This window comes from Pseudomonas sp. IzPS59 (assembly GCF_014863505.1).
GTDB lineage: Bacteria > Pseudomonadota > Gammaproteobacteria > Pseudomonadales > Pseudomonadaceae > Aquipseudomonas > Aquipseudomonas kribbensis.
The window spans coordinates 5,976,126-6,203,558 of record NZ_CP062251.1; the positions used below are offsets into that span (position 1 = coordinate 5,976,126).

Genomic DNA, 227,433 nt, shown 5'->3' on the forward strand with positions numbered 1-227,433 from the left:
TCATGCGGCGTGCCTTTGATCACGGCAGTCGCTTCGATCTCCCAGCCCAGGCCTTCCTTCGGCAGGATGATGTCCAGTGGCGCGCCCTGACGCTTCAGCTGAACGGCCGGGTACTCGAAGGAAATCCCGATCGGGAATTCGCCCGCCGCCGCCAGTTTGCAAGGCTTGGAACCGGAGTGAACGTACTGGCCGATGTTCTGGTGCAGACCGTCCATGTAGGCCCAGCCCTGCTTCTCGCCGAAGGTTTGCAGCCAGGCGCTGACGTCGAGGAAACCGGTGCCGGACGAGGCCGGATTCGGCATCACGATCTTGCCTTTGTACTCAGGCTTGGTCAGGTCCTGCCAGCTCACCGGTTTGGTCAGGCCCTGCTTCTCGGCCTCGACGGTGTTGAAGCAAATGGTTGCGGCCCAGACGTCCATGCCGACCCAGGCTGGCGGGTTGGCGGCGTCGCGGTAGTTCGCTCCGATCTTGCCCAGGTCCTTCGGCGCATAGCTTTGCAGCATGCCTTGCTGATCGAGGATCGCCAGGCTCGAAGCGGCCAGGCCCCATACCGCGTCAGCCTGTGGACGCTCTTTTTCGGCCAGCAGTTTGGCGGTGATGATCCCGGTGGAATCGCGCACCCACTTGATCTCGACGTCCGGGTTGGCCTTTTCGAACGCAGCCTTGTACGCGGTCAGCTGTTCGGCTTCGAGGGCGGTGTACACCGTCAACTCGGTTTTTGCCGCGAAGGCATTCAGGCTGAAAGTAGCGAGCACAGCAGCGGCCAGGGCCATAGGCTTGAACATGATCGTTTTCCTGTCTTTTGAGTTGAGGGGGAGTTGAACGGGATGGAATCAGTGGCCCGGCGCCGTTTGCCGCCAGGCCTGGGAACGGCGCAGCAAGCCGCGCGAAGCCCACGCCAGCAGCAAGGACACGCCCGCCGAGGTGAACAGAATCAGGGTCGACATCGCCGCCGCGCCGCCGACGTTGCCGGCGTCATCCATGTTCAGCACCGCCACCGCCGCGAGGATGGTGTCGGGGCTGTAGAGGAAGATCGCCGCCGACACGGTGGTCATCGCCGAGACGAACAGGTAGCGCACGATGTCCAGCAGCGCCGGCAGGCAGATCGGCACGGTGACCCGCAGGTAATGCCGGTACAGCGGCGCCTTGAGCGACAGCGCGGCGGCTTCGAACTCGGCGTCGAGCTGGCGCAGCGCGGTGGTGGCGGTCATCTGCGCAGTGGTCAGATAGTGAGCGATGGTGCAGACGATCAGCAGGGTCATGGTCCCGTACAACACGTGCAGCGGGTTGCCGGTGAGGTTGAAGAAGAAGACATAACCCAGACCCAGCACCAGCCCCGGCACAGCCATCGGTACGAAACTGAGCATGCGTAGCGTCAGATTCAGCCCACGCTGGCTGCGGGTCTTTTCCATCAGGTAGGCGCCGGTGAAGATCAGCACGCTGCCGATCAACGCCGTACCCAGCGCCATTTTCAGACTGTTGGCGTAGGCCAGCCAGCCACCACCGGCGGTCTCGTTGAACTGGTAGTGATTGAGCGACAGCGACAGGTTGTACGGCCAGAACTTCACCAGCGACGAGAACACCGCCATGCCGAACACCAGCAGCAACGCAGCGCTGATCAGCAGGACGATGGCCAGATAACAGGCGTCGCGCGTCTTCGACGGCGCCGGTTTGAACACCTGGGCGCGGCCGCTCATGGAGTCACCGTGCCGCCGACGCAACCAGGCATCGACACCGAAGCTGAACAGTGCCGGCAGCAGCAGAACCATGCCGATCAACGCACCGCGACCGAATTGCTGCTGGCCGACCACGGCTTTGTAGGCTTCCAGCGCCAGCACTTGATAGTCGCCACCGACCACCACCGGCACACCGAAATCGGTGATGGTCAGGGTGAACACCAGACAGAACGCGGCGAACACGGCCTGGCGTGTCGCCGGCCAGGTAATGCTGCGAAAAGCTTTCGCCGGACTGGCGCCCATGCTCGACGCAGCGTCGAACAGTCGCGCATCCGCCAGCGACAGGGCTGACAGCAAAATCATCAAGGCGTGTGGGAAGGTGTAGATCACCTCACCCAGAACAATCCCCCAGAAACCGTAGATGTTGTCCGACAGCAGCCCGCGCAACATGCCCTGATTGCCGAACAGATACACCAGTGCAATCCCCGGCAGCATCGACGGCGCCATCAGTGGCAGCAGCGAAATCCCGCGCCAGATGCCTTTTGCCGGAATCAATGTGCGTTGCAAGGCGTAGGCAAACAGGTAGGCCAGCGGTACGACGATCGCCGCGACGCTGAGGGAAACCTTCAGGCTGTTGCCGAGCAACCAGTGGAAGTTGTCGCTGGTCACCAGCTCCTTCGCCGCCAGCCATCCACCGCCCTGCCCCGCTTCGCTACTGAAACCGCGCCAGAAGATCGCCAGCAATGGCAACAGCACCGCCACACCAAGCAACACCAGCAGCAGGAGTTTGCCGCCGAGGACGAAGATCCGGTCACCGACCTCGGCCCCGGACACCTGCCGCGCCTGCTTTTGCGGTAGCGGCAGTGCGAGGTTGCTGTTCATCAGGCAAACACCTGCAGGCTGCGTGGCGGCAAGGCGACCATGATTTGCTGGGCGCCGAGGCGCGGCATGGCTTCCGGCGCCAGTTCGGCGAGCAAGGCGTGGCCGGGCAATTGATCGAGTTCGAAGCTCATGCGGCAGCGGTTGCCGAGGAAAGTGATCTCTCGAACCTTGGCCGGGAACAGGTTTTCCTCATGCACCAGCGGATTGACGTTGATCGCTTCCGGGCGGCAGAACAGTCGGCCCGACGGGCTGAGGACGCTGCCGTCGGCCAGACGCAGGTTCATCCCGCCGACCTTGGCGTGGCTGTCGCTGCTGCGCTGGAACGGCAGCCAGTTGCCCTGGCCGACGAACTCGGCCACGAACGGCGTGGCCGGACGGTTGTAGATTTCCTGCGGGGTGGCGTACTGCTCGACCTTGCCGTTGTTCATCACGGCGATGCGGTCGGCCATCAGCATGGCTTCGTCCTGATTGTGGGTGACCATCAGGGTGGTGATACCGAGGTTGCGCTGCAATTGGCGCAGCTCGGTGCACAGATGCTCGCGGACCCGGGCATCGAGGGCCGACATCGGTTCGTCGAGCAACAGCAGCGACGGTGCCGGCGCCAAGGCACGTGCCAGGGCCACACGTTGCTGCTGGCCGCCGGACAACTGGCCCGGGTATTTTTTCTCACTGCCGCTGAGGCCGACCAGTTCCAGCATCTGACCGACGCGACGGCGCACTTCATCGCGACCGCTGCCGGCGAGGCCGTAGGCAATGTTCGCTTCGACGGTCAGATTGGGGAACAGCGCGTAGGACTGGAACAGGATGCCGTAGTCTCGAGCCTGCGGCGCGAGGTGGGAAACATCGCGATCGCCGAGGTACAACTCGCCGCTGTCCTGCTTCTCCAGACCGGCGATGCAACGCAGCAACGTGGTCTTGCCGCAACCGGACGGTCCGAGCAGGCACACCAGCTCACCGGCCGCGACATCGAGGGAGACGTTATCCAGCGCCGTGAAGGCGCCGAAGCGCTTCTGCACGCCGCGCACTTTCATCGGAGCGCCGGGGTTAGTCAGGGCAGTTGCGATTGCAGGGTTCATGGACAGGCCTCATCAAGCAGATGAGACGAATCCTAGAGTTGTAATGCGTCGGTCATATGGCAACAAGGCAAAATCGACCGATAGTGGTATTCGGGGATTTGGGTTGGTCAGGCCGGAGACATTTCCTGCGCCAGCCCGAGAAACGCCGCCGGCAACCGGGCGTTCTTGCGTTCCTTGAGGCAGTAGAGGTATTCGGGGATCTGCGGCGCATTCTCCAGGGTCAGCACCCGCAACTGCGGATCATGCGGCACTTCCTGACGAGCAATGATGCTGATGCCGATGTTGCGCAGCACCGCCTCGCGGATCGATTCACGGCTGCCGATCTCCAGCAACGGCCCGAAACTGACTCCCGCGCCGGCCAGCAACTCTTCGGTCAGGCGACGGGTGGTCGAGCCCGGCTCGCGCATCAACAGGGTATGCCCGGCCAGCGCGTTCAGCGTCACATGGTCGTGCGCCGCCAGTGGATGATTGCGATGCACCGCCAGCACCAGCGGATCGCTGCCGAGCACCCGGCGGATCAGCCGCGCATCGTCGAGCAATTGCGACGACGCCGCGACATCCACCCGGTAATCCTCCAGCGCTTCCAGCACTTGCTGTGAATTGCCGATTTCCACCGAGACTTCCACCTGCGGCAGGCGCTCGCGGAAGGTCTTCACCAGATCGAGGATGTAATACGGCGCGGTGGCAGCAATGCGCAGCGTGCCCTGAACCTGGCCGCTGTTGCGCAGGAAGAACTCGATGTCGGCCTCCTGCTGCAACAGCGCCTTGACCATCGGCAGCAGCCGCGCGCCTTCATCGCTGACACTCAGCCGTCGGCCACCACGGTAGAACAGCTCCACCGAATACTGGCTTTCCAGATTGCGGATCTGGGTGGTCACGGTCGGTTGGCTGAGGCCGAGCTTTTTCGCCGCCAGCGTAATGCTGCCCAGGCGGGCCACCATGTAAAACGCTTTCAGCTCGGCACTCAGCACAACCGTCCCTCTTCCTCTATTTGCGCAACAAGCGCAAACCGTTGAACACTACCAGCAGGCTCACGCCCATGTCGGCAAACACCGCCATCCAAATGGTGGCGAGCCCGGCGAAGGTTACCCCAAGAAAGATAGCCTTGATCACCAAAGCCAACGCAATGTTCTGTTTCAGGATGCTGGCCGTGTTGCGGGACAGGCTGATAAAGGCCGGAATCTTGCGCAGATCGTCGTCCATCAGGGCGACATCGGCGGTTTCAATCGCCGTATCCGTACCGGCCGCCGCCATCGCAAAACCTATCTCCGCCCGAGCCAGTGCCGGCGCGTCGTTGATGCCGTCGCCAACCATGCCGACCCGTCGGCCCTGCGCATACAGGTCTTCGATGGCTTGCAATTTGTCGGTCGGCAGCAGGTCGCCCTTGGCCTGATCGATCCCGACCTGCGCTGCAATCGCCTGCGCGGTGTGGACGTTGTCGCCAGTGAGCATCAGGGTTTTCACGCCCAGATCGTGCAACTGGCGGATCGCCTCGCGGCTGGTTTCCTTGACGGTGTCGGCCACGGCGAACAACGCCAGCGGGCCGGAACTGTCGAGCAGCAACACCACGGACTTGCCCTGTTTCTCCAGCGCGAACAGCTTTTCTTCCAGTTGCGGCGAGCACAGGCCCAGTTCTTCCACCAGTCGGTGGTTGCCCAGGTGATAGGCCTGACCGTTGACCTCACCTTTCACACCGCGCCCGGCCAGCGCTTCGAAGTTATCCACAATCAATGTGGCGAAACCTTTATCCACAGCGGCATTGGCGATGGCCAGCGACACCGGGTGATCGGAACGCCCGGCCAGCGCCGCGGCAATGGCCGGAGCCGTGGCATCGGCGGTCGGGTCGAGGGACAGGTAGTCGGTCTGCACCGGTTTGCCGTGGGTGATGGTGCCGGTCTTGTCGAGGGCCAGATAGTCGAGCTTGAAGCCGCCCTCCAGGTACACGCCGCCCTTGACCAGAATGCCTTTGCGCGCCGCTGCGGCGAGGCCGCTGACGATGGTCACCGGGGTGGAAATCACCAGTGCGCACGGGCACGCGACCACCAGCAGCACCAACGCGCGGTAGATCCAGTCGAACCATACGGCGCCCATGAACAGCGGCGGGATGATCGCCACGGCCAGGGCCAGAACGAAGACCACCGGGGTGTAGATTTTCGAGAATTGATCGACGAAGCGCTGGGTCGGCGCCCGTGCGCCTTGCGCCTGTTCCACGGCGTGGATGATCCGCGCCAGGGTGGAATTGTTCGCCGCTGCGGTCACTGTGTATTCCAGCGAACCGGCCTGGTTGATGGTGCCGGCGAAGACTTTGTCGCCGACGGTTTTTTCCACCGGCAGGCTCTCGCCGGTGATCGGCGCCTGATCGATGGTCGAACTGCCGCTGACGACTTCACCGTCCAGGGCGATGCGCTCGCCGGGCTTGACCCGCACGCGGGCACCGAGATCGATGCTTTTCACATCCAGTTCGACCCAGTTGCCGTCCGCCTGCAACACAGTCGCCTGCTCCGGCGTCATCTGCATCAGACCGCTGATGGCGTTGCGTGCGCGATCCAGCGAGCGCGCTTCGATCAGCTCGGCCACGGTGAACAGGAACATCACCATCGCCGCTTCCGGCCACTGGCCGATCAACACGGCGCCGGTCACGGCGATGCTCATCAGGGCGTTGATGTTGAGGTTGCGGTTCTTCAGGGCAATCCAGCCCTTCTTGTAGGTGGTGAGGCCGCCGCTGAGGATCGAGATCAGCGCGATGATCGCCACTACCCAGGTCGGCGCGGCGCTGGTGAAGTGGATCACTTCGGCAGCGAGCGCACCGACGCCGGACAGCGCCAATGGCCACCAGTGTTTTTTCACCGGGGCGGCGGCCGGGGCATCAACGCCCGCCTCCAGCGGCTCGGCCTGCATGCCGAGGGATTTGATCGCGTCGATGATCGGCGCGGTGTCCGACAGATTGTGGGTCACGCCGAGCACGCGGTTGATCAGGTTGAATTCCAGCTGCTGGATCCCGGCCAGTTTGCCGAGCTTGTTCTGGATCAGCGTCTGTTCGGTCGGGCAATCCATCGCTTCGATACGGAAACTGCTCAACCGGGCGTCGGCGCTTTTCGCTTCGCTCAGTTGAATCAACGACGGGGCCGCGGCTTTTGATGCACAACAGGAATCGGCGCCGTGGTCATGTTTATGCACAGGCTGCAATTTGTGGCTGTGGTCGTGTCCCGCGTGGGATTTGTGGGTGTGCTGGGAATCGCTCATTGGTCGCGTCCATGAAGGTGCCTGTTGCCAAGTAAAGACCCTGTAGCCACTATAGGGTCAAGCACCCTTTTGGAGATTGCCGTCATGAAGATCGGAGAACTGGCGAAACAGACCGATTGCGCCGTGGAAACCATCCGCTACTACGAGCGCGAAAACCTGCTGCCGGAACCGGCCCGCAGCGACGGCAACTACCGCGTCTACACCCAGGCCCACGCCGAGCGCCTGACCTTCATCCGCAACTGCCGCACCCTCGACATGACCCTAGAAGAGATCCGCAGCCTGCTCGCCTTGCGCGACAGCCCGCAGGATCAGTGCGAAAGCGTGAATGCGCTGATCGACGAGCACATCCAGCACGTCAAGGCGCGGATCGACGGGTTGCTGGCGCTGCAGACGCAACTGCTCGACCTGCGCCAGCGCTGTGGCGAAGGGCCGGAGGCGGATCAGTGCGGGATCCTGCAGCGGCTGGAGGTGAGTGGCGGGGTTGTGGCGACGGAGGTCGAGCATTCGCATGTGGGCCGCAGCCACGGCCATTAAGAACGCCAGAAACGACTGAGGGAGCCATCTGGCTCCCTCAGTGTTTTGTCACTCGTGCTTCAGACCGCCATCGGCGCAGTCATCGGCGCATGGTGCTCGTAGCCTTCCAGCGAGAAGTCGCCCGGCTCCACCAGCTCCAGCCATTCCGGCTGATAAACACCCGTCTTGGCGAATTCCGGCACGCGGTCCGAAATTTTCAGCTTTGGCATGGCGAACGGCTCACGCTTGAGCTGTTCGTTGAGCATGTCGAGGTGGTTTTCGTAGACGTGGGCGTCACCGATGAAATAGGTGAACCAGCGCGGCGTGTAGCCGGTCAGGCGACCGATCAGGCTCAGCAGCGCAGCGCCTTCGGTGAGGTTGAACGGTGTGCCCAGGCCCAGGTCGTTGGAACGGATGTAGAGGGTCAGGGAGATCTCTTTGGTTTCGACATTCGGGTGGAACTGGTACAGCAGATGGCACGGCGGCAGGGCCATTTCATCGAGCTGGGCGCAGTTCCAGCCGTGGAACAGGATGCGGCGGCTGCCCGGGTCCTTGATGATCGTGTCGACGCACTGGCGCACCTGATCGATGGCTTTGTACAGCACAACGTAGGCCTGGCCGTCTTCTTCGCCCTGGGCAATCTGCTTGTAGCCGTTACTCAAGGTTTGTTCGATGGCGGCGGTGTTGCTCAGCGGGATCTGCTTGTACGCCGGCCATTTGCGCCATTGCACGCCGTAGATTTCGCCGAGGTCGTCTTCGCCCTGGCGGAACGGGTTCGCCAGCCACTGGGCGTTTTCGTTGGCGTTCTGATCCCAGACCTTGCAGCCCAGCGCACGGAATTCGGCGGCGTTGTTCACACCACGCAGAAAGCCGCACATCTCGCCGATGGCCGATTTGAAGGCCATCTTGCGGGTGGTGATCGCCGGGAAACCTTCCTGCAGATCGAAGCGCAGCATGGCGCCCGGAAAGCTGATGGTGTTCACGCCGGTACGGTTGGCCTGTTTGGTGCCGTTGTTGATGACGTGCGACACCAGATCGAGATATTGCTTCATGAGTTACCTGTGTCCTTGAGCCCCGGCCAACTGCGCCGGGGTTCGAATATTTAAGCTGTCGGTGCAACCGGCGCCGACGGGGCACGGCGATAGGCCAGCCAGATCAGGAACAGCCCGCCGATGATCATCGGTACGCAGAGGATCTGACCCATGGTCAGCCAGTTCCAGGCCAGGTAGCCCAGTTGCGCGTCCGGCACGCGGACGAATTCGACGATGAAACGGAAGATGCCATAGAACAGCGCGAACATGCCCGAGACCGCCATGGTTGGTCGCGGCTTGCGCGAGAACAGCCAGAGGATCAGGAACAGTGCCACGCCTTCGAGCGCGAACTGATACAGCTGCGACGGGTGACGCGGCAGTTGCGCCGGGTCGCTGAACGGCGGGAACACCATGGCCCACGGCACGTCGGTGGCCTTGCCCCACAGCTCGGCGTTGATGAAGTTGCCAATACGCCCGGCGCCCAGGCCGATCGGCACCATCGGCGCCACGAAGTCCATCAGCTGGAAGAACGACTTGCCGTTACGCTTGCCGAACCACAACGCCGCGAGCATCACGCCGATGAAGCCGCCGTGGAACGACATGCCACCCTTCCACACTTCGAAAATCAGCGTCGGGTTGGCGATGTAGGCGCTCAGATCGTAGAACAGCACATAGCCCAGACGTCCGCCGACAATCACCCCCATCGACAGCCAGAACACCAGGTCGGAGAGTTTCTCCTTGGTCCAGGTCGGGTCGAAACGGTTGAGCCGGCGCGACGCCAGCAGCCACGCACCGCCGATGCCGACCAGATACATCAGGCCGTACCAATGGATTTTCAGCGGACCGATGGCCAGGGCCACCGGGTCGATCTGCGGGTAAGGCAGCATTGCGACTCCTCGTTAGAGTTCAAATCTTCAAAATTCCCGGGCGACGCTGCCACCTCAGGATTAAGCCAGGATTGTGGCCTGCTCGGAACAAACGCCTCAGAACAGAAAGCTCAGCCCGACGCAGAACAGCAAAGCGGCGAACAGCCGTTTCAGCAACTTCGGCGACAACTTGTGCGCCAGCCGCGCGCCGATCCTGGCGAACACCATGCTGGTCAACGCAATGCCCAGCAGCGCCGGCAGATACACAAACCCGAGACTATGGGCCGGCAGCAACGGATCATGCCAGCCCAGAATCATGAAACTTATTGCACTTGCCAACGCGATCGGCAGGCCACAGGCCGACGAAGTCGCCACGGCCTGCTGCATCGGCACACTGCGCCAGGTCAGGAACGGCACGGTCAGCGAGCCGCCGCCAATGCCGAAAATCGCCGACGCCCAGCCGATCACACTGCCGGCCACGGTCAGACCGAATTTGCCGGGCACCGTTCGGCTGGCCTTGGGTTTGACGTCCAGCGCCAGCTGCGCCGCGATCACCAGGGCGAACACACCGATGATCTTCTGCAGGTTGGGCCCGGAGATCGCTTCAGCGGTCAGCGCACCGAAACCGGCACCCAGCAGGATCCCGACGGTCATCCAGGCGAAAATCGGCCAGCGCACCGCCCCGCGCCGATGATGTTCACGCACGGCGTTGACCGAGGTGAAGATGATCGTCGCCAGCGACGTGCCGACCGCCAGGTGGGTCAGGATCGACGGATCGAAACCCTGCAAGGTGAAACTGAACACCAGCACCGGGACGATGATGATCCCGCCGCCAACCCCGAACAGCCCCGCCAGTACGCCTGCACAGGCACCCAGCGCCAGATAGAGCAGAAATTCCATGACTGCCTCCAGAGGCGCATCCCAAAACCGGAGCGGCATGGTAACGGATGCATGGCCTTCGGCTCCACTGGCGATGGATGCACGGACGATGTCTGCGTAGAGTGGGCAAAAAACACACAAGGACCACCTTATGTGCCTGATCGTTTTCGCCTGGCGGCCGGGACATGCCCAGCCGCTGATCGTCGCGGCCAACCGTGACGAGTTCTACGCCCGGCCCAGCCTGCCGCTGGCCCAGTGGCCCGAGTCGCCGCAGGTTCATGCCGGACGGGATCTGGAGGCCGGCGGCACCTGGCTCGGCCTCGGTGCCAACGGCCGCTTTGCCGCGCTGACCAACATCCGCGATCCGCATCAGCCTCCGGCCCGGCGCTCCCGGGGTGAACTGGTGGCGGGGTTTCTGACCGGAAACCTGTCGATCGATGACTATTTGTCCGACGTTGTCGCCCGTTCGCCGGAATATGCCGGGTTCAATCTGCTGCTGGGCAATGCCAACGAGCTGTGGCATTTCAACGCGCGGTCATCGGAACCGGTGATGTTGCAGCCGGGCCTCTACGGGCTATCAAACGCGGGGCTGGATACGCCGTGGCCGAAACTGCTCAAGGCCAAGGCGGCATTGAGTGCGGTGCTGGATGATCCGCAACCCGAGCAATTGCTCGCGCTGCTGGGTGATGCGCAGACGGCGTCGTTTGCCGAACTGCCGGACACCGGCGTGGGGCTGGCGACCGAGTCGCTGCTGTCGAGTGTGTTCATTGCCAGCCAGAGTTACGGGACCCGGGCGAGTACGGCGCTGATCGTACAGGCGGACGGGACGCGGCGGATGGTGGAACGCAGTTTCGGGCCGTACGGCGGGCATCTGGGGGAAGTGGAGATCAACCTTTGAAGATCGCAGCCCGAAGGCTGCGATCTTCTGTTCAGAGCGGTTTGACCATCCGCGACAACCCGAGACTCTTCAGCGCCAGTTGCAGCGAGCTGTGGATAACTTGCGGGTTGTCGATGGTCATCAGTTCCGCCAGCAGATCCTTCGCCTTGCTCAGATTGATCTGACGCAGCATCCACTTCACCTTCGGCAGGTTGGTGGCGTTCATCGACAGGCTGTCGAAGCCCATCGCCATCAACAGCACCGCTGCCGCCGGGTCACCGGCCATCTCGCCGCAGATACTCACCGGCTTGCCCTCGGCATGGGCGTCACGCACGACGATCTGCAAGGCTTGCAGCACCGCCGGGTGCAGGTAGTCGTAGAGGTCGGCCACGCGCGGGTTGTTGCGGTCCACGGCCAGCAGATACTGGGTGAGGTCGTTGGAACCCACCGACAGGAAGTCCACCATCCGCGCCAGTTCTCTGGTCTGGTAGACCGCCGCCGGAATTTCGATCATCACGCCCACCGGCGGCATCGGCACATCGGTGCCTTCGTCGCGCACTTCGCCCCAGGCCCGGTGGATCAGGTGCAACGCTTCTTCGAGCTCGTGGATGCCGGAGATCATCGGCAACAGGATCCGCAGGTTGTTCAGGCCTTCGCTGGCCTTGAGCATCGCACGGGTCTGCACCAGGAAGATTTCCGGGTGGTCGAGTGTGACGCGGATCCCGCGCCAGCCAAGGAACGGGTTGTCTTCCTTGATCGGGAAGTACGACAGCGCCTTGTCACCGCCGATGTCCAGCGTACGCATGGTCACCGGTTGCGGGTGGAACGCGGCGAGCTGCTCGCGATAGATCGCCAGTTGTTCCTTCTCGCTCGGGAAGCGCTGGTTGATCATGAACGGCACTTCGGTGCGGTACAGACCGACACCTTCGGCACCACGCTTCTGCGCCCGCGCCACGTCCGCCAGCAGGCCGGTGTTGACCCACAGCGGCATGCGGTGACCGTCGAGGGTCACGCACGGCAAGTCGCGCAGGGTATCGAGGCCCAGCGCCAGTTGCTTCTCTTCTTCCACCACGTCGGCGAATTGCTTGATCAGCACTTCGCTCGGGTTGGTGTAGATTTCGCCCTTGATCCCGTCGACGATCATCGGGATGCCATCGACCTTGGCGTACGGCAAGTCGACCACACCCATCACCGTCGGAATACCCATGGCCCGGGCCAGGATCGCGACGTGGGAGTTACCCGAACCCAGTACCGAGACCAGCCCCACCAGCTTGCCTTCCGGCACTTCGCCGAGCTGGGTGGCGGTCAGCTCTTCACTGACCAGGATGGTGTTGTCGGGGAAAACCATGTTGGTCGTGCGGTCTTCCTGCAGGTAGGCCAGCAGACGGCGACCGAGGTCACGCACATCCGACGCCCGCTCACGCAGGTATTCATCGTCCATCAATTCGAAACGGTTGACGTGATCGGTCACCACCTGACGCAGCGCGCCCTGGGCCCACTGACCGGTCTTGATCACGGTTTTGACTTCGTTACCGAGGGACGCGTCATCGAGCATCATCTGGTACACGTCGAACAACGCGCGTTCTTCGGGACGCAACTGGGTGGCCAGTTTGGTCGACAGGTTGCGCATGTCGGCGCGCACGCCTTCAAGCGCCTTCTTGAACAGTTTTATTTCGGCATCGATGTCGTCGACAGTCTTGTCTGGCACGACATCGAGGTCGGCCGGCGGCAGCATGACCACCGCCGTACCGACCGCCGCGCCCGGCGAACCCGGCACGCCGACGAACTTGGCTTCCTGGATGCCCTTGCCCTGACGGCCCAGGCCACGGATCGACCCGGTGGCCTCGGCGTGGGCGATTACGCCGGCGAGCTGCGCGCTCATGGTCACGAGGAAGGCTTCTTCACCTTCATCGAACTGGCGGCGTTCTTTCTGCTGGATGACCAACACGCCGACGACGCGGCGGTGGTGAATGATCGGCGCCCCGAGGAACGAGGCGTAGCGCTCCTCGCCGGTCTCGGCGAAGTAGCGGTAGCGCGGGTGATCCGCGGCATTTTCGAGGTTCAGGGGTTCTTCACGCGTGCCGACCAGGCCGACCAGACCTTCGTTGGGTGCCATGCTGACCTTGCCGATCGAGCGCTTGTTCAAGCCCTCGGTGGCCATCAGGACGAAGCGGTTGGTCTCGGGATCAAGCAGATAGACCGAGCAGACCTGGCTGCCCATGGCCTCTTTGACGCGCAACACAATAATCCCCAACGCCGCCTTGAGATCCTTGGCGGAGTTAACTTCCTGGACGATCTTGCGCAGCGTATTGAGCATGGCTCGGGGTCGAACTCCGTCGTCAGTCGCGCGCTAAAAGGCGCGGGGCAAGCTCTTTGAGAGCGCGGCGATACACCTCGCGCTTGAATGTCACCACCTGGCCCAGCGGATACCAATAGCTGACCCAGCGCCAGCCATCGAACTCCGGTTTACCGGTCAAATCCATCCGCACCCGCTGCTCGTTGGAGATCAGGCGCAGGAGAAACCACTTCTGTTTCTGGCCGATGCACAGCGGTTGGCTGTGGGTTCGCACCAGACGTTGCGGCAAACGATAGCGCAACCAGCCCCGGGTACAGGCGAGAATTTCAACATCTTCGCGTTCCAGGCCCACTTCTTCGTTCAACTCGCGGTACAAGGCGTCTTCCGGCGTCTCCTCGGGATTGATTCCTCCCTGTGGAAACTGCCAGGCATCTTGATTGATACGGCGAGCCCATAGCACCTGTCCGGCGTCATTCGTCAGAATGATCCCGACATTAGGACGGAAACCATCGGGGTCGATCACGGCAACAACCTCGCAAACGCATGTCGCCGCATTGTTCCACAAAGCTTGTGAAGGCGGCAACGAAGGTTCCGAGCTTATGTGCACTCTTGTGAAAAGACCGTATTCTTGTGGCCTTTTTACTGACTTTTCAGCGGGTAACTGCAATGCGCCTGGCTTTATTCGATTTGGACAACACCCTTCTGGGCGGCGACAGCGATCACGCCTGGGGCGACTATCTGTGTGAACGCGGCTTCCTCGACCCGATCGCCTACAAGGCGCGCAACGACGAGTTCTACCAGGATTACCTGGCGGGCAAACTGGATAACGCCGCGTACCTGAACTTCTGTCTGGAAATCCTCGGCCGCACCGACATGGCCGTGCTCGAGCAATGGCACAGCGATTTCATGCGCGACTGCATCGAGCCACTGATGCTGCCAAAAGCGGTCGAGCTGCTGAAAAAGCACCGCGACGCCGGTGACAAACTGGTGATCATCACTGCCACCAACCGTTTCGTCACCGCACCGATTGCCGTGCGCCTGGGCGTTGAAACCCTGATCGCCACCGAGTGCGAGATGCAGGACGGCCGCTACACCGGCCGCAGCACCGACGTGCCGTGCTTCCGCGAAGGCAAAGTGACGCGCCTGAACCGCTGGCTGGAAGAGACCGGGCATTCGCTGGAAGACAGCTACTTCTACAGCGACTCGATGAATGACTTGCCGCTGCTGGAGCAGGTGGTGAATCCGGTCGCTGTTGATCCGGATCCGAATCTGCGGGCTGAAGCCGAGAAGCGTGGCTGGCCGGTCATCTCGCTGCGCGATTGATGTCGAGATCGGGCGCCCGACCTAAACAGGCTTGGCGCCCATCAACCCGGCAATCGCGACAAAGCAGACAAAACTGAACAACGCCAGGACAAAGCTGAACCGGCCCACGCCGCCCGGCGTCTTGCGCAAGCGGTTCAAGCGCACCAGCAGCCAGAACCACGCCAGCGCCGCCACGGTGTACAGCACGCTGGAGGCCAGAATCCACGTCTGCCCCAGCGGCCAGCCCACCAGATGCACCATCCACCAGCCGGTGAACGGCATGCTCAGCAGCGCCAGGCCCATCAGCAGCCAGACAAACACCCGCGGCCGCTGCAAGGTGCGGCTGCCCGCCGTCGCATCACCCTTGCGCCGGGCCAGCAAAACCCAGACGCCCAGCCCCAGCGCACTCGCCAGCAGAACCACGGTGGCGACCATGTGCGCCGTTTTCAGGGCAGTTAACGTTTCCATTGTCGAATTTCCTTATGGCCTGCCCATCAGCGTAGCCGCTCAGCCAAGAAACAGCTGATAGGCCGGGTTGTCGCTTTCATCCCAGTACGGGTAGCCGATTTCCGCCAGTGCTGCGGGAACCAGATGTCGCTCGTCGTGAGGCACCTGCAGGCCGGCGACCACACGACCGTCCGCCGCGCCGTGGTTGCGGTAGTGGAACATCGAGATGTTCCAGCGCCCGCCGAGCTTGTTGAGGAAGTTGAACAGCGCGCCCGGACGCTCCGGGAACTCGAAGCGCAGCACCACTTCATCGACCACCTGCGCCGCGCGTCCGCCGACCATGTGGCGGATGTGCAGCTTGGCCAGTTCGTTGTCGGTGAGGTCGAGCACCGGGAACCCCTGCTCGGTCAGGCTCGCCAGCAGCGCGCTGCGCGGATCGTTTTCCGGGTGGGTCTGCACGCCGACGAAGATGTGCGCTTCGCTGCCGGTGTTGTAGCGGTAGTTGAATTCGGTGATCTGGCGCTTGCCGATGGCTTCGCAGAACGCCTTGAAGCTGCCGGCCTGCTCCGGAATGGTCACGGCGATGATCGCTTCGCGGCCCTCGCCCAGCTCGGCGCGCTCGGCAACGTGGCGCAAGCGGTCGAAGTTGACGTTGGCCCCGGAATCGATGGCGACGAATGTCTGGCCGCTGACGCCGCGCTGTTCGACGTACTTTTTGATCCCCGCCACACCCAGGGCGCCGGCCGGTTCGGTGATCGAACGGGTGTCGTCGTAGATGTCCTTGATCGCCGCGCAGATCTCGTCGGTGCTGACAGTGATCACTTCATCGACGTAATCCTTGCAGATATCGAAGGTGTGCTGGCCGATCTGCGCCACCGCCACGCCGTCGGCGAAGATGCCCACGGTCGGCAGTACCACGCGTTCGCCCGCCGCCATCGCTGCCTGCAGGCAGTTGGAGTCGTCGGGCTCGACGCCGATGACCTTGATGTCCGGCCGCAGGTATTTCACGTAAGCCGCGATGCCGGCGATCAGGCCGCCGCCGCCCACCGGCACGAAGATCGCGTCCAGCGGCTGCGGGTGCTGGCGCAGGATTTCCATCGCCACGGTGCCCTGCCCGGCAATGGTGTGCGGATCGTCGTACGGGTGGATGTAGACGTAGCCTTTTTCATCGACCAGTTTCAGCGAGTAGGCCAGGGCTTCCGGGAACGAGTCGCCATGCAGCACCACTTTGCCGCCACGGGAGCGCACGCCTTCGACCTTGATCTCCGGGGTGGTCTTGGGCATCACGATGGTCGCCTTCACGCCCAGTACTTTCGCCGCCAGGGCCAGGCCCTGGGCATGGTTGCCCGCCGACGCGGTGACCACGCCACGGGCGCGTTCTTCGTCGCTCAACTGGGTCAGCTTGTTGTAGGCGCCGCGAATCTTGAACGAGAACACCGGCTGCAAGTCTTCGCGCTTGAGCCAGATGTCGTTGCCCAGCCGCTCGGAGAGCTGGCGAGCGTTCTGCAGCGGGGTTTCTACGGCAACGTCATAAACGCGCGAGGTGAGGATCTTCTTGACGTACTGTTCGAGCATCGGAAAGCATCACTGGCGATTGGGCGGGACCAACGAGTCTAACCCGGCTTTCGGCTGGACGACCACACGATTGCAGAGGTTTTAGCCCGGCTTGCGGCTATAATGCCGGCCTTTCCGTTCTTACCTTGCCCGCTTCCGGAGCCCGCATGACCCAGGATCAACTCAAACAGGCCGTAGCCCAGGCCGCCGTCGACTTCATCCTTCCGAAACTCGACGACAAGAGCATCATCGGCGTCGGCACCGGCTCCACCGCCAACTGCTTTATCGACGCCCTGGCCCGGCACAAGGGCGCGTTCGATGGCGCGGTCGCCAGTTCCGAAGCCACCGCCGCGCGCCTCAAGGGCCACGGGATTCCGGTGTACGAGCTGAACACGGTCAGCGACCTGGAGTTCTACATCGACGGCGCCGACGAAAGCGACGAACACCTGAACCTGATCAAGGGCGGCGGCGCAGCCCTGACCCGTGAGAAGATCGTCGCGGCCGTGGCCAAGACCTTCATCTGCATCGCCGACGGCAGCAAACTGGTGCCGGTGCTCGGCGCATTCCCGCTGCCGGTGGAAGTGATCCCGATGGCCCGCAGCCACGTTGCCCGCCAACTGGTGAAGCTGGGCGGCGACCCGGTCTACCGTGAAGGCGTGCTGACCGACAACGGCAACATCATCCTCGACGTGCACAACCTGCAGATCACCAATCCGGTGGAGCTGGAAGCGCAGATCAATGCGATCGTCGGCGTGGTCACCAACGGCCTGTTCGCGGCACGTCCTGCGGATCTGCTGTTGCTGGGTACCAGCGAAGGCGTGAAGACTTTGAAGGCCGAGTAAGCCTGAAGAACCTGTGGGAGCCTGTCCGCTCCCACAGGGGTTCAAAGAAGAATGTCAGTTCTGCTCTGGTTTTCTGAAGACATAAAACAGATTCGGCTCGCTGACCAGATACAACGTCCCGTCATCATCCATCGCAATGCCTTCCGCCTGCGGCACGGTTTTCTTCAGTCCTTGCCGGCCACCGCTCAACGACATCGTGCTCAACGGGCGCCCGTCCACATCCAGTTCCAGAATCAGCCGCGACTCGTCCGACAGCGCCAGCAGATGGCCGCTGCGCTCGTCGTATTGCAGGCTCGACAGGTCACGCACGAACATCCCGGCGTCGCGCTTGGGGTTGTTGATCACATGCACTGCGTAGGACTTTTCCGGGTTGAAGTGCGGAAAGCCGTGCACTTCGTAAATCAGCATCGGGTCGCGCTCCTTGGCCACGAACAGACGCTTGCCCACCGAGTCGTAGGCCAGGCCTTCGAATCCCTTGTTGCCGCTCATGTGCACGCCGAGTGTCATCTGCTCGGCGTCCGCCGCATCGAGGAACGTGGTGTCGTGCTCCAGATGGATCTTGATCAGACGTTGTTGACGCTCATCGCTGATGACGTAGGTATCGGCGCTGATGAATTCCACCGCTTCCGCATCGCCGAAGCCGATCAACGCGACACGGCGCAGGATCTGGCCCTCCAGCGACAGCTCGATCAGCTCGGCATTCTTGTTGGTGACGGTGAACAGGCTTTTGCGCACCGGATCGTAGGTCAGCGCGGAGACGTCATCATTAAGCCCCTCAATGACCCGGGCCTCGATGTCCACCCGGTACTGATCCAGATTGATCGCTTCAATGCTGTGGGGCTGCCAGTGACTTTGCAGATTGAACCAGGCGCGCTCGAACAGACGCAGGTATTGGCCGATCGCGATCAATGCGATCAGGGCAATCACCGAAAGGATGATCAGAAGTGGCTTGGGACGGGCAAATCGACGCATGCGGACAGGGCTCGGGATCAAAACAGGCGGATGAAATATCACGCCTGTCTGAATCGAAGCTTAAAGGCCACTTGCCCCGAACGACAACCTTGCGGCGGCGGGCTGGTTATTTCTGCTTTTCGAAGCGGTAGAACAGGTTCGGTTCGCTGACCATATACAGCGTGCCCTGCTCGTCCATGGTCACGCCTTCGGCACGGGGAATGGTTTTCTTCAGGCCGTTGAAACCGCCGAGCAGGGTCATGAAGCTGACTTGCTCGCCCTTCTCGTCCAGCTCCAGCAGCAGGTGCGAGTCGGCGGACAGCACCAGGGTATGGCCGGTGCGCGGATCGACTGCCAGCGCCGAGAGGTTGCGGATGTCCAGATCGTCGTTCGGCAGCTTCTGCTTGTCGCCGGTGAGGGTCTGGCTGCCGTCGCTTTTCCAGGTGAACAGCGCCGGTGGACGCTCTTCGCCCAGCAACAACTGTTGATTGCGCGGATCCCAGGCAATCGCTTCGAAGGCCTTGTTCTGGTCCTTCGACGGGCCGAGGTCGTATTTCGGGAAATCGTCGCGCTTCAGTTCGCGGGTCGCAGCATCGACCTTGACGATGGACAGCATGTGCTCGCGCTCATCGACAATCGCCACCAGACCATTGCCCAGCACGGTTACACCTTCAGGATTGCTCCAGCCCACCAGCGGCATCTTGCGCAGCACGTCGCCCTGCAAGGTCAGTTCGACCAGGAACGGGTTCTTGCCCATCACCGAAAACAGGGTCTTGCTCTGCGGGTCGTAGGACAGGTCCGAGGCCTCGTCCTTTTCCATGCCCGGCAGCAGTTTGCCGTCGATCACCACCCGATAGTCCGGCAGCCAGACGCTTTCCTTGCGCTCGGTCGGGCTTTCGAAGCGCTCGCGCACCCAGAGCAGGCCGCGGTCGTCCCAATGCATGGCATGCGCCAGACCGTAAGCGGCAGCGACCACCAGCAACAGCCAGTAATACCAGCGCAGGGCGAAACGTGAGCGACGGGCAGGGTTGAGCTGAGTTTGAGATGACATCAGAGGACGCGTTCCGAAAATTCAGGCTATGGGTAATAGCACAAAGAGGCCGGCTCAGACGCCAGGATGACCGGAATTATCCGGACAAGATGTGAAAAAAACGGCAAATGGCGGGATTGCCCTGCGTCTTTGCAGGCTCGATCACAAAACAAAAACGGGAGGTTGCCGGCTTGAGTACTCAACTCGAACCGGCGACCTCCCGCTCGGGAACGCGATGCCCGGATCAGCGCACGCTGCTGGTGAAGCGACTGGCGCCCGGCAGCTCCAGCACGATGTCATCGCCAACGTTCAGCGGCCCCACACCCACCGGCGTACCGGTCAGGATCACGTCACCGGCCTGCAGCGAGAAGCAACCGGCCATGTGCTGGATCATCGGCACGATCGGGTTGAGCATCGCGCTGCTGTTACCGTCCTGGCGCACTTCACCATTGATGGTCAGGCGGATGCCGATGTCGGTCAGGTCGGCAAAGGTGCTGCCGGCCACGAACGGGGCAATCACCGCCGCGCCATCGAACGACTTGGCGATTTCCCACGGCAGGCCCTTGGACTTGAGCTCGGCCTGCTTGTCGCGCAGGGTCAGGTCCAGCGCCGGGGCGAAACCGGAGATCGCGTCCAGCACTTCCTCACGACTTGGCTTGGTCGACAGCGGTTTGCCGATCAACACGGCGATCTCCGCTTCGTAATGCACGGAGCCGCGCTCGGTCGGAATGCTGAAACCGCCTTCCAGCGGTACCACGCAACTGCCCGGCTTGATGAACAGCAGCGGCTCGGTAGGGACCGGGTTGTCCAGTTCCTTGGCGTGTTCGGCGTAATTACGACCGATGCACACCACTTTCCCCAGCGGAAAATGAATCCGCGTACCGTCGACATACTGGTGCTGATAGCTCATTACCGACTCCTGCCTTCATTGATTCATCAGGGATTGCCAATCAAACCGCGAAGATCTTGCCCGGGTTCATGATGCCGTTCGGGTCGAACACCGCCTTGACCGCTTTCATGTATTCGATTTCCACCGGCGAGCGGCTGTAGGTCAAGTAATCGCGCTTGGTCATGCCCACACCGTGTTCGGCGGAGATCGAACCGTTGTACTTCTCGACGGTTTCGAACACCCACTTGTTGACGGTGGCGCACTTGGCGAAAAACTCGTCCTTGCTCAGGTTGTCCGGCTTGAGGATGTTCAGGTGCAGGTTGCCGTCGCCGATGTGGCCGAACCAGACGATTTCGAAATCCGGATAGTGTTTGCCGACGATCGCGTCAATTTCCCGCAGGAACGCCGGGACTTTCGACACGGTGACCGAGATGTCGTTCTTGTACGGCGTCCAGTGGGAGATGGTTTCGGAGATGTACTCGCGCAACTTCCACAGGTTCTGCAACTGGGTTTCGCTCTGGCTCATCACGCCGTCCAGCACCCAGCTCTGCTCCACGCAATGCTCGAAGGTTTCAAGGGCGCTGTTGGCCACTTCTTCAGTGGTCGCCTCGAATTCCAGCAGGGCATAGAACGGGCAATCGGTTTCGAACGGTGCCGGGACATCACCACGGCCCATGACCTTGGCCAATGCCTTGTCGGAGAAGAATTCGAACGCGGTCAGGTCGAGTTTGCCCTGGAAGGCGTGGAGCACCGGCATGATCGAGTCGAAATCGGCGGTGCCGAGAACCATCGCGGTCAGGTTTTTCGGCGCACGATCCAGACGCATGGTGGCCTCGACAACAAACCCGAGGGTGCCTTCGGCGCCGATGAACAGCTGCCGCAGGTCATAACCGGTGGCGTTCTTGATCAGGTCCTTGTTGAGTTCCAGCACATCGCCCTTGCCGGTGACCACTTTCATGCCCGCCACCCAGTTGCGGGTCATGCCGTAGCGAATGACCTTGATCCCGCCGGCATTGGTGCCGATATTGCCGCCAATCTGGCTGGAACCGGCGGAAGCGAAGTCCACCGGGTAGTACAGGTGATGTTCTTCGGCCGCGTTCTGCAATTGCTCGGTGACCACGCCCGGCTGGCACACAGCGGTACGGTCGGTGAGGTTAATGTCGAGAATCTGGTTCATGTAGTCGAACGAGACAACCACTTCACCATTGGCGGCGACGGCAGCGGCGGAAAGGCCGGTGCGGCCGCCCGATGGCACCAGCGCCACTTTATGTTCGTTGGCCCAGCGGACGATGTCCTGCACTTGTTCGATGGTCTTGGGGAACACGATGGCGCTCGGCGCCGGGGCGAAGTGCTTGGTCCAATCCTTGCCATACGCATTCAGGGAGTCGGCATCGGTCAGGACCTTGCCAGGCTCGACCAGGGTCTTCAGTTCATCAATCAGGGCAGGATTGGTCATCGACAGAACTCTCGAACAATTCATGGTCATCCTGAGAACGCTTCACGTCGCAGGAATGAGTGATTAGCGGGGCGGCTATGCTAGCATACCGACCCCGCAGGCCAGTGCCCAACGGCGGTTCTGCGGTGACGGCTTTCTTGTCGTCAAGGTCAATGTCTGTTGACCATTTCCTGCCATTTTTCTCCGGGATACAGGTTTACGCAGATGAGCAAGACTTCTCTCGATAAGAGCAAGATCAAGTTCCTTCTTCTCGAAGGCGTCCACCAATCGGCTGTCGACGTCCTCAAGGCGGCGGGCTACACCAGCATCGAATACCTGACTGGCTCCCTGCCGGAAGACCAGCTCAAGGAAAAGATCGCTGACGCTCACTTCATCGGCATTCGTTCGCGCACCCAACTGACCGAAGAGATCTTCGATCACGCGAAGAAGCTGGTGGCAGTCGGCTGTTTCTGCATCGGCACCAACCAGGTCGACCTGGAAGCGGCCCGCGAGCGCGGCATCGCCGTGTTCAACGCACCGTACTCCAACACCCGCTCCGTGGCCGAGCTGGTGCTGGCCGAAGCGATCCTGCTGCTGCGCGGCATCCCTGAGAAAAACGCTTCCTGCCACCGTGGCGGCTGGATCAAGTCCGCAGCCAACTCCTTCGAGATCCGTGGCAAGAAACTGGGCATCGTCGGCTACGGCTCGATCGGTACTCAGCTGTCGGTCCTGGCCGAAGGTCTGGGCATGCAGGTGTTCTTCTACGACACCGTGACCAAGCTGCCGCTGGGCAACGCGACCCAGGTCGGCAACCTGCACGAGCTGCTGGGCATGTCCGACATCGTCACCCTGCACGTTCCGGAAACCGCTGCGACCCAGTGGATGATCGGCGAGAAGGAAATCCGCGCCATCAAGAAGGGCGGCATCCTGATCAACGCTGCACGCGGCACCGTAGTCGAGCTGGATCACCTGGCCGCCGCGATCAAGGACAAACACCTGATCGGCGCCGCCATCGACGTGTTCCCGGTAGAGCCGCGCTCCAACGACGAAGAGTTCGAAAGCCCGCTGCGTGGCCTGGACAACGTGATCCTGACCCCGCACATCGGCGGCTCCACCGCTGAAGCGCAGGCCAACATCGGTCTGGAAGTGGCAGAAAAACTGGTCAAGTACAGCGACAACGGTACGTCGGTATCGTCCGTGAACTTCCCGGAAGTGGCCCTGCCGGCTCACCCTGGCAAGCACCGTCTGCTGCACATCCACGAGAACATCCCGGGTGTGATGAGCGAGATCAACAAGGTCTTCGCCGAAAACGGCATCAACATCTCCGGTCAGTTCCTGCAGACCAACGAGAAGGTCGGCTACGTGGTGATCGACGTCGACGCCGAGTACTCGGAGCTGGCGCAAGAGAAGCTGCAACACGTCAACGGCACCATCCGTAGCCGCGTGTTGTTCTGATCCGGCGCTGAGCGACAAAAAAGGGAGCCCCTCGGGGCTCCCTTTTTCATGCCGGTGGAAAAATCATTCCACGGTGATGGTGATTTTCTTCGAGACCACGGGTGGATCGAAAGCCATGTGGTTCTTGTCACCCAGCTCCAGCTGCAAGGTGTGCTTGCCTGGCGCCAGTTTGATCTCGGCGAAGGTCTGGGCCTTGCCGAAATGCATGTGGTTGGCGTCGGTCGGCACCACTGCGCCGGCCGGAACGATTTCTTTGGCGTCGATCAGCAGATGGTGGTGACCGGTATTCGGTGTGGCATCACCGGCCGGTGCCAGCGCGACATCCTTGGTGCCGAACTTGACGGTGAAGGTCTGCGAAACCTTTGCTCCGTCTTCGGGAGAAACGATGAACACTTCGGCCCCCTTCGGCGCCGGCGTGGCCGCACTGGCCAGCACCGAAACGCCCATCAGCAAACCAGCCAAAGCAGCACGTGACATGAATGTTTTCATTCTCTTCTCCAGTTTTTCCGTAAAATCCGCGCGGTCATGACAACTTCATGACCATTCGTTGTCGAAGGCACTCGACAACCATAGCAAAGCGAGCCTGACCAACAGGCCGCGACAATGATTTCAAAGGAGTGACCATGCGTTTTCTGCCTGGCCTGATCTGCCTGCTACCCCTTCTGAGCCCGCTGGCTCACGCCGAACTGATTGATGACGTCAACGACCGTGGCGAGTTGCGCATAGCCCTAGAGGCTAATACACCGCCCTTCAATTTCAAGGACGGCGACACACTCACGGGGTTCGAGGTCGAGCTTGGGCAACAGCTGGCCAACGAGCTGGATGTACGCGCCGACTTCATCGTCACCGACGAAGCCGATCTGCTCCAGGGCGTCGAAAGCGGCAAGTACGACGTCGCGCTCAACCACATAGCACTGACCCCGGAACTCAAGGATCGTTTCGACGTGAGCCAACCTTACACGCAGGTCAGTGCGCAACTGCTGGCGAAAAAGGATGAACAGCCCCGCCCGCTGGTGCTGGTCCAGGCGCTGACGGAAGAGAAACCGAAGGTCGGGCCGCCGATGGATCTGGCGATTCCGTTTCAGAAGGGCAACCCGGCGTTTCAGGCGAGCCTTGAGAATGCGTTGCAGCGGATCAGGGCGGATGGGCGGCTGGAGGCGCTGTCGAAGAAGTGGTTGAGCGTGCAGGCCTCTGAAGACCTGAAGTGAGGGTGCCTAGTCGAGCGTCTTGAGCGCTTGTGCAGCCTGCGGCAGTTCGAGTTCGTTGAAGACCTGCACGCCATGGCGCTTGAGCAAAGCAGCCGTGACACCCTCGCCACTCACCTTTACGCCACTGAACGTCCCGTCATAGGTCAGCAGATTCCCGCAGGAAGGACTGTTGGCCTTGAGCACAGCCACACAAATTCCGTGTTTCTGCACCAGCTCCAGCGCCTGGCGGGCGCCATCGAGAAACTGCGCACTGACGTCCTCGCCTTCGGTGGTGATCACCGCCGCAAGGCCATCGAGCACTTCACCGCCCTGCCCGCCCGGAATCTCCGCCGCCGCTCGTGGCGTCGGCAAACCACCAGCGACTTCCGGGCACAACGGTACGACACGCCCCTCGGCAATCCACTGTTCCAGCAGATCGAACGGCCCGCTGGCCCCACCGTCATAACGCACGCGATGGCCGAGCAGGCAGCGACTGACGAGGATCTTCTGCATCTCAGAACGGCTCGTTGCCGCGACGGCGGAACCAGCCGGTCAGCGACAAGCGCTCGCGCTGCGCCGGCAACACTTCGTGGGGCACTTCACCCGAGAGGAACACCACCAGACAACCGCCGGTGGGTTGCACGTCATGGACCCGATCACCATCCAGATACATGCGCAACTGCCCGCCATCCTCCGGCAGCCAGCCGTCGTTGAGGTAGATCACTGCCGAGACCATGCGCCGGTCATCGTCGCGAAAACGGTCGACATGCTTGCGGTAGAACGCACCCGGCGGGTACAGGGCGAAATGGCATTCGAAGTCTTCCAGACCGAGGAACAGCCCGCGATTGAGGGCCTCGCGCAGGCTGTCCATCAAGTTCAGATAACGGTCGCTGGCCTCCGCCTGACCGGGATCGATCCATTGGATATGGTCGCCGCGAATGCCCTCGCGGACCTCCGAAAACGGCCCGCGTCCGACGCCCGCCGGTGCCAGTTCACCTTCGGCCTCACGTTTACGGCACTCGGCGGCCAGCGCGCGGGTCAGATCCGCAGGCAGGAATATGTTCTGCTGCGACCAGCCACGCTCGGCCAGGTCGTCGACGATACGTAACAGCAGCGGGTGTTCAGAGGATATTTGCATGGCGCGCATAGTATGCCTGCGGCAAGAATTCCGACAGAGCCACGCGGCGGCTTGATACGAATTCTCGACAAGTACTGGCACCGCACGGAGAATAGTCCGCTGCCGACAGGAGTCCCTATGCGCCGTTTGCTTTTTTCACTGTTGATGTTCTGCGTTTTGCCCGCCTGGGCAGACGGCCACGACCAGTTGTACAAGGTCGCCGGCTGGCCGGACCAACGTGCGCATTTCAATGACGCCCTGAGCGCCGCGCAACAGCGTTACCAGAGCAGCCTGCCGCCGGCGGTGTTTCAGGCGCTGGTGAACAACAGCAATCAGCGCTTTGCTCCGCAGGCCGTGGATCAACGGGCCGAAGCGCAACTGCGCAAGAACCTCGCCGATCCGAAACCGGCCCTGTCGTTCTTTCAGTCACCGCTGGGCAAGAAGATCGTCGCCGCCGAACTGCTGGCGACCCGTCGCGATCAGTTGGCGAAAAACGCCAAGGGCCTGCCGAAGATGCCGGCCAGTGACAGCCGCCTGCTGATCATCGGCCACCTCGCCCAGGCCTTGCCCGCTCGCGAAGCCGGTGCCGAAGTCAGCCTGGCGATTGCCGGTGTGGCGGCAGACAGCCTGAGTTCGATGATCCCCGGCCTGCTCGGTGGCGGTCAGGCCCAGGGCATGTTGAACGGACAACGTCAGCGCCTGATGGATCAGATCGGTGCCGACCTGAACAACACACTGCTGTACGTTTATCGCGATCTGTCGGATGAAGAGCTGGAAGAGTTCGCGACCTTTGCCGAGTCCACCGAAGGCAAGGCCTACTATCAGGCCGCGCTGTCAGCAATCCGCGCCGGGTTGGCCGTCGGCCAGAGCACCTCGAACCTCAGCCAGTGATCTAGGGATTGCGACCCTTGATCCGCTTGCTCAGAAACTCGAAATACTCCTCGCGCATCTCTGCCGTTTCATTGGCCAGGTGATGCCGCGCCTCGGCCAGCAGCAGAATCTGCGGCCGGTCGAACTTCCATTTCATCACTTGCAGGTTGTGCTGCCAGTCCACGGTCATGTCTGCCTGGCCCTGGACGATCAGCGGCCGGCGCGGACTTTTCTTCGCGTATTCCACCCGCTTGATCCAGCGTGACAGCGCCCCGACCCACGCCGTCGGCAGACGTTTGGGCTGCAACGGATCGGCCTGCAGGAACGGCAGGAAATCCGGATCGTTGGAGTTCTCGCTGAAACGCCGTGCGATGCCCCGGACGAAGGGTCGCAGCAAGTAATAACTGAACTGCGACCAGCCCCAGGCCCGTGGACGCACCAGCGGCGCCAGCAAAATCAACTGGCCCTGGGCCGGGCTGTTCTCACCGTGATTGAGCACGTGATCGACAATGATCGCCCCGCCCGTGCTTTGCCCGCACAGGTGCCACGGCTGCGGCAACGCAATCGAGCGCGCCTCGGCGAACAAACCCTGCAGCGCATCCTGATACTCCGAGAAATCGCGGATGCTCGCCCGTGGGCCGCTCGACAGGCCATGCCCGGGCAAGTCACAGGCAATCACTGCAAACCCCAGATCCAGCGCCCACTCGATCACATGCCGGTAGAGGCCGGTGTGATCGTAAAAACCGTGCACCAGAAACAGCGTGGCCTTGGCCGTTTCCGCCGGCCACCAGCAATGGCTGACGAGTTCATAACCATCGACGTCGAAGCGGCCCATGCCGCGCCAGACATCGCGCTCCGGAAAGTCGGTCTTGTAGAACCGCTGATACGCCTTCGCCTCCTCGGACAACGGCTGCCACTCGGCCAACGGCTTGAGGCTCGCGCGCAGATGATCGGGATCGAAAGCAACAGACATGGGCAATTCCAGAACGGTAAACGGACTTTATCGGCCTGCGATATTCATCTGTAGAAGCAAGCATGGCAAGCTAGCGCGCCTCTGAGGATCGAAAACCATGCGCCCGCCCTACCGCACCGCACTGTTTGCCAGCCTGCTCGCCATCGTGTGTGCCGGTGTGCTGTGGGCTGCGTACGACTGGTTTCAGGGCCGCTATCTGCGGGCGTTCAGCGAACATACGGCGGTGTTTTCGGGCGATCCGCTGCGTCTGCCCGACGACCTCGCCGGCCCCGGCAATATCCGCCTGGTGCACTTCTGGGACCCGGCCTGCCCGTGCAACGTCGGCAATCAACAGCACCTGACCGAAATGGTCGAACAGTTCGGCCCCAAGGGCGTGGAGTTCTTCGCCGTGCAGAAGGCCGGCAGCCACGGCCAGTTGCCCGCCACTCTCAGCAACCTCAAGACCATCGCAGTGCTGCCCGGCTCTGAACAGATCCCCGCCAGCCCCGCCGTGGCGATCTGGGACCGCAGCGGCAAACTGGCTTACTTCGGCCCCTACAGCGAAGGACTGACCTGCAACTCCAGCAACAGTTTTATCGAACCGATCCTGCAGGCATTGAGTGATGATCGTCCGGTGAATGCCACTCACACGCTGGCGGTCGGTTGCTACTGCCCGTGGCCGGTGGAGACGAAGTAAGGCATTCCGGACATTTCAAGGACAGCGATGCACGGCACACGAGGCGTGTGCTAATTGTTTGCAGCCCGACGGGCGGCAATCCCGAATGCACAAGGAGTCACCATGAAACGCGTCTTCACCGTTCTTGCCTTGCTCATCGTTGTCCTGCTCGCCGCCGGCGGCTGGTACGTGTACAGCAAGCAACCGACGCGTCAGGGCCAGGTGGAACTGCGCAACCTGCAAGGCTCGGTGACCGTGCGTTACGACGAGCGCGGCGTGCCGCACATCCGTGCTGAAAACGAAACAGATCTCTATCGCGCCCTCGGCTACGTGCACGCCCAGGACCGGCTGTTCCAGATGGAAGCCATGCGCCGCTTGGCCCGGGGCGAACTGGCCGAAGTGCTGGGACCGAAACTGCTCGACACCGACAAGTTGTTCCGCAGCCTGCGCATTCGTGAACGTGCCGCCAGTTACGTGGCCGGTCTCGACAAGCAGTCGCCGCCGTGGAAGGCCCTGCAAGCCTATCTGGACGGCATCAACCAGTATCAGGACTCGCACGCCGCCCCTGTCGAGTTCGACGTGCTGGGCATCCCCAAGCGGCCTTTCACTGCCGAAGACACCATCAGCGTCGCCGGATACATGGCTTACAGCTTCGCCGCCGCGTTTCGCACCGAGCCGCTGCTGACCTACGTGCGCGATCAGTTGGGTGCCGACTACCTCAACGTCTTCGACCTCGACTGGCAGCCCAAGGGTGTGCTCGCAAAGGGCCGCGCCGGCACCGCACCGGCCCTCGCTGCCGATGACTGGAAAGACCTGAACGCCCTCGCCCGCCTCAGCGAACAGGCACTGATCGACAACGGCCTGCCGCAGTTCGAAGGCAGCAACGCCTGGGTGATCGCCGGCAGTCGCAGCAAGGGCGGCAAGGCATTGTTGGCCGGCGACCCGCACATCCGCTTCTCGGTGCCGTCGGTGTGGTACGAAGCGCAGCTGTCGGCGCCGGGTTTTGAGCTTTACGGCCATCATCAGGCACTGGTGCCGTTTGCGTTCCTGGGGCACAACCTGGATTTCGGCTGGAGCCTGACCATGTTCCAGAACGATGACCTGGACCTGATCGCCGAGAAGGTCAATCCGGACAACCCGAATCAGGTCTGGTATCACGGCCAGTGGACCGACATGGTCAGCACCGAGCAGCAGATCGCGGTGAAAGGCCAGGCGCCGGTGACTATCACCCTGCGCCAGTCGCCCCACGGGCCGATCGTCAACGACGCCCTCGGCAGCGCCGCCGGAAAAACCCCGATTGCGATGTGGTGGGCGTTCCTCGAAACACCGAACCCGATCCTCGAAGGCTTCTACCAGCTCAACCGCGCCGACACCCTGGCCAAGGCCCGTGCCGCAGCAGCCAAGGTGCAGGCACCGGGGCTGAACATCGTCTACGCCAACGCCAAGGGCGATATCGCCTGGTGGGCTTCGGCGCTGCTGCCCAAGCGGCCGGCCGGGGTCAAACCCGAGTTCATCCTCGATGGCAGCAGCAATCAGGCGGACAAGGACGGCTACTTCCCGTTCAGCGCCAACCCGCAGGAAGAGAACCCGGCGCGGGGCTATATCGTCTCGGCCAACTTCCAGCCCGTATCGCCGACCGGCATGGAGATTCCCGGTTACTACAACCTCGCCGACCGTGGCCAGCAACTTAACCGCCAGCTCGCCGACAAGAATGTGAAGTGGGATAACGAAGCCAACCAGAAGCTGCAACTGGGCACCACCACCGGCTATGGCCCGCGCGTGCTGGCGCCGTTGTTGCCGGTACTGCGTGAAGTGGTGACCGACCAGGCGCAGCTGAAACTGGTCGAGCAACTGGCGCAGTGGCAAGGCGACTACCCGCTGGATTCGGTCAGCGCGACGGTGTTCAACCAGTTCCTCTACGACCTGGCCGACGCGGCGATGCGCGATGAGCTGGGTAACGACATGTTCGAGACTCTGCTGTCGACCCGGGTGCTCGACGCAGCGCTGCCGCGACTGGCGGCGAACGCCGACTCACCGTGGTGGGACAACCGCAACACCCCGGGCAAGGAAACTCGCGCCGACACCGTGCGCACCGCGTGGCAGGCCAGCATCACGCACCTGAAACAGACCCTCGGCGACGATGCCTCCGGCTGGCAATGGGGCAAGGCCCACACGCTGACCCATGGTCATCCGCTGGGGCAGCAGAAGCCGCTGGACCGGATTTTCAATGTCGGCCCGTTCGCCGCACCCGGCTCCCACGAAGTACCGAACAACCTCTCGGCGAAGATCGGCCCGGCGCCGTGGCCGGTGACCTACGGCCCGTCGACCCGGCGGCTGGTGGACTTCGCTGATCCGGCCCACAGCCTGACCATCAACCCGGTCGGCCAGAGCGGCGTGCCGTTCGACAGCCACTATGACGATCAGGCGGAGGCGTATGTGGACGGGCTGTATGTGCAGGCGCATTTCAGTGATGAAGAGGTGACGGCGAATACGCGCAGTACCTTGAAGCTGTTACCGGCGCGGGCGGCGCAATAAGCGCCGCTCAAACCATCGCCGCGAAGTTCAGCCGAAACTGCTGCGGCGTCACCCCCAGCCGGCGGTTGAACACGCTGCGCATGTGTTGCGCATCGCGAAACCCGCATTGATACGCCACGGTCTTCAGCGGCGCAGTGGTGCTTTCCAGCATCACCCGCGCCGCATCCACCCGCGCCCGCTCGACGAACTCCGCCGGGGTGACTTTCGCCTCCCGGGCAAACACCCGGGAGAAATTCCGCGCACTCATGTTGGCGGCATTCGCCAGGTCGGCGATGGTCAGGTCGCCGGTGAGGTTGGCCAACACGTATAGCTGCACCATCGCCACCGCCGACGTCGGTTCGGCGTGGGGCGTGAGGAACGGGCTGAACTGCGACTGCCCGCCCGAGCGCTGGGTGAACACTACCAGCCGCTTGGCCACGCTCAGCGCCACTTCGGCTCCGTAATCACGCGCCAGCAGGTACAGCGACAGGTCGATCCCCGCCGTCACCCCCGCCGAGGTGTAGAGCTGGCCATCCTCGACGTACAACCGATCGGCTTCGACCCGGCTCGACGGGCACAACTGCGCCAGCGCCTCGGCGTCATTCCAGTGGGTGGTGACCGTGCGCCCCTCCAGCAACCCGGCACGGGCGAGCATGAACGCGCCGTTGCAGATCGAACCAAAACGCCGCGCCCGCCCGCAAGCCTCGCGCAACCACGCATCGAACGCCTCGCCGAAATCCAGGAACGGCAACTGCGGTCCGCCGGCCACCAGCAGCAAGTCATAAGCTTCCCGCACGTCGCTGAAGTGCCGATGCGCACTCAGGGTCAGCCCGTTGGAACACGCCATTGGCCCGCGCTCGACGCCGATCACCTCGAGCCGGTAATGATCCTCCGCCGCCAAAAAACGATTCGCCTCGGCGAACACATCCATGGGCCCGCTGACGTCCAGCGCCTGCACGCCGGGGAACACCACGATGGCGACGGTTTTGTTCATGGCGATGTCGGCTCCCTGGGAATGGCGAATCAGCGCCAACCCTAGCCAATCCGCGCCGCAGAAGCGAGCTGGCACGATTTGCAGGTGGAATGGCAAGGATCGCAGCCATGGATCGATTGTCCGGTTTTGCCCCCGGGAACAGACTTTCTCCATCAGCGCCGCAACGGCGTTTTCGACGAGGAAGCTCAACATGACCACGACCATCGCCGGTATCAAGATTCCCGACAGCGCCCTCGCCCGGGCCACCACCGAGTACATCCGCGACATCGAATCCGACCTGCTCTACCACCACTCGCGCCGGGTGTTTCTGTTCGGTGCCTTGAGCGGCGAACGCCGGCAACTGGCCTACGATCCGGAGTTGCTGTACGTCGGCGCGATGTTTCACGATCTGGGCCTGGTCGACGGCCACCGCAGCGATGACGAACGTTTCGAAGTGGATGGCGCCAACGCGGCGGCGGCTTTTCTCAAGCCTTACGGGTTGAGCGACGACGACATCGAGCAGGTCTGGCTGTCGATCGCCCTGCACACCACGCCGGGCGTGCCGAAGCATTTGCGTCCGACCGTGGCGCTGGTGACCGCAGGCGTCGAGATGGATGTGCTGGGCATGGATTACGCGGCGTTCACCACGGTGCAGCGCGAGGCGGTGGTGCATGCGCACCCAAGGGGCGAGGGTTTCAAGGAGTGCATCATCTGCGCGTTTGCCGACGGCTTGCGTCATCGCCCTCAGACCACGTTCGGCAATGTGAAGACCGATGTGCTGAAAGATCAGATGCCGGGGTTCAAGCCGATGAATTTCGTCGAGGTCATTCGCCAGTCTCCGTGGATTTCCTGACGGGCATAAAAAACCTCGCGGCCGTTACCGGTCGCGAGGTTTTTTGTGTTTGCAGACTTAAGCCGCTTCCGGCGCCTGCGCCCGGCGCACGTCCGGTTGTTTCCACGAATCGGCAGCGCCTTCTTCGATGGCTTGCTGGATCGCCTTGCGGCGCGACTCTTCGGCACGGCGGCTGAAGAACCAGACCATGAAGGTCACCAGCGACACCGCCAGCAGAATCAGGCTGGCCACGGCGTTGATCTCGGGCTTCACGCCCAGACGCACCGCCGAGAACACTTCCATCGGCAGGGTCGTCGAGCCCGGGCCGGACACGAAGCTCGCCAGCACCAGGTCGTCCAGCGACAGGGCGAACGACATCATGCCGCCCGCTGCCAGCGACGGCGCGATCATCGGGATGGTGATCAGGAAGAACACCTTCCACGGCCGCGCACCCAGGTCCATCGCAGCCTCTTCGATCGACAGGTCCAGCTCACGCAGACGCGCCGACACCACCACCGCCACATACGCCGCACAGAACGTGGTGTGGGCGATCCAGATGGTGACGATGCCACGCTCCTGGGGCCAGCCGATCATCTGTGCCATGGCCACGAACAGCAGCAACAGCGACAGACCGGTAATCACCTCGGGCATTACCAGCGGCGCGGTGACCAGTCCACCGAACAGCGTGCGGCCCTTGAAGCGGGTGATGCGGGTCAGCACGAAGGCCGCCAGCGTACCCAGAGCCACCGCCGCGACGGCGGTGTAGCAGGCGATTTCCAGCGAGCGCACCACCGAGCCCATCAACTGGGTGTTGTCGAGCAGGCCGACGTACCACTTGATCGACCAGCCGCCCCACACCGTTACCAGTTTCGAGGCGTTGAACGAGTAGATCACCAGGATCAGCATCGGCAGGTAGATGAACAACAGGCCGAGCACCAGCATCAGGCTGGAGAAACGGAAGCGCTTCATTCTTTACCCTCCATTTCCTTGGCCTGACTGCGGTTGAACAGGATGATCGGCACGATCAGGATCGCCAGCATCACCACCGCCAGGGCGGACGCCACCGGCCAGTCACGGTTGTTGAAGAACTCTTGCCAGAGCACTTTACCGATCATCAGGGTTTCCGGACCGCCGAGCAGTTCCGGGATCACGAACTCGCCCACCACCGGGATGAACACCAGCATGCAGCCGGCGATGATCCCGTTCTTGGACAGCGGAACGGTGATTTTCCAGAAGCTGTTGAAGGTACTCGAACCCAGGTCGGACGCAGCTTCCAGCAGGCTGGTGTCGTGCTTCACCAGGTTGGCGTACAGCGGCAGGATCATGAACGGCAGGTACGAATAGACGACGCCGATGTACACCGCGAGGTTGGTGTTGAGGATCTGCAGCGGCTCGTCAATCAAGCCCATGCTCATCAGGAAACCGTTGAGCAGGCCGTTGTTGCTGAGGATGCCCATCCACGCGTAAACGCGGATCAGGATCGCGGTCCAGGTCGGCATCATGATCAGCAGCACCAGCACCGTCTGCACTTCCTTGCGGGCGCTGGCGATGGCATAGGCCATCGGGTAGCCGATCAGCAGGCACAGCAGCGTGCTGAAGAACGCCATCTTCAGCGAACCGAGGTACGCCGAAATGTACAGTTCGTCGTCGCCGAGCATCGCGTAGTTGCCCAGGTTCAGCAGCAACTGCAGCTTCTGCTCGGCGTAGGTGTAGATCTCGGTGTACGGCGGGATGGCCACGTCCGCTTCGGCGAAGCTGATCTTCAGAACAATGAAGAACGGCAGCATGAAGAACAGGAACAGCCAGATGAACGGCACCCCGATGACCAGTTGGCGGCCACCGGGAATTATTCGATTGAGCCGGCGTTTGAATTTGCGCATGTTCATGAGCGAAGTACCACGCCGCTGTCATCTTCCCAGTACACGTAGACCTGATCGCCCCAGGTCGGACGTGCGCCACGACGTTCCGCGTTGGCCACGAACGACTGCACCAGCTTGCCGCTCGGCAATTCGACGTAGAACACCGAGTGCCCGCCGAGGTAGGCGATGTCGTGCACCTTGCCGCTGGACCAGTTGTATTCGCAGGTCGGCATTTCGGCGGTGACCAGCAGTTTTTCCGGACGGATCGCGTAGGTCACGGACTTGTCCTGCACCGAGGTGCTGATGCCGTGGCCGACGTAGATCTGCCGGTCGAGGTCCTTGCAGGTGATGGTCGCGTGGCCTTCGGCGTCGTCGATCACTTCGCCTTCGAAGATGTTCACGTTACCGATGAATTCGCAGACCAGACGGCTGGTCGGGGTTTCGTAGATGTCGATCGGGCTGCCGATCTGGGCGATCCAGCCCAGGTGCATGATCGCGATGCGCTCGGCCATGGTCATGGCCTCTTCCTGGTCGTGGGTCACCATCACGCAGGTCACGCCGACGCGCTCGATGATCTCAACCAGTTCCAGCTGCATCTGCGAACGCAGCTTTTTGTCGAGTGCGCCCATCGGCTCGTCGAGCAGCAGCAGCTTCGGCCGTTTGGCCAGGGAGCGCGCCAGCGCCACACGCTGACGCTGGCCGCCGGACAACTGGTGCGGCTTGCGCTTGGCGTACTGGCTCATCTGCACCAGTTTGAGCATCTCGGCCACACGGGCGTCGATCTCGGCTGCCGGGATCTTGTCCTGCTTCAAACCGAACGCGATGTTCTGCGCCACGGTCATGTGCGGGAAAAGGGCGTACGACTGGAACATCATGTTGATCGGTCGCTCGTACGGCGGCATGTCGGTGATGTCGACGCCGTCGAGGAAAATGCGCCCCTCCGTGGGCCGTTCGAACCCTGCCAGCATCCGCAGCAGAGTGGATTTGCCCGATCCCGAACCGCCGAGCAGGGCGAAGATTTCGCCCTTCTTGATTTCCAGGGACACATCGTCCACGGCAACCGTCTCGTCGAACTTCTTCGTGACCCGGTCGATTTTAACCAGCACCTGTTTCGGTGTCTGGTCGCCCTCGAGGGCTTTCTTATAGGCGCCGGAGGCAACTGCCATTTACGAAACTCCCAGAAAAAAAAGAGTGCAGTTCGCCCACGCAAGACGAACCCAGGATGGTTTGCGCGTTATTTACCCGACTTGACCTTGGTCCAGCTGCGGGTCATCAAACGCTGAATATTCGGTGGCAACTCGATCGACACATAGGTCTTGTCGAGGACGGCCTGCGGTGGATAAACCGCTTCGTCGGTGCGGATGGACTGCTCCATCAGCTTGTCCGAACCCGGGTTGGGGTTGGCGTAACCGACGTAATCACTGACCTGGGCGATCACCTCAGGTTTCAGCAAATAGTTGATGAAGGCGTGGGCCTCTTTGACGTTGGCCGAATCCTTCGGAATCGCCAGCATGTCGAACCAGAGCGCGCCGCCCTCTTTCGGAATGGCGTAGGCGATGTTGACGCCCTTCTTGGCTTCTTCGGCACGGTGCTTGGCCTGGAAGATGTCGCCGGAGAAACCGATGGCCACGCAGATGTCGCCGTTGGCCAGGTCACCGATGTATTTCGAGGAGTGGAAGTAGGTCACGTAAGGACGCACCGCCAGCAATTTGGCCGTGGCTTTCTCGTAATCCTTGGGATCGGTGCTGTTGGCGTTCAGACCCATGTAGTTGAGCACGGTCGGCATCATTTCATCGGCCGAATCGAGGAACGCCACGCCGCAGCTGTGCAGCTTCTTGATGTTCTCGGGTTCGAACAGCACGCTCCATGAGTCGATCTTGTCGACGCCGAGCACGGCCTTCACTTTGTCGACGTTGTAGCCGATGCCGTTGGTGCCCCACAGGTACGGCACGGCGTACTGGTTGCCCGGATCGTTCTGTTCCAGGCGCTTGAGCAGCACCGGGTCGAGATTGGCGTAGTTCGTCAGTTGCGTCTTGTCGAGCTTCTGGAACGCGCCCGCCTTGATCTGCTTGCCGAGGAAGTGGTTCGACGGCACGACCACGTCGTAACCGGTGCGCCCGGCGAGCAGTTTGCCTTCCAGGGTTTCGTTGGAATCGAACACGTCGTAGACCGGTTTGATCCCGGTTTCTTTCTGGAAATCGGCCAGGGTGGTCTCGCCGATGTAATCCGACCAGTTATAAATATGCACAGTACCGGCGGCTTGGGCACCGACAGCGAACGTCAGGCCGGCAGCGGCCAGCAGGGCATTGCGCAAAGAAGAAAAAATAGGCAAGTGGAGGTCCTCTAATTTAGTTGGGCCCAAGTTGCCCCGCGCTGCATGACAGTCACGGTTGCCCGGCAACAAAACCGGCGCGCAACTTACCCTCGAAAAACCGTTCCAGCAAAACTTTCTGTCATTTAATTGCACCGCTGGCCGCCCGGGTGAAGGCGACGGCCAGCGGTTGCGGCTTCAAACCGGCTTATTTGCCGGATTTGATCTTGGTCCAGCTGCGCGTCATTTCACGCTGGGTTGCCGCCGGCAGATCGGCGATGGCATACAGCTTGGCCTGCACGTCGGCTGGCGGGTAGATGCCTGGATCGCTGGTGATGTCTTTCTCTACCAGTGGTGTTGCAGCAGCGTTACCGTTCGGGAAACGTACGGCGTTGGTGATGCCGGCCATGACTTCAGGCTTCTGCAGGAAGGTCATGAACTTGTAGGCGCCTTCAACGTTTTCGGCATCCTTCGGAATGGCGACCATGTCGAAGAAGCTGCCAGCGCCTTCCTTCGGAATGGCGTAGCTGACTTTCACCTTGTCACCGGCCTCGGCGGCACGGGACTTGGCCTGCTGCACGTCACCCGAGTAGCCGACCGCTACGCAGATGTTGCCGTTGGCCAGGTCCGAGATGTACTTGGAGGAGTGGAAGTAGGTGATCGAAGGACGAATCTTGAGGAACAGGTCCTCGGCTTTCTTGATGTCTTCTTTCTTCTGGGAGTCGGTTGGCAGGCCCAGGTAGTGCAGCGCGACCGGCAGCATTTCGGTCGGCGAATCGAGGAAGCTCACGCCGCAGCCCTTGAGCTTGGCGATGTTTTCCGGCTTCAGCAGCACGTCCCAGGAATCGATCTTGTCGACGCCCAGCGCAGCCTTGACCTTCTCCGGGTTGTAGCCGATGCCGATCGAACCCCACATGTACGGGAAGGCGTGCTTGTTGTCCGGGTCGCTGACCGACACGGCCTTGAGCAGGTCCTGGTTCAGGTTCTTCCAGTTAGGCAGCTTGGAGCGATCCAGTTCCTGGTACACACCGGCCTTGATCTGCTTGGCCAGGAAGTTGTTGGACGGCACGACCACGTCGTAGCCGGACTTGCCCGCCAGCAGCTTGGCTTCCAGGGTTTCGTTGGAATCGAATACGTCGTAGACCACCTTGATCCCCGACTCTTTCTCGAAGTTCGCGATGGTGTCCGGAGCGATGTAGTCGGACCAGTTGTAGACGTGCAGCACTTTGTCGTCCGCGTGAACCGCGCCCGCCATCATGCCCGCGACGGACAGGGCCAGAAGAGTCTTGCCAGCAAGCTTTTTACCTAATGCCTTCATGCGTCATGCTCCAAATTTTTCTTTTTTGAACCACTTTGTTCAGCGGCCGAACCCGGACAACTGGAACCGCGGCTAGTCTGGCAAGATACGAGGCGGTCTTTCAAGAAAAGACCAGCCTTTCCAACTGCTCCGAGCGACAGCGCAACAGCTCCATCGCTCAGAGCCTAGCACTTAGCCCTGCAATGCACTGAGGGTCAGGTCCAGGCACTTGCGTGCCTTTGTAACCAGCTCATCGATCTCCGCCTTGCTGATCACCAGCGGCGGCGCAATGATCATGGTGTCGCCCACGGCGCGCATGATCAGTCCGTTGTCGAAGCAGAACTGGCGGCAGATCATGCCCACACCCTTGCCTTCGTAGCGCTTGCGAGTGGCCTTGTCCTGCACCAGCTCGATGGCCCCCAGCAGACCGACTCCGCGTACTTCCCCCACCAACGGGTGATCGTTCAGTTCGCGCAGACGTTTCTGCAAATACGGTGCCGTTTCGTTGTGCGCGTTCTCGATAATTTTTTCGTCGCGCAGGATCCGGATGTTTTCCAGACCCACCGCCGCCGCCACCGGGTGACCGGAGTAGGTGAAGCCGTGGTTGAAATCGCCACCCTCGTTGAGCACCGCCACCACTTCGTCGCGCACGATCAGGCCACCCATCGGGATGTAGCCGGACGTCAGGCCTTTAGCGATGGTCATCATGTGCGGCTTGAGGTCGTAGAAATCGCTGCCGAACCATTCACCGGTACGGCCGAAACCGCAGATCACTTCGTCCGCCACGAACAGGATGTCGTACTTGGCGAGGATTTCCTTGATGCGCGGCCAGTAGGTGTCTGGCGGAATGATCACGCCGCCGGCGCCCTGGATCGGCTCGGCAATGAAGGCACCGACGTTGTCGACGCCGACTTCCAGAATCTTCTCTTCCAGCTGATTGGCCGCCCAGATCCCGAATTCTTCCGGGGTCATGTCGCCGCCTTCGGCGAACCAGTACGGCTGGGCGATGTGGACGATGCCCGGAATCGGCAGGTCGCCCTGTTCGTGCATGTAGGTCATGCCGCCCAGGCTGGCGCCGGCCACGGTGGAACCGTGGTAGCCGTTCTTGCGGCTGATGATGACTTTCTTGTTCGGCTGGCCCTTGATCGCCCAGTAGTGGCGAACCATGCGCAGCATGGTGTCGTTGCCTTCGGAGCCGGAGCCGGTGAAGAACACGTGGTTCATGCCTTCCGGCGCCACGTCTGCGATGGCCTTGGCCAGTTCCAGTGCCGGCGGGTGCGCGGTCTGGAAGAACAGGTTGTAGTAAGGCAGTTCGCGCATCTGCTTCGCGGCAGCACCCGCCAGCTCATCGCGGCCATAACCGATCGCCACGCACCACAGACCCGCCATGCCATCGAGGATCTTGTTGCCCTCGCTGTCCCACAGGTACACGCCCTTGGCGTTGGTGATGATCCGTGGACCCTTTTCTTTCAGCTGCTTGAAGTCGCTGAACGGGGCCAGGTGGTGCTCGCTGCTGAGGGCTTGCCACTCACGGGTTTGCGGGTTGTTGCTGGTCATGCCAATTCTCCTTGTTATCGGTGAAGGCGCGGCGGCTGGCCACCGCGCCCGGCGTATCAGACGGCGAAGAGCAGGTACTCACGCTCCCAGGAACTGATCACGCGCTTGAAGTTTTCATGCTCGGCCCGCTTGACCGCGACGTAGCCGGTGATGAAGGTCTTGCCCAGGTATTTCTCGATGGTTGCGCTGTTTTCCATACGCTCCAGCGCGTCTTCGATGGTCAGCGGCAGGCGCAGGTTGCGGCGCTCGTAACCACGGCCCACCACTGGCGCGCTCGGGTTGATGCCTTCGACCATGCCGATGTAGCCGCAGAGCAGGCTCGCGGCAATCGCCAGGTACGGGTTGGCGTCGGCGCCCGGCAGGCGGTTTTCCACCCGGCGGTTCTGCGGGCCGGCATCCGGGACGCGCAGGCCCACGGTGCGGTTTTCTTCGCCCCACTCCACGTTCACCGGTGCCGAGGTGTCCGGCAGGAAGCGGCGGAACGAGTTGACGTTCGGTGCGAACAGCGGCAGCAGCTCCGGGATCAGCTTCTGCAGGCCACCGATGTGGTGCAGGAACAGCTGGCTCATGGTGCCGTCGTCATTGGAGAACACGTTCTTGCCGGTCTCGATGTCGATGATGCTCTGGTGCAGGTGCATCGCACTGCCCGGCTCGCCGGTCATCGGTTTGGCCATGAAGGTCGCGGCCACGTTGTGCTTGAGGGCGGCCTCACGCATGGTGCGCTTGAACACCAGAATCTGGTCGGCCAGGGACAGGGCATCACCGTGACGGAAGTTGATTTCCATCTGCGCGGTGCCGTCCTCGTGGATCAACGTGTCGAGGTCCAGCTCCTGCAATTCGCACCAGTCGTAGACGTCTTCGAACAGCGGATCGAACTCGTTCGCCGCTTCGATGGAGAACGACTGGCGACCGATTTCCGGACGACCGGAACGGCCGACCGGCGGCTGCAATGGATAGTCAGGGTCGTCGCTGCGTTTGGTCAGGTAGAACTCCATTTCCGGCGCCACGATTGGCTGCCAGCCCTTGTCGGCATAGAGTTTCAGGACTTTCTTGAGCACGTTGCGCGGCGACAGCTCGATCGGGTTACCTTGCTTGTCATAGGTGTCGTGGATCACCTGGGCGGTCGGTTCGATGGCCCATGGCACCAGGTACACGGCGTTCTGGTCGGGGCGGCAGATCATGTCGATGTCGGCCGGGTCGAGCAGTTCGTAATAGATGTCGTCTTCGACGTAGTCGCCGGTCACGGTCTGCAACAGAACGCTTTCTGGCAGGCGCATGCCTTTTTCGGCGATGAACTTGTTGGTCGGCGAGATCTTGCCCCGGGTGATGCCGGTCAAGTCGCCGATCATGCATTCGACTTCTGTGATCTTGTGGTCTTTCAACCAATCGGTGAGCTGGTCGAGGTTGTTGCTCATAAATGCCTCTGGGCTGAGTCTCCTGACACGTGTCAGGCAGGTTTGACGCACGGGGCGTCGCGTTAAAGGGGGCTTGTTTGCGCGCAGTACCGGCTTACGCCTGGCACCGCGCATCGACAATGAAGGAGGAGCTTACCTGCCCTTTACGCTGGCGTTGCATTTCCTGTGCACATCCAGTGTGTGCAGAATCACGGGCACGGCGACGGGCGCGGTGCAGGCCGGGAGCAGGAAAGAGATCTATATTGAAAGGAGAACCGCTGAAGAGGATGCCCTTCCCCGCGTCCAGAATATCGGACGCCGGCGCCTGATCCGCCATGGACAAAGAGATCGCTGGCAGAATGCGAGCCTGGCTGTCGGCTGCGCTGCGGACGGACGTGTCGCCACTGATGTGATAAGCATGCAGACCGTACTGCACGGAGCAGTCGGTGACGCCGATTAACGGCAGGCGAGACATGAAGCACCCCGGTATTATTGCTGTTATGGGTTTGACCCGAGCTTAGCCTTGTTCATTTTTTTACACAACACCCCCGTAAAAAATACAACACGGCCTGCTCAAGCCTGCGGGTGGCGCGTCTTTCACGGATAAAAAAATGCCCCAAAGTGCCCCATAAATGCCCTCGCGGCGCTTTTTCGGGGCAAAAAAGGCCTCGCTTGACTTCGGCATGCCGTTCGGGTTGACTGAAACCAGAAAAGATCAATGATTGATATTTTTAACAACAAAGGTGTTGCATCATGTCGGTACCCCCGCGTGCCGTTCAGCTTAACGAAGCGAACGCGTTCCTTAAGGAACATCCTGAGGTTCTGTACGTTGACCTTCTGATTGCGGATATGAATGGTGTGGTGCGCGGCAAGCGCATCGAACGCACCAGCCTCCACAAGGTTTACGAGAAAGGCATCAACCTGCCGGCCTCTCTATTTGCTCTGGATATCAATGGTTCGACGGTGGAAAGCACCGGCCTGGGCCTGGACATCGGCGACGCCGACCGTATCTGCTATCCAATCCCCGATACCCTGTGCAACGAGCCATGGCAGAAGCGCCCGACCGCGCAACTGCTGATGACCATGCACGAACTCGAAGGCGACCCTTTCTTCGCCGATCCGCGCGAAGTGCTCCGTCAAGTTGTTGCAAAGTTTGACGAGTTGGGCTTGACCATCTGCGCCGCATTCGAACTCGAGTTCTACCTGATCGACCAGGAAAACGTGAACGGCCGCCCTCAGCCGCCACGCTCGCCGATCTCCGGCAAACGCCCGCATTCGACCCAGGTCTACCTGATCGACGACCTCGACGAATACGTCGACTGCCTCCAGGACATTCTGGAAGGTGCGAAAGAGCAAGGCATCCCGGCCGACGCCATCGTCAAGGAAAGTGCCCCGGCGCAGTTCGAAGTGAACCTGCACCACGTCGCCGACCCGATCAAGGCCTGCGACTACGCGGTACTGCTCAAGCGTCTGATCAAGAACATCGCCTACGACCATGAAATGGACACCACCTTCATGGCCAAGCCGTACCCTGGCCAGGCAGGCAACGGTCTGCATGTGCACATTTCGGTTCTCGACAAAGATGGCAAAAACATTTTTGCCAGCGAGGATCCCGAGCAGAACGCCGCGCTGCGTCACGCGATCGGCGGTGTGCTCGAGACCCTGCCCGCGCAGATGGCTTTCCTCTGCCCCAACGTCAACTCCTACCGTCGTTTCGGCGCACAGTTCTACGTGCCGAACTCGCCGAGCTGGGGCCTGGACAACCGCACCGTGGCCCTGCGCGTACCGACCGGCTCCGCCGATGCGGTCCGCCTGGAACACCGCGTTGCCGGCGCCGACGCCAACCCGTACCTGTTGATGGCTTCGGTACTGGCGGGCGTGCATCACGGCCTGACCAACAAGATCGAGCCACCGGCCCCGACCGAAGGCAACAGCTACGAGCAGAACGAGCAGAGCCTGCCGAACAACTTGCGTGATGCCCTGCGCGAGCTGGACGACAGCGAGGTGATGGCCAAGTACATCGATCCGAAATACATCGATATCTTCGTCGCCTGCAAGGAAAGCGAGCTGGAGGAGTTCGAACACTCCATCTCCGACCTTGAGTACAACTGGTACCTGCACACCGTTTAAGCGGACTGCAGCACATGAAAACGCCGTTGGCTTCACAGCCCGCGGCGTTTTTTTATTGGCCTCTGTGGCAGAGATTCAAGCTCTGCGTACAATGCCCGCTGCCCCGCAGGAGACTTTCATGACGCGTCCCGCCCCCGTCCGCAAACCCCGTGCCCGCAGTCAGGCGCGAATCGATTCGATACTCGACGCCGCGCGCACGCTGCTGGCCGCCGAGGGCGTGGCGAGCCTGTCGGTCTACAGCGTCGCCGAGCGCGCGCAGATCCCGCCCTCCTCGGTCTACCATTTCTTCGCCAGCGTCCCGGCGTTGCTCGAAGGTCTGACGGCGGATGTTCACGCGGCCTTCCGAGCCTGCCTGCAAGCACCGATCGATCACGATGCCCTGCGCGACTGGCGCGACCTGTCCCGGCTGGTCGAGCAACGGATGCTGGAGATCTACGACGAAGACGCCGCCGCCCGCCAACTGATCCTCGCGCAACACGGCCTCACCGAAGTCACCCAGGCCGACCGCCAGCATGACCTCGAACTCGGCGACCTGATGCACAAGCTGTTCGATCATCACTTCGAACTGCCCAAGCTGCCGGATGACGTGGACGTGTTTGCGCTGGCAATGGAGCTGGGCGACCGCGTCTACGCCCGCTCGGTGCAGCAGCACGGGCAGATCACCCCGCGCATGGCCGAGGAAGGGATGCGGGTGTTCGATGCCTACATCGGGCTGTATCTGCCGCCGTACCTGCCCAAGCGGGTTCTCTAGCGCATTCGCCGGCCTCATCGCGAGCAAGCGCTCCCACAGGTTCAGTGCCACCCACAGATTCTGCGAGCACCACAAATCACTGTGGGAGCGAGCTTGCTCGCGAAGGCAGCACCACCGATCTCAAGCCATGAAAAAACCCCGAAGGGCTCACACCCTTCGGGGTTGTTTTTTACTCACAGGCTTACAACTTGGCGATGGACACCTCGGTGGATTTCACGAAGGCGATCACTTCGCTGCCGACCTCCAGCTCCAGCTCCTTGACCGAACGGGTGGTGATCACCGAAGTGACGATACCGGAAGCGGTCTGCACGTCGATTTCCGACAGCACGTCGCCGAGAACGATCTCCTTGATTGCGCCTTTGAACTGGTTGCGTACGTTGATGGCTTTGATAGTCATGGCATTGATTCCTGTCGTTTGCTTGAGTTATTGAGCCCAGCGCAATTGCGTAGGCAAGGGTGAAACGGGTTCCGGCGCCGGCGGCTCGCCGGGCAGGGACAACACACGGTTGAGCACTTCGGTTTCCAGCGCGGCCAGCCGATGGGAGCCACGGACCCGAGGGCGCGGCAGCTCCACTTGCAGATCGAGACCGACTTCGCCGTCCTCGATCAGAATCACCCGGTCGGCAATCGCCACCGCTTCGCTGACATCGTGGGTCACCAGCAACACGGTGAAGCCATGCTGTTGCCAGAGACGTTCGATCAGTTGCTGCATCTCGATCCGGGTCAGGGCATCCAGTGCGCCCAACGGCTCATCGAGCAACAGCAGACGCGGTTGATGGATCAAGGCCCGGGCCAGCGCCACACGCTGCTTCTGCCCGCCGGACAATGCCGCCGGCCACTCATTGGCGCGATCCGCCAGGCCGACGGCATCCAGCGCCTCCAGGGCTTGCGGACGCCAGTTGCCCTTGAGGCCGAGACCGACGTTGTCGATGATCTTTTTCCACGGCAGCAGCCGCGCTTCCTGGAACATCAGCCGGGTGTCTTCCCGGGCATCGCTGAGCGGCGCGGCACCCGCGAGCAGATCGCCGCCGGTGGGCTGATCGAGGCCGGCGAGCAAGCGCAGCAACGTGCTCTTGCCGCATCCGCTGCGCCCGACCACGGCGACGAATTGCCCCGCCGGAATATGCAGGTCGATGTCACGCAGCACCTGCCGCGCGCCGAAGGTCTTTTGCAGATTGCGCACCACCAGCGGAATCCCGCGCAGCAGACGTGGAGGTTGTTGAGCGGTCATGCCGCACCTCCTTTCGCCACTTGATACGCCGGATGCCAGCGCAACCACACACGTTCAAGGCCACGGGCCGCAAGGTCGGCCAGTTTGCCGAGCACCGCGTACAGCAGAATCGCCAGCACCACCACGTCGGTCTGCAGGAACTCACGAGCATTCATCGCCAGATAACCGATGCCGGAGCTGGCGGAGATGGTTTCCGCCACGATCAACGTCAGCCACATGAAGCCCAGGGCGAAGCGCACGCCGACCAGAATCGAAGGCAGCGCGCCCGGCAGAATCACCTGCCAGAACAGGCTGAAACCGGACAGGCCATAACTGCGCGCCATCTCCACCAACGCCGGGTCGACATTGCGGATGCCGTGATAGGTGTTGAGGTAAATCGGGAACAGCGTCCCCAGCGCCACCAGAAAAATCTTCGCCGACTCGTCGATGCCGAACCACAGGATCACCAGCGGAATCAGCGCCAGATGCGGCACGTTGCGGATCATCTGCACCGAGCTGTCGAGCAGGCGCTCGCCCCATTTCGACAGACCGGTGATGAAGCCCAGCGCCAGACCGATGCTGCCACCGATGGTGAAGCCCAGCGCCGCGCGCCAGCCGCTGATCGCCAGGTGCGTCCAGATTTCGCCGCTGCGCACCAGGCTCACGCCGGCCTCGATCACCGCCACCGGTGCCGGCAGAATTCGCGTCGACAACCAGCCCGCCGACACCGACAACTGCCACACCGTCAGCAACAACACCGGCAACGCCCAGGGCGCGAAGCTGTGGATAAATTTCTTCATGGCGGCGCCTCAGCTCTGGGACGCGGCTTTGGGAAGAATGTCGTTGGCCACCATCTCGCCGAACGGGCTGACATAACCGGCGCTCTTCGGCAGTTCCGGACGCTCGACGTCGAGGTGCGGGAACAGCAGCTCGGCGACGCGATACGACTCTTCGAGGTGTGGATAACCGGAGAAGATGAAGGTATCGATGCCCAGTGCCGCGTATTCCTTCACGCGCGCCGCCACGGTCGGACCGTCGCCGACCAGCGCCGTCCCGGCACCGCCGCGCACCAGACCGACGCCGGCCCACAGGTTCGGGCTGACTTCGAGGTTGTCACGACTGCCACCGTGCAGGGCGGCCATGCGTTGCTGGCCGACCGAATCGAACCGCGCCAGCGAAGCCTGGGCCCGTTTGATGGTGTCGTCGTCCAGATGCGAGATCAGGCGGTCCGCCGCTTGCCAGGCTTCAGCGTTGGTTTCCCGCACGATCACATGCAAACGGATGCCGAAGCGTACGGTGCGACCGAGCCTGGCCGCTTTGGCGCGAACCTGTTCGATCTTCTCGGCCACCGCTGCTGGCGGCTCGCCCCAGGTCAGGACCATTTCCACTTGTTCGGCGGCCAGATCCTGCGCCGCTTCCGAAGAGCCGCCGAAGTACAGCGGCGGACGCGGTTGCTGGATCGGCGGATAGAGCAATTTGGCGCCCTTCACGCTGATGTGCTCGCCGTCGTAATCCACGGTTTCGCCTTCCAGCACCCGGCGCCAGATCCGGGTGAACTCCACCGACGCCTGATAGCGCGCCTCGTGATCGAGGAACAGACCGTCGCCGGCCAACTCTTCCGGGTCGCCGCCGGTCACCAGGTTGAACAGCGCACGACCGCCGGACAGACGATCCAGGGTCGCCGCCTGACGCGCTGCCACCGTCGGGGAAATGATCCCGGGGCGCAGGGCGACCAGAAACTTCAGACGCTGGGTCACCGGAATCAGCGATGCCGCCACCAGCCACGAGTCCTCGCAGGAGCGGCCGGTGGGAATCAGCACACCGCCGAAACCCAGTCGATCCGCCGCTTGCGCGACCTGTTGCAGATAGCCGTGGTCGACGGCGCGGGCGCCTTCGGCGGTGCCAAGGTAATGGCCGTCGCCGTGGGTAGGCAGGAACCAGAAGATGTTGAGGCTCATGGAGTGGTCTCCTTGGGGATTCGATTTACTGGGCTTGGGTAACCGAGCTTTGGGCCACAGCGGCCGGTGGGGTCCAGATCACGTCCTTGATGCTCAACGGCTTGGGAATCAGCTTGAGCTGGTAGAAGGTGTCGGCGATTTTCTGTTGCGCGGCGACCACTTCCGGGGTCAGGAACAGCGCGCCGTAGCCCTGGCGTTTCACCGAGGTCAGGGTGATGTCCGCCGGCAGGCCGAGCAGCGGCGCGACCTGTTGGGTCACGTCTTGCGGATTGGCCTTGGACCACTCACCGACGGCGCGCACTTCTTCCACGAGGGTCTTGATCACCTCGGGATTTTTCTGTGCGTAGGGTTTGGTCGCCAGGTAGAACTGGTGGTTGTCGACGATGCCTTTGCCGTCACGCAGGGTGTGCGCTTGCAGTTGCTTCTCGGCGGCGGCCTGGTAAGGGTCCCAAATGACCCAGGCGTCGACGCTGCCACGTTCGAACGCGGCACGGGCATCGGCCGGCGGCAGGAATACGGTTTGAATGTCGGTGTACTTGAGGCCGGCGTCTTCCAGCGCACGCACCAGCAGGTAGTGGACGTTGGAGCCCTTGTTCAGGGCGACTTTCTTGCCCTTGAGATCCGCCACCGATTTGATCGGCGAATCTTTCGGCACGAGGATCGCTTCGCTGTTCGGCGCGGGCGGCTCGTAGGCGACGTAGAGCAGATCGGCACCGGCCGCCTGGGCGAAGACCGGCGGGGTTTCGCCGGTGACGCCGAAGTCGATCGAGCCGACGTTCAGGCCTTCCAGCAGCTGCGGGCCGCCGGGGAATTCAGTCCATTGCACGTCGACGCCTTGGGCGGCGAGGCGTTTTTCCAGGGTGCCCTTGGCCTTGAGCAGCACCAGCGTGCCGTACTTCTGATAACCGATTCGTAACGTCTCGGCCTGGGCCTGAGTGATGGCGCCGAAGGTGACAGCCGCAGCAAACAGAGCGACCAGACCACGACGCAAAAATACAGTGCGCATAGCGCTCTCCTTTTTGCTGTTGGGTTTTGGCTGCACCTGCTTGCCCGTTGGCGGGCGAGTAAGGCCAGTACTTCAAGTTTCGGTGTGGCTCAAATGCTCCAGCGAGCACTCAACAAACGTTCGTTCAACAATCCAGGTTCCAGCGGCTTCGGCCGACGGGCCATGGCGCTGACAAACTGGTCCAGCGCTTCATGCAGCCGCTGTTCCAGAGCCGGCGCCAGCTGCGCCGCAGCACTGCCTTCGCCGTAGGCGATCTGGCTGTCCTCGGCAAAAATCCCTTGCAGCATTTCCTGGGCCTTCAACGCCGACAGCACCGGTTTGAGGGCGTAATCGACCACCAGCATGTGGGCGATGCTGCCACCCGTGGCCATCGGCAGGACAATCTTGTGGTTCAGGGCGCGTTCCGGCAGCAGATCGAGCAGGGTCTTCAGCGCGCCGGAGAACGACGCCTTGTAGACCGGAGTGGCGATCAGCAGGCCATCGGCGTTTTCAATCTGTTGCAGCAGGTCGAGCACCTTCGGGCTGTCGAAGCGGGCGTGGAGCAGGTCTTCGGCCGGGAAGTCCCGCACCTGATAACTCACCACTTCCACCCCTTGCTGCTGCAACCAACGTTGCGAGCGCTCCAGCAACACCCCGGAACGGGAGCGTTGACTGGGACTGCCACCGAGTGAGACGACCAGCATTCAGACGATTCCTTGCGCGTTACCGGCGATTCGCGGGTTGCGATCTCGCTTCAATGAGAGTGACCTTATCAGTTGATTCATATATCCATAAATCATATTTATTCATTTGGTTATTCCTTATGGAGATATACGTTTCACTTTTCTCCGGGCAAAAAAACAGGCCGTGAAAACGGCCTGAAACCCTGCATCGTGGTTTTTACTGGTCGCCCCCACGCAGAACTTGGGAACTATCCGAGAAAGGTTATTTGTTCGGCTGTGGGGTGAGGCGCAGGTACGGCTTCACCGCGCGGTAGCCCTTCGGAAAGCGTTGCTTGATTTCATCTTCATCCTTGAGCGACGGCACGATCACCACCTCTTCACCGTCCTGCCAGTTGGCCGGCGTGGCCACCTTGTAGTTGTCGGTGAGTTGCAGCGAGTCGATCACCCGCAGGATTTCGTGAAAGTTGCGCCCGGTGCTCGCCGGGTAGGTGATGGTCAGGCGGATCTTCTTGTTCGGATCGATCACGAACAGCGAGCGTACCGTCAGCGTGTCGCTGGCGTTCGGGTGGATCAGGTCGTAGAGATCGGACACCTTGCGATCGGCATCGGCCAGGATCGGGAAGTTGACGATAGTGTTCTGGGTTTCGTTGATGTCTTCGATCCACTTGTGGTGCGAATCCACCGGGTCGACCGACAGCGCGATGGCTTTCACGCCGCGTTTGGTGAACTCATCTTTGAGCTTGGCGGTGAAGCCCAGCTCGGTGGTGCACACCGGGGTGAAGTCCGCCGGATGGGAAAACAGCACGCCCCAGCTGTTGCCCAGCCATTCGTGAAAACGAATCTTGCCGGCGCTGGAATCCTGTTCGAAATCGGGGGCGATATCGCCGAGTCTGAGGCTCATGGTGCTGCTCCTGATGAGTTGTTGGAGACCTCAACTGTAGCTCGGGATTTGCCATTCATAAAAAGAATAAATAACTAGATATCTAGATCATTTACGAATATTAAACTTCTGTTCACTGGACGCTCGCCGGCAACGCGCCGAACATCGGCCCCAAGGTTCGAGAAGGCCTTGAGTTGCTGTAAAGAGGGAAATGTCGGGAAAGGTCTACGGGGGTGGGCCTGACCCGAAAACACAAAAGCCCCGTCCGGCGCGATGCCGGACGGGGCTTTTTTACGTCGGTTGCTCGAGCGCTATTACAGCAGCGGGATCGAGTAGCTGACGATCAGGCGGTTTTCGTCCTGGGAACGGGTGTTCGCCAGGTCGGTGCGCCACATGGCGTTCTTCCAGGCTACGCCGAGGTTCTTCAGCGGGCCTTCCGGGATCACGTAACCAACGGTCAGGTCACGTTCCCACTCGGTTTTTTCGCCCAGCGGAGTGTCGATGTTATCGCCACGCAGGTAGATCACACCGGCGGTCAGGCCAGGTACGCCGACCTTGGCGAAGTCATAGGCGTAGCGAGCCTGCCAGGTACGCTCGCCGGCACGACCGAACTTCTGGATCTGCATGTCGGTGATGGTGCTGTTGGACGAACCGTCACCCTGGTTCAGCCAAGGGAAGTCGCTGTCGCCCTTGGTGTACTGGTAGCCGGCGCCGAAGGTGTGACCTTCAACCGAGTACAGTGCCAGGTAGCTGTACAGATCGTTGTCGACCTTGCCCTTGACGGTCTTGCCGCCGTAGTAGCCGCTGGTGAAGTACGCAGGCGTGTCACCGTTGTTGCCGTTGTCACGGCTGCGGTAGTAGCGCAGGTCGCTTTTCAGTACGCCCGGACCGATGGCCCAGTTGTGTACCAGACCCAGGAAGTTCTGCGAGTAGAACTCTTTCAGCTCGCCGTAGTAGTACGAGGCGGTCAGGTCCTTGGTCAGCTTGTAGTCGGCACCGGCGTAGTAGAACTTGTTGCTGAACACGCCCTTGTCGTAGTTCGAACCGGCGTTCGCACCAGCGATCGACAGGTTTTCGTCGTTGCTGGAGTTACGGCCCTTGGCGGATTCGATCTGACCGGCAGTCAGGGTCAGATCCTTGATTTCGTTGGACTTCAGCTCGCCACCGGTGAAGGTTTGTGGCAGCAGACGACCATCGTTGTACTTGATGACCGGGTTGTTCGGCATCAGAGTACCGACCTTCAGCTCGGTCTGGGAGATCTTGACCTTACCGGTCAGGCCCAGGCTGGCGAAGTCATGCACGGCACGGTTGCCATCGCTCGGGAAAATGGTGCCGCCGGAAGCGGTACCCGTCGAGTTGCCGCTCTTGTCCGGGCTGGAATCCAGACGCAGGCCGTACAGGCCGATGGCGTCAACGCCGAACTGGACGGTGCCCTGGGTGTAACCCGAGATGAAACGCAGATCGAAGCCTTGGCCCCACTCTTCGTTCTTGTTCGGGCCAGTGCCATCACGGTTGTCGGTGTTGATGTAGAAGTTACGCAGCCCCAGTGTGGCCTTGCTGTCTTCGATGAAACCGGCTGCGCCTGCCTGCTGCGCAATAACCCCTACGGCCACGGCCAGGGCCAAGGTGGACTTGTTCATGTATCGCTCCTCTCGTTTCTAATTCTTGTGTTCCTGGTCCGGAGTCTGATGCCCCTGGATCCTAAGATGCGCGATTAGCGCCAGACCGTGACTGACAAGTCAATCGTAACCTTGTGCGTCTACGACCAAGGTCTAATCGCAGTTATTTGGTCCTTGCAGGGTAAAGACTTCCAGATAAACCCAAAAAGAATTTATTCATTCTTTTTCATACCATTAAGGAATATGGCTGGATAGTGGCCATCTGTACCGGGATACAGCGTATCGGCGCCTAAGCTCATTCCTAAATGGTATTTATTAGCCTTTTTTTAGATCGTTTAGCTTTGGCGAAACCCCGATTCGTCAAACCCTATCGAAAAGGCGACGCCATCATGGCCAAACGTGCACTATCTAGTCAATTTGTTACAGTTTGTGTGTCAGCGCTGATTTCTTTTTCTGTCCATGCTTCCAGCCTCACTGTCGGTTACCAGACCGGCATCGATCCAAGCAAAGTCCCCCAGGCCGACGGCGTTTACGAGAAGACCATAGGCGAAAAAATCGACTGGCGCCGTTTCAACAGTGGCCCGGAAGTTGTGACAGCCATCGCCTCTGGTGACGTACAGATCGGCAACCTCGGCTCTAGCCCATTGGCAGCCGCCGCTTCGCGTAATCTGCCGATTGTTGCCTTCATCGTTTCGGCACAGATCAATGCCGCCGAAGCCCTGGTGGTGCGCAACGGCAGCGGTATCGACAAACCAGATGATCTGATCGGCAAGACCATCGCCACACCCTTCGTCTCCACCTCCCACTACAGCCTGCTTGGTGCACTCAAGCACTGGGGCCTGGACACCTCGAAAGTCAAAGTGGTGAACCTGCAACCCGCAGAAATCGCGGCAGCCTGGAAACGCGGCGACATCGATGGCGCCTTTGTCTGGTCGCCGGCACTGGGTGAAATCCGCAAGACCGGCAAAACCCTGACCGACGCCGCCCAAGTCGGCCAGTGGGGCGCGCCGACCTTCGAAGTCTGGGTAGCACGCAAGGACTTTGCCGAGAAGCATCCGGAGGTCGTGGCCAAATTCGCCAAGGTGACTCTGGACTCGTTCGCCGATTACGCCGCCCATAAAGACAGCTGGACCGCCGACTCGGTACCGGTGCAGAAAATCGCCAAACTGACCGGTGCCAACGCCGCCGACGTCCCGGAATTGCTCGCAGGTTCGGCATTTCCCGACGCCAAGGCTCAACAGACCACGGCGCTGCTGGACGGTGGCACGGCGAAGGCGATTGGCGAGACGGCAAAGTTTTTGAAGGAACAAGGCAAGGTCGAAAGCGTACTGCCCGATTACTCGCCGTATGTCAGTGCGAAGTTTGTAGCGGAGTAAACAAATTGCCCCCACGCATCCCGTGGGGGCAATCGCACATCACAGGGACTTTTCGAAGATCTTCGAATTGCGCTGATAGTTATAGAGAGAAGCCCGGGCTGCCGGCAGGCGCTCGACGCTGCTCGGTTCGAACCCACGCTCGCGGAACCAGTGGGCGGTGCGGGTGGTGAGGACGAACAGTGTCTTCAGGCCCTGCGCCCGGGCACGGGTCTCGATGCGCTCCAGCAATTCATCACCGCGACCGCCATGGCGGTATTCCGGATTCACCGCCAGGCACGCCAGCTCACCGGCATCCGAATCGGCAATCTGATACAGCGCCGCACAGGCGATGATCATCCCTTCGCGCTCCACCACGCTGAACTGCTCGATCTCGCGTTCCAGCACTTCACGGGAGCGACGCACCAGAATCCCCTGTTCTTCCAGCGGACTGATCAGGTCGAGCAGACCGCCGACGTCTTCAATCGCCGCCTCGCGCACCAGTTCGAACTGCTCCTGGGCCACCAGCGTACCGCCACCGTCGCGGGTGAACAGTTCGGTCAGCAGCGCGCCATCCTCGGCATAACTGACGATATGGCTGCGCGCCACACCGCCACGGCAGGCTTCGGCGGCGGCATCCAGCAGTTCTGCCTGATAGTTGCTGCCCAGACGCTGCAAATGCGCCGGTACCTGTTGCGGCCGCAGCTCGCGCACCAGTTTGCCGTTTTCGTCGATCAGGCCGAGGTCGGCACCGAACAGCAGCAGCTTGTCGGCACCCAGATCGATGGCGGCGCGGGTGGCGACGTCTTCGCAGGCCAGGTTGAAGATCTCACCGGTCGGCGAGTAACCCAGCGGCGACAGCAGCACGATGGAGCGCTCGTCGAGCAGACGGTTGATGCCCTTGCGGTCGACCCGGCGCACTTCACCGGTGTGGTGATAGTCGACACCTTCCAGCACGCCGATCGGCCGCGCGGTCACCAGATTGCCGCTGGCCACCCGCAGGCGTGAGCCCTGCATTGGCGACGAGGCCATGTCCATCGACAGCCGCGCTTCGATGGCGATCCGCAGCTGGCCGACCGCGTCGATCACGCACTCCAGCGTCGCGGCATCGGTGATGCGCATGCCGTGGTGGTAATGCGGGGTCAGGCCGCGCGCGGCAAGGCGGGTTTCAATCTGTGGACGGGAACCGTGCACCAGCACCAGCCGCACGCCAAGACTGTGCAGCAGCACGATGTCATGGACGATGTTGCCGAAATTCGGATGCTCCACGCCGTCGCCGGGCAGCATGACGACGAAGGTGCAGTCGCGGTGGGCATTGATATAAGGAGACGCGTGACGAAGCCAATTGACGTATTCGGGCATGAACCTGGGCCTGTAATAAATAGCAGCCGGAAAAAGGGCGAAACGGAAAACGCACAGCGGGCTGATGGTTATCGTCGGAACAGGCTTGGCGACACGCGCGCTCTCCTCATGAATACGGGTTGGCAGGACGGCAATTTATACAGCTTTGAGACAGTAATGTTCGATCAACTGCCGCAATAGATGCACGGTAGGCTGCAAACGTGACATTTCAAGGTACTCGTCCGGCTGGTGGGCGCAGGCGATGTCGCCGGGGCCGAGCACGATGGTTTCGCAGCCAAGGCGCTGAAGATAAGGCGCTTCGGTGCCGAACGCTACCGCTTCGGCCGTGTGGCCGGTGAGTTTTTCGGCAATTCGCACCAGCTCGGCGTCTTCGGCCTGCTCGAACGGCGGCACTTCCGGGAACAACGGCGCGTAATCGATCTTCACCTGATGCCGCTCGGCGACCGGGTTGAGCTTGCGCAGGATCTCGGCCCGCAGGACCTTCGGGTCCATCCCCGGCAACGGCCGCAGATCGAACTCCAGCGAACACTGGCCACAGATGCGGTTGGGATTGTCACCACCATGGATGCAGCCGAAGTTCATGGTCGGCTGCGGCACACTGAACTGCGGGTTGTTGAATTCGCGCTGCCACAGCAGGCGCAAGCCACGTAGTTCGCCGATGGCGTCATGCATCGCTTCCAGAGCGCTATGCCCCAGACGCGGATCCGACGAATGTCCGCTCTGCCCGAGGATATCGATGCGCTCCATCATGATGCCCTTGTGCATGCGGATCGGCTTGAGCCCGGTCGGCTCGCCGATCACCGCCGCCCGGCCCAGCGGTCGTCCCGCTTCGGCCAGCGCCCTGGCACCGGACATCGAGCTTTCTTCATCGCAGGTGGCGAGGATCAGCAATGGCTGCTTGAACGGCTGATCGAGCAGCGGTTGCACGGCTTCGATGATCAGGGCGAAAAAGCCCTTCATGTCGCAACTGCCGAGGCCGACCCAGCGGCCGTCGACTTCGGTGAGTTTCAGTGGATCGGTTTTCCACAGCGCATCGTCGTAGGGCACCGTGTCGCTGTGCCCGGCCAGCACCAGCCCGCCGGGGCCGCTGCCGAAACTGGCGAGCAGGTTGAACTTGCCGGGGCTGACCTGCTGGATATCGCAGCTGAAGCCCAGATCGCCGAGCCATCCGGCGAGCAGATCGATCACCGCCCGGTTGGATTGGTCCAGGTTCGGTTGGGTGCAACTGACCGACGGCACGGCGATCAGTGCAGCGAACTGGTCTTGCATGGATGGCAAAGGCATCGCTGACTCCAACTCCCGGATTGAAGTCCATCATAGAACCATCCGGCGCCGAGAATAAACCGCCGCAAAGCGTAGGAAGGTTCAGTCCTGTACACTGCACGACCTTGGCAGCCACACATTCCCCCGGCTGCGCTCCCGATCCTGGATTTTCCGGCCATGCAGAAAGAAACCGAAATCAAACTCCGCGTCAGCCGCGAAACCCTCGCCGCCCTGCGCGAGCACCCTCTCCTGAAAAAACGCAACAAAAGTGGCTGGGAACGCCGTGAGTTGATGAATCAGTATTTCGACACGCCCGAGCGCGACCTGGCCCGGGCCAAGGTTGCCCTGCGCCTGCGCAAGGACGGCGAAGAAGTGATTCAGACCCTCAAGACCCGTGGCCAGAGCGTCGCCGGTCTGTCCGAGCGTAACGAGTACGACTGGCACCTGCCCAAAGCCAAGCTCGACGTGAAGAAGCTCGACGGCGAATGCTGGCCCGAGTCCCTCGCCGAGCTGGACAAGAAAACCCTGAAGCCGATCTTCACCACCGATTTCGTCCGCGAGCGCGCCGAAATCGCCTGGGGCCGTGGCAAGACCAAAGTGGTCATCGAAGCCGCGCTGGACCTGGGCCACGTGGTGGTCGGCAAGCAGAAAGAAGAAATCTGCGAGCTGGAACTGGAACTGCGCGAAGGCGAACCTGCCGCGCTGCTGGAACTGGCCGCCGAACTGGCCGAAACCCTGGCCCTGATGCCGTGCGACATCAGCAAGGCCGAGCGCGGCTATCGCCTGTACGACGCCAACAGCTACTCGCTGAGCCTGCCGGCGCCGGCCATCACCGCCGAAACCCCGCTGGACGACGCTTTCGCTGCCCTCAGCTGGCACCTGCTCGGCAGCAGCCAGCGTCTGGCCGAACAGTATCGTTTCAACGGTCACTGGCGCCTGCTGCAGGACTGGGTCGAGAACCTCGCGGAAATGCGCGCCCTGCTCAGCAGCCTCGGCCAGGCCGCGCCGCGTCAGTCGACCCACGACCTGCGCGTGGCGTTGGATGCCTTGCTGGAAGACTGGCGTCCGCTGGTACAAGTCGGCCTTGAAGACGAAGACGTGCGCAAAGCCGCGCCGGAGCAGTTCCTCGAAGAACTGGAAGATCCGCGCTGGGGCCTGTTCTCGCTGAACACCTCGCGCTGGTTGCTGGCCCGCACCTGGGCTGCCGACCGCAACACCCGTGGCAATCGCCAGGGTGCCGCGCAATTGCAGAGCTGGTTGCCGCGCCTGCTGGGCGAAGAAGCCACTTCCCTGCAATTGCAGCGTTATCAGCAGCAGCCGGAAGATCTGGCCGAGCAACTGCCACGCATCGAACGCATCCAGGTCTGGCTGCATCACGCGCGCAACGTGCTGGAGATCCCGGAAATGGATCGTCTGTACGGCGAGCTGAACAAACTGGCGCAACTGGCCAACGAGCCGACCATCACCGATGAACTGCTCGATGCACGCAAGCATCAGGCGATCGCGGTTTACCAGAATCGCGCCTGGAAAATGCTGCTACGCATGTAACACCCCTTTCGCGAGCAGGCTCGCTCCCACAGGGAAATGCATTCCAACTGTGGGAGCTAGCCTGCTAGCGATGAGGCCAGCATATTCAGCGCAGTACCGGCAGGCTCGTCGTCGACTTGATCTCCGACAACGCCACGATCGAGTTCACCTCCTGAATCCCCGGCACCAGCGACAGCTTCTCGAAGAAGAACCGCTCATACGCCTCGATGTCCGCCGCGACGATCCGCAGCAGGAAATCCACCGCCCCCATCAGCACGTAGCACTCCAGCACTTCCGGAAAGCCGCGAATCGCCTCGGTGAATTCGGTGAAGTTCGAACGACCGTGGGCGTTGAGTTTGATTTCGGCGAAGATCTGCGTGTTCAGGCCGATTTTCTTGCGATCGAGCAAGGTCACCTGGCCGCGAATGATCCCCTCCTCCTTCATCCGCTGAATCCGCCGCCAGCACGGCGACTGCGACAGACCCACCTGTTCGGCGATCTGTGCGCTGGACAGGGAAGCGTCCTCTTGCAGCAGGGCGAGAATGCGCCGGTCATAGCTGTCCAGTTCGTTGTGCATAAATAATCCTCAAAATCAGCCAATACCGAATTGATCCACCCTATCAACCGGCCAATCGGCTCATCTTAGACAAGAAATGCCCGGCATCGAATGTAAAAATTTCTCCACCAATTCCGGAGACCTGCCATGCCACACCTCGAAGCCGTCAACACCCCAGCGCCCCGTGCCGATGTGTGGAACGTCAGCAACGCCCATTGCCTTGCGCAGTACCAGATTCTGGCCGAGGCCGAGCCGGATTTGCTGGTGCGGGTGCTGAACCTGTTCGCCCTGCAGTTCCTCACCCCGGAACAGGTCAATGTCCAGCGTCTGGACGACCTGCTTTCCATCGACATCGTCATGGGTGGCCTGAGCTGGCATCGCGCCCGGGTGATCGCGGAAAAACTTCGTAACCTGATCAGCGTCTGTTCGGTGAATCTGCAAAACCCTGATGCGGCGTGGGATGCGCCGGCTCAGGCGGCTGGCTGACAAAAGCGGAAACGCCTTTGTCGGGTAGTGGCCCAACGGTCGGCGGGGCCACGACTATCCTTTGCGGACTGTCGTTCAAAAGGAGCCCGCATGTCCGTTCAACTCGCCACTCAGGACCGCTGGCTGGATCTCAATGATGTATTGCGTGAACTGGTCGCCCAGGGCTTCATCAGCCAGGATTCCGCCGAGCATGCACTGAATGCCCGTCGTCGGCAGGCGACCCACGGTCAGATGCATCCGCTGGAATTCATCGCCGGCCAGCAACTCGACGACCTCAGCCGTCCGGGCAAGCACCTGGACCTCGAAAGCCTGACCCTGTGGCTGGCGCAGCAGGCCGGCCAGCCGTACCTGCGCATCGATCCGCTGAAGATCAACGTCGCCGCCGTGACGCCGCTGATGTCCTACGCCTTCGCCCAGCGCCACAAGATCCTTGCGGTGTCGGTTGATCGCGATGCGGTGACCGTGGCCAGCGCCCAGCCTTATGTCAGGGGCTGGGAAGCCGATCTGACCCACGTGCTGAAACTGCCGGTCAAACGGGTGGTAGCCAACCCGGCGGACATCCAGCGCTTCAGCGTCGAGTTCTTTCGCCTCGCCAAATCGGTCAGCGGCGCCAGCAACGCCGACCAGCCGGGCAGCAACCTCGGCAACTTCGAACAACTGCTCAACCTCGGCGCCAGCGATCAGGAGCCGGACGCCAACGACGCGCACATCGTCAACATCGTCGACTGGCTGTTCCAGTACGCCTTCCAGCAACGGGCCAGCGATATCCACATCGAGCCACGGCGCGAGCAAGGCACGGTGCGATTCCGCATCGACGGCGTGCTGCACAACGTCTATCAATTTCCGCCACAGGTGACGATGGCCATTGTCAGTCGCCTGAAAAGCCTCGGCCGGATGAACGTCGCCGAGAAGCGCAAACCCCAGGACGGCCGGGTCAAGACCAAGACCCCGGACGGCGGCGAGGTCGAGTTGCGCCTGTCGACCCTGCCCACCGCGTTCGGCGAAAAAATGGTGATGCGGATCTTCGACCCGGAAGTACTGCTCAAGGATTTCGACCAGCTCGGTTTTTCCGCCGACGACCTGCGGCGCTGGCAGGACATGACCCGCCAGCCCAACGGCATCATTCTGGTGACCGGGCCGACCGGGTCGGGCAAGACCACCACGCTCTACACCACCCTGAAAAAACTGGCGACCCCGGAGGTCAACCTCTGCACCATTGAAGACCCGATCGAGATGGTCGAGCCGGCCTTCAACCAGATGCAGGTGCAACACAACATCGACCTGACCTTTGCCGCCGGCGTGCGAGCGCTGATGCGGCAGGATCCGGACATCATCATGATCGGCGAGATCCGCGATCTGGAGACCGCCGAAATGGCAATCCAGGCTGCGTTGACCGGACACCTGGTGCTGTCGACCCTGCACACCAACGATGCACCGAGCGCCATCAGCCGTCTGCTGGAACTCGGCGTGCCGCATTATTTGATCAAGGCCACGGTGCTCGGGGTCATGGCCCAACGTCTGGTGCGCACATTGTGCCCGCACTGCAAGGCACCGCTGCCTGTCGCCGAAGAGGACTGGCAAACCCTGACCCGGCCGTGGCAGGCGCCGCTGCCGGGCAACGCGCAACGGGCCATCGGCTGCCTGGAATGCCGCGACACCGGCTATCACGGCCGCGCCGGGGTCTACGAAATCATGCAACTGACCGACAGCCTCAAGGGGCTGATCAGCCCCGATACCGATCTGACGGCGCTCCGCCGCCAGGCTTTCAAGGAAGGCATGCGCAGCCTGCGGCTGTCAGGCGCGCAGAAAGTCGCGGCGGGGCTGACGACCATCGAGGAGGTGCTGCGGGTGACACCGCAGAGCGAGCAGAAATAGCCCGTCACGGAACCGGATCGTCGAAATGACGATCCAAGCCGTTATTCAACACCAGTGGAGTCATCCCTCATGCGTCTCAAACTTGCTGTCGCCACCCTTGCCCTGCTGTCTCTGCCCGTCGGTTCGGCAATGGCTGACAGCTTTTGGCGTAACGTCATTTCGTCCGGCGCCACCACCGGCTCGACGTACCTGACCTTCAAGGATCACAAGCTGATCGTCGCCGCCCAGGATGACGCCGGCAGCTTCGTCGCCAGCGATGGCGGCATCCGTGGCCCGTACCTGGAAGCCGCCATGCAGAAAGTCCGCGCCGACAACCCGGGCCTGCAGGCGACGGACATGGAACTGGCGAACGCGATCCTGGCGAAGAACGCCGTGGCTTCGGAATAAATCCGTCGCCCACAAAAATGCCGCTCATTTGAGCGGCATTTTTTTGCCCGCCGATCAGCGGTAATCGTCCACCGGCACACAGGCGCAGAACAGATTGCGGTCGCCATAGACGTTGTCCACCCGGTTTACCGCCGGCCAGTACTTGTGCGCCTTGGTATGCGCATCCGGCGTGATGCCCTGCTCGATGCTGTAGGGCCGTTCCCAGACCCCGGTGATATCGGCCAGCGTATGCGGCGCCCGCTTGAGCGGATTGTCGTCGGCCGGCCAGTTGCCGTTCTGCACTTCGGTGATTTCCGCACGGATGCTCAACATGGCGCCGATGAAGCGGTCCAGTTCAGCCTTGGATTCACTCTCGGTCGGCTCGACCATCAAGGTGCCCGGCACCGGGAACGACATGGTCGGTGCATGGAAGCCGTAATCCATCAGGCGCTTGGCGATGTCTTCCTCGCTGATGCCGGTCTGCGCTTTCAGCGGCCGCAGATCCAGAATGCATTCATGGGCCACCCGATCATTGCGCCCGGTATAGAGCACCGGAAAGGCGCCGGACAGATGCTGCGCCAGGTAATTCGCCGCGAGGATTGCCACTTCGCTGGCGTCCGCCAGTTGCGGCCCCATCATGGCGATGTACATCCAGCTGATCGGCAAAATGCTCGCACTGCCCCAGGGCGCCGCGCTCACCGCGCCGTTCTGCGGTTGCGGTCCGTCGATCGGCACCACCGGGTGATTGGCGACGAACGGTGCCAGATGCGCGCGAATGCCGATCGGGCCCATGCCCGGCCCGCCTCCTCCGTGGGGAATGCAGAAGGTCTTGTGCAAATTCATGTGCGAGACGTCGGCGCCGATGTCCGCCGGCCGCGCCAGCCCGACCTGGGCATTGAGGTTGGCGCCGTCCATGTACACCTGGCCGCCGTGCTTGTGGATAACTTCGCAGATTTCGCTGATGCCCTCCTCGTACACGCCGTGGGTCGACGGATAGGTCGCCATCAGACACGACAACTTGTCTCCCGCCTCGGATGCCTTGGATTTCAGGTCATCCAGATCGACGTTGCCCGCCTCGTCGCACTCGACGATCACCACGCGCATCCCGGCCATTTGCGCCGAGGCCGGGTTGGTCCCGTGGGCCGAGGACGGGATCAGGCAGATGTCGCGCCCGCCCTGGTGGCGGCTTTCGTGATACTTGCGGATCGCTAGCAACCCGGCGTATTCGCCCTGGGCACCGGAATTGGGCTGCATGCAGATCGCATCGAACCCGGTGATCGCGCACAACCAGCGTTCCAGCTCTTCGATCATCAGCGTGTAACCGACGGCCTGCTCCCGGGGCACGAACGGGTGCAGGTTGGCGAATTGCGGCCAGGTGATCGGGATCATCTCGCTGGTGGCATTGAGTTTCATGGTGCAGGAGCCGAGCGGGATCATCGACTGGTTGAGCGCCAGATCCTTGTTCTCCAGTTGCTTGAGGTAGCGCAGCATCTCGGTTTCGCTGTGATGGGCGTTGAACACCGGGTGGCGCAGGTACGGCGAGCTGCGTTGCAGGTTGTCAGGAATCCCGGAAACCAACGCTTCGGCGTCGAGTTCTTCGACGTTGAGCCCATGATCGACACCCAGCAGTACATCGAACAGTTTGCCGACGGTGCTCTCGTCACAGGTTTCATCGAGGCTCAGGCCAAGGTGTCCGCGACCGAGAATGCGCAGATTGATCTGCGCAGCCTGAGCGCTTTCGATGATCGCGGTCTGCGCGCCGCCGACGTCCAGGGTCAGCGTGTCGAAAAACTGCTGGTTGATGCGTTTGATGCCATGCCGCTCAAGGCCGGCAGCGAGGATGCAGGTCAACCGATGCACTCGCTGGGCAATACGTTTGAGGCCTTCCGGCCCGTGGTACACGGCATAGAAACTGGCGATGTTGGCCAACAGCACTTGGGCCGTGCAGATGTTGGAATTGGCCTTCTCCCGGCGGATGTGCTGCTCGCGGGTCTGCAGGGCCATGCGCAGCGCGACGTTGCCCCGCGCATCTTTCGAGACACCGATGATGCGTCCGGGAATCGCCCGTTTGTATTCCTCGCGACTGGCGAAAAACGCCGCATGCGGCCCGCCGTACCCCATCGGTACGCCGAAACGCTGGGACGAGCCGAACACCACGTCCGCACCCAATTCGCCTGGTGGCGTCAGCAACAACAGACTCAGCAAGTCGGCCGCGACACAGGCCAGTGCATGTTGCGCATGCAGGTAATCGATCAACGGACGCAGGTCGCGGACCTCGCCGTGGGTGTCGGGATATTGCAGCAGAGCGCCGAATACCTGGTGCTGCTTCAAGTTATCCACAGCGTCGACGATCAGCTCGAAACCGAAGCCTTCGGCGCGGGTCTGCACCACGGAAATGGTTTGCGGATGACAGTTTTCATCGACGAAAAACAGATTGCTCTTCGACTTCGCCACACGCTTGGCCAGCGCCATGGCTTCGGCGGCCGCAGTTGCCTCATCGAGCAGCGAAGCGTTGGCCAGTTCCAGACCGGTGAGGTCGATGGTCAGTTGCTGAAAATTGAGCAACGCTTCGAGCCGGCCCTGGGCGATTTCCGGTTGGTAGGGCGTGTACGCGGTGTACCAGCCGGGATTTTCCAGCACGTTGCGCAAAATGACCGTCGGCGTGAGGGTGCCGTGGTAACCCATGCCGATCAGGCTGGTCCAGACCTGATTCTGTTCGGCGTACCCGCGCAGTTTCGCCAGCGCGGCCTGCTCGTCCAGCGCAGGCGGCAGGTCCAGTTCACGGTTGAGGCGGATCGCAGGCGGGACGGTCTGCTCGATCAGTTCGATCCGGCTGCCCAGGCCCAGGCTGTCGAGCATGGCCTGCTGCTCGGCGGCATCGGGGCCGAGGTGACGGCGCAGGAAGGCATGGGGGTCGCGTAACTGGCTCAAGGATGGCAACTGGGACATGACGGGCTCTCTCTTGGCTGGCGCTCGGCGTCAATGCAACACGGTCAAACCAGCATAGCAGTCGATACCGTCGCGGACGGCTTGGCGGCGGGTGGTCGAACGGGGCATGCTGTGGCACCTGCAACACGCGCCCAACCCTTGGATGATCGAATCCTCATGAGCCAACTGCCGTTTCTGCCGTTTTCCAAACCTGTCATCGACGAAGCCACCATCGCCGCCGTCGGCGATGTCCTGCGTTCCGGCTGGATCACCAGCGGGCCGAAGGTCCAGGCCTTCGAAGCGCAACTGTCGGAGTATTTCGGCGGGCGTCCGGTACGCACCTTCAACTCCGGCACCTGCACCATGGAGATTGCCCTGCGCATCGCCGGCATCGGACCGGGTGACGAAGTGATCACCACGCCGATCTCCTGGGTGGCCACGGCCAACGTGATTCTTGAAGTGGGCGCCACCCCGGTGTTCGCCGACATCGACCCGGTCACCCGCAACATCGACCTGGATAAACTGGAAGCGGCCATCACGCCGCGCACCAAAGCCGTCATTCCGGTCTACCTCGCCGGGTTGCCGGTGGACATGGAGCGCCTGTACGCCATCGCCAAAAAGCACAACCTGCGCATCATCGAAGACGCCGCCCAGGCCCTGGGTTCGAGCTGGAACGGCCAGCGCATCGGCGCCACCGGCGACTTCGTGTCGTTCAGCTTCCAGGCCAACAAGAACGTGACCTGCTCCGAAGGTGGTTGCCTGGTGCTGAACACGCCCGAGGAAGCGCGTCTGGCGGAGAAATATCGCCTGCAGGGCGTCACCCGCACCGGTTTCGACGGCCTGGATGTCGATGTGCTCGGCGGCAAGTTCAACATGACCGACGTCGCAGCGACCATCGGCCTCGGCCAGTTCGCTCACATCGAAGCCCTCACTGCTCATCGTCAGGAACTGGCCCGCCACTACTTCAAATGCTTTGGCGATGACTTCGAGGCCACGTACCGCGCGCAACTGCCGCCAGCCGATTTCACCAACAGCAACTGGCACCTGTTCCAGCTGGTATTGCCAGAGCGCAAGGATGGCTTGCCGGCGCGGGCCACGTTCATGGAGCAGATTCAGGCGCTGGGCATCGGCATCGGTTATCACTATCCGCCGATCCATTTGCTGAGCCTGTACCGCGAGCGCGGTTTCAAGGAAGGCATGTTGCCGGTGGCCGAGCGGGTCGGGCGGCTGATCGTGTCGTTGCCGATGTTCACGACCATGACCAAAGCCGATGTCGAGCGTTCGGTGGCGGCGGTCAAAGCGGTGCTGGGCAACGCCTGAGCCGTCCCCGAAAAATCTGCGCGCACAAAAAAGCCCCGACGGATCGGGGCTTTTCGGTGTTGCCTGAAGCTTATTCGCCGATGACGGCCTTGTAGGCGGCAGCGTCGAGCAGCTTGTCCAGCTCGGACTTGTCGCTTGGCTTGAGCTTGAAGATCCACGAGCTGTACGGTTCTTCGTTCAGCAGCTCCGGCGAATCCGCCAGCTCTTCGTTGACCGCAATCACTTCACCGCCGACCGGGGAGTAGATGTCGGAAGCGGCCTTCACCGACTCGACAACACCCGCCGCTTCACCGGCAGCAAACACCTTGCCGACTTCTGTCAGCTCGACAAACACCACGTCGCCCAGCGCTTGCTGTGCGTGGTCGCTGATGCCCACGGTGACGGTGCCGTCGGCTTCAAGGCGCGCCCATTCATGACTTTCGGCAAAACGCAGGTCGGCGGGGATATTGCTCATGCTCGGTGTCCTCAAGAAATTGTCAGCGGTCGTGCCCGCCGGAAAAGGTTAGATCAAGGTTTTGCCGTGACGGACGAAGGTCGGTTTGACCACTCGTACCGGATACCACTTGCCACGGATTTCCACTTCGGCGCGGTCGGCAGTCGCCATCGGTACACGCGCCAGGGCAATCGACTTGCTAAGCGTAGGAGAGAAACTACCACTGGTGATCTCTCCTTCGCCAACATCAGCGATACGAACCACCTGATGCGCACGCAAAACCCCGCGTTCCTCGAGCACCAGACCCACCAGTTTGTGCTGCACGCCGGCGGTTTTTTCCGCTTCCAGCGCATCGCGACCGATGAACCGGCGCGTGGCCGGCTCCCAGGCGATGCTCCAGGCCATGTTCGAGGCCAGCGGCGAAACGTCCTGATGGATGTCCTGACCGTAGAGGTTCATCCCGGCTTCCACCCGCAAGGTGTCGCGAGCGCCGAGGCCAATGGGAGAAATGCCGGCGCCCACCAGATCGTTGAAGAATCCGGGGGCCTGATCGGCCGGCAGGGCAATTTCCAGACCGTCCTCGCCGGTGTAGCCGGTGCGCGCAATGAACCAGTCGCCATCGACCTGACCTTCGAACGGCTTGAGCATCTGGATCAGATTGGCGCGGGACTGGGTTACCAGCTCGGCAATCTTGTGCCGGGCATGGGGGCCTTGAATGGCGAGCATCGCCAGATCCGTGCGTTCTTGCAGCTGCACGTCGAAGCCGGAGAGATGGGCCTGCATCCAGGCCAGATCCTGATCGCGGGTCGAGGCGTTGACCACCAGTCTGTAACCGTCCTCGAGGCGATAGACGATCATGTCGTCGACGATGCCGCCGCGCTCGTTGAGCATGGTGCTGTACAACGCACGGCCGGGGCTGTGCAGGCGTTCGACGTCGTTGGCCAGCAAATGCTGGAGCCAGGCCTTGGCCTGGTTACCGGCGACATCGATCACGGTCATGTGGGATACATCGAACACCCCGCAATCGCGACGCACCTCGTGGTGCTCCTCGACCTGCGAGCCGTAATGCAGTGGCATGTCCCAACCGCCAAAATCGACCATCTTCGCGCCGAGGGCGAGATGCAGGTCATACAGAGGCGTACGCTGTCCCATGGGTTTCTCCTTCCGGGCGTGGCGAAGGTGCGGAGCGCTGCTGCACGGTTTGAAAGCCCCGAAAGAGAAGGCTTTCAGCCGATTTCAGCGACAGGGTCTGTCAGACGGACCGCACCGAATGCCGCGCATTGTAGCCGCATGATTCAGGACTGACGACTAAGTGTTTCGATGCGCCGAGCGGCGAATAAGTCCGATGACCGGCAACAACCCGACCAGCACCAGGGTCAGCGCCGGCAACGACGCCCTCGCCCATTCGCCTTCGCTGGTCATCTCGAAGATGCGCACGGCCAGCGTGTCCCAGCCAAACGGGCGCATCAGCAGGGTGGCGGGCATTTCCTTGAGCACGTCGACGAACACCAGCAGCGCGGCGCTGAGCGTGCCGGGCAGCAGCAACGGCAGATACACTTTGAAAAACAGTCGCGGCCCACTGACACCCAGGCTACGTGCCGCTTCAGGCAAAGAGGGCCGTATACGCGCCAGACTGCTTTCCAGCGGCCCGTAGGCCACCGCCACGAAGCGCACCAGATAAGCCATCAGCAACGCCGCCAGACTGCCCAGCAGCAACGGTTTACCCGCACCGCCGAGCCAGCCGGACAGCGGAATCACCAGCTCACGATCCAGATAACTGAACGCCAGCATGATCGACACCGCCAGCACCGAGCCCGGCAACGCGTAGCCGAGGTTGGCCAGACTGACGCCGGAACGGATTGCCGGAGTCGGTGCCAGTCGCCGGGCGAATGCCAGCAACATCGCCACGCTGACCGTGATCAACGCCGCCATGCCGCCCAGATACAGGGTGTGCAGAATCAGCCCGGCGTAACGCTCATCCAGATCGAAACGCCCGCGCTGCCAGAACCACACCAGCAATTGCAGCACCGGGATGACAAACGCACAAGCGAACACCAGACCGCACCAGCCGGTTGCCGCCCAGGCCTTGGGCCCGCGCAGGTGGTACAGCGCTTTGACCCGTGGTCGTTCGTTGCTTGCCCGATTGGCACCCCGGGCGCGACGTTCGCCGTACAGCACCAGCATCACCACCAGCAGCAACAGGCTGGCCAGTTGCGCTGCGCTCGACAGGCTGAAGAAGCCATACCAGGTCTTGTAGATCGCGGTAGTGAAGGTGTCGAAATTGAACACCGACACCGCACCGAAATCCGCCAGGGTTTCCATTAAGGCCAGCGCTACACCGGCGCCGATGGCCGGTCGCGCCATCGGCAATGCCACCCGCCAGAACGCTTGCCACGGTGACTGGCCGAGCACCCGCGCCGCTTCCATCAGGCCTTTGCCTTGAGCGAGAAACGCAGTGCGCGCCAGCAGGTAAACGTAGGGGTAGAACACCAGCACCAACACCAGGATCACCCCGCCGGTGGAGCGCACTCGCGGCAGACGCAAACCGGTTCCGAACCATTCGCGCAGCAGGCTTTGCACGGGACCGGCGAAGTCCAGCAGGCCGACGAACACGAACGCCAGCACGTAGGCCGGGATCGCAAACGGCAGCATCAACGCCCAGTCGAGCCAGCGCCGGCCGGGGAATTCGCAGAGGCTGGTGAGCCAGGCGAGGCTCACACCGATCAGCGTCACACCGACACCTACGCCGAAGACCAGCGTCAGGGTGTTGCCCAGCAGGCGTGGCATCTGGGTTTCCCACAGGTGCGACCAGATCTGCTGGTCGATGGTCTGCCACGACAGCAGCAGGACGCTGAGAGGGAGCAGCACCAACGCGGCGATGGCGAAGACGATGGGGTACCAGCGGCGTTGGGCGGGGTGGGCCAAGGAAAAACTCTCGTTGAATGATTGTGCCCACGCATGGCGTGGGCACTTATCGTGTGACGCTGCGCATCACGCTTGCGGCGATTGGACTCGCAGCATCAGTTCCAGCCCGCCCGGTCCATCATCCGGATCGCCTCGGCCTGACGCTTGCCCGCTACCTCAACCGGCAGCGTATCAGCCACAAACTGCCCCCACGCCGCCACTTCTTCCGAAGGTTTCACCGCCGGATTCGCCGGGAACTCCTGGTTCACATCAGCGAAGATCTTCTGCGCCTCAGGCGTGGTCATCCACTCGACCAGTGCCTTGGCGGCTTCCGGGTGCGGCGCATGTCTGGTCAGACCGATGCCCGACAGGTTGACGTGCACACCGCGATCCGCCTGGTTCGGCCAGAACAGTTTCACCGGCAGATCCGGTTTCTGCTTGTGCAGGCGACCGTAGTAGTAGGTGTTGACGATGCCTACGTCGCACTGGCCGGCGTTGATCGCTTCCAGTACCGCGACGTCGTCGGAGAACACATCGGTGGACAGGTTGTTGACCCAGCCCTTGAGGATCTTCTCGGTTTTCTCGGCGCCATGGACTTCGATCATGGTGGCGGTCAGCGACTGGTTGTAGACCTTCTTCGCCGTGCGCAGGCACAGGCGGCCTTCCCAGTTCTTGTCGGCCAACGCTTCGTAGGTGGTCAGTTCGCCCGGTTTCACGCGCTCGGTGGAATAGGCGATGGTCCGTGCGCGCAGGCTCAGACCGGTCCAGGCGTGGCTGGACGAGCGATATTGCAGGGGAATGTTGGCGTCGATGGTTTTCGAAGTGAACGGCTGGAGAATGCCCATCTGTTCGGCCTGCCAGAGGTTGCCGGCATCGACGGTCAGCAGCAGGTCGGCTGTGGCGTTCTCGCCTTCGGCCTTGATCCGCTGCATCAGCGGCGCTTCCTTGTCGGTGATGAACTTGATCTTCACCCCGGTCTTGGCGGTGTAGGCATCGAACACCGGCTTGATCAGCTCATCGATGCGCGACGAGTAGACCACCACCTCATCGGCGGCCTGGGCGGCGGTGCTGCCAATCAGGGTCAGGGCCAGTGCGGTCAGAACACGCTTGGATGCCAACATGGGAGTGATCTCTCGGTCGGGAAAAGTGGCCCAAATGATAAGGACTCACATTTACCAGCTCAATCGAACACTTTCCCAAGGAGTTACCAGATGTTGCACGACGTTCTTCAGACCTTGGCAAGCGCCGGCAAATCCCCGGTCAGCCCCAGTGCTTCGCGTACGAACAGCGCTTTGGCCTCGGGCATCTGCTCGACGATTTTCAGTCCGGTGTTGCGCAACCAGCGCAGCGGCAGCGGATCGGCCTGGAACAACCGCTCGAAGCCTTCCATCGCCGCCATAAGCGCCAGGTTGTGCGGCATGCGCCGGCGCTCATAGCGGCTCAGCACTTTCACGTCCGCCAAACGTTCGCCGCGTTCATTGGCTTGCAACAGCACTTCGGCGAGTACAGCGGCATCGAGGAAACCAAGGTTCACGCCCTGCCCCGCCAACGGGTGAATGGTATGCGCGGCATCGCCGATCAGCGCCAGGCCTTCGGCCACGTAGCGCTTGGCGTGACGCTGACGCAGCGGCACGCACAGCCGCGGGTCGGCGCTGATGACGTCGCCGAGGCAGCCTTCAAAGGCGCGCTCCAGCTCACGGCAGAAATCCGCTTCATCCAGCGCCATCAGCCGTTCGGCTTCGCTCGGCGTGGTCGACCAGACGATTGAGCACCAGTCCTGCTGGCCATCACGCTCCAGCGGCAGAAACGCCAGCGGCCCGTGATCGGTGAAGCGCTGCCACGCGGTCATGCGGTGCGGTTTGCTGCTGCGTACGCTGGTGACGATGGCGTGATGCAGATAATCCCACTCACGAGTGGCGACGCCGGTCAGACGGCGCACGGCGGAATTGGCGCCGTCCGCCGCGATCACCAGCGGCGCGCGCAGGGTGCGGCCGTCGGCCAGGGTCAGCAGCCAGTCGTCACCGGAGCGGCGCATCTGCTCCAGCCGCGCATTGGCCAGCAGGCCGAGATCGCAATCGTGCAGACGGTCGAGCAAGGCATCCTGCACCACGCGGTTCTCGACAATGTGGCCGAGCACTTCGGCGTGCACGCTGCTGGCCGAGAAATGGATCTGCCCGGTGCCGCTGCCGTCCCAGACGTGCATGTCGGTGTAGGGGCTGCTGCGTCGGTTGACGATGCCGTCCCATACGCCGAGGCGATCGAGGATCCGCTGACTGGCTGCCGACAGCGCACTGACTCGCGGCTCGAACGGCGCATCGCCAGTGAAGGGTTTGACGCTCAGCGGGCTGCCGTCGAGCAGCAGGACTTCCAGCCCGCTGTCCTGCAACGCCAGCGCCAGGGCGCTGCCGACCATTCCGGCTCCGACAATCAGCACATCCGCGCGCATTTCCATGCTTTAAGCCTGTCTCGCTTGCGGCTTGAGCCGCACGTAAAGGGTTTTACCGACCCGCGCCACCAGGTTGCCGGCACCGTCATGAATGTCGACCTGCAACTGCGGCAGGTATTTCTCGCCACTGGCGGTCTGCCGACGGATTTCGTCGAGCAGGGTGTCGTCGATGTTGAACCGGGCGAACACCGGGCCTTTGCCCGGCGCAATGAAATCGATGTCGGCAGCCTTGTCCCAGACGATGTACTTCGACCCGAGGTTCTCCATGAGCATCAACATGAAAAACGGATCGACCATCGAATACAGACTGCCGCCGAACTGGGTGCCGACGTAATTGCGGTTGTACCAGCCCAGGCCCATCGAGACCTGGATGTCACGAAAGTCATCGCTGATGTGCTTCACCCGGACCCCAGCACCGAAGTACGGCGGGTAGAACGTCATGATCCAGCGCATCAGCCGCGCCTTGCCAAACTGTTTGATCAGCCACTCACGCATCCGGCCGCGTCCCCAGCCCCATGGCCTGACGGGCGAACCAGCGTTTGGCCGGCGGCAGCAGATCGAGGCCGAGCAGGCCGATGTTGCGGCCAAGCGAAACCAGCGGCTGAGTGCTGCCGAACAGGCGCGTCACCTGATCGGAGAATCCTACGGTGAGGTCCTGATCGAGACGCTGACGCTCGCGATAGGCCTGCAACGTGGCGAAATCACCCAGCGGTTTGTCGCTGGTCAGCAGCCCGGCGGCCAAGGCATCGGCATCGCGCAGGGACAGGTTGAAACCCTGCCCGGCAATCGGGTGCAGGCTGTGGGCGGCGTTGCCGAGGACGGCCAGATGCGAGCGCACCTGCTCTTCGGCCTCCACCAGCGACAGCGGATACAGATGTCGCGCGCCAACTTGTTTCAACGTACCGAGACGGTAGCCGAACACACCTTGCAGCTCGCTGAGGAAATCACGATCACTCAGGTCCGCCAGACGTTGCGCGTCCATCCCCAGACGGGTCCAGACCAGCGCGCAGCGGTTTTCCGGCAGCGGCAGCAGCGCCATCGGGCCTTCGTCGGTGAAGCGCTCGAAGGCCATGCCGTTGTGCGCTTCACTCGGGGTGATGTTGGCGATCAGCGCGCTCTGGTTGTACGGGCGTTTGCGCACGTTGATGCCCAGTTGCTCGCGCAGACCGGAACGACCTCCATCGGCGAGCACCGCCAGATCGCACTCGACCGTGGTCTCATCGTTGAGGGTCAGGCGATAGCCGTCCGGCAACGGTTCCATGCGGGTGACTTCCGCCGGGCAGCGCCAACTGATCACGTCTTTGTCGAGGTGTTGCCACAGGCTGTGGCCGAGCCAGGCGTTTTCCACGACATAGCCGAGCGCCGGGACGCCCTCTTCCATCGCCGACAGTCGGGCGGTGGAAAAACGTCCACGGTCGGATACATGAATCTGCTTGATCGGCTCGGCGCGGCGGGAGATTTCCTGCCACACGCCCAGCCGCTGATAAATCTGCCGCGAGCCAAAGGACAGCGCCGATGAACGTGCGTCGTAACTCGGCTGCCAACTGTCGCCGGGAGCGAACGGTTCGATCAGCACGATCTTCCAGCCCCGGGCCTTGGCCCCGGCCTGCAGCGCCAACGCCAGACTGGCGCCGACCAGACCGCCACCGATGATTGCCAGATTGACCCGACTCATGCCGCGTGCGTCCGTGCTTGCGCCATCAGGGCTTCGATCTCGGCGACGGTTTTCGGCACACCGCCGGTCAGGATTTCACAACCGCTCTTGGTCACTACCACGTCGTCCTCGATGCGCACGCCAATGCCGCGCCATTTCTTCGCTACGTTCTGATTGTCCGGGGCGATGTAGATGCCCGGCTCCACGGTCAGCGCCATGCCGACTTCCAGCACCCGCCATTCGCCGCCGACCTTGTACTCGCCGACGTCATGCACATCCATGCCCAGCCAGTGGCCGGCGCGGTGCATGTAAAACGCCTTGTAGGCCTCGGTGGCGATCAACTCGTCGACTTCGCCCTGCAACAACCCCAGCTGCACCAGCCCGGCGGTGATCACCCGAACCGTGGCTTCGTGCGCTTGGTTCCAGTGCTTGTTCGGGGCGATTTCGGCGAATGCCGCTTCCTGCGAAGCCAGCACCAGTTCGTAGATCGCTTTCTGTTCAGCGGAAAACTTGCCGTTGACCGGCCACGTCCGCGTGATGTCGCTGGCGTAGCAGTCGATTTCGCAACCGGCGTCGATCAATACCAGATCACCGTCCTTGAGCAACGCGTCATTCTGCTGGTAATGCAGGATGCAGCTGTTGCGCCCGGCGGCGACGATCGAGCCGTAGGCGGGCATTTTCGCCCCACCCTTGCGGAACTCGTAATCCAGTTCGGCTTCCAGGCTGTACTCGTACAGCCCGGCGCGGCTGGCCTGCATCGCCCGGATGTGGGCCTGGGCGGAAATCCGCGCCGCTTCGCGCATCACCTTCACTTCTGCCGCCGATTTATACAGGCGCATGTCATGCAGCAGGTGATCCAGGGCAACGAATTCGTTCGGCGGCTGGGCGCCGAGGTGCGCCTTGGAGCGGATCACGTTGATCCAGTCCATCAGGTGACGGTCGAATTCCGGGTTGCTGCCCATGGCCGAATACACCCGGTCGCGACCTTCGATCAGGCCCGGCAGGATGTCGTCGATGTCGGTGATGGGGAAGGCGTCGTCGGCGCCAAAGTCGCGAATCGCGCCTTCCTGGCCGGCGCGCAGGCCGTCCCAGAGTTCCCGTTCGGCATTGCGTTCACGGCAGAACAGCACGTATTCGCCGTGCTCGCGACCGGGCATCAAAACGATGACCGCCTGCGGCTCGGGGAAACCGCTCAGGTACTGGAAGTCGCTGTCCTGGCGGTAGACGTGCTCGACGTCACGGTTGCGAATCGCAACCGCAGCGGCGGGCAGGATGGCGATGCTGTTGGGTTCCATCTGCGCCATGAGTGCCTTGCGGCGACGGGCGTATTCCGCTTTCGGGATATGGATCATGGGCAGATGGCTTTCCCTGGCACGCGATCAGTGCAGCGACGGCTTGGCGGCTGGCGGCACGTCGGCTTTCTTGGTTTCGGAGAACAGCAGCAGCGGCGCTACACGCAGGTACTCCATGACTTCCATGTAGTCGCTTTCGCCGTCTTCGGATTCTTCCAGTGCATCTTGCACCTGGGAAATCGCTGCCAGATCCTGCAACACCTCAGTGGCCTCGGTGCTCAGCATGCTGCTGTCGCGGCAGTTCAGGCCGAAACCGGTGAGGAAGCCCTGGCACCACTGGCCCAGTGCGGCAGCGCGATCAGCCAGTGGCACGTCGTCGGTCGGCAACAGCAGCACGACGGTCACGTCGTCACCGGTGAGTTCGCCCTTGACCATTTCCTGCAGGCCGATGAGCGCGTTGCGAACGTTGTCCTGCGGCTCGCTTTCGAGCAGCTCGGCGGCGTCGATCAGCCATTCTTCGGCATTGAAGCCGGCACCGGCGCAGCTGCGGCCGAGCAGCAGGCCATGCAGTTCGGCAGGCGAGACGTTGTGACCGCTGGCAGTCAGCAGGGTGGCGAAGGCTTGGTACGGGGAATTCTGAATGGGCATGGGCAGCTAGGCGCCAGACGGCGCTATGTCTAGAATGAAGGCCTTGTATCCTACATCGACAGACTCGCCAAGACCATTAAAGGCTGTCCCCCAGCCAAACCCATCAGACCGAATCAGTGGACACAATGGAAGACACCGACCTGCAAGCGCTGATGGCCAGACTCGAACTGCTGATTACTCGGGTCGAGCAACTAAAGAGTCAAAACGCACTCTTATTAGCTCAGGAAAAGACCTGGCGCGAGGAACGCGCGCACCTCATTGAAAAAAACGAAATCGCCCGGCGTAAGGTCGAGTCGATGATTTCGCGCCTCAAGGCCCTGGAGCAAGACTCATGAGTTCAAGCAATAGCGTTACCGTGCAGATCCTCGACAAAGAATATTCGATCATCTGTCCCCAGGAAGAACGCAGCAATCTGGTCAGTGCCGCGCGTTACCTGGACGGCAAGATGCGCGAGATCCGCAGCAGCGGCAAAGTCATCGGCGCCGACCGCATCGCCGTGATGGCCGCGTTGAACATCACCCACGATCTCTTGCACAAAGAAGAGCGCCCGGACATCCAGGCCAGCGGCTCGACCCGTGAACAGGTGCGTGACTTGCTCGATCGTGTCGATCTGGTGCTGGCCGACGATCCGGACATCAGCAAGGGCTGATTCGCCAGGCCGCTTGAGGTATACTCGCCGCACTCCCTGGGGTGCTTGCCAGTTGACGATGTCCCTGAGCCGATTTGCACTACCCTGGGGGTTGCACGTTGGGCTGGTGTGCATGTCCGCCAGACGGAAAGCCTTAAAGCCTACTGCATCCTCCACCTTGAACTCTCGGGTTCAAGGGCTAAGTCGACAGCGGCTCATCCGGGGAGCCTGATTCGAATCCGATGCCGGTGCATGCCGGCATCGGATTTTTTATGCGTACGTTTTCGTCCCCACCCTGCCGAAGCCGACCATGACCGAACCCGCGCTGCTGCCCCGCCCCCAACTGCGCCGCCTGCTGCGCAAGGCCCGCCGCTCCCTGACGCCAAGTCAGCAACGCGCGGCCGCCGAAGGTCTGTACAAACAGCTCGCGCAGGACCCGCAATTTCGCCGGGCGAAACACATTTCCCTGTACCTGCCCACCGACGGTGAGATCGACCCGCGTCTGTTGCTGCGCGCTGCTCAGCGTCGCGGCAAGAAAACCTACCTGCCGGTATTGAGTGCCTGGCCGCGGACCAAAATGGTCTTTCAGCAGATCCGCCCCGGCGAAAAGCTGCGGCCCAACCGTTTCCGTATTCTCGAGCCTCGGGTCAATGTCGCCCGTCAGCGCAAGATCTGGGCACTGGATCTGGTGTTGTTGCCATTGGTAGGGTTTGACGATGTCGGCGGACGCCTGGGTATGGGCGGCGGATTCTACGACCGTAGCCTGGCTTACCTGGCTCGCCGCCAGAACTGGCGCAAGCCGACGCTGCTGGGCCTGGCCCATGAATGTCAGAAAGTGGAACGACTGGCGCAGGCCAGCTGGGATGTACCGCTGCAGGGAACGGTGACCGACAAGGCGTGGTATTTCGCAGGGTAGACGCCGCGAGGGAATCAGCGGCGTCGGGAAGACGGGATCAGCGCTTGAACGCTGTCGACTGCTGTACTTGTTGCGCCACTTCAATCGGAGCATCGGCCTTGTTGGCCCACAGACTTTGCGCATAACCGGTGGTCACGACGCCAAGGCCGAACAAAATCACCAAAGTCCACAGCAAATCCGGTTTGCGTTTCATCGATTGCCCCCCTCAAGGCACATCATCACGATGACAGCAGCGGTTTCCATTCGTAGGCCGTGCAGCAGCGTCAAGCTTTAAAGGCCGGCATTTTGCGACAACGTGAACCTCTGCGCAAATGCTGGCGTCAACCGACTGTCGGTTTGTCATAAAATTGCCCGACAACCTGCCCAATGACCGTTTCAGGAGCAACCACCATGGCCTACTGGCTGATGAAATCCGAGCCCGACGAACTCTCGATCAAGGGGCTGGAAAAACTCGGCAAGGCGCGCTGGGACGGGGTGCGCAACTACCAGGCGCGCAATTTCCTGCGAGCCATGGCGGTGGGGGATGAGTTCTTTTTCTATCACTCCAGCTGCCCTGAGCCGGGGATTGCCGGAATCGGCAGGATCATCGAAGCCGCGTACCCGGATCCCACCGCACTGGAACCGGAGAGCCATTACTTCGACCCCAAAGCCACACCGGAGAAAAACGCCTGGAGCGCGATTGATGTCGCCCATGTCGAGACGTTTGCCCGGGTGTTGAAGCTGGATTATCTGAAGCAGCAGACCGCGCTGGCCGAGATGCCACTGGTGCAGAAGGGTTCGCGACTGTCGGTGATGCCGGTGACCGCCGAGCAATGGGCGGCGGTTATCGCGCTCAAACCCTGAGTCATTTGTCGCCTGACAAAATGCCATCGCGAGCAAGCTCGCTCCCACAGGGTTCAGCGGCGATCACACAAATGTGTGGCACCACAAAACCACTGTGGGAGCGAGCTTGCTCGCGATGAGGCCCGCCCGGACAACGAATGCCTTACTGAATGATCAGGTTGTTGAACAACAGATCCTCGACCACCGGCTTGCCGGTCTCGTCATTCATTACTTGCTGGGTCTGCTTCAAGGCTTCCTGACGCAGCTTTTCCTTGCCTTCGATGCTGCCCATCGCGTCGGTGGTCTGCTGGGTGAACAGCGCCACCAGTTGATTGCGGATCAGCGGCTCGTTGGCCTTGACCAGTTTGGTCGCCTCGTCGCCGGTCACCCGCAACGCCACATCGGCCTTGTAGACCTTGAGCTTCGGCGTGCCGTCCAGCCCGTAGTTGCCCACGAACGGCGGGCTCAGGGTGATGTAGTTGACCTTCGGCGCCTCGCCTTCTTTGGCTTCTTCGGCCAGCGCTGCCACAGGCAGAGACAGGGCCAGCAACAACATGATCCACGCTTTCACAATTCGCTCCTTATCCGGTTTGCGGCCTAGCATAACGACCCGCCGCGCAAGCACAAGCTTATGGCGGACTATCAGGGCCGGGCATGCTCGTTGACCCGTTGACTGCCACACCTACACTTATCGGCCATCACTCCCAAAGGAATAGCCCTGATGAAAGCCGTGCTGTGCAAAGCCTTCGGCCCTGCCGAATCGCTGGTGCTGGAAGACGTCGCCAGTCCTGTCGCGAAGAAGAACGAAATCCTGCTGGACGTGCACGCCGCCGGGGTCAACTTCCCGGACACGCTGATCATCGAGGGCAAGTACCAGTTCAAGCCGCCCTTCCCGTTCTCGCCGGGAGGTGAAGCAGCCGGGGTGGTCAGCGCGGTGGGGGAAAAGGTCAGCCACTTGAAAGTCGGCGACCGGGTCATGGCCCTGACCGGCTGGGGCAGCTTTGCCGAGCAGGTCGCAGTGCCGGGCTATAACGTGCTGCCGATCCCGCCGTCGATGGATTTCAACACCGCCGCCGCGTTCAGCATGACCTACGGCACCTCGATGCACGCGCTCAAGCAGCGCGGCAACCTGCAACCGGGGGAAACCCTGCTGGTGCTCGGTGCATCCGGAGGTGTCGGCCTCGCTGCCGTGGAGATCGGCAAAGCCATGGGCGCCCGGGTCATCGCCGCCGCCAGCAGCGCCGAAAAACTCGCCGTGGCCAAGGCTGCCGGTGCAGATGAATTGATCAACTACAGCGAAACCAGCCTCAAGGACGAAATCAAACGCCTGACCGACGGCCAGGGCGCCGACGTGATCTACGACCCGGTCGGCGGCGACCTGTTCGACCAGGCCATCCGCGCCATCGCCTGGAACGGCCGCCTGCTGGTGGTCGGTTTTGCCAGCGGACGCATTCCCGAACTGCCGGTCAACCTCGCCCTGCTCAAGGGCGCGGCAGTGCTCGGTGTGTTCTGGGGCTCTTTCGCCCAGCGCCAGCCACAGGACAACGCGGCGAACTTCCAGCAACTGTTCGGCTGGTTCGCCGAAGGCAAGCTGAAGCCGCTGGTGTCGCAGGTCTATCCGCTGAGTGAGGCGGCACAGGCGATCAATGATCTTGGGCAGCGCAAGGCGGTGGGCAAGGTTGTGGTGCAGGTGCGCTGAAGCGCCTCGGAGCCGTCATTTGTTGCCGGGAGAATCCTCTGCGTCGCCCGGCAGCAGGTGCTCCAGAACCTTCCGGCTATCAGCCTTGATGATCCGGCCCTTGTCATCGAAGCGCAGCACGAGCATCCAGTCGAACACCTCGTCCGGCCATTTTTTCTGGCCCATCAGGGCCGTGCTGTCGCCACCGAACGCACTGATCAGCTTGTTGATGCGCCCGTGGTGCCAGGCGATCAGGATGACCGGTGCCTGATTGCTCTTGCGCAACAGCTTGACCAGCTCATGCACATCGCCGTTGATGTAAGGCTGTTCGATGGACAGGTTCAGACGCTCGGCCAGCGGCGTCAGGGTCAAACGTGAGCGGGAGCTCTCGGGAGTGTCGCCGGCGGCGATCAGCCGTTCCGGGGTCAGCGTCTGGCCATCGAGCTTCAATGGATTGAAGTAGTCGGCATAGGCGCGGGCCCGCTCTTCGCCACGGGCATTGAGCACCGATCCTTCAGTCGGCTTCTCCGCATGGCGGATGATCAGCACCGTGGCATTGCGCAACCCGGACTGGGCAGGGTGATCGGCGTAAATCAATCCCAGCACCGCAACGGCGATAACCGCCGCCGCCAATAATCGGCGCATGAGCATGCGAACCTTCAAAGCCATCATTCATCTCTGCTGATCAGTCGATCGACGGATCGCGAGTCTATGCCAGCCCATGTTCATAAGTGGTGAAAACGCCCTGTTCTTACAGCAGAGCGACAGGTTCGTAAAAGAACGCGCGACTTCCAACATTTTCCGCTGTTTTGCCGATGCGAACCGGTGCTATTTTCGGTAACGAAACTGTAACATTCGCATCCGCAGTCAAAACAAGAAATCTGGAGCTCTTGAATGTTTGCTTTCTTTCGACCTGCCGCACATCAGGCTCCATTGCCTGAAGAAAAAATAGACAGTACCTACCGACGCCTGCGCTGGCAGATCTTCGCCGGTATCTTCTTTGGCTATGCGGGTTACTACCTGCTGCGCAAGAACTTCTCCCTGGCCATGCCGTACCTGATCGACGAGGGTTATACCCGCGGCGAACTGGGTCTGGCGATGTCGGCCATCGCCATTGCCTACGGTTTGTCCAAGTTCCTCATGGGCCTGGTCTCCGACCGTTCCAACCCGCGCTACTTCCTGCCGTTCGGCCTGCTGGTCTCGGCGGGGGTGATGTTCATTTTCGGTTTCGCACCTTGGGCAACGTCCAGCGTGACCATGATGTTCATCCTGCTGTTCATCAACGGCTGGGCCCAGGGCATGGGCTGGCCGCCGAGCGGACGGACCATGGTGCACTGGTGGTCGCAGAAGGAGCGCGGCGGCGTGGTGTCCGTGTGGAACGTGGCGCATAACGTCGGCGGCGGCCTGATCGGCCCGCTGTTCCTGATCGGCATGGGCCTGTTCAACGACTGGCACGCAGCGTTCTACGTACCGGCGGCGGTCGCCCTGGCGGTGGCGGCTTTTGCCTTCATCACCATGCGTGACACCCCGCAATCGGTTGGCCTGCCGCCGATCGAGAAGTACAAGAACGACTACCCGGAAGGCTACGACGCCAGCCACGAAGACGAATTCAGCGCCAAGGAAATCTTCGTCAAATACGTGCTGCGCAACAAAATGCTCTGGTACATCGCCATGGCCAACGTGTTCGTCTACCTGCTGCGCTACGGCGTACTGGACTGGGCGCCGACCTACCTCAAGGAAGCCAAGCACTTTGACGTCGACAAGACTTCGTGGGCGTACTTCTTCTATGAGTGGGCGGGCATTCCGGGCACATTGCTGTGCGGCTGGATGTCGGACAAGATCTTCCGTGGCAACCGTGGCCTGACCGGCATGGTGTTCATGGCCCTGGTGACCGTGGCGACCCTGGTTTACTGGCTGAACCCGGCCGGCAACCCGACCATCGACATGATCGCGCTGTTCTCGATCGGCTTCCTGATCTACGGCCCGGTGATGCTGATCGGCCTGCAGGCGCTGGAACTGGCACCGAAGAAAGCCGCCGGCACGGCCGCGGGCTTCACCGGTCTGTTCGGTTATCTGGGTGGTTCGGTCGCGGCCAGTGCAGCGATGGGCTACACCGTGGACCACTTCGGTTGGGATGGCGGTTTCGTGCTGCTGGTGGGCGCTTGCCTGCTGTCGATGGCCTTCCTGGCCCCGACCCTGTGGCACAAGCAAGTCGCCAGTCAGAGCCGCGAAGCAGTCGCCTGATCAGCTTTTGACTTGCAGCGCTTGAGCCGCGCCTCCAGATTCCGGTCTGGCATGGCGTGGCTGCGCAGGGCGTGGGCGGTCTGCTCGACATAATCGCGAGTCGTGCCGTAACGCCCGCAAGCGCTTTCGAACACCTGGCTCAGCACATGATCCGGCAGATTGCCGGCATAGCTGGGCAGGTGTCGCTCCAACACGAATCCCAAGGCCTGTACCTGGCTGCCATCTTCGAGACGGCAGTTGAGCCAGTGCGGGCGATAGGACGGGAACGGCATCTCGCGTTTCCACAGCGCATACAGCGCACTGTCGAGGTTGTCTTCCGGCAACCGGTAGGCAAAGCCACTGCACGAACCGCCGCGATCCAGACCGAACACCAGCCCCGGCATTTCCGGCGTGCCGCGATGTTCGTGGGACCACAGATACAAGCCGCGATGGTAGCCATGCACCCGCCCGCGGACCCGCTCCACCGCCGAACACTCCGGCCGCCAGATCAGCGAACCATACGCGAACAGCCACACCGGCCCGCCCTTGTGGCGCGCCATGGTCGATTGCATGGAAGCGAGAAGTTGTTCGTGAGTCAGCTGCGGACCCAGATCGAGCCGCGGAGGGTAAGCCAGATTCAGAAAAGCAGATTCTATGGCTGTCATGACGGAAGTGTTCGGCCCCGCAAGTATTACAAGATGTAAGCACAATTCGCTTGATAGAACATATAGCAGTAACTGTAAAACGAAAAGTGCTAAAGGATGTATGACACCTTTGATAGCGCTAATTCGGGGTTATCCGCGAAGGCTATCTTGTTTGATATAGCCTAATACCATTGCGCAGATATCTTAAATACCCGAATGAAATAACGTTAAGCCCTCTCTTCGTTCAGGATTCGTTCATGAAGTCCCGGGATTTTTCCTACTAAAATTTCGGACTTCCCATATTTACCGTCGCTGATCGCCTGCGTAAAACGGCTTTCCTCTGGCGCAAGCCAACCCGTTCAACCGAGGCTGCACGATGAACACAACCAGGCTTTTGGCCGCACTTTTATTGATTCAGACCGGCCAGGCATTGGCCACGGATGACTCCCGGGAAGACAAAGGTTTCTGGTACGCACAAACCAGTGTCTACACCAAACATTACTCACCCGACCCCGAACACAATAATCATCAGGACTTGATCGGCATTGAACGCAATCAGGCTTCCGGCTGGGTATTTGGCGGGGCAACTTTCCGTAACTCGTTCAGTCAGCGCTCCAATTACGCCTATGCCGGCAAACGCTTCGAGAGCGCCGATTATCCGGTGTACGTGAAACTCACGGGCGGGTTGCTGCAGGGCTATCGGGGTGACTACAAGGACAAGATCCCGCTCAATCACTTCGGCGTTGCACCGGTGATCATTCCGTCGGTCGGCACCCACTACGGCCCGCTGGGCGCCGAGCTGGTGTTTCTCGGCGCCAACGCGGCCATGGTGACAACGGGCGTGCGGTTCTAGAAATGTACAGCGCGGCTCAAGAGCGCGGCGCGTACGCAAACACGTCGGCGCGCATCTGGTGGGCATCCATCCCGGCTTCCACCAGCGCATCCAGCGTGCCGTAGACCATCGCCGGCGAACCGCTGGCGTAGACATGCAGCGATTTCAGATCCGGGAAGTCCTCGCACACCGCCTCATGCAACATCCCGCAGCGCCCTTCCCAGCCGCACTGGTCGCTGACGACCTTGTGCAGAAACAGGTTGGGCAGCTTCAGCCATTCGTCCCAATGTTCGATTTCGTAGAAATCCTCCGGACGTCTCACGCCCCAGTACAAATGCACCGGATGCTTGAAGCCGTTGGCCCGGCAATGTTCGATCAGGCTGTGGATCTGGCCCATGCCGGTGCCGGCGGCGATCAACACCAGCGGCCCCTCCGGCAGTTCCGCGAGATGGGTGTCGCCAAAGGGCAGTTCGACCCGCACCATCGAATTGCGCTGCAGCTGCTCGATCAGGCTCAGGGCACTGGCTTCGCGGGCCAGGACGTGGATTTCCAGGTCTCGACCGCCGTGGGGCGCCGAGGCCATGGAAAAGGCTGATTTCTCACCGCTCTCGCGCTCGATCATCAGGTACTGACCGGCGTGATAACGCGGCGGCTTGCCGGCCGGCGCCCGCAGGCGCACGCGCCAGGTATCGCCACCGACGTCCCGGCATTCGATGACCTGACACGACAGGCTGCGCACCGGCAGTTCTCCCAGCGCGAGCACGCCATCCCACAGCAGGATGCAGTCTTCCAGCGGCTGCGCTATGCAAGTGTAGAACTCGCCGTGGTCATGCACCTTGCCGGCCTGTTCGACCCGGCCTTCCACCAGCAGCGCTGCGCATACATGACAATTGCCGTTGCGGCAGCTTTGCGGGCATTCGTAGCCCAGGCGCCGCGCACCATCGAGAATCCGCTCTCCGGGCCGTATCTCGAGCACCGCTCCGGAGGGCTGCAGGGTTACACGCATCAATCTATTCCTAACTGATTCCAGATGGCATCGATCCGTTGGGTGACGGCATCATCCTTGACGATGACGCGGCCCCACTCGCGAGTGGTTTCGCCCGGCCACTTGTGGGTGGCGTCCAGGCCCATTTTCGAGCCAAGTCCCGACACCGGCGAGGCGAAGTCGAGGTAGTCGATCGGCGTGTTGTCGATCATCACCGTGTCGCGCTTGGGGTCCATGCGCGTGGTGATGGCCCAGATCACGTCGTTCCAGTCCCGCGCGTTGATATCGTCGTCGGTGACGATAACGAACTTGGTGTACATGAACTGTCGCAAAAACGACCAGACACCCAGCATCACGCGCTTGGCGTGGCCCGGATACGACTTCTTCATCGTCACCACGGCCATGCGGTACGAGCAGCCTTCCGGCGGCAGGTAGAAATCGGTGATTTCCGGGAACTGCTTTTGCAGGATCGGCACGAACACTTCGTTCAGCGCCACACCGAGAATTGCCGGCTCATCCGGCGGCCGGCCGGTGTAGGTGCTGTGGTAGATCGGCTTGATCCGGTGGGTGATGCGTTCGACGGTGAACACCGGGAAGCTGTCGACTTCGTTGTAGTAACCGGTGTGGTCGCCGTAGGGGCCTTCATCGGCCATTTCGCCCGGATGGATCACGCCTTCGAGGATGATTTCGGCAGTGGCCGGCACTTGCAGGTCGTTGCCACGGCACTTCACCAGCTCCGTGCGGCTGTCGCGCAGCAGACCGGCGAAGGCGTATTCGGAGAGGCTGTCCGGCACCGGGGTGACCGCACCGAGAATGGTCGCCGGATCCGCGCCGAGGGCCACGGACACCGGGAACGGCTGGCCCGGGTGCTTCTCGCACCACTCACGGAAATCCAGCGCGCCACCACGGTGGCTGAGCCAGCGCATGATGACCTTGTTGCGGCCGATCACTTGCTGACGGTAGATGCCGAGGTTCTGCCGGTCCTTGTTCGGGCCTTTGGTGACGGTCAGGCCCCAGGTGATCAGCGGCGCCACGTCGCCCGGCCAGCAGGTCTGCACCGGCAGCATCGCCAGATCGACGTCATCGCCTTCGATGACCACTTCCTGGCAGGGTGCGTCTTTGACGACTTTCGGCGCCATCGCAATGATCTTGCGGAAGATCGGCAGCTTCGACCACGCGTCCTTCAAGCCCTTCGGCGGCTCAGGCTCCTTGAGGAACGCCAGCAGCTTGCCGATCTCGCGCAGTTCGCTGACCGACTCGGCCCCCATGCCCATGGCGACCCGCTCGGGGGTGCCGAACAGGTTGCCGAGCACCGGAATGTCATAGCCGGTCGGCTTCTCGAACAGCAGCGCCGGGCCCTTGGCCCGCAGTGTGCGGTCGCACACTTCGGTCATTTCCAGCACCGGCGAGACGGGAATCTGGATGCGTTTCAACTCTCCGCGCTGCTCAAGCTGCTGCACGAAATCCCGAAGATCCTTGAATTTCATTGACGATGGCACCCTCAAAATAGGCGTACATCCTACCTGCTATGCCGGTCGCTGGCAGCCCGTCACTGCTTACTTGGCTGCATTCACCCGGCCGTTACCCGGATTTTTGCCGGCCTGCAGGCTGACAAACAGCGGTTCGAGGATCGGCGCCACGAATCGCGCGCCGACTTCCGACAGGTGATTGTCATCCTTGTACAGCGAATAGCCGTCGAGCTCGGCGCGACACAGACCGTTTTCATCGCACAGCCGTGGCGCCGGATCGACCACTCGCACCATCGGATCCTGCGCCAGTTGGGCGAACAAGCGGCTGATGAATGCCTGGCGCTTGTCATGCTCGCCGATGGCCAGACCGACGCCCTCCACCGGGTGCCCCAGCATTGCAAGGCGAGTCAGGCGATACGGCGGGCTGAACGCCTGCAACGGCGCCTCCTTCACCAGCCAGACCCGATGCCCACCCTCGCGCAATTGAGCAAGCTGCGCGCGCAGGCCTTCAGCCAGACGCTGCTCAGCGACGGCACGGTCGTATTTGCCATCCGGCTTTCTGAGCACATGGTCGAGATCGCCTTTGGCGTCGCCATACAGATAGAGGCTCCAACGTGCGACCAGCACCACATCGCTGATACGTTGCGCGCTCAACCGCTGCTCGACACGCCGATTGAACCGCGTACAGGCCGCATCGGTTTCCAGCCCTTCGACCGGAATACAACCGGCAGAGCTGGCGAGGATCATGCTGACGCCATGGGCTTGCGCACCGTCCTCCAGCACTGGAATGAATGCCGTAGCGTGGCTGTCGCCCCAGACCATTGCCTGGGCTGGCAGGTTTTCTACACCGTAATGGCAGAACAGTTTGTCGTCCGGTGCCTTGTCATCGGTCAGGCACGCCATCAGCTCCGGTCGCCACTCGTGACCCTTGGCATATTGCAGCGCCTGTTCAGACAGACGCGACGGCAAGCCATCGGTCCAGCGCAGGGCTTGCCCGGCCAGACCGAGTACCAGGATGCCGCAGAAACCGGCCAGCAGAACCTGCCGGCGCCCGGCCAGCAGGCGACGCTCGCGGAATGGCGTTTCGACGAATTTCCATGACAGGTAACCCAGCACCAGTGTCAACAGGATCAAACCTGCGATGTCCAGCACACCCGGCTCCTCGACGCTGGCATAGCTGGAAAATACGAACACCGGCCAGTGCCACAAGTACCAGGAATAGGAAATCAGGCCGAGGCCGACCATCACCCGACTGCTCAGGAATTGACCGATCAGCGTCTCTCGATGACCGTTGGCGAGGATCAGCGCCACCACGCCCAGCACCGGCAGCAGCGCGGCGACACCGGGAAATGGCGTGCGCTTGTCGTACCCGAAGACGGCCAGCAGGATGAGCGCCATACCGAACAGGCTCAGCCACTGCGCGGCCATCGGTTTGAGACGCCATGAATGTCGGGGCGCGACGGCGAGCATCGCACCGGCCAGCAGCTCCCACGCCCGCATCGGCAACAGGAAGAACGCCTTCTCCGGATAATGCTGGACCGCCCACACACTCAGCCCGAAGGACAGCAGCAATACGCCGAACAGCGCTAGCCGCCAGTGTTTCAATCGGCTCGACAGCAAGGTCAGCAACAGCGGAAAAAGGATGTAGAACTGCTCTTCCACCGCCAGCGACCAGGTGTGCAGCAGCGGCTTGAGATCCGACGCGACGTCGAAATAGCCGTCCTGACGCATGAACAGGATGTTCGAGACGAAGGTCACCTGGTAGCGCACCGAGCGCCCGAGTTCTTCGTAGTCCTTGGGGGCCAGCAGGAACCAGCCCACCGCCAGCACCGCGATGATCATTGCAAACAGCGCCGGCAGGATCCGCCGGGCACGCCGGGCCCAGAACTCGACGAAGCTGAAACGCCCGGCCTGGCGCTGGTTCCAGATGATCGAGGTGATCAGGTAGCCGGAAATCACGAAAAACACGTCCACACCGACAAATCCGCCGGTGAATCCCGGGACGCCAAAGTGGAACAGCACCACGGCAATCACTGCGACTGCGCGCAAGCCGTCGATATCCCTTCGATAAGCGAGAGTGCTCATAAATCCTTGATGCCAATCAGATGGTTATTTTTTGTACAGCCTCGGGGACTGCCTGTTGTTTTGCCAACACACTGACCTTACCAGATCGCAAACCTCCCATCGTCCGGACAAAAAGCAGGCAAAAAAAAGGCGCCCCTTGGGGGACGCCTTTTTCTGGACTAGACCGACGATGTTACTTGCGCTTCATCGACAGGAAGAATTCGTCGTTGGTCTTGGTCGTTTTCAGCTTGTCGACCAGGAACTCGATGGCCGCCACTTCGTCCATCGGATGCAGCAGCTTGCGCAGGATCCACATGCGCTGCAGTTCGTCGTCGGCGGTCAGCAACTCTTCACGGCGAGTGCCGGACTTGTTGATGTTGATGGCCGGGAACACACGTTTCTCGGCGATGCGACGGTCCAGAGGCAGCTCCATGTTGCCGGTGCCCTTGAACTCTTCGTAGATCACTTCGTCCATCTTCGAGCCGGTTTCAACCAGCGCGGTGGCGATAATGGTCAGCGAGCCGCCTTCTTCGATGTTACGCGCGGCACCGAAGAAACGCTTCGGCTTCTCCAGGGCGTGGGCATCGACACCACCGGTCAGCACCTTGCCGGAGCTCGGGATCACGGTGTTGTAGGCACGGGCCAGACGGGTGATGGAGTCGAGCAGGATCACCACGTCCTTCTTGTGCTCGACCAGGCGCTTGGCCTTCTCGATCACCATTTCAGCCACCTGCACGTGACGGGTCGGCGGCTCGTCGAAAGTCGAGGCAACCACTTCGCCGCGCACGGTGCGCTGCATTTCGGTCACTTCTTCCGGACGTTCGTCGATCAACAGCACGATCAGGTGAACTTCAGGGTTGTTACGGGCGATGTTCGCTGCGATGTTCTGCAGCATGATCGTTTTACCGGCTTTCGGCGGTGCAACGATCAGACCGCGCTGGCCTTTGCCGATCGGGGCGCACAGGTCGATCACGCGACCGGTCAGGTCTTCGGTGGAACCGTTGCCGGCTTCCATCTTCATGCGCACGTTCGGGAACAGCGGGGTCAGGTTCTCGAAGAGAATCTTGTTCTTCGCGTTCTCAGGACGATCGAAGTTGATCGTGTCGACCTTGAGCAGGGCGAAATAACGCTCGCCTTCCTTCGGCGGCCGGATCTTGCCAACGATGGTGTCACCGGTGCGCAGGTTGAAACGGCGGATCTGGCTCGGCGAGACGTAGATGTCGTCAGGGCCGGCGAGATAGGAAGCGTCAGCGGAGCGCAGGAAGCCGAAGCCGTCCTGGAGAATCTCCAGCACGCCATCACCGGAGATTTCCTCACCGCTTTTAGCGTGCTTTTTCAGCAGGGAGAAAATCACGTCCTGCTTGCGCGAACGGGCCATATTTTCTATGCCCATCTGTTCGGCCAATTCGAGCAGTTCGGTAATCGGCTTTTGCTTGAGTTCAGTCAGATTCATATAGGAATGACGTAATCATTTATGGAGGGGGGGGAAATTAAGCTTTTGGCTTAATGAGGCCGCGCCGCGGAGAAGGCGACAGGATCGCGTACTTGTTCGAAAAGGAGTGCGTCGGCGACGGCTAGCAGGGGGCAGTGGAGAAACCAGTGCGGGGCCGAATGTATCACCTGAGTTTCGGAGCGTCTAGCCCTGAATACGCAAAAAGCCCCGCAATTTGCGGGGCTTTTTGAGGACAGTCTTTACCGCGACGCTTAGATGTTGGCGTCGAGGAAAGCAGCCAGTTGCGACTTCGACAGAGCGCCGACCTTGGTCGCTTCCACGTTGCCGTTCTTGAACAGCATCAGGGTCGGAATACCACGTACGCCGTGCTTGGCAGGGGTTTCCTGGTTTTCGTCGATGTTCAGCTTGGCAACGGTCAGTTTGCCTTTGTAAGTCTCTGCAATCTCGTCCAGAACCGGAGCGATCATTTTGCAAGGGCCGCACCATTCAGCCCAGTAGTCGACCAGGACAGCGCCTTCGGCCTTGAGTACGTCGGCTTCGAAGCTAGCGTCGCTAACGTGTTTGATCAGATCGCTGCTCATGGAATTCTCCAGGTTGTAAGCAAAAAAACGTGGCCCATCATAGCCGCCCTTCCCTTGTTCAGGAAGCCGCAGATGATTGAGTCTTGCTATGGCACTCGATGAGTTTGGGTATAGCTCAAGTCACGCGCCGGCGGGGGCGATGAAGGAAATTCCGGTGCGCAGCGCCGCGTTGCGCACGTGCTCCTGCATGGCTTTCTGGGCGGCTGCGGAGGCCCGGCGCGCCAGCGCGCGGAGGATCTTGCGGTGTTCCTGCCAGGTTTCCATGGCCCGTTCGGCGCGGATGAACGGTAGCTTCTGGCTCTCCAGAAAGATCTCGGCGCTGGCGGTGAGGATGCTCAGCATCGCCTGATTGCCGCTGGCCCGCAGGATCCGCTGGTGGAATTCGAAGTCCAGTGTCGCCGCCACCTCGAAGTCGCCGGCACGCAGTTGCTCACGCATGGCGGCGACGTTGTCTTCCAGTTCGTCCAGATCGAATGTACTCAGCGTCACCGCCGCCAAGCCGGCCGCAAAACCTTCCAGCGCATAGCGCAACTGAAAGATCTCCAGCGGCGAGGCCTGGGCTGCGAACGGCCAGGCCGGCGCGCCCTCCCCGCGCGGCAACTCCACCGGCGACTGCACGAACACGCCTTTGCCCGGCTGGATGCTGACCACCCCCAGCGCACTCAAGGACGACAACGCTTCGCGCAACGACGCGCGGCTGACCCCCAGCTGCACCGCCAGATCCCGTTGCGAGGGCAGCGCATCGCCGGGGCCGAAGCCCTGCTCGGTAATCAGTTTACGGATCGCTTGCAGCGCCACTTCGGGTACGGCGCGGGAGATCGAGTTCATGGTTTTCCAGACGGACCAGGCCAAGGTGCGGCCAGTTGTAAAGCTATTCGAGGCATCAGGCAAGTCGTGCCCCAGCGGGGTTCGACGGTGCGTGTCGATGCGCTATCGCAGTGCGAAACCCGACCTGACTGTTCAGACCAGTAAGACCGAACAAACCCGCTAAACCCGTGGCTTTGCGGGGCCAGACCGCTGGCTTGGCACGGCCCGTGCTCTGTCCGATCGCAGATTTCACTTCCCGCCGATCCGGAGATTGTCCATGACGAAGCGTTACAGCGCCCTCCTTGCCGCCCTGTTTGCCGGCCTGATGCTGAGCCAGCCCCCCGCCCATGCCGACGGTCTGGACGACGTGGTCAAACGCGGCACCCTCAAAGTCGCCGTGCCTCAGGACTTCCCGCCCTTCGGCTCGGTCGGCCCGGACATGAAGCCGCGCGGCCTCGATATCGACACCGCGAAACTGCTGGCCGACCAGCTCAAGGTCAAACTCGAGCTGACCCCGGTCAACAGCACCAACCGCATCCCGTTCCTCACCACCGGCAAGGTCGATCTGGTGATTTCCAGCCTCGGCAAGAACCCCGAGCGCGAGAAGGTCATCGATTTTTCCCGTGCCTACGCGCCGTTCTACCTCGCCGTGTTCGGCCCGCCGGAGGCAGCCGTCAGCACCCTGGACGACCTCAAGGGCAAGACCATCAGCGTCACCCGTGGCGCCATCGAAGACATCGAGCTGACCAAGGTCGCCCCTGAAGGCGTGACCATCAAACGCTTCGAAGACAACAACTCGACCATCGCCGCCTACCTCGCAGGCCAGGTCGACCTGATCGCCAGCGGCAACGTGGTGATGGTGGCGATCAGCGAAAAGAGCCCGAAACGCGTGCCGGCGCTGAAAGTGAAGCTCAAGGACTCGCCGGTCTACGTCGGTGTGAACAAGAACGAGCCGGCGCTGCTGGGCAAGGTCAACGAGATCCTGGCCAGCGCCAAGGCTGACGGCGCGCTGGAAAAGAACGCGCAGACCTGGCTCAAAGAGCCGCTGCCGGCCGACCTCTGACCGGCGACGCGGGAGACTTTCATGGCCTATCAGTTCGATTTCTTGCCGGTGGTGGAAAACACCGACCTGCTGCTGCGCGGGGCGCTGTTCACCCTTGAGCTGACGGCCATCGGCGCGCTGTTTGGCGTAGGCGTGGGCATCGTCGGGGCGCTGGTGCGGGCGTGGAACATCCGCCCGTTCTCGGCGATTTTCGGCGTGTATGTGGAGCTGATCCGCAACACGCCGTTCCTGGTGCAACTGTTCTTCATCTTCTTCGGCCTGCCGTCCCTCGGCGTGCAGATTTCCGAGTGGCAGGCGGCGGTGCTGGCGATGGTGATCAACCTCGGCGCGTACTCGACCGAGATTATCCGCGCCGGCATCCAGGCGATTCCGCGCGGGCAACTGGAAGCCGCGGCTGCACTGGCGATGAGCCGTTTCGAAGCGTTCCGCCACGTGGTGCTGCTGCCGGCGTTGGGCAAGGTCTGGCCGGCGCTGAGCAGCCAGATCATCATCGTCATGCTCGGTTCGGCGGTGTGTTCGCAGATCGCCACCGAGGAGTTGAGCTTCGCCGCCAACTTCATTCAGTCGCGCAACTTCCGCGCCTTTGAAACCTATGCCCTGACCACCCTCATTTATCTGTGCATGGCGCTGCTGATCCGTCAGTTGCTGAACTGGCTCGGTCGGCGCTACCTGTCGAAAAGCCGCGCAAGGAGCAGCCAATGAGCGACTTCACGTTCTGGGACATCCTGCGCAACCTGCTCACCGGCCTGCAATGGACGCTGGCGTTGTCGCTGGTGGCGTTCATTGGCGGCGGGATCGTCGGGTTGCTGATTCTGGTGATGCGCATCTCGAAAAACACCCTGCCCAGCAGCATCGCCCGCACCTGGATCGAACTGTTCCAGGGCACGCCGTTGCTGATGCAACTGTTTCTGGTGTTCTTCGGCGTGGCGCTGGCCGGGGTGGAGATTTCGCCGTGGATGGCGGCGGCGATTGCCCTGACGCTGTTCACCAGCGCCTATCTGGCAGAGATCTGGCGCGGTTGCGTCGAGGCGATTCCCAATGGCCAGTGGGAGGCTTCGTCGAGCCTGGCACTGAATCCACTGGAGCAACTGCGCTACGTGATCCTGCCCCAAGCGCTGCGTATTGCCGTGGCGCCGACCGTGGGCTTCTCGGTGCAAGTGGTCAAGGGCACCGCCGTGACCTCGATCATCGGCTTCACCGAATTGACCAAGACCGGCGGCATGCTCGCCAACGCCACCTTCGAACCATTCATGGTCTACGGCCTCGTTGCCGCCGGCTACTTCCTGCTCTGCTACCCCCTGTCCCTCAGTGCGCGCTACCTGGAAAGGAGACTGCATGCCTCTGCTTAGAATTTCCGCCCTGCATAAATACTATGGCGATCACCACGTGCTCAAAGGCATCGACCTGAGTGTCGAGGAAGGCCAAGTGGTGGCGATCATCGGCCGCAGCGGCTCGGGCAAGTCCACCCTGCTGCGCACCCTCAACGGTCTGGAGTCGATCAACGACGGCGTGATCGAGGTCGACGGCGAATACCTCGACGCCGCCCGCGCCGACCTGCGCAGCCTGCGGCAGAAAGTCGGGATGGTGTTCCAGCAGTTCAACCTGTTCCCGCACCTGACGGTGGGCGAAAACGTGATGCTCGCGCCGCAAGTGGTGCAGAAAGTGCCCAAAGCCAAAGCGCAGGAACTGGCGCGGCAGATGCTGGAGCGTGTGGGGCTGGGTGAGAAATTCGATGCCTTCCCGGATCGGCTTTCCGGAGGCCAGCAACAGCGCGTGGCGATTGCCCGGGCGCTGGCGATGTCGCCCAAGGTGCTGCTGTGCGACGAGATCACTTCGGCGCTGGACCCGGAACTGGTCAACGAAGTGCTCAGCGTGGTCCGCCAGCTCGCGAAGGAAGGCATGACGCTGATCATGGTCACCCATGAAATGCGCTTCGCCCGGGAGGTCGGGGACAAACTGGTGTTCATGCATCAGGGCAAAGTGCATGAGGTGGGCGATCCGAAGGTACTGTTTGCCGACCCGCAGACGCCGGAGCTGGCGAATTTCATCGGAACCGCAGAAGCCACAGGCTGAAAGCAGGCCGTCAGTGCGCTAAATCAAGGGTTTGAACCATGCGCGTTGGCGGCAGCCTTTGATCGTGGCACGATGTCAGGGTTATCGACCGAGACCCCCAGACCATGCCGCAATCCCAAGCCAAGAATCTGTCCCTGATCGCCGCGATCGACCTGGGCTCCAACAGCTTCCACATGGTCGTGGCCAAGGCCCAGAACGGCGAAATCCGTATTCTCGAACGTCTCGGGGAGAAGGTTCAGCTGGCCGCCGGCATCGACGATGAGCGCCATCTCAACGAAGAATCCATGCAGCGCGGGCTCGATTGCCTGAAGCGTTTTGCCCAACTGATCAACGGTATGCCACTGGGCGCCGTGCGGATCGTCGGCACCAACGCCCTGCGCGAAGCCCGTAACCGTCTGGAGTTCATCCACCGCGCCGAAGAAATCCTCGGCCACCCGGTGGAAGTCATCTCCGGCCGTGAAGAGGCGCGTCTGATCTACCTCGGCGTGTCCCACACCCTCGCCGACACCCCGGGCAAGCGTCTGGTCGCCGACATCGGCGGCGGCAGTACCGAATTCATCATCGGCCAGCGATTCGAACCGCTGCTGCGTGAAAGTCTGCAAATGGGCTGCGTGAGCTTTACCCAGCGCTACTTCAAGGACGGCAAGATCACCCCGGCCCGCTACGCCCAGGCCTACACGGCGGCGCGGCTGGAAATCATGAGCATCGAACACGCCCTGCACCGCCTGACCTGGGATGAAGCCATAGGCTCCTCGGGCACCATTCGCGCTATCGGCCTGGCGCTGAAGGCCGGTGGACATGGCACTGGCGAAGTGAACGCCGAAGGTCTGGCGTGGCTCAAGCGTCGCCTGTTCAAGCTCGGCGACGTCGACAAGATCGACTTCGAAGGGATCAAGCCTGACCGTCGGGCAATCTTCCCGGCCGGCCTGGCAATTCTCGAAGCGATCTTCGACGCCCTCGAACTGCAACGCATGGACCACTGCGAAGGCGCGCTGCGTGAAGGTGTGCTCTACGACCTGCTTGGCCGCCATCATCACGAAGACGTGCGCGAACGCACCCTGACCTCGCTGATGGAGCGCTACCACGTCGACCTGGAACAGGCCGCACGTGTCGAGCGCAAAGCCCTGCACGCCTTCGATCAGGTGGCTGTCGACTGGCAACTGGACGACGGTATCTGGCGCGAACTGCTGGGCTGGGCGGCGAAAGTGCACGAAGTCGGGCTCGACATCGCTCACTACCACTACCACAAGCATGGCGCCTACCTGATCGAGCACTCGGACCTCGCCGGGTTCTCCCGCGAAGACCAGCAAATGCTCGCCCTGCTGGTGCGCGGCCACCGCCGCAACATCCCCAAGGACAAGTTCGCCGAATTCGGCGAGGACGGCGACAAGCTGATCCGCCTGTGCGTGCTGCTGCGCTTCGCGATCCTGTTCCACCACATTCGCGGCACCCAGACCATGCCGCAGGTCGCGTTGCACGCCAATGGCGACAACCTCGACGTGGAATTCCCGGAGAACTGGCTGGATGAGAATCAGCTGACCCAGGCGGATTTTGCGCTTGAGGCGGAGTGGCTGACGCGGGTGGGCGTTGTCCTGACCGTGCACTGAGTCAAAGGCAGGCACAAAAAAAGGCGATCCGGATGGATCGCCTTTTTTTATTGCCTTGAGACCTGCGGTCAGCTGCTCACCGGCAGAATCGGGCTGCCCAGCCGCTCCAGCAGAGTAGCCTGCGCACTGCGCGGGTTCTGGTTGCCGGTCGGCGTGTTGCGGATGTAGCGACCGTCCGACTGCAGGCTCCAGCTGTGGGTGTTGTCGGTCAGGTACAGCTCCAGCTCTTTCTTGACCCGGGTCAGCAGCTTCTTGCCTTCCACCGGGAAGCAAGTCTCGACGCGCTTGTCGAGGTTGCGTTCCATCCAGTCGGCACTGGACAGGAACATCTGTTCCTCGCCGCCGTTGAGGAAGTAGAAAACCCGGGTGTGTTCAAGGAAGCGGCCGATGATCGAGCGCACGTGAATGTTGTGCGAAACCCCGGCGATGCCTGGACGCAGGCAGCACATGCCGCGCACCACCAGATCGATGCGCACGCCGGACTGGCTGGCCTTGTACAGCGCGCGGATGATCTTCGGATCGGTCAGCGAGTTGAACTTGGCAATGATGTGCGCCGGCTTGCCGTCGAGCGCGAATTGCGTCTCGCGGGTGATCATGTCGAGCATGCCCTTCTTCAGGGTGAACGGCGCGTGCAGCAGCTTCTTCATGCGCAGCGTCTTGCCCATGCCGATCAACTGGCTGAACAGTTTGCCGACGTCTTCGCACAAGGCGTCGTCAGAGGTCAGCAGGCTGTAGTCGGTGTACAGACGGGCGTTGCCGGCGTGGTAGTTACCGGTGCCGAGGTGCGCGTAACGCACGATCTCGCCGGCCTCGCGACGCAGGATCAGCATCATCTTGGCGTGGGTCTTGAAGCCCACCACGCCGTAGATCACCACCGCACCGGCCGCTTGCAGTCGGCTGGCCAGCTGCAGGTTGGATTCTTCGTCGAAGCGTGCACGCAGCTCGATGACCGCTGTCACTTCCTTGCCGTTACGCGCGGCATCTACCAGCGCATCGACGATTTCCGAGTTGGCGCCGGAGCGGTACAGGGTCTGGCGCACGGCCAGAACGTGCGGGTCTTTGGCAGCCTGACGCAGCAGGTCGACCACCGGGGTGAACGACTCGAACGGGTGCAGCAGCAGGATGTCCTGTTTGCTGACGACGCTGAAAATGTTCTCGCTGTTCTGCAGCAGTTTCGGGATCTGCGGGGTGAACGGCGTGTATTGCAGCTCCGGATGGCTGTCCAGGCCGGTGATGCTGAACAGACGCGTCAGGTTCACCGGACCGTTGACCTGATACAACTCGGTCTCGCTCAGGTTGAACTGCTTGAGCAGGTAGTCCGACAGGTGTTTCGGGCAGGTGTCGGCGACTTCCAGGCGCACGGCGTCACCGTAACGACGGGAGAACAACTCGCCACGCAGGGCGCGGGCCAGGTCTTCGACGTCTTCGGAGTCGAGCGCCAGGTCGGCGTTCCGGGTCAGACGGAACTGGTAGCAGCCCTTTACCTTCATGCCCTGGAACAGGTCATCGGCGTGAGCGTGGATCATCGACGACAGGAACACATAGTTGTCGCCAGGGCCGCCGACTTCTTCCGGCACCTTGATGATCCGCGGCAGCAGACGCGGCGCCGGGATGATCGCCAGACCGGAGTCGCGACCGAAGGCGTCGATGCCTTCGAGCTCGACGATGAAGTTCAGGCTCTTGTTCACCAGCAACGGGAACGGGTGCGTCGGGTCGAGGCCGATCGGGGTGATGATCGGCGCGATCTCGTCGCGGAAGTAACGACGTACCCAGGTCTTGAGCTTGGTGGTCCAGTAGCGGCGACGGATGAAGCGCACCTGATGCTTTTCCAGCTCCGGCAGCAGGATGTCGTTGAGGATCGCGTACTGACGGTCTACGTGACCGTGCACCAGCTCGCTGATGCGCGCCAGCGCCTGATGCGGTTGCAGGCCGTCGGCGCCGGCCTGCTCACGGGCGAAGGTGATCTGCTTCTTGAGGCCGGCGACACGGATTTCGAAGAATTCGTCGAGGTTGCTGGAGAAGATCAGCAGGAACTTCAGCCGCTCCAGCAACGGGTAGGACTCGTCCAGCGCCTGTTCCAGCACACGGATGTTGAACTGCAGTTGCGACAATTCCCGGTGGATATACAGGCTGCTGTCATCCAGGCCGGGAATCGCGATCGCCGGGGCTGCCGCAGCGGGTTCGGTGGCCGGCGCGGGTGGCGCGGGCTCCAGTTCCGGCGGGGTTTCGGTAATCTGCTCGACCACGGGTTGAGCTTCTTTTACGGCAACTTCAGTGAGTCCTTCGGTATTCATCGAATGTTCCTGGGAGGGCTATTTCTGCTCTCGTAACAATTGAGCGGCACGGACAGCAAAGTAAGTCAGGATGCCATCAGCGCCGGCACGTTTAAAGGCGGTCAGGGATTCGAGGATCACGCCTTCGCTCAACCAGCCATTCTGGATCGCCGCCATGTGCATGGCGTATTCGCCGCTAACCTGATAGACGAACGTCGGCACTTTGAAGGCATCTTTTACCCGGAACAAAATATCCAGGTACGGCATGCCGGGTTTGACCATGACCATGTCCGCGCCTTCAGACAAGTCCGCGCCCACTTCGTGCAACGCTTCGTCGCTGTTGGCCGGGTCCATCTGGTAGGAAGCCTTGTTCGCCTTGCCCAGGTTCGCGGCCGAACCCACGGCATCGCGGAACGGGCCGTAATAGGCGCTGGCGTACTTGGCCGAGTAGGCCATGATCCGCACGTTGACGTGACCGGCCAGCTCCAGCGCCTCGCGAATCGCCTGGATGCGACCGTCCATCATGTCCGACGGGGCCACCACCTGGGCGCCAGCGGCGGCGTGGGACAACGCCTGCTTGACCAGTGCATCGACGGTGATGTCGTTCTGCACATAGCCTTCTTCATCGAGAATGCCGTCCTGACCATGAGTGGTGAACGGATCGAGGGCGACGTCGGTGATCACGCCCAGCTCCGGGAAGCGGTCACGCAGGGCGCGGGTGGCGCGCTGGGCGATACCTTCGGGATTCCACGCTTCGGCGGCATCGAGGGATTTGAGTTCAGGTGGCGTGACCGGGAACAGCGCCAGCGCCGGAATCCCCAGCTCGACCCATTTCGCCGCTTCTTCAAGCAGTAGGTCGATGGTCAGGCGCTCGACACCCGGCATCGAGGCCACGGCTTCGCGACGGTTCTCACCGTCCAGCACGAACACCGGCAGGATCAGGTCATCGACCGTCAGCACGTTCTCACGCACCAGTCGCCGGGAAAAATCATCACGGCGATTGCGACGCAGGCGGGTGGCGGGGAACAGGCGGTTGGCTGGGGTAAAGCTCACGGCAGACTCCTGAGCCCGCGCAGACGGGCGAGTGTGGCAGTTATAAGCGGCCATTATGACGGTCGTATTACAGTTATGTGCACCCCTGTGACATGTAGCCGCAATCCATTGTCGTTGTAGGAAATGTTAACGTCGAGACACATTTCGACACTTTCCTGAATGTGTCCGAAGGGTTAGGCTGCGCGTTCATTTCGCCAGCACCCAGACAATGCTCCAACAATTTCTGCATGACTTCGGCTACTTTGCCCTGTTTCTCGGCACGTTCTTCGAAGGCGAAACCATCCTGGTGCTCGCGGGCTTCCTCGCGTTCCGTGGTTACATGGACATCAACCTGGTGGTGGTCGTGGCGTTCTTCGGCAGCTATGCCGGCGATCAGCTGTGGTACTTCCTGGGCCGCAAGCACGGGCGCAAGTTGCTGGCGCGCAAACCGCGCTGGCAAATGATGGGCGACCGCGCGCTGGAGCACATCCGCAAGCACCCGGACATCTGGGTCCTGAGCTTCCGCTTCGTTTACGGCCTGCGCACGGTGATGCCAGTGGCGATCGGCCTGTCGGGCTACCCGCCGGGACGCTATCTGCTGTTGAACGGTATTGGTGCGGCGATCTGGGCCGCCGCCCTGGCCGCGGCCGCGTACCACTTCGGCGCGGTGCTCGAAGGCATGCTGGGCAGCATCAAGAAATATGAACTGTGGGTGCTCGGCGCGCTGCTGGTGCTGGGCGTCGGCCTGTGGCTGCGCCGCCGGTTCAAGAATGCCCGGCTGGCCAAGAAGGTCTACGAAGACGAGCAGGCCGAACAACTGGCCAAGGCCGAACGGCATAAAGCCGAACAGGCCAAATCCGCCGAACCTAAGACGCCAGCCGAGTAAACCGCTGGCGGCAGTAATACAGCCCGATGCCACTGAGCAGGCTGTAACCGAGCAGGCCGGCCCAGACCTCGGGGCTGGCCGGCCATAGCCCGACCTGCGGCGCCAGCCACACCAGCGGCAGATTCGCCGCCAGCCGCAGCAGTTCCAGCCTCAACGCCCACGGGCGATTCTCCAGGGCCACGCCCAACACGAACAAACCGAACGCCACCGCGCCCCACCCCAGTACCAGAGTGCTGGTCGACAGGCTGTGCTCCAGATTCATCAGGTAACTGCCCAGCGCCACGTACACGCCGAATTGCAGCAGCACGTACCACTGCTGTCGGGCGCCCAGTGGCACCTCGAATTTACGGAACCGGCTCAAGTCCGGCTTGTGCATCGGGTACTTCTCCGCCACGTCCGCCGGACGCCATCCGGTACGCATGAACCAGATCCGCAGCTTGTCCCGTTTGCTCCCGGCGCGCCGCGCGTCGTCCCACAACTGCGCGTAAAACTGCACATTGGCCCACAGCGGATTCCAGCTCGCCAGCGGTGTGGTCACGCCGAAAATCACCGGTTCATTGTCGTCCTCTTCCTGGTACGAGCCGAACAGGCGATCCCAAATAATGAACACCCCACCGTAGTTGCGATCCATGTAGAGAGCGTTCTGCGCATGGTGGGCCCGATGATTGGACGGCGTGACGAAGACCCATTCGATCCAGCCGAGCTTGGGAATGTGCTTTGTATGCACCCAGAACTGATACAGCAGATTCATCGCCGCGACGCTGACAAACACCAGCAGCGGCACACCGAGCACGGCCATCGGCAGGTAAAAGATCCAGCCCAGCAGAAACCCGGTGCTGGTCTGGCGCAAGGCGGTGGAAAGGTTGTAGTCCTCGCTCTGGTGATGCACCGAATGCGCCGCCCAGAGAATGTTCCGCTCGTGGCCCATGCGGTGCAGCCAGTAGTAGCAGAAGTCGTAGAGGACAAAAGCGAAGACCCACGTCCAGACGCTGTCCGCAGGCAACCTGAGCAGCGCCAGATGCTCCAGGGCAAACCCGTAGGTCACCAGCCCCACGCCTTTGGTCAGCAGGCCGGTGGTGGTCGACAACACCCCGGTGCTGATGCTGTTCACCGCATCGGCCAGACGATAGTTGCTCACCCCGCGCCAACGGTCGGCGATCAGTTCGGCCGCGATCAATACGAAGAAAAACGGCACCGCATACAGAATGAAGTTCATGACGCGCCCTGATCGAAATCCGTGTGCACAGATCCTAGGTGTAGCCACGGCCTGGCCCTATGGCAACGAACGACAAATTAGTGGACATTTAGCGCCATGAATCTGGAGAGAAACCCATGAGCAAAAAAGTTGCAGTGATCCTGTCCGGTTGCGGCGTGTACGACGGCGCCGAGATCCACGAAAGCGTCATCACCCTGTTGCGCCTCGATCAGCGCGGCGCCCAGGTGCAGTGTTTCGCCCCGGACATCGCGCAATTGCATGTGATCAACCACCTCACCGGCAAAGAGATGCCCGAGTCGCGCAACGTGCTGGTGGAATCGGCGCGCATCGCACGGGGCAACGTCAAGGATGTCCGTGAAGCCGATGTCGACGATTTCGATGCGCTGATCGTGCCCGGCGGTTTTGGTGCAGCGAAGAACCTGTCGAACTTCGCCGCCGACGGCGCTGGCTGCTGCGTTCAGCCGGACGTGCTGGCGCTGACCGAGGCGTTTGCCGAAGCGGGCAAACCGGTGGGCCTGATGTGCATTTCACCGGCACTGGCCGCGAAGATCTACGGCCCGGGCGTGACCTGCACCATCGGCAACGACGCGGAAACGGCCAAGGCCATCGGCAAGATGGGCGCCACCCACGAAGACTGCGCGGTGACCGACATCATCGAAGACAAGGCGCGCAAACTGGTGACAACCCCGGCCTACATGCTGGCGCAGTCAATCAGTGAAGCGGCTTCGGGGATCAACAAGCTGGTGGATCGCGTCCTTGAGCTGACCCACGAAAACGACGCCTGATCTCTTGGCCGAATACAAAACCAATGTGGGAGCGGGCTTGCCCGCGAAGACGTCAGGTCAGACAACTATTCGTTGAATGACACACCGCCTTCGCGAGCAAGCCCGCTCCCACAAGGGGTTTGTGTAATGTTCAGGGTTTGCGGGTGAGCCTGGTGAGGATCCGGTCCAGCGCATTGGCGAACGCCTGCTTCTCCCGGTCGCCGAACGGCGCCGGGCCGCCGCTGACCTGGCCCTGTTCACGCAAATCGGTGAACAGGTTGCGTGTCGCCAGCCGTTCACCCATGTTCTGCGCGTCGAACTCCTTGCCTCGTGGGTCCAGCGCTGCAACGCCCTTCTTCACCAGCCGGTCGGCCAGCGGAATGTCGCTGCAGATCACCAGTTCGCCCGGCACCGCGTGCTCCACCAGATAATCATCCGCCGCATCGGGGCCGCTCGGCACCACGATCAGCTTGACGATCGCCAGTGCCGGTTTGCTCTGCGGCTGCCCTGCCACAAGCACCACCTCGAAGCGGCGCTTGAGGGCGAACTTGACCACCAGTTCCTTGGCCATCTTCGGGCAGGCGTCGGCATCGATCCATACACGCATCATCTCAGGCCGCCACTCGGCGCTTTTCCGCCACCCGGCTGCGGCCGTACAGCACGATGATCGCGGCTATCGCCACGGCCTGCGCCGTCAGCGAGTAGGCGTCGGCATGAATCCCCAGCCATTCGAAATCGAAGAACGCCACTGGCCGGGTGCCGAAGATCCCGGCCTCCTGCAACGCCTTCACACCATGACCGGCAAACACCACCGAAAGCGCGCACAGCAGCCCCGCGTTGATGCTGAAGAACAGCGCCAGTGGCAATTTCGCCGAGCCGCGCAGGATCACCCATGCCAGACCGAAGAGCAGCACCAACGCCGTCGCACCACCGGCCAGTACCGCGTCATGCCCGGCAGGACCGGCCTGCAGCCACAGGGTTTCGTAGAACAGGATCACTTCGAACAGTTCGCGGTACACCGAGAAGAACGCCAGGATCGCGAAGCCGAAACGCCCGCCGCCACCGACCAGGCTCTGCTTGATGTAATCCTGCCAGGCAGCCGCGTGGCGACGGTCGTGCATCCACACCCCGAGCCACAGCACCATGACACTGGCGAACAGCGCCGTGGCGCCTTCCAGCAGTTCGCGCTGGGAGCCGCTGACATCGATCACGTACGCCGCCAGCGCCCAGGTCCCCAGACCGGCCAGCAGCGCCAGACCCCAGCCGACGTTGACGCTGCGCACCGCCGATTGCTGGCCGGTATTGCGCAGGAACGCGAGGATCGCCGCCAGCACCAGAATCGCTTCCAGACCTTCGCGCAGCAGAATCAGCAGCCCGGAGATGTAACTCAGCGACCAGCTCAGACCGTCGCTGCCCAGCAAATCGGCGGACTCCTTGAGCTTGGCCTTGGCCGCGTCGAGACGCTGCTCGGCCTGCTCGACCGACAAGCCGTCCTGCAGCGATTGCCGGTAGGCCATCAGGGATTTTTCGGTGTCCTTGCGCACGTTGGCGTCGACGTTATCCAGCGAACTTTCGACCAGTTCGAAGCCTTCCAGATAGGCGGCGACGGACAGGTCATAAGCCTGATCACGCTCACCGGCGCGGTAGGCAGCAAGGCTCTTGTCCAGCGTCGCGGCGGTGTAGTCGAGCAACTGCGCCGGACCACGCTTGACCTGCGGCGGTTGCGCCCGCTGTGCGCGGAAGGTCGCGGCGGCTTCGGCGCCTTCGGCGGCCTGCACTTCGGCCGGCGTCTGACGGGCGAGGTCGGCGATGTTGTAGGTCTTGTCGGTTTTGACCGTAGCCGGGTCGGCACTGAACTGGGCGATATAGGTCGCCAGGTCCCAGCGCTGACGGTCGTCCAGTTGATCGGCGAAGGCCGGCATGTCGGTGCCTTCGACGCCCTGGCCAAGGGTGTTGTAGATCGCGTAGAGGCTCAGATGATCCAGACGCCTGGCATCACGCAGGTTGGCCGGCGCGGGCTCCATGCCGACACCCGCAGGGCCATCACCGGCCCCGTTGACGCCATGACACACCGAGCAGTGCTGGGTATAGAGCGGCGCGCCACGGGTCGGGTCCGGGGTGATGATCGGCGCCTGGCTGACTTCATAGGCCACCGCCAGTTTCGCCCCCAGTTGTCGGGCCTGACGGGCGACGTCCGCGCCGTCCTGCTTCGCGGTGATCGCAGCCAGCAGAGCGTCGATGCCTTGCTCCAGGCCGGCCTTCTCCGGTTTGGCCGGCATGCCGGCAATCAAGCCTTGCAGCGCCCGGGTGAACTCCAGTTGTTCACGGTATTCGGCATCATCGATGACCTTGCCTGCCTCTACCGTTGGCGGGTAATCGGCGCTGATGTAATCGAGCAGGTGCAGCGCTTGCGGCGCGCCTTCCACGGTATCGGCCAGCAGATTGAAGCTGCTCAGGGCAAACAACGGGAACACCAGCCAGGCCAGGAATCGGGACGAGGCAGTCATGAAGGGGTCTCAATTGGAAATGCGAAGTAACACATTGTTCACGTCGGGGGAGCCCGACTCAAGCTTTCTCATTGGACGCACCGGAATTATGCGCATTGTGCTGCAGCACATAGCAATCACTGGCCTCTATACTGCGTCGCCTTTCGCCCCTTTCGATTAAGGAAGATCTCGTGGTCATGCGCCATTGCCTGCTGTTTCCCTTGCTGTTAAGTGCGGTCCTGCAACTGAGCGGTTGCGGGGCCTACCGCAATTACGACCTGGAACTGGAACAGACAACCGATCAGTTGAAAGCGGGCAACACCGACGGTGCGCTGGCCCTGATCGAGGCGCATAACCCGGATGAAGAAAAAGACCTGCTGTATTACTTCGAGAAAGGTGCAGTGCTCAGTGCCGCCGGCGACTTGCCACAGAGTCAGGTCGCCTGGCGCAGCGCCGAACAGATGGTGATCCAGCGCCAGGACGCCATCGAAACCACTGGCGACAAGCTGCTTTCCGCCTTGGGCAATCAATGGGGCAGCATCATCAACGACAAGATTCGTCGCTACGATGGCTACGACTATGAAAAGGTCATGCTGACCACGCAAATGGCCCTGAATCAGTTGGCCGTGAATGACTTCGACGGTGCCCGTGCGGATATCAAGAAGACCCACGAGCGCGAAACACTGATCGCCCGGCAACGTGAGCTCGAATACGAGCGTGTTGAAAACGCCGCCAAGAACCAGGGCGCCCGTGTGCATTACAAGGACCTGCAAGGTTACCCGGTGGTCATGCTGGACTCGCCGGCGGTCATCGCCCTGAAGAACGGCTATCAAAGTGCGTTCAGCCACTATCTGGCCGGCTTCACATATGAAGCCCTGGGCGAAAAGGATCTGGCGGCCCCGGGTTATCGTCAGGCCATTGAACTGCGTCCTGACATGCCGTTCTTCCAACAGGCCTTGCGTGACCTCGACAGCCCCGGGCTCAAGGCCGGTGAAAGCGACGTGCTGATCATCGTGCAAAGCGGGCTGGCACCGGCTCGCAGCTCGGTACGCGTGCCGTATCCGGTAAAGCTTGAAGACGGTCAGGTGATCGTCGCCAATGTGTCGTTTCCGGTGATGGTGCCCGACACCTCCACCCAGCCTTTCAATCAGATAAGCCTCGACGGCCGCCAAAAGAAGCTGATCACGGTCAACAACATCACCGACATGTCCTTGCGCACCCTGCGTGACGACATGCCCGGGATCATTCAACGCACCACGTATCGAGCGTTCCTCGCCGCAGACGTCCAGGGTACCGACAATCGGCGCAACCCGGCGAAGGCGTCGTACGTGACCCATTACGATGGATTCGAGCACGCAGACACCCGCACCTGGCGCACCCTGCCCAACCTCACTCAAGTACTGCGCCTGCGTCTGAAGAAAGGCGAACACTTGATCAGCCTGCCAACCGCACCCGGTGTCGCCCCGCTGAAAATCCGCATAGATCAGGATCGCCAGATCATCGGCCTGCGAGCCTTGGGCGACAGAATCTATGCCAACGGCAGTGCTTTCCAGGCACCCGTTTCACCGGAAAGCCGTGTGGTATCGGGTCTGAAATAAGTAATGGCATCTAACTAACCAGTGCAATTAAAAAGCTATTACATAGCCAGCATCGCCCGCTTATAATGCCGCGCCCTCGTTATCGCGACGCGGCATTAAAGCTCCTCTGTTTATGAGGAATTGGCAGGAGGCCAGCGCCACTGCCGATCGGTCCCAGCAGCCCGACCCGCACCCGAGGCTGTCGCTACTCATGGAAGAAGTACCCCATGGCATTCCGCGCTCCCACTCTGATCGCGCTTGGCGCAGTCACTCTGCTGTCCGGCTGTTCGGCGTTTCGCAACTACGATTCCGAACTGGCCCAGACCAATCAGCAACTGGCCACCGGCAACGTCGACGCCGCCCTGACCCTGCTGGAAAAGAACAACACCGGCCCGGACAAGGACCTGCTCTATTACTTCGAGAAAGGTGAACTGCTGCGCGCCAAGGGCGACCTGTCCGGCAGCCAGAACGCCTGGACCAGCGCCGACCAGGTGGTGGGCAAGTGGGAAGACTCGGTCAAGCTCGACACCGACAAGTACCTGGCCCAGTTCGGCAGTTTCCTGGTCAATGACAAGGTCCGTCGCTACGAAGGCTACGACTACGAAAAAGTCATGTTGACCACGCAGATGGCCCTGAACCTGCTGGCAGTCAACGATTTCGACGGCGCCCGCACCGCGATCAAGAAGACTCACGAACGTGAAGCCGTGATCGCCGACCTGCGTGACAAGGAATACCTCAAGAGCGAAGAGGAAGCCGAGAAAGAAGGCATCAAGACCCAGTACAAAGACCTGCAGGGCTACCCGGTCGCCAGCCTCGACGCGCCGGAAGTGGTCGGTCTGAAGAACAGCTACCAGAGTGCGTTCAGCCACTATCTGGCCGGTTTCGTCTACGAAGCCCTGGATGAAAAAGACCTGGCCGCGCCGGGCTACCGCAAGGCGGCCGAGCTGCGCCCGAACACGCCGCTGCTGGAGCAGGCGCTGATCAACCTCGACAAACCGGTCAAGAGCGATGACAGCGACGTTCTGATCGTGGTGCAAAGCGGTCTGGCACCGGCCCGCGACTCGATCCGCGTGCCGCTGCCGCTGCCGATCTCCAACAACGTGGTGATCACCCCGCTGTCGTTCCCGATCATCAAGCCTGACACCTCGACCGCGACCTTCGCGCAGATCGGTGTCGACGGCCAGCAACTGAACCTGACCGCCCTCAACAGCACCACCGCCATGTCCCGCCGCGCCCTGCGCGATGACATGCCGGGCATCATCGTGCGCACCATGGTGCGTGCAATCACCAAAGGCGTGGCGCAGAAGAAGATCAACGAAACCAACCCGCTGGCGGGTCTGGCCGTGGGTATCTCTTCAGCGGTGCTCGAAGGTGCCGATACCCGTACGTGGCGTACCCTGCCGGACACCACTCAAGTGGTACGTCTGCGCTTGAAGAAAGGTGAACACCAAGTCACCCTGCCGAGCGCTATCGGTGGCTCTCAGATCAAAGTCACCGTCGATCAGCGTTACCAGGTGATCACCCTGCGCGCCGTCGGCAATCAGGTGTTCGCCGCAGGCCTCGCCGCCCACGTGACCCCGAGTGCCGGCACCACTGCCGTAGCCAGCCTCAAACAACCTTAAGAACGGAGTCTTTGCATGCGTTTCAAACTCTTCGCTGTCGCCGCCCTCGCCGCGCTGGCCAGCGGTTGCGCCACCCCGCCACCACCGGAGCCGGGCAGCGCCGCGAGCAAGGTCGTGGCCATGGGCCCGCAGAAACACATCGCGGTCGGCGCCATGCGCGTCGCCCGCGAGAACGGCTTCATGACCGTCAATGTGCAGTTGACCAACACCCTCAACAGCAACAAGACGTTCTACTACCGCTTTGCCTGGCTCGGTGCGGAAGGCTTCCCGATTGCCGAAGAAGAAGTCTGGAAGAGTCAGATGATGTACGGCGCCCAGACCAGCTTCATTCAGGGCATCGCGCCAACGCCGAAAGCCGTGGACTTCCGTCTTGAAATGAAGACGCCTTAAGCCCGACACCCTATTTCCGATTCAGAGAGCATTCCCATGTTTGCACGCTTTTCCTTCATCGCTGTCCTCGCCCTGCTGGCCTCCGGTTGCGCCAACACTTCGCCGACCCTGGGCAGCAAGAACATCAGCTACGGCGACACCAAGGCCGTTGAAACCGTGACCAACGAGTTCGGCTCGACCGACCTGCAGATGATCGCCGAATCGATGACCCGCTCCCTGGCCCAGTCCGGCATTCTTCAGGGCCGCCCGGTGGTTCAGGTCTACGACGTGAAGAACAAGACCAGCGAATACATCGACACCCGCGAAATCACCACCAGCATCAAGACCCAGCTGATGAAATCCGGCACCGCCCGCTTCGCCAGCGACAACACCGCGATGCAGAGCCAGGTCGACCAGCTCAAGCTGCAAAACCAGAGCGGCCTGTACAAGAAAAGCACCGTGGCCAAGACTGGCAACATGATCGCCGCCAAATACCGCCTTGAAGGTTCGATCAGCTCGATCGTCAAGCGCAGCAGCGACTACAAGGACGTCTTCTACAAATTCAGCCTGCAACTGATCGACGTTGAAAGCGGTCTGGCCGAGTGGATGGACGAGAAAGAGATCCGCAAAACCACGGAGCGTTAATCGATGCGCGCATGGATTGGCATGATGGCCCTGGCTTGCGCGTTCAGCGCGCAAGCGGCCCCGAAAGTCGCGGTAACGGATCTGGCGTACCAGGAACGCGTGGAGCAATACATCCACGTCGTTTCGTCGAAGAACAATTACCGCGAGGGCTACTACAGCTCCAGCGGTTCTTCGAGCTACGACGAATTCGAATCCAACACCAGTTACATCGAGCAGGCCGAACTGCGCAAATTCACCGGCGATATCAAGGGTGAAATCCTGCGCACCGGCATGTTCCAGTTGATTCAGGGCACGCCGTACACCGCCTCGTCCAAGGGTGACATCTACGATGTGATCAAGCGGATCAAGGCCGGCAACTTCAAGGGCGCCGACTACGTGCTGTTCGGTACGGTTTCTGACATCGACTTCACCCAGGACATGAACGAGCTGGCCAACACCGACAGCTATTCAGCCGTACTGGGCCTGACGCTGGTGGCGGATTTCAGCCTGATCAACACCAAGACCTACGAAATCACCTCGGCCTTCACGGCCATGGGTGAAGCGCAGGACACCAAACTGGTGAACCACCGCGACATCAAGATCTCGCTGAACCGCCCACGGGTAGTGCGTGATGTCTCGAAGGCGCTGGGTGAAGACGTGGCCGGACAGCTGAGCATGCAGCTCGGCGGTGGCGGTTACGAGCAGCCGCGTGAACCGCAGCAGCGCAACAATCTGCCGCGTGATACGGCGCCAGTGATTCTGCACTGACCGAGCGCCGAAAACGAAAAAGGCGACCTGAAAAGGTCGCCTTTTTTATGCTTGCCCGCTTTACGCGGCGGCTTTGCGCAACGTCGCCATGAACGCCGCCGCGCCGATGAACAGCCCGGCAAACGTACGGTTCATGCGTTTTTGCTGGGTCGGTGTGCGCAGCAGACGCAGCACCTTTGACGCCAGACCGGTGTAGCCGGCCATGACGATCAGGTCGACGCAGATCATGGTCACGCCGATCACCACGTACTGGATCAGCAGCGGTGCGTGAGGATTGATGAACTGCGGCAGCACCGCCAGCATGAACACCAGGGCCTTGGGGTTGCTGATGTTCACCAGAAAGCCACGGAACACCAGCGCCATCGGCCGGCCGATCGGGCGTACGGCCGCGTCATCGCTCATGTCCATCGGCAGTGCGCGCCACTGTTTGACCGCAAGATAAATCAGGTAAGCGACACCAAACCATTTGATCGCATGGAACGCCGTGGCCGAAGCGGTGAGGATTGCGCCGACACCGGCGCCGACGATGGCAATCTGCAGGGCCAGGCCCAGTTGCAGGCCCAGGGCGTTCCAGTAACCGCGCCAGAAACCGTATTGCAGACCGCTGGACATCGACGCAATCGCGCCGGCGCCCGGAGAAAGGCTGATTACCCAACACGCGGCAAAAAACGCCAGCCATGTTTGAAGCTCCATCGCACACCTCGACTCAGACTCGTGACAAACGTCCAAGCTAATGGGATTCAGGCTGGATGACTACCGATTTTTTTCAGGATGTTGCGGCCGCCGACCAACGTGGCCGGCGTCCGATCACTTTTCGAAACCGCTGGAAGGAAACACATCCGACCCGCGCCAGCGCCTTACCGAGCGCTGGAAGAACAGGCTGTTGGGCACCTGCACCATGGCGCTGCCGGTGCCGAGTTCTTCGGCTTCGATCAGCGTGGTGTAGAGCAGATTGATCGCCACCACTCGGCCTTTGACGCCGGGCTTGTCGGTGGTGTCCACCAGCTCCACCACATCGCCCAGACGAAACGGGCCGACGGTGAAGATCAGAATCGCGCAGAGCAGGTTCGACAGCACACTCCACATGGCGAAGAACGCCACGGCCGCCACCGCGACGAAGCCCGACAGTGCGGTCCACAGCACTGTGGCCGACACCCCGAGGCGCTCCAGCACGAAGATCAGCGCACTGCCCATAATCAGCCAGCGCAACCCACCGCGCAGCGGCATCAGCAACTGCGGCGGGAACGGATACTTCTCGCCCAGTCGCGTCAGGAACCGCGCGACAACACGCTGAGCGAAGTACCCCGCCAGCAGGATCAGCAGAATCTGCACGCCCAGCCAGATCGGCTCGATCCACACCGCCGGCAGCGGCAGCTTGAGCGTGTCCATCAGGACAGCGCCTCCAGCTCCGACTGCATGGTTTCCAGGGTTTCCAGCGCCTGCATCCACGCCTCTTCAAGCTCGCCTTCGCGGACTTTCAGCTTGGCCTGTTCGGCCAGCAGGTCGCGCAATTCGTTCTTGCGTGCCGGCTCGTAGAGATCACTGTCGCCGAGGCTGGCATCGACCTTGGCCAGTTTCTCGTGCAGCTTCCCGAGTTCGGCTTCGAGTTTGTCGGCTTCGCGCTTGTGCGGCGCCAGTTGCTGACGCAATGCAGCGGCAGCCTGACGCTGGGCCTTCTTGTCGGTCTTGTCCGGGTTCACCGGCGTGTTACTGACCGGGGCGTTGCGCTGACGGTACTCGACCAGCCAACGGGCGTAGTCTTCGAGATCGCCGTCGAACTCCTCAACCTTGCCGTCCGCGACCAGGAAGAAGTTGTCGGTGGTGCTCTTGAGCAGGTGCCGATCGTGGGAAACCACCAGTACCGCGCCACTGAATTCCTGCAGCGCCATGGTCAGCGCCAGGCGCATTTCCAGGTCCAGGTGGTTGGTCGGTTCGTCGAGCAGCAACAGGTTCGGCCGTTCCCAGGCGATCAACGCCAGGGCCAGACGGGCCTTTTCGCCACCGGAGAAATTCAGCACCGGCTCGTCGATCCGTGCGCCCCGGAAGTCGAAACCACCGAGGAAGTCGCGCAGGGTCTGCTCACGCTCGGTCGGTGCCAGACGTTGCAGATGCAGCAACGGGCTGGCCTTGGCATCCAGCGAATCGAGCTGATGCTGGGCGAAGTAGCCGACCACGGTGTTCTCGCCACGGGTCAGACGCCCGGCCAGCGGCGACAGCTCGCCGGCGAGGTTCTTGATCAGGGTCGATTTCCCCGCGCCGTTGGGGCCGAGCAGACCGATCCGCGCGCCGGGGGTCAGTTGCAGCTTGACCTTCTCCAGCACGGTTTTCTCGCCATAACCCAAACGGGCATCGGACAGGTCGATCAGCGGGCTGGAGATCTTGGTGGACTCGCGGAACACGAAGTCGAACGGCGAATCGACGTGGGCCGCCGACAGCTCTTCCATCCGCTCAAGGGCCTTGATCCGGCTCTGGGCCTGACGGGCCTTGGTGGCCTGGGCCTTGAACCGGGCGATGTAGCTTTCCATGTGCGCACGCTGCGCCTGCTGCTTCTCGTAGGCCTGTTGCTGCTGGGCCAGACGCTCGGCACGGGCGCGCTCGAACGCGGTGTAGCCGCCACGGTAGAGCACCAGCTTGCGCTGATCGACGTGGGCCACGTGATCGACGACTTCATCGAGGAAATCCCGGTCGTGGGAAATCAGCAACAAGGTGCCGGGGTAACTTTTCAGCCACTCTTCGAGCCAGATGATGGCGTCGAGGTCCAGGTGGTTGGTCGGTTCGTCGAGCAGCAGCAAGTCCGATGGGCACATCAAAGCCTGCGCAAGGTTCAGACGCATCCGCCAGCCACCGGAGAAATCTCCTACCTGACGATCCATCTGCTCGTTGGTGAAACCGAGACCGGCCAGCAACTTGCGTGCACGCGCGTCGGCGGTGTAGCCGTCGGCGCTGTCGAGTTCGGCGTGCAGGCGCGCCAGAGCAGCCCCGTCGTGGGCCTCTTCGGCGGCTGCGAGATCACGCTGGACCTCGCGCAGGCGCAGGTCGCCGTCGAGCACGTAGTCGACCGCCAGACGCTCGAGGGTGTCGACCTCCTGGCGCATGTGGGCGATACGCCAGTCGGCCGGCAGCAGGCAGTCGCCCGAATCCGGGTGCAACTCACCGCGGAGCAAGGCGAACAGGCTGGATTTGCCGGCGCCGTTGGCACCGATGAGGCCGGCTTTGTGGCCGGCGTGCAGGGTCAGCTCGGCGTCTTCTAGCAGACGTTGCGGGCCACGCTGTAAAGTCAGGTTCTGAAGTCGGATCATAATGGCGGCGGAGTCTACCAGCTTCGTCCGCAACTGGCGCGAGTAGCACGATGTCCTCTGACCTGTGGAGCTTTGCCCTTGCCGTCTACGCCCGTCCCGGCGTGGAGGATGCCTGCCTGCGCCTGCAATCGGCGGGGGCCAGTGTGTGCCTGATGCTGTGTGGCTTGTGGCTGGAACAACGCGATGCGACCTGCGATGAGGGGCGTGCGCAACACCTTCAGGAATTGACCATCCCTTGGGACAAAGAGGTGGTTCAGCCGCTGCGCGCGATGCGCATGCAGTGGAAAAATCTGGCCGACACCGATCCTGTGCTCAAGGGTATGCGCGAGCAGATCAAGGGGCTGGAGCTGGAGGCGGAGCGCGCGTTGCTGTCGCGACTTGAAGGCGTAGCGCAGGGATGGAAGCGCAATTCGAAGGAATCAAGAGACTGGCTGGAGGTTCTGGCCGGCCCTGCGGCCAACCTGAACCGCGACGCGCTGCAGGTGCTGCGCGTCGCGGCGACCGGCGCTTAGGAAGCGCTGGACGGGTTGCTGGCGACGCTCGACGCCGGCGCCGAGGATGGCGTGGTTGCGGTGGTCGAGGTAGTGGCGGCCGATGCAGGTGCTGTGGTTGCAGCCGGGGTTGCCGGAGCGGCAGGTTTGGCAGCAGGAGCGGTGGCCGGTTTGGTTGCAGCAGGCTTGGCAACGGCTGGTTTTTTCACTGCTGGTTTTGCAGCAGGTTTAGCGGCTGGCTTGGCGGCCGGTTTAGCGGTAGTCGCTGGCTTGGCGGCGGCAGTTGCAGGCTTGGCAGCGGCAGCCGGTTTGGCGGCTGGTTTCGCAGCAGGCTTGGCAGCAGCAGGTTTGGCCGCTGCTTTTACCGCAGGCTTGGCCGCTGGTTTCGCTGCAGCTTTAGCAGCAGGTTTGGCTGCAACCGGTTTGGCAGCGGTTTTGGCCGCAGGCTTGGCAGCAGCCGTTCTGGCCGCTGGTTTTGCAGCCGGTTTAGCGGCGGTTTTGGCGGCTGGTTTAGCGGCCGGTTTGGCAGCTGCGGCTTTTGCCGGAGCGGCTTTTGCAGCAGCGGTTCGCGCAGCAGGTTTGGCAGCGGCTGGTTTTGCTGCAGCCGGCTTGGCGACAGCTGGTTTTGCAGCGGTGGTTTTAGCCGCAGGTTTGGCAGCGCTTGCGGCTGCGGGTTTCTTCGCTGCAGGTTTTGCGGCGGCTTTCACTGGCGCTTTGGCCGGTGCCTTTGCAGCAGGTTTGGCGGCCGCTTTTTTCGCAGGCGCCGCTGCCGGTTTTGCCGAGCGCAGGGACAACGCCTTGCCGACGGCTTCCTGTACACGACCGACACCCTGGGCCAGTTTCAGGCTTTCCTGGGCATCGCGCTTGAGTTGCAGAATGTAGCTGCGGGTGTCGGACTGACGATCCTTCAGCGCATCGAGCAGGTCTTCGAGTTCCTTCACGGCAGCCTTGGCCTTGGTCTGCGCCTTGGCTTTACCGGCTGTGGCTGCGTCCTGCAATTTGGTGCGGGATTTGTGCAGTTTTTCTTGTGCCTTGCCGCGTTGCTTTTCCAGTTTGGCGAGCAGTTTTTCAGCATCAGCCAAGGCTTGGGAGCAAGCGTTTTCCAGATGTTCGAGCAGGCTGCCCGAGAGCTGTTGGAGTAAGTGCAACGGAGTATTTACAGGCTTCTTGGTGGCCGACATGGTTTACCTCCTGGCTGACGTGAGTGCGGCTCATACTAGACCTCTGCTGCTACCGCCGCTAGGGCATGTTGACAGTATCGAATGCACTCGGTTGCAGGCTCGCGAAAAACTTCTGCACATTGCTCAAAGCAGTTCACCGTTGCAGAGCTTCGCGCTGGCATAATCCACCGCAATTCAGGACGGAGAGTGCCCATGTCGCGCTACCTTTTTTTATCCCTCTGCATGATCTTTTCGGCGGTCCAGGCCGACGAAAAAAACACCGCGAACGATGCCCACGATCTGGCCTACAGTCTCGGCGCGAGCCTCGGTGAACGGCTGCGCCAGGAGGTTCCGCAACTGCAGATCCAGGCCTTGATCGAAGGCCTGCAACAGGCCTATCAAGGCAAGCCGCTCGCCCTGAGCGAAGCGCGGATCGAACAGATTCTGGCGGATCACGAATCACAGACGGCGGAGCATGCAGCCATGCCTTCGACTGAAGCGGCGATGGAAAACGAGCGACGCTTTCTCACCGCCGAAAAAGCCAAGCCTGGGGTGAAAGAGTTGTCCGACGGCATCCTGCTTACCGAGCTGGCGCCGGGCAATGGTGCGAAGGCCGGCCCCGACGGAAAGGTGCAGGTGCTGTATATCGGTCGGCTGCCAGATGGCACCGTGTTCGACCAGAACACTCAGCCGCAGTGGTTCAATCTCGACAGCGTGATCGCAGGCTGGCGCACCGCGTTGCAAAACATGCCGGTGGGCGCGAAGTGGCGGTTGGTGATTCCATCGGATCAGGCTTATGGCGCCGACGGTGCCGGCGACTTGATCGCGCCGTTCACACCGCTGGTGTTCGAAGTCGAATTGCGTGGCGCGACCAGTTGATCGCCCAATAAAAAACGGTGCGCTGTTGGCGCACCGTTCTTGTGTCTTGCGGGACCGCTTCAAGCCTGAACCGAATCCTCTTCCTTGTGGGCGGTATGCAGCACTTCGATCAGGCAGTCTTCCAGTTCGAAGCGCTCGTGGAGCAGCCCACCCAGCTCCTTGAATTTTTCGGCAACGCATTTGCCTTCATCGCAAAGATCGTTGAAGGCCAGCAGTTTTTCCGTGATGACATCGATGCGCGGGTAGATCGTCTCGGCCAGTTCCAGGCCGCGCTTGTCGTTGAAGGCCTTGGCCTCGCCCGTCAGTTGTTCGTAGATTTCGAAGTGCCCGGCCGACACGTAATCGACCAGTACGCCGCAGAATTCCTGCAAGGGCTTTCGATCTTCGGACAGTGCCTGAGGTTCTGCGCCCAGCTTGTCGTAGGCAGCGATCAGTTCCTCACGCTCCTGGAGCCAGCGGTCGATCAGCAGATGAACTCCACCCCAACGTTCCTGAGCATTCTGACAACTTTCGAGCATGGCGATCTCTCTTCCCTTGTGGGTCATGCTGCCCTACACCCGTGCCCCTTCTTGTGGCTGTTGCTTTGAGAGGCGTTCAGGCAGAGCGTCATCGAGCAACACAAATCCAATGACACGTGCGGGCCAGATTATGCCCGCACGCCTGTGGCTTCAAGGTACGCAGGAGAGAAAGTTCATACAAGTGTTTAATCCCTGACCAGCCCCCGGTGCGACGCTTCGCCGCTGAGCGGTCGCTGCAGAGCGCTCCAGGCCAGTCGCAGCAATTGGTAAACCGCAAGGATCGACATGGCGACGAAGAACAGCAGGCTCCACTCGGGAACGCTCAGATCGAACAACGTCCAGGACATTTGCGAGCAATCTTCGCTGTCAGTGAACATCCGCGCCAGGGCGCAAAGCCATGGCAGGTGGCTGAACAGTTCCTCGGTGCCGGGCGCGCACTGTGCCAGATGATGCAGTGCGTCGCTTTGCAGGAGCACCTGCCGCCATGCAGCCATGGTTGCGCCGAGACTGGCCGCCAGCGCACCGGACCAGTACAGCGAAAGGCCGAAGCGCCCTGGCCCATGCACCGCTGCCACACCACAGCAGGTGGTGAGAATGCTCAGGAAAAGCCGTTGCACCAGGCACAGGCTGCACGGCACGAGACCCACCACGTACTCGAGGTAATAGGAAGCTCCCAGCGCCAGTGTTCCCGCCGTGAAAGCCATAAAAAACAGGGAGCGTGAGCAGGTCAACGACATGGGTTATCCGTAACAGTAAAGACAGGCAGTTACGGTAGAGGAAAGGGCCTCGGCCTTTCAAGGCAGGTCACTGGCGACACTTCACCAGAGATGTAGGGAAATCCCGACAGACGCGAGAGGAAAGGATGTAGGCCTCTGTAGGACTCTGCCTCAGAAGTGAAATAGCGGTAACTATTCAGTCAAGGATATGGGCGAGGGAGCGCACCCCCTCGTCCATTCAGGCGTGAGCCTGCACCGGCAAAGGCGCGGCCAGCAGGCGCTCGTCCAACAATCCCAGACCTTCCTGGAACAGCTGGTTGCTGCGCTCGGTATCGCCGAGCCGGGCCAGCAGCCGAGCCAGCTCCGCACAGGCTTCCGGATTGCGCTGGGTGCGCAGGCTGCTTTCCAGATAGTCCCTCGCCTTGCCCCACAGACTGGCTTGCAGGCACAGTCGGCCGAGCGTCAGCAGCAGGCTCGGGTCGGCGGGATGATCCTTGAGCCAGCCCTCGGCCACCTGCAATTGACGCGCCGGATCACTGCCGCGCACCAGGCCATAGAGGCGCGCCAGGTGGCTGTCGTACTTGCGCTTGAGGGCGCCGCGCAACACCTCTTCCGCCTCGACCTGAGCACCGAGCTGACGCAGTTGCTCGGCGTAGGCCAGTACCAGCGGCGACTCCTGGCGCTGTGACGAAGTCAGTTGCTGCCAGGCACGGTTGAGCGATTGCAGACCGACCGCGCCATCTTCTTCGCGATGTGCCGCCAGCGACAGGTTCTCTCCCCAGGCGCGACGTTCCAGCTCGGCCAGTTCGGCAGGCGGCAGGACTTTGTCCTTGCGCAGCTCGGGCAGCATGCGGATCACCGCCGACCAGTCACCGCGCTGCTGATGCAGACGCTGCAACTGACGCAGAGTCTGGACGTTGTGCGGATGACGCTCGCGCATGGCCTGCAAGGTCACCAGCGCACCTTCGGTATCGCCACGGTCGGTTTGCAGTTGCGCATGACTCAAGGCAATCGCCAGTTCAGCCTGAGGCTGACGTTCGAGCGCGCGCTCCAGCAGACGATCACTTTCCTCGTAATTGCCTTGCTCGTTGGCAGCACGGGCGGCACCGAGGTAATACAGCAACGGTTGGCGCTCGGCCTCGGCAGCCCGATAAAGGTGACGCTGGGCGCTGGCCCAGCGACCTTCGGCCAGGTCCAGTTGACCGTGCTCGATCGCCACTTGCACACGACGGCTGCGGTTGCGGCGCGACCATGGATTGACCACGCCACCGGAAGTCAGCACCAGCTCGACCAGCGCCTTGATGCCCCAGATCAGCAGCCAGAGCACCGCCACCAGCGCCAACGTCGCCCACAGGCTCGACTCATAGCGGAAGCTTTTGTAGGCCACCAATACGTAACCGGAATGCTCGGCAATCGCCAGACCAAGGGCCGCCGTCGCAGCGATCACCAGAAACACGATGACGTACAGACGCTTCATGGCGTGGCCTCCTGCGCGGTGGCGGCAGGTTTGGCGAAGGGTTTCACCGAGTCTTCAGCGTTGACGTTACGGCGCTCAAGATAGGCCTGCACGGCGCTGAGGGTGCCCGCCAGATCCGGCGTAACAACCGTGACCGGCTGCTTGCTCAACTCCGCGACCTGCTCAAGCATGATTTTGCTCTGCGGGTTGTCCGGGTTGAAATTACCCTTGAGCACGTCCCGCGCTTCAGTCAGTGCCTGGGTGTAGACAGCTGCCTGACTGTTGAGCGCCGCCCATTGCGCCTGTTCCAGAGAGAGACTCAGGGCCAGGCGTACCTGGCTCAGGCTCTGCCCGGCGAGCAGCGGCCGCACGTTCTTGTCGGCATTGAAATCGATGCGGATGTAGCGCGAGATCTGATCCCACCACTGCGACCAGCGACTGGCACCGTCGCCATCGGAGGTCAGGCCCAGCAGCGAATCGCCGCGATCCTTGTACTCGGGCGCCAGTTCGGTGAGCCCGATGACCTGATCACGCAGTGCGCCCAGCTTCAGGAACAGACCGGTACGATCGGGCTGCTCGGTACTGCGCAACGCCACCAGGGTTTTCGCCACTTGTTCACGCGCGGCAAACGAACCCGGATCGTTTTGCTCCTTCAGAATATCGTCGGCCCCCTGCACCAGAGCCTGAGCGCTGCTGATGTCCTGCAAGGCAGAAAGTCGCAGGCTGGCCAGTCGCAGCAGATGCTCGGCCTCGGCCAGACGCCAGTCCTTGCGACTTGCCCCAAGGACGGTTTCCAGACGCTGATTGAGGCGCTGCTGATCGCCCTGCAGTTGCGTCACCAGACGCTGGCGCTCGGCGAGCTCGTCAGCGCCCGGCAGTTGTCCGAGACGTTCGGTCAGACGCTGCTCGTTGAGCTTCAGGTTCTGGGCCTGATCATTCAACGCCTGCACCTGACTCAATTGCTCCTGCGTGTTGGCTTGCAGGTGTCGCACCTGCCAGACACCCCAGCCACCCACCGCAACACCGGCGGCGCCGAGCAGCAGCGCGACAATGGCCAATCCGTTGCCTCGGCGCGGTTCAGCGGCCGGTGGCGGTGCATCAACCGGTGCATCGATCACAGGTTGAACGTCATCTTTAGGCAAGGCTGTTTCGCTCACGTATCCATCCTTTGCATTAGAGAACGGGCACGGGATGCTCCCGTAACGCCGTCAGCAAGGCCGCGGCACTGGCGCCGCGACAATCCACAACTGTTCGGGCCCCGGCGGCACGTGCCTGCTCGGCGACCCTTGGGCTTGGAACAAACAACGGCATCTGCGCAAGCGACGGCCATGTATCACCGGCCAACTGACGCAGGTGCTCAAAACCCTGTCCACTGCTGACCACCAGCCCGTTCAGGCGTTCCGCCGCAATCCGTCGGGGCAGTTCCCGCGGCGGATAGTCCGGCAGGTCACGGCGGTACAGTTCCAGATACTCGACACTAGCACCAAGCGCGCGCAGGCGCTCGGCCAGCAGCTCGCGACCACCCTCTCCGCGCAGGATCAACACCTGTGCGCCGGGCCGTTCAACGACCTCGAGCAGACGCGGCAATTGCAGCAAGGCTTCACTGTCATCGCCCTCGTCCGGGCAATGCGCATCGAGACCCCGATCCCGAAGAGTCTGCGCCGTCGCTGCGCCAACGCTGAACCAGGGCATGGCCGGCACGGCATCAATCAATTGCCCAGCGATGCGCGCCGCCGGCTTGCTGACCACGATCACCGCGCTAAAGCGCGACAATCCGGCAAAGGTCTGGCGCATTGTGTCAGAGACCGGCAGCGGCGCGATTTCCAAAAGCGGCAGGCAGCTGCTGAAAATCCCCTGCCCGGCCAGTACCTCGGCCAGCGCCTCGCAATCGTCAGCGGGGCGCGTCAGCAGCAGGCGCCAGGTCGTCACTCGTGACCTGCCTCGCCGTAGACAGCCTTGAGAATGTCGTCGGCACCCTGGCGCAGCAAATCTTCAGCCACCTGCACACCCAGCGCTTCAGCGTCAGAGCGCGGCGCCCGGGCTTCGGCACTCAACAGCTTGCCGCCGCTCGGCTCGCCGACCAGGCCACGCAGCCACAATTGCTCGCCTTCGAGCACGGCGTAGCAGGCGATCGGCACCTGGCAACCGCCATTCAAGTGTTTGTTGAGGGCACGTTCGGCGCTCACACGGTCAGCTGTATCGGCGTGATGCAAAGGCGCGAGCAAGGCGTGGATTTCAGCATCGGCGCTGCGGCATTCAATACCGACGGCGCCCTGGCCACCGGCCGGCAGGCTGTCGTCGACGCTGATCGCCGAGGTGATGCGGTCTTCGAAACCGAGGCGAATCAGACCGGCCGCCGCGAGGATGATCGCGTCGTACTCGCCGGCATCGAGCTTGGCCAGGCGGGTGTTGACGTTGCCGCGCAGGAAGCGGATTTCCAGGTCGGGACGACGGGTCAGCAACTGTGCCTGGCGACGCAGGCTGGACGTGCCGACGATGCTGCCGGCCGGCAACGCATCAAGGCTGGAAAAAGTATTGGAGACAAACGCATCGCGCGGGTCTTCGCGTTCGCAGATGCAGAACAGGCCGAGGCCTTCGGGGAAGTCCATCGGCACGTCTTTCATCGAATGGACGGCGATGTCGGCTTCATTTTCCAGCAGCGCGGATTCCAGTTCCTTGACGAACAGGCCCTTGCCACCGATTTTCGATAACGGCGAATCAAGCAGCTTGTCGCCGCGACTGACCATGGGCACCAGCGTCACCAGCAGGCCCGGGTGGGCTGCTTCCAGACGGGCTTTGACGTATTCGGCCTGCCAGAGGGCCAGTGCACTTTTGCGGGTGGCGATGCGGATTTCGCGAGAGGACATGGATCAATCCGTACTGAATAGATACGGCGGATAATAACAGCTCAGCCAAATCCACTTTGACCTGAATCAGAAACGGCGTGGCCTCCCTGGCCGGCATTGCCTGGTGAAGAGAATGGAAAGCCGCCCGACGCCCTCGGGCTAAAGCCCTTGCATCATTTTGCGTACGCCCGCCACATGGCGGCGGCTGACGATCAGCGCGTCACCGTTCAGGCCCTTGAGGAACAACTGGAAGTGGCCCAGCGGGGTGCGTTGCAGACGCTCGATGCGGTCGCGGGCGACCAGGGCATTGCGGTGGATCCGCACGAATCGCTCGCCGAACTCGTCTTCCAGCGCCTTGAGCGGCTCGTCCAGCAGCACTTCACCGGCTTCATGACGCAGGGTCACGTACTTGTGATCGGCAATGAAATACACCACCTGATCCAGCGGGATCAGTTCGATGCCTTTGCGAGTGCGGGCGCTGATATGACTGCGCGGACCATTGCCGCTTTCGGCGGCGGGACGGGTCAGGGCCGATAGCTGAGCCCGATTCGGACGTTCGGCCCTTTTAAGGGCTTCCTGCAGATGTTCGGTTCTCACGGGTTTCACCACATGGCCCACGGCGCTGGCCTGCAGGGCCTCCAAGGGAAATTCATCGATACCGGAGCAGAACACCACGGCGGGCGGGGTTTCGCGTTCGCACAGCCGGGCAGCCACTTGCAGGCCGTCGAGGCCCGGCATGCGGATATCGAGCAGCACGATATCCGGCTTGTGGCTGTCGATCAGTGCCAACGCCTCTTCGCCATTGGTGGCGCTGGGCTCCAGGACTGTGTAGCCCTCGAGCTCGCTCACCATTCGGGCGAGGCGCTCGCGGGCCAGTGGTTCGTCATCAACGATCAGGACATTCATATTGCGCTGGATTCCTGCGTGAGTCTCGCACAAGGATAGCGTAGACAAGTGGAGTGACGTCCGTCACCGCGATCCACGCTAAGACTAGCGCGAGCGCCAAAAAGTGCCGTACGTCGGCCGGCAATATTTGCCGACACCCGGGACGCACCACTCGAAGCTCGCGTCTGTCTGCGTTTTACGCAGGGTATGCCGATGGTCAAAACACCCACCCCTCTCTTCTTATAGTCGGCGGCCAGACCTTTGCACGATCCACAGTCGCGCCGACCCTTAGTCCTACTGTAGACGCTCGCCGGGCCGATATTGCTCAATCGGAAAATATCCTTGCGCAAATCCCCCGGAACCGGCGGCGACTATGAACGCAGAGATGAGAAAAAAACGTATCGACCAGTGTCAACGACAGGATTGGCAACCCTGTTATTATCCGCGCCAGCGTTTCACGCCTTCTTTCTTCAAGCCGATACGAGCGAATTCATGAGCACTGACAAGACCAATCAGTCCTGGGGCGGCCGCTTCAGTGAACCCGTCGACGCCTTCGTCGCCCGCTTCACCGCCTCCGTCACTTTCGACCAGCGCCTGTATCGCCACGACATCATGGGCTCGATCGCCCACGCCACCATGCTGGCCAAGGTCGGTGTGCTGACGGATGCCGAGCGCGACAGCATCATCGATGGCCTGAAGACCATCCAGGGCGAAATCGAGGCCGGCCAGTTCGACTGGCGCGTGGACCTCGAAGACGTGCACATGAACATCGAAGCACGCCTGACCGACCGCATCGGCATCACCGGCAAGAAGCTGCACACCGGCCGCAGCCGCAACGACCAGGTCGCCACCGACATCCGCCTGTGGCTGCGCGACGAGATCGACCTGATCCTGGCCGAGATCACCCGCCTGCAAAAAGGCCTGCTGGAGCAGGCCGAGCGCGAGGCCGCGAGCATCATGCCGGGCTTCACCCACCTGCAGACCGCCCAGCCTGTGACCTTCGGTCACCACATGCTGGCCTGGTTCGAAATGCTCAGCCGCGACTACGAGCGCCTGGTCGACTGCCGCAAGCGCACCAACCGCATGCCGCTGGGCAGCGCCGCGCTGGCCGGCACCACCTACCCGATTGACCGCGAATACACCGCACAACTGCTGGGCTTCGACGCTGTCGGCGGCAACTCGCTGGACAACGTGTCCGATCGCGACTTCGCCATCGAATTCTGCTCGGCCGCGAGCATCGCGATGATGCACCTGTCGCGCTTCTCCGAAGAGCTGGTGCTGTGGACCAGCGCGCAGTTCCAGTTCATCGATCTGCCGGACCGCTTCTGCACCGGCAGCTCGATCATGCCGCAAAAGAAGAACCCGGACGTGCCGGAGCTGGTGCGTGGCAAGACCGGCCGCGTGTTCGGCGCCCTGATGGGCCTGTTGACCCTGATGAAAGGCCAGCCGCTGGCCTACAACAAGGACAACCAGGAAGACAAGGAACCGCTGTTCGACGCCGCCGACACCCTGCGCGACTCGCTGCGTGCCTTTGCCGACATGATCCCGGCGATCAAACCGAAACACGCGATCATGCGTGAAGCGGCGCTGCGCGGTTTCTCCACCGCCACTGACCTGGCCGACTACCTGGTGCGCCGTGGCCTGCCGTTCCGTGACTGCCACGAAATCGTCGGCCACGCCGTGAAGTACGGCGTCGACACCGGCAAGGATCTGGCGGAGATGAGCCTGGAAGAGCTGCGTCAGTTCAGCGACCAGATCGAGCAGGACGTGTTTGCCGTACTGACCCTGGAAGGCTCGGTGAATGCCCGTGACCACATCGGCGGCACTGCCCCGGCGCAGGTCAAGGCTGCCGTGGCTCGCGGTCAGGCGCTGATCGCCAGCCGCTAAAAGCATCGCGGGCAAGTCGAATCATCGACTTGCCCGCGAATTTGCTTCAGAACAAATTTCTACTTTTTGGCCGCGATCATCGCCAAAAACGTCGGCATCGCCGCTTCCTTGTCCGCTGCAATCTTCTGCACATGCGGATTCTGCTCAAGTCGCTCCAGCAGTGCCTTGGCCTTCGGCATCTCCGCCAGCAAATCCAGACCGAACAGTTTGTGCCCCACCGCAGCCGCCAGCGGCACGCTGTAGAGGAAGTACAGATCAGCGATGCTCAGGCTGTCGCCCGCCACATACGGGGCGAACTTGCCGTGGCGTCCCAGCGCCGCAAAACCCAGCAGCAATTCAGACTTGGTCTTCTCCTTGATCGCCTCCGGCAACGCCGCGCCGAAAAACGCTTCGCCGTAACAGGCACGGGCCGGCAGCTCGATATACAGCTCGATTTCCTTGGCCACCGCCAGCACCTGGGCGCGCGCGAACGGCTCGGCCGGCAGCAGCGGAACACCCGTCCGGGTGCTTTCGAGGTATTCGAGCATCACCATCGTTTCGTTGATGTAGCCGCCTTCGGCCCCCAGCACCGGCACCTTGCCGCGCGGGCTGATGGCCAGAGACTCCGGCGTTGGCGTCGGGTAGAAGGTGACTTCCTCGAACGGCAGGCCCTTTTCCAGCAGCGCCAGTTTGACCATGTTGTAGTAGTTGCTGACTGAGAATCCGTAGAGCTTGAACATCACATAGCCTCCAGGCCGTGCGGGGTGGGCAGTGCCTGTTTATAGATCGCTCCGGGGAATCCCGCCAGCAGCATCACGCCGCTGAATGCGGGTAAACTGGCGCCTTTCCTTGAGGAGCCTGCCATGAGCGAGCCGACAGACATCGATAACAACGAAGAAGAGTTCACCGAGAGCACTTTGATCGAAGCCATCGAAAACCAGATCGAAAGCGACAACCCGCCCGCAGCCAAGGCAACGTTCAACAAACTGACCCTGGTCGGTTACGAGCGCGAAGACATCCTGAACCTGATGGCCCACGTGCTGGCTTACGAAATCGACGCCATGCTCGATGACGACCGCGCGTTCAATACCGAATGGTACGAAGCGGCCCTTCGCGCATTGCCCGAGCTGCCACCGGAAAAGGCTTAACCGGGCAGCCCGATGTGGGAGCAGCTCTGCTCCCACACAATTTGTCACCCATCTCTGCGGCCTTCTCCCGGCCCCTGACTACACTGGAATCCACCCCCGAGACAAAAACCCCGACGCACACTGGACAGGCCGCGCCGGCAGGTTCACCTTAGGGGCGCTGTCGTCCAATTCCTAGAAAGTCTGGAGTCCTTATGTCGCTTACCCCTGAGTTGGTTGCCGAACTGGAAGTCCTCGCACTCTTCAACCTGGACAGTTCCCAGGAAGGTCTGAAAATTCATCAGACCGCTGCCCCGAAGCACATTGCTGCTGCCCAACGCCTCTTTGAAAAAGAACTGACAGACCAGCCTGATGGCGGTTACCTGACCAGTCTCGGTCGCGATGCCGCACAAAACGTGCAGACCGTACTGACGATTCTGAAAGAGCAACAAACCGCCTGATCCTCCCGACTTTGCCCACGGAAACCTCCGCCACGGGATTTCCGCGGGCCAGCCCGGCCGCAAGCCATCGCCACGCGGTGGAAATCTGACGTCAAAAAACAAATTCAGCTTAATGCTCGCGCTGCACAGGCGCTAAACTCCCCCGCATTCCGTGACCCTCTGCCTCCGAGCCCTGCGAGCCGGTTTGAGTCGACATGACCCGCACCCATGAAATCCGCCCCGACCTGGACGAGGGAATCGACCGCAAGGTACTCAGCCAACTGCGCGCACGCTTTCTCAAACTCAACGAAGGCCGCCTGCACCGGGCCCTCGAAGGCCTGTCGACGCGCCAGCAAAGCGTGCTGACCCTGTTGCCGCTGTTTTTCCACGTCAATCATCCGCTGCTGCCCGGTTATGTCTCGGGCAGCACGCCGGCCGGGTTGTCGAATTACGAACCGGACGCCGACGCCCTCGCCGAAGCCCAGCGCCTGACACGCTCGTTCTCCTACAAGCCGCGCCACGGCAGCAACCCGCCAAGGCCGATTCACGGCCTGTTCCTGATGGGCAGCCTCGGAACCCTGGCCCAGGCGGACCAGAGCGACATGGACGTGTGGGTCTGCCACGCCCCCGACCTGAGCGACAGCGAACTCGCCGAACTGCGCAAAAAATGCCAGTTGCTCGAAGCCTGGGCCGCGAGCCAGGGCGCCGAAGCGCACTTCTTCCTGATCGACCCGGTGCGTTTCGTCAAAGGCGAGCGTGATACCCAGCTCAGTTCCGAAGATTGCGGCACCACCCAGCACTATCTGCTGCTGGACGAGTTCTACCGCACGGCGATCTGGCTGGCCGGGCGCACGCCGATCTGGTGGCTGGTGCCGGTCTACGAAGAGCGCGCATACGACCAGTACACCCACACCCTGATTTCCAAGCGTTTCATCCGCAACGATGAAATCCTCGATCTTGGCCCACTGGCGCACATTCCGCCGGGCGAGTTCGTGGGTGCCGGGCTGTGGCAGTTGTTCAAGGGCATCGAGTCGCCTTACAAGTCGGTGCTCAAGCTGCTGCTGATCGAGGTCTACGCCAGCGAACATCCGCAGGTGCAGTGCCTGAGCCTGCGCTTCAAGCAGGCGGTGTTTGCCAACCGGCTCGACCTCGACGAGCTCGATCCGTACATGGTGGTTTACCGCCGGATCGAGGAATACCTCACCGCCCGCAATGAACCTGAGCGCCTGGAACTGGTACGCCGTGCGCTGTACCTCAAGGTCAACCGCAAGCTCACCGGCAACAGCCGCACCCAGAGCTGGCAACGCTCATTACTGGAAAGACTGGCTAGCGAATGGCACTGGGACCAGCGGCAACTGGCTTTGCTCGACAGCCGCAGCCAGTGGAAAGTCCGCCAGGTCAGCGCCGAGCGCCGGGCTCTGGTCAACGAGCTGAATTACAGCTATCGCTTCCTGACCCAGTTCGCCCGCACCGAGCAGACCGTCAGCCTGATCAACAAACGTGATCTCAATGTCCTCGGCCGACGCCTGTACGCCGCGTTCGAACGCAAGGCCGACAAGGTCGAGTTCATCAATCCGGGCATCGCCCCAGACCTGGCCGAAGACACCCTGACCCTGGTGCAGTCGCCGAACAAGAAGGAACCCGGCCAAACCCAGTGGGGGCTGTATAACGGCAGCCTGACGGCGCTGGAGTGGGAACACTTCGCGCCGATCAAGCGCAGCCGCCAGTTGCTGGAACTGCTGACCTGGTGTCATCGCAACGGCGTGATCGACAGCAGCACCCGACTGGCCCTGCACCCCGGCACCAGCGACATGAGCGAGTTCGAGCTGTTCAACCTGCTCGGCAGCCTGCAGCAGAGCATCGCCCTGCCCTTGCCGACCGTTGCCGAAGAACCGCTGCTGCGCGCCAGTGTGCCGAGCGAAGTGCTGATTCTGGTGAATGTCGGGGTCGACCCGCTCAAGCATCACCGCGACCTGAATATCCTGATGACCACCGAACGCACAGACTCCCTGAGCTATGCCGGCGTGCGCGAGAACCTGGTGCTGACCCTCGATCAGGTCACGCTCAACAGCTGGAACGAAGTGCTGGTCAACCGCTTCGACGGCCCGCATGCGCTGCTCGACTGCCTGCGCGATTACCTCAACAACCTACCGCGCGGACCGCACCAGCCCTCGCTGCGAGTGCGTTGCTTCTGCCACAACCGCGCGCAATTCATCGCCCGCCGGGTGGAAGAGATCGTCGATACCGCACAGAACCTGCTGCTCAGCGACTTGAATCACCGCTACCTGCTTCAGGTGCAGCAGCACTATCACGTGCTGGAACTGGTGCCGGGCCAGGTCAGCCATGTCGCCCTCGCCACCCTGCCGGCACTGCTCGATTACCTCGGCGAGGAGCAACCGCGCTACAGCCCGCTGCACCTGGACCCGATGGCGCTGGAAGACCACGACCTCGCGCTGATCCTGCCGATGGGCCAGCCCGAATGCATTCAGGTGTTCTACCGGATCACCGAGCAGACGGCCGAGCTGTACGTGCTCGACGAATTCAACGCACTGTGGCAACAACATTTGCCCTATCACGACGAGCAAAGTCTGCTGGTGCCGCTGCAGCGCTTCCTGCAATCGATCCAGTTCCGGCGCGAAGCACTGCTGCCCATGGACTCGAACCACGCCGCCGGCCTTGAAATCTTGTATTACCAGTTATTGCCGTCAGGACCGGGACGCGCACGACGGGTCGAAATGCGCCCGGCTCCGCAGACGCCAGTCAACAAACCGTTCTACGACGTGCAGGCGATCATCGGCAAAGCCGCACCGGGCGAGGTGCAGGTCACGTTGTATTGCAATCAGCGGGAATTCTGCGAGCTGGAACATGGCGACCAGCTGTTCAGCGTGGTCGCCCGGGAAATCGTCGGTCAGCGCCGGGAAGCCGAGCGCTACCGCTGCTACATCACCGACCTGGACCTGTCGGGCGTGATCGGTGACGGGCAGAGTTCGAGCAATCTGTATCTGCGTTACAAGGCCGACCTGGAACGCTCTCTGAACGAGGCGCTCGAGCAGGTCTGAGGCAGGATTATTCCGGGAAGTCGCCGCCGTTGGCCGGCTGCGATTCGACTTCCAGCAAGGTCAGCTTCAGGGTTTTGCCGCCCGGGGCCGGCCAGTCGATGTGCTGGCCAACCTTCAGGCCCAGCAGCGCGCTGCCGACCGGGGCCAGGATAGAGATCTTGCCTTCATCGGCGTTGGCGTGTTTCGGATAGACTAGGGTCAGGTGGTAGTCCTTGCCACTGCCTTCTTCGCGACAGTGCACACGGGAATTCATCGTCACGACATCGGCGGGCACTTCATCGTGGCCGACCAGGGTATCGGCGCGGTCCAGCTCGGTTTGCAGCGCGATCACGCCCGGCAGCGAGTCATCCAGGCTGTCGATCAGGCGTTCCAGACGTTGCACGTCCAGACGGGTAAGGGTGATGGAAGGTGCGGTCATGATCCGGGCAGACTCCTTTCTTCTGCACACAAAAAAAGCAAAACCCCGCCAAAAAAGACGGGGTTTTCACCAGGCCTCGATGGGTTGAGGCGTTTCCGGACACTATCACAGCTCAAAAAATATACAAGCTACGCTCCGGCGAGCTGCCGGCGTTGCATCGCCTGCGCGCAGATTACCCGACGGCGCTCGTCATCGGCCGAACGCCATTCACGGATGTCTTCGACATGGCGCATGCAACCGAGGCAGACCTTCTGCTCATCCAGCCGACAGACGCCGGTACACGGCGAAGGCACGGCCGGACTGACGTTGCTGTAGAGCGGCTTGGCAGGGCGTGGCGCGGTCGTCATCTCAGATTTCGTCGAAATCGAGTTTTTCGCCGGCGCGCTCCCAGACGATGCGCTCCAGCATTTCGCCCAGCAACTCTTCGGTTTTCTCGCAGGTCCACCTGCCGGCCTGCTCGTCATAGTCGAAATGGAAACCACCGGAACGGTCAGCCAGCCACAACTGACGCAGAGGCTCCTGACGGCTGAAGATCAACTGACTGCCGTTGTCGAACTTGATAGTCAGCACACCGGCCGAGTTCTCCATGTCCAGATCCAGGCCACTTTCATCAAAGATGTCCTCCAGCGCTTGCTGGGTGGCATCGACCAGATCATGGAAACGGGCTTCGGACAAACTCATTGCGGCAACCTCAAAAAATGTCTGATCAGGCTCAAGCGCCGCAAGATACGGTCGCGGCCGGCCGATTGCAAAGGATAACGACCAAGCGCCCTGCCCGGCGACGAAATATGCACCCGCCATGCAGGAAAGTTTTCCGCGCCGCAGCCCGAGCCCCGCCGGACGGGAGTTCCGTCGCATAGGCAAGCTGCCGGGTGGCCGGTATACTCCGGCGCAATTAACGCATATTCAAGGATTTCGCCATGAAGCGCCTGATCTCTTCCCTTGCTGCGCTCGTCGCGGTTGCCTGTCTCGTTTCGGCCTGCGGTCAGAAAGGCCCGCTGTACCTGCCGGATGACGATCAGGACCCAGCTGCACAAGCCCAGTCCTCGCAAAAGCAGTCGTCCAAAGCACACAAGCACGACGTTTACCAATAAGGGATCGCCATGGACGCTTTTAACTACCGTGGCGGGGAGCTGTTCGCGGAAGGTGTGGCGCTGTCCGCCATCGCCGACCGCTTCGGCACACCGACCTACGTCTACTCCCGCGCCCACATCGAGGCCCAGTACCTGGCCTATGCCGATGCGCTGGCCGGCATGCCGCACCTGGTGTGCTTCGCGGTCAAGGCCAACTCCAACCTCGGCGTCCTGAATGTCCTGGCCCGCATCGGCGCCGGTTTTGACATCGTCTCCCGTGGCGAGCTCGAACGCGTCCTGGCCGCCGGCGGCAGCCCTGACAAGATCGTGTTCTCCGGCGTCGGCAAGACCCGTGACGACATGCGTCGTGCACTGGAAGTCGGCGTGCATTGCTTCAACGTCGAATCCACCGACGAGCTGGAGCGCCTGCAAGTGGTCGCCGCCGAGCTGGGCGTTCGTGCGCCGATCTCGCTGCGCGTGAACCCGGACGTCGATGCCGGCACCCACCCGTACATTTCCACCGGTCTCAAAGAGAACAAGTTCGGCATCGCCATCGCCGACGCCGAAGACGTGTACGTGCGTGCCGCACACCTGCCGAACCTGGAAGTGGTCGGCGTGGATTGCCACATCGGTTCGCAACTGACCACCCTGCCACCGTTCCTCGACGCGCTCGATCGCTTGCTCGATCTGGTGGACCGCCTGGGCGATTGCGGCATCCATCTGCGCCACATCGATCTCGGTGGTGGCCTGGGTGTGCGCTACCGCGATGAAGAGCCGCCATTGGCTGCCGATTACATCAAGGCCGTGCGCGAGCGTCTGGTCGGTCGTGATCTGGCGCTGGTGTTCGAACCGGGCCGCTTCATCGTCGCCAATGCCGGCGTGCTGCTGACCCAGGTCGAGTACCTCAAGCACACCGAGCACAAAGACTTCGCCATCGTCGATGCGGCGATGAACGACCTGATCCGCCCTGCCCTGTACCAGGCGTGGATGGACGTGACGGCGGTCAAGCCGCGCGACACCGCTGCACGCAAGTACGACGTGGTCGGCCCGATCTGCGAGACCGGCGATTTCCTCGCCAAGGATCGCGAACTGGCGCTGGAAGAAGGCGACCTGCTGGCTGTGCATTCGGCCGGGGCCTACGGTTTTGTGATGAGCTCCAACTACAACACTCGCGGTCGTGCCGCCGAAGTGCTGGTAGATGGCGATCAGGTATTTGAAGTGCGTCGCCGCGAGACCGTGGCCGAGCTGTTTGCCGGCGAAAGCCTGCTGCCGGAGTAACCCCATGCTGCTGCGTTTTACCAAGATGCACGGCCTGGGCAACGACTTCATGGTCCTCGACCTGGTCAGCCAGCACGCGCACATTCAGCCCAAGCACGCAAAAATGTGGGGCGACCGGCACACCGGCATCGGTTTCGACCAGTTGCTGATCGTCGAGGCGCCGAGCAATCCGGACGTGGATTTCCGTTACCGGATCTTCAATTCCGACGGCTCCGAAGTCGAACAGTGCGGTAATGGTGCACGCTGCTTCGCCCGCTTCGTGCTCGACAAGCGCCTGACCGCCAAGCGGCAGATCCGCGTCGAGACCAAGGGCGGCATCATCGAACTGGACGTGCGTAACGACGGCCAGATCGGCGTGAACATGGGTGCACCGCGTCAGGTGCCGGCGGACATTCCGTTCCAGGCGAGCGAGCAGGCCCTGAGCTATCAGGTCGACGTCGACGGAACATCGGTCGAACTCGCAGCGGTCTCGATGGGCAACCCGCATGCGGTACTGCGCGTGCAGGACATCAACACCGCACCGGTGCATGAACTGGGACCGAAGATCGAACACCATCCGCGCTTTCCGGCGCGGGTCAATGTCGGCTTCCTCCAGGTCATTGACCGTAACCGCGCACAATTGCGCGTCTGGGAACGCGGCGCCGGGGAAACCCAGGCCTGCGGCACCGGCGCCTGCGCTGCTGCTGTAGCTGCGATCAGCCAGGGGTGGATGGATTCGCCGCTATTGATCGACCTGCCGGGCGGGCGCCTGTCCATCGAATGGGCAGGACCCGGCCAACCGGTGCTGATGACCGGTCCGGCAGTGCGTGTATACGAAGGACAAGTCCGTCTTTGAGTGAGCACAAGCCATGACCGATAAGCCTCAGGTACCCGCCCGACAGTCCGGTGAAACAGCGTCCGAGAGCCTGGAGGCGGCAGCGGTTGCCGCGTACCTGGAGGCTCATCCGGACTTCTTCGTCGAGCACGAAGAACTGCTGCCGTCCCTGCGCATCCCCCATCGTCGCGGCGACACCGTGTCGCTGGTCGAGCGTCAGATGTCCATCCTGCGCGACCGCAACATCGAGATGCGCCACCGCCTCTCGCACTTGATGGATGTGGCCCGGGACAACGATCGCCTGTTCGACAAGACCCGCCGCCTGATCCTCGCCCTGATGGACGCCGCCACCCTGGAAGACGTGGTGATCAGCGTTGAAGACAGTCTGCGCCAGGACTTTCAGGTGCCCTTCGTCAGCCTTATCCTGCTTGGCGACAACCCCGCGCCGGTCGGCCGCTGGGTCACTCACGCCGACGCGCAGACCGCCATCGGCGGCCTGCTCACCGAAGGCAAGAGCGTCAGCGGCAGCCTGCGTGAACACGAACTGGACTTCCTGTTCGGCGAAGAGCAGCGCAAGCAGATCGGTTCCACCGCCGTGGTCGCCGTCAGCCACCAGGGCATCCACGGAATCCTGGCCATCGCCAGCCGCGATCCGCAGCACTACAAGAGTTCGGTCGGCACGCTGTTCCTCAGTTACATCGCCGAAGTCATGGGCCGCGTGCTGCCACGGGTCAACAGCTCCCTGCGCTCGGTACGCTGAGCATGGAACGGCAACTGGACGCTTACTGCGAACACCTGCGCAGTGAGCGGCAGGTGTCGCCGCACACGCTGTCGGCCTACCGCCGCGACCTCGACAAGGTCCTCGGCTGGTGCAACAAACAGAACGTCGGCAGCTGGCAGGCCCTGGACATCCAGCGCCTGCGCAGCCTGATCGCCCGCCTGCACGCGCAAGGCCAGTCCTCGCGCAGCCTTGCACGCCTGCTCTCGGCAGTGCGCGGGCTCTATCACTATCTGAATCGCGAAGGCCTCTGCGATCACGACCCGGCCACCGGCCTGGCACCGCCCAAAGGCGAACGCCGCCTGCCGAAAACCCTCGACACCGACCGAGCGCTGCAACTGCTTGAAGGCGCGGTCGAGGACGACTTTCTGGCCCGACGCGATCAGGCGATTCTGGAGTTGTTCTATTCCTCAGGCCTGCGCCTGTCGGAGCTGACCGGGCTCAATCTCGATCAGCTCGACCTCGCCGACGGCATGGTTCAGGTGCTCGGCAAGGGCAGCAAGACGCGCCTTTTGCCGGTCGGCAAAAAGGCCCGGGAAGCACTGGAGCAATGGTTGCCGTTGCGGGCGCTGACCAACCCGGCGGACGACGCGGTGTTTGTCAGCCAGCAAGGCCGGCGCCTCGGCCCGCGAGCGATTCAGGTGCGGGTCAAACTGGCCGGCGAACGTGAACTGGGGCAGAACCTGCATCCGCACATGTTGCGGCACTCCTTTGCCAGCCATTTGCTGGAGTCCTCCCAGGACCTGCGGGCGGTGCAGGAACTGCTCGGCCACTCGGACATCAAGACCACCCAGATCTATACCCACCTGGACTTCCAGCATCTGGCGGCAGTCTACGACAGCGCCCACCCACGGGCCAAACGCATGAAAGGCGACGATTCATGAGCATCCAGTTGATCACCTTCGACCTCGACGACACCCTGTGGGACACCGCCCCGGTGATCGTCAGCGCCGAAGCGGTTTTGCGCCAGTGGCTGAGCGACCACGCACCGAAGCTTGGCGCGGTGCCGGTGGAACATCTGTGGTCGATCCGTGAGCGCGTGCTGAGCAGCGAACCGGGGCTCAAGCACCGTATCAGCGCGTTGCGCCGGCGAGTGCTGTTCCATGCCTTGGAAGAGTCCGGATATGCCCACGGCGAAGCGTCGGAGCTGGCGGACAAGAGTTTTGAAGTGTTTCTGCATGCCCGGCATCAGATCGAGGTGTTCCCGGAAGTCGAGCCGATCCTGGAGACCCTCGCCAAACATTACGCCCTCGGCGTGGTCACCAACGGCAATGCCGATGTGCGTCGTCTCGGACTGGCGGATTACTTCAAGTTTGCGCTGTGCGCCGAAGACATCGGCATCGCCAAACCGGATGCGCGACTGTTTCATGAAGCCCTGCAGCGTGGTGGCGTGAGTGCCGAGGCGGCGGTGCATATCGGCGATCATCCGGGAGATGACATTGCCGGAGCGCAGCAGGCGGGCTTGCGCGCGATCTGGTTCAACCCGGCCGGCAAGGTCTGGGAAGCGGAACGCTTGCCGGATGCGGAGATTTGCAGCCTGACCGACCTTCCCGCCGTGCTCGCCCGCTGGAATAGCCTCGGCTAGTTTTCTTTCGCCCATGAAAAAGCCCGCAGCGACGGCGGGCTTTTTCAGCAAGCAAGCGGCACGCCTCAGATAGGGCGGCTGCCGTACTTGTTGTCCGGCTTCTTGGGCGGATCGGCGACCACGTTGGCCTCCACTTCCTGCACTTTGCCGCCACGGGCAAGGAACTCTTCCATGGCCTTGGCCAGGGCATCGCGCTCCTTGTTCTTGGCTTCGATGCTCGGCAACTCGTCGACCGACACCGCAGCCTTGGCCTTGCCTTTGGCAGCCGGGGCCGGCGTATCGTCACCGCCATCGTCTTCAGCAACGTCTTCCGCTGCCGCTTCCAGACCGTCTTCGGCCTCGTCTTCGTCGCCTACTTCGAGGTCGTCGTTTTCCAGATCATCGTCGCTCATGTTCTACCTCATGACTTGCGAAAAGCAGATTAGTTATAGACCAGCTTTGGCGACTGTCGAAAGTCGCCGTAAAAAAATCGGTAACCATTGGTGACCAACGGTTTATGCCCCTTCACCGTGCAAGGTGGCGAGGACTTTGCGGGCACCGCCATGATCGCGATGCTCGCCCAGGTAAACGCCTTGCCAGGTGCCCAGTGCCAGTCGACCCGCCGTTACCGGCAAACTGATCTGACAGCCCAGCACGCTGGCCTTGAAGTGCGCCGGGAGGTCGTCCAGGCCTTCGTCGTTATGCTCATAGCCGTCTGTTCCTTGTGGGATCAGACGATTGAAAAATCGTTCGAAGTCGCGACGTACCGCCGGATCGGCGTTCTCGTTGATGGTCAACGACGCCGAGGTATGCTGTAGCCACAAATGCAACAGACCGACCCGGCATGCCTTGAGTTCGGGCAGTCCGGCGAGCAACTCTTCCGTTACCAGATGAAAGCCCCGGGGCCGTGCCCGCAGGGTTATCAGAGTCTGTTGCCACATACAGTTCTCCGCACGTTCGGGGCGCATTCTAGCGCGCTCTGAAAAAAAACAAAGGCCCTAATATTCCTTCAATGATGTAAGCCATTGGCCGTAGAAAAACACCCGTCGTAAACACGACCAAAGCAGTACGAAAAATCCATTCAGCCACATCAGGGATGACAAATTCCGGACAAAAAAATGCCCGGCGAACCGGGCAAGTTTTTTGAGGCGCGTTCTTACAGGTTGTAGCCGCGCTCGTTGTGTTGTGCCAGGTCCAGGCCGACCGATTCTTCTTCCTCGGTAGCGCGCAGCCCCATCACGGCATCCAGTACCTTGAGGATGATGAAGGTAACGATCGCGGTGTAGATCACCGTGAAGCCGACGCCTTTGCACTGAATCCACACTTGGGAAGCAATGTCGGTGACGGTGCCGAAGCCACCCAGCGCCGGAGCAGCGAAAACACCGGTGAGGATTGCGCCGAGGATACCGCCGATACCGTGCACGCCGAAGGCGTCCAGGGAGTCGTCATAGCCGAGTTTGCGTTTCAGGCTGGTGGCGCAGAAGAAGCACACCACGCCAGCGGCCAGACCGATGATCAGCGAGCCCATCGGGCCCACGGTGCCGGCCGCCGGAGTGATTGCCACCAGACCGGCAACCACGCCCGATGCAATACCCAGTGCGCTTGGTTTGCCGTGAGTGATCCACTCGGCGAACATCCAGCCCAGTGCGGCGGCAGCGGTTGCGATCTGAGTGACCAGCATCGCCATGCCGGCAGTGCCGTTGGCCGCAGCTGCGGAGCCGGCGTTGAAGCCGAACCAGCCGACCCACAGCATCGCCGCGCCCATCAGCGTGTAACCGAGGTTGTGCGGCGCCATCGGGGTGGTCGGGAAGCCTTTGCGCTTGCCCAGTACCAGGCACGCCACCAGACCGGCAATACCGGCATTGATGTGCACCACGGTGCCCCCGGCGAAGTCGAGCACGCCCCAGTCACCCAACAGCGAACCCGGGCCGCTCCAGACCATATGCGCAATCGGCGCGTAAACCAGGGTGAACCAGACGCCCATGAACACCAGCATCGCGGAGAACTTCATGCGCTCGGCGAAGGCACCGACGATCAGCGCCGGGGTGATGATGGCGAAGGTCATCTGATAGGTAACGAATACCGCTTCAGGGAACAGCGCCGTCGGGCCGGTAATGCTGGCCGGGGTGACGCCTGCCAGGAAGGCCTTGCCGAAGCTGCCGACGAAGGAGTTGAAGTTGACGACGTTGGCTTCCATCCCGGTGGTGTCGAACGCCATGCTGTAGCCATAAATGAACCACAGGATGGTGACCAGGCCGGTAATGGCGAAGCACTGCATCATCACGGAAAGAATGTTTTTCGACCGCACCATGCCGCCGTAGAACAGCGCGAGGCCCGGAATGGTCATGAACAGCACGAGGGCCGTCGAGGTCAGCATCCAGGCGGTATCGCCGGAATTGAGGACTGGAGGCGCCACCGGATCTGCCGCCAAAGCCAGGCCGGGCATTACGATGGACAACAGGGCGCCTAGCCCTGCGAATTTACGCAGAGTCATATTGTTTTCTCCTGGGGCGTTGGGTTTGTGGCGGCGTTTAGATCGCGTCGGTATCGGTTTCGCCGGTACGGATGCGAATCGCCTGTTCCAGATTGACCACGAAGATCTTGCCGTCACCGATCTTGCCGGTGTTGGCAGCCTTGGTTATCGCCTCGATAACCCGATCCAGATCCTTGTCGTCGATGGCAACGTCGATTTTCACCTTGGGCAGAAAATCGACCACATACTCCGCGCCGCGATACAGCTCGGTGTGACCCTTCTGCCGGCCGAAGCCTTTGACTTCAGTTACGGTAATGCCCTGCACGCCGATTTCGGACAGCGACTCGCGCACGTCGTCCAGCTTGAACGGCTTGATGATGGCAGTGACTAGCTTCATGAAACTCTCTCCCGAATTGGTGGACTTGCCCCAGGAAAACAAACCCGACTCAAGTCTAAGCGCAGTGCCTGGCTTTGTAACGCATCGTCGGCCCTACCCGCCCGACTGACGCCAGCTAACCGCTCCCGACGAAACTCCCCGTCCCGTCCGGCGCACTGCATTCGTCACAGCGACTGCATCAGTGCATGGGTCACTACCGACTAAGCAGAAAGCTTGCCATCTCGCCAAAATCCCCTGATTTCAATCCCTTGGCCGCGGCCGTCGATGCCATCACCGAAATGGCACACGGGATACGCACAACAACGGTGCGCAGCCGTTCGTCCTTTTGCGCGAAAAGCGTGCATCCGGACCCGCGCGAATGACTATAGACACTGCGTGATACACTGCCGGCCATTGTTTCCAGGACATATCCCATGCTCGCGCCCAAAGACTTCCTCGACGCCCTGAGCGGCACCGCCTCCCGCCTGTTCAGCGGCGACACGCCCTTGCCCAAAGCCGAAATCGAAAGCCAGTTCAAGATGCTGCTGCAAAGTGCCTTCAGCAAACTGGACCTGGTGAGCCGGGAAGAATTCGATAGTCAGATGGTGGTGCTGGCGCGCACTCGCGCCCGGCTTGAGAGCCTTGAGGCGAAGGTGGCGGAAATGGAAGCGAAGCTGACGCCGCCGGCTGAGTGAGACAAGAAGCTAAAACCGCTCCTGCCGAGGCAGGAACGGTTTCCGTCGGTTCAATTACTACAGCGAATTATTCCAACGGTCTCGCAGAATCTCGTACAGGCGAAAAGCCCATAGCGCGATCCTGACGAGGCGCCACATATGTTTAAGAAACTTAGACATATTTTGGCCCTCCTTGCGTGGGGCCAAACCTCCGATGCTCTTTCCGGCGTACGAACACCTTCGGGACTACACGTGAGTGTGCCCACCAAGGCGGCCGGGTGTGGATCCCCCGAAAAAGCACCGGCACGGGTCTCACACCGTGTCGAGGGACATGAAATTTTTACGCTCCCGGCCACACTCCGTGAACACTCCATGAGTGGGCATCGTCGCAGCGGATGGTATTGCAGTCCTTCAAAATGCATTTAAACAAGTTGTATCAAGCCATTAAGCATGTGTTCCCGGCTTATCTGGCACGTCATGTCCTGATGGGCGCCAAGTGGCTTTGACGCTTGCATCAAGAAGCAAACCTGCATACCCTCAGCGAACGTGAGTGTGTCCACTAAGGATGCGCAGGCCTTGGCCTCACCGAAGCCTGCAACTAAAAACCGCCTCCTCAAGGCGGTTTTTTTTCGCCTCGAGATAGGTGCGACAATCGGTTTTCTGTGGAGTAGTCGCAGCGAACTTTTAGCTCCCAAGCCGTATCAACCTGAATCCGCCCGAACCAACGTCCTTTACTTACATAAGTACCGTCCTACAAGGACTGCCCCCCACGCCTGATTACGTGAGTATCCCAGCCTTCGCTACCCTCTGTGGCCTGATCCAAACAGAACACAGACACGAGAGCTGTCTATGAAACAGAAGAAACAGAAAAAACAGCCGTTACTCGCATCCAGGCTTCGTGCAGAAACGCCCAGTTTGGCCGATACGGTTTCTGCCAGTCAGCGGCATTTTTTGAAGGTCGCCGCGGCCTATGGCAAAGAATTGGAGCCTGATGGCTGGCTCGCCGGTGGCGGAACTTGAATCCCGCATTAAAAGACCGTCTAGCAGGCGGTTTTTTTTCGCCTGAAGATTAGTCATTTCTATTTCAGCAACATCCAGTGAAGCTTTGCCCAGGCAACTGTCCCTTCAACTCCCTCCTCCCCGACTACCCTTAAAAAACCGTAGGAAGCGGCCCCCGATTCAACTCAAGGAACGACCATGTCCCTCGCCATCGTCCATAGCCGCGCCCAGATTGGCGTGGATGCGCCCGCCGTCACCGTCGAAGTTCACCTCGCCAACGGCTTGCCCTCGCTGACCATGGTCGGCCTGCCCGAAGCAGCGGTGAAGGAGAGCAAGGACCGGGTACGCAGTGCGATCATCAATTCCGGTCTGCAGTTTCCGGCGCGGCGGATCACATTGAATCTGGCGCCGGCGGATTTGCCCAAGGATGGCGGGCGGTTCGATCTGGCGATTGCGCTGGGAATTCTGTCGGCGAGTGTGCAGGTGCCGACGCTGACCCTCGATGACGTGGAATGTCTGGGTGAGTTGGCGTTATCCGGCGCCGTGCGGGCGGTGCGTGGGGTGTTGCCGGCGGCGCTGGCGGCGCGCAAGGCCGGGCGGACGCTGGTGGTGCCGAGGGCGAATGCCGAGGAGGCGTGTCTGGCGTCGGGACTGAGGGTGATCGCGGTGGATCATCTGCTGGAGGCAGTGGCGCATTTCAACGGGCATACACCGGTCGAACCCTATGTCTCGGATGGGTTGATCCATGCCGCCAAACCCTATCCCGACCTGAATGAAGTGCAAGGCCAACTCGCCGCCAAAAGGGCGCTGCTGATTGCCGCTGCCGGCGCACATAACCTGCTGTTCAGCGGGCCACCGGGTACGGGCAAAACATTGCTGGCCAGTCGATTGCCGGGGTTGCTGCCGCCGCTGGCCGAGAGCGAGGCGCTGGAAGTGGCAGCGATTCAATCCGTCGCCAACGGTGCGCCGTTGACCCACTGGCCGCAGCGCCCGTTCCGCCAACCGCATCACTCGGCCTCCGGACCGGCGCTGGTCGGTGGCAGCTGTAGGATTTCGAAATAAATGAGACATCTCCGAAATAAATGAGACGGGAATTTGAGTCGAGCGGAATTTTCAGCGTTCAATGGCAAATTTAAAAAAATTCACTTCGAAGAGTGAAAGCATTGAAGAACATTCCTTCACCTTTTGCTGATTCAGAGTAAAAATTACGAGCACTGGAAGAGTACAGCAGGTCATTTTTGGGCCGGGAGAGTTGGGCCAGTGGCTTCGGGCTTGTTGCTCAGGCATAGACGTCGCATTGGATTCGCTTGAAAAAAGGAACCTGCCGATATCCAAATAGAGTCGAAAACCTGTGCCGAAGTGACGATGAACGAGCCTCGACGGGATGGCTGAACCATCGTTCCGCCAAAGCTCAACCATCTAGCTCATAGGATAGCGCAGGCACGAGAGATGGGAATGTAGACGTGATCAAAGCTGAGCTGTAGCTTAAGGTCACAAAGGCAAATCAAAACCGACTACTGTACCTTACTCCTTGCCCGGGCCTATCTCTGAAGATGAACACGGCCAGATTTGCACTTGGGCGCAGGGTATTAATCGATTCGGTACGCAAGTAGTTGAAGTTTGCGAGACGTTTTTTATTAGGGAGCTTTTAATTGGACATCGAGCGGCTGCAGATCGAAGGTGGCTTTTTGGATGGGCTGGATCTCAAGTTTTCCAGCGGTCTCAATGTTATCATTGGCGCTAGAGGTACTGGGAAGACCTCTGTCATCGAGCTAATAAGGTACGCTCTAGCCGCTCGCAGCCACACCACCGAGTCAAAAAACCGCTCATTTGACCACGCCAGGGCGATACTGGATGGTGGAGAGGTGACAGTCGTGCTGAATGATCTGGTAGATGACATCACCATTTCCCGTACAGCTGAAGACGACAAACCGCGCTCTACCGCCAATTTTGTTGCACCAATAGTCTTGTCTCAGACTGAAGTTGAGACTCTCGGGCTTAGCGATGCAGGTCGCCTGTCATTGATTGATGGTTTTATAGATGGACGGAATGTTATGTCCGCTACAGAAGCCACAGTGATCAGTTCTCTAAAGAGCATCTACAAAGAAATTTTATCCATGGAAGCGGAGATTGGCTCGCTGTCTGAAGAGGTCACTAAGGTTCCGAACCTTATATCGCAGCTGCATGATTTTGAACGGCAGCTTCGAGAACTTCAGGGAAACTCGGATGAAGTGGCAAAAAAACAATCTGAGTCTTCACTACTTACAGAAGAGCTTGCTGCCGCTTCTGCTCGCGAGGAGTTCGTCGCCAGATTCGGAAAACATGCTTTCGAGTTGAGAACGACCTTAGATAATTTGTTATCTGAAAACTATGGTCCAGATTCCTGGACTGGCGCAGAGGAAAATGATCCGGTTGCTGATCTGCGCGGCACTTATGACTTGGCCATTTCGAAAATAGTTGAGGCTTCTAAAGTCTTTCAAAAAATTGAGGATATATCTAAGCAGCGTCAGGAAGAGATAGCCTCCAAAAATTTTGAGGTCGAGCGTAAAGCTCGAACTTTGCGCTTGGAGCTTGATAAAGTTTCTGAAGGTACGGGAGCGTTAAGTCGACATATTTCTCTAATTAAAGCTCAGATTGCTCAAATAAATACTCGCCAGGGTCTCTTGGACGAAAGACATAGAAGACTAGACTCATTAAGAAATCGACGTGATGAGGCCGTGGCTGAGCTGGAAGATGTTCGTCTCAAACGTTACACGCTCCGGTGTGGAGTCACACACTCGATCAATAGCGCACTCGCACCTTACATTAAAGTAGAAGTTGAGCAATCTTCACAGCTGGGGGATTACTCCAAAGCGCTAACTGATGCACTCAAAGGGAGTGGTATAAAATATAATGATTTGGCTTTAAAAATTTCAGAAAATGTCAGCCCTCGTGAACTAGTGGCGATGGTCGATAATTCCGGCTTTGAAGAATTGGCTGACTTGGTGGACATACCTAAAGAGCGAGCAGCTCGGGTTATAGCACAGCTGAGGGAATTTGGGCTTGCCGACATATTGACATGCGACATTCAGGACGACGTAAGCATGTATCTTCTTGACGGGGTCGACTATAAAGAAATTTCTGCTCTATCCGCAGGCCAGCGCTGCACGGTTATATTATCTATTGTCTTACAACACTCTGAAAGGGTGCTGATTATTGACCAACCTGAAGACCACTTAGATAACGCCTTTGTAGCCAATACAATAATAAAAACGTTGAATGGTCGTAAAGGACGCGGACAAATAATTTTATCTACTCACAATGCCAACATCCCTGTTTTAGGCGAGGCAGACTTGGTAATTGAGTTGACATCGGATGGAAGGAATGGCTTCGTACAGGTAAACAGGCCTCTCAATCACCCTGAAGCTGTAAATGCGATTACAAATGTGATGGAAGGTGGTTCTACAGCGTTTGCCACTAGAGCAAAATTTTACGAAGACAATTCACTGTGATAGACCGTGAACAAGCAGCTAATTTACTTCTGAGTGACTCAGTAGATGAACGGCTTGAGGCTGCACGTTTTTTCTCCAAGGCTGCGGAGTTTACTGATGCCTCCATGCTGGCGCGGGCGCTTTCTAAAGAAAATGCTCGCTGGGTGAAAAGAGCACTTGAGCGTGCTATCGATAGAATACAGGTTGGACCGCCAAAAAAAGAAGCTAGTAAGACGGCGGTAGAAGAATCCGTAATGGACACTGATTCCGAAAGGTTGCTAAAAGATCTCCGGGCCCAAGCGGTAGACGAAGTTTCTAGAACAATCTTGCACGAATTTTCTCCGCTAATAGGTTCTCTCCGTCTCGTTGCTGCAATGGAATTTGACGCATACGAGACCTCACGGACCAAGCACTGCGTGGAACGCTTGAATGGCTTGTTAGACGCTGTCGGGAAGTTAAAAAAAGCGGCCGCAACACCGTCATATAGCGAGTTCGATCTTTCGGAGCTAATTACGGAATGTATTGCAGTACTGAATATTGCCGATGAAAATATAATAGTACGAGTTGCTGGTATAAAACCTTATATGGTGCAAGCCGACCGAGACTCTTTAGGGCTAGCCATCGATAATGGAATCAGGAATGCCGTAGAGGCTGTCATGGAGTTTTCGACACTTAACCCAGCTGAAATTTTAATAAATTGGGGGCCTGCTGGTTCCGAACACTGGCTTGCAATTCTCGATTGCGGCCCAGGATTCCCGGACAACCCCGAGGAAGCGTTAAAGCTTGGAGTTTCTAATAAGGATGAGCATTTCGGTTATGGTTTAGCTACTGCACAGCTGTCGATGCGTTCTATGGAAGGAGACGTTTTTGTCTCAAACAAAGCCGAAGGCGGAGCAAGGTTCGAATTAAGGTGGTATAGGGATTATGCAAATACTATTCGTTGAAGATAACTCATCCTACGCAGATACACTTGTTTCGGTTGTAAAGGATAAATTTTCAGATATAGCTTGGGATGTTGTAGACAACTCTAGCTCAGCGGAAATACTTTTGGCAGAAAAGTTCTACGATCTTGTAATCCTAGACCTTTGCATGCCCAATATTCCGGCAGGACTTGAGAAATCCGTAGAAAATGGCCAACAGCTTTTTTACACTTTGCAGCGGGCAATGCCAGGCACTCCCATTTACATACTCACTGGTTCCGAACTAGACAGCTTTGCTACAAGCCTTTCAAGGCACGGGGAAAGAGTCAAACTTTGGGGGGCGGAAAAGGAATTTCCAACCGTCCTATACTTTAGAAAAAACGATACACTTGAGCTAGTGAAAGAGCTTTCGGAAGTCTATAGCGAGATTGCATCCGTGAACGCTATCACTATTAATACCCGAGGTAAGGATATAGTGTTCGCCAAGGGACAAGAGCGTGCACTGAAAAGCTTTGTGCGAAGCATGGGTGGAACCGATGGAGTCTATTACCCTCTGAGTGGCTTATCTGGCTCATTGGTAGGTCGAGTAGAGGTGCGCGATGCTCGACTCACTGTCATTGGCATTTTTGTAGCCAAGCTTGGATTATCATCGAAAATCCAAAAAGAAAACGAGTCTTACACTCGACACGTTAGACTTATGCCCATGAATACATTTACACCCTTACTACTTAGTATGGATAAGGGTCTAAAAGAATATAGTGCGATATTTTACACCCTCGCCGAAGGTTACGAAGAAACCTTATTCGAAATCATTCGTAACGATCCGTCAGCTGCTGTAGATGTAATTGAGAAAGTTCGTTTCAGCATGGAGCGCTGGTCTGCTGCACGAAATGTTTCAAGAGTAAAAATCGGTGATATCCGAAGAGCCAAATTAAGTGATGAAAACTTTGAAGAACTTATAGCCAAGAATCAAATTGAAGACATCAAAGATATCGAAGAATTTTTTGTAAACGCGTCGGTATCTTGTACGCACGGCGACCTACATGGTGCTAACGTTCTTGTGAATCAGGCTAGAATCCCAGTACTAATAGATTTTGGCGATGTCGGCTTTGGCTATACCGGCCTAGATCCAATAACGCTAGAGATGAGCCTTATTTTCCACCCCGATAGTGTCGCGTCAAAAGTTTCTCATGAGATGCGCTCCTTTATCGACAAATGGCCTAACATTGATGGGTACTGCCAAGATAATCCTTTCGGTGAGGTAATAAAGTTCTGTAGAGATTGGGCTTACGACATAAGCGGTGACGATAAGTCTGTATTAGCTGCCGGCTACGCATTCGCTATGAGACAACTCAAGTACGACACAGTCGGTTCTGACGAGACTGTCGCGCTTATAAAGCGAATTGTTGAATCTATACGCGCTACAAATTAGTTCCATTATAGAAGCGGTGGAAATTACCGCTGCTAAAAATCTAGAAAACCATTGCTTTTTAACCCTCGCGAGGGACAGCCTTCGCGAACCCTAAATACCTTATAGCCACACCCACAAATCAACAAGGAGTTAAGCGTGGAACGTATAGAGTCGTTTATTCGTGATAAGCTGGCACTCAATTTAGACATTCTAGAGGAAGGACTTCAGCTTCTCGATATTGAAAGTTACCTTCCAAACATACAAGGCACCAACGGTTTTATAGACCTCCTCGCTAAAGACTCAAATGGAAAATATGTAATTATCGAGATTAAGCGAAGTAAATCTGCCAGTCGAGATGCGCTCCATGAAGTCTTAAAATACCTTGAAGGTTTGAAGTCGAAATACAGCATCCGCGATTCGGAGATCAGGGTTTTCATTGTATCCACTGAATGGAAGGAGCTTCTAGTACCCTTTTCTTCATTCGTTAAAAGAACATCCGTTGTCACGCAAGGTTTTAGCCTTGAAGTTGACTCAGACTATGCACCGATTCGCTCTACACCGGTCCCGCCCGTCGAGCTAACTCAGGACCGCTTATTTGCTCCATGGCATGAACTCAATCTATACGAATCAAAAGCCTCGTTAGAAAAAGGCATTGCTAGTTATGAAACAAGCTGTTTCGAAAAAGAAATAGAAAACTATGTATTGCTGATTATCACCCCATCAGTTGAATTCAAGAAACGACCCGCACGAGCTCTTGCAATAATTGATCTATCACTTGCCATGCCCGCGCTTAAATTAAAAAAAAGCCCCGAGCAAATTCTTGCAGAACTCCCCACATATAGCCATATACTTTATTTTGCCCCTTTACAACTTTCTGAAGACGCATGCTGGCATTCAATAAGAAAACAAATTAGCGGAGAAGAACTAAAAGAGTTTGAACTTGATGTATCAGGCATGGACGAGTCAGACAAATTATTTCATCTACATGAAAAACTATATGAGCTTACTCCATCAGTCTTCTTCGAGGATGCTGAAATCGGCACCCCGGCGAAACTTTCAAAATTGCTGGATGGTGACGGCGCGGAAATTATTGAGGTTAGGCGCTATGGGACTTTAGATGCCAACAAATTTCTTTCTAATGACTCAATCATCGAAGACCTTCGCGGCGCTGATGGCAACCGGCCCCAATCGTACTACAAGCAATTTATACCCTCAAACCGGGCAGAATTGAGCGAGGTTCGCACATCTATACAACGTTGCCTCGAAGATAACCCGCTATGGAGAAATCAGCTTATTAGGGTAATGGATGAATTCCTTCCCAAGAGCAACAATTTCAAAGCAACTCTATCCATATACAACCCGGGAAACTTCTGTCTATCGCTTTTCAAATCCATAGATGATCCGAAAAGAAGCTACATCCCCAATTACTCTCTTGCTATCACAGAGAACGATATATTGCGCTGTGTATTTATCGGCAGTATGTGGCCAACAGGCAAAAAGGCATCTTTTACGAAAATGCTCAATGAGTTTTATGAAAACAGTGGGCGGCTTTTTTTGAGCACCTTGAACTGGGGTGGGTACGATTCAAGAGATGTTGAGATTTCAGATGCTCTTGGCATGACCTACAAGACATTCAAAATTGAATTCAATGGAGATGATAGAACTTTCTGGGAGCTAACTGATATAAAATGGAAAGCTCATGCAGAGCTTGACGAAGCTTCGGGCTTTCGCCAATTCAAGCAAAACAATAAAAGTTTTGTTACTGATGTTTGCGAATACTATTTGACACACTGGGACGGAGTACTCGTAAAACACGACCTAGATGAAAAATTTGAATTCAGAACATAGTAAAATATTGATGATGCGCACTAGTTAATATATTCGTGCGCATTATTTTTTCGTTCAGATCTATCGTACTTTAAATACCGCACGCCCCCAAACTAAACAATTATTATTTCGTATTCAGTTACGCACTCTTCAGTTGGATTATGAAGAGGCGATTATAGAGCAATCTTCATGAGCAGGTTTCCGGCAACGACCAGCTTTTTACTGATAGGTTCGCCCACACGCTGAAGTTTCCAGCCAAGGCATATTGGAGGCTTTCCGGCTCGTGCCAATGACTACGTTGGGTTTGCAGCAGCAATGGCGCTCGGCTGGGCGACTTCCATGGTTAGGCCTGTGTAGAAACTGAGAGGTGCTGCTTCAGCTTCGCCTCGACAGCTTCAAGATTTTTATTGATGAGCAGGTCATTCAGTAAGCCACATTGCGCTAAGGCTGACTTGCTCGGTGCGCTTGGCGAACTAGTGCCAAGGTAATTTTGTACGTGAGCCGTTTGATGACGGTTTCATCGTTCTGGACTCTCCTGGCCATCGCCTCGATTTGAGGCTGCAACTGCAACGCCGGTGCGTCCAATTTACGAATCTTTTCTAGGATCATCTGTTCAAGGCTTGCCGAGAAAATAATGCGACCGATTCTGTCAGAGCAGGCAGTGCTCGCTGCTATGCTGAGCATTTCTCGGACGGAATCGACGCGATGTCAGATTATTCATTGTCGGATGTGATTGAGAGGATGTATCAGAATCAGCTTGGATTAGAAGCGGCGCTCATGGAGTTGACGCTGCAAGCTGAAAAGCAAGGATTGAAGGAGGTTGGAGAAAACGTTCGTGGAAGCTTGTGGATAATTGGAGAGAATGCAGGATTCATCAAACAAGGCTTGGCAAAACTGCGAAGTAAAAACCTTTGAGAATCCGTATGTTAGGATCAACCCCCTTTTTTTAACTCAATTGCCATCATGCAGAGTTAGCTAGACCCGACCATAATCAATGCAATCAGGTTATGAATTAAGAGCCGCAAATAATGAGTACGTGTCAGCGATTCGAGGTCCAGTTGCACGATGCCGGGGACGGTAGCGGGGACGTATTCATACCACTCACGGCTGACATCCTCAATCGCACGGGTATGACCATCGGCGACGTTTTGAGCCTTGAAGTGGTCGATGGTGTAGCACAGCTCCACCGTGCCATCGAGCAGCCTCGCGCTTACCTCACGAACAGGCTTCAACGTGAGCAAATTCAAGACGACTACCGCAGACGCCTGACTGGCTATCTACAGGTGCCCATTGATACTTCCGATCAAGCGTTCCATGAACTCATTGAGGCCGGCTTTACTGCGTCGCTCACGCAAACGCTCTGCCTTCAAAACACGATTCAACCTTGGCAACGGGACGCCATCATCTCAGCACGGGCGCTTTCCATCCGACTGTCAAAGAACCAGCGATTGACCTTGGATGAGAGCGATAGACTGTTCCGGATTACACATATCGTCGCTATGGCAGAAGCGATCTTTGGCGATATCAGCAAAGCCAAGCAATGGCTATCCAAACCGAAAGCCCATCTTTCCGGTAAAAGCCCTAATGAGCTCGTTTTAACCACACCCGGTACGCATCGGGTTGAGGAAATGCTCATTCAGGTATCAGAGGGCTTTTACGGCTGAAAAGGTCTCTGAGTCAGCAGGCATGCGCGAGCGCCGCTATTCACTTCTTCAAAAAGGTCTCCTGAGATGAATCTCGCACGACTCGTACAACTGGTCGGCGGACACGGTGAACCCGTGAACGGTTGTGATTTGCCACCCGATGAAGCACAGGCGTTGGCGCACGCCAGATTCCCAAATCACTTATCTTGCCTTGTGCGCGACTGGACGATACTCGACCTGGAAACGACCAGTGACGAACTGGAGGCGCTTCGCGCTCGGGGCCTGGAGCCGGTGATGGTCTATGCGTTAAACGTTGTGTTCGATAGCCGGGGACGCTTCAACGCTGGCGACTGGGTCCGCAGCTCGTTCCAATTAAGTTTCGAGGACAATGCCTTCTTCCTCACTAAAAACACGCTGTACGTCTTGCTCGGGAAAGGCACGCGACAGAGAATCACCGTCAGTGGCCTGACCAGTCTTCGATAGCCGTGATCTGCCCGCCACATCAGTAGTACTCCCCCTCACGCAACGCGCTCCATACCCATTTTATTCTGACCTGATAGCGGAATCCCAAGACCTGCTTCGGTCTGTCTTCACGATCGCCTGATCGCTGGCGAGCAACCGCAATAACGCCTTGAACAAATGTCAGATACCGTATTCAATATCTGACATAGTTTTCAGCGAGTCTATCGATGCCTTCCCTACCTGTAGCGATTCTGGAAAAAAGCCTGGCTATCCCTAAAGGCCACGTTCTAAGCCCCAAGGAGTTTTTGCACTTGGGTAGCCGGGCGGCAGTGGATCAGGCTTTTTCACGTCTGGCCAAAGCGGGAAGCCTGTTACGCGTCGCTCGGGGCATCTACGTCGCCTGCTCGCGGGGACAAGACGATACGCAAGCTCCACAGGCAGAAGCTGTCGCACTGTCTATCGTTGCGCAGGGGAAGGTCGTGATCACAGGCTGTGGCGCTGTAGCGGCCAAATCATTTGGGCTGGTTTCGCAGCCTCCGGACGAAGTGACTTTTCTCACGACAGGTCGTAGCAAACAGCTGACCGTGGGCTCGACGAAGGCCTCACTGCAACATGTGCCTTACTGGATGCTGGCATTAGGAAGGTCCAGAGCCGGCGATGCCATCAGGGCAATGGCGTGGATGGGCGCAGAGCGTGCTGACGAGACTGCATCGCAGCTTCACAGCCAGCTTTCAGACGCCCAATGGGAGGCTCTTTCTGCTGTTCGGGCTAGTCTACCCACCTGGATGGCTATTGCAGTGAGCAAGGCTGGCCTCTACGGTGCACCACGCAATGGAGGCGGCGCTACTGACCAACGGCCTCGCATTTAACGGCGTACTTAAGGATATCGACAGGTCATAGCGATTAAACTAACGGGATGAAAAAGGTAGAGAACCATGGCTAGCGGCGAGCATTTAAAGGCGCTTTTGCGCTCACACATCAAAAGAGATGACAGTCATTTCCTTGCCGTTGCTATGCAGATGGCCGCTCACGAAGCCAAGCAAGGACACGGAAAGCTTGCTGAGGATCTACGTACCCTGATTGATTCTGCCCAGTCCAAGCGAAAGCCGCTGTCGTCTGGCCCGGTTCCCATTGGTCAGCCCCGAGGCGAATTGAGCAATCTGCTCTCCGTTGCGCTTCCTCAAACACGCTTTTCTGAAATGATCCTGGACGACGCCACCCACGGCCGTCTCGCCCGCATTATCAGCGAACAGCGCAATTTCGAAAAAATACGTGCACACGGCCTCTCGCCTCGCCGCAAGTTGCTTTTGGTCGGCCCACCCGGAACGGGCAAGACCATGACCGCTTCGGCTTTAGCCGGAGAGCTCGGTATCCCGCTGTACATCGTTCGCCTTGATAGCCTGATTACCAAGTTCATGGGTGAAACTGCGGCCAAGCTTCGGCAGGTGTTCGACGCCATTAGAGACACTCGGGGCATCTACTTCTTCGACGAATTCGACGCGATCGGATCTCAGCGTGGCCTGGCCAATGACGTCGGTGAGATTCGTCGTGTGCTCAACAGTTTTCTTCAGATGATTGAGCAGGATCAGTCCAACAGCTTGATCATTGCCGCCACGAACCATCCAGAAATTCTCGACTACGCCTTGTTCCGACGCTTTGATGATGTTATCGAGTATGGGCTGCCCAACCCGGAACAGATTTGTGCCGTGCTGAAAAATCGGCTCGTGAACTTCTCGAAATCAATTAAAAACTGGGATGAGCTCACCACCGTAGCGAGTGGCCTAAGCTACGCAGAACTGGTACGGGCAGCAGATGACGCGATTAAAGACGCGATCATTCATGATCGTGGTGCGGTAGACGCTAGGGACGTGGCAAAGCATCTTGAAGAGCGTAAAGCTTTCCACGGAAGACAACGATTATAAGCCGGTAGAGCTTTTCGATGACGGAACCAAACGCAGGGCAGCGACGACACTTTCATCTACAACGTACAGGGCGGCCGGAACGATACCAATCGACGGCATCCCCCACCCGAGATCCCGTTTTCCCCCCTCGCGACAAAACAAGGCATGGTGAGCGGTTACTGGGGCAACTGGAGCGCTTCAGAACGCGAATGGCGCAAGCCGTTCAACTGCAACGCTCTCAAGGTCAGGACGGCGGCTTTGGCTTGCAGCTTGAGTTTGTAAGTGAGCCTGGCTTTGAACTGGCATTTGAAGGACTGGCCCGAGGTCAGCAACGAATTGAGTTGTTGAATCTGCGTTACGACGGGGCCACCCAAACTCACTTTGCGACGGTTTTCGTTCCAGATGGAAAACTCAGTGCGTTTGAAGGGCTGGTAACGCAGTACATGCACGTCAACACCAGTAAAGGTGTTCCTCGCAATACCCCTCTGTTAAACCCCATCCTCGAAATCCGAACAGCCACGTTCAGTGCCCTATGGACTGACAGCCAAGATGCGCTACCCAGCAACCCTGACCAGCCGATTTGGTGGGAATTCTGGCTGCCGGTTCGCGATAACCAAGCCGCTGTTCTTCAGCGATTCCGAACGATCGCCAGGGTGCTTGAATTCCAGGTATCGACCGATGCGCTGACCTTCCCAGAGCGTACAGTCGTCAACGTATACGGCACCCAAACAGCCATCACCGCGTCAATGGCACTGCTCAACGAGGTTGCAGAGATTCGCCGCGCCAAGGAAACAGCGGAATTCTTCGATGCACTGACGCCCACGGAGCAGCGCGAATGGGCAGATGATCTGCTCGGGCGTACTTCAGGGGGGGATGACAACAGCGTTCGTATTTGCCTGATCGATACCGGCGTGAACCACGGCCATCCCCTGCTGGCCAACCACATTGCAATGGCGGACCTGCACACCGTTGATGCCGAGTGGGGAGTTCAAGATGATGTAGGCCATGGCACCGGCCTGGCCGGGGTCGCCCTCTACGGCGATCTGGTTGATCCACTGTCAGCACCAGGCCCAGTGAGCATTTCCCACCGCATCGAGTCCGTGAAGCTGCTACCGAGCGCGAGAGGCTACCAGCGCGAGACATACGGTTCGTTGACGATGAATGCGGTAGCGCGGCCAGAAATTATTCAGCCCGACAAGCAACGCGTTTTCAGCATGGCGATTACAAGCCTCGATGACCGTGACAGAGGCCGGCCTTCGGCTTGGTCAGCAGCCGTGGATCTTCTGACCTCTGACGCTCTGGGTGGGCGGACACAGCCACGTCTGATGATCGTCTCTGCTGGAAATGCCGATACGGAGAAATACGCCAATTACCCCTTCAGCAATCAGACTGACGGTATTCATGATCCGGGCCAGTCATGGAACGCGATATGCGTGGGGGCGTATACCCAGAAAGTCACGCTGGATCCCGTCGTTGCGGGAGAGTCTGTTCTTGCCACCAATGGCAGTCTCAGCCCTTACAGCACCACATCATGTACCTGGACGAGGACGCCGTGGCCGTTGAAACCAGATGTCGTCTTCGAGGGTGGCAACCTGGTTCAGGACGCGTACGGCATTTTCAGCCATACCTCGCTTTCACTACTGACTACGTCACACGAGCCGCAGCAGCGCCTGTTCACCACCACGTGGGCGACCAGCGCCGCCTCGGCACTCGCGTCTCGCATGGCCGCGCAAATCTCTTCGGCCTACCCCCAACTCTGGCCGGAAACGGTACGTGCGCTAGTGGTCCACTCCGCCGAGTGGACAGAGCGGATGAAGGCCGAGTTTCTGGCCGGCGACTCAAAGGCCGACTATGAAGCCCTGGTTCGCACCTGTGGTTTCGGCGTTCCCGATATTGGTCGGGCACTGTGGAGCGCATCCAACTCTTTGACCCTGGTGGTGGAGGACTCTCTTCGCCCGTTCACCCGACAGGGATCTAAACCGGCAACCGCCCGCGACATGCATCTTCACCTACTTCCCTGGCCTCAGCAGGAGTTGCTGAACCTCGGCAACGAGGACGTCGAGATGCGTGTCACCCTGTCTTATTTTGTTGAGCCGAATCCAGGTGTCGCCGAACGCGGGCTCAAAGGGCGCTATCGATATGAGTCCCATGGACTGCGCTTTGAGGTCAGCCGGTCTGGCGAGGATGCAACAGTGTTCCGTCAACGGATCAACAGACGCGCCCGAGAGGAAGATGACGATGAAACCCCTTACCTCAGCAGCCCCTCGGACACACGCTGGCTGATAGGTACACGTGGTCGCCATAAAGGGTCTCTGCACTCTGATATCTGGCGCGGACCGGCTTCCGATCTGGCGGGCTTGGGGATGATCGGGATCTACCCTGCGCCAGGGTGGTGGAAAACTTTGGTCAAACAGCAGCGCTTCAATGATGAAGTGAGGTACAGCTTGGTTGTGTCGATTAAGACACAGCAGACTGAAGTAGACCTCTACAACGCTGTCGACGTGGCCATCACCAACGCAGCGGCAATCATAACGTGAGCAAGCCTCCTTACGCCCTGCAGAGTGCGTAGTAGTGTGAGTTGAAGGGGCGTCCAAGCCCTTTCAGCTCGATCATGCAGAGATAGCGGAAATGCTCGGCGACAACCGCCCGGCGGATCAATGAGGATGATGAGACATGGAAGCAACGCTTGAGGCGCAAACCGATGATAAACGGCGAGCGTGGAGTTACAACGGTGCGATAGAGGCAGGTTTGGATCCTAAATCCTATTCTTGGGCAGATGTTCCGACGGGAACGTGGCTTGCTCGCCTCGACTTCAAAATATGGTCAAACAAGACATCGGCCGGCTGTCTTGGCTGTTATTTCACATCACTTGCTGATGGTCGCCAGTATCAGCTCTCCGCCTTTCGTCCGTATCGGTCCACCTCACGATGCTACTCACCGACAGATGACGGCATCGACTTTTCGCGCCCTGGACTCGATGGGCAGATTTTTCAGCTAGAGGTCGGCAAGGCTGCAAACGGAAAAATCAAATGGCTATCGGCGAAGTTCGAGAAGGACCTTTGACGCAGGCAGGATCGATAGCATCTCGACCGTAATGCATTGAAAGAGGCACCTTAACAGATGGCACAACGATATTGCCGTGTGCTATCTGTTAGCCCTCATCCTAAAAGCCGGTGTTCCGTTGTCCTTCATCGCCCGACGTTCATTCCGTTCAAATTTTAAGCCCCGGACAAGCTTTGGCGGCGCTCTTGAGAAGAAAGACTACGACCTCGTCATCTGGTTCTACGGTGGCGTCTGGAAAAGTCCGAATGCCTCACACGAACCCTTGGTCGACGTCGTATTTCGTCGGCTGGACCCAGACGGCACGCTGCACAGCACGGAAGTCATTCCAGTCGCGATGTCGTTCCTTGGTCAATTAAGGATTGGCACCTGTTGGCGGGCAGGTCGGTGGGCGGGTGAGATTCAGTTGGAGGATCTAGGCGTGACCGCCGTGAACCTTCGCGAGAACGTGACCTGGCGGTTTGTCCAACTACGCGACACTCTTCTCGTGAACGACGAAGAATATGGGCTCAAGTCAGGTGAGTGGCCCGTTTGGCTTGTGGAGGTTGATGGTTGGAATGAAGAAAAGATTCTCATACCCTGCGTCGAGTTTTTTATCCGCTGTTATGGCCGCAACTCCGAGTCAGCGCGGATTCTCGCCACCTACCCATGGGACATGGTCTTACAGCGGTTTTTCTACGATTTTCCTACCGAGCCAGGCGACCAGCGAATCCAGTTGAAAAACTGGGTATCCAGCAGTGAAGGAGTGTTCTTGTGGCACCTGCTTCACGACCCAACTACGAGGGACGCGTGCAAAAGAATCTATGCAGAACTCGACGCACAGTTCGGCCCTGCCACCAAACACTCTACAAAAGCGTACCTCAAAGCAGGGCCATGGTTCGAGGGGACGGCGCTCCTTATGGGAGAGGGAAGATGGCTGGCCGATGGCAAGACCTTTCTCTGTTTGCAGTTAACGGGCTTCAGCGATCCGAAGGGCCCCGTCATCGATATCGAACGCTCCAGTTTTGTGACTGATGGCACTCACGACGGCGGCTGGCACAGGCAAAAACGAGTCAAGGAACTACCGGAAAACCAAAGGGTGTCATTGACTGACGCAGAGCCGCCCGACGTGGACTCCGAAACGCTACGGGTGCCCAACTATCCAATTCAACAACTGGGGGACAGACGGCGAATCAGAACTACCCAACGAACTCACAAAGGCCCTAATGGAAACGTCCTCTCGTCGTCCAATGGACACGCTCTACACGCACCCGGTGAGAGGCAAGGCTCGGGCAAAGGCGTGGGCTCGGTGGAGTTTCAGACCCAACTAAATTGGGAATCCCAAGGCGACCTGAAAGCCATGTGGGCGGCGTGCGGACTTCTCGCGGAAAAGTACAGCGACATCATCAGCAGCGTTGAATGGTTCACCTTTGAACGTGGCTACCAGACTATTGGCCCCCCTGAACTGGAACTCTTGCGCCCCCTTGAGAACGCCAGCTTGTCGCCGAAAGTCCGCAATTGGCCATACCTGGATGTTCGCGAGAAAGTCATGCGAGGCCTTTTGATCATCAGGATTCGGGCCGGTCTGCGCAGCTTCTACATCATCGAGTCTCAACGACGACCGCGCTACGTCGCCCAAGCCCGAGACGCAGAAAATGCTTCGAACGCCGAGACGGAGGACGCTGCCGGCCATCAGTGCCTATTGCTTGAAATCAGTGCCGGCGAAAATGACACAAGGCATGCGCTCAAAGAGATTTGCTCGAACATTCGCTACGTTCAGGGCCAGGTGAGAAACATAAGGCTCGACGCCGGCTTTCCAAAGATCACCTTTAACCATTCAAAGCGAGCACCGGGCGAATTTCTGTTCGAGGGCGTTCTAGTCTCAAAGCTTGCTGAACTGAATCTCAAGCTGGAGACAAAAGTCGTCAATTGATCAGGGTGTCACCATATACGGAGAAGGCAGCCAATAGTCTCGATATCCGATCGACACTCGTAAACCTTTTCCACTGGCATCAGGGGCAACGGTCAAATCGCGTGCACTGATTCGTGAAACACCGTGAAAATACTTGAGCCCGACGAGGAGCCACCGCGTTTCAAAGTCCTCGCCCGCGCGCGACCGCCTGAGCAACGCGAAGAGCTCTTTCTCTAGCCTTCTTTTTTCAAGAATTTTCGATAGGCGCCTGACCTGGCCGAGATCGATCCCCGAGCCGAACTCGGCGTTCAGGTAGAGGATAAACCCCGTTACCGATGCCATCCGCCCTGGTGCATCACTTAAGAAGCGGGAGACTTTGGCCGTGCTTGGTAGTTCGTTCGCTCCTCGGCACTTGTCAGTGAGCAGGCGCGCCGCTGTGCTGAGAGCCAATCGAGCTGAACGGATGGAGGTTCGCCCGATGCTCACGCGGCCCATCAACAACCGGAAGTAACCATTCAAAGCCTCGCTTTTTCGCCCGGGCTCCGTAGACGCCAAAATTGCTGAAATCCGACGCTGCTCGGAGTCCATCTCTCGCGCTTGAACATCCACTACAACCGCGTTGATTTCGGTGTACCAGACCATGGGCAATTGCATGCGCCGCAGAGCTTCGGCACCAAAGTACGCCAAGAGATCGGCATACGAAGGCCAACTCGGCCAGTGTTTCTCTATCTCTTGGAAGAACAGCAAAAACCGGTGAATCGAGCGCGCTGCTTTCTTGTAATGGGTACAGGACGGGAGCCACGCACCAAACCGCTCAAACTCGGCTCTCATCCAGCCGCTGCTAAACACCTCAATGTCCATGGCCAAGCGCTTGCGATAGGTCTGCTCCCAATAGCATTCGGTGCATTTTGCGCCCATGCCGGCGGGTATATTTACGCCACAAAACGAGCAAGTGGTAATGCCCACCGTCGAGCACAACCTGCATAGCTTGCGTCCATCAGCCCCCAAGATCAGCCGACGATTGCGCCCGCACGCCGCACAGGTTTCAAAATCGCGACGCGCACACCTTGGGCAGCCTTTTACTATCTGCCCATCAGCAAGCATGTTCACCAGTCGAGTCGAGAGCACCTGGCAGATATCGCAAGGCTGCGGCGCGAGGAAGTAATGCGCGCATGAATTACACGCAGGCCCATAGACCGTCATTCGACCGACCGGGCGACCCACGCGATGGCAGCGCACGCAGGGCTGGCTGGATAAGCAGCGCTGACAGACTGCTTTCAAATCAAATATGGGCAGACGGGCGACTTCAGCGCACTGCGGACAAGGGCGGCGCTTAAACAGACGGGCGTAACAGGTCGAACAATACTTCAGCTGCTTGTGTATCTTTTTGGTTCTGAACAGCGACTTTCCACAGCCTTCGCACATGCTAGACCTTGGGCCATCGTCATTAGCCATCTCGTGAAAACTTCCTTTGCAGCCGAGCCCAGGCTTTAGCTACGTTCGGCACCCCATGAAGCCCAGCACCGCTCTTGCGATGTCGTGATGCTCCACTTTGCAGGGCCTCCAAGATGCCTGAAATGCTGCTTGGCGCATGGCATCCTCGTGGCAGCGGCAGAGCAGATCGAGACAGTGCATGGGCCCTGAACACCTGCGCCAAGATCTCATGATCGAAAGACATGACCTTCCAAGTCTGCGCCAGAAGCTCTGCACGCTCTCTCACCGCAAGCGCTTCCAGGGCAAGCCCTGATGGACTTGTCGCGAGCATCTGCACATCCAAATCACGGAGGATGGCACTGATTGATTGAGTGGGGTGAAGCGAGGCGCAGCGAATGAATGACTGAACCATCCTGGCCCAAAGAAACCAGTCAGCTGTGGTCATCAATTGAGACCCAGCAACACAATGACCGCTAAGACAATCATCGGCAGCTTGCTGAAACAGCATGTCCGACTCACAGGTGCTTTCAACCGGGCTGAGTGCAAAGCGATACCCGCACAGATGGCAGGCCCCGCAATCTTGATCCGGTGGCAAGAGCCGTTGAGGTTGCAGCGCGGTCCAGCAGTTCGGACAGCGATCGATAAGCCATACATGATGCCGAGAACAGCTGAAGTGCCAGGCTAACCGTCCACTGATCCGGTAATAAGGCGGGTCTTCAGCAAAGCACAGTGGGCAAAGTTGAAGACCGGCCGCAGTGCGCAGGTTTCTGCTTCCCCGTACAAGAATCCAAGGCCAAGTTGCTTCACCAATCGGCCTCTCGCTGATCGCTTCGGCAATAGAGCCGAGGCAACAATTGGACACCTCTGAAACAGAGCAGCCTGCCAGTCTGGCAAGACTGCTCGCTCGATCACTACTCACCCCCCGATCCAGATCACCACTCAAAGCGCGCCATTTCGGCCAAATGATGCTGGTCAACGCCAAGGGAGAACACCCATGTGCTAGCGCTGTGCGAACAAGCCATGAGGTGAGTAACTCATCCTCCATGATGGGTTGCGTCCTGGGCCAAACCGAGTGATTCAGATCAACTCGCGGATGCCACGTGTAGGCCGTAGCCATGATTTGCTCTCGATTATCGACTGGTCGATATGCTCCTTGCCTGATTTGATGGCCTCGGTTGCGCACTCAAGTAACAGGCGCTGCAGGTCACCAGTGTTTCCCCCCGAGATGGAGTAGAGCAATTGAGCCAGGTGAGGCCGAGATAGACCGGAGGCTTCACGAAGCGGAAGAACTGATTCGAAGTCTTTAACCAGCCGCTGGAAGTCAGCGTTGGGCTCCCACGTGCGTAGCGGCATCACGTCAAAGCGACTGGCATGCTGAGGATCGGTATGAAGCACACGAACAGCATCAGGTGTGCCCACTCCCACCACGGGAATAGCCAAGGTGTTACAGAGAAACTTGAGCGCATTCATCGTTTCCCGCTGCTTTATCGCGGAGCCCGTCAGCAGTGAATGGAACTCATCGATGATCAGCAGCTTTACGCTGCAAGTGCGGAACAAATGAATCACCTGATAGCGAAGCTTGGTGACGGAATCCGACTCGCGGTACGGAGCCCAGAACTGCTCCAAGATGGCGATGTACAACCCCTTTTCGCCTGACGTGGGAGGCGCATCAGTCAAGATGACCGGCTTAACAGACTCGACCTCTTCGTTGACGTAAGCCGCACCGTGCAGGGCAACGAACCGACGGACGATTGTCGTCTTCCCGTTGTTGGAATCGCCGACGATGAGCAGGTTACGCATACGGGGCCGCACAGGCATCTGCATCAGGTGCAGCAGCGTATCCAAGATTTTTTGAGCAGCGGGATAACCAATCCAGCGAGGCTGATCAAGGAAATGCAGGCGTTCGTTATCGGAAAGCTGAACAACCGCCCTAAACTCAGGATGGACGTGCGCATATTGCGTCATGAGACGTCTCCAAAGCTGTTCAGATCGAAATCAACCATACCGGTGGCGAAGGCTGGCTGCTCTTGCGGAGCTTGAACCGGTTGGGGCTGAGGCTGGGCCGGCGTCACGTTCTTCGAGTGACGACGATGCCGCTCGACTTGGCGCCTTGCCTGCTTGGTTCTTGCCTGGGCTGAAGCGACCAGTTCCCGGTTTTCAAGGATATACCTCTTGATGAGCTCCTCGTTGATGTGAGCTCGCCCTTCGTCTACTGCTTTCTTCTTGGCCGCTCGATACTCCCACACACTGGCTGCCGGGAATGCCTGGTTCGCGACGGGGATTTTGAAGTATTGCTTAAGCACTGGGTCAAAAAACCAAATGACACTGATATCACGCGGATCGCGACGGAAGATGAATTTCCGAGTCTTGCCCGTTTCCTCATCTTTGGAGTTGATCCATGGCCGCAGTGCCTCGGAGTAGTAACGCACATCAAACTCAACACCGTAGTGCTGGATTGTGCGCTCGAAGGACGGTAAAAAATCCCGCTGGATCGTGAACGGATCAGTCGGACGCATCGGCATCCCGACAAGAGGATCGACGCCAAGATTTCCAAAAATACCCACATGCCACTTACGCGCCGGGCTCATAAAAATCTTTGAGTGGTATTCCTGATGGTATTTGAGAATCTCACGAACCAGCCAAACCTCAAACTCATCGACCGTCAGCGCCGCCTTACCTTCGGAATCATAGCCGTCTCGGTCGTCGACATTGCCGAATGTGGTGCCTGGTAGCGAATGCACCTTTTTCATGAAGGTGCCCAACAGTCGCTCGATATGCCCACCGAATTTTGGGCGTTTGACAGGGCGAAACCGGTTTTCGATGCCATATAACAAGCAAGAGCGTTTCAACGTTTCCGCTTGGAAATCAGGGCCATTGTCAGAGTGCAGAACCACCGGAAATCCCCAAACCGGCCATTCACCTTCAACGCCATGAACGGTCAGCCAATCTTCTTTAGGAAGTGCCGAGTGAGCCACACACATAGCTACCGAAATACCGGAAGGCTCATCCAGCGCTAGGTAATAGCCGGTGATCATTCGCGTATGAACGCATATCGCCAATGTGAGCCACATTCGACCTATGGATAGGCGATGAACGTTGTCTACAAGCATTACATCGATAGGCGTGTGGTCGATCTGGACGACGGACAAAGGGAAATCAGCGCCAGGAAAACTGCCCGGTGACGGGGTGTATTTGTTCCGCGCAATTTCAGCGAAACCTCGACCACGAAAGAATTCTTTTTCGGATACCAGATTGATGCGCGCCCGAATAGCGGAAGGGCTCGGCGACGCAATATTCATCGCTTCACACGCTTCCTTCACCCTCCCTACGGCTTCCTGCGCCGTCGGTCGCTGGTGGCTCAGGTAAAAACCTTTGATGACCGATCGAATAATTTCTTCCGCCTCGGCTGAGATCCGAGAGTTACCTTGCTGCCAACCACGCTTACGCGGGATCAGTGCAAGAAGCTCCCCCCAATCCCTGTATTTGCCAAGCCACCTGTAAAGCGTGGCCGCCCCAACACCAACTTCTTCCGCTCGCTGTTCAACCTCTTTACGTCCGACCACAACATTGCCGATTAGCGGCTGGATAGCTGCATAGCGCTTCTGCGCTATAGCCCATTCTTCGGCCGCAACCGCCGCGATATCGTAGTAAGCGTACAGCCCATCGACCTTTGCCTTGGCGACAGGCTTGAGGGCTGCGATGGGCAGCGCTGCAGCGCGCCCAGACTCAACATCGATCCCGATGACCGTCGTGAAATCCAACACTTGCGAGACCCGGTAGACGTGATCCGCATAGGTCACCATCGAATCAATGTTGGCATCTACCCGAGCTCGATCAGGCTCAAACGGAACGAGCTCTTGGTTGCTATCGTCTTGATCAGTCATCGCTCGGGTATCCAGAGTTCTAGAAAACTATTGAGTGGAAGTCGGATGTCACAATCCAGTTGCCTCGTCGCCACCAGGTGCCAGATGTGTCCGATGCCTTCGGCCTTGTAGATGCCCCCGAAGTGTCGAGCCAACAGGTAGTGGAATGGCACCACATTCATCTGCCTGACCGTTTCCAGAATCCACGCGGAGTCTTCGGGCGGATAGTGATAACGCTTGTAGCGTTCCAGGAACTGAATGTTGGCAAAGGCTGTGTCGCGGATACGGCTCTCGTCATAGATGTGGAAGTTCCACCCTTGGTCATTCGCGTACCTCCAAGCAGCTTTCCATTTAGGCAGCCACTTCCTCCAGTTCGCTCTCCAGTCAGCCTCTGGCTTCACCTCGACCAAGGTTGGCTTTGGATATTGCTCGTAATTACGACCACCCAGCCGGTAGTAAACTAGGAAATCTGGGGTGTACTGGAAGGTGCGACCGTCTCTACCGGTGAAATCAATTTGGATCGGTTGCGGAACAATCGTTTCGACGTCACAAGAGAAAGCCGTGCGCGCAAGAAAGTCGCGCTCCAGCATCGACTCATAGGGGATTCCTTCTTCTTTGCGGAAGGGAAAGACACCCGACATGCTTCGCTTGGTGGGCTTAATTGCTCGGGTTTGGCGCGGTCTAGTTTTATCGCAGCTATTTTTGTCCATATCGAGTTTAGTCGCACCTAATTCGAAATATTGGCTCAGCTATTTCCAACGAAAGCTGCCGTTTTTCAAGGGTTTCATAGCACCACTGTCTCATCTATTTCTGAATCCTACAGCAGCTCAAAACCGCAACCCGGCGAAATCACCCTCGCCCATCATGGTGTGCTGTTCCTCGATGAACTACCCGAGTTTGATCGCAAGGTGCTGGAGGTTCTGCGTGAGCCGCTAGAATCCGGCTGCATCGTGATTGCCCGCGCCAAGGAGCGCGTGCGTTTCCCCGCAAGATTCCAGCTGGTGGCGGCGATGAATCCCTGCCCCTGTGGATATCTTGGCGAGCCGAGTGGCAAGTGCTCGTGCACGCCGGACATGGTGCAGCGCTATCGCAACAAGCTGTCGGGGCCGTTGCTGGATCGAATCGATTTGCACCTGACGGTGGCGCGAGAAGCCACAGCGTTGAACCCTGCGGTGAAACCGGGCGAGGACAGCGCCAGCGCGGCCGAGTTAGTCGCCGAGGCCCGCGAGCGGCAGCAGAAGCGCCAGGGCTGCGCCAATGCGTTTCTCGATTTGCCGGGGCTGAAGAGGCACTGCAAGTTATCCACAGCCGATGAAACCTGGCTGGAAACGGCGTGTGAAAGGCTGACCTTGTCGCTGCGCTCGGCGCATCGGCTGCTCAAGGTGGCACGGACGCTGGCGGATCTGGAGACGCGCGCAGATATCAGTCGCGAGCACCTGGCCGAAGCGTTGCAGTATCGGCCGGCGACTCAGTAGGTGCTGAGTTTTGGGAGAGCCCAAACGCAAGCAAGCTCGCTCTCACAGGACCAACACAGATCCTTTGGGAGCGAGCCTGCTCGCGATAGCTTTTTCAGAGACGCATCAGCGGAACCGATCAACCTCGGAACGCAAATCCGCCGCCAGCTTCTCCAGTTCTTTGGCCGTCACCGCCAGATTGGAAACCACCTCACGCTGCTCACTGTTGGCCATCGCAATGCTCTGCAGATTGCTGCTGAGCAACGTCGCGGTGCTGCTCTGCTCCTGAGTCGCCGTGGTGATCGCCGCAAACTGCTGCCCTGCCGAACGGCTCTGCTCATCGATCCGCGCCAGCGCCGAAGCAACGTTGGCGTTACGCGACAAGCCTTCCTGCATCAGCACGTTGCCCTGTTCCATGGTGCTGATGGCGTTGCCGGTTTCCTGCTGGATGCTGTGGATCATCCCGGAAATTTCGTCAGTCGCCTGACGGGTGCGCGATGCCAGATTGCGCACTTCGTCAGCCACCACGGCAAAGCCGCGACCTTGCTCGCCGGCACGGGCCGCTTCGATGGCCGCGTTGAGCGCCAGCAGGTTGGTCTGTTCGGCAATCGAGGTGATCACGCTGACGATGCCGCCGATTTCCTGGGAGCGCTGACCGAGCGTGTTGATCACGGTCGCCGTGGTGTTCAGCGCGCCGGCAATCTGCTCCAGCGAGGACGATGCTTCTTCCATCGAGCTGCGACCGATCTGGGTCTGCTGGGCATTTTCCTGGGCCAGACGTTGGGTGTTGCCCATGTTGTCGGCAATGTTCAGCGAGGTGGCGGAAAACTCTTCAACCGCACCCGCCATGCTGGTGATTTCGCCGGACTGTTGCTCCATGCCTTCGTATGCGCCACCGGACAGACCGGACAGTGCCTGCGCACGGCTGTTGACCTCCTCCGAGGCGCGACGAATGTGCTCGACCATGGTCGACAGCGCCTGGCTCATCTGGTTGAACGCGCGGGCCAACTGGCCGATTTCATCGTTGCTCGACACATTCAGGCGCACGCTCAGATCGCCGGCACCCAGGGCTTCGGCCTGACGCACCAGATCACCCAGCGGTTGCAGTTTGCTGCGCAGCAGCCATACCGCCGAACCGACCGCGATCAGCATCGCCAGCAGACTGCCGATGGCCAACTGGATGCCGACACTCCAGGTTACTTCGCGGATCTCGGACTTCGGCATGCTCGCCACCACCGACCACGGCCCACCTTCGAACGGCACGGCGATGCTGTAGAAGTCTTCAGACTTGTCGCTCCAGAACCGGCCCTTGCCCGGTGCTTTCGCCAGGCCATTCACCACCGGCACTGCTTGATCCGGCGCCTGCACGCCCGCTGGCGCGACCAGCCATTTGTTCTGCTCGTCCAGCAGCGCCAGAGAACCGCTCTGGCCAATGCGGAAGCGCTTGAGGTTGTCGAACTGAGCGTTCTGCGCGTCGGTGTAGTCGAAGCCGACGAACAACACAGCGATCACCTTGCCGCTGCTGTCACGCACCGGGGTGTACTGAGTCATGTAGGAACGATCGAACAGCAGCGCGCGGCCGACGTAGCCTTGCCCCGCCATCAACTTCGCGTAAGCCGGGTGGGCGTGATCGAGCAAGGTGCCGATGGCGCGGCTGCCGTCCTGCTTGGTCAGCGAGGTACTGACCCGCACGAAGTCTTCGCCGCTGCGCACGAACAGCGTGGCAACGCCCGCCGTCATCTGCTTGAACTCGTCGACTTCCTTGAAGTTGTTGTTCAACACTTCGCTGCCCAGGTGCAGGCCCGGGGTCTGGGTGCCCGCCACGCTGACCGGCTCGTCCGGGTGAATGCTCAGGCCCGCGCTGAAGCGCTTCTCGAACAGCCCGCTCAGACGCTGGGTGCTTTCACGCAGCGTGCCGTGGAAGGTGCTCAACTGGTCGGCGAGCAGACGGGCCTCGCTGGCCAGGTGTTCTTCACGGGTGGCGAGGTTGGCGGTGTCCAGCGAACGCAGGGCGAACACCGTACTGCCACTGATGACAACCGCCAGTATCACGGCGAGCGCAAGGCCCAGCTGCGAGGCGATCCGGGCGCGAGGTTGAGACATGGACAGCTCCTGGCCGAGTCTGCGGATCCTCCCTGATCGCGGCTCGGAAAAATTCTAATAATGGGGGTGATGCGCAGAACCGGCACGACGGTTCCACTTGGACGTATTCGGCGGTGAAAGCGAATACTTGAGCGCACAGCAGGGTTATGGCCTGGGGCCGGCATTGTGGCGGCTCGAACGTTTCAGCTCAAGCGCGCGACCACCGGCAGTTCCATCGCCCGAACTTCGCCCTGAAGGAAATCACTGAGCCGGCGCAAACGTTCACCTCCCGGACGGGTCTTTGGCCACACCAGGTAATAATTCAGGCCGCTGGCGACCGCCGTCGGCCACGGCAGACTCAAACGTCCTTGCGCCACATCCTCGGCCACCATCAGCAGATCGCCCATGGACACGCCATAACCCCGGGCCGCCGCGATCATCCCCAGTTCCAGGGTATCGAACACCTGTCCGCCCTTGAGTGATACCTGATCCGACAACCCCATGTGCTCCAGCCAGCTGCGCCAGTCGCGGCGATCCGGGGTCGGGTGCAGCAATTCGGTGGAGGCCAGTCGCGTCACATCCCAGGGCTGATCATTGAGCAGGTTGGGCGCACCTACCGGGATCAGCTCTTCCGGAAACAACAGGCTGGCCTCCCAGTCCGGCGGAAAATGCCCGTCGCTGAGCAGCACCGCGCAATCGAAAGGCTCGTTGTTGAAGTCCACCGAGTCCACGTCCATCCAGGCACTGGTCAGTTGCACTTCATTGCCCGGCTGCAAATGGCGGAAGCGACTGAGCCGCGCCAGCAACCAGCGCATGGTCAGGGTCGACGGGGCTTTCATGCGCAGGATGTCATCTTCGGCGCGCAAGGTATTGCAGGCCCGCTCAAGCGCCGCAAAGCCTTCACGGATGCCGGGTAACAGCAGGCGCGCCGACTCGGTCAGTTGCAGGTTGCGGCCGCTGCGGTGGAACAGCCGACAGGCGAAGTGCTCTTCGAGCGTGCGGATGTGCCGGCTCACCGCACTCTGAGTGATCGACAACTCTTCGGCGGCACGGGTGAACGAACTGTGCCGCGCCGCAGCTTCGAATGCACGCAGGGCATACAAGGGTGGAAGACGACGGGACATGCACAGCGCTCCAATGGCGGGATTGCGCCAACTTAGCAGAATTGCTTCTGGATGAGTTTTAATCATGCCACCCATCCTTTTTATCCCTTTGTGCAACCCGCGCCAAACCCTGAGAATCGACGGTCTCTTGCTCCCTCTTTTATAAGGATGTGAAACCATGCTGCGTCCTGTGCGTACCGAACTCTGGGCCATCCTGCGGCTGGCGGGGCCGTTGATCGCCTCGCAGTTGGCGCACATGTTGATGGTGCTGACCGACACCCTGATGATGGCCCGTCTCAGTCCCGAAGCGCTGGCCGGCGGCGGGCTGGGCGCGGCCAGTTATTCGTTCGTGTCGATCTTCTGCATCGGCGTGATCGCGGCGGTCGGCACCCTGGTGGCAATCCGTCAGGGTGCCGGCGACATTATCGGCGCCGCCAGACTGACCCAGGCCGGGCTGTGGCTGGCGTGGCTGATGGCGCTGGGCGCCGGGTTGCTGCTGTGGAACCTCAAACCGGTGCTGTTGCTGTTCGGCCAGACCGAGACCAACGTCAACGCCGCCGGACAATTTCTGATCGCCCTGCCATTCGCCCTGCCCGGCTACCTGAGCTTCATGGCTCTGCGCGGCTTCACCAGTGCGATTGGCCGGGCAACACCGGTGATGGTCATCAGCCTCGCCGGCACCGTGGCCAACTTCCTGCTCAATTACGCGCTGATCACCGGTATGTTCGGCCTGCCGAAACTGGGGCTGACCGGTATCGGGCTGGTCACGGCGATTGTCGCCAACTGCATGGCGCTAGGGCTGGCGTGGCATATCCGTCGGCATCCGGCCTATGACGCTTACCCGCTGCGCGAGGGCCTGTCGCGGCCGAACCGGCAGTACCTGAAAGAACTCTGGCGCCTGGGTCTGCCGATTGGCGGCACCTACGCGGTGGAAGTCGGACTGTTCGCCTTCGCGGCGCTGTGCATGGGCACCATGGGCAGCACGCAACTGGCGGCGCACCAGATTGCCCTGCAAATCGTATCGGTGGCATTCATGGTGCCGGCGGGGATGTCGTATGCGATCACCATGCGCGTCGGCCAGCATTACGGCGCCGGGCAACTGAACGATGCGCGGATGTCCGGGCGGGTCGGAATCGTCTTCGGTGCAGTGGTGATGCTGGGGTTTGCGATGGTGTTCTGGCTGTTGCCGAACCAGTTGGTCGGTTTGTTCCTCGACCATAACGACCCGGCGTTTGCCGAGGTGATTCGGCTGGCCGTGAGCCTGCTGGCGGTCGCGGCATGGTTCGAGCTGTTCGACGGCACGCAGACGATTGCCATGGGCTGCATTCGCGGACTCAAGGACGCCAAGACCACCTTCCTGGTCGGGCTCGGTTGCTACTGGCTGATCGGTGCGCCAGCGGCGTGGTTGATGGCGTTCCATCTGCACTGGGGGCCGACCGGCGTCTGGTGGGGTCTGGCGCTGGGCCTGGCCTGCGCGGCGATCAGCCTGACGCTGGCGTTCGAATGGAAGATGAAGCGGATGATTCGACTGGAGCCGCAATCTCGAGGATTCAAGATCGCTCAGCCGGAATGACGGGCTACGGGAGCAACCCTGCTCCCGTACACCTTTTAGTCAGACCACAATACCCAGCGGAGGCTGGCTGGCGTCAGCAATCAGATAGTCAACCAGCTCCGCCAACGGCAACGGCTTGCTGATCAGGTAGCCCTGCACCTGATCGCAGCCGAATCCGCGCAACAGATCCAGTTGCTCCCGGGTTTCCACCCCTTCGGCCACCACTTCCAGGTGCAGGTTGTGCGCGAGGTTGATCATCGCGTGCACCAGTTTTCGGTTCTCTTCGCGCTGTTCCATGCCGCCGACGAAGCTCTTGTCGATCTTCAGCAAGGTGATCGGCAGGCTGTTGAGGTGCACGAACGACGAGAACCCGGTGCCGAAATCATCCAGCGAAAAACGCACGCCGAGGCGACCGAGGGCGTCCATGGTCTGTTTGACCAGATCGCTGCGGCGCATCACGGCGGTTTCGGTGAGTTCGAACTCCAGCCACTGCGCCTCGACCCCACGCTCGGCGATCAGACGACTGAGCGTCGGCAACAACTGGCTGTCCTGAAACTGGCGGAACGACAGGTTGATCGCCATGTGCAGCGCCGGCAATCCGCGTTCACGCAAGGCCTGCATGTCACGCAGGGCCCGGGAAATCACCCAGTAACCCAGCGGTACGATCAGACCGCTCTGCTCGGCCAGCGGCACGAATTCGCTCGGCGGCAACAGGCCGCGTTCGCTGTGACGCCAGCGCACCAGGGCTTCGAGGCCGACGATCTGACCGTCCTGCATATCCAGACGTGGCTGGTAATGCAGCTCCAGTTCGTCGCGGCGCAACGCCCGGCGCAGTTCGCTCTCGAGGTCGGCGATGCTCCGGGCGTTGCGGTTGATCCGTTCGTTGAAGATGTGAAAGGTGCAGCCCTGGGTGCTCTTGGCCTGCTGCATGGCGATATGCGCATGCCACATCAATGGATCGGCACCACCCTGGGCGCGGGCGTGTGCGATGCCCAGACTGGAGCCGATCAGCAGGCTTTCACCGTCGATCCAGTAAGGCTCGGCCAAGGCTTCGGTGATGCGTTCGGCCATCCATTCGGCCCGTTGCGGAGCACGGCGGGTGTCGATCAGCAGGGCAAACTCATCGCTGCCCAGACGCGCCAGTTGATCGCCGGCCTCCAGCTGGCTTTTCAGCCGGGCGACCACTTGCAGGATCAGCCGGTCGCCGGCCTGATGGCCGAGGGCGTCATTGGCGTAGCGGAAGTTGTCGAGATCGAGGTGTCCGAGGGCCAGGCCGCGACCGTCATTTTCGGCAAGACGCGCGGTCAGCAAAGTCTGGAAGCCCTGACGGTTGGCGATACCGGTCAAGGGATCCTGTTCGGCCAGGCGTTGCAGGGTGTTTTCCAGCACGCCGCGTTCGCGCACATGGCGCAGGCAACGACGAAGCATGCCGGCATCGAGGGCATCGAACACCAGCCAGTCGCTGACGCCATCGGGGGCGGTCGCCGGTTCGTGTTCCAGCAGCAACACGGTCGGCAGGCTGCAACGGCCGGGGGCCGGCTGCAAGGCGGGAACGGTCAACAACACCGCATGGCGGTTGTCTTCGAACAGACTGCTGACCGACTCCCAGCTCGGCGCGCTGATCAGCACCGCCGCGCTCCCCAACGGAGCCAGACACTCGCGCAATAACGCTGTCCACGCTGGCTCTTCGGCCAGTAGCAGCAAACGCAAGGGTTCGACAGGCGTAGTCAAGCTGACTCCCTAGACTCTGCAATGATGTGGGCGGCGGGCATTATGCCGTTCTGCCAACCAATGACCAAATGACAACGGTTATCAGAACGTTATTTTGTGTCATGAATGAGAACATTAGCCGCAAAATCACCGCGCATCCTGCGTGAAAGTATCAAAACCGGCAAATTTGAATCGCGTGGTGCGTCACAAGTCGGAGAGAGCAGCACAAATCGCTGAGCCTGTTAAAATGCCGGCCCATTTCGTCAACGACTCCCGAATTTTCGTATGTCCCGACTCAATCCCCGGCAGCAAGAAGCCGTGAACTACGTCGGCGGCCCTCTATTGGTGCTCGCCGGTGCTGGCTCCGGCAAGACCAGCGTGATCACGCGCAAGATTGCGCACCTGATCCAGAACTGCGGCATCCGTGCCCAGTACATCGTCGCCATGACCTTCACCAACAAGGCCGCGCGCGAGATGAAGGAACGGGTCGGCACCCTGCTGCGTCCCGGCGAAGGTCGCGGCCTGACGGTCTGCACCTTCCACAACCTGGGCCTGAACATCATCCGCAAGGAACATGAACGGCTGGGCTACAAACCCGGTTTCTCGATCTTCGACGAGACCGACGTCAAGTCGCTGATGACCGACATCATGCAGAAGGAATACGCAGGCGACGACGGCGTCGACGAGATCAAGAACATGATCGGCGCCTGGAAAAACGACCTGATCCTGCCGGCCGTGGCCCTGGAAAACGCCCGCAACCCCAAGGAACAGACCGCCGCCATCGTCTACACCCACTACCAGCGCACGCTCAAGGCGTTCAACGCGGTGGACTTCGACGACCTGATCCTGCTGCCGGTGAAACTCTTCGAAGAACACGCCGACATCCTCGAAAAGTGGCAGAACAAGGTGCGCTACCTGTTGGTGGACGAATATCAGGACACCAACGCCAGCCAGTATTTGCTGGTGAAAATGCTCATCGGCAAACGCAACCAGTTCACCGTGGTGGGCGACGACGACCAGTCGATCTACGCCTGGCGCGGCGCGCGGCCGGAAAACCTGATGCTGCTCAAGGACGACTATCCGTCCCTGAAAGTGGTAATGCTGGAGCAGAACTACCGCTCCACCAGCCGCATCCTGCGCTGCGCCAACGTCCTGATCTCGAACAACCCCCACGAATTCGAAAAGCAGCTGTGGAGTGAGATGGGCCACGGTGACGAGATCCGCGTGATCCGCTGCCGCAACGAGGACGCCGAAGCCGAGCGCGTGGCCATGGAAATCCTCAGCCTGCACTTGCGCACCGACCGCCCGTACAGCGACTTCGCGATCCTCTATCGCGGCAACTACCAGGCCAAGCTGATCGAGCTGAAACTGCAGCACCACCAGGTGCCGTACCGTCTGAGCGGCGGCAACAGCTTCTTCGGGCGCCAGGAAGTGAAAGACCTGATGGCCTACTTCCGCCTGATCGTGAACCCGGACGACGACAACGCCTTCCTGCGGGTGATCAACGTGCCGCGCCGGGAAATCGGCTCGACGACCCTGGAAAAACTCGGCAACTACGCCACCGAACGCAAGATCTCGATGTACGCCGCCACCGACGAACTCGGCCTGGGCGAACATCTGGACAGCCGCTTCACCGATCGCCTGTCGCGTTTCAAGCGCTTCATGGACAAGGTGCGCGAGCAGTGCGCCGGCGAAGACCCGATCTCCGCCTTGCGCAGCATGGTCATGGACATCGACTACGAGAACTGGCTGCGCACCAACAGCTCCAGCGACAAGGCTGCGGACTACCGGATGAGCAACGTCTGGTTCCTGATCGAAGCCTTGAAGAACACCCTGGAAAAAGACGAAGACGGCGAAATGACCGTCGAGGACGCCATCGGCAAACTCGTCCTGCGTGACATGCTGGAACGTCAGCAGGAAGAAGAGGACGGCGCCGAAGGCGTGCAGATGATGACCCTGCATGCGTCCAAGGGTCTGGAATTCCCTTACGTGTTCATCATGGGCATGGAAGAGGAAATCCTCCCGCACCGCTCCAGTATCGAAGCCGACACCATCGAAGAAGAACGCCGCCTGGCTTACGTGGGCATTACCCGCGCGCGCCAGACCCTCGCGTTCACCTTCGCCGCCAAGCGCAAACAGTACGGCGAGATCATCGACTGCGCGCCCAGCCGCTTCCTCGATGAGCTGCCGCCGGACGACCTGGCCTGGGAAGGCAACGACGACACACCGACCGAAGTCAAAGCCGTGCGGGGCAACAGCGCATTGGCTGATATACGCGCGATGTTAAAGCGCTAGAATTGACCACTTTTTACTAGACCTTCGGCGCACAAAGCGCCAAATGAGGACAGCTTCATGGAAGCATTGCACCAGAAAATCCGCGAACAAGGCATCGTGCTTTCCGACCAGGTCCTGAAGGTCGACGCCTTCCTGAACCACCAGATCGACCCGGCCCTGATGAAGCTGATCGGCGACGAATTCGCCTCGCTGTTCAAGGATTCCGGCATCACCAAGATCGTCACCATCGAAGCGTCGGGCATCGCCCCGGCGATCATGACGGGCCTGAACCTCGGCGTGCCGGTGATTTTCGCCCGCAAGCAACAGTCCCTGACCCTGACTGAAAACCTGCTGTCGGCGACCGTCTACTCGTTCACCAAGAAGACCGAAAGCACCGTGGCCATCTCCCCGCGTCACCTGACCAGCAGCGATCGCGTGCTGATCATCGACGACTTCCTGGCCAACGGTAAGGCGTCCCAGGCACTGATCTCGATCATCAAGCAGGCCGGCGCCACCGTCGCGGGCCTGGGCATCGTGATCGAGAAGTCGTTCCAGGGCGGCCGTGCGGAGCTGGATTCCCAGGGATACCGCGTCGAGTCGCTGGCTCGCGTGAAATCACTGAAGGACGGCGTGGTTACTTTCATCGAGTAATCGCTGAAAGGCCCAAGCTTGCCGCCGCATCCATGGATGCGGCGGATGCTACTGCGCGGTGGCCTTCAGGCCAGTGAGCAACAACCGCTGAAACAGGTCTTCCTTCAGGCCTTCCGGGTGGGTGAGCTGCATGCGCGCCAGATGCTCCGGATACAGCGAAGCCTCCGGCGCATCCAGCGCTGCCTTGCCCAGCTCCAGAATCTCCGTCAGTTTGAACTTGCTCTTGAGCCAGTTCAGCGCCCGCAGCAGATCCTTCTCGACCTCATTGAAATCGCAGCCCAGCGGATACTCCGGAAACAGGTTCGGATGCCGTGCGGCAATCGCCTGCAAACGTTGCGGGGTGTTGTCGGTAAAGCGCGGATCGAGGCGGAAATCCTTCGGCAATTTGCCGACCTTCTGCGCCTGCTCGATCAGGCCCTGCTGGAAGCGTGAGTCGCTGATGTTGAGCAACGCTTCGATCACCACCGCATCGGACTTGCCGCGCAAATCGGCAATGCCGTACTCGGTCACCACGATATCGCGCAGGTGCCGTGGAATCGTGCAGTGGCCATATTCCCAGACAATGTTCGAACTGACATCGCCGCCGGATTCGCGCCAACTGCGCAGCAACAGAATCGACCGCGCATCGTGCAGCGCATGGCCCTGGGCGACGAAGTTGTATTGCCCGCCGACGCCGCTGAGCACTCGCCCGTCCTGCAGTTGATCCGCTACACCCGCACCCAGCAGGGTCATGGTGAACACGGTGTTGATGAACCGCGCATCAAGACGCTGCAAGCGTTTGAGTTCTTCCTGACCGTACAGCTCGTTGATGTAGCTGATGCGGGTCATGTTGAATTCAAGACGTTTGCTGTGGGGCAGCTCGCGCAGGCGCTCATAGAAACTGCGCGGCCCGAGGAAGAAGCCACCGTGCACTGATATGCCGTCGGTCTGTGCCGCCTCGTCGAGGGTGCCGGCGTTGGCCTGTTCCTGAGTCTGCACGTCCGGATAGACCTTGCGCCGGATGATCCCCGCGTCCGCCAGTACCAGCAGGCCGTTGACGAACATTTCGCTACAGCCGTAAAGGCCCTTGGCGAATGGCTCGATACCGCCTTCGCGTTCGATCAGTTGCGCCCACTGGCTGAGATTCACATCGGCCAGCAACTCACGATACCCGCTATTGTCGGCCTGACGCGCCAGCAACGCGGCGGTCAGCGCATCCCCCATCGAACCGATGCCGATCTGCAAGGTGCCGCCATCGCGCACCAGCGTACTGGCGTGCAAACCGATGAAGTGATCCTGAAACCCGACGGGCATGTTCGGTGTGGAAAACAGCGTGCTGCTGTCCTTCTCGTCGATCAGCAGGTCGAAGGTGTCGATATCGACTTCGGCGTCGCCCGGCATGTACGGCAACTCGGTGTGCACCTGGCCGACCAGCAGGATCGTCTCCCCCGCTGCGCGGCGCTTGGCAATCATCGGGAGCAGATCAAGGGTGATGTCAGGGTTGCAGCTCAGGCTCAGACGGTCGGGATGTTCGCTGCTGCTGGCGAGCAACTGCGCCACCAGGTTCAGCCCGGCGGCGTTGATGTCGCGGGCGGCGTGGCTGTAGTTGCTGCTGACGTAATCCTGCTGGGCCGATGCGCTGTTGAGCAGGCTGCCGGGCTGCATGAAGAATTGCTCGATGCGGATGTTCGCCGGAAGGCTGTCGCGACGCAGGTCAGCAAGGAAATCCAGTTCCGGATAATCGCCGAACACCCGCTCGACGAAGGGTTCGATGAAGCGCTTCTGTAAACCATCGCCCAACGCAGGACGGCCGAGGCACAGGGCGGTGTAGATCGTCAGTTGCCGCTCGGGCAATCCGGCAACCCGCCGGTACAGCGCGTTGACGAAGGGATTGGGTTTGCCCAGCCCCAGCGGCAGACCCATGTGGATGTGCGCCGGCAACCGTGCCAGCACGTCGTCCACTGCCTGTTCGATCGAACACAACTGCACCATCTGAAGCCTCCTGCCCGTTCCGTGAATAGAGGTAGGACCGAGATTGCCGGGGATTTACTTCCGAGGGAAGACGACTAAAGAAGAAAACCTTAAAAGAGTTCGATTCGCCAAACCTGCGACCTGGTTGCCGAGACCAAAAGAAAATCTTTAGACATAACAATTAACTATCAGAGCCTGAAGAATTGCCTCACGAACTAAAAGATATTTTCCTACGCCACACCGAATTCAATCATTCAGTACTACAGGACGCGTCTGAATTGAAGTTATTTCAGGCCCCGCTAGGATTAGTAACGTAACACTTCAATACCAACGCCCTACAGGCAAATACCAACTCACGCCAAGGCTTAATTATGGAAATCGACTTCCTGGCAATCCATCGTGCCCGGGCACGTGTTTTGTGGAATTCCTAAAACCATGAAAAACAACTTGATAATTTTCTGCTTTGGTGTGGGCATTTCAATTGCAACGAGCGCACCACCCTATTTAATTGGCAACTCAATTAATTTGCATCTAGCAAGCGACAACTTATATTTATATGCACTTGCAAGCGCTTCACTGTTCATCATCATCACTCCGCCATTAAAATTGGCAGCTAATATCTATATCCAAAGAACCACTTCCAATACAAGATATATTTTAAAAAAGACAATCCTGACTTATTTACTAAACACACGCCTCCAAACCAAAAGGAAATTAGGCGAGCGGATCGAGCTAATTGATGGCGATGTCGACGGCTCGACCTATCTATATCATTCCGTTTATTTTGATATTTCACTAAACGGCAGCATCATTATCGCTGCGCTCGTGATAACTGCCCTTTATCATCCACTTCTGGCGCTCGCACCGCTTAGCGGCCTCCTTTATGCTACTGCAGCATATTTTTTGACTCGAAGAAACAGCTACTCATTATTTTCTGACTATATTCAAAAAAACACTACAACAATCGGCAACATTTGTGAGCATTTATATGACGCAACACCCTACGCCGACAGGCTTGAACTCGACATAAAAAATGTAAAACGCCTCGCTTTTCGCTCCAGTCTCAAAGCATCAACTTTCGAGTCAGTTTCAGGCTCATGTTATCCGGTAGCGATGTTAGTTTTATTCTTGGTATCGACCCATCTGCTAAGGTCCGGCGATTCGAGTATAGGCGCTATTTTTGCCTCAACCATCTATCTTGAGCGCGTACTGAGCCCGACGATGTCACTTATATCAATTTACTACTCAAGCAGAGAGGCATCTTATAGACGAAGTCGAATTCGCAGCTACGAACTACAGAATGAGGGACATTGAACTATGTTTATATGTCTACGAAATAACCTGGCCTTGTTTTTGCTTTCTGTTACTTGCCTAACGTTGGCAGCCACCTGTCAATTGCTAATACCATCAGTCGTCGCAAAGAGCCTAACTGCTCTCACCAGTGGTGCTATTCGCGCTGAACTGTACTGGATCCTTATCGCTATTTTTTTAACCAAGCTGTCAACGCAAACCCTGGGCAGCTCCTTGGCAACACTCATAGAAGCGAGATCTCGTTTTATGCTTATCGATTTTATCGTGCATGATGAGCGCCCCTCTCCATTATGGTCTCGCGTAACGATGATAAAAGAGGATGCCGAGAAAATCGCTTCTGTCATTCATGACTCAATTCATTTTATCGGCACTTGCATTTTGACATTTTCCACAGCCTATATCCTGTTTAAGGAAAACGTTTACTTCCTCCTACCCATTGCATCCATTGTCACATTGACGTGTGTGCAATTGAGGTTTGCGAAGCCTGTAATCCAGCGATTATATGAAGCAGAAATGTCGAAGGAAGAGTTGTACAAGGAGTCGCTCATTAATACTTTCAACGCATCCAGTGACGGCGAGCGAAGTAAAATTCAGCTTGCCAGGAGCTGTGGATATTTGAATGACACTGTACGAGCACGTTACAAGTTTCAAAAAGCAAGCACCCTACAGTCCTTCTGGCCGGAAATGGCTATCTCGGCAGGGACTGTATCGGTCATTTTTTTCAGCGCCACTGCCACACCGGAACTACTCGGCGAGCGCCTCATTGCCTGTCTTGGCTATATCGGAATTTTTGCCATGGCTAGCACGACTTCGATAAGACTAGGAATAGCGATGATTGGAGTAAAGGTATCCTTGAATAGAATCTTCAGAGGGTATCGATATGAATGATTTATTTATCCAGCAAATACGTCTGAAGCCAGGTATGACGACGGTTGACTGTTTACGCGGCCTATTCCCGCTTGAATTCAGCAGTTCCATAACTGTTTTTATCGGAGAAAATGGCTCAGGGAAATCTACTTTACTTGAAGCTCTCGCCATCAAATTGGGTTGCAACCCAGAAGGCGGTGGGAAGAATTTTAATTTCTCGACCGAGAACACCCACTCGAATCTGCACGAAACCCTGACGCTTTCAAAAGGCTACCGAAAGGAGAAGGACGTTTTTTTCTACAGAGCAGAAACCTTCTATAACTTGAACACTGCGATCCGCAAGCTTGACGCAGAGGCGAGCTTTGATCCCGAAATAAAAACCTACTACGGCGGCGGGGATATGCATTGCATGTCGCACGGTGAAGCAATGGAGGCGCTGTTTCAAAACCGATTCAAAGCCCAGGGACTGTACGTTCTCGATGAACCGGAAGCGTCGTTATCCCCATTGAGGCAATTGGTGTTTATCAACCGAGTAATGGAGCTATCGAGTAAGGGTGCACAGTTCATCATCGCCACTCACTCACCGCTCATTATGTCGATCCCGGGATGTGATCTGAGACAGATTTCGGAAGGGCGCTCCGAAGCAATAGCCCCGGCAGATACTGATGCTTATGCGGTGTACAAAGCCGTGCTGAATTCTTCCGGTGCCTTTATCGCGAAAAGCACACAGTGATATTGCAGACAAAAAAACCGTCCGAAGACGGTTTTTTTCGTCAGAAGCGCGGCTTATTTCAGGCCGGACATCTTCTGGATCGCGCCCTTCAGCTCGTCATCCGAGCAATCGGCGCAGGTGCCTTTCGGAGGCATCGAGTTCAGGCCGGTGATGGCTTTGGCCAGCAGGCCGTCGAGGCCGCCCTGGTGATCGGCACGGTCTTTCCAGGCTGCCGCGTCACCGATTTTCGGTGCGCCCAGCAGGCCGGTGCCGTGGCAAGCGTTGCAATGTTTGGCAATCACTTCGTCCGGCGTCTTGGCGCCGCCACCGCCGCCTGCCGAAGCAGCGACTTCCATCCCCTTGCATTCTTGCCCTTGAACACACACCTGGCCGACAGGCTCGAGGCGTTTGGCAATGTCGTCATTCGTCGCAGCTTGAGCGCTGACAGCCCAGAGGGCCAGTACGGTTGCTGGTGCAGCCAGCATTTTCATAATTAGATTCACGCGTTCACCCTCAATGGTGGCTATTCACGCCTGCGGCCACGGTTCGCAGGCGGGCGCAAGTATAGCGGGTAGCCCGCCACACTGAAACAACCCCAAAGTTAAAGGGGTCTTGTTGCGCATCGGTCAAACAGTCCGGACACCTTTGCCGCATTGGCCTGGCGTCTCTCGGTTTAAAAGTTCGCCGGCGTGGCTGCGCTGATTAGTCGCGCCGGTGCGTCGAACGGATTACGGAAACGATGCGGCTTGGTACTTTCAAAGTAGTAGCTGTCGCCGGCTTCGAGGATAAAAGTTTCAAGGCCCACTACCAGCTCCAGTCGCCCTTCCACCAGAATCCCGGTTTCCTCGCCTTCATGGGTGAGCATTTCTTCGCCAGTGTCGGCGCCCGGCGGATAGATTTCGTTGAGGAATGCGATGGCCCGGCTCGGGTGCGCACGACCGACCAGTTTCATGGTCACGGCGCCGTCTGAAATGTCGATCAGCTCGTTGGCCTTGTAGACGATCTGGGTCGGTTTTTCCTGGAGGATCTCTTCGGAAAAGAACTCGACCATGGACATGGGAATCCCGCCCAGCACCTTCCTCAGCGAACTGATCGAAGGGCTGACGCTGTTCTTTTCGATCATCGAAATGGTGCTGTTGGTGACGCCCGCACGCTTGGCGAGTTCACGCTGGGAAAGCCCTTTGAGCTTGCGGATCGATTGCAGTCGTTCACCGACGTCCAAGGCTTGGGCCTCCTGAGTGTTGTAGAAATATTGAGCGTTATCATGGCGACAGCGTTCAGTATTTACAACACTTGGGCCCGGCCCGGGCTTCAACCCTCGGAATAGAGCCTTGGCACCCGACGCAGGTTGCAGAAAATCTGGTACGGAATGGTGTCCGCCCACTTCGCCACGTCGCTGGCGAGGATGTTCTTGCCCCATAGCTCGACGGTCGAACCCAGGCCTGCTTCCGGCACGTCGGTCAGGTCGATGCAGAGCATGTCCATCGAAACCCGGCCCAATATGCGACTGCGCTTGCCGGCCACCAGCACCGGGGTGCCGGTCGGCGCCTGGCGCGGATAACCGTCGGCGTAACCCATGGCGACCACCCCGATGCGCATCGGTTTGTCGGTGATGAATTTCGCGCCGTAGCCCACCGGCTCGCCGGCCGGCAGTTCGCGCACGCTGATGACTTTCGATTCCAGGGTCATTACCGGTTGCAGGCGCTCGGCCACGGCGTTGGCTTCTTCGAACGGAGTGGCGCCGTAGAGCATGATGCCCGGGCGCACCCAGTCGCTGTGAATCTGCGGCCAGCCGAGCACTGCCGGCGAATTGCGCAGGCTGACTTCGGCCGCCAGGCCCTGACGCGCAGCCTCGAACACGGCAACCTGATCGGCACTGCTTTGCTCGTGCAGCTCATCGGCCCGGGCGAAGTGGCTCATCAACACGACTTTCGCCACTTTGCCGCTGGCCAGCAGACGCTGGTAAGCCGACGGGTAATCCTTCGGATGCAGGCCGACGCGGTGCATGCCCGAATCGAGCTTCAGCCACACGGTGATCGGTTTGCTCAACGCCGCCTGCTCGATGGCTTCGAGTTGCCACAGCGAATGCACCACGCACCAGAAATCATGCTCGACGATCAGCGCCAGCTCATCGGCCTCGAAAAAGCCTTCGAGCAACAGCACCGGCGCACGAATCCCGGCGGCACGCAGCTCCAGCGCTTCTTCGATACACGCCACCGCAAAGCCGTCCGCTTCAGCCTCCAGCGCCTGGGCGCAACGCACTGCGCCATGGCCGTAGGCGTCGGCCTTGATCACCGCCAGTGCCTTGGCACCGGTGACTTCACGGGCGATACGGTAGTTGTGACGCAGGGCTTCTAGATCGATCAGGGCACGGGCAGGACGCATGGCAGCAGACTTCTTGGCGGTCATGGGAATAAAAACCGGCGCTGGCTGACGACGTGAACCGCCAACAGCACCGGGAGAGGGATCTTTACAACGGTTTACGGCAAGGCGGCGACGATGGAGATCTCGACCAGAATGCTCGGCTTGGCCATCTTCGCTTCGACGGTGGCGCGGGCCGGGGCGGCGCCTTTGGGCAGCCACTGGTCCCACACCGAGTTCATCCCGGCGAAGTGCGCCTCGATGTCGTTCAGGTAGATCGTCGCCGACAGCAGATGCTGTTTGTCAGTCCCGGCCAGATCCAGCAGACGCTCGATATTGGCGAGCACGTCGCGGGTCTGCTGTTCAACCCCGGCGTTGAAGTCGTCACCGACCTGCCCGGCCAGATACACGATGCCGTTGTGGCTGACGATCTGACTCATGCGCTCATTGGTGAGCTGGCGCTGGATTGCCATGCTTTGCGGACTCCTGGGTCTTGTTGCCATAACGGGAAATATCGAGGCCTTCGGCGCTGATCTGCGGCTTTTTCTTCGCCATCAGGTCAGCCAGCAAGCGACCGGAGCCGCACGCCATGGTCCAGCCGAGAGTGCCGTGACCGGTGTTCAGGAACAGGTTCTTGAACGGGGTGGCGCCGACGATCGGGGTGCCGTCCGGTGTGGTTGGACGCAGGCCGGTCCAGAAACTCGCTTCGGCCAGATTGCCGCCCTGAGGATAAAGGTCGTTGACGATCATCTCCAGGGTTTCGCGCCGACGCGGGTTCAGCGACAGGTCAAAACCGGCGATCTCCGCCATGCCGCCAACGCGGATGCGGTTGTCGAAACGGGTGATCGCGACCTTGTAGGTCTCGTCGAGAATGGTCGAAGTCGGGGCCATGGCCGGATTGGTGATCGGCACGGTCAGCGAGTAGCCCTTCAACGGATACACCGGGGCCTTGATGCCCAGCGGCTTGAGCAGTTGCGGCGAGTAGCTGCCGAGGGCCAGCACGTAGCGGTCGGCGGTTTCCAGCTTGGCGTCGATCCACACGCCGTTGATGCGGTCACCGGCGAAGTCGAGGCGCTGGATGTCCTGGCCAAAACGGAATTCCACACCCAGGTTCACCGCCATTTCGGCGAGGCGGGTGGTGAAGATCTGGCAGTCGCCGGTCTGGTCGTTCGGCAGGCGCAGGGCACCGGCGAGGATGTCGGTGACGCTGGCCAAGGCCGGCTCGACGCGGGCAATGCCGGCGCGGTCGAGGACTTCGAACGGTACGCCGGACTCTTTCAGAACGGCGATGTCTTTGGCGGCGCCATCAAGCTGCGCCTGGGTGCGGAACAGCTGGGTGGTACCCAGGCTGCGGCCTTCGTAGGCAATGCCGGTTTCGGCGCGCAATTCGTCGAGGCAGTCGCGGCTGTACTCGGACAGACGCACCATGCGCTCCTTGTTCACCGCGTAACGGTTTGCGGTGCAGTTGCGCAGCATCTGCGCCATCCACAGGTACTGGTCGATGTCGGCGGTGGCTTTGATCGCCAGCGGCGCGTGGCGTTGCAGCAGCCACTTGATGGCCTTGAGCGGAACGCCCGGCGCGGCCCACGGCGAGGCATAGCCCGGCGAGACCTGGCCTGCGTTGGCGAAACTGGTCTCCATGGCCGCGGCTGGCTGCCGGTCGACCACCACCACTTCAAACCCGGCACGGGCCAGATAGTAAGCACTGGCGGTACCGATGACGCCGCTACCCAAGACCATAACGCGCATTTTTGTATCCCTCTCGCGGCGTGCCGCGTACGTCTGTTGTTAGAGCAATGATGCGCGCAGTGTAAAAAAGATTCGCCAGTGCTTTTCACTGTATAAGCGCCTATATTTGGCGACAATTCTCGGCAAAAACCCTTTTCACGGAGGCGCATCCCCTATGCGTACCAACACTCAGACCAAACGTGAGCTGGACAAGATCGACCGCAACATCTTGCGGATCCTGCAGGCGGACGGGCGGATTTCATTCACCGAACTGGGCGAGAAGGTCGGGCTCTCCACCACGCCGTGTACAGAGCGGGTGCGGCGCCTGGAGCGCGAGGGGATCATCATGGGCTACAACGCCCGGCTGAATCCGCAGCACTTGAAAGGCAGCCTGCTGGTGTTCGTCGAGATCAGCCTCGACTACAAATCCGGCGATACTTTCGAAGAGTTCCGACGCGCGGTGCTGAAATTGCCCCACGTGCTGGAATGCCACCTGGTGTCAGGGGATTTCGACTATCTGGTGAAGGCGCGGATTTCCGAGATGGCCTCGTACCGCAAGCTGCTGGGCGACATCCTGCTCAAGCTGCCGCACGTACGCGAATCCAAGAGCTACATCGTGATGGAAGAAGTGAAAGAGAGCCTGAGCCTGCCGATTCCGGATTGATCGCTCAGACCAGCACCTGCCGGTTTTCGGCCATGTATTCGAACACCTGCTTCTCGACCCGTGGATGAATCAGTTCCACCGGTCGCCGGCCGTTGGGGCACGGCAAGGTCCGGGTGGTGCCGAACAACCGGCAGATCAGCGGCCGCTCGTCATACACCGTGCAGCCGTTCGGCCCCAGGTGTACGCAGTTGAGTTCTTCCATGGCCGCATCCTGCTCGGCGCGGGTCTTGCGCGGCAGGCGGGACATTTCTTCGGGCGAGGTGGTCACCGGCCCGCAGCAGTCGTGACAGCCCGGCACGCACTCGAACGTGGGAATCTGCTGACGCAGGGTGCGGATTTTTTGACTGTTGCAGCTCATTGCAGCGGTAACCGGAGCGAAATAGGCGGCAATTGTGCCGCAAAAGCCGTGATCCAGACACCACAGGCCGACCAATGTTGCCCGGCCTCGGGCCTGCGGCTTATGCTCCGTCAAATTTTCTCGACACCCGCTCAGGATGACGCCCATGAATGCCCGCGCCCAAGCCTTCGCGAGCCAACCCCACGTTGCCTCTTATTACGCCGCCAGCAGCCTGCCGCAGCCCGACCATCCGGTGCTGCAGGGTCAGCTGATCGCGGACGTGTGCGTGGTTGGCGGTGGTTTCTCCGGGCTGAACACTGCGCTGGAACTGGCAGAACGCGGCTTGAGCGTGGTGCTGCTGGAAGCGCACCGGATTGGCTGGGGCGCCAGCGGCCGCAATGGCGGGCAGCTGATTCGCGGGGTCGGTCATGGCCTCGATCAGTTCACCAACGTGATCGGCGCCGATGGCGTACGTCAGATGAAACTCATGGGGCTGGAAGCGGTGGAAATCGTCCGACAGCGCGTCGAGAAATTTCAGATCCCCTGCGACCTGACCTGGGGTTACTGCGACCTCGCCAACAAACCTTCCGACCTGGAAGGCTTTGCCGAAGACGCCGAAGAATTGCGCGGCCTCGGTTACCGCTACGAAACCCGCCTGCTGCAGGCCAACGAGATGCACACCGTGGTCGGCTCCAGACGCTACGTCGGTGGTTTGATCGACATGGGTTCCGGCCATCTGCACCCGCTGAATCTGGCACTCGGAGAAGCCGCGGCAGCGCAGCAACTCGGGGTGAAGCTGTTCGAGCAATCGGCGGTCACCCGCATCGACTACGGCCCCGAAGTCCGGGTCCATACGGCACAAGGTTCGGTGCGGGCGAAGACCCTGGTGCTGGGCTGCAACGCGTATCTCAACAATCTGAATCCACAACTCAGCGGCAAAGTGCTGCCCGCCGGCAGCTACATCATCGCCACTGAACCACTGAGCGAAGAACAGGCCCACGCCCTGCTGCCACAGAACATGGCGGTCTGCGATCAACGGGTGGCGCTGGATTACTACCGGCTCTCGGCGGACCGTCGTCTGCTGTTCGGTGGCGCCTGCCATTATTCGGGGCGAGACCCGAAAGACATCGGCGCCTACATGCGGCCGAAGATGCTGGAAGTGTTCCCGCAGCTCGCATCGGCGAAGATTGATTATCAGTGGGGCGGGATGATCGGCATCGGTGCCAACCGTCTGCCGCAGATTGGCCGGCTAAGCGATCAGCCGAACGTGTATTACGCCCAGGCCTATTCCGGCCACGGCGTGAATGCCACGCACCTGGCGGGCAAGCTGCTGGCCGAGGCCATCAGCGGTCAGCACGGCGGTGGCTTCGATCTGTTCGCCAAAGTGCCACACATCACCTTCCCCGGCGGCAGGCATCTGCGCTCGCCGTTGCTGGCACTGGGGATGTTGTGGCATCGACTGAAAGAGTTGGTTTGATGATTTTGTAGCGTCTTTGAGGCCGCCATCGCTGGCAAGCCAGCTCCCACAAGGTCTGTGGTGGACACTGATTTTGTGAACACCACCACTAATGTGGGAGCTGGCTTGCCAGCGATGAGGTCAGCAAGGACAACGAAGATTTCAGATCCGCCAGAACGGCTTCAACCCCTCCTCCAGCGCCTGTTCGCGAGTCAGCCCGACATCCTTGAGCTGCTCCGGTGTCAGGCCCAGCAACGCTTTGCGCGTGTGCAGACGATGCCAGAACAGGCCCCAGCGACTCAGGCCGGACGGCGCGTTGCGCAGCATCTCGTTGCGCGCCCTGTCCTGTTGCCCCGCCTCCAGTTCCTGACTGTGTAACGTCAGCCGCACATCGCTCAAGCCGTTCATTTTTGTCGCTCCTGTTTACTTGGGTAGCCAGAGATTCCATGATGCGCGGGCCGACAAAAGCATTACAGATTCAACAAATCTGTATTATTTCCATACAGATTTGCTGTCTCCGGGACTGAATTGTCGATTTACGCCGCATCTGTACTGGTTTTTCGAATCACCTGCATCGAGGCAGTGCCATGACCCTGTATGTGAACCTCGCCGAGTTGCTCGGCACCCGCATCGAACAAGGCTTCTACCGTCCTGGTGATCGCCTGCCGTCGGTGCGCGCCTTGAGCGTAGAACATGGGGTCAGCCTGAGCACGGTGCAGCAGGCCTATCGAATGCTGGAAGACAGCGGCCTGGCCACGCCAAAGCCCAAATCCGGGTACTTCGTGCCGGTGGGCCGCGAGTTGCCGGAGCTGCCGGCCATCGGGCGTCCGGCCCAGCGCCCGGTGGAAATTTCCCAGTGGGATCAGGTGCTGGAACTGATTCGCGCCGTGCCGCGCAAGGACGTGGTGCAACTCGGTCGCGGCATGCCGGACATCTCGTCGCCGACGATGAAACCGCTGCTGCGCGGACTGGCCCGTATCAGCCGCCGTCAGGACATGCCTGGTCTGTATTACGACAACATTCACGGCACCCTCGAACTGCGCGAACAGATCGCCCGGCTGATGCTCGATTCGGGCTGCCAGTTGAGCGCCAGTGACCTCGTCGTCACCACCGGTTGCCACGAAGCGCTGTCCACCAGCATCCACGCGATTTGCGAGCCGGGTGACATCGTCGCGGTGGACTCGCCAAGCTTTCACGGCGCCATGCAGACCCTCAAAGGGCTGGGCATGAAAGCCCTGGAAATCCCCACCGACCCGCTCACCGGCATCAGCCTCGAAGCCCTGGAACTGGCGCTGGAGCAGTGGCCGATCAAGGTCATCCAGCTCACGCCCAACTGCAACAACCCCCTTGGCTACATCATGCCGGAGTCGCGCAAACGCGCGTTGTTGACGCTGGCTCAGCGTTTCGACGTGGCGATCATCGAGGACGACGTGTATGGCGAGCTGGCCTACACCTATCCGCGCCCACGTACGATCAAATCCTTCGACGAAGACGGCCGTGTGTTGCTGTGCAGTTCGTTCTCCAAGACCCTCGCGCCGGGGCTGCGTATCGGTTGGGTCGCGCCGGGTCGATACCTCGAGCGGGTGCTGCACATGAAATACATCAGCACCGGCTCCACCGCGCCACAACCGCAGATCGCCATCGCCGAGTTTCTGAAAGCCGGGCACTTCGAACCGCATTTGCGGCGGATGCGTACGCAATACCAGCGCAATCGCGACGTGATGATCGATTGGGTGACGCGATATTTCCCGGCCGGCACTCGCGCCAGCCGTCCGCAAGGCAGCTTCATGCTCTGGGTCGAACTGCCGGAAGGTTTCGACACGCTGAAACTGAATCGGGCACTGCACGATCAGGGCGTACAGATTGCCGTCGGCAGCATTTTTTCCGCCTCCGGCAAGTACCGCAATTGCCTGCGCATGAACTACGCTGCCAAGCCGACACCGCTCATCGAAGAAGCCGTGCGCAAAGTCGGGGCGGCGGCGATCAAGCTGCTCGCTGAAGCCGACTGACCTTTTTCCAGAGACCCGCGTCCATATGCCGACCCTTGCCGCCAATCGGAACGATCCTACGTGAGCTTCAGACAGCCCCTACTCGCTCTGCTGTTACTCGCCTCGTTCCTGGGCGGTTGCGCGACCCTCGACGTGCCGCGTGAGCCAAGCCAGGCATTGCCGGCCTCTGCATCGAGTTTCGGCCGCTCGATCCAGGCCCAGGCCGCACCGTACAAAGGCCAGTCCGGCTTTCGCCTGCTGTCCAACAGCACCGAAGCCTTCACCGCCCGTGCCGAGTTGATCCGCAACGCCCAGAGCAGCCTCGATTTGCAGTACTACATCGTCCACGACGGCATCAGTACGCGGATGCTGGTGGAAGAAGTGTTGAAAGCTGCCGACCGTGGCGTGCGGGTGCGCATCCTGCTGGACGACACCACCAGCGACGGCCTCGACCTGATCATCGCCACGCTGGCGGCGCATCCGAACATCCAGATCCGCCTGTTCAATCCATTGCACCTGGGCCGCAGCACCGGCGTGACCCGCGCCGCAGGGCGGCTGTTCAACCTGTCGCAGCAACACCGGCGGATGCACAACAAACTGTGGCTGGCGGACAACAGCGCCGCCATCGTTGGCGGGCGCAACCTGGGCGACGAGTACTTCGATGCCGAGCCCAACCTGAACTTCACCGACATCGACATGCTCAGCGTCGGGCCGGTGGCCGAACAGCTCGGGCACGGCTTCGATCAGTACTGGAACAGCGCCCTGAGCAAGCCGATCGAGGAATTTCTCTCCAGCAAGCCCTCGGCCAAAGATCTGCAGAACACCCGCACGCGCCTGGAAGAGTCCCTCGAAGAAACCCGCAAACAGAACCATGCGCTGTATCAGCAGTTGATGACCTTCACTACCCATCCGCGCATGGACATCTGGCGCCGGGAGTTGATCTGGGCGTGGAACCAGGCGCTGTGGGACGCCCCGAGCAAAGTGCTGGCGGACGGCGAGCCGGATCCGCAACTGCTGCTGACCACGCAACTGGCACCGGAGCTGCGGGGCGTCAGCAAGGAGCTGATGATGATTTCCGCCTACTTCGTGCCGGGTCAGCCAGGGCTGGTTTACCTGACTGGCCGTGCCGATGCGGGTGTTTCGGTGAGTCTGCTGACCAACTCGCTGGAAGCCACCGATGTGCCAGCGGTACACGGAGGTTATGCGCCGTATCGCAAGGCACTGCTGGAACATGGCGTGAAGTTGTATGAACTGCGGCGCCAGCCTGGGGATAACTTCGGCAGCGGCCCGCACCTGTTTTACAGCAAATCGTTTCGCGGCTCGGACTCCAGCCTGCACAGCAAGGCGATGATCTTCGACGGGAAAAAGGCGTTCATCGGTTCGTTCAATTTCGACCCCCGCTCGGTGCTGTGGAACACCGAAGTCGGGGTGCTGGTGGACAGCCCCGAACTGGCTGCCCATGTACGGGAACTGGCCTTGCAGGGCATGGCGCCAGCGCTCAGTTACGAGGCAAAACTTCAGGACGGGAAAGTCGTCTGGGTCACCGAGGACAACGGTCAGATGCACACGTTGACCAAGGAACCCGGCAGCTGGTGGCGGCGCTTCAATGCGTGGTTCAGCACCACGGTGGGGCTGGAGCGGATGCTGTAGCCGTCCGCCCCGGCTTGAACATCAGGCAGGCTCCGGCACCTTGCCGAACGCCCCTTGCCGCGACAGCAGAATCACCAGCCCGAACGCCCCGGCCGCCATGAACCACGGCAATGCGTGCCCGCTGATCCATTGGCTGCCCGCCCCCGCCGCCAACGGGCCAATCAGGCAACCCACACCCCACAGCTGCGCGACATGCGCATTGGCGCGCACCAGTGCGTCATCTCGATAGCGCTCGCCGATCAGGATCAGCGACAAGGTGAACAAGCCACCCGCACTGGCACCGAACAGCACCCACAGCGGCCAGATCAGCAGGGTGTCGATCAGCATCGGGATCGCCAGACTCGACAGCATCAGCACCACCGCGCAACCGGCGAACAAGGTCCGCCGCGACAGGTAGTCGGCCAGCGCACCGATGGGCAATTGCAGCAGCGCGTCGCCCACCACCACGGTGCTGACCATCGCCAGGGCGATTTCCGCCGTGAAGCCCTGCTGCAGGCAGTACACCGGCAACAGGGTCAGGATCATTGCCTCGAACGCGGCGAACAGCGACACCGCCCAGGCAATCGCCGGCAATTCGCGAGCGAAGCCCCACAGATCGCCGAAGGTCACGCTGCTGGCCTCGCTGCTCGGCGCACCACTGCGACCCAGCAACAGAAGTGGCGCAGCGATCAAAAGGCCGACACCCACCCAGAAGCCGTAATCATGCTCGGTACCGAGCGCACCCAGCAGCAACGGACCGGACAATTGGCTGAGCGCATAACTGCTGCCATACAGCGCCACCAATCGCCCGCGCCACTGCTCGACCACCAGTTGATTGATCCAGCTCTCGCCGAGGATGAAGACAATGGTCAGGATCACCCCGATCATCAGCCGCAGCACCAGCCAGATCGGATAACTTGGCAGCAGTGCCAGCAGGCCGATGGACAATGCCCCGCCCCACAGGCACAGGCGCATCAGATTCGCCGTGCCGAAGCGCGCAGCCAGATGACTGGAAACCTTCGCCCCCAGCAACACGCCAATGGCCGGCATCGCCGCCATCACGCCGATGGCGAACGAACCATAACCCCAGCCCTCCAGACGCAACGACACCAGCGGCATGCTGACGCCAAGGGCCAGGCCAACACTCAAGACAGACGCCAACACGGCGAAATACGTCGCCCAACGCATGGTCCACGCTCCTGTGGATAATTTTTATGTGCACACAAAACCAATGTGGGAGCGAGCCTGCTCGCGATAGCGGTGTCACACTCAACATTGATGTCGACTGTCACACCGCTATCGCGAGCAGGCTCGCTCCCACAGGGATCTCTGTTCGATTCGGGAGCCTGATTCACTCAGGCTCCCGTCAACGGTTTACAGCTTGATCCAGGTCGCCTTCAGCTCGGTGTATTTGTCGAACGCGTGCAGCGACTTGTCACGACCATTGCCCGACTGCTTGAAGCCGCCGAACGGTGCGGTCATGTCGCCGCCATCGTACTGGTTGACCCACACGCTGCCGGCACGCAGTGCCTTGGCGGTCAGGTGCGCCTTGGAGATATCCTGGGTCCAGACCGCTGCCGCCAGACCGTAAGGCGTGTCGTTGGCGATGTTGATCGCCTCCTCGGCGGTATCGAATGCAATGACCGACAGCACCGGGCCGAAGATTTCTTCCTGGGCAATCTTCATCGCGTTGCTCACGCCGTCGAAAATCGTCGGTTCGACGTAGGTGCCACCGGTTTCCTGAAGGATGCGCTTGCCGCCGGCCACCAGTTTGGCGCCATCGGTGTGGCCCGACTCGATGTAGGACAGTACGGTGTTCATTTGTTGAGTGTCGACCAGCGCACCGACGTTGGTGGCCGGATCCAGCGGATTGCCCGGTTTCCAGGCTTTCAGCGCCTCGATCACCATCGGCAGGAATTTGTCCTTGATCGAACGTTCGACCAGCAGACGCGAACCGGCGGTGCAGACTTCGCCCTGGTTGAAGGCGATGGCGCTGGCGGCGGATTCGGCGGCAGCTTGCAGGTCCGGCGCATCGGCAAACACGATGTTCGGGCTCTTGCCGCCGGCCTCCAGCCACACACGTTTCATGTTCGATTCACCGGAATAGATCATCAGTTGCTTGGCGATCTTGGTCGAACCGGTGAACACCAGGGTGTCGACATCGTTATGCAGAGCCAGCGCCTTGCCGACGGTGTGGCCGTAGCCCGGCAACACGTTCAGCACGCCTTTCGGGATGCCGGCTTCAACGGCCAGTTCGGCGATGCGGATGGCGGTCAGCGGGGATTTTTCCGACGGTTTGAGGATCACCGAGTTACCGGTCGACAGCGCCGGGCCGAGTTTCCAGCAGGCCATCATCAGCGGGAAGTTCCACGGCACGATGGCGCCGACTACGCCCACCGGCTCACGGGTCACCAGACCCAGTTGGTCGTGCGGGGTGGCGGCGACTTCGTCGTAGATCTTGTCGATCGCCTCACCGCTCCAGCTCAGGGCTTGGGCGGCTCCCGGAACGTCGATGTACAGCGAGTCGCTGATCGGCTTGCCCATGTCGAGGGTTTCGAGCAGGGCCAGTTCTTCGGCGTGCTGCTTGAGCAGGCCGGCGAAACGGATCATGGTGGCTTTGCGTTTGGTCGGCGCCAGGCGCGACCAGACACCGGAATTGAACGTAGCGCGGGCGTTTTCCACGGCACGCTGGGCGTCGGCGGCGTCACAGCTGGCAATCTTGCCCAGCAGACGGCCATCGACCGGGCTGATGCACTCGAAGGTCTCGCCGGAGACGGCATCGGTGTACTCGCCATTGAGGTAGGCGCGGCCTTCGATCTTCAAGTCGCGGGCGCGTTGTTCCCAGTCGGCACGAGTCAGGGTGGTCATTCGAGTGTCCTCCTCTTGTTGAATACGAACGCCGCGCGATCTTCGCCGGCGTCCTCAGGAATTCTGCCCGGCCAGCCTGTTTTCGGCCCAAGGCACCCGCCACCCTAAACCAGCGGCCGGGGTTGTTTCAATATATTTGACATAAGGCGGTTATACAGCCTTGCGGCGTTCAATTTAATCAACATAGACTTTGGCCCTTTCAAGCCACCGCGCCGTCATCACAGGAGAAAACAACAATGAACATCCAGAACGTCGTCGACATCAGCCTGACCATGGACCAGGCCGAGCGCTACCGCCCGGATCCGGCCAAAGTATTGAAGGGCGATCCCGAGCAGGCGGTGTTCAATCAATACGACAGCCCTTGCGGGCAAATGGGCGTTGGCGTGTGGGAAGGTGCAGTGGGTCAGTGGACGGTGAATTACACCGAACACGAATACTGCGAAATCCTCCAGGGCGTTTCGGTGCTGCGTGACGGCGAAGGCAATGCCAAGACTCTGCGTGTCGGCGACCGCTTCGTGATTCCGGCCGGTTTCCGTGGCACCTGGGAAGTGCTGGAGGCATGCCGCAAGGTCTATGTGATCTTCGAACAGAAGGCCTGAGGCCTTTCGCCAGGCAACAAAAAAGGCCCGTATCGTGAGATACGGGCCTTTTTCGTAAGTCGGGAAAAATCAATTACTTGATTTTGCCTTCCTTGTAGATCACGTGCTTGCGAACAACCGGATCATATTTCTTGATCTCGATTTTGTCCGGGGTAGTACGCTTGTTCTTGTCGGTAGTGTAGAAGTGACCAGTACCGGCGCTCGAAATCAAACGAATCAATTCACGCATGATTAGCTCCCTTAAATCTTGCCGTCGCGACGCAGCTCGGCCAGCACAACGCTGATGCCACGCTTGTCGATGATACGCATGCCTTTGGCGGAAACGCGCAGGCGTACGAAACGTTTCTCTTCTTCAACCCAGAAGCGGTGATGCTGCAGGTTCGGCAGGAAACGACGACGGGTTTTGTTGTTTGCGTGGGAAATGTTATTCCCGGTTACCGGACCCTTACCGGTAACTTGACATACTCTAGACATGCCTCAGCCCTCTAAAACCACATGCCCAACCCGGCATGGGTTGGCCGCTTAATCTCTAGTCATTGTGGCGCCAGGCGCCGCGATTCTTTAGAGGTCTTACCGGCTACACCTACAAGCGAAGGAACCGGGCCCCTAGAAAAGAGCGCTGCTTTATACCAGAAAGACCACGGAGCAACAACTTTCCGTGTGCAATGAATGGCTAAAAAGCCGCTTTTCCTGCCCGCAAGCGGCTTGGACAAAGGCTGGCGGCAATTTTTACCATTCGTCGAAGAAAACCGATCATACCCGCATTCGCGACTTTTCCTGCCGCCACTTCCGACAAATCCTCAGCCGCACAGCCCCGAAAATGCAAAAAGGGGATAGTCATTTGCAATCGCGACCACTAGGGTAGGCCTTTTCCAGACTGCACTTGCAGATGGGCCTTCGATCTGTAAAGGAAGCCGACCATGCGCCTCGCTGCCCTCCCCCTGCTGCTCGCCCCGCTCTTGCTGAGTCCCCTGGCCCAGGCCGCCGCCCTGAGCGTGTGCACCGAGGCCAGCCCTGAAGGGTTCGACGTGGTGCAGTACAACTCGCTAACCACCACCAACGCCTCGGCCGACGTGCTGATGAATCGCCTGGTGGACTTCGATACGACGACCGGCAAAGTGGTCCCAAGCCTGGCCGACAGCTGGGAAGTCAGCACCGACGGCCTGACTTATATATTCAAACTGCACCCGCAGGTGAAGTTCCACAGCACCGAGTACTTCAAGCCGACCCGCGAACTGACTGCCGAAGACGTCAAGTTCAGCTTCGACCGCATGCTCGACCCGGCCAACCCGTGGCACAAGGTTGCCCAGAGCGGCTTCCCGCACGCCCAGTCGATGCAGTTGCCGAGCCTGATCAAGAAGATCGACGCCCTCGACCCGCTGACCGTGCGCTTCACCCTCGATCACCCGGACTCTACGTTCCTCGCTACCCTGAGCATGGGGTTCGCCTCGATCTATTCCGCCGAATACGCCGACAAATTGCTGAAGGCCAACGCGACCGACAAGCTCAACAGCCAGCCCATCGGCACCGGCCCGTTCGTGTTCACCCGGTTCCAGAAAGACGCCTCGATCCGCTACAAAGCCAACCCGGACTACTTCGGCGGCAAACCTGCGGTGGACCCGCTGATCTTCGCCATCACCCCGGACGCCAATGTGCGCCTGCAAAAACTGCGGCGTAACGAGTGCCAGATTGCCCTGTCGCCAAAACCATTGGACGTACAGGCCGCGAAAGAAGAACCGACGCTGAAAATCGAAAAGACTGACGCGTTCATGACTGCATTCGTTGGCATCAACAGCCAGCATCCGCCATTGGACAAGCCTGAAGTGCGCCAGGCGATCAACCTCGCCTTCGACAAGGCCAACTACCTGAAAGCCGTGTTCGAAGACACCGCCGAACCCGCCAACGGCCCGTACCCGCCGAATACCTGGAGCTACGCGAAGAACCTGCCGGGTTACCCGCACGACGTGGCAAGAGCCAAGGCTTTACTGGCCAAGGCCGGGCTGAAGGACGGTTTCCAGACCACCATCTGGACGCGTCCGTCCGGCAGCCTGCTCAACCCGAACCCGAGCCTCGGCGCGCAACTGCTGCAATCGGACCTGGCGGAAATCGGCATCCAGGCGGAAATCCGTGTGATCGAATGGGGCGAGCTGATTCGTCGTGCCAAGGCTGGCGAGCATGACCTGCTGTTCATGGGCTGGGCCGGTGACAACGGCGACCCGGACAACTTCCTCACTCCGCAGTTTTCTTGTGCGGCGGTGAAGTCCGGCACCAACTTCGCCCGCTACTGCAACGCCGATCTGGACAAGCTGATCAGCGCCGGCAAGACCACCAGCGAGCAGGGCGTGCGCACCAAGCTCTATGAACAGGCGCAGGCGCAGATTCAGCAGCAGGCGCTTTGGCTGCCGCTGGCGCATCCGACAGCGTATGCGCTGACGCGTAAAGACGTGCAGGGTTACTCGGTGAGCCCGTTCGGGCGGCAGGATTACTCCAAGGTCACCCTCAAGTAATCCGCCCCGGCTTGCAGCGACTGCAGTCGCTGCAAGCTACATCCAGCCACACTCCGCCATCGACAACGGCTCGCCATCACCGACAATGAAGTGATCGAGCACCCGCACATCGATGAACTCCAAAGCCTTCTGCAATCGCTTGGTCAATAATCGATCAGCCTGACTGGGGTCGGTGTTACCCGACGGATGGTTATGACACAGGATCACAGCTGCCGCGTTGTTGGCCAACGAGCGCTTCACCACTTCGCGGGGATGCACCGCCGTGTTGTCGATCGAGCCGCGAAACAGCGTTTCAAAGGTCAGCACCTGATGTTTGGAGTCCAGAAACAGGCAGCCGAAAACCTCGTGCGGCTCGTGGCGCAGCATGGCCTTGAGGTAATCACGGACCACCTGTGGATTCTCCAGCGCCGTTTTCTGGCGCATGCGCTCGGCCAGATGTCGCCGCCCCATCTCCAGCACAGCCTGCAGTTGGGCAAACTTCGCCGGCCCCAGGCCCAATTGCTCGCTGAACGCGCCGAGATCGGCCTCCAGCAATGCCCGCAGGCTGCCGAACTGACTCAACAAGTGTCGCGCCAGATCCACCGCGCTTTTGCCGGATACGCCGGTGCGTAGAAAAATCGCCAGCAATTCGGCATCGGAAAGACTTCCCGAGCCCTGTTCCAACAGCTTCTCCCGCGGCCTTTCCGCCGCCGGCCAATCGCGAATACTCATACACATTCCTTGTCTGTGGGCGCCGCTGTTCCGTAGCGGTCGCTGTGATATCGTAGCCCATCTTTTTTGCGGGCGAATTCACCCTGGGGAGGGGGTTTCGCCACGCATGTCACCAACGAAATGAAAGGCAGACCTATGCAGCGGCTGTATCGGAAACGCATCGTTCTGGGCGTCGGCGGCGGTATCGCTGCCTACAAGAGCGCCGACCTTGTGCGCCGCCTGATCGATCAGGGCGCCGAAGTGCGCGTGGTCATGACCCGTGGCGGCAGCGAATTCATCACCCCGCTGACCATGCAGGCCCTGTCCGGCCACCCGGTTCACCTGGATCTGCTCGACCCGGCCGCCGAAGCGGCGATGGGCCACATCGAACTGGCCAAATGGGCCGATCTGGTGCTGATCGCCCCGGCCACCGCCGACCTGCTGGCCCGCCTGGCCCAAGGCATTGCCAACGATCTGCTGACCACACTGGTACTGGCCACTGACGCAATCGTCGCTGTCGCGCCGGCCATGAACCAGGCCATGTGGCGTGACCCGGCGACCCAGGCCAACCTGCAACTCCTTGAAAGCCGTGGCCTCAAGACCTTCGGCCCGGCCTCTGGCAGCCAGGCCTGCGGCGACGTCGGCATGGGCCGCATGATGGAAGCCACCGACCTGGCCCAGCTCGCGGCAGACTGCTTCCAGCGTCAGGCGCTGACCGGCAAGCACGTGGTGATCACCGCCGGTCCGACCCAGGAAAACATCGACCCGGTGCGCTACATCACCAACCACAGCTCCGGCAAAATGGGCTTCGCCCTGGCTGAAGCCGCGGTGGAAGCCGGCGCCCGCGTCACGCTGATCAGCGGCCCGGTGCATTTGCCGACGCCGGATCGCGTCACGCGTATCGACGTGGTCAGCGCCCGCGACATGCTCGCCGCCTGCGAAGCCGCGATCCCTTGCGACATCTTCATCGCCTCGGCGGCGGTCGCGGACTACCGTCCTGAAGTCGTCGCCCCGCAAAAATTGAAGAAAGACCCTACGAGCGGCGACGGCTTCGTCCTGCAAATGGTGCGCAACCCGGACATCCTGGCCACCATCGCGACCCGTCCCGACCGTCCGTTCAGTGTCGGCTTCGCCGCCGAGACCGAACACCTGCTCGACTACGCTGCACGCAAGCTGAAGGACAAGAATCTCGATCTGATCGTCGCCAACGACGTCGCCAACCCGAGCATCGGCTTCAACAGCGAAGAAAACGCCTGCAGCGTCATCGACCGTGGGCTGCACGCCACGGTTTTCGCCCAGACCAGCAAGAGCAAGATCGCTCGCCAGCTCGTCACTTTTATCGCCGAACGTCTGAACCAGGTTTAATTTACATGCACGCTTTGCAAGCCAAGATCCTCGACCCACGCATCGGTACCGAATTCCCGCTGCCGCAATACGCCACACCGGGCTCCGCCGGCCTCGACCTGCGCGCCATGCTGGAACAGGACATCGTGATCAAGCCGGGCGAAACCGTGCTGATCCCTACCGGGCTGTCGGTGTACATCGGCGACCCGAACCTCGCCGCACTGATCCTGCCGCGCTCGGGCATGGGCCATAAGCACGGCATCGTGCTGGGCAATCTGGTCGGCCTGATCGACTCCGATTACCAGGGCCCGCTGATGGTGTCCTGCTGGAACCGTGGCCAGACCGAATTCACCATGCCGGTCGGCGAACGTCTGGCGCAGCTGGTATTGGTGCCGGTGGTGCAGGCGCACTTCGAAATGGTTGAAGAGTTCGTCGAAACCGAGCGCGGCGCTGGCGGTTTCGGCCACTCCGGCACCAAGTAATCGGCTAAAAACCTGTCGTGGCGAGTGCGTGTTGCTTGCCACGAAATTCAAAATGTCATCTGCAAGGTTTAGCGCCGAAAATCAAGGCATTGGCAGGCCAAAGCCACGCCGGACAAGGCGTCATGGCCCTTTCACACCACGAACTCTCTGTGAAAACCGCCGTCATACCCTTCAGTTTGAGCCTGCCGCCGAGATGATTCGTCGGTGTGTCCCGCCACTTTCGAGATGGAGCATTTTCGCAGATGAGCACCCCCGCCCAAGTCGCCCCGAAGCTTCCCGACAGCATCTTCCGCGCCTATGACATTCGCGGCACCGTGCCGGAATTCCTCAATGCCGAAACCGCTTACTGGATCGGCCGCGCCATCGGCTCCCAGAGCCTGGCCCAGGGTGAACCGAACGTGTCCGTCGGCCGTGACGGCCGCCTGTCCGGCCCGGAACTGGTTGCCGAGCTGATCCGCGGCATCGCCGAAAGCGGCTGCCATGTCAGCGACGTCGGCCTGGTGCCGACCCCGGCTCTGTACTACGCCGCCAACGTGCTGGCCGGCAAATCCGGCGTGATGCTCACCGGCAGCCACAACCCGTCGAACTACAACGGCTTCAAGATCGTGATCGCCGGCGACACCCTCGCCAACGAACAGATCCAGGCCCTGCACGAGCGCCTCAAGACCGGCAACCTGAGCAGCGGCAAGGGCAGCGTGACCCAGGTCGAGATCCTCGACCGCTACACCACCGAAATCGTCCAGGACATCAAACTGGCCCGGCGCCTGAAAGTCGTGGTCGACTGCGGCAACGGCGCGGCCGGCGTGATCGCCCCGCAACTGATCGAAGCGCTGAACTGCGAAGTCATCCCGCTGTTCTGCGAAGTCGACGGCAACTTCCCGAACCACCACCCGGATCCGGGCAAGCCTGAAAACCTCGTCGACCTGATCGCCAAGGTCAAGGAAACCAAGGCTGACATCGGCCTGGCCTTCGACGGTGACGGCGACCGCGTCGGCGTGGTGACCAACACTGGCACCATCGTGTTCCCGGACCGTCTGCTGATGCTGTTTGCCCGCGACGTGCTGGCCCGCAACCCGGGCGCGGAAATCATCTTCGACGTCAAATGCACCCGTCGCCTGATTCCGCTGATCAAGGAATACGGCGGCCAGTCGCTAATGTGGAAGACCGGTCACTCGTTGATCAAAAAGAAAATGAAACAGTCCGGCGCATTGCTGGCCGGCGAAATGAGCGGGCACATCTTCTTCAAGGAACGCTGGTTCGGTTTCGACGACGGCATTTACAGCGCCGCACGGCTGCTGGAAATCCTCAGCAAGGAAAAATCCGACGCGGAAACGCTGTTCGCGACCTTCCCGAACGATATTTCCACGCCGGAAATCAATATCCATGTGACCGAAGAGAGCAAATTCAGCATCATTGATGCACTGCACGATGCGCAGTGGGGTCCAGGCGCCGACCTGACCACCATTGACGGCGTGCGGGTCGATTACGCCAAAGGCTGGGGCCTGGTGCGCGCCTCCAACACCACACCGGTGCTGGTGCTGCGCTTCGAGGCCGATGACGAGGCTGAATTGCAGCGCATCAAGGCTGTGTTCCATGCCCAGTTGAAACGCGTTGCACCTGATCTCCAACTACCGTTCTGATTCACCCGGAGCCCTGAATGACCCTCGAACGCGAAGCCGCCGCCCAAACCGCCAAGGTCCTGTCCGAAGCGTTGCCTTACATCCGACGTTATGTCGGCAAGACCCTGGTGATCAAATACGGCGGCAACGCGATGGAAAGCGAGGAGCTGAAAACCGGCTTCGCCCGCGACATCGTCTTGATGAAAGCCGTGGGCATCAACCCGGTCGTGGTTCACGGCGGCGGCCCGCAGATCGGTGATCTGCTCAAGCGCCTGTCGATCGAAAGCCACTTCGTCGACGGCATGCGCGTCACCGATGCGGCGACCATGGACGTGGTGGAAATGGTCCTCGGCGGCCAGGTCAACAAAAGCATCGTCAACCTGATCAACCGTCACGGCGGCAGCGCCATCGGCCTGACCGGCAAAGACGCCGGGCTGATTCGTGCGAAGAAACTCACCGTCACCCGCCAGACCCCGGAGATGACCCAGCCGGAAATCATCGACATCGGCCAGGTGGGCGAAGTGGTCGGGATCAACACCGAACTGCTGAACCTGCTGGTCAAAGGCAACTTCATTCCGGTGATCGCGCCAATTGGCGTGGGTGAAAACGGCGAGTCGTACAACATCAACGCCGACCTGGTGGCCGGTAAAGTCGCCGAAGCGCTGAAAGCCGAGAAGCTGATGCTGCTGACCAACATTGCCGGCCTGATGGACAAGTCGGGCAAGGTCCTGACCGGCCTGAGCACCCAGCAGGTCGATGACCTGATCGCCGACGGCACCATCTACGGCGGCATGCTGCCGAAGATCCGCTGCGCACTGGAAGCGGTTCAGGGCGGCGTGGGCAGCTCGCTGATCATCGACGGTCGTGTACCGAACGCGATCCTGCTGGAAATCTTCACTGACACCGGTGTGGGCACGCTGATCAGCAATCGCAAGCGTCCGTAAGCAATCGCAAAAATAAAAAGACCCCGCTCAGCCTGACTGAGCGGGGTCTTTTTTTGCCTGGAAGAAGCGATCAGACGCCGAACTGAGCGCGATAGGCTTCAACGGCTGGCAGGTGCTGCTTGAGCTGCGGATCGTCTGCCAGGAATTCCAGCACCTGGTTCAACGACACGATGCTGATGACCGGAATGCCGAAGTCACGCTCGACTTCCTGGATTGCCGACAGCTCACCGTTGCCGCGCTCCTGACGGTTCAGGGCGATCAGCACGCCAGCGGCCTTGGCGCCGTCCTGGGAAGCGATGATCTGCATCACTTCACGGATCGCGGTGCCAGCGGTGATCACGTCGTCGATGATCAGCACTTCACCGGTCAGCGGTGCGCCAACCAGGCTGCCGCCCTCGCCGTGGGCCTTGGCTTCCTTGCGGTTGAAGCACCATGGCAGGTCACGGTTGTGGTGTTCGGCCAGTGCCACGGCAGTGGTTGCCGCCAGCGGGATGCCTTTGTAGGCCGGGCCGAACAGCACGTCGAACGGAATACCGCTCTCGGCGATGGCTGCGGCGTAGAAACGACCCAGCTGCGCCAGTGCAGAACCCGAGTTGAACAGGCCGGCGTTGAAGAAGTAAGGACTGGTGCGTCCGGACTTCAGGGTGAACTCACCGAAGCGCAAAACGCCGCGATCGATGGCAAAACGAATGAAATCGCGCTGATACGCTTGCATGAAAAAAACCCCAAATACCACGGATTTAGCTAATTAGCTTGACGCCGTGTATCATACACGCACGCGATTTTTGGGGCCATTTATGCGGATCATCAGTGTGAACGTCAATGGTATTCAGGCTGCAGTCGAGCGCGGTTTGCTCAGTTGGCTGCAAGCACAGAATGCCGACGTCATCTGCCTGCAGGACACCCGTGCCTCCGCCTTTGAACTGGATGACCCAGCCTTCCAACTGGACGGCTACTTCCTTTATGCCTGCGATGCTGAAGTCCCTGCCCAAGGCGGCGTGGCTTTGTATTCGCGGTTGCAACCGAAGGCTGTCATCAGCGGTCTCGGTTTCGAGACGGCCGACCGCTACGGGCGCTACCTGCAAGCAGATTTCGACAAAGTCAGTATTGCCACCTTGCTGCTTCCTTCGGGGATGAACGGCGATGAGGACTTGAACCAGAAGTTCAAGCTCATGGACGACTTCGGCAAGTACCTGGACAAACAGCGGCGCAAACGTCGCGAGTACATTTATTGTGGCTCGCTGTACGTCGCGCAGCAGAAGCTCGACATCAAGAACTGGCGCGACAGCCAGCAATCCCCGGGCTTCCTGGCGCCAGAACGCGCCTGGATGGACGAGATTGTCGGCAACATGGGCTACGTCGATGCCCTGCGCGAAGTCAGCCGCGAAGGCGACCAGTACAGCTGGTGGCCGGACAACGAACAGGCCGAAATGCTGAATCTGGGCTGGCGCTTCGACTACCAGATCCTGACCCCGGGCCTGCGGCGCTTTGTGCGCAGCGCACGCCTGCCGCGTCAGCCTCGGTTCTCGCAGCACGCGCCGCTGATCGTTGACTACGACTGGACGCTGACCATCTAAGCGTCGTTTCGCAGTAGAAAAAATGCCCGTATCGCAGGATACGGGCATTTTTTATGGGTCGCGTTAGACAGCAGCGAAGAACGGCAGCGCCAGGTACAACTTGATCACGATGACATTGATGATATCGATGAAAAATGCCCCCACCATCGGCACGACCAGAAACGCTATCTGCGAAGGTCCGTAACGCTGCGTCACCGCTTGCATGTTGGCGATGGCGGTCGGCGTCGCACCAAGGCCGAAACCGCAATGTCCGGCCGCCAGTACTGCCGCGTCGTAGTTGCGCCCCATCACCCTGAACGTCACGAACACCGCGAACAGCGCCATGACCAGTGTCTGTACCGCCAGAATGATGAAGATCGGCAACGCCAGCGCTGCCAGGTCCCACAGCTTGAGCGACATCAGCGCAATCGCCAGAAACAGCGACAGGCTGACGTTGCCCAGCACCGAGACTTCCCGCTCGAAGACCTGATACAGACCAAACGCCGAGAGGCCGTTGCGCAGCACGACGCCCACGAACAAGACACATACGAATGTCGGCAACTCGAATGCCGTGCCATGCAACAGCCCGTTCAGCAGAGTGCCGACCAGCAGGCTGACCGCGATCAGCGCCAGGGTTTCGATGAACGAGAATGGCGTGATCGAACGCTCCTTGTTCGGCTGCTCAAAACCCTTTGGCAGGCGCGGCGCCTTCTGCGCGTGGCAACCCGGCACCTCGACCCGCTTGATCAGCAGACGGGCAACCGGCCCACCGATCAGCCCACCCAGCACCAGACCGAATGTCGCCGAGGCTATCGCCAGCTCGGAGGCCGAAGCCAGACCGTATTTCTCGCTGAACACCGTTCCCCACGCGGCGCCGGTTCCGTGACCACCGGCCAGCGTGATGGAGCCCGTCAACAGACCCATCAGCGGATCGAGCCCCAGCATTGTGGCGAGTCCGATACCCATGGCGTTCTGCAGGATCAGCAGGCCGGTGACCGCCAATAGAAATATCCCGACTACGCGACCGCCCTTCTTCAGGCTGGCGAAGTCTGCACTCAGACCGATAGTGGCAAAAAACGCCAGCATCAGCGGCGCCTGCAACGAGGTATCGAATCGAACTTCTATATCGAGCGCTCGCAACACCAGAAGAACCAGAGCAATCAACAGGCCACCCGCGACAGGTTCGGGAATATTGAAATTGCGCAGTACACCAACACGGGTAACAAGACCACGCCCCAGCAGAAGTACAAGGGAAGCGGCCACGAGCGTGCCGTAAAAATCGAGCTGAATCATCTGGATTATTCTTGGCTATATAGTCGGAGGCGAACTTTTCCCTGGATACGCCTCACGAATCGGCTGGCTGTTTCAACACTGGAAACACTGGAATTCAAGAGCCTTCGATGGCCTGAATATATCGAAATATTTCTGAAGGAATATGACGTGCGACAACCTTAACAAGCGCAAAGTCATGCTGCCAATGACCTTTGGCCGCCTCAAGGCATTGCAGTTGTGACTAAAAATGTAAGGCTGATGAATAAGTAAAATATTCCCTGCCATTCATCGCAGGCAGACTATTCCTACAATCAGTGCAGGTTTATGTAGTTGCAAAAAAGCCCTGACAAGTCAGGGCTTTTAAACATGCAGAACTAATTATTCCAACATGCACATTTCGGCTGAAGGCTACTTTATCAAGCGCCAGGTAAACGGATAACGGTACGGAAAACCTTCATTGGCTTTTACGCCACCGATGATCGTCAACACCAGTGCGCCGATGGCAAGCAGGCCGAACAGCACGAACCCGATGATCAGCACCATCAGCAGGAAGCAGATCATCGAAGCAATCGCCACGGTGATCTGAAAATTCAGCGCTTCCTTGCCCTGGGCATCGATAAACGGATCCGTCTCGCGCTTCATCTGCCACAGGATCAAAGGCCCGATCAGCGTGCCGAACGGAACCCAGATCCCCAGCAAGGCGGACAAGTGACAAAACATCGCCCACTGGCGAACCTCGTGGCTCGGCTTGGGCAGCAACTCTTGCTCATCACTCATCGCGTCCTCCTTGCGGGTTACGAACCGGCTCAGTCGGCCAGTGCAGCCGTTTGCAGTTCGAAGATCTCGTTCATGCCTTTCTTGGCCAGCTCCAGCATCGCGGTCAGCTCTTCAGGCTGGAACGGTGCGCCTTCGGCAGTGCCCTGCACTTCGATGAAGCCGCCGGTGCTGGTCATCACCACGTTCAGGTCGGTCTCTGCGGCGGAGTCTTCAAGATAGTCCAGATCCAGCACTGGCTCGCCCTGGTACATGCCCACGGAAACGGCACCGATCATTTGCTTGAGCGGGTCGCCGCCTTTCAGGCCGCCGCGCTTCTTGATGACTTTCAGGGCATCGACCAGCGCAACCATGGCGCCGGTGATCGACGCGGTGCGGGTACCGCCGTCGGCCTGGATCACGTCGCAGTCGACGTACAGGGTGACGTCGCCCAGCTTGGACATGTCCAGCGCGGCGCGCAGGGAACGACCGATCAGGCGCTGGATTTCCAGGGTGCGGCCGCCCTGCTTGCCACGGCTCGCTTCCCGCTGGTTACGCTCGCCGGTGGCGCGCGGCAGCATGCCGTACTCGGCGGTCAGCCAGCCTTGGCCCTGACCTTTGAGGAAACGCGGTACGCCGTTCTCGACGCTGACGGTGCAGATGACTTTGGTATCACCGAATTCGACCAGTACCGATCCCTCGGCGTGCTTGGTGTAGTTGCGGGTAATGCGGATCGAGCGGAGCTGATCGGCAGCGCGACCACTTGGACGTTTCATAGGAGATACCTGTACTGGGGACGGAAAACTGCGGAGCATTATAGAGCTGCGCACCGCGCCTGGGCACTGCCTAAAAATTCCGGCCGTCGATCCAGGGCCCTGAAACGCGCTTCGCCGACGGCCTGCAGCCCTTTGTCACACCGTGTGTTTGGGCGCATCTGCCGCACTGCGCTACAATCCTGCGCCTTTGCTGCCAGTCGGCTTAAATTCATTGATATCGAGCTGCGAAGCTTCAATTCGCGCCGATCTGTATCGCGAGGTCACCCCATGGTGCACAGCATGACCGCCTTCGCCCGCGTCGAAAAAGCTGGCGTTCAGGGCACCCTGAGCTGGGAGCTGCGCTCGGTCAACAGCCGCTACCTGGAACCCCACCTGCGCCTGCCGGAATCGTTTCGCGACCTCGAAGGCGCCGTCCGCGAAGCCCTGCGTCAGGGCCTGTCGCGCGGAAAACTGGAATGCACCCTGCGCTTCACCGAGGAAAGCACCGGCAAGCCACTGCAAGTGGATCGCGAGCGCGCTGCACAACTGGTCGCTGCTGCCGAGACCGTCGCCGGCCTGATCAAGAACCCGGCGGCGCTGAATCCGCTGGAAGTGCTGGCCTGGCCGGGCGTGCTGGTCGCCGACGCCACCGACCCGCAGGCCTTGAACGCGGAAGCGCTGGCCCTGTTCAATCAAGGCCTGAAAGACCTCAAGGCCGGCCGCGAGCGCGAAGGCGCGGAGCTGGCACGCCTGATCAACGATCGCCTGACCTCCATCGAGGAAGACGTGGTGACCCTGCGCGAACTGGTTCCGCAGATGCTCGCCACCCAACGCCAGAAAGTCCTCGACCGCTTCGCCGACATGAAGGCCGAGATGGACCCGCAGCGCCTGGAACAGGAAATGGTCATGCTCGCGCAAAAGAGCGACGTGGCTGAAGAACTGGATCGCCTGAGCACCCACATCATCGAAGTTCGCCGGGTGCTGAAATCCGGCGGTGCCGCCGGTCGGCGCCTGGACTTCCTGATGCAGGAGCTCAACCGCGAAGCCAACACACTGGGCTCCAAGGCCTTCGACCCGCGCAGCACCCAGGCGGCGGTCAACCTGAAGGTGTTGATCGAGCAGATGCGCGAACAAGTGCAGAATATTGAGTAAGGCAACAGACATGACCCATAGCACCGGCACCCTGTACATCATTTCCGCCCCTTCGGGCGCGGGCAAGAGCAGCCTGGTCAAAGCCCTGACCGACGCCAACCCGGAAATCCGCGTCTCGATTTCCCACACCACCCGTGCCATGCGCCCGGGCGAAGTGGATGGCGTGAACTATCACTTCGTGAGCCGCGAAGAGTTCGTGAAGATGGGCGAGCACGGCGACTTCCTCGAACGCGCCGAAGTCTTCGGCAACTTCTACGGCACCTCGCAAAGCCGCCTGCAGCAGACCCTGGACGAAGGTCACGACCTGATTCTGGAAATCGACTGGCAAGGCGCCGAGCAGGTGCGCAAGCTGATGCCCCAGGCCCGTTCGATCTTCATTCTTCCGCCATCGCTGCAGGCCCTGCACCAGCGCCTGACCAACCGCGGCCAGGACAGCGACGAAATCATTGCCGGCCGGATGCGCGAAGCCGTCAGCGAGATGAGCCACTACGTCGAGTACGACTACCTGATCATCAACGACGATTTCGCCCACGCGCTGGACGATCTGAAAGCGATTTTCCGCGCCAATCAGCTGCAACAGAAACGCCAGCAAGTGCGTTTCGGCAAATTGCTGGCTGAATTGCTGGGCTGAAACAGCACTTCCCAAAACCGCTGCAAGGGCTTTACATTGGTGCTTGCAGCGCGTTGAAGAGTCTGGTCAAAAAATCAGCGCTTCCCTAATCGCTGGTGATTTTTTAAACTGTTGAGTCCGCTCGCCCAACCGGGCAGCGCGCATATTGCATTCGCTCCGAGGAATACCATGGCCCGCGTAACCGTTGAAGACTGCCTAGAACACGTGGAAAACCGCTTTGAGCTGGTCATGCTCTCTACCAAGCGTGCCCGTCAACTGGCCACCGGCGGCAAAGAGCCCCTGGTACAGTGGGAAAACGACAAACCGACCGTAGTTGCGCTGCGTGAAATCGCTGAAGGCCTGATGAGCTACGAGTTCATCGCCGAGCAGGAAATCGTCCACGAAGACCCGGTCTTCGCTGCGTTCGAGGACGAGTCCAACGAGGCCGTCTAAGCCTATGCCTGGTCGACGTAGCACGGCGCGGGATCACAGCCTACGGCAGGAGTTATCATGCCGAGCATAGACGCCCTCGCCGATCGCTTATCGACCTACCTCGGCAACGACCAGGTCAACCTGGTCCGCCGAGCGTATTTCTACGCCGAACAAGCCCACGACGGCCAACGCCGCCGCAGCGGCGAGGCGTACGTCACGCATCCCCTTGCCGTGGCAAACATTCTTGCCGACATGCACATGGACCATCAGAGCCTGATGGCCGCGATGCTGCATGACGTGATCGAAGACACCGGTATCGCCAAGGAAGCGCTGCAAGCGCAGTTCGGTGAAACCGTGGCCGAACTGGTCGACGGGGTCAGCAAACTGACCCAGATGAACTTCGAGACCAAGGCCGAAGCCCAGGCTGAAAACTTCCAGAAAATGGCCATGGCCATGGCACGCGACATTCGCGTGATCCTGGTCAAGCTCGCCGACCGCCTGCACAACATGCGCACGCTGGAAGTGCTGTCCGGTGAAAAACGCCGGCGCATCGCCAAGGAAACCCTCGAGATCTACGCGCCCATCGCCAACCGACTGGGCATGCACGCAATCCGCATCGAGTTCGAAGACCTCGGCTTCAAGGCCATGCACCCGATGCGTTCCGCGCGTATCTACCAGGCGGTCAAGCGCGCCCGGGGCAACCGCAAGGAAATCGTCAACAAGATCGAAGAATCCCTTGGCCACTGCCTCGCCATCGACGGCATCCAGGGTGAAGTCAGCGGTCGCCAGAAACACCTCTACGGCATCTACAAGAAAATGCGCGGCAAGCGTCGGGCCTTCAACGAGATCATGGACGTCTACGCGTTCCGGATCATCGTCGACAAGGTCGATACCTGCTACCGCGTGCTGGGTGCTGTACATAATTTGTACAAACCATTGCCGGGTCGCTTCAAGGATTACATCGCGATCCCCAAGGCCAACGGCTATCAGTCGCTGCACACCACGCTGTTCGGCATGCACGGTGTACCGATCGAGATCCAGATCCGCACCCGCGAAATGGAAGAGATGGCCAACAACGGCATTGCCGCCCACTGGCTGTACAAATCCAGCGGCGACGAGCAGCCGAAAGGCACCCATGCCCGGGCCCGTCAGTGGGTCAAAGGCGTGCTGGAAATGCAGCAACGTGCCGGCAACTCGCTGGAATTCATCGAGAGCGTGAAGATCGACCTGTTCCCGGACGAGGTCTACGTGTTCACGCCCAAAGGCCGGATCATGGAGCTGCCCAAAGGCTCCACGGCGGTCGACTTTGCCTACGCGGTGCACACCGACGTCGGCAACAGCTGCATCGCTTGCCGGATCAACCGTCGTCTCGCGCCGCTGTCCGAACCGCTGCAAAGCGGCTCCACGGTCGAGATCGTCAGCGCCCCCGGCGCACGGCCGAACCCGGCGTGGCTCAATTTCGTGGTCACCGGCAAGGCGCGGACCCACATCCGCCACGCGCTGAAACTGCAACGCCGCTCCGAATCCATCAGCCTCGGCGAACGCCTGCTGAACAAGGTGCTCAACGGTTTCGACAGCGCGCTGGAACAGATTCCGGCCGAACGCGTGAAGGCGATGCTCACCGAGTACCGCCTCGAACTGATCGAAGATTTGCTGGAAGACATCGGCCTGGGCAACCGCATGGCCTACGTCGTCGCACGCCGCCTGCTGGGCGAAGGCGAACAATTGCCAAGCCCGGAAGGCCCGCTGGCGATTCGCGGCACCGAAGGTCTCGTGCTCAGCTACGCCAAGTGCTGCACGCCGATCCCGGGCGACCCGATTGTCGGTCACCTGTCGGCGGGCAAAGGCATGGTCGTGCACCTGGACAACTGCCGCAACATCAGCGAAATCCGCCACAACCCGGAAAAATGCATCCAGCTCTCGTGGGCCAAGGATGTCACCGGCGAATTCAACGTCGAACTGCGCGTCGAGCTGGAACACCAGCGCGGCCTGATCGCCCTGCTGGCCAGCAGCGTCAACGCGGCCGACGGCAATATCGAGAAAATCAGCATGGATGAGCGCGATGGTCGCATCAGCGTCGTCCAGTTGGTGGTCAGCGTCCACGACCGTGTGCACCTGGCCCGCGTGATCAAGAAACTGCGCGCACTGACCGGGGTGATCCGCATCACCCGCATGCGTGCCTGAGCCCACCATTACAAGGAGTCATACATGACCAAGACCGTTATCACCAGCGACAAGGCCCCGGCCGCCATCGGCACTTACTCCCAGGCGATCAAGGCTGGCAACACTGTCTACATGTCGGGCCAGATCCCGCTGGACCCGAAAACCATGGAACTGGTCGAAGGCTTCGAAGCCCAGACCGTCCAGGTCTTCGAGAACCTGAAAGCCGTGGCCGAAGCCGCCGGCGGTTCGTTCAAGGACATCGTCAAGCTGAACATCTTCCTCACCGACCTGAGCCACTTCGCCAAGGTCAACGAGATCATGGGCAAGTACTTCGACCAGCCGTACCCGGCCCGCGCCGCCATCGGCGTGGCTGCCCTGCCAAAGGGTTCGCAGGTTGAAATGGATGCCATTCTGGTCATCGAGTAATGCGCACGGCGCGGCCCTTCAGGTCGCGCCGACTGCTCTGCGGTAAAGAAAAGGTTTTGAAAGGATTCCACCATGCGCAAAGCGCTTGCTCTCTCGCTGCTCGCCATTTTCCTCGGCGGTTGCGCCAGCAACCCTGCCGACCGTGACATCAGCGGCACCTGGATCAATCAGGTCGCCATCGATGCCGCCGCCAAGGGCGGCCCCCTGCGTGAAGCGCTTCAGGCCTATGGCCCGAACCTGGAATGGGACATCAACACCAAGGCCGGCCAGGCCCGCTATACCAACGGTTTCGAGAACGTCGAAGGACGGCTGCAGGGCGAACAGTCCGGCGCCTGGAAAGTCGACTTCTACGGCAGCTCCGGCAGCGAACTGAAACGCGACGGCGGCCAGTTGCATCAGGCTGCCAGCGAAAACGAACCCCAGCAGCTCTTCGATCGCGCGCAGATTCCGGTGCCGGAAGGCGCACCGATCGGCGCCAGCTTCGAACGTGCGCTGTATTCAGCCTACCTGGGCGGCAACTGGACCATCGCCAGCGGTCAGGGCGAAGGTGCTACCGTGCAATTCCAGGCTGACGGACAAGTCTCCGGCCTGCCGGGTGCCGACCGCTATGCCTTGTGCCTGGCGGGCGACTGCGCATCGATGAGCAGCGGTAACGACAGCATGTGGCTGCAGCAGAACGGCCAGGGCAACAACTGGATCTTCGTGCGCAAGGGCAAGGAACTGGAAATTTTGCAGGCCGTGAACACGGCACTGGCGGATGAACAACCGCAGTTCAGCCCGGGTGAACGCAAGTGGTTGCTCGAGAAGCAGTGATCTGCGCTTGAGACAAAAAAGGCGGAAGCAAGTCATTGCTCCCGCCTTTTTTACACCCGCAAGTCAGCAGCGACCTTCAAGAATCGCGGCATACCCCTCGCGATAACTCGGATACATCGGCACCCAGCCCAACGCTTTCGCCCGGGCATTGCTGCAACGTTTGCTGCCGGTTCGACGCACGCTCTCGTCTTCCGACCATTCGGTGATACCCAGATACTCACGCAACCAGGCAACGACTTCGGCCAGCGGCGCCGGCGCATCGTCCACGCCGATGTAGACGTCATCAAGCGCCACACCCTTGCGATCCGCCTCCAGCAGGAACGCCATCAGGCCCGCCGCATCATCGGCATGGATGCGATTGCCATACAGCGGCGGATCGACCGCCACGCGATAGCCACGACGCACCTGGGTCAGCAGCCATTCACGGCCCGGGCCGTAAATGCCGGTCAGACGCACGATGCTCGCGGGAATGCCGCTGTTGAGCGCAACCTGCTCGGCCTCCAGCATCACCCGACCGGAATAACCGGCAGCAACGGTCTCGGATTTTTCATCCACCCATTCCCCATCCTGCTGCCCGTAGACACTGCTGCTGGAAACGAACAGCAGCCGATCCGGCACTTGCCCGTAATCGTCCAGCCAGCCCAGGACATGCTGCAAACCCTGCACATAAGCCGCGCGATAACCGGCTTCGTCGTGCTCGGTCGCCGCCGCGCAATACACCAGGTAATCCACGGCACCGACCGGCCAGGTCTCGGGGCAGTCTTCATTGAACAAGTCACCGGCCACACCGATAACGCCTTCCGGCAAACGTGAAACATTGCGGCGCAGGCCATACACCTGAAAGCCGGCAGCCAGCAATTGCGTGGCCAGACGGCTGCCGACATCACCGCAACCGGCGATCAAAACAGAGGGCGCGGACATCAAAAATCTCCCATCGGAAAGCGACAGACTAGCCCTGGCAGGGGACGAGCGGCTAGCAATGAAGGAAAAAAAGCAACTCTATTACTTCTGTTAACAAGAATTACTTGCAATAATGCACGTCACTTTTGTTCTCGGCCTCACGAGGCCTGGAAGAGCATCACCGTTTTTCTACCTCAGGTCCGGCCAGCATGACACGCATTCAAACCCCCGCTTCGCCAACCAACCGACCTCGCGCCTGGAGCGCGGTGGCTGCCCTGCTGCTCAGCCTGATGCTGGCGCCAACCGCCGCTTTCGCTGACGCCCAGGCGCCGGCCACTCCAGCCGCCCACGAGCAGACTGCACCGGCAGCCCCTGCCGCCGCGCCGGCCGCGACCGACCCGGTTCAGGCCGTGGACGCCAGCGCCGAAGACGCACCTGAAGTCCTCGAAGCCGACAACACCCTGGGCATGGCCCACGACCTGTCGCCATGGGGCATGTACCAGAACGCCGACATCATCGTGAAGATGGTGATGATCGGCCTGGCCATCGCTTCGATCATCACCTGGACCATCTGGATTGCCAAAGGCTTCGAGCTGATGGGCGCCAAGCGTCGTCTGCGTGGCGAAATCGCTGCCCTGAAAAAAGCCGCCACCCTTAAAGAAGCCAGCGCCACCGCGGCGAAGGAAGGCACCCTCGCCAACCTGCTGGTGCACGACGCCCTCGAAGAGATGCGCCTGTCGGTCAACTCCCGCGAGAAAGAGGGCATCAAGGAACGCGTCAGCTTCCGCCTCGAGCGCTTGGTAGCCGCCTGTGGCCGCAACATGAGCAGCGGCACCGGCGTACTCGCCACCATCGGTTCCACCGCGCCGTTCGTCGGTCTGTTCGGCACCGTGTGGGGCATCATGAACAGCTTCATCGGCATCGCCAAAACCCAGACCACCAACCTCGCCGTCGTGGCCCCGGGTATCGCTGAAGCGCTGCTGGCCACCGCACTGGGTCTGGTCGCTGCGATTCCTGCCGTGGTCATCTACAACGTGTTCGCCCGCTCCATCGCCGGTTACAAGGCTCAGGTGTCCGATGCGTCGGCAGAAGTCCTGTTGCTGGTCAGCCGCGACCTCGACCACCAGCCTGAGCGCAACAGCTCGCAGCCGCACATGGTCAAAGTGGGGTAATCGGCCATGGGCCTGCATTTGAAAGAAGGCGCAGACGACGATCTGGCCGAGAACCACGAAATCAACGTCACGCCGTTCATCGACGTGATGCTGGTGCTGTTGATCATCTTCATGGTGGCTGCCCCGCTGGCCACTGTGGACATCAAGGTCGACCTGCCTGCCTCGACTGCCAAACCGGCGCCGCGGCCAGAGAAACCGGTGTTCCTCAGCGTGAAGGCTGACCAGCGCCTGTACATCGGTGACGACGAAGTCAAAGCCGAAACCCTCGGCGCCGTGCTCGACGCCAGGACCCATGGCAAGAAAGACACCACCATCTTCTTCCAGGCCGACAAAGGCGTGGATTACGGCGACCTGATGAGCGTGATGGACAAGTTGCGCAGCGCCGGTTACCTGAAAGTTGGTCTGGTCGGCCTCGAGAGCGCAGTCAAGAAATGATCACGACGCGCCATAAGCTGACGCGTTACAGCGGTAGCCTGGCCGTGGTGCTGGGCGTTCACGCGCTGGCCATCGCGCTGGCGCTGAACTGGACCGCCCGCCCGCCCATCGAACTGCCGCCGCAGGCAATGATGGTCGAGCTGGCACCGGTTCCGGCCCCGCCACCGCCTGCACCGCCGAAAGTCGTCACGCCACCGCAGCCACCGGCTCCGGTCGAAGAACTGCCGATCCCGAAACTGGCCGAAGCCCCCAAGGCAGAGATTGCCGTACCCAAGCCGAAGCCAAAACCCAAGCCAAAGCCGCAACCGCCAAAACCGGTTGAGAAGAAACCGGAGCCGGTGAAGGAAAAACCTTCCGAGGAAAAACCGGCGGAGCCTCAGCAGACCCAGGCGCCGACGGAGAAATCCGCCCAGCCGGCGCCGGGCCCGTCGCCAGCACAACTGGCGGCCAAGGCCAGTTGGCAAGGCACCCTGCTCGCGCATTTGCAGAAGTACAAGAAGTACCCGGCAAGCGCGCAGGCACGGGGCAAGGAAGGCTTGAACCGGCTGCGTTTCGTGGTCGATGGCGAAGGCAACGTATTGTCGTTCGAACTGGTGGGCCGCTCCGGCAACGCCGATCTGGACCGGGCCACCCTGGACATGATCCGCCGCGCCCAACCGCTGCCCAAGCCACCGGCCGACATGTTGACCAATGGCTCGATCGAAATTGTTGCGCCGTTTGTTTACTCGCTGGAACGTCGCCGCTGATCTGCACTGGCAGAACACGGCTCGATCCCGCCAGAAAGGCACCGAAAGGTGCCTTTCTCATATCTGCCAACGGCTAACCGGCATTGCCCGGTGTCGCATTCATCACTCAGTCTGATAACGTGCGTCTATCGATTGCAGCCGGTATGCTTGGCCCGCATCTTCATGGACGCTTGCTATGACTCTCACAGAATTACGCTACATCGTTACCCTCGCCCAAGAGCAGCATTTCGGCCACGCGGCCGAGCGTTGCCACGTCAGCCAGCCGACCCTGTCGGTGGGCGTGAAAAAGCTTGAAGACGAACTCGGTGTGCTGATTTTCGAGCGCAGCAAAAGCGCCGTGCGCCTGACCCCGGTCGGCGAAGGCATCGTCGCCCAGGCGCAGAAAGTGCTGGAGCAGGCCCAGGGCATCCGCGAGCTGGCCCAGGCCGGCAAGAACCAGCTGACCGCCCCGCTGAAAGTCGGCGCTATCTACACCGTCGGCCCGTACCTGTTCCCGCACCTGATTCCGCAACTGCACCGGGTCGCCCCGCAGATGCCGTTGTACATCGAAGAAAACTTCACCCACGTGCTGCGCGACAAACTGCGCAACGGCGAGCTGGACGCGATCATCATCGCCCTGCCGTTCAACGAAGCCGACGTGCTGACCCTGCCGCTCTACGACGAGCCGTTCTACGTCCTGATGCCGGCCCAGCACCCGTGGACCCAGAAAGAATCCATCGACGCCGCGCTGCTCAACGACAAGAGCCTGCTGCTGCTCGGCGAAGGTCACTGCTTCCGCGATCAGGTGCTGGAAGCCTGCCCGACCCTGACCAAGGGCAACGACGGCGCCAAGCACACCACGGTCGAATCCAGCTCGCTGGAAACCATTCGCCACATGGTCGCCTCCGGCCTGGGCATCTCGATCCTGCCGCTGTCGGCGGTGGACAGCCATCACTACGCCCCGGGCGTGATCGAAGTGCGTCCGCTGTCGGCACCGGTGCCGTTCCGCACCGTGGCCATCGCCTGGCGCGCGAGCTTCCCGCGGCCGAAAGCCATCGAGATCCTCGCCGACTCCATTCGCCTGTGCTCGGTCGCCAAACCTGCCGCGCCGGTCACGGCCGGTTAAGTCAGCGTCATGACAGAGCTGTCGCAGGTCTCGGTCACCGCACTCAAGGGTGTCGGTGAAGCCATGGCCGAGAAGCTGGCCAAAGTCGGCCTGGAAAACCTCCAGGACGTGCTGTTCCACCTGCCGCTGCGTTATCAGGATCGCACCCGCGTGGTGCCGATCGGCGCGTTGCGGCCGGGGCAGGACGCCGTGGTCGAAGGCACCGTCAGCGGTGCCGACGTGGTCATGGGCCGGCGCCGCAGCCTTGTCGTGCGTTTGCAGGACGGCACCGGCGGCTTGAGCCTGCGCTTCTACCACTTCAGCAACGCGCAGAAAGAAGGCCTCAAGCGCGGCACGCGGATTCGCTGCTACGGCGAAGCCCGGCCCGGCGCCTCGGGGCTGGAGATCTACCACCCCGAATACCGCGCCATCAACGGCGACGAACCGCCGCCAGTGGATGAAACCCTGACCCCGGTCTACCCGCTGACCGAAGGCCTGACCCAGGCGCGTCTGCGCCAGTTGTGCATGCAGACCCTGACCCTGCTCAAACCGGCCACCCTGCCCGACTGGCTGCCGACCGAACTGGCCCGCGACTATCAACTGGCGCCGCTGGCCGACGCGATCCGCTACCTGCACAACCCGCCCGCCGATGCCGACGTCGACGAACTCGCCCTCGGTCATCACTGGGCCCAGCATCGTCTGGCCTTCGAAGAACTGCTCACTCACCAGCTATCGCAGCAGCGCCTGCGCGAAAGCATGCGCTCGCTGCGCGCACCGGCGATGCCGAAAGCCACCAGACTGCCGGCGAAATACCTGGCCAACCTCGGCTTCAATCCGACCGGCGCTCAGCAGCGGGTCGGCAACGAAATCGCCTACGATCTCAGTCAGCACGAACCGATGCTGCGGCTGATTCAGGGCGACGTTGGCGCGGGCAAAACCGTGGTCGCCGCTCTCGCCGCACTGCAAGCACTGGAAGCGGGTTATCAGGTCGCACTGATGGCGCCGACCGAGATCCTCGCCGAGCAGCACTTCATCACCTTCAAACGCTGGCTCGAACCGCTGGGTATCGACGTGGCATGGCTGGCCGGCAAGCTCAAGGGCAAGAACCGCGTGGCCGCGCTTGAACAGATCGCCAGCGGCACGCCGATGGTGGTCGGCACTCACGCGCTGTTCCAGGACGAAGTGCAATTCAAGAACCTCGCGCTGGTGATCATCGACGAACAACACCGCTTCGGCGTGCAACAGCGTCTGGCGCTGCGGCAGAAAGGCGTCGGCGGGCGCATGTGCCCGCATCAATTGATCATGACCGCCACGCCGATTCCACGGACGCTGGCGATGAGCGCCTACGCCGACCTCGACACCTCGATCCTCGACGAACTGCCGCCCGGTCGAACCCCGGTCAACACCGTGCTGGTCACCGACACCCGCCGCGTCGAAGTCATCGAACGGGTGCGCAGCGCCTGCGCCGAAGGTCGACAGGCCTATTGGGTGTGCACGCTGATCGAAGAGTCCGAAGAGCTGACCTGCCAGGCCGCCGAAACCACTTTCGAAGACCTGACCGCCGCCCTCGGCGAGCTGAAGGTCGGGCTGATCCACGGCCGCATGAAGCCCGCCGAGAAAGCCGCCGTCATGGCCGAATTCAAGGCCGGCAACCTGCAACTGCTGGTCGCCACCACCGTGATCGAAGTCGGCGTGGATGTGCCCAACGCCAGCCTGATGATCATCGAAAACCCCGAGCGCCTCGGTCTGGCGCAACTGCACCAGTTGCGCGGCCGCGTCGGTCGGGGCAGCGCGGTCAGCCATTGCGTGCTGCTCTACCATCCGCCGCTGTCGCAGATCGGCCGCCAGCGCCTGGGCATCATGCGCGAGACCAACGACGGTTTCGTCATCGCCGAGAAAGACCTCGAACTGCGCGGCCCCGGCGAAATGCTCGGCACCCGCCAGACCGGCCTGCTGCAATTCAAGGTCGCCGACCTGATGCGCGACGCCGATCTGCTGCCCGCCGTGCGCGATGCCGCCCAGGCCTTGCTCGAACGCTGGCCCACCCACGTCAGCCCGTTGCTCGACCGCTGGCTGCGACACGGGCAGCAATACGGCCAAGTGTGAGCACCGTCGCAGTTTCTCAAAGCTCGTTCCAACCAAGCTGGTTATACTCCAGCAATTGTTTCAAAAACGGATACAGACCATGACCGAAGCTGCTCTCGCCCCCGAATCCCCGCACGCTCCGTCTGTTATTCGGCTGCTGCTCAACAAGCTGGGCGTCGCCTACGAAGAAGTGCTCGACCACCACGGCCTCAACGCCTCGCGCAAAGTGCAGGCCGTGTTGCTGGACGACGCGGTCGGTGCGCTGATGGTGCTGTTTCCACAGAGCCAGTTGCTGGATCTCAACCGCCTCGCCGAGCTGACGGGCCGTCGCCTGACCGCCGTGTCCACCGAGCGCCTGGAAAAGATGCTCGGCAAACACAGCCTGAGCCTGCTGCCGGGCCTGCCGGCGCTGACCAGCTCGCCGTGCCTCTACGAAGAAAGCCTGCTGCGCGAGCCGAAGTTGCTGATCAACTCCGGCGAGCCGGGCCTGCTGCTGGAAATCGCCAGCGAAGACTTCAAGACCATGCTGACCAAGGCCAGCGCCGCCAACTTCGGCGAAGCCCTGAGCAGCATCCGCCCGAACCTCGACCGCCCGGACGATGACCGCGAGGAAATCACCCAGGCCGTGCAGGCGTTCACCGCGCGGCGCATCCAGCAGCGTCTGGAAGCGACCATCGAGATTCCGCCGCTGGCCGAAACCGCACAAAAAATCATCAAGCTGCGCGTCGACCCGAACGCCACCATCGACGACATCACCGGCGTGGTCGAAACCGACCCGGCGCTGGCCGCGCAAGTGGTGAGCTGGGCGGCGTCGCCGTACTACGCCTCGCCGGGCAAGATCCGTTCGGTGGAAGACGCAATCGTCCGCGTGCTCGGCTTCGATCTGGTGATCAATCTGGCGCTGGGCCTGGCCCTCGGCAAGACCCTGAGCCTGCCCAAGGACCACCCGCAACACACCACGCCGTACTGGCAGCAGTCGATCTACACCGCCGCCGTCATCGAAGGCCTGACCCGCGCCATGCCGCGCGCCCAGCGCCCGGAAGCCGGCCTGACCTACCTCGCCGGCCTGCTGCACAACTTCGGCTACCTGCTGCTGGCCCACGTGTTCCCGCCGCACTTCTCGCTGATCTGCCGCCACCTGGAGGTCAACCCGCACCTGTGCCACAGCTATGTCGAGCAACACCTGCTGGGCATCAGCCGCGAACAGATCGGCTCCTGGCTGATGCGCTACTGGGACATGCCGGACGAACTGGCCACCGCCCTGCGCTTCCAGCACGACCCGAACTACGACGGCGCCTACGCCGAATACCCGAACCTGGTCTGCCTGGCCGTGCGCCTGCTGCGCAGTCGCGGCATCGGCTCCGGCCCGGACGAAGACATTCCGGATGCGCTGCTGGAGCGTGTTGGTTTGACTCGTGACAAGGCCAATGATGTGGTCAGCAAAGTGCTTGAGGCGGAAGTGTTGTTGCGTGAATTGGCTTCGCAGTTCAGCCAGGCTTAAAGCACTCTTCGGAACGTCAACCAGGGCCTTTTTTGATTGCAAATAGGGCCCTGGTTCCACAGATTTCAGTCACTTTGCCAGCAACGACAGCAAACTAGCGCCCTGCTATGATTTGACGGCAATCAGAGGAATTTCCGATGACCCAAACAGATGCTGTCAGCGTTGCAAGCGAAGTTCGCAAGCTAGCCAAAGACAACAAGGTTACAGCCAGACGTGACGGCATGAGCCGTATGGCCGTGGGCATTACCCGTTTGGCTGGCGATGTCGTCGAGCTGGATGGCATCGAACAGTTGCTCGTCAACCTCAAGAGAAAAGGCGTTCTGAGCAAATCTGAAATCCTCGCGCTCCAAGGGCGCTACCTTCAGGAAAGGCGTGCACAGAAACGCAGCGCATGACTTTCGATCCGTTCGGCGACTTCGAGACGGCTGGATATCTTCAAAACTCGCTGCAACTGAAAGATCCCGTTGAAGTAAAAGAATCAGAACATCTTTCGTTCGAATTGAGTATCGAAGAGGCGCTTGCCTATCTGGCCAAGAAAAAGCCAATCGATTACCAGACTGTACTCAAGGTTCACGAAATCCTGTTCTCCGGCTTCTATCACTGGGCAGGAAAAGACCGGAACGAGCTCGTCCCCCATCTGGCGGTCTTCAAGGGCTCTTTCGACGACCCTCGCAGCACCGTCTTCGAGCGCCCGGACTCCATCAAAATGTCTGTCGACTATGCACTCAAGCTCGCATCAGACAAAAAACGCTTCAGAGACCATCCCGGTGGAGTGATGGGCCAACTGGCTTTCGCACACCCCTTCCTGGACGGCAATGGACGCGCGATTCTATTGGTCTTCATGGAACTCTGTTATCGAGCCGGGTTCGCCATCGACTGGTCAAGAACAAACAAAGACGACTACTTGCGGGCACTCAGCGACGAGATCCGAGAGCCGCGCGAAAGGCATCTCGATCACTACCTCAACCCGTTCGTAGTCGATATATCCAGTCGTGACGAATGGCCAGAGACCATCAGTGGCATCCGAGGCCTGGATGGCCTGGACAAGGAAGACATCACTTACGAGAACCTGGACAACCCGCAAGTCCAGCAGATCTACAAGACATACCGGGCCCAGCCCCTGGACGCCGAGCCTCCCGAGCCCGAAAGCTGAAGAGGCAGGCCTGTCCCGACAAGCTGCCTGAAAGCCCTATGCCTTCGGCTTGGCCTTCCTCGGCTTCAAATACTTCATCAACCCCTGAAACCACATCACCAGCGCCGGGTTGCCCTTGAGCTGGATCGACTTGTCCTGAATCCCCTGCATGAACGCCAGTTGCTTGTTCTTCGCCTGCATCGTGGCAAACCCGAACGCCGCGTCTTTAAAGGCAATCGCAAACGCCGGCTCCGCCACCACCCCGGACTTGCTGGTAATGCGCTGGTCCTTCACCACGAAATGCCGCGCCACTTTCCCGTCCAGAGTCTGCAGCTGAAACACCAGATCCTTGTCACCCAACTGCTGCTGGAACGCAGGATTTGTCCGACTGGCCTTACCCATCAACAGACCCAGCATCCACAGAAGAAAACGAAATTTCATGCGCACAGCCTCAAAAGGAAAATGAACGGCCGGGGGAGTGTAAGGGATTCGGACGGATTCGCCACTATCTTGGATTGATAGAAGACGATGTAGGCCTTTTCTCGCATGATGACCACCAAGTCACAATTTCAGCCCCGAACCTGATCGTTCCCACGCTCCGCGTGGGAATGCAGCCCGTGACGCTCTGCGTCACACCCTCCCCCGTCCTACACCTGAGGAAACACATTCCTGTAGGAGCTGCCGACAGCAGCGGTTTCTTGTTCCTCTACCCCGCAATTCCTTGGGAAATGTCCTTCAAACTGTGGTGCTGTCCATGAACTAGGCGAACTTGAGCATCATCGATAGCCTCTGTGTGTCACCGCAAAATTGGTGACCGGATGTGCAAGTCCGAAAACCGGGGCAAATCTTTCCAACTCCAAAAGGATTTACACCGATGATCGATCCAACCCTCACTGACGAAGAAGTTTCCCCCTACGAATTCCCGGACTCGAAAAAACTCCACGAAGCCGCCGAACGCGCCCTCGACCACCACTTCAAACCCAGAGCCTCACGCCCCAAACGCCTGGGCGGCCTGTTCGCCCTCTGCCCCAACGCCGACGCCGAAGCCCTCATGGCCAACGCCTCCGAAGACCTCCTGTCCATCAGCGCCATCGCCGCCAACCTGGCCGACGACCTCGACGGCCCCCGCCGCTCGATGGCACTGGGCCTGAGCAGAATGGCGGACGGCGTGCGGTTGATGGTGGAAGGCACGCTCGATCACATTGAGTTTCGAGATTACCAAGCCAAGCCGTAGCTGAAACGCGGGCGGAAAAAAGGGGACGATGCGTCCCCTTTCCTGAGCTTCGGCAACAGCAACTAGCGAAAGTCCTCTTCGCTTTTGGGTCGCGACTCCAACCCAAGAAGCGCCGCCCGGTTTATGAAGGAATAACTTCCTGAGTCGCATCGCTGCCTGAATACAACTTTGTCCTCCTTGAGCACTGTCAGAAAACTCACGAAGGCCTGACTAACGAGGTAGGTATACGCACCGCTTTTGAACTTGATGATGTTCAGGTTCACGCTGCCTTCCGACGCATCTACAACAAAAAACTTTCCCTTGGGTGGCATAGCATTCTTCGGGTAGACCATCTCGATGTTCCCCGGCACACCATAACGGTACTGAACAGAACCGGCCGTGGGCTTGCTGTTTCCCCGCGCACAAACAGAAACCGTCTTGCCGCCCTCCAGCGGGCAACTGAAGTAGATGTCTTCGTCATCCGAGCACAACGTTCCTTCCTGCCCGCCCTTCAACGGCGCCGTCTCCTGCGAAACGCGCTCCGGCGCTTTCGCGATATCAGCACAGTTGGACAGGCAAACCAGCTTCGAAAGATCCGGATCATCGCTTTCAGTGAACAGGTAAGTCGCTGAACCATCGCGGTTGCGGGCGTGATAAACGGGAACACTGACGGCCAGCCCTTTGGCCGACACCGGCACCTTGGTATCTCCGCCCGAGACGACCCAGCCTTCGACCTCCCCGCACAACGCCTCCAAAACGACCTCACTGAACGAATCTTTCGTTGGCACGGCGAACGGCTTGGCATCATCTCGGCAGTCATAGCCATGCCAGTAGGGCCCGGTGTTCATATCAATGTCGATCGAGAAAACATAAGCGCCGTCGAGCACCACTTTGCCGCTGTCGTAAGTGAAAACCAGCCAGCGCCGCGTCTTCGATTGTGAGGAGTTTTCTTCCTCCAAGATGTAGCGCTCGCCATCGCGATACAGCCAGAAAACACTCGCCGCACCGGCCGATACCGGCCTTTCGGAGAGACGCTGCCCGGACTGTGCGTCCACCAGAAAATCGTCTTTCAGCGTAAGCGCACAGTCGCTGTCGGCACCCATGCAAGACTTGAGTGACGGGAACATCGGCCCCGCCACCGCAGAGAAAGAACACAGCAATAACGCGATCAAACCTAATCTTTTCAACTTGCCACCTGTTTCAAAGCGAGTAATCCATCACTTCTTCAAGCCGCCAGCATGGCCCACGAACAAACCGATACTCGAAGACATAATCGGTATCCGGTTTCTGCAGGATGGCGACGGCGTGATCACCCTGCTCCTCCTTGATGGTCAACGTCAGGCCCTGGGCCTCTCGCTTCGCTGCATCCGGAATGATCGGGAACTTGAGCTGATCGCCGCTGAGGCTGCTTTTTTGCATCTCGGGCTCGGGATCACCGGCCACGGTCGTGACCATTTTCAGCGGCTGCTGGACGAAGGCTTTCTGCACCTCTGCGCGTTCAGAGAAGGCTGATAGGAACGTTGAAAAGTTGGGTGAGGGGCAAGCGGCACTGGCCCTATCACCGTCGTTTTTGAGTGGCTTCTGACGGTTGCCCTGATTCAGTTTCGAATCCGAAATCATTCTTCCATCCAGATCCGCCAAGTACTTCTTGATGCTCGCCGCATCCTTGTAAACACACTCGACTTCTACGCCCTCTTCCTGATCTATACCGTCACGGCAGTTCTGCAACTCGGGGTCTGGCGGGTCACCACGAAAGAACTGCAAAGCCAAGTGATCGCCGTCCTTGAAGAGCGGCAATTCCAGCACCGAATAGGAATCTCCTTCGAAATGCTCGTGCAGAACTTTGTGTTTTGTCAGGACAAACATGGACTTCCCCGCTCGCTCAGGGAATTTGCGCTCGAAGAAGAACACCGAGGCAATTTGTTCGCCCTCAACCTTCCACACATAATTCAGCGAAGGTTTCACCGCATTCGTGGGCGCGTAGAAAATCTCGGCATCAGGCACATGCACGTCTCTAACCTGATCCTTAAGGTTGTTCTTCAAAAAGAACACCGTGATCTTTTGATCACCCAACGAAGCAACCACCGGGGGATGCAGTTCTCCGATGGTTTGTAGGTCACTTGCCGATGCCGGCTGAGTCGACAAGCCGACGATGAGCCCGAGCACACCAAAACAACTTGAAAGCTTGTTCAATTCCGATCACTTCCCTGCTGATCAATCTTCTAAATATTTACGCTGACTCAGGTGCGCCGCATTTCAGCTCTTTGATTTGCTCGTCCTGAATTGGAATCACACAGGCGAGGCGCTTCTCTGCCTCTTCACGAAGCTCGAACAAGCTGAGCGTCAGCTGTAAACCATCCGCAGTGAATGCATGATCCTCAAACAACGCACTGGCGTAACCATCCCAAAACGATTTGCCGTTAAAACTGCAAAACCGTTTTGAGGAGAGCACTCGCCAATTGCCCTTGGGCGCGAGGATCTGAACATTGAGGCAGGGGCTGCCAAACGAAGTGACATAACGAGCGACTACATCGCCGTATCGTTGCGAAGCAGAACTGGAAACCTTGGCGACATCGACCACTTCACTCGGACCATCCGGGACGACCGCATCCAGGAAGGCTGCACGCTCTAGACTCATTCTGGCGATGCACTTATTGAGCACCAAGGTATATGCCTGCGATCCGGGTTCGACATCCGTGGCATCGAGGGGGCAAGTGGTATCGCGCAACTTGATCCAGGCCCGCTGCGATTCTTTGGCCATGGCCATGTAAGCCTTTCCTTGTTCAGGCTCAGGCTTCCATCGAGATTCGAATCGCTCCATCAGTTTTTTGTAGCTGGCATTGAGCTTTGCGTCGGCACTCTTGCGGTCGGCTTCCACACACTCGTCGTATTGCCAGCTCACAGTGATGACTTTGCAAGTGTCCTCAGCGAACGCGGCTGAAGCGGACAGCAGTCCTAAGGCGAACGCGATAAAGCGCACAAACATGTTCAATGTTTCATTCCCTGAATGACGGATCGCTCAACTGCACGGTGAGGTATTTTCTGCGCCTTGCCGTCGGCGCTCATCGCGTCGCGGTACTGGCTGTAATAACGCTGCGCTTCGTCTTTGCGATCAAGGCGCCAGAGTGAGTCGGCGATGTTCAACATCAGTACTGTGCGTTTACCGACGGCCTCAACGCCGCGATAGAACTTCAGCGCCAGCTCATCTTTGCCGCCCTCGGCCAGGTAAAAGCCTAGGTCGTTATAGGCCTGAACATTTTGCGCCGGGGGATGACACGCCATGTAGGACTCTGGACTTAAAAAGACCAGACCCCATTCGATGGACTCTGCGCGGGACTGCGCCGGTTCGTTACTTGAGACATGTTTCAGCAAGTCCTTTGGAGACCTCGTCTCCAGGGCGGGAGTGAGCACTTCGCCGTCGTCGGTAACCCATTGATTGCCCTTCCACTGGCCGACACAAAAAGTGGCCGAACGATCAGCCAGCACGCAACCGGTCTCCATGGAGATCATCGTGCAATGCTGTTGCGACACTAGCTTCTCTTCACCGTTTTCGTCCGACAACATGCCGAAGATCACCGGGTCGAGCAGCAAGGTTTTCTTGTCAGGACTCAGCATATTGGAGTGCCTATCGGCGCCAATATCGGCGCCAAAGAGCGGAAAGGTTTTGCCATTGGCGGTGAACCACGCAGTCGCCGAATCCACACCGGGCATCGTCCATTCTGTAGCCCGAAATGACACCGTGTTCCCGTCGACACCGACTATCGGCGGGTCCTCGGCAAAGGCGCTCATAGCGCTGCACAGACTGCCGATCATCAATACCCACTTAAGGCTGCCCATAGTCGATCCTTTTCACTGACGGACTTTCCGACTGCAGCTGCCTCTTCGTCACGCCATAAGCCTTGATCAGTTCTTCCCAGGAACCCTTCGAACCAAATGAGCGCTGGGTATTATCGAAGCTGTATTGCTCCAATCGCCCCGCCGTCGAGTAATAGCCGCGCCATTCAGGACAGGCACCGCAACCGCCGTAGCCACCGATCGAAACAAGACTGCCCTTGGTGCCTTTCACACAATCCATCGCCACAACCACGTTACTCAGCATCTTCGCTTTCTTACCGTCAGACGTGAGCTGTGAAACCTTGTCGATATTGCGCCGCAACACTTTGCCGCCAATGTTGATCGTCTGATCGGAGCAGACCGGGATGAGGTGGGTTTCTGCGTCATCCACCGTTACGGATCGGCAGGACGACACCATCACCACTTCAACACCGCCACATTGCATGACATCGCGTTGGGTGTAGGCGTCCTTGGGAGCGGCGAAAGCTGGAAACGAGAGCAACAGCGAAAGGCTGCCCGCGAGAAGATACTGATTCATGGAAAATTCCTTTTTGCCGTTAACCGGCCTGTTGTCCAGCCAGGCACTTTGCGTAGCCATCGGCGAATTTGGCATCGAATGACAGCTCCACCGGCTCTTCCAGTTCAGCCGAGGTATTGAGCAGCACCCGAGTGGCCGGAGTGTATTTGATCCAGCCGATGGTGCCGGTGCCGTCCGTATCAAAGAGCAACTGGGCTCGCACCATTTCACCGTCGTCTTCATCAATCAGCAGGTTGACCTTGTCCTTGCCGACATAGCGAAACGGGAAGTTGCTGCTCCTGACCATTTCGGTGAGATAGCCGTAGCAACTCCCGGCTTCGGCACTTGCCGGAATGGCGTAGGTGAGGGGCAACATTAGAAGTGCACTCAGCATGGGCCGAATGGAAAAGCGGTTCATCCAATCATCCTTAATCAAACAGCGGCGATCACAAATCCTTGAACGTCAGCAGCCGGAACTCGTTGTTCACAAACTCGAAGTAGCGGGTCCTGTAGCGGCTTTCCAGCTCATTACCCTGCGCGTCCTCTTCGGTATCGGCCGCAATGCCGGAAACAATGAGCAGACGACTATCGGGCTTGTTCGACAGGCTGAAGGTATTGCCGTCGTATGCATTCGGCAGTCCGCCGACAACCTCCCCCGTACGCGCATCCAGTACTTCGCCGCACAAGGTGCTTCCGCCACAAGCGAATTGGTACAGGATGTAGTGGCCGGCAAAGTTGACCTTGCGTTTGAGTGCCTGTGCACGATCCTTATCCATCCTCGGGTTGCTGTGTTCTTGCGACACCGGTTCGTGATTGATACCAGTAAACTCTGGGGTGACGGTGTAATCCTTGAAGTCCGGGTCAGCGGCGAAAGCCACGGACGTGACAATGGCCAGGAAGCCACCGAGTAGAACTGAACATCCTTTCACGCTGTAACTCCGGAACTGAAATCTATTCGGACTGACCTTCATAACGCTGTGTCTGTGGGTTGAATTGCCACAGATGTGGCCGGGTCAGGGCCTCTTCGCCCTTGTATTGAATCTGGCCACGCTTATCCCGGATGTAGGAGTAGATCTTGATGTCTTTAAAGTCGCCGCCGTTCTTGGGCGGACTGTCCAACACCTTGACCCCGGCGAAGTAACTGCCCCCGGCATAGTTCAGGTAACCACGGCACTGGATCAGGAACGCGAATGTACTGTCCATGGATGACCCAATACCCACACGGGAGTTGAAGATGAAATCTTCGATGCCATCGCCATTGAGATCGCCGATGTAGACCACATGGCCGGGCTCAGTAGAAAACTCTTTACCATCGATTCTGGAAAGCATGTCTTCCGGCTCTTCACCTTTCTCTGACCATTTCGAGAGGAAATATCTGGCGCCGGTTTCCTCATTGCAGACATCCGTCGCCATCGCCACTAACGGCAACCAGCTCATACATAACAACAGCAGTCTTTTCACTTCATTTCCTTTGAACTAACCCGTCTCAATTCAGCGGGAGTGTTTTTCCATTCGCAGCAAAGGGCGCGCTCGCCGTAGCGCCATTCGCCAGCAACATTTCACGCGGCAACTCCGTTCGGTCTTCGCAGGCTTACTCAAAAGTCATGCCGCGCACCGCTGTTTTGATTTCTTCAAATCCTTCGGCGCTGATCGCCAGCGGGGTGGCCGAGCCTGATACCGCTGAGCCGATCAACACGCTTTCGCCGCGCAACAGGCAGAAAGCAACGCGGGTAATGTGCCGTCGTGACTTGTCATGGAAACCGAAGATGAACCCCGAGGACTTCTCCCCACCGAATGCCTCGAAGGCGTATCTGTTTTTTGGCCCCGCCAGCGACGTCGGCTCCCAACCATGATCGGTCAGGGTCGCCGGGCATCTACGGTCGTTGTCATCACGCAGGAGTTGTAGAGCAATGGAGTCATTTTCCGGAGGCTTCTGGGCGGTGAGCAAGGAGAAGCTATCAGCGCTTTCACACACCGCACCAAACCATGGCTGGCTCAAGTTACCGGACTTCTCGAAATGCCAGTCATAGCCACTCGACGTTTCCGCCTGCCACATGCCAGGTGCGTTGGCCCGAGTGGGCAGTTGTTTGTCCGCGACGAACACCAGATAAAAGCTTTCGAACGTCAGCCATTGATCCTGTAACAGCGGCATGGAGAACCGGCATGAGCCCAGCTCGACAGCTGCCTGGACAGGACCGTGCGCAACAGCTGACTGGCCCGACTTATCACCAACCACAATGGCATCGGCGGCCACGGCCGTCTGTACCAGAGCAATACAGCCGAGTAGCGAACCCAGCAGCCATGAAGGCTTGATTAAACCCATCAATCCATATCCCTGTATAACGTTATCGACCACTTCTTGACCGCAGTCGGCTCATCCTTTGTTCGCAGGATTGATCAGCTCTAGCTCACCATCGAGGTACAACACCTCACACCCCACCCAGGCCAGATCCACCTGCGGCATCACCGCCGAAGGCTTGCGCAGTTCCCGCAACAACGTCGAACCATGCGACAACCGTCCACCCATCCGCGCAATCACCGCCCGCGCTGCCTGATAGTGCGCGTGACGCCCGGGATCGAGGGTGTCTTCCAGCAAGATGTCTTCGCCAAGAATGCCCCGCACCTGCCCCGGGTAAATCATGAATCCGGTGGCCTGTTCGGCACCTTCGCGGCCGTCCTGCCAGAAGCTGCCGTCGCGCGTGCGGATGTCCGGGTGCGGCGCAAACCAGTGTTCGCGATCTGCCAGAGGCATGGCGTGATGCAGGCGGAAGAAGATGCGCATCAGGTTGTCGCGATACCACTCGCGCACTTGCAGGTAATGACCACGCAGGCCCGGCAGGCCGGTTGAATGCGCGAGGCGGATCAGCCCTGACCATTGCGGGAAGGCCTGTAGTGGCAGCTCGCTCGACGCGGGTCGAGGTGTGGCCGGATCGGTCTCCCACGGCAGTCGATGGGGGCTGTTTTCCAGGTTGTCGTAAGCGGTGGGCGGTCGGCCCAGCCAGTCCCCGCCGCTGCTGGCCAGCGCCGTGGCGATGCACAGATTGCCCTGCACCACGAACACATAAAACCGGGTGAACCAGTCGGCCAATTGCTGACCATCAGCACCCTGGGCGACGAGGTCGGTCAGCTCCCGGTCGAAGCGCTGCAAGCCGCGTTCAAGGCTCAGCAAATGCCCGCGAGCGATACGCTGCATGCGCAGGAACAACGGTAGGGAACGCACCATCCGCAGCGGTCGCCACGGCAGATGCGGAGTCGCGCCGCCGACTTCACCGGCATAGTTGCTGGCGCTGATGCCCCAGTCGGCCAACCGTGCGAGAAACAGGTCGTTGTTGATGTAGGACGCACCGCCAAATACAGCCGTGAACGGCTCGTTGTCCTGCAACACCCGCGCATCCCAACGGGCCATGATCGCCGGAATGCTCGCAGCGGCCCGGCGCTGGGCGTACTCCACCAGCACACTAGGTTGCGGCGGAAGAATCTCGGCGATGTTGGCGGCCGTCAGGTGCCGGCGCCAGCCGTAGTCGCTGATCGGCCGGTATTGCAGCAGCCACAGTTGCGAACCGTCCCAGGCCCATTCGACATCGCCGGGCACATAGTGAAACACCCGCAAGACATCCTGGAGAAAGCGCCACAGCACGTCTTCGGTCAACCCATGGGCGGCCGTGAACGTGCCGCTGCGCCAGGCATCGCCGAGCCGCGAAAGCGTCGTCCGTTCAGGGCTGATCTGACCGTCGGCAAGGGACTCAAGATGACCTTCGATCCACTCGAGTTCCACCGACAGATGACGCACAAACGCGATGCCCGACACCTGCGGCGTGATGAAGCGCTGCACCACCACTTCCTCGACACCTTCGGCAGTCAGCGCGGCAATGCGCGCCGGCACGTTGGCGGCCTGCTCGCGCAGGTAAGTTGTGCTCAAGCCGGCATTCGCAGAGTCGGCCTGATCTTCGCCGTAACTGGAGGAACGCACCGCCCAGATCGCCTGTGGTTGGCTGGCGAGAAAAGCGGGTAGTCGCGGATCGTTGCAATCGTTGAGGGTCAGCGCCGCCGGCACCGGTTGCCGGGCCAGTTCCGCCAGACGCAAACGCCCGCCCTTGGTGTGCGCGACGAAGCCGCGCTCGCCCGACTCCAGCCACTGCACAAACTGCGCGGGCGCGTCGATCCACGGGTAATGCCCCCAACCGGGTTTGAGGCTGATGGTCAGGTCTGCGCGCGCAAGAATCGCCGACCACGCGGCGGCTTGTTCGATGCCAAGCACCTTGTCCTGATCACCCCAGACCAGCTCGACCGGGTCGGTGATCCACTCCAGCAAGGGCAGCGCGGTATCGGCACGGATCAGATCCCAGTGCGGCACAAACGCACGGCAACGCGCATAACCGGCGCCCATGCGCTGGTACTGCACGGGTGTCCAGGTCTGGTTGGAGAACTTGCGCGCAAACAGCGTGGGCTTGTTCGACAGCAGCCAGTGAATGGACTTGCGGATCGGCAGCGGTGACATCAGTGCCGGCAATCGGCGCTGCCACAAAAAGGCGCCCACCGGCGCCAGCAAAACACTGCGAGCAAAGTGCCCTGGCCGACGTTGCAGTGCATGCAGCACCAGCAACGCGTTGACCCCGACGGCCATGATCACGCTGCCCTTTTGCGTCATCGTCAGCAAGGTCTGGGCGTAAGCTGCCAGATCCTCGCAGGGCGGCTGCGGGTTGGCGCCGAAGCCCGGCAGCTCCAGCGGCACCACGGTGTAACGCTGAAAATGCGGCAGCGCGTCATCCCACCAATCGGCGGCGCTGCCGTTGCCGGCCAACAGGTACATCAGGGGCTTGCTCATGGGCGATCCTCAGGCCAGATCGCGCAGCGCGGCGTCAAGAGTCGGATAGCGGAACGTGTAGCCCGCCTCGCTCAAACGCTGCGGCACCACACGCTGACCGTCGAAGAACAGCTGAGCCATTTCCCCGGCCAAGGCACGCACTGGCGCGGCTGGAATGTGGAACCACACCGGACGCTTGAGGACCTTTCCGACGTTCTCGGCGAACGTTGCCTGACTGACGGTTTCGGGCGCGACCATGTTGTAGGTGCCGCGCAAATTTTCATCGTGGAAGGATCGAGCGATCACCTGAATCACATCGTCGCGATGCACCCAGCTCATGATCTGCTGACCGTCGCCCATGCGCCCGCCGAAACCCAGGCGGAACGGAATCAGCAATGGCAACAACGCACCACCCGGCCCGAACACCACGCCGAGACGCAGCACCACCTGACGCACACCAAACTGCGTGGCGGGTTGCGCCGAAGCCTCCCAACGCGCACAGAGTTCGGCCATGAAACCGTCGCCCTTGCTGGCCTGCTCATCGAGGCTTTCGCTGGCATCGCGCACACCGTAAAAGCCGATGGCCGAGGCCTGAATCCACAGCGCCGGTTTATGGCTCGTTTGCTTCAGCCAGCACATCAAGGCTTCGGTGGCATCGACCCGACTGGCGAGCAATTGCGCCTGCCGCTCGGGGCTCCAGCGCGGGCCGGCGACCGGTGCGCCGGCGAGGTTGATCACCACGTCGAAGGGTTCGTCGCGGCCGAGTTCGCTCAACGACCGCACACAGCGGACGCGACCGTCGAACAGATTCGCCGCTTTCAACGGATCCCGCGCCAACACGCTGACCGTATGGCCGGCGTCGAGTAACTGATTGACCACGGCCTCACCGATGAACCCGGTGCCCCCGGTGATCAGCACGCGCTTGTAGGCGCCGCCGACAAAGGGGTTGGACTTGCTCACGGTTCTTTCCGGTGGGGATGTCCGACGATCATGGCGCAGCAACCAGATCAGCGGCGGCAACAGCACCAGCAGCGCAAAACCGTCGAGCCACAGATGCGACCAGACCTGTTTTTGCGCCGAGAGCCACATGTCCTGCGGTGCCCATAACAGGATGCCCGCCATCAACCAGCCCCAAATTGCGGGAGCTTTAAGACGGTTGCCGAGGTGCACCAACGCGAGCATGTACAGCGAATAACTTTGCAGCGTCGCGCCGAACAGCGCGAGCCACCAGACCTGCTGCTCGTGACCGGCGGAAGGGACCGCATCGGCACCCCAGAACGCGAGTTCGAGGGTGTGAAGATAGCCGTCGAGTAATCCGGAATGACCGGCCCAGGTCAGCGTGAGACCGGCGAGCAAATGCACGATCGCGGCGGCATACAGCCACAGCACCATCGCGGGGCGAAGAGAGAAAGAGGGGGCTGGCATTCCGTGTCCTGAGCGCGTTCCTTGAGGGCGGGGAGTTTAAAGGAAAACCGTCCGGCTTCGGGGGTGTCAGAGGCAATAACTGGGTTTGATTTCAGTGGTGGAATTCTTCTTCAGATGCTCCAGACCGAAGTTCGCCCCTTCGTAGCCTTGGGCGAGAGCCAATTGATAGCAGGCCATGGCTCGGGAGGGGTCTTTGGTGCCCCACTCGCCGCTCGCAAAGGTCGATCCCAACTTGCTGATCGCGACGGCATTACCCATTTTCACAGCGCCGATCAGCGCTTGCTCTGCGAGCGCGGGATTTTTGCAGGGCCCGTCGAAGGTAAGCTCGTTGCCGTCACAGTAAAACTCGGAAAGCCCCATCGCACCGTTGGGCAACGTAGTGGCTGCTGCTTTGAATAAAGACTCCAGCGTGTCCGTCGGCACCTGCGGCGCCATACCCGAGAGACTCAGAATGGCAGCTTTGTAACTGGCGAGTGGGTCTCCAGAGCGTGCTGCGCACAACAGGTTTTCCAACGTGGCTTCAAACAACTCGACTGTGAGCGGTTGATCTTCCGGAGCCCCCAATGCTTCGAACGCCTCGGCACGTTGGTAACAGAAATTCTCTTCCTTGCTCAGCTTGGGCTTGCTCGCAACGACCAGATCTTTATCACTGATCGACCAGTCTTCAACGCCTTCAAGCACCCAACAGGCCTGCCGCGAAAAGTTGAAGACTTTGACGTGGCTCCAACCTGCGCGCTTATCCACAACGATGGAATGGCTATCGTCGAGCTCTTGTATATTGACTCCCAGAATCTTGCGGGAGGGGATGGGTGCCATTAACGGATAGCCCAACTTGGCCCCCTTCACACCCGTAACGATCGGTTCGAAACGACCGGCTTCGGCTGTCGGTTTCAACGCGAGCAATTTAACCGTCATCGCCGTAAACCTGCGTTGTGAATGGCCATCGGCAGAAAATGCTGCAAGGAACGGCATGAAGTCGTCAGATGGGCACGCAACGCTTTTATCGGATGACTGCTCAGGTTGTCCAGGCGCGATCTTGTCCAGATACGCCGAGCGCTCGCGGCTCATTCTGGCGATGCACGAGTTAACCGCGAACACATGCGCCGGCATCCCCGTCTCGATCTCGAATGCCTCCAACGGACAATTCGCATCGCGCAATTTCAACCACGCACGTTGCGACTCTTTAACCTTCCCCGCGTACTCCGCTCCCAACGCAGGATCTGCTCGATAGTCAGACTCAAGCCGCGCCATCAATTGCTTATAGCTGACGTTCAGTTGCGTATCGGCAGCCTTCTTCGCCGCCTCCGAGCACGGCACCATTTCCAGGCTTGAGGCGACTTGGCTGCAGTCATCCTGCGCGTACACCGCTGAAACAGGCAGCAGCACGGCCAGCAGGGTAAAAACAAAACGTTTCACTATGTTCTTCCTTGAGTCATTCAGGCTTTGCGTTTGGCGAATCGGGTGACGCATTGCTTGGGTATGTTCACTTCCCAATAGGTGCTGAGCAAAGCTTTACGTTTTTTGGGGCCGGGCCTATTCCGATCCCGCTACACACTGCCCATCCTGAAGATCAGGAGCCAGCGCCCGATTTCCCGACAGATACCAACTCGCAAGCGACTGACTCTCGCAATAAGCGTTCTTCTCGGCATCGTAATAAAACGCGACCTTGTGCTTGGCCATCCCGCCCCGGTTGGGGACAAACAACTCGACGGCGAACACGACATCGGGCAAAGCGGTTTTTCTATCCGACATCAGCATGGGTGGCCCCAGAAACCTACAGGGCACGCCATCAAAAGGCAGATCCAACCGGCCGTCTTGATACCTGTAAAT

Annotated in this window: 219 protein-coding genes, 1 other RNA gene and 4 pseudogenes (2 of these 224 running past the window's edge); 98 read left to right on the forward strand and 126 right to left on the reverse strand. The window is 60.2% G+C overall.

Annotated features, from left to right (window positions below):
- The 5 genes from IF189_RS26910 to IF189_RS26930 form a co-directional block, all read right to left on the reverse strand.
- Window positions 1-785 carry the 5' portion of a putative 2-aminoethylphosphonate ABC transporter substrate-binding protein gene (locus IF189_RS26910; protein WP_192552510.1) on the reverse strand. 241 nt of this gene lie to the left of the window's left edge, so the window shows 785 of its 1,026 coding nt (coding positions 1-785); the start codon lies at window positions 783-785; the stop codon falls past the left edge of the window.
- Window positions 786-833: 48 nt separating this feature from the next.
- Window positions 834-2,558, reverse strand: coding sequence for a putative 2-aminoethylphosphonate ABC transporter permease subunit (locus IF189_RS26915; protein ID WP_192552511.1), 1,725 nt, complete (start codon window positions 2,556-2,558; stop codon window positions 834-836).
- Entirely contained in the window at window positions 2,558-3,634 is a 1,077-nt protein-coding gene (locus IF189_RS26920; RefSeq protein ID WP_134828425.1) for a putative 2-aminoethylphosphonate ABC transporter ATP-binding protein, read from the reverse strand. The genes IF189_RS26915 and IF189_RS26920 overlap by 1 nt, the downstream gene beginning before the upstream one ends.
- A gap of 107 nt (window positions 3,635-3,741) precedes the next feature.
- Window positions 3,742-4,605, reverse strand: a complete 864-nt coding sequence (locus IF189_RS26925; protein ID WP_119427508.1) for a LysR family transcriptional regulator — start codon at window positions 4,603-4,605, stop codon at window positions 3,742-3,744.
- 16 nt (window positions 4,606-4,621) lie between these two features.
- Entirely contained in the window at window positions 4,622-6,877 is a 2,256-nt protein-coding gene (locus tag IF189_RS26930; RefSeq protein WP_192552512.1) for a heavy metal translocating P-type ATPase, read from the reverse strand.
- 84 nt (window positions 6,878-6,961) lie between these two features.
- Here IF189_RS26930 and cadR point away from each other — a divergent pair, with 84 nt between their 5' ends.
- The gene (gene cadR / locus IF189_RS26935) at window positions 6,962-7,411 is read left to right on the forward strand and encodes a Cd(II)/Pb(II)-responsive transcriptional regulator (RefSeq protein WP_064600182.1); all 450 of its coding nucleotides are present in this window, start codon (window positions 6,962-6,964) and stop codon (window positions 7,409-7,411) included.
- Between the two features lie 59 nt (window positions 7,412-7,470).
- Here cadR and IF189_RS26940 read toward each other — a convergent pair whose 3' ends face one another.
- The 3 genes from IF189_RS26940 to IF189_RS26950 form a co-directional block, all read right to left on the reverse strand.
- Entirely contained in the window at window positions 7,471-8,442 is a 972-nt protein-coding gene (locus tag IF189_RS26940) for a thymidylate synthase (RefSeq protein ID WP_114886153.1), read from the reverse strand.
- 50 nt (window positions 8,443-8,492) lie between these two features.
- Complete coding sequence (lgt, locus tag IF189_RS26945) at window positions 8,493-9,308, reverse strand: prolipoprotein diacylglyceryl transferase (RefSeq protein ID WP_065258902.1); 816 nt, start codon at window positions 9,306-9,308, stop codon at window positions 8,493-8,495.
- 96 nt (window positions 9,309-9,404) lie between these two features.
- Window positions 9,405-10,187, reverse strand: coding sequence for a sulfite exporter TauE/SafE family protein (locus IF189_RS26950; protein WP_134828427.1), 783 nt, complete (start codon window positions 10,185-10,187; stop codon window positions 9,405-9,407).
- A gap of 130 nt (window positions 10,188-10,317) precedes the next feature.
- Here IF189_RS26950 and IF189_RS26955 point away from each other — a divergent pair, with 130 nt between their 5' ends.
- Window positions 10,318-11,064, forward strand: coding sequence for an NRDE family protein (locus IF189_RS26955; protein ID WP_134828428.1), 747 nt, complete (start codon window positions 10,318-10,320; stop codon window positions 11,062-11,064).
- A 31-nt stretch (window positions 11,065-11,095) separates the two neighbouring features.
- Here the strand turns inward: IF189_RS26955 and ptsP are convergent, their stop codons facing one another.
- Window positions 11,096-13,360, reverse strand: coding sequence for a phosphoenolpyruvate--protein phosphotransferase (gene ptsP, locus IF189_RS26960; RefSeq protein ID WP_114886157.1), 2,265 nt, complete (start codon window positions 13,358-13,360; stop codon window positions 11,096-11,098).
- A gap of 22 nt (window positions 13,361-13,382) precedes the next feature.
- On the reverse strand, window positions 13,383-13,862 hold the full coding sequence (locus tag IF189_RS26965; protein WP_003229203.1) for an RNA pyrophosphohydrolase: 480 nt from the start codon (window positions 13,860-13,862) through the stop codon (window positions 13,383-13,385).
- Between the two features lie 143 nt (window positions 13,863-14,005).
- On the opposite strand from IF189_RS26965, the gene IF189_RS26970 reads away from it, so the two are divergent.
- Entirely contained in the window at window positions 14,006-14,662 is a 657-nt protein-coding gene (locus IF189_RS26970) for an HAD family hydrolase (protein ID WP_114886159.1), read from the forward strand.
- A 21-nt stretch (window positions 14,663-14,683) separates the two neighbouring features.
- On the opposite strand, the gene IF189_RS26975 is transcribed toward IF189_RS26970, so the two are convergent.
- Both IF189_RS26975 and ilvA read right to left on the reverse strand, forming a co-directional pair.
- Window positions 14,684-15,109, reverse strand: coding sequence for a DUF2269 domain-containing protein (locus IF189_RS26975; RefSeq protein WP_134828429.1), 426 nt, complete (start codon window positions 15,107-15,109; stop codon window positions 14,684-14,686).
- Between the two features lie 39 nt (window positions 15,110-15,148).
- The gene (ilvA, locus tag IF189_RS26980) at window positions 15,149-16,663 is read right to left on the reverse strand and encodes a threonine ammonia-lyase, biosynthetic (protein ID WP_085709021.1); all 1,515 of its coding nucleotides are present in this window, start codon (window positions 16,661-16,663) and stop codon (window positions 15,149-15,151) included.
- Between the two features lie 146 nt (window positions 16,664-16,809).
- On the opposite strand from ilvA, the gene rpiA reads away from it, so the two are divergent.
- Entirely contained in the window at window positions 16,810-17,484 is a 675-nt protein-coding gene (rpiA, locus tag IF189_RS26985; RefSeq protein WP_134828430.1) for a ribose-5-phosphate isomerase RpiA, read from the forward strand.
- A gap of 54 nt (window positions 17,485-17,538) precedes the next feature.
- Here rpiA and IF189_RS26990 read toward each other — a convergent pair whose 3' ends face one another.
- The 4 genes from IF189_RS26990 to IF189_RS27005 all read right to left on the reverse strand — a co-directional run bounded on the left by IF189_RS26990 (window position 17,539) and on the right by IF189_RS27005 (window position 21,810).
- Complete coding sequence (locus IF189_RS26990) at window positions 17,539-18,456, reverse strand: SdiA-regulated domain-containing protein (RefSeq protein WP_134828431.1); 918 nt, start codon at window positions 18,454-18,456, stop codon at window positions 17,539-17,541.
- Window positions 18,457-18,562: 106 nt separating this feature from the next.
- The gene (locus tag IF189_RS26995) at window positions 18,563-19,486 is read right to left on the reverse strand and encodes an SdiA-regulated domain-containing protein (RefSeq protein WP_134828432.1); all 924 of its coding nucleotides are present in this window, start codon (window positions 19,484-19,486) and stop codon (window positions 18,563-18,565) included.
- 223 nt (window positions 19,487-19,709) lie between these two features.
- Window positions 19,710-20,375 (reverse strand): fumarylacetoacetate hydrolase family protein, encoded by a 666-nt coding sequence (locus tag IF189_RS27000; protein ID WP_085709017.1) that lies wholly within the window; start codon window positions 20,373-20,375, stop codon window positions 19,710-19,712.
- Between the two features lie 40 nt (window positions 20,376-20,415).
- Complete coding sequence (locus tag IF189_RS27005) at window positions 20,416-21,810, reverse strand: FAD-binding oxidoreductase (RefSeq protein WP_192552513.1); 1,395 nt, start codon at window positions 21,808-21,810, stop codon at window positions 20,416-20,418.
- A 204-nt stretch (window positions 21,811-22,014) separates the two neighbouring features.
- Between IF189_RS27005 and serA the strand changes: the two genes are divergently transcribed.
- Entirely contained in the window at window positions 22,015-23,244 is a 1,230-nt protein-coding gene (gene serA, locus IF189_RS27010) for a phosphoglycerate dehydrogenase (protein WP_085709015.1), read from the forward strand.
- Between the two features lie 63 nt (window positions 23,245-23,307).
- On the opposite strand, the gene IF189_RS27015 is transcribed toward serA, so the two are convergent.
- The gene (locus IF189_RS27015) at window positions 23,308-23,733 is read right to left on the reverse strand and encodes a DUF4399 domain-containing protein (protein WP_085709014.1); all 426 of its coding nucleotides are present in this window, start codon (window positions 23,731-23,733) and stop codon (window positions 23,308-23,310) included.
- A 134-nt stretch (window positions 23,734-23,867) separates the two neighbouring features.
- Between IF189_RS27015 and IF189_RS27020 the strand changes: the two genes are divergently transcribed.
- Complete coding sequence (locus tag IF189_RS27020; protein ID WP_192552514.1) at window positions 23,868-24,452, forward strand: transporter substrate-binding domain-containing protein; 585 nt, start codon at window positions 23,868-23,870, stop codon at window positions 24,450-24,452.
- Between the two features lie 6 nt (window positions 24,453-24,458).
- On the opposite strand, the gene IF189_RS27025 is transcribed toward IF189_RS27020, so the two are convergent.
- Both IF189_RS27025 and IF189_RS27030 read right to left on the reverse strand, forming a co-directional pair.
- On the reverse strand, window positions 24,459-24,944 hold the full coding sequence (locus IF189_RS27025; protein ID WP_192552515.1) for a DUF523 domain-containing protein: 486 nt from the start codon (window positions 24,942-24,944) through the stop codon (window positions 24,459-24,461).
- Between the two features lies 1 nt (window position 24,945).
- Window positions 24,946-25,578, reverse strand: a complete 633-nt coding sequence (locus IF189_RS27030) for a 2OG-Fe(II) oxygenase (RefSeq protein ID WP_192552516.1) — start codon at window positions 25,576-25,578, stop codon at window positions 24,946-24,948.
- A gap of 108 nt (window positions 25,579-25,686) precedes the next feature.
- On the opposite strand from IF189_RS27030, the gene IF189_RS27035 reads away from it, so the two are divergent.
- A complete protein-coding gene (locus tag IF189_RS27035) occupies window positions 25,687-26,439 on the forward strand; it encodes a DUF2059 domain-containing protein (protein ID WP_134828437.1) in 753 nt (250 codons plus the stop codon).
- A 1-nt stretch (window position 26,440) separates the two neighbouring features.
- Here the strand turns inward: IF189_RS27035 and IF189_RS27040 are convergent, their stop codons facing one another.
- Window positions 26,441-27,391, reverse strand: coding sequence for an alpha/beta hydrolase (locus IF189_RS27040; RefSeq protein WP_134828438.1), 951 nt, complete (start codon window positions 27,389-27,391; stop codon window positions 26,441-26,443).
- Window positions 27,392-27,488: 97 nt separating this feature from the next.
- Here IF189_RS27040 and IF189_RS27045 point away from each other — a divergent pair, with 97 nt between their 5' ends.
- Both IF189_RS27045 and IF189_RS27050 read left to right on the forward strand, forming a co-directional pair.
- Window positions 27,489-28,067: a DUF6436 domain-containing protein gene (locus tag IF189_RS27045; RefSeq protein WP_114886176.1), complete on the forward strand. Its 579-nt coding sequence runs from the start codon at window positions 27,489-27,491 to the stop codon at window positions 28,065-28,067.
- Between the two features lie 102 nt (window positions 28,068-28,169).
- A complete protein-coding gene (locus IF189_RS27050) occupies window positions 28,170-30,581 on the forward strand; it encodes a penicillin acylase family protein (protein WP_192552517.1) in 2,412 nt (803 codons plus the stop codon).
- A gap of 7 nt (window positions 30,582-30,588) precedes the next feature.
- On the opposite strand, the gene IF189_RS27055 is transcribed toward IF189_RS27050, so the two are convergent.
- Window positions 30,589-31,554 (reverse strand): GlxA family transcriptional regulator, encoded by a 966-nt coding sequence (locus tag IF189_RS27055; protein ID WP_192553609.1) that lies wholly within the window; start codon window positions 31,552-31,554, stop codon window positions 30,589-30,591.
- Between the two features lie 190 nt (window positions 31,555-31,744).
- Here IF189_RS27055 and IF189_RS27060 point away from each other — a divergent pair, with 190 nt between their 5' ends.
- Window positions 31,745-32,386 (forward strand): HD domain-containing protein, encoded by a 642-nt coding sequence (locus IF189_RS27060; protein ID WP_192552518.1) that lies wholly within the window; start codon window positions 31,745-31,747, stop codon window positions 32,384-32,386.
- Window positions 32,387-32,443: 57 nt separating this feature from the next.
- Here IF189_RS27060 and IF189_RS27065 read toward each other — a convergent pair whose 3' ends face one another.
- The 8 genes from IF189_RS27065 to IF189_RS29255 form a co-directional block, all read right to left on the reverse strand.
- On the reverse strand, window positions 32,444-33,334 hold the full coding sequence (locus IF189_RS27065; RefSeq protein ID WP_134828441.1) for an ABC transporter permease subunit: 891 nt from the start codon (window positions 33,332-33,334) through the stop codon (window positions 32,444-32,446).
- On the reverse strand, window positions 33,331-34,212 hold the full coding sequence (locus IF189_RS27070; RefSeq protein WP_170931574.1) for an ABC transporter permease subunit: 882 nt from the start codon (window positions 34,210-34,212) through the stop codon (window positions 33,331-33,333). The genes IF189_RS27065 and IF189_RS27070 overlap by 4 nt, the downstream gene beginning before the upstream one ends.
- Before the next feature lie 35 nt (window positions 34,213-34,247).
- Window positions 34,248-35,390, reverse strand: coding sequence for an ABC transporter ATP-binding protein (locus IF189_RS27075; RefSeq protein WP_085708998.1), 1,143 nt, complete (start codon window positions 35,388-35,390; stop codon window positions 34,248-34,250).
- Window positions 35,391-35,458: 68 nt separating this feature from the next.
- Window positions 35,459-36,556 carry a polyamine ABC transporter substrate-binding protein gene (locus IF189_RS27080; protein ID WP_134828442.1) on the reverse strand — a complete coding sequence of 366 codons (1,098 nt, stop codon included), beginning with the start codon at window positions 36,554-36,556 and terminating at the stop codon, window positions 35,459-35,461.
- 187 nt (window positions 36,557-36,743) lie between these two features.
- On the reverse strand, window positions 36,744-37,853 hold the full coding sequence (locus IF189_RS27085; protein WP_085708996.1) for a polyamine ABC transporter substrate-binding protein: 1,110 nt from the start codon (window positions 37,851-37,853) through the stop codon (window positions 36,744-36,746).
- A 171-nt stretch (window positions 37,854-38,024) separates the two neighbouring features.
- Window positions 38,025-39,389: an aspartate aminotransferase family protein gene (locus IF189_RS27090; RefSeq protein ID WP_192552519.1), complete on the reverse strand. Its 1,365-nt coding sequence runs from the start codon at window positions 39,387-39,389 to the stop codon at window positions 38,025-38,027.
- A 56-nt stretch (window positions 39,390-39,445) separates the two neighbouring features.
- Window positions 39,446-40,804 carry a glutamine synthetase family protein gene (locus IF189_RS27095; RefSeq protein WP_011336448.1) on the reverse strand — a complete coding sequence of 453 codons (1,359 nt, stop codon included), beginning with the start codon at window positions 40,802-40,804 and terminating at the stop codon, window positions 39,446-39,448.
- A gap of 94 nt (window positions 40,805-40,898) precedes the next feature.
- The gene (locus tag IF189_RS29255) at window positions 40,899-41,258 is read right to left on the reverse strand and encodes a glutamine amidotransferase (protein WP_192552520.1); all 360 of its coding nucleotides are present in this window, start codon (window positions 41,256-41,258) and stop codon (window positions 40,899-40,901) included.
- Between the two features lie 278 nt (window positions 41,259-41,536).
- Here IF189_RS29255 and IF189_RS27105 point away from each other — a divergent pair, with 278 nt between their 5' ends.
- Window positions 41,537-42,913, forward strand: a complete 1,377-nt coding sequence (locus IF189_RS27105; RefSeq protein ID WP_085581012.1) for a glutamine synthetase family protein — start codon at window positions 41,537-41,539, stop codon at window positions 42,911-42,913.
- A 118-nt stretch (window positions 42,914-43,031) separates the two neighbouring features.
- Window positions 43,032-43,664 (forward strand): TetR/AcrR family transcriptional regulator, encoded by a 633-nt coding sequence (locus IF189_RS27110; protein ID WP_102619652.1) that lies wholly within the window; start codon window positions 43,032-43,034, stop codon window positions 43,662-43,664.
- Between the two features lie 181 nt (window positions 43,665-43,845).
- Here IF189_RS27110 and IF189_RS27115 read toward each other — a convergent pair whose 3' ends face one another.
- The 8 genes from IF189_RS27115 to IF189_RS27150 form a co-directional block, all read right to left on the reverse strand.
- Entirely contained in the window at window positions 43,846-44,061 is a 216-nt protein-coding gene (locus IF189_RS27115) for a TOBE domain-containing protein (RefSeq protein WP_007953520.1), read from the reverse strand.
- 27 nt (window positions 44,062-44,088) lie between these two features.
- Window positions 44,089-44,895 carry an aliphatic sulfonates ABC transporter ATP-binding protein gene (gene ssuB, locus IF189_RS27120; protein ID WP_085708992.1) on the reverse strand — a complete coding sequence of 269 codons (807 nt, stop codon included), beginning with the start codon at window positions 44,893-44,895 and terminating at the stop codon, window positions 44,089-44,091.
- Complete coding sequence (gene ssuC, locus IF189_RS27125; protein ID WP_192552521.1) at window positions 44,892-45,674, reverse strand: aliphatic sulfonate ABC transporter permease SsuC; 783 nt, start codon at window positions 45,672-45,674, stop codon at window positions 44,892-44,894. The genes ssuB and ssuC overlap by 4 nt, the downstream gene beginning before the upstream one ends.
- Before the next feature lie 9 nt (window positions 45,675-45,683).
- Window positions 45,684-46,832 (reverse strand): FMNH2-dependent alkanesulfonate monooxygenase, encoded by a 1,149-nt coding sequence (ssuD, locus tag IF189_RS27130; protein ID WP_192552522.1) that lies wholly within the window; start codon window positions 46,830-46,832, stop codon window positions 45,684-45,686.
- A gap of 25 nt (window positions 46,833-46,857) precedes the next feature.
- Complete coding sequence (locus IF189_RS27135) at window positions 46,858-47,838, reverse strand: sulfonate ABC transporter substrate-binding protein (RefSeq protein WP_192552523.1); 981 nt, start codon at window positions 47,836-47,838, stop codon at window positions 46,858-46,860.
- Between the two features lie 89 nt (window positions 47,839-47,927).
- Window positions 47,928-48,521, reverse strand: a complete 594-nt coding sequence (gene ssuE / locus IF189_RS27140; RefSeq protein WP_085708988.1) for an NADPH-dependent FMN reductase — start codon at window positions 48,519-48,521, stop codon at window positions 47,928-47,930.
- A 241-nt stretch (window positions 48,522-48,762) separates the two neighbouring features.
- Window positions 48,763-49,401, reverse strand: coding sequence for a peroxiredoxin (locus IF189_RS27145; protein ID WP_085708987.1), 639 nt, complete (start codon window positions 49,399-49,401; stop codon window positions 48,763-48,765).
- Between the two features lie 293 nt (window positions 49,402-49,694).
- Entirely contained in the window at window positions 49,695-51,020 is a 1,326-nt protein-coding gene (locus IF189_RS27150; protein WP_134828448.1) for an OprD family porin, read from the reverse strand.
- 365 nt (window positions 51,021-51,385) lie between these two features.
- Here IF189_RS27150 and tauA point away from each other — a divergent pair, with 365 nt between their 5' ends.
- Entirely contained in the window at window positions 51,386-52,375 is a 990-nt protein-coding gene (tauA, locus tag IF189_RS27155; RefSeq protein WP_134828671.1) for a taurine ABC transporter substrate-binding protein, read from the forward strand.
- Between the two features lie 39 nt (window positions 52,376-52,414).
- On the opposite strand, the gene argA is transcribed toward tauA, so the two are convergent.
- Both argA and argE read right to left on the reverse strand, forming a co-directional pair.
- Window positions 52,415-53,713, reverse strand: coding sequence for an amino-acid N-acetyltransferase (gene argA / locus IF189_RS27160; RefSeq protein ID WP_007951778.1), 1,299 nt, complete (start codon window positions 53,711-53,713; stop codon window positions 52,415-52,417).
- Between the two features lie 135 nt (window positions 53,714-53,848).
- Window positions 53,849-54,997 carry an acetylornithine deacetylase gene (gene argE, locus IF189_RS27165; RefSeq protein WP_192552524.1) on the reverse strand — a complete coding sequence of 383 codons (1,149 nt, stop codon included), beginning with the start codon at window positions 54,995-54,997 and terminating at the stop codon, window positions 53,849-53,851.
- Between the two features lie 156 nt (window positions 54,998-55,153).
- Between argE and IF189_RS27170 the strand changes: the two genes are divergently transcribed.
- The gene (locus IF189_RS27170; protein WP_134828450.1) at window positions 55,154-56,524 is read left to right on the forward strand and encodes an inorganic triphosphatase; all 1,371 of its coding nucleotides are present in this window, start codon (window positions 55,154-55,156) and stop codon (window positions 56,522-56,524) included.
- 85 nt (window positions 56,525-56,609) lie between these two features.
- Here IF189_RS27170 and IF189_RS27175 read toward each other — a convergent pair whose 3' ends face one another.
- Complete coding sequence (locus IF189_RS27175) at window positions 56,610-57,080, reverse strand: Lrp/AsnC family transcriptional regulator (protein ID WP_192552525.1); 471 nt, start codon at window positions 57,078-57,080, stop codon at window positions 56,610-56,612.
- Between the two features lie 126 nt (window positions 57,081-57,206).
- Between IF189_RS27175 and IF189_RS27180 the strand changes: the two genes are divergently transcribed.
- The 3 genes from IF189_RS27180 (at window position 57,207) to IF189_RS27190 (ending at window position 59,807) form a co-directional block, all read left to right on the forward strand.
- Entirely contained in the window at window positions 57,207-57,545 is a 339-nt protein-coding gene (locus tag IF189_RS27180; protein WP_192552526.1) for a hypothetical protein, read from the forward strand.
- A 90-nt stretch (window positions 57,546-57,635) separates the two neighbouring features.
- Window positions 57,636-59,420, forward strand: coding sequence for a GspE/PulE family protein (locus tag IF189_RS27185; RefSeq protein ID WP_192552527.1), 1,785 nt, complete (start codon window positions 57,636-57,638; stop codon window positions 59,418-59,420).
- Window positions 59,421-59,489: 69 nt separating this feature from the next.
- Window positions 59,490-59,807: a DUF2388 domain-containing protein gene (locus IF189_RS27190; protein ID WP_007951791.1), complete on the forward strand. Its 318-nt coding sequence runs from the start codon at window positions 59,490-59,492 to the stop codon at window positions 59,805-59,807.
- Window positions 59,808-59,861: 54 nt separating this feature from the next.
- Here the strand turns inward: IF189_RS27190 and gcvP are convergent, their stop codons facing one another.
- Window positions 59,862-62,735: an aminomethyl-transferring glycine dehydrogenase gene (gene gcvP, locus IF189_RS27195; protein ID WP_192552528.1), complete on the reverse strand. Its 2,874-nt coding sequence runs from the start codon at window positions 62,733-62,735 to the stop codon at window positions 59,862-59,864.
- Window positions 62,736-62,891: 156 nt separating this feature from the next.
- Here gcvP and IF189_RS27200 point away from each other — a divergent pair, with 156 nt between their 5' ends.
- A complete protein-coding gene (locus IF189_RS27200; protein ID WP_192552529.1) occupies window positions 62,892-64,034 on the forward strand; it encodes a DegT/DnrJ/EryC1/StrS family aminotransferase in 1,143 nt (380 codons plus the stop codon).
- Between the two features lie 70 nt (window positions 64,035-64,104).
- Here IF189_RS27200 and gcvH read toward each other — a convergent pair whose 3' ends face one another.
- The 9 genes from gcvH to IF189_RS27245 form a co-directional block, all read right to left on the reverse strand.
- Window positions 64,105-64,488 (reverse strand): glycine cleavage system protein GcvH, encoded by a 384-nt coding sequence (gcvH, locus tag IF189_RS27205; protein ID WP_134828453.1) that lies wholly within the window; start codon window positions 64,486-64,488, stop codon window positions 64,105-64,107.
- A gap of 48 nt (window positions 64,489-64,536) precedes the next feature.
- Window positions 64,537-65,619 carry a glycine cleavage system aminomethyltransferase GcvT gene (gene gcvT / locus IF189_RS27210; RefSeq protein WP_134828454.1) on the reverse strand — a complete coding sequence of 361 codons (1,083 nt, stop codon included), beginning with the start codon at window positions 65,617-65,619 and terminating at the stop codon, window positions 64,537-64,539.
- A 156-nt stretch (window positions 65,620-65,775) separates the two neighbouring features.
- A complete protein-coding gene (locus IF189_RS27215; RefSeq protein WP_114886211.1) occupies window positions 65,776-67,392 on the reverse strand; it encodes an ABC transporter permease in 1,617 nt (538 codons plus the stop codon).
- Between the two features lie 95 nt (window positions 67,393-67,487).
- Window positions 67,488-68,492, reverse strand: a complete 1,005-nt coding sequence (locus IF189_RS27220; protein WP_192552530.1) for an extracellular solute-binding protein — start codon at window positions 68,490-68,492, stop codon at window positions 67,488-67,490.
- 107 nt (window positions 68,493-68,599) lie between these two features.
- Entirely contained in the window at window positions 68,600-69,817 is a 1,218-nt protein-coding gene (locus IF189_RS27225; RefSeq protein WP_167748788.1) for a 2-octaprenyl-3-methyl-6-methoxy-1,4-benzoquinol hydroxylase, read from the reverse strand.
- Window positions 69,818-69,826: 9 nt separating this feature from the next.
- Complete coding sequence (locus IF189_RS27230) at window positions 69,827-70,312, reverse strand: DUF4442 domain-containing protein (protein ID WP_114886216.1); 486 nt, start codon at window positions 70,310-70,312, stop codon at window positions 69,827-69,829.
- Window positions 70,305-71,492, reverse strand: coding sequence for a 2-octaprenyl-6-methoxyphenyl hydroxylase (gene ubiH, locus IF189_RS27235; protein WP_134828457.1), 1,188 nt, complete (start codon window positions 71,490-71,492; stop codon window positions 70,305-70,307). The genes IF189_RS27230 and ubiH overlap by 8 nt, the downstream gene beginning before the upstream one ends.
- Window positions 71,489-72,823: a Xaa-Pro aminopeptidase gene (gene pepP / locus IF189_RS27240; protein ID WP_192552531.1), complete on the reverse strand. Its 1,335-nt coding sequence runs from the start codon at window positions 72,821-72,823 to the stop codon at window positions 71,489-71,491. Before pepP ends, ubiH begins: the two co-directional genes overlap by 4 nt.
- A gap of 27 nt (window positions 72,824-72,850) precedes the next feature.
- Window positions 72,851-73,411: a YecA family protein gene (locus tag IF189_RS27245; protein WP_192552532.1), complete on the reverse strand. Its 561-nt coding sequence runs from the start codon at window positions 73,409-73,411 to the stop codon at window positions 72,851-72,853.
- Window positions 73,412-73,536: 125 nt separating this feature from the next.
- Here IF189_RS27245 and IF189_RS27250 point away from each other — a divergent pair, with 125 nt between their 5' ends.
- The 4 genes from IF189_RS27250 (at window position 73,537) to IF189_RS27265 (ending at window position 74,955) form a co-directional block, all read left to right on the forward strand.
- Window positions 73,537-73,746, forward strand: coding sequence for a TIGR02449 family protein (locus IF189_RS27250; protein ID WP_007940359.1), 210 nt, complete (start codon window positions 73,537-73,539; stop codon window positions 73,744-73,746).
- Window positions 73,743-74,060 carry a cell division protein ZapA gene (locus IF189_RS27255; protein ID WP_007967943.1) on the forward strand — a complete coding sequence of 106 codons (318 nt, stop codon included), beginning with the start codon at window positions 73,743-73,745 and terminating at the stop codon, window positions 74,058-74,060. Before IF189_RS27250 ends, IF189_RS27255 begins: the two co-directional genes overlap by 4 nt.
- 30 nt (window positions 74,061-74,090) lie before the next feature.
- Window positions 74,091-74,269, forward strand: a non-coding RNA gene (gene ssrS / locus IF189_RS27260) — 6S RNA.
- Window positions 74,270-74,349: 80 nt separating this feature from the next.
- Window positions 74,350-74,955 carry a 5-formyltetrahydrofolate cyclo-ligase gene (locus IF189_RS27265; RefSeq protein ID WP_085708969.1) on the forward strand — a complete coding sequence of 202 codons (606 nt, stop codon included), beginning with the start codon at window positions 74,350-74,352 and terminating at the stop codon, window positions 74,953-74,955.
- 37 nt (window positions 74,956-74,992) lie between these two features.
- Here IF189_RS27265 and IF189_RS27270 read toward each other — a convergent pair whose 3' ends face one another.
- The gene (locus IF189_RS27270) at window positions 74,993-75,148 is read right to left on the reverse strand and encodes a hypothetical protein (RefSeq protein ID WP_007911192.1); all 156 of its coding nucleotides are present in this window, start codon (window positions 75,146-75,148) and stop codon (window positions 74,993-74,995) included.
- Between the two features lie 197 nt (window positions 75,149-75,345).
- Between IF189_RS27270 and IF189_RS27275 the strand changes: the two genes are divergently transcribed.
- A complete protein-coding gene (locus IF189_RS27275; RefSeq protein WP_134828461.1) occupies window positions 75,346-75,798 on the forward strand; it encodes an EVE domain-containing protein in 453 nt (150 codons plus the stop codon).
- 142 nt (window positions 75,799-75,940) lie between these two features.
- On the opposite strand, the gene IF189_RS27280 is transcribed toward IF189_RS27275, so the two are convergent.
- Window positions 75,941-76,348, reverse strand: coding sequence for a flagellar basal body-associated protein FliL (locus IF189_RS27280; protein WP_065259922.1), 408 nt, complete (start codon window positions 76,346-76,348; stop codon window positions 75,941-75,943).
- Window positions 76,349-76,498: 150 nt separating this feature from the next.
- On the opposite strand from IF189_RS27280, the gene IF189_RS27285 reads away from it, so the two are divergent.
- Window positions 76,499-77,476, forward strand: coding sequence for an NADPH:quinone oxidoreductase family protein (locus IF189_RS27285; RefSeq protein ID WP_192552533.1), 978 nt, complete (start codon window positions 76,499-76,501; stop codon window positions 77,474-77,476).
- Window positions 77,477-77,491: 15 nt separating this feature from the next.
- Here IF189_RS27285 and IF189_RS27290 read toward each other — a convergent pair whose 3' ends face one another.
- A complete protein-coding gene (locus IF189_RS27290) occupies window positions 77,492-78,124 on the reverse strand; it encodes a flagellar basal body-associated protein FliL (protein ID WP_192553610.1) in 633 nt (210 codons plus the stop codon).
- A gap of 225 nt (window positions 78,125-78,349) precedes the next feature.
- On the opposite strand from IF189_RS27290, the gene glpT reads away from it, so the two are divergent.
- Entirely contained in the window at window positions 78,350-79,699 is a 1,350-nt protein-coding gene (gene glpT / locus IF189_RS27295; RefSeq protein ID WP_085708965.1) for a glycerol-3-phosphate transporter, read from the forward strand.
- Here the strand turns inward: glpT and IF189_RS27300 are convergent.
- Window positions 79,675-80,343: a gamma-glutamylcyclotransferase gene (locus IF189_RS27300; protein ID WP_085708964.1), complete on the reverse strand. Its 669-nt coding sequence runs from the start codon at window positions 80,341-80,343 to the stop codon at window positions 79,675-79,677. The two genes, glpT and IF189_RS27300, sit on opposite strands and share 25 nt — an antisense overlap.
- Window positions 80,344-80,698: 355 nt before the next feature.
- Between IF189_RS27300 and IF189_RS27305 the strand changes: the two genes are divergently transcribed.
- The gene (locus IF189_RS27305) at window positions 80,699-81,175 is read left to right on the forward strand and encodes a sn-glycerol-3-phosphate transporter (protein WP_085708963.1); all 477 of its coding nucleotides are present in this window, start codon (window positions 80,699-80,701) and stop codon (window positions 81,173-81,175) included.
- A 16-nt stretch (window positions 81,176-81,191) separates the two neighbouring features.
- On the opposite strand, the gene IF189_RS27310 is transcribed toward IF189_RS27305, so the two are convergent.
- The 6 genes from IF189_RS27310 to IF189_RS27335 all read right to left on the reverse strand — a co-directional run bounded on the left by IF189_RS27310 (window position 81,192) and on the right by IF189_RS27335 (window position 88,534).
- Window positions 81,192-82,160 (reverse strand): CDP-6-deoxy-delta-3,4-glucoseen reductase, encoded by a 969-nt coding sequence (locus IF189_RS27310; RefSeq protein WP_134828465.1) that lies wholly within the window; start codon window positions 82,158-82,160, stop codon window positions 81,192-81,194.
- Window positions 82,160-83,626 (reverse strand): 4-hydroxy-3-polyprenylbenzoate decarboxylase, encoded by a 1,467-nt coding sequence (gene ubiD / locus IF189_RS27315; protein ID WP_007951823.1) that lies wholly within the window; start codon window positions 83,624-83,626, stop codon window positions 82,160-82,162. The genes IF189_RS27310 and ubiD overlap by 1 nt, the downstream gene beginning before the upstream one ends.
- Before the next feature lie 69 nt (window positions 83,627-83,695).
- A complete protein-coding gene (locus IF189_RS27320) occupies window positions 83,696-85,693 on the reverse strand; it encodes an acyltransferase family protein (protein WP_192552534.1) in 1,998 nt (665 codons plus the stop codon).
- Between the two features lie 172 nt (window positions 85,694-85,865).
- Complete coding sequence (gene rho / locus IF189_RS27325; protein ID WP_007951825.1) at window positions 85,866-87,125, reverse strand: transcription termination factor Rho; 1,260 nt, start codon at window positions 87,123-87,125, stop codon at window positions 85,866-85,868.
- A gap of 251 nt (window positions 87,126-87,376) precedes the next feature.
- The gene (trxA, locus tag IF189_RS27330; RefSeq protein ID WP_003206727.1) at window positions 87,377-87,706 is read right to left on the reverse strand and encodes a thioredoxin TrxA; all 330 of its coding nucleotides are present in this window, start codon (window positions 87,704-87,706) and stop codon (window positions 87,377-87,379) included.
- Window positions 87,707-87,826: 120 nt separating this feature from the next.
- A complete protein-coding gene (locus tag IF189_RS27335) occupies window positions 87,827-88,534 on the reverse strand; it encodes a FadR/GntR family transcriptional regulator (protein WP_192552535.1) in 708 nt (235 codons plus the stop codon).
- 256 nt (window positions 88,535-88,790) lie between these two features.
- Here IF189_RS27335 and IF189_RS27340 point away from each other — a divergent pair, with 256 nt between their 5' ends.
- The 5 genes from IF189_RS27340 to ppx all read left to right on the forward strand — a co-directional run bounded on the left by IF189_RS27340 (window position 88,791) and on the right by ppx (window position 93,256).
- Window positions 88,791-89,576, forward strand: a complete 786-nt coding sequence (locus IF189_RS27340) for a transporter substrate-binding domain-containing protein (protein WP_134828468.1) — start codon at window positions 88,791-88,793, stop codon at window positions 89,574-89,576.
- A 21-nt stretch (window positions 89,577-89,597) separates the two neighbouring features.
- Entirely contained in the window at window positions 89,598-90,278 is a 681-nt protein-coding gene (locus IF189_RS27345) for an amino acid ABC transporter permease (RefSeq protein WP_134828469.1), read from the forward strand.
- Window positions 90,275-90,925 carry an amino acid ABC transporter permease gene (locus IF189_RS27350; RefSeq protein WP_134828470.1) on the forward strand — a complete coding sequence of 217 codons (651 nt, stop codon included), beginning with the start codon at window positions 90,275-90,277 and terminating at the stop codon, window positions 90,923-90,925. The genes IF189_RS27345 and IF189_RS27350 overlap by 4 nt, the downstream gene beginning before the upstream one ends.
- Window positions 90,912-91,649 (forward strand): amino acid ABC transporter ATP-binding protein, encoded by a 738-nt coding sequence (locus tag IF189_RS27355; protein WP_192552536.1) that lies wholly within the window; start codon window positions 90,912-90,914, stop codon window positions 91,647-91,649. Before IF189_RS27350 ends, IF189_RS27355 begins: the two co-directional genes overlap by 14 nt.
- Before the next feature lie 104 nt (window positions 91,650-91,753).
- Window positions 91,754-93,256, forward strand: a complete 1,503-nt coding sequence (ppx, locus tag IF189_RS27360; protein ID WP_134828472.1) for an exopolyphosphatase — start codon at window positions 91,754-91,756, stop codon at window positions 93,254-93,256.
- A 68-nt stretch (window positions 93,257-93,324) separates the two neighbouring features.
- On the opposite strand, the gene ppk1 is transcribed toward ppx, so the two are convergent.
- Together ppk1 and hemB are read right to left on the reverse strand one after the other, a co-directional pair.
- Complete coding sequence (gene ppk1 / locus IF189_RS27365; protein WP_114886240.1) at window positions 93,325-95,550, reverse strand: polyphosphate kinase 1; 2,226 nt, start codon at window positions 95,548-95,550, stop codon at window positions 93,325-93,327.
- Between the two features lie 18 nt (window positions 95,551-95,568).
- A complete protein-coding gene (gene hemB / locus IF189_RS27370) occupies window positions 95,569-96,582 on the reverse strand; it encodes a porphobilinogen synthase (protein ID WP_007951836.1) in 1,014 nt (337 codons plus the stop codon).
- A gap of 208 nt (window positions 96,583-96,790) precedes the next feature.
- Between hemB and IF189_RS27375 the strand changes: the two genes are divergently transcribed.
- On the forward strand, window positions 96,791-97,447 hold the full coding sequence (locus tag IF189_RS27375) for a DedA family protein (RefSeq protein WP_085708953.1): 657 nt from the start codon (window positions 96,791-96,793) through the stop codon (window positions 97,445-97,447).
- Here the strand turns inward: IF189_RS27375 and IF189_RS27380 are convergent.
- Window positions 97,428-98,663, reverse strand: coding sequence for a sterol desaturase family protein (locus tag IF189_RS27380; RefSeq protein ID WP_134828473.1), 1,236 nt, complete (start codon window positions 98,661-98,663; stop codon window positions 97,428-97,430). The genes IF189_RS27375 and IF189_RS27380 overlap by 20 nt on opposite strands.
- Before the next feature lie 116 nt (window positions 98,664-98,779).
- On the opposite strand from IF189_RS27380, the gene elbB reads away from it, so the two are divergent.
- Window positions 98,780-99,448: an isoprenoid biosynthesis glyoxalase ElbB gene (elbB, locus tag IF189_RS27385; protein WP_085708951.1), complete on the forward strand. Its 669-nt coding sequence runs from the start codon at window positions 98,780-98,782 to the stop codon at window positions 99,446-99,448.
- Between the two features lie 130 nt (window positions 99,449-99,578).
- On the opposite strand, the gene IF189_RS27390 is transcribed toward elbB, so the two are convergent.
- Window positions 99,579-100,034 carry a YaiI/YqxD family protein gene (locus IF189_RS27390; protein WP_065258237.1) on the reverse strand — a complete coding sequence of 152 codons (456 nt, stop codon included), beginning with the start codon at window positions 100,032-100,034 and terminating at the stop codon, window positions 99,579-99,581.
- 4 nt (window positions 100,035-100,038) lie between these two features.
- The gene (locus tag IF189_RS27395; RefSeq protein WP_134828474.1) at window positions 100,039-101,934 is read right to left on the reverse strand and encodes an FTR1 family protein; all 1,896 of its coding nucleotides are present in this window, start codon (window positions 101,932-101,934) and stop codon (window positions 100,039-100,041) included.
- 176 nt (window positions 101,935-102,110) lie between these two features.
- On the opposite strand from IF189_RS27395, the gene IF189_RS27400 reads away from it, so the two are divergent.
- The 5 genes from IF189_RS27400 to IF189_RS27420 all read left to right on the forward strand — a co-directional run bounded on the left by IF189_RS27400 (window position 102,111) and on the right by IF189_RS27420 (window position 106,873).
- Window positions 102,111-103,511 (forward strand): COG3014 family protein, encoded by a 1,401-nt coding sequence (locus IF189_RS27400; protein WP_192553611.1) that lies wholly within the window; start codon window positions 102,111-102,113, stop codon window positions 103,509-103,511.
- A gap of 206 nt (window positions 103,512-103,717) precedes the next feature.
- Window positions 103,718-105,112, forward strand: coding sequence for a COG3014 family protein (locus IF189_RS27405; RefSeq protein WP_192552537.1), 1,395 nt, complete (start codon window positions 103,718-103,720; stop codon window positions 105,110-105,112).
- Window positions 105,113-105,127: 15 nt separating this feature from the next.
- Complete coding sequence (locus tag IF189_RS27410; RefSeq protein ID WP_192552538.1) at window positions 105,128-105,502, forward strand: YcfL family protein; 375 nt, start codon at window positions 105,128-105,130, stop codon at window positions 105,500-105,502.
- Window positions 105,503-105,538: 36 nt separating this feature from the next.
- Window positions 105,539-106,126, forward strand: coding sequence for a penicillin-binding protein activator LpoB (gene lpoB, locus IF189_RS27415; RefSeq protein ID WP_007951848.1), 588 nt, complete (start codon window positions 105,539-105,541; stop codon window positions 106,124-106,126).
- A 3-nt stretch (window positions 106,127-106,129) separates the two neighbouring features.
- A complete protein-coding gene (locus IF189_RS27420; protein WP_192552539.1) occupies window positions 106,130-106,873 on the forward strand; it encodes a penicillin-binding protein activator LpoB in 744 nt (247 codons plus the stop codon).
- Window positions 106,874-106,933: 60 nt separating this feature from the next.
- On the opposite strand, the gene IF189_RS27425 is transcribed toward IF189_RS27420, so the two are convergent.
- The 3 genes from IF189_RS27425 to IF189_RS27435 form a co-directional block, all read right to left on the reverse strand.
- Window positions 106,934-107,566 (reverse strand): LysE family transporter, encoded by a 633-nt coding sequence (locus IF189_RS27425; protein ID WP_192552540.1) that lies wholly within the window; start codon window positions 107,564-107,566, stop codon window positions 106,934-106,936.
- A 114-nt stretch (window positions 107,567-107,680) separates the two neighbouring features.
- Complete coding sequence (locus IF189_RS27430; RefSeq protein ID WP_134828478.1) at window positions 107,681-108,262, reverse strand: mechanosensitive ion channel family protein; 582 nt, start codon at window positions 108,260-108,262, stop codon at window positions 107,681-107,683.
- Entirely contained in the window at window positions 108,262-110,172 is a 1,911-nt protein-coding gene (locus IF189_RS27435) for an ATP-binding cassette domain-containing protein (protein ID WP_114886258.1), read from the reverse strand. Before IF189_RS27435 ends, IF189_RS27430 begins: the two co-directional genes overlap by 1 nt.
- A 50-nt stretch (window positions 110,173-110,222) precedes the next feature.
- Between IF189_RS27435 and IF189_RS27440 the strand changes: the two genes are divergently transcribed.
- Window positions 110,223-110,684 (forward strand): TIGR02444 family protein, encoded by a 462-nt coding sequence (locus IF189_RS27440; RefSeq protein ID WP_192552541.1) that lies wholly within the window; start codon window positions 110,223-110,225, stop codon window positions 110,682-110,684.
- On the opposite strand, the gene IF189_RS27445 is transcribed toward IF189_RS27440, so the two are convergent.
- Entirely contained in the window at window positions 110,681-111,844 is a 1,164-nt protein-coding gene (locus IF189_RS27445; protein ID WP_192552542.1) for an AlgP family protein, read from the reverse strand. The genes IF189_RS27440 and IF189_RS27445 overlap by 4 nt on opposite strands.
- Before the next feature lie 192 nt (window positions 111,845-112,036).
- Here IF189_RS27445 and IF189_RS27450 point away from each other — a divergent pair, with 192 nt between their 5' ends.
- A complete protein-coding gene (locus tag IF189_RS27450; protein WP_085708940.1) occupies window positions 112,037-112,702 on the forward strand; it encodes an FKBP-type peptidyl-prolyl cis-trans isomerase in 666 nt (221 codons plus the stop codon).
- Between the two features lie 59 nt (window positions 112,703-112,761).
- Here IF189_RS27450 and rsd read toward each other — a convergent pair whose 3' ends face one another.
- The 8 genes and pseudogenes from rsd to IF189_RS29260 form a co-directional block, all read right to left on the reverse strand.
- Entirely contained in the window at window positions 112,762-113,220 is a 459-nt protein-coding gene (rsd, locus tag IF189_RS27455; RefSeq protein WP_119426767.1) for a sigma D regulator, read from the reverse strand.
- A 185-nt stretch (window positions 113,221-113,405) separates the two neighbouring features.
- Window positions 113,406-113,957 carry a disulfide bond formation protein B gene (locus tag IF189_RS27460; RefSeq protein ID WP_134828481.1) on the reverse strand — a complete coding sequence of 184 codons (552 nt, stop codon included), beginning with the start codon at window positions 113,955-113,957 and terminating at the stop codon, window positions 113,406-113,408.
- A gap of 217 nt (window positions 113,958-114,174) precedes the next feature.
- Complete coding sequence (locus IF189_RS27465; RefSeq protein ID WP_134828482.1) at window positions 114,175-115,413, reverse strand: heme biosynthesis protein HemY; 1,239 nt, start codon at window positions 115,411-115,413, stop codon at window positions 114,175-114,177.
- Window positions 115,410-116,549, reverse strand: coding sequence for a uroporphyrinogen-III C-methyltransferase (locus tag IF189_RS27470; protein WP_192552543.1), 1,140 nt, complete (start codon window positions 116,547-116,549; stop codon window positions 115,410-115,412). Before IF189_RS27470 ends, IF189_RS27465 begins: the two co-directional genes overlap by 4 nt.
- Before the next feature lie 16 nt (window positions 116,550-116,565).
- Complete coding sequence (locus tag IF189_RS27475) at window positions 116,566-117,321, reverse strand: uroporphyrinogen-III synthase (RefSeq protein ID WP_192552544.1); 756 nt, start codon at window positions 117,319-117,321, stop codon at window positions 116,566-116,568.
- Window positions 117,318-118,259, reverse strand: coding sequence for a hydroxymethylbilane synthase (hemC, locus tag IF189_RS27480; protein WP_192552545.1), 942 nt, complete (start codon window positions 118,257-118,259; stop codon window positions 117,318-117,320). The genes IF189_RS27475 and hemC overlap by 4 nt, the downstream gene beginning before the upstream one ends.
- Before the next feature lie 138 nt (window positions 118,260-118,397).
- A complete protein-coding gene (locus IF189_RS27485; RefSeq protein ID WP_085708933.1) occupies window positions 118,398-119,144 on the reverse strand; it encodes a LytR/AlgR family response regulator transcription factor in 747 nt (248 codons plus the stop codon).
- A pseudogene (locus tag IF189_RS29260) lies at window positions 119,141-119,272 on the reverse strand (sensor histidine kinase); the annotation flags it as partial. The gene IF189_RS27485 and the pseudogene IF189_RS29260, both read right to left, overlap by 4 nt.
- A 343-nt stretch (window positions 119,273-119,615) precedes the next feature.
- Between IF189_RS29260 and argH the strand changes: the two are divergent.
- On the forward strand, window positions 119,616-121,010 hold the full coding sequence (gene argH, locus IF189_RS27490; protein ID WP_103368168.1) for an argininosuccinate lyase: 1,395 nt from the start codon (window positions 119,616-119,618) through the stop codon (window positions 121,008-121,010).
- Between the two features lie 59 nt (window positions 121,011-121,069).
- On the opposite strand, the gene IF189_RS27495 is transcribed toward argH, so the two are convergent.
- Entirely contained in the window at window positions 121,070-121,729 is a 660-nt protein-coding gene (locus IF189_RS27495) for a glutathione S-transferase family protein (protein WP_134828486.1), read from the reverse strand.
- A 123-nt stretch (window positions 121,730-121,852) separates the two neighbouring features.
- Here IF189_RS27495 and IF189_RS27500 point away from each other — a divergent pair, with 123 nt between their 5' ends.
- The 3 genes from IF189_RS27500 to IF189_RS27510 all read left to right on the forward strand — a co-directional run bounded on the left by IF189_RS27500 (window position 121,853) and on the right by IF189_RS27510 (window position 125,612).
- Entirely contained in the window at window positions 121,853-122,137 is a 285-nt protein-coding gene (locus IF189_RS27500; protein WP_192552546.1) for a hypothetical protein, read from the forward strand.
- Window positions 122,138-122,328: 191 nt separating this feature from the next.
- Window positions 122,329-122,574 carry a TIGR02647 family protein gene (locus tag IF189_RS27505; protein WP_007951883.1) on the forward strand — a complete coding sequence of 82 codons (246 nt, stop codon included), beginning with the start codon at window positions 122,329-122,331 and terminating at the stop codon, window positions 122,572-122,574.
- Window positions 122,575-122,768: 194 nt separating this feature from the next.
- Entirely contained in the window at window positions 122,769-125,612 is a 2,844-nt protein-coding gene (locus tag IF189_RS27510; protein WP_192552547.1) for a class I adenylate cyclase, read from the forward strand.
- A gap of 7 nt (window positions 125,613-125,619) precedes the next feature.
- Here IF189_RS27510 and rnk read toward each other — a convergent pair whose 3' ends face one another.
- The 3 genes from rnk to cyaY form a co-directional block, all read right to left on the reverse strand.
- Window positions 125,620-126,030, reverse strand: a complete 411-nt coding sequence (rnk, locus tag IF189_RS27515) for a nucleoside diphosphate kinase regulator (protein WP_085708929.1) — start codon at window positions 126,028-126,030, stop codon at window positions 125,620-125,622.
- Window positions 126,031-126,158: 128 nt separating this feature from the next.
- Window positions 126,159-126,377, reverse strand: a complete 219-nt coding sequence (locus tag IF189_RS27520) for a DUF1289 domain-containing protein (RefSeq protein ID WP_085708928.1) — start codon at window positions 126,375-126,377, stop codon at window positions 126,159-126,161.
- 1 nt (window position 126,378) lies between these two features.
- Window positions 126,379-126,711: an iron donor protein CyaY gene (gene cyaY / locus IF189_RS27525; protein WP_134828488.1), complete on the reverse strand. Its 333-nt coding sequence runs from the start codon at window positions 126,709-126,711 to the stop codon at window positions 126,379-126,381.
- Window positions 126,712-126,950: 239 nt separating this feature from the next.
- Here cyaY and lptM point away from each other — a divergent pair, with 239 nt between their 5' ends.
- Genes lptM through IF189_RS27555 form a run of 6 tightly spaced genes read left to right on the forward strand, consistent with a single transcriptional unit; the run spans window position 126,951 to window position 131,558 of the window.
- Window positions 126,951-127,124, forward strand: a complete 174-nt coding sequence (gene lptM, locus IF189_RS27530) for an LPS translocon maturation chaperone LptM (RefSeq protein WP_134828489.1) — start codon at window positions 126,951-126,953, stop codon at window positions 127,122-127,124.
- Window positions 127,125-127,133: 9 nt separating this feature from the next.
- Window positions 127,134-128,381 (forward strand): diaminopimelate decarboxylase, encoded by a 1,248-nt coding sequence (gene lysA, locus IF189_RS27535; RefSeq protein WP_085708925.1) that lies wholly within the window; start codon window positions 127,134-127,136, stop codon window positions 128,379-128,381.
- A gap of 4 nt (window positions 128,382-128,385) precedes the next feature.
- Entirely contained in the window at window positions 128,386-129,216 is an 831-nt protein-coding gene (dapF, locus tag IF189_RS27540) for a diaminopimelate epimerase (RefSeq protein ID WP_114886289.1), read from the forward strand.
- A gap of 13 nt (window positions 129,217-129,229) precedes the next feature.
- Window positions 129,230-129,955 (forward strand): DUF484 family protein, encoded by a 726-nt coding sequence (locus IF189_RS27545; RefSeq protein ID WP_114886291.1) that lies wholly within the window; start codon window positions 129,230-129,232, stop codon window positions 129,953-129,955.
- Between the two features lie 2 nt (window positions 129,956-129,957).
- Complete coding sequence (xerC, locus tag IF189_RS27550) at window positions 129,958-130,857, forward strand: tyrosine recombinase XerC (RefSeq protein ID WP_085708922.1); 900 nt, start codon at window positions 129,958-129,960, stop codon at window positions 130,855-130,857.
- A complete protein-coding gene (locus IF189_RS27555) occupies window positions 130,854-131,558 on the forward strand; it encodes an HAD family hydrolase (RefSeq protein ID WP_192552548.1) in 705 nt (234 codons plus the stop codon). The genes xerC and IF189_RS27555 overlap by 4 nt, the downstream gene beginning before the upstream one ends.
- 65 nt (window positions 131,559-131,623) lie before the next feature.
- On the opposite strand, the gene sutA is transcribed toward IF189_RS27555, so the two are convergent.
- From sutA to glnK, 4 genes are all read right to left on the reverse strand, one after another.
- Complete coding sequence (gene sutA / locus IF189_RS27560) at window positions 131,624-131,950, reverse strand: transcriptional regulator SutA (protein WP_007951900.1); 327 nt, start codon at window positions 131,948-131,950, stop codon at window positions 131,624-131,626.
- 102 nt (window positions 131,951-132,052) lie between these two features.
- Window positions 132,053-132,478 carry a secondary thiamine-phosphate synthase enzyme YjbQ gene (locus IF189_RS27565; protein WP_085708920.1) on the reverse strand — a complete coding sequence of 142 codons (426 nt, stop codon included), beginning with the start codon at window positions 132,476-132,478 and terminating at the stop codon, window positions 132,053-132,055.
- 215 nt (window positions 132,479-132,693) lie between these two features.
- Window positions 132,694-134,031 (reverse strand): ammonium transporter, encoded by a 1,338-nt coding sequence (locus IF189_RS27570; protein WP_119426782.1) that lies wholly within the window; start codon window positions 134,029-134,031, stop codon window positions 132,694-132,696.
- 37 nt (window positions 134,032-134,068) lie between these two features.
- Window positions 134,069-134,407, reverse strand: a complete 339-nt coding sequence (gene glnK, locus IF189_RS27575) for a P-II family nitrogen regulator (RefSeq protein WP_002555808.1) — start codon at window positions 134,405-134,407, stop codon at window positions 134,069-134,071.
- 413 nt (window positions 134,408-134,820) lie between these two features.
- Between glnK and IF189_RS27580 the strand changes: the two genes are divergently transcribed.
- The 15 genes and pseudogenes from IF189_RS27580 to IF189_RS27650 all read left to right on the forward strand — a co-directional run bounded on the left by IF189_RS27580 (window position 134,821) and on the right by IF189_RS27650 (window position 152,665).
- Complete coding sequence (locus IF189_RS27580) at window positions 134,821-135,081, forward strand: accessory factor UbiK family protein (protein ID WP_007920416.1); 261 nt, start codon at window positions 134,821-134,823, stop codon at window positions 135,079-135,081.
- Window positions 135,082-135,909: 828 nt separating this feature from the next.
- Window positions 135,910-136,080 (forward strand): hypothetical protein, encoded by a 171-nt coding sequence (locus IF189_RS27585; protein ID WP_167443788.1) that lies wholly within the window; start codon window positions 135,910-135,912, stop codon window positions 136,078-136,080.
- A gap of 177 nt (window positions 136,081-136,257) precedes the next feature.
- Window positions 136,258-137,109, forward strand: a pseudogene (locus IF189_RS27590) (YifB family Mg chelatase-like AAA ATPase); the annotation flags it as partial.
- Window positions 137,110-137,711: 602 nt separating this feature from the next.
- Window positions 137,712-139,550 (forward strand): AAA family ATPase, encoded by a 1,839-nt coding sequence (locus tag IF189_RS27595; RefSeq protein ID WP_192552549.1) that lies wholly within the window; start codon window positions 137,712-137,714, stop codon window positions 139,548-139,550.
- Window positions 139,547-140,473: a HAMP domain-containing histidine kinase gene (locus IF189_RS27600; RefSeq protein ID WP_192552550.1), complete on the forward strand. Its 927-nt coding sequence runs from the start codon at window positions 139,547-139,549 to the stop codon at window positions 140,471-140,473. Before IF189_RS27595 ends, IF189_RS27600 begins: the two co-directional genes overlap by 4 nt.
- Window positions 140,454-141,881 carry a response regulator gene (locus IF189_RS27605; RefSeq protein WP_192552551.1) on the forward strand — a complete coding sequence of 476 codons (1,428 nt, stop codon included), beginning with the start codon at window positions 140,454-140,456 and terminating at the stop codon, window positions 141,879-141,881. The genes IF189_RS27600 and IF189_RS27605 overlap by 20 nt, the downstream gene beginning before the upstream one ends.
- A gap of 135 nt (window positions 141,882-142,016) precedes the next feature.
- A complete protein-coding gene (locus IF189_RS27610) occupies window positions 142,017-143,708 on the forward strand; it encodes an endonuclease NucS domain-containing protein (RefSeq protein ID WP_192552552.1) in 1,692 nt (563 codons plus the stop codon).
- 684 nt (window positions 143,709-144,392) lie between these two features.
- Window positions 144,393-144,602 carry a hypothetical protein gene (locus IF189_RS27615; RefSeq protein ID WP_192552553.1) on the forward strand — a complete coding sequence of 70 codons (210 nt, stop codon included), beginning with the start codon at window positions 144,393-144,395 and terminating at the stop codon, window positions 144,600-144,602.
- A 215-nt stretch (window positions 144,603-144,817) separates the two neighbouring features.
- Complete coding sequence (locus IF189_RS27620; protein WP_192552554.1) at window positions 144,818-145,351, forward strand: antitoxin Xre/MbcA/ParS toxin-binding domain-containing protein; 534 nt, start codon at window positions 144,818-144,820, stop codon at window positions 145,349-145,351.
- Window positions 145,352-145,417: 66 nt separating this feature from the next.
- Entirely contained in the window at window positions 145,418-145,813 is a 396-nt protein-coding gene (locus tag IF189_RS27625) for a DUF6957 family protein (protein ID WP_192552555.1), read from the forward strand.
- Window positions 145,814-146,019: 206 nt separating this feature from the next.
- The gene (locus IF189_RS27630; RefSeq protein WP_225739923.1) at window positions 146,020-146,661 is read left to right on the forward strand and encodes a DUF6088 family protein; all 642 of its coding nucleotides are present in this window, start codon (window positions 146,020-146,022) and stop codon (window positions 146,659-146,661) included.
- Between the two features lie 66 nt (window positions 146,662-146,727).
- On the forward strand, window positions 146,728-147,714 hold the full coding sequence (locus IF189_RS27635) for an AAA family ATPase (protein WP_192552556.1): 987 nt from the start codon (window positions 146,728-146,730) through the stop codon (window positions 147,712-147,714).
- Between the two features lie 188 nt (window positions 147,715-147,902).
- Window positions 147,903-150,230 carry a S8 family peptidase gene (locus IF189_RS27640; RefSeq protein ID WP_192552557.1) on the forward strand — a complete coding sequence of 776 codons (2,328 nt, stop codon included), beginning with the start codon at window positions 147,903-147,905 and terminating at the stop codon, window positions 150,228-150,230.
- A 136-nt stretch (window positions 150,231-150,366) separates the two neighbouring features.
- Window positions 150,367-150,756: a hypothetical protein gene (locus IF189_RS27645; RefSeq protein WP_192552558.1), complete on the forward strand. Its 390-nt coding sequence runs from the start codon at window positions 150,367-150,369 to the stop codon at window positions 150,754-150,756.
- 118 nt (window positions 150,757-150,874) lie between these two features.
- Window positions 150,875-152,665 carry a hypothetical protein gene (locus tag IF189_RS27650; RefSeq protein ID WP_192552559.1) on the forward strand — a complete coding sequence of 597 codons (1,791 nt, stop codon included), beginning with the start codon at window positions 150,875-150,877 and terminating at the stop codon, window positions 152,663-152,665.
- On the opposite strand, the gene IF189_RS27655 is transcribed toward IF189_RS27650, so the two are convergent.
- The 6 genes and pseudogenes from IF189_RS27655 to IF189_RS27675 form a co-directional block, all read right to left on the reverse strand.
- Window positions 152,666-154,099, reverse strand: coding sequence for a hypothetical protein (locus IF189_RS27655; RefSeq protein ID WP_192552560.1), 1,434 nt, complete (start codon window positions 154,097-154,099; stop codon window positions 152,666-152,668). It abuts the gene before it with no gap.
- Window positions 154,092-154,586 carry a hypothetical protein gene (locus IF189_RS28940; RefSeq protein ID WP_225739986.1) on the reverse strand — a complete coding sequence of 165 codons (495 nt, stop codon included), beginning with the start codon at window positions 154,584-154,586 and terminating at the stop codon, window positions 154,092-154,094. Before IF189_RS28940 ends, IF189_RS27655 begins: the two co-directional genes overlap by 8 nt.
- A 198-nt stretch (window positions 154,587-154,784) precedes the next feature.
- A pseudogene (locus IF189_RS29265) lies at window positions 154,785-155,195 on the reverse strand (TniQ family protein); the annotation flags it as partial.
- Complete coding sequence (locus IF189_RS27665; protein WP_192552562.1) at window positions 155,156-156,043, reverse strand: TniB family NTP-binding protein; 888 nt, start codon at window positions 156,041-156,043, stop codon at window positions 155,156-155,158. The gene IF189_RS27665 and the pseudogene IF189_RS29265, both read right to left, overlap by 40 nt.
- Window positions 156,040-157,962 carry a Mu transposase C-terminal domain-containing protein gene (locus IF189_RS27670; RefSeq protein ID WP_192552563.1) on the reverse strand — a complete coding sequence of 641 codons (1,923 nt, stop codon included), beginning with the start codon at window positions 157,960-157,962 and terminating at the stop codon, window positions 156,040-156,042. Before IF189_RS27670 ends, IF189_RS27665 begins: the two co-directional genes overlap by 4 nt.
- Window positions 157,959-158,582, reverse strand: a complete 624-nt coding sequence (locus tag IF189_RS27675) for a TnsA endonuclease N-terminal domain-containing protein (protein WP_225739924.1) — start codon at window positions 158,580-158,582, stop codon at window positions 157,959-157,961. Before IF189_RS27675 ends, IF189_RS27670 begins: the two co-directional genes overlap by 4 nt.
- Before the next feature lie 99 nt (window positions 158,583-158,681).
- Here IF189_RS27675 and IF189_RS27680 point away from each other — a divergent pair, with 99 nt between their 5' ends.
- Entirely contained in the window at window positions 158,682-159,416 is a 735-nt protein-coding gene (locus IF189_RS27680; RefSeq protein ID WP_225739925.1) for an ATP-binding protein, read from the forward strand.
- Between the two features lie 105 nt (window positions 159,417-159,521).
- Here the strand turns inward: IF189_RS27680 and IF189_RS27685 are convergent, their stop codons facing one another.
- Both IF189_RS27685 and IF189_RS27690 read right to left on the reverse strand, forming a co-directional pair.
- Entirely contained in the window at window positions 159,522-161,498 is a 1,977-nt protein-coding gene (locus IF189_RS27685) for a methyl-accepting chemotaxis protein (protein ID WP_134828493.1), read from the reverse strand.
- A gap of 182 nt (window positions 161,499-161,680) precedes the next feature.
- Complete coding sequence (locus tag IF189_RS27690) at window positions 161,681-162,601, reverse strand: LysR substrate-binding domain-containing protein (protein WP_192552564.1); 921 nt, start codon at window positions 162,599-162,601, stop codon at window positions 161,681-161,683.
- A gap of 157 nt (window positions 162,602-162,758) precedes the next feature.
- On the opposite strand from IF189_RS27690, the gene IF189_RS27695 reads away from it, so the two are divergent.
- Complete coding sequence (locus IF189_RS27695) at window positions 162,759-164,153, forward strand: NorM family multidrug efflux MATE transporter (RefSeq protein WP_192552565.1); 1,395 nt, start codon at window positions 162,759-162,761, stop codon at window positions 164,151-164,153.
- A gap of 39 nt (window positions 164,154-164,192) precedes the next feature.
- On the opposite strand, the gene IF189_RS27700 is transcribed toward IF189_RS27695, so the two are convergent.
- Window positions 164,193-165,863: a putative bifunctional diguanylate cyclase/phosphodiesterase gene (locus tag IF189_RS27700; RefSeq protein WP_085708896.1), complete on the reverse strand. Its 1,671-nt coding sequence runs from the start codon at window positions 165,861-165,863 to the stop codon at window positions 164,193-164,195.
- Between the two features lie 264 nt (window positions 165,864-166,127).
- On the opposite strand from IF189_RS27700, the gene rep reads away from it, so the two are divergent.
- The gene (gene rep, locus IF189_RS27705; protein WP_085708895.1) at window positions 166,128-168,137 is read left to right on the forward strand and encodes a DNA helicase Rep; all 2,010 of its coding nucleotides are present in this window, start codon (window positions 166,128-166,130) and stop codon (window positions 168,135-168,137) included.
- A 57-nt stretch (window positions 168,138-168,194) separates the two neighbouring features.
- Window positions 168,195-168,767, forward strand: coding sequence for a xanthine phosphoribosyltransferase (locus IF189_RS27710; RefSeq protein ID WP_007920398.1), 573 nt, complete (start codon window positions 168,195-168,197; stop codon window positions 168,765-168,767).
- Window positions 168,768-168,815: 48 nt separating this feature from the next.
- Here IF189_RS27710 and IF189_RS27715 read toward each other — a convergent pair whose 3' ends face one another.
- Entirely contained in the window at window positions 168,816-170,738 is a 1,923-nt protein-coding gene (locus tag IF189_RS27715; RefSeq protein ID WP_134828496.1) for an acetyl-CoA hydrolase/transferase C-terminal domain-containing protein, read from the reverse strand.
- Between the two features lie 414 nt (window positions 170,739-171,152).
- Here IF189_RS27715 and IF189_RS27720 point away from each other — a divergent pair, with 414 nt between their 5' ends.
- The 3 genes from IF189_RS27720 to IF189_RS27730 all read left to right on the forward strand — a co-directional run bounded on the left by IF189_RS27720 (window position 171,153) and on the right by IF189_RS27730 (window position 173,628).
- Complete coding sequence (locus tag IF189_RS27720) at window positions 171,153-172,031, forward strand: hypothetical protein (RefSeq protein ID WP_192552566.1); 879 nt, start codon at window positions 171,153-171,155, stop codon at window positions 172,029-172,031.
- Between the two features lie 243 nt (window positions 172,032-172,274).
- Window positions 172,275-172,916: a hypothetical protein gene (locus IF189_RS27725; protein ID WP_134828498.1), complete on the forward strand. Its 642-nt coding sequence runs from the start codon at window positions 172,275-172,277 to the stop codon at window positions 172,914-172,916.
- Entirely contained in the window at window positions 172,909-173,628 is a 720-nt protein-coding gene (locus IF189_RS27730) for an AAA family ATPase (protein WP_134828499.1), read from the forward strand. Before IF189_RS27725 ends, IF189_RS27730 begins: the two co-directional genes overlap by 8 nt.
- Before the next feature lie 53 nt (window positions 173,629-173,681).
- Here the strand turns inward: IF189_RS27730 and IF189_RS27735 are convergent, their stop codons facing one another.
- From IF189_RS27735 to dadA, 5 genes are all read right to left on the reverse strand, one after another.
- A complete protein-coding gene (locus tag IF189_RS27735) occupies window positions 173,682-174,098 on the reverse strand; it encodes a c-type cytochrome (protein WP_025112727.1) in 417 nt (138 codons plus the stop codon).
- Between the two features lie 182 nt (window positions 174,099-174,280).
- Window positions 174,281-174,829 carry a cupin domain-containing protein gene (locus IF189_RS27740; RefSeq protein WP_003229444.1) on the reverse strand — a complete coding sequence of 183 codons (549 nt, stop codon included), beginning with the start codon at window positions 174,827-174,829 and terminating at the stop codon, window positions 174,281-174,283.
- A gap of 89 nt (window positions 174,830-174,918) precedes the next feature.
- A complete protein-coding gene (gene alr, locus IF189_RS27745; protein WP_192553614.1) occupies window positions 174,919-175,992 on the reverse strand; it encodes an alanine racemase in 1,074 nt (357 codons plus the stop codon).
- Between the two features lie 95 nt (window positions 175,993-176,087).
- A complete protein-coding gene (locus IF189_RS27750) occupies window positions 176,088-176,441 on the reverse strand; it encodes a RidA family protein (RefSeq protein WP_085708889.1) in 354 nt (117 codons plus the stop codon).
- Window positions 176,413-177,717 (reverse strand): D-amino acid dehydrogenase, encoded by a 1,305-nt coding sequence (gene dadA, locus IF189_RS27755; RefSeq protein WP_192552567.1) that lies wholly within the window; start codon window positions 177,715-177,717, stop codon window positions 176,413-176,415. The genes IF189_RS27750 and dadA overlap by 29 nt, the downstream gene beginning before the upstream one ends.
- A gap of 154 nt (window positions 177,718-177,871) precedes the next feature.
- Between dadA and IF189_RS27760 the strand changes: the two genes are divergently transcribed.
- Window positions 177,872-178,360, forward strand: coding sequence for an Lrp/AsnC ligand binding domain-containing protein (locus IF189_RS27760; RefSeq protein ID WP_003177284.1), 489 nt, complete (start codon window positions 177,872-177,874; stop codon window positions 178,358-178,360).
- Window positions 178,361-178,364: 4 nt separating this feature from the next.
- On the opposite strand, the gene IF189_RS27765 is transcribed toward IF189_RS27760, so the two are convergent.
- Complete coding sequence (locus IF189_RS27765) at window positions 178,365-178,718, reverse strand: YkgJ family cysteine cluster protein (RefSeq protein WP_085708887.1); 354 nt, start codon at window positions 178,716-178,718, stop codon at window positions 178,365-178,367.
- 145 nt (window positions 178,719-178,863) lie between these two features.
- Between IF189_RS27765 and IF189_RS27770 the strand changes: the two genes are divergently transcribed.
- Window positions 178,864-180,174, forward strand: coding sequence for an NAD(P)/FAD-dependent oxidoreductase (locus tag IF189_RS27770; protein ID WP_192552568.1), 1,311 nt, complete (start codon window positions 178,864-178,866; stop codon window positions 180,172-180,174).
- A gap of 141 nt (window positions 180,175-180,315) precedes the next feature.
- Here the strand turns inward: IF189_RS27770 and IF189_RS27775 are convergent, their stop codons facing one another.
- Window positions 180,316-180,561 (reverse strand): DUF1127 domain-containing protein, encoded by a 246-nt coding sequence (locus tag IF189_RS27775; protein ID WP_119426800.1) that lies wholly within the window; start codon window positions 180,559-180,561, stop codon window positions 180,316-180,318.
- A gap of 179 nt (window positions 180,562-180,740) precedes the next feature.
- Between IF189_RS27775 and IF189_RS27780 the strand changes: the two genes are divergently transcribed.
- Window positions 180,741-182,162 (forward strand): PLP-dependent aminotransferase family protein, encoded by a 1,422-nt coding sequence (locus tag IF189_RS27780; RefSeq protein ID WP_114886319.1) that lies wholly within the window; start codon window positions 180,741-180,743, stop codon window positions 182,160-182,162.
- Between the two features lie 60 nt (window positions 182,163-182,222).
- Complete coding sequence (locus IF189_RS27785) at window positions 182,223-183,791, forward strand: phospholipase D family protein (protein ID WP_134828501.1); 1,569 nt, start codon at window positions 182,223-182,225, stop codon at window positions 183,789-183,791.
- Window positions 183,792-183,812: 21 nt separating this feature from the next.
- Here IF189_RS27785 and IF189_RS27790 read toward each other — a convergent pair whose 3' ends face one another.
- Entirely contained in the window at window positions 183,813-184,958 is a 1,146-nt protein-coding gene (locus IF189_RS27790; protein WP_119426803.1) for an MFS transporter, read from the reverse strand.
- Between the two features lie 186 nt (window positions 184,959-185,144).
- Window positions 185,145-186,638, reverse strand: coding sequence for an aldehyde dehydrogenase (locus IF189_RS27795; protein ID WP_085708877.1), 1,494 nt, complete (start codon window positions 186,636-186,638; stop codon window positions 185,145-185,147).
- A 236-nt stretch (window positions 186,639-186,874) separates the two neighbouring features.
- Here IF189_RS27795 and IF189_RS27800 point away from each other — a divergent pair, with 236 nt between their 5' ends.
- Complete coding sequence (locus IF189_RS27800; RefSeq protein ID WP_085708876.1) at window positions 186,875-187,237, forward strand: cupin domain-containing protein; 363 nt, start codon at window positions 186,875-186,877, stop codon at window positions 187,235-187,237.
- A 73-nt stretch (window positions 187,238-187,310) separates the two neighbouring features.
- Here IF189_RS27800 and rpmG read toward each other — a convergent pair whose 3' ends face one another.
- Both rpmG and rpmB read right to left on the reverse strand, forming a co-directional pair.
- Window positions 187,311-187,466, reverse strand: coding sequence for a 50S ribosomal protein L33 (gene rpmG / locus IF189_RS27805; RefSeq protein WP_003177274.1), 156 nt, complete (start codon window positions 187,464-187,466; stop codon window positions 187,311-187,313).
- An 11-nt stretch (window positions 187,467-187,477) separates the two neighbouring features.
- Window positions 187,478-187,711 carry a 50S ribosomal protein L28 gene (gene rpmB, locus IF189_RS27810; RefSeq protein WP_003229474.1) on the reverse strand — a complete coding sequence of 78 codons (234 nt, stop codon included), beginning with the start codon at window positions 187,709-187,711 and terminating at the stop codon, window positions 187,478-187,480.
- 446 nt (window positions 187,712-188,157) lie between these two features.
- Here rpmB and IF189_RS27815 point away from each other — a divergent pair, with 446 nt between their 5' ends.
- Entirely contained in the window at window positions 188,158-189,744 is a 1,587-nt protein-coding gene (locus IF189_RS27815) for an ABC transporter substrate-binding protein (RefSeq protein ID WP_134828503.1), read from the forward strand.
- A gap of 36 nt (window positions 189,745-189,780) precedes the next feature.
- Here IF189_RS27815 and radC read toward each other — a convergent pair whose 3' ends face one another.
- Window positions 189,781-190,455, reverse strand: a complete 675-nt coding sequence (gene radC / locus IF189_RS27820; protein WP_085708874.1) for a RadC family protein — start codon at window positions 190,453-190,455, stop codon at window positions 189,781-189,783.
- A 135-nt stretch (window positions 190,456-190,590) separates the two neighbouring features.
- On the opposite strand from radC, the gene coaBC reads away from it, so the two are divergent.
- The 4 genes and pseudogenes from coaBC to argB all read left to right on the forward strand — a co-directional run bounded on the left by coaBC (window position 190,591) and on the right by argB (window position 194,823).
- Window positions 190,591-191,799, forward strand: coding sequence for a bifunctional phosphopantothenoylcysteine decarboxylase/phosphopantothenate--cysteine ligase CoaBC (coaBC, locus tag IF189_RS27825; protein WP_085708873.1), 1,209 nt, complete (start codon window positions 190,591-190,593; stop codon window positions 191,797-191,799).
- Window positions 191,800-191,804: 5 nt separating this feature from the next.
- On the forward strand, window positions 191,805-192,260 hold the full coding sequence (gene dut / locus IF189_RS27830; protein ID WP_065258173.1) for a dUTP diphosphatase: 456 nt from the start codon (window positions 191,805-191,807) through the stop codon (window positions 192,258-192,260).
- Between the two features lie 263 nt (window positions 192,261-192,523).
- Window positions 192,524-193,900: pseudogene (locus IF189_RS27835) on the forward strand (phosphomannomutase/phosphoglucomutase); the annotation flags it as partial.
- Between the two features lie 17 nt (window positions 193,901-193,917).
- Window positions 193,918-194,823, forward strand: a complete 906-nt coding sequence (gene argB / locus IF189_RS27840; RefSeq protein WP_065258175.1) for an acetylglutamate kinase — start codon at window positions 193,918-193,920, stop codon at window positions 194,821-194,823.
- Window positions 194,824-194,893: 70 nt separating this feature from the next.
- On the opposite strand, the gene pyrE is transcribed toward argB, so the two are convergent.
- A complete protein-coding gene (gene pyrE / locus IF189_RS27845; protein ID WP_007954442.1) occupies window positions 194,894-195,538 on the reverse strand; it encodes an orotate phosphoribosyltransferase in 645 nt (214 codons plus the stop codon).
- Between the two features lie 82 nt (window positions 195,539-195,620).
- Here pyrE and IF189_RS27850 point away from each other — a divergent pair, with 82 nt between their 5' ends.
- Window positions 195,621-196,400: an exodeoxyribonuclease III gene (locus IF189_RS27850; protein ID WP_007920349.1), complete on the forward strand. Its 780-nt coding sequence runs from the start codon at window positions 195,621-195,623 to the stop codon at window positions 196,398-196,400.
- Window positions 196,401-196,463: 63 nt separating this feature from the next.
- Here the strand turns inward: IF189_RS27850 and gltS are convergent, their stop codons facing one another.
- The 3 genes from gltS to rph form a co-directional block, all read right to left on the reverse strand.
- Window positions 196,464-197,672 (reverse strand): sodium/glutamate symporter, encoded by a 1,209-nt coding sequence (gltS, locus tag IF189_RS27855; protein ID WP_192552569.1) that lies wholly within the window; start codon window positions 197,670-197,672, stop codon window positions 196,464-196,466.
- A 387-nt stretch (window positions 197,673-198,059) separates the two neighbouring features.
- A complete protein-coding gene (locus tag IF189_RS27860; RefSeq protein WP_085708869.1) occupies window positions 198,060-198,428 on the reverse strand; it encodes a DUF4870 domain-containing protein in 369 nt (122 codons plus the stop codon).
- 29 nt (window positions 198,429-198,457) lie between these two features.
- Window positions 198,458-199,180, reverse strand: a complete 723-nt coding sequence (gene rph, locus IF189_RS27865; RefSeq protein ID WP_085708868.1) for a ribonuclease PH — start codon at window positions 199,178-199,180, stop codon at window positions 198,458-198,460.
- A gap of 267 nt (window positions 199,181-199,447) precedes the next feature.
- Between rph and IF189_RS27870 the strand changes: the two genes are divergently transcribed.
- From IF189_RS27870 to IF189_RS27895, 6 genes are all read left to right on the forward strand, one after another.
- Window positions 199,448-200,311 carry a YicC/YloC family endoribonuclease gene (locus tag IF189_RS27870; protein ID WP_007954440.1) on the forward strand — a complete coding sequence of 288 codons (864 nt, stop codon included), beginning with the start codon at window positions 199,448-199,450 and terminating at the stop codon, window positions 200,309-200,311.
- Window positions 200,312-200,321: 10 nt separating this feature from the next.
- Window positions 200,322-200,942: a guanylate kinase gene (gmk, locus tag IF189_RS27875; RefSeq protein WP_085708867.1), complete on the forward strand. Its 621-nt coding sequence runs from the start codon at window positions 200,322-200,324 to the stop codon at window positions 200,940-200,942.
- Window positions 200,943-201,110: 168 nt separating this feature from the next.
- Window positions 201,111-201,374 carry a DNA-directed RNA polymerase subunit omega gene (gene rpoZ / locus IF189_RS27880; RefSeq protein ID WP_003229503.1) on the forward strand — a complete coding sequence of 88 codons (264 nt, stop codon included), beginning with the start codon at window positions 201,111-201,113 and terminating at the stop codon, window positions 201,372-201,374.
- Between the two features lie 57 nt (window positions 201,375-201,431).
- Complete coding sequence (gene spoT, locus IF189_RS27885; protein WP_007954439.1) at window positions 201,432-203,537, forward strand: bifunctional GTP diphosphokinase/guanosine-3',5'-bis pyrophosphate 3'-pyrophosphohydrolase; 2,106 nt, start codon at window positions 201,432-201,434, stop codon at window positions 203,535-203,537.
- A 24-nt stretch (window positions 203,538-203,561) separates the two neighbouring features.
- The gene (locus IF189_RS27890) at window positions 203,562-203,942 is read left to right on the forward strand and encodes a RidA family protein (RefSeq protein WP_003229509.1); all 381 of its coding nucleotides are present in this window, start codon (window positions 203,562-203,564) and stop codon (window positions 203,940-203,942) included.
- 72 nt (window positions 203,943-204,014) lie between these two features.
- Entirely contained in the window at window positions 204,015-204,755 is a 741-nt protein-coding gene (locus tag IF189_RS27895) for a hypothetical protein (protein ID WP_119426811.1), read from the forward strand.
- A gap of 63 nt (window positions 204,756-204,818) precedes the next feature.
- On the opposite strand, the gene IF189_RS27900 is transcribed toward IF189_RS27895, so the two are convergent.
- A complete protein-coding gene (locus IF189_RS27900; RefSeq protein WP_192552570.1) occupies window positions 204,819-205,676 on the reverse strand; it encodes an SDR family oxidoreductase in 858 nt (285 codons plus the stop codon).
- A gap of 188 nt (window positions 205,677-205,864) precedes the next feature.
- Between IF189_RS27900 and exbB the strand changes: the two genes are divergently transcribed.
- The 8 genes from exbB to IF189_RS27940 all read left to right on the forward strand — a co-directional run bounded on the left by exbB (window position 205,865) and on the right by IF189_RS27940 (window position 213,831).
- On the forward strand, window positions 205,865-206,827 hold the full coding sequence (exbB, locus tag IF189_RS27905) for a tonB-system energizer ExbB (RefSeq protein WP_192552571.1): 963 nt from the start codon (window positions 205,865-205,867) through the stop codon (window positions 206,825-206,827).
- A 6-nt stretch (window positions 206,828-206,833) separates the two neighbouring features.
- Window positions 206,834-207,262, forward strand: a complete 429-nt coding sequence (gene exbD / locus IF189_RS27910) for a TonB system transport protein ExbD (protein ID WP_085708863.1) — start codon at window positions 206,834-206,836, stop codon at window positions 207,260-207,262.
- The gene (locus tag IF189_RS27915; protein WP_085708862.1) at window positions 207,259-208,008 is read left to right on the forward strand and encodes an energy transducer TonB; all 750 of its coding nucleotides are present in this window, start codon (window positions 207,259-207,261) and stop codon (window positions 208,006-208,008) included. Before exbD ends, IF189_RS27915 begins: the two co-directional genes overlap by 4 nt.
- A 175-nt stretch (window positions 208,009-208,183) precedes the next feature.
- Window positions 208,184-209,113 carry a hydrogen peroxide-inducible genes activator gene (locus tag IF189_RS27920; protein WP_064379831.1) on the forward strand — a complete coding sequence of 310 codons (930 nt, stop codon included), beginning with the start codon at window positions 208,184-208,186 and terminating at the stop codon, window positions 209,111-209,113.
- A 9-nt stretch (window positions 209,114-209,122) separates the two neighbouring features.
- Window positions 209,123-211,198: an ATP-dependent DNA helicase RecG gene (gene recG / locus IF189_RS27925; protein WP_192552572.1), complete on the forward strand. Its 2,076-nt coding sequence runs from the start codon at window positions 209,123-209,125 to the stop codon at window positions 211,196-211,198.
- Between the two features lie 79 nt (window positions 211,199-211,277).
- Window positions 211,278-212,678 (forward strand): aminoacyl-tRNA deacylase and HDOD domain-containing protein, encoded by a 1,401-nt coding sequence (locus tag IF189_RS27930; RefSeq protein WP_114886341.1) that lies wholly within the window; start codon window positions 211,278-211,280, stop codon window positions 212,676-212,678.
- Between the two features lie 137 nt (window positions 212,679-212,815).
- Window positions 212,816-213,073 (forward strand): hypothetical protein, encoded by a 258-nt coding sequence (locus IF189_RS27935; RefSeq protein ID WP_085731368.1) that lies wholly within the window; start codon window positions 212,816-212,818, stop codon window positions 213,071-213,073.
- Window positions 213,070-213,831, forward strand: a complete 762-nt coding sequence (locus IF189_RS27940; protein ID WP_192552573.1) for a Fic/DOC family protein — start codon at window positions 213,070-213,072, stop codon at window positions 213,829-213,831. The genes IF189_RS27935 and IF189_RS27940 overlap by 4 nt, the downstream gene beginning before the upstream one ends.
- A gap of 36 nt (window positions 213,832-213,867) precedes the next feature.
- Here the strand turns inward: IF189_RS27940 and IF189_RS27945 are convergent, their stop codons facing one another.
- On the reverse strand, window positions 213,868-214,251 hold the full coding sequence (locus IF189_RS27945) for an SCP2 sterol-binding domain-containing protein (protein WP_096817262.1): 384 nt from the start codon (window positions 214,249-214,251) through the stop codon (window positions 213,868-213,870).
- A 433-nt stretch (window positions 214,252-214,684) separates the two neighbouring features.
- Between IF189_RS27945 and IF189_RS27950 the strand changes: the two genes are divergently transcribed.
- Window positions 214,685-215,044, forward strand: coding sequence for a DUF6124 family protein (locus IF189_RS27950; protein ID WP_192552574.1), 360 nt, complete (start codon window positions 214,685-214,687; stop codon window positions 215,042-215,044).
- Window positions 215,045-215,106: 62 nt separating this feature from the next.
- Here IF189_RS27950 and IF189_RS27955 read toward each other — a convergent pair whose 3' ends face one another.
- The 13 genes from IF189_RS27955 to IF189_RS28015 form a co-directional block, all read right to left on the reverse strand.
- Window positions 215,107-216,195, reverse strand: a complete 1,089-nt coding sequence (locus IF189_RS27955; protein WP_225739926.1) for a hypothetical protein — start codon at window positions 216,193-216,195, stop codon at window positions 215,107-215,109.
- Between the two features lie 28 nt (window positions 216,196-216,223).
- A complete protein-coding gene (locus IF189_RS27960; protein ID WP_225739927.1) occupies window positions 216,224-217,216 on the reverse strand; it encodes a hypothetical protein in 993 nt (330 codons plus the stop codon).
- Between the two features lie 37 nt (window positions 217,217-217,253).
- Window positions 217,254-218,009: a lysozyme inhibitor LprI family protein gene (locus IF189_RS27965; RefSeq protein ID WP_192552575.1), complete on the reverse strand. Its 756-nt coding sequence runs from the start codon at window positions 218,007-218,009 to the stop codon at window positions 217,254-217,256.
- Window positions 218,010-218,011: 2 nt separating this feature from the next.
- Entirely contained in the window at window positions 218,012-218,860 is an 849-nt protein-coding gene (locus IF189_RS27970) for a tetratricopeptide repeat protein (protein WP_192552576.1), read from the reverse strand.
- Window positions 218,847-219,395, reverse strand: a complete 549-nt coding sequence (locus IF189_RS27975; protein ID WP_192552577.1) for a hypothetical protein — start codon at window positions 219,393-219,395, stop codon at window positions 218,847-218,849. The genes IF189_RS27970 and IF189_RS27975 overlap by 14 nt, the downstream gene beginning before the upstream one ends.
- A 19-nt stretch (window positions 219,396-219,414) precedes the next feature.
- A complete protein-coding gene (locus tag IF189_RS27980; protein ID WP_192552578.1) occupies window positions 219,415-219,792 on the reverse strand; it encodes a hypothetical protein in 378 nt (125 codons plus the stop codon).
- 28 nt (window positions 219,793-219,820) lie between these two features.
- A complete protein-coding gene (locus IF189_RS27985; RefSeq protein ID WP_192552579.1) occupies window positions 219,821-220,303 on the reverse strand; it encodes a hypothetical protein in 483 nt (160 codons plus the stop codon).
- 22 nt (window positions 220,304-220,325) lie between these two features.
- On the reverse strand, window positions 220,326-220,835 hold the full coding sequence (locus tag IF189_RS27990; RefSeq protein ID WP_225739928.1) for a hypothetical protein: 510 nt from the start codon (window positions 220,833-220,835) through the stop codon (window positions 220,326-220,328).
- Window positions 220,836-220,965: 130 nt separating this feature from the next.
- Window positions 220,966-221,697, reverse strand: coding sequence for a hypothetical protein (locus tag IF189_RS27995; RefSeq protein WP_192552580.1), 732 nt, complete (start codon window positions 221,695-221,697; stop codon window positions 220,966-220,968).
- A gap of 51 nt (window positions 221,698-221,748) precedes the next feature.
- Window positions 221,749-224,199 (reverse strand): PEP-utilizing enzyme, encoded by a 2,451-nt coding sequence (locus IF189_RS28000; protein WP_192552581.1) that lies wholly within the window; start codon window positions 224,197-224,199, stop codon window positions 221,749-221,751.
- A 9-nt stretch (window positions 224,200-224,208) separates the two neighbouring features.
- Window positions 224,209-225,603: a TIGR01777 family oxidoreductase gene (locus IF189_RS28005; RefSeq protein WP_192552582.1), complete on the reverse strand. Its 1,395-nt coding sequence runs from the start codon at window positions 225,601-225,603 to the stop codon at window positions 224,209-224,211.
- A gap of 66 nt (window positions 225,604-225,669) precedes the next feature.
- The gene (locus tag IF189_RS28010) at window positions 225,670-227,019 is read right to left on the reverse strand and encodes a lysozyme inhibitor LprI family protein (RefSeq protein ID WP_192552583.1); all 1,350 of its coding nucleotides are present in this window, start codon (window positions 227,017-227,019) and stop codon (window positions 225,670-225,672) included.
- 117 nt (window positions 227,020-227,136) lie between these two features.
- Window positions 227,137-227,433, reverse strand: partial view of a hypothetical protein gene (locus IF189_RS28015; protein ID WP_192552584.1) — the 3' portion only. The gene runs 231 nt beyond the window's last position; only the last 297 of its 528 coding nucleotides appear in the window; its start codon lies off the right edge, out of view — the gene reads right to left on this strand; it ends in the stop codon at window positions 227,137-227,139.

Excerpts from the sequence above, each read along its gene's own strand:
- IF189_RS26915 (WP_192552511.1), bottom strand. The coding sequence starts at position 2,558 with ATGAACAGCAACCTCGCACTGCCGCTACCGCAAAAGCAGGCGCGGCAG.
- IF189_RS26920 (WP_134828425.1), bottom strand. The coding sequence starts at position 3,634 with ATGAACCCTGCAATCGCAACTGCCCTGACTAACCCCGGCGCTCCGATG.
- IF189_RS26930 (WP_192552512.1), bottom strand. The coding sequence starts at position 6,877 with ATGAGCGATTCCCAGCACACCCACAAATCCCACGCGGGACACGACCAC.
- cadR (WP_064600182.1), top strand. The coding sequence starts at position 6,962 with ATGAAGATCGGAGAACTGGCGAAACAGACCGATTGCGCCGTGGAAACC.
- IF189_RS26940 (WP_114886153.1), bottom strand. The coding sequence starts at position 8,442 with ATGAAGCAATATCTCGATCTGGTGTCGCACGTCATCAACAACGGCACC.
- lgt (WP_065258902.1), bottom strand. The coding sequence starts at position 9,308 with ATGCTGCCTTACCCGCAGATCGACCCGGTGGCCCTGGCCATCGGTCCG.
- IF189_RS26950 (WP_134828427.1), bottom strand. The coding sequence starts at position 10,187 with ATGGAATTTCTGCTCTATCTGGCGCTGGGTGCCTGTGCAGGCGTACTG.
- IF189_RS26955 (WP_134828428.1), top strand. The coding sequence starts at position 10,318 with ATGTGCCTGATCGTTTTCGCCTGGCGGCCGGGACATGCCCAGCCGCTG.
- ptsP (WP_114886157.1), bottom strand. The coding sequence starts at position 13,360 with ATGCTCAATACGCTGCGCAAGATCGTCCAGGAAGTTAACTCCGCCAAG.
- IF189_RS26970 (WP_114886159.1), top strand. The coding sequence starts at position 14,006 with ATGCGCCTGGCTTTATTCGATTTGGACAACACCCTTCTGGGCGGCGAC.
- IF189_RS26975 (WP_134828429.1), bottom strand. The coding sequence starts at position 15,109 with ATGGAAACGTTAACTGCCCTGAAAACGGCGCACATGGTCGCCACCGTG.
- ilvA (WP_085709021.1), bottom strand. The coding sequence starts at position 16,663 with ATGCTCGAACAGTACGTCAAGAAGATCCTCACCTCGCGCGTTTATGAC.
- rpiA (WP_134828430.1), top strand. The coding sequence starts at position 16,810 with ATGACCCAGGATCAACTCAAACAGGCCGTAGCCCAGGCCGCCGTCGAC.
- IF189_RS26990 (WP_134828431.1), bottom strand. The coding sequence starts at position 18,456 with ATGCGTCGATTTGCCCGTCCCAAGCCACTTCTGATCATCCTTTCGGTG.
- IF189_RS26995 (WP_134828432.1), bottom strand. The coding sequence starts at position 19,486 with ATGTCATCTCAAACTCAGCTCAACCCTGCCCGTCGCTCACGTTTCGCC.
- IF189_RS27000 (WP_085709017.1), bottom strand. The coding sequence starts at position 20,375 with ATGAGCTATCAGCACCAGTATGTCGACGGTACGCGGATTCATTTTCCG.
- IF189_RS27005 (WP_192552513.1), bottom strand. The coding sequence starts at position 21,810 with ATGACCAATCCTGCCCTGATTGATGAACTGAAGACCCTGGTCGAGCCT.
- serA (WP_085709015.1), top strand. The coding sequence starts at position 22,015 with ATGAGCAAGACTTCTCTCGATAAGAGCAAGATCAAGTTCCTTCTTCTC.
- IF189_RS27015 (WP_085709014.1), bottom strand. The coding sequence starts at position 23,733 with ATGAAAACATTCATGTCACGTGCTGCTTTGGCTGGTTTGCTGATGGGC.
- IF189_RS27020 (WP_192552514.1), top strand. The coding sequence starts at position 23,868 with ATGCGTTTTCTGCCTGGCCTGATCTGCCTGCTACCCCTTCTGAGCCCG.
- IF189_RS27025 (WP_192552515.1), bottom strand. The coding sequence starts at position 24,944 with ATGCAGAAGATCCTCGTCAGTCGCTGCCTGCTCGGCCATCGCGTGCGT.
- IF189_RS27030 (WP_192552516.1), bottom strand. The coding sequence starts at position 25,578 with ATGCGCGCCATGCAAATATCCTCTGAACACCCGCTGCTGTTACGTATC.
- IF189_RS27035 (WP_134828437.1), top strand. The coding sequence starts at position 25,687 with ATGCGCCGTTTGCTTTTTTCACTGTTGATGTTCTGCGTTTTGCCCGCC.
- IF189_RS27040 (WP_134828438.1), bottom strand. The coding sequence starts at position 27,391 with ATGTCTGTTGCTTTCGATCCCGATCATCTGCGCGCGAGCCTCAAGCCG.
- IF189_RS27045 (WP_114886176.1), top strand. The coding sequence starts at position 27,489 with ATGCGCCCGCCCTACCGCACCGCACTGTTTGCCAGCCTGCTCGCCATC.
- IF189_RS27050 (WP_192552517.1), top strand. The coding sequence starts at position 28,170 with ATGAAACGCGTCTTCACCGTTCTTGCCTTGCTCATCGTTGTCCTGCTC.
- IF189_RS27055 (WP_192553609.1), bottom strand. The coding sequence starts at position 31,554 with ATGAACAAAACCGTCGCCATCGTGGTGTTCCCCGGCGTGCAGGCGCTG.
- IF189_RS27060 (WP_192552518.1), top strand. The coding sequence starts at position 31,745 with ATGACCACGACCATCGCCGGTATCAAGATTCCCGACAGCGCCCTCGCC.
- IF189_RS27065 (WP_134828441.1), bottom strand. The coding sequence starts at position 33,334 with ATGAAGCGCTTCCGTTTCTCCAGCCTGATGCTGGTGCTCGGCCTGTTG.
- IF189_RS27075 (WP_085708998.1), bottom strand. The coding sequence starts at position 35,390 with ATGGCAGTTGCCTCCGGCGCCTATAAGAAAGCCCTCGAGGGCGACCAG.
- IF189_RS27085 (WP_085708996.1), bottom strand. The coding sequence starts at position 37,853 with ATGAAGGCATTAGGTAAAAAGCTTGCTGGCAAGACTCTTCTGGCCCTG.
- IF189_RS27090 (WP_192552519.1), bottom strand. The coding sequence starts at position 39,389 with ATGACCAGCAACAACCCGCAAACCCGTGAGTGGCAAGCCCTCAGCAGC.
- IF189_RS27095 (WP_011336448.1), bottom strand. The coding sequence starts at position 40,804 with ATGAGCAACAACCTCGACCAGCTCACCGATTGGTTGAAAGACCACAAG.
- IF189_RS29255 (WP_192552520.1), bottom strand. The coding sequence starts at position 41,258 with ATGTCTCGCCTGCCGTTAATCGGCGTCACCGACTGCTCCGTGCAGTAC.
- IF189_RS27105 (WP_085581012.1), top strand. The coding sequence starts at position 41,537 with ATGTCGGTACCCCCGCGTGCCGTTCAGCTTAACGAAGCGAACGCGTTC.
- IF189_RS27110 (WP_102619652.1), top strand. The coding sequence starts at position 43,032 with ATGACGCGTCCCGCCCCCGTCCGCAAACCCCGTGCCCGCAGTCAGGCG.
- IF189_RS27115 (WP_007953520.1), bottom strand. The coding sequence starts at position 44,061 with ATGACTATCAAAGCCATCAACGTACGCAACCAGTTCAAAGGCGCAATC.
- ssuB (WP_085708992.1), bottom strand. The coding sequence starts at position 44,895 with ATGACCGCTCAACAACCTCCACGTCTGCTGCGCGGGATTCCGCTGGTG.
- ssuC (WP_192552521.1), bottom strand. The coding sequence starts at position 45,674 with ATGAAGAAATTTATCCACAGCTTCGCGCCCTGGGCGTTGCCGGTGTTG.
- ssuD (WP_192552522.1), bottom strand. The coding sequence starts at position 46,832 with ATGAGCCTCAACATCTTCTGGTTCCTGCCTACCCACGGCGACGGCCAT.
- IF189_RS27135 (WP_192552523.1), bottom strand. The coding sequence starts at position 47,838 with ATGCGCACTGTATTTTTGCGTCGTGGTCTGGTCGCTCTGTTTGCTGCG.
- ssuE (WP_085708988.1), bottom strand. The coding sequence starts at position 48,521 with ATGCTGGTCGTCTCACTCGGTGGCAGTCCCAGTCAACGCTCCCGTTCC.
- IF189_RS27145 (WP_085708987.1), bottom strand. The coding sequence starts at position 49,401 with ATGAGCCTCAGACTCGGCGATATCGCCCCCGATTTCGAACAGGATTCC.
- IF189_RS27150 (WP_134828448.1), bottom strand. The coding sequence starts at position 51,020 with ATGAACAAGTCCACCTTGGCCCTGGCCGTGGCCGTAGGGGTTATTGCG.
- argA (WP_007951778.1), bottom strand. The coding sequence starts at position 53,713 with ATGCCCGAATACGTCAATTGGCTTCGTCACGCGTCTCCTTATATCAAT.
- argE (WP_192552524.1), bottom strand. The coding sequence starts at position 54,997 with ATGCCTTTGCCATCCATGCAAGACCAGTTCGCTGCACTGATCGCCGTG.
- IF189_RS27170 (WP_134828450.1), top strand. The coding sequence starts at position 55,154 with ATGCAGAAAGAAACCGAAATCAAACTCCGCGTCAGCCGCGAAACCCTC.
- IF189_RS27175 (WP_192552525.1), bottom strand. The coding sequence starts at position 57,080 with ATGCACAACGAACTGGACAGCTATGACCGGCGCATTCTCGCCCTGCTG.
- IF189_RS27180 (WP_192552526.1), top strand. The coding sequence starts at position 57,207 with ATGCCACACCTCGAAGCCGTCAACACCCCAGCGCCCCGTGCCGATGTG.
- IF189_RS27185 (WP_192552527.1), top strand. The coding sequence starts at position 57,636 with ATGTCCGTTCAACTCGCCACTCAGGACCGCTGGCTGGATCTCAATGAT.
- IF189_RS27190 (WP_007951791.1), top strand. The coding sequence starts at position 59,490 with ATGCGTCTCAAACTTGCTGTCGCCACCCTTGCCCTGCTGTCTCTGCCC.
- gcvP (WP_192552528.1), bottom strand. The coding sequence starts at position 62,735 with ATGTCCCAGTTGCCATCCTTGAGCCAGTTACGCGACCCCCATGCCTTC.
- IF189_RS27200 (WP_192552529.1), top strand. The coding sequence starts at position 62,892 with ATGAGCCAACTGCCGTTTCTGCCGTTTTCCAAACCTGTCATCGACGAA.
- gcvH (WP_134828453.1), bottom strand. The coding sequence starts at position 64,488 with ATGAGCAATATCCCCGCCGACCTGCGTTTTGCCGAAAGTCATGAATGG.
- gcvT (WP_134828454.1), bottom strand. The coding sequence starts at position 65,619 with ATGGGACAGCGTACGCCTCTGTATGACCTGCATCTCGCCCTCGGCGCG.
- IF189_RS27220 (WP_192552530.1), bottom strand. The coding sequence starts at position 68,492 with ATGTTGGCATCCAAGCGTGTTCTGACCGCACTGGCCCTGACCCTGATT.
- IF189_RS27225 (WP_167748788.1), bottom strand. The coding sequence starts at position 69,817 with ATGCGCGCGGATGTGCTGATTGTCGGAGCCGGAATGGTCGGCAGCGCC.
- IF189_RS27230 (WP_114886216.1), bottom strand. The coding sequence starts at position 70,312 with ATGCGTGAGTGGCTGATCAAACAGTTTGGCAAGGCGCGGCTGATGCGC.
- ubiH (WP_134828457.1), bottom strand. The coding sequence starts at position 71,492 with ATGAGTCGGGTCAATCTGGCAATCATCGGTGGCGGTCTGGTCGGCGCC.
- pepP (WP_192552531.1), bottom strand. The coding sequence starts at position 72,823 with ATGATCCATATCCCGAAAGCGGAATACGCCCGTCGCCGCAAGGCACTC.
- IF189_RS27245 (WP_192552532.1), bottom strand. The coding sequence starts at position 73,411 with ATGCCCATTCAGAATTCCCCGTACCAAGCCTTCGCCACCCTGCTGACT.
- IF189_RS27250 (WP_007940359.1), top strand. The coding sequence starts at position 73,537 with ATGGAAGACACCGACCTGCAAGCGCTGATGGCCAGACTCGAACTGCTG.
- IF189_RS27255 (WP_007967943.1), top strand. The coding sequence starts at position 73,743 with ATGAGTTCAAGCAATAGCGTTACCGTGCAGATCCTCGACAAAGAATAT.
- IF189_RS27265 (WP_085708969.1), top strand. The coding sequence starts at position 74,350 with ATGACCGAACCCGCGCTGCTGCCCCGCCCCCAACTGCGCCGCCTGCTG.
- IF189_RS27270 (WP_007911192.1), bottom strand. The coding sequence starts at position 75,148 with ATGAAACGCAAACCGGATTTGCTGTGGACTTTGGTGATTTTGTTCGGC.
- IF189_RS27275 (WP_134828461.1), top strand. The coding sequence starts at position 75,346 with ATGGCCTACTGGCTGATGAAATCCGAGCCCGACGAACTCTCGATCAAG.
- IF189_RS27285 (WP_192552533.1), top strand. The coding sequence starts at position 76,499 with ATGAAAGCCGTGCTGTGCAAAGCCTTCGGCCCTGCCGAATCGCTGGTG.
- IF189_RS27290 (WP_192553610.1), bottom strand. The coding sequence starts at position 78,124 with ATGGCTTTGAAGGTTCGCATGCTCATGCGCCGATTATTGGCGGCGGCG.
- glpT (WP_085708965.1), top strand. The coding sequence starts at position 78,350 with ATGTTTGCTTTCTTTCGACCTGCCGCACATCAGGCTCCATTGCCTGAA.
- IF189_RS27300 (WP_085708964.1), bottom strand. The coding sequence starts at position 80,343 with ATGACAGCCATAGAATCTGCTTTTCTGAATCTGGCTTACCCTCCGCGG.
- IF189_RS27305 (WP_085708963.1), top strand. The coding sequence starts at position 80,699 with ATGAACACAACCAGGCTTTTGGCCGCACTTTTATTGATTCAGACCGGC.
- IF189_RS27310 (WP_134828465.1), bottom strand. The coding sequence starts at position 82,160 with ATGCGTGTAACCCTGCAGCCCTCCGGAGCGGTGCTCGAGATACGGCCC.
- ubiD (WP_007951823.1), bottom strand. The coding sequence starts at position 83,626 with ATGAAATTCAAGGATCTTCGGGATTTCGTGCAGCAGCTTGAGCAGCGC.
- IF189_RS27320 (WP_192552534.1), bottom strand. The coding sequence starts at position 85,693 with ATGAGCACTCTCGCTTATCGAAGGGATATCGACGGCTTGCGCGCAGTC.
- rho (WP_007951825.1), bottom strand. The coding sequence starts at position 87,125 with ATGAATCTGACTGAACTCAAGCAAAAGCCGATTACCGAACTGCTCGAA.
- trxA (WP_003206727.1), bottom strand. The coding sequence starts at position 87,706 with ATGAGCAGCGATCTGATCAAACACGTTAGCGACGCTAGCTTCGAAGCC.
- IF189_RS27335 (WP_192552535.1), bottom strand. The coding sequence starts at position 88,534 with ATGAACTCGATCTCCCGCGCCGTACCCGAAGTGGCGCTGCAAGCGATC.
- IF189_RS27340 (WP_134828468.1), top strand. The coding sequence starts at position 88,791 with ATGACGAAGCGTTACAGCGCCCTCCTTGCCGCCCTGTTTGCCGGCCTG.
- IF189_RS27345 (WP_134828469.1), top strand. The coding sequence starts at position 89,598 with ATGGCCTATCAGTTCGATTTCTTGCCGGTGGTGGAAAACACCGACCTG.
- IF189_RS27350 (WP_134828470.1), top strand. The coding sequence starts at position 90,275 with ATGAGCGACTTCACGTTCTGGGACATCCTGCGCAACCTGCTCACCGGC.
- IF189_RS27355 (WP_192552536.1), top strand. The coding sequence starts at position 90,912 with ATGCCTCTGCTTAGAATTTCCGCCCTGCATAAATACTATGGCGATCAC.
- ppx (WP_134828472.1), top strand. The coding sequence starts at position 91,754 with ATGCCGCAATCCCAAGCCAAGAATCTGTCCCTGATCGCCGCGATCGAC.
- ppk1 (WP_114886240.1), bottom strand. The coding sequence starts at position 95,550 with ATGAATACCGAAGGACTCACTGAAGTTGCCGTAAAAGAAGCTCAACCC.
- IF189_RS27375 (WP_085708953.1), top strand. The coding sequence starts at position 96,791 with ATGCTCCAACAATTTCTGCATGACTTCGGCTACTTTGCCCTGTTTCTC.
- IF189_RS27380 (WP_134828473.1), bottom strand. The coding sequence starts at position 98,663 with ATGAACTTCATTCTGTATGCGGTGCCGTTTTTCTTCGTATTGATCGCG.
- elbB (WP_085708951.1), top strand. The coding sequence starts at position 98,780 with ATGAGCAAAAAAGTTGCAGTGATCCTGTCCGGTTGCGGCGTGTACGAC.
- IF189_RS27390 (WP_065258237.1), bottom strand. The coding sequence starts at position 100,034 with ATGCGTGTATGGATCGATGCCGACGCCTGCCCGAAGATGGCCAAGGAA.
- IF189_RS27395 (WP_134828474.1), bottom strand. The coding sequence starts at position 101,934 with ATGACTGCCTCGTCCCGATTCCTGGCCTGGCTGGTGTTCCCGTTGTTT.
- IF189_RS27400 (WP_192553611.1), top strand. The coding sequence starts at position 102,111 with ATGCGCCATTGCCTGCTGTTTCCCTTGCTGTTAAGTGCGGTCCTGCAA.
- IF189_RS27405 (WP_192552537.1), top strand. The coding sequence starts at position 103,718 with ATGGCATTCCGCGCTCCCACTCTGATCGCGCTTGGCGCAGTCACTCTG.
- IF189_RS27410 (WP_192552538.1), top strand. The coding sequence starts at position 105,128 with ATGCGTTTCAAACTCTTCGCTGTCGCCGCCCTCGCCGCGCTGGCCAGC.
- lpoB (WP_007951848.1), top strand. The coding sequence starts at position 105,539 with ATGTTTGCACGCTTTTCCTTCATCGCTGTCCTCGCCCTGCTGGCCTCC.
- IF189_RS27420 (WP_192552539.1), top strand. The coding sequence starts at position 106,130 with ATGCGCGCATGGATTGGCATGATGGCCCTGGCTTGCGCGTTCAGCGCG.
- IF189_RS27425 (WP_192552540.1), bottom strand. The coding sequence starts at position 107,566 with ATGGAGCTTCAAACATGGCTGGCGTTTTTTGCCGCGTGTTGGGTAATC.
- IF189_RS27430 (WP_134828478.1), bottom strand. The coding sequence starts at position 108,262 with ATGGACACGCTCAAGCTGCCGCTGCCGGCGGTGTGGATCGAGCCGATC.
- IF189_RS27435 (WP_114886258.1), bottom strand. The coding sequence starts at position 110,172 with ATGATCCGACTTCAGAACCTGACTTTACAGCGTGGCCCGCAACGTCTG.
- IF189_RS27440 (WP_192552541.1), top strand. The coding sequence starts at position 110,223 with ATGTCCTCTGACCTGTGGAGCTTTGCCCTTGCCGTCTACGCCCGTCCC.
- IF189_RS27445 (WP_192552542.1), bottom strand. The coding sequence starts at position 111,844 with ATGTCGGCCACCAAGAAGCCTGTAAATACTCCGTTGCACTTACTCCAA.
- IF189_RS27450 (WP_085708940.1), top strand. The coding sequence starts at position 112,037 with ATGTCGCGCTACCTTTTTTTATCCCTCTGCATGATCTTTTCGGCGGTC.
- rsd (WP_119426767.1), bottom strand. The coding sequence starts at position 113,220 with ATGCTCGAAAGTTGTCAGAATGCTCAGGAACGTTGGGGTGGAGTTCAT.
- IF189_RS27460 (WP_134828481.1), bottom strand. The coding sequence starts at position 113,957 with ATGTCGTTGACCTGCTCACGCTCCCTGTTTTTTATGGCTTTCACGGCG.
- IF189_RS27465 (WP_134828482.1), bottom strand. The coding sequence starts at position 115,413 with ATGAAGCGTCTGTACGTCATCGTGTTTCTGGTGATCGCTGCGACGGCG.
- hemC (WP_192552545.1), bottom strand. The coding sequence starts at position 118,259 with ATGTCCTCTCGCGAAATCCGCATCGCCACCCGCAAAAGTGCACTGGCC.
- IF189_RS27485 (WP_085708933.1), bottom strand. The coding sequence starts at position 119,144 with ATGAATGTCCTGATCGTTGATGACGAACCACTGGCCCGCGAGCGCCTC.
- argH (WP_103368168.1), top strand. The coding sequence starts at position 119,616 with ATGAGCACTGACAAGACCAATCAGTCCTGGGGCGGCCGCTTCAGTGAA.
- IF189_RS27495 (WP_134828486.1), bottom strand. The coding sequence starts at position 121,729 with ATGTTCAAGCTCTACGGATTCTCAGTCAGCAACTACTACAACATGGTC.
- IF189_RS27500 (WP_192552546.1), top strand. The coding sequence starts at position 121,853 with ATGAGCGAGCCGACAGACATCGATAACAACGAAGAAGAGTTCACCGAG.
- IF189_RS27505 (WP_007951883.1), top strand. The coding sequence starts at position 122,329 with ATGTCGCTTACCCCTGAGTTGGTTGCCGAACTGGAAGTCCTCGCACTC.
- IF189_RS27510 (WP_192552547.1), top strand. The coding sequence starts at position 122,769 with ATGACCCGCACCCATGAAATCCGCCCCGACCTGGACGAGGGAATCGAC.
- rnk (WP_085708929.1), bottom strand. The coding sequence starts at position 126,030 with ATGACCGCACCTTCCATCACCCTTACCCGTCTGGACGTGCAACGTCTG.
- IF189_RS27520 (WP_085708928.1), bottom strand. The coding sequence starts at position 126,377 with ATGACGACCGCGCCACGCCCTGCCAAGCCGCTCTACAGCAACGTCAGT.
- cyaY (WP_134828488.1), bottom strand. The coding sequence starts at position 126,711 with ATGAGTTTGTCCGAAGCCCGTTTCCATGATCTGGTCGATGCCACCCAG.
- lptM (WP_134828489.1), top strand. The coding sequence starts at position 126,951 with ATGAAGCGCCTGATCTCTTCCCTTGCTGCGCTCGTCGCGGTTGCCTGT.
- lysA (WP_085708925.1), top strand. The coding sequence starts at position 127,134 with ATGGACGCTTTTAACTACCGTGGCGGGGAGCTGTTCGCGGAAGGTGTG.
- dapF (WP_114886289.1), top strand. The coding sequence starts at position 128,386 with ATGCTGCTGCGTTTTACCAAGATGCACGGCCTGGGCAACGACTTCATG.
- IF189_RS27545 (WP_114886291.1), top strand. The coding sequence starts at position 129,230 with ATGACCGATAAGCCTCAGGTACCCGCCCGACAGTCCGGTGAAACAGCG.
- xerC (WP_085708922.1), top strand. The coding sequence starts at position 129,958 with ATGGAACGGCAACTGGACGCTTACTGCGAACACCTGCGCAGTGAGCGG.
- IF189_RS27555 (WP_192552548.1), top strand. The coding sequence starts at position 130,854 with ATGAGCATCCAGTTGATCACCTTCGACCTCGACGACACCCTGTGGGAC.
- sutA (WP_007951900.1), bottom strand. The coding sequence starts at position 131,950 with ATGAGCGACGATGATCTGGAAAACGACGACCTCGAAGTAGGCGACGAA.
- IF189_RS27565 (WP_085708920.1), bottom strand. The coding sequence starts at position 132,478 with ATGTGGCAACAGACTCTGATAACCCTGCGGGCACGGCCCCGGGGCTTT.
- IF189_RS27570 (WP_119426782.1), bottom strand. The coding sequence starts at position 134,031 with ATGACTCTGCGTAAATTCGCAGGGCTAGGCGCCCTGTTGTCCATCGTA.
- glnK (WP_002555808.1), bottom strand. The coding sequence starts at position 134,407 with ATGAAGCTAGTCACTGCCATCATCAAGCCGTTCAAGCTGGACGACGTG.
- IF189_RS27580 (WP_007920416.1), top strand. The coding sequence starts at position 134,821 with ATGCTCGCGCCCAAAGACTTCCTCGACGCCCTGAGCGGCACCGCCTCC.
- IF189_RS27585 (WP_167443788.1), top strand. The coding sequence starts at position 135,910 with ATGAAACAGAAGAAACAGAAAAAACAGCCGTTACTCGCATCCAGGCTT.
- IF189_RS27605 (WP_192552551.1), top strand. The coding sequence starts at position 140,454 with ATGCAAATACTATTCGTTGAAGATAACTCATCCTACGCAGATACACTT.
- IF189_RS27615 (WP_192552553.1), top strand. The coding sequence starts at position 144,393 with ATGTCAGATTATTCATTGTCGGATGTGATTGAGAGGATGTATCAGAAT.
- IF189_RS27620 (WP_192552554.1), top strand. The coding sequence starts at position 144,818 with ATGACCATCGGCGACGTTTTGAGCCTTGAAGTGGTCGATGGTGTAGCA.
- IF189_RS27625 (WP_192552555.1), top strand. The coding sequence starts at position 145,418 with ATGAATCTCGCACGACTCGTACAACTGGTCGGCGGACACGGTGAACCC.
- IF189_RS27630 (WP_225739923.1), top strand. The coding sequence starts at position 146,020 with ATGCCTTCCCTACCTGTAGCGATTCTGGAAAAAAGCCTGGCTATCCCT.
- IF189_RS27635 (WP_192552556.1), top strand. The coding sequence starts at position 146,728 with ATGGCTAGCGGCGAGCATTTAAAGGCGCTTTTGCGCTCACACATCAAA.
- IF189_RS27640 (WP_192552557.1), top strand. The coding sequence starts at position 147,903 with ATGGCGCAAGCCGTTCAACTGCAACGCTCTCAAGGTCAGGACGGCGGC.
- IF189_RS27645 (WP_192552558.1), top strand. The coding sequence starts at position 150,367 with ATGGAAGCAACGCTTGAGGCGCAAACCGATGATAAACGGCGAGCGTGG.
- IF189_RS27655 (WP_192552560.1), bottom strand. The coding sequence starts at position 154,099 with ATGGCTAATGACGATGGCCCAAGGTCTAGCATGTGCGAAGGCTGTGGA.
- IF189_RS28940 (WP_225739986.1), bottom strand. The coding sequence starts at position 154,586 with ATGCTGTTTCAGCAAGCTGCCGATGATTGTCTTAGCGGTCATTGTGTT.
- IF189_RS27665 (WP_192552562.1), bottom strand. The coding sequence starts at position 156,043 with ATGACGCAATATGCGCACGTCCATCCTGAGTTTAGGGCGGTTGTTCAG.
- IF189_RS27670 (WP_192552563.1), bottom strand. The coding sequence starts at position 157,962 with ATGACTGATCAAGACGATAGCAACCAAGAGCTCGTTCCGTTTGAGCCT.
- IF189_RS27675 (WP_225739924.1), bottom strand. The coding sequence starts at position 158,582 with ATGTCGGGTGTCTTTCCCTTCCGCAAAGAAGAAGGAATCCCCTATGAG.
- IF189_RS27685 (WP_134828493.1), bottom strand. The coding sequence starts at position 161,498 with ATGTCTCAACCTCGCGCCCGGATCGCCTCGCAGCTGGGCCTTGCGCTC.
- IF189_RS27690 (WP_192552564.1), bottom strand. The coding sequence starts at position 162,601 with ATGTCCCGTCGTCTTCCACCCTTGTATGCCCTGCGTGCATTCGAAGCT.
- IF189_RS27695 (WP_192552565.1), top strand. The coding sequence starts at position 162,759 with ATGCTGCGTCCTGTGCGTACCGAACTCTGGGCCATCCTGCGGCTGGCG.
- rep (WP_085708895.1), top strand. The coding sequence starts at position 166,128 with ATGTCCCGACTCAATCCCCGGCAGCAAGAAGCCGTGAACTACGTCGGC.
- IF189_RS27710 (WP_007920398.1), top strand. The coding sequence starts at position 168,195 with ATGGAAGCATTGCACCAGAAAATCCGCGAACAAGGCATCGTGCTTTCC.
- IF189_RS27715 (WP_134828496.1), bottom strand. The coding sequence starts at position 170,738 with ATGGTGCAGTTGTGTTCGATCGAACAGGCAGTGGACGACGTGCTGGCA.
- IF189_RS27720 (WP_192552566.1), top strand. The coding sequence starts at position 171,153 with ATGAAAAACAACTTGATAATTTTCTGCTTTGGTGTGGGCATTTCAATT.
- IF189_RS27725 (WP_134828498.1), top strand. The coding sequence starts at position 172,275 with ATGCTTATCGATTTTATCGTGCATGATGAGCGCCCCTCTCCATTATGG.
- IF189_RS27730 (WP_134828499.1), top strand. The coding sequence starts at position 172,909 with ATGAATGATTTATTTATCCAGCAAATACGTCTGAAGCCAGGTATGACG.
- IF189_RS27735 (WP_025112727.1), bottom strand. The coding sequence starts at position 174,098 with ATGAAAATGCTGGCTGCACCAGCAACCGTACTGGCCCTCTGGGCTGTC.
- alr (WP_192553614.1), bottom strand. The coding sequence starts at position 175,992 with ATGCGTCCTGCCCGTGCCCTGATCGATCTAGAAGCCCTGCGTCACAAC.
- IF189_RS27750 (WP_085708889.1), bottom strand. The coding sequence starts at position 176,441 with ATGGCAATCCAGCGCCAGCTCACCAATGAGCGCATGAGTCAGATCGTC.
- dadA (WP_192552567.1), bottom strand. The coding sequence starts at position 177,717 with ATGCGCGTTATGGTCTTGGGTAGCGGCGTCATCGGTACCGCCAGTGCT.
- IF189_RS27760 (WP_003177284.1), top strand. The coding sequence starts at position 177,872 with ATGCGTACCAACACTCAGACCAAACGTGAGCTGGACAAGATCGACCGC.
- IF189_RS27765 (WP_085708887.1), bottom strand. The coding sequence starts at position 178,718 with ATGAGCTGCAACAGTCAAAAAATCCGCACCCTGCGTCAGCAGATTCCC.
- IF189_RS27770 (WP_192552568.1), top strand. The coding sequence starts at position 178,864 with ATGAATGCCCGCGCCCAAGCCTTCGCGAGCCAACCCCACGTTGCCTCT.
- IF189_RS27775 (WP_119426800.1), bottom strand. The coding sequence starts at position 180,561 with ATGAACGGCTTGAGCGATGTGCGGCTGACGTTACACAGTCAGGAACTG.
- IF189_RS27780 (WP_114886319.1), top strand. The coding sequence starts at position 180,741 with ATGACCCTGTATGTGAACCTCGCCGAGTTGCTCGGCACCCGCATCGAA.
- IF189_RS27790 (WP_119426803.1), bottom strand. The coding sequence starts at position 184,958 with ATGCGTTGGGCGACGTATTTCGCCGTGTTGGCGTCTGTCTTGAGTGTT.
- IF189_RS27795 (WP_085708877.1), bottom strand. The coding sequence starts at position 186,638 with ATGACCACCCTGACTCGTGCCGACTGGGAACAACGCGCCCGCGACTTG.
- IF189_RS27800 (WP_085708876.1), top strand. The coding sequence starts at position 186,875 with ATGAACATCCAGAACGTCGTCGACATCAGCCTGACCATGGACCAGGCC.
- rpmG (WP_003177274.1), bottom strand. The coding sequence starts at position 187,466 with ATGCGTGAATTGATTCGTTTGATTTCGAGCGCCGGTACTGGTCACTTC.
- rpmB (WP_003229474.1), bottom strand. The coding sequence starts at position 187,711 with ATGTCTAGAGTATGTCAAGTTACCGGTAAGGGTCCGGTAACCGGGAAT.
- IF189_RS27815 (WP_134828503.1), top strand. The coding sequence starts at position 188,158 with ATGCGCCTCGCTGCCCTCCCCCTGCTGCTCGCCCCGCTCTTGCTGAGT.
- radC (WP_085708874.1), bottom strand. The coding sequence starts at position 190,455 with ATGAGTATTCGCGATTGGCCGGCGGCGGAAAGGCCGCGGGAGAAGCTG.
- coaBC (WP_085708873.1), top strand. The coding sequence starts at position 190,591 with ATGCAGCGGCTGTATCGGAAACGCATCGTTCTGGGCGTCGGCGGCGGT.
- dut (WP_065258173.1), top strand. The coding sequence starts at position 191,805 with ATGCACGCTTTGCAAGCCAAGATCCTCGACCCACGCATCGGTACCGAA.
- argB (WP_065258175.1), top strand. The coding sequence starts at position 193,918 with ATGACCCTCGAACGCGAAGCCGCCGCCCAAACCGCCAAGGTCCTGTCC.
- pyrE (WP_007954442.1), bottom strand. The coding sequence starts at position 195,538 with ATGCAAGCGTATCAGCGCGATTTCATTCGTTTTGCCATCGATCGCGGC.
- IF189_RS27850 (WP_007920349.1), top strand. The coding sequence starts at position 195,621 with ATGCGGATCATCAGTGTGAACGTCAATGGTATTCAGGCTGCAGTCGAG.
- gltS (WP_192552569.1), bottom strand. The coding sequence starts at position 197,672 with ATGATTCAGCTCGATTTTTACGGCACGCTCGTGGCCGCTTCCCTTGTA.
- IF189_RS27860 (WP_085708869.1), bottom strand. The coding sequence starts at position 198,428 with ATGAGTGATGAGCAAGAGTTGCTGCCCAAGCCGAGCCACGAGGTTCGC.
- rph (WP_085708868.1), bottom strand. The coding sequence starts at position 199,180 with ATGAAACGTCCAAGTGGTCGCGCTGCCGATCAGCTCCGCTCGATCCGC.
- IF189_RS27870 (WP_007954440.1), top strand. The coding sequence starts at position 199,448 with ATGGTGCACAGCATGACCGCCTTCGCCCGCGTCGAAAAAGCTGGCGTT.
- gmk (WP_085708867.1), top strand. The coding sequence starts at position 200,322 with ATGACCCATAGCACCGGCACCCTGTACATCATTTCCGCCCCTTCGGGC.
- rpoZ (WP_003229503.1), top strand. The coding sequence starts at position 201,111 with ATGGCCCGCGTAACCGTTGAAGACTGCCTAGAACACGTGGAAAACCGC.
- spoT (WP_007954439.1), top strand. The coding sequence starts at position 201,432 with ATGCCGAGCATAGACGCCCTCGCCGATCGCTTATCGACCTACCTCGGC.
- IF189_RS27890 (WP_003229509.1), top strand. The coding sequence starts at position 203,562 with ATGACCAAGACCGTTATCACCAGCGACAAGGCCCCGGCCGCCATCGGC.
- IF189_RS27895 (WP_119426811.1), top strand. The coding sequence starts at position 204,015 with ATGCGCAAAGCGCTTGCTCTCTCGCTGCTCGCCATTTTCCTCGGCGGT.
- IF189_RS27900 (WP_192552570.1), bottom strand. The coding sequence starts at position 205,676 with ATGTCCGCGCCCTCTGTTTTGATCGCCGGTTGCGGTGATGTCGGCAGC.
- exbB (WP_192552571.1), top strand. The coding sequence starts at position 205,865 with ATGACACGCATTCAAACCCCCGCTTCGCCAACCAACCGACCTCGCGCC.
- exbD (WP_085708863.1), top strand. The coding sequence starts at position 206,834 with ATGGGCCTGCATTTGAAAGAAGGCGCAGACGACGATCTGGCCGAGAAC.
- IF189_RS27915 (WP_085708862.1), top strand. The coding sequence starts at position 207,259 with ATGATCACGACGCGCCATAAGCTGACGCGTTACAGCGGTAGCCTGGCC.
- IF189_RS27920 (WP_064379831.1), top strand. The coding sequence starts at position 208,184 with ATGACTCTCACAGAATTACGCTACATCGTTACCCTCGCCCAAGAGCAG.
- recG (WP_192552572.1), top strand. The coding sequence starts at position 209,123 with ATGACAGAGCTGTCGCAGGTCTCGGTCACCGCACTCAAGGGTGTCGGT.
- IF189_RS27930 (WP_114886341.1), top strand. The coding sequence starts at position 211,278 with ATGACCGAAGCTGCTCTCGCCCCCGAATCCCCGCACGCTCCGTCTGTT.
- IF189_RS27935 (WP_085731368.1), top strand. The coding sequence starts at position 212,816 with ATGACCCAAACAGATGCTGTCAGCGTTGCAAGCGAAGTTCGCAAGCTA.
- IF189_RS27940 (WP_192552573.1), top strand. The coding sequence starts at position 213,070 with ATGACTTTCGATCCGTTCGGCGACTTCGAGACGGCTGGATATCTTCAA.
- IF189_RS27945 (WP_096817262.1), bottom strand. The coding sequence starts at position 214,251 with ATGAAATTTCGTTTTCTTCTGTGGATGCTGGGTCTGTTGATGGGTAAG.
- IF189_RS27950 (WP_192552574.1), top strand. The coding sequence starts at position 214,685 with ATGATCGATCCAACCCTCACTGACGAAGAAGTTTCCCCCTACGAATTC.
- IF189_RS27965 (WP_192552575.1), bottom strand. The coding sequence starts at position 218,009 with ATGTTTGTGCGCTTTATCGCGTTCGCCTTAGGACTGCTGTCCGCTTCA.
- IF189_RS27970 (WP_192552576.1), bottom strand. The coding sequence starts at position 218,860 with ATGGGCAGCCTTAAGTGGGTATTGATGATCGGCAGTCTGTGCAGCGCT.
- IF189_RS27975 (WP_192552577.1), bottom strand. The coding sequence starts at position 219,395 with ATGAATCAGTATCTTCTCGCGGGCAGCCTTTCGCTGTTGCTCTCGTTT.
- IF189_RS27980 (WP_192552578.1), bottom strand. The coding sequence starts at position 219,792 with ATGAACCGCTTTTCCATTCGGCCCATGCTGAGTGCACTTCTAATGTTG.
- IF189_RS27995 (WP_192552580.1), bottom strand. The coding sequence starts at position 221,697 with ATGGGTTTAATCAAGCCTTCATGGCTGCTGGGTTCGCTACTCGGCTGT.
- IF189_RS28000 (WP_192552581.1), bottom strand. The coding sequence starts at position 224,199 with ATGAGCAAGCCCCTGATGTACCTGTTGGCCGGCAACGGCAGCGCCGCC.
- IF189_RS28005 (WP_192552582.1), bottom strand. The coding sequence starts at position 225,603 with ATGCCAGCCCCCTCTTTCTCTCTTCGCCCCGCGATGGTGCTGTGGCTG.